Raw genomic sequence first — 225,565 nt, 5'->3', positions numbered from 1 at the left:
CCGACGGCCGAAACTGGCAGCTCGGTCACTGGCTGAGCGGCCGGCTCGGCACGACGACGGTGGCCGACGCAATCGCGGCGATCCTCGCCGATCATGGCTTTTCCGACTTCGACGTCTCGATGGTCGGCGGCGATCTGACGGGTTTCCGCGTTCGCGGGAGAGGTCCCGAGCGAGGCGCAGGATCCGGCGTTGCCGGCAACGCTTCGTCCGACGGCCAAGGCACGTCGGCCAAGGCCAGAATTCTTCCAACATCGGAGAACCCCATGAGCACTGACAGGCTGCCGGTCTGGCGGACGAAGAAATATGCGGACCTGACGCTCGCCGGCGTGACCGGCGACGGGGTGTTTTCGGGCTATGCGAGCCTGTTCGGTGAGGTCGATCTCGGCAAGGACGCGATCCAGCCGGGAGCGTTTGTGAAGTCGCTGGAGAAGCGTGGGGCGGCGGGCGTGCGCATGCTGTTCCAGCACGATCCGGCCGAGCCGCTCGGGCGCTGGCGGACGATCCGCGAGGACGGGCGCGGGCTTTATGTCGAGGGGGTGCTGTCGCCCGGTGTGGCGCGGGCCCGCGAGGTGCACCAGCTGATGAAGTCGGGCGCGCTCGATGGGCTGTCGATCGGCTTCCAGACGGTGCGCTCGCGGACCGACCGGACGACCGGCGTGCGCCGCATCCTCGAGGCCGACTTGTGGGAAATCTCGATCGTGACCTTCCCGATGCTGCCATCGGCGCGGGTCTCGAACGTGAAGAATGCGCGGTGGTTCTGGCTGCCGGCGCGCAGGCGATGACGGTGACGCACCGGATCTGGCTGCGCCATCGCTCCGACCTGCAGAGCGGCATGCGACTGCGCAAGGGCGCGCGCGTCTTCGATCTCAAGACCTTCCGCGATCCGGACGAGACGGGACGCTATCTGATCTGCGAGTGCGAGGAGATGGAAGGATGTGCGCTGCCTCGGCCCTGCAGAAGGCAATCCATGCGCGGCTGACCGGCGATGCGGAACTGACGGCGCTGATCGGCGCCGACGGCGTCTGCGACCGGCTGCTCGACCGCCAGCGGCTCCCGCTCGTTGTGATCGAGTCAATCGAGAGCCGCGACCGCTCGACCGCAACGGAGGATGGCGAGGAGCATTGGGTGACGCTGGTCGCCTGGTCGAAGGTGGGCGGGCATCGCGAGGCGCAGACGATCGCGGCAAGGCTGCGGGCGCTGCTGCACGGCGCCGACCTGCCGCTCGACGGTTTTCACCTGGTCAGCCTCCTGCATCGCTCCACCCGGCTGGCGCGCGAGGGGACGAAGGCGCTTCACAAGGCGGAGATGCGGTTAGGCGAGCCAGCGGTCGTCGCCGTCTGCCATGTTGGCTTCCCAGTGGTCGAGGATCGCCGAATGACCGTCGACAGCGGCCTGGTCCAGCCCCTGCTTGTATAGATGTGCCCGCACCCAGTCGAAGAAGAATTTCCTGTTGATCGTCATTCTTCCCTCCATAGCCGCAGTTTCGAGGATGTCGGCCGGGCCCTCCGACGCGGCCGCTCGGAAGCGTGCGCTTTTGACACCGGGCCCGCCGGAAACGCGCAACCAAGTCCGCGGGCGTGCCGCATTCAAGCACAGGCGCCATTTCAATGCACGCAAAAAATGCACGAAAATATTATTGCATCCTCAGATTGATCACGCACCCCGCACCCGCGGCTCGCCGCGTCGCTCCAGCACCAGCGCCGTCAGCGCCCAGACGAGCGCATCCAGCCGATCCGGTGAGCGCCCGGACGACAGCCCGTCCGGCCCGAAGTCGCACATCTGGTCTTCCAGCTCCGAAAAACTCCCGGCGTGCACCACCCGGCCCTGCTCGTAGAGCGCCGCCACCGGCTCGGCGCGCAAGAACTTGCCGCGCGTCGCCCGCACCATCGTCACCGGCAGGTCGGCATCGATGCTCCTCAGCACCGCCGCCACCATCTCGCCGCCCTGGTTGACCTCGGCGACGACCCGGTCGGCGTCGAAGCGCCGGAAGGCACACACCACCGCCGCCGCCCAGCCGGCCGGACTTGCGCCGGCCACCGACAGGTCGGCCAGCACCACCGCCCGCCCCGCCGCGTCGAGCCCCGCAACGACGATGCCGCAGAACGACTGCGCCGAGGCGGTCGCCGGCGGATCGACCGCAACGACGATGCGCCCCATCGGCCCCGGCAGGCGCTGGCGCACCGCCTCGAGCCGCTCGCGGTTCCACAGCGCGTCCTGGCGATCGGCGATCAGTTCGCCGTCGAACTCCTGGCGGCCGAGCCGCGTGCCGCCATAGCGTTCCTCCATCGCATCGAGGAAACCGGCAGCGAGATTGTCGGCATTGTCGCTCGTGCGGATGCGCCGCACTACGGTCGTCCGCCCTGCCACAAGCGTCCGCAACAGCGGGATCGGCCGCGGCGTCGTGGTCACCAGCACCTGCGGCCGCGCGCCGAGCCTGAGGCCGAACTGCAGCATATCCCAGTTCTCCTGCGCATGCTTCCATTTGCCGAGCTCGTCGCACCAGGCAACGTGGAACTGCGGCCCGCGCAGGCTCTCGGGATCCTCCGAGGAGAAGATCTGCGCGATCGAGCCGTTCGGCCAGACCAGCCTTCGGCGCGAGGCCTCGAATTCCGGGCGCCGGTCGCGGGCGATCCGGCAGATACCCGAGACGCCGTCGACCATCACCTCGCGTGCGTCGCCGAGCGTTTCCGCCACCAGCGCGATGCGCAGGTTCGCAACCTTCAGCGCCGTCTCGTGGATCCATTCGGCACCGGCCCGGGTCTTGCCCGAGCCGCGCCCGCCCATCAGCAGCCAGACGCGCCAGTCGCCGTCCGGCGGCTCCTGCGCCGGGCGGCGCTCCAGCGGCCAGCGCCGCAACGACTGCGCCAGGGGATCGCGGCCGATCTTCCGCCCGCAGCATTCCAGCGCCGGCGCGTCACGCACGTCGCGGGAACCGTTCCCGTCCGCGCCGACGGCAATGCCGGCCATATTGCCGACCTTGCCGTCCCCGCTGGCAATTTCTGCGGCTTGGCCTGGCCCTGCGGCACCCTCCGTCGCTTCGTCAGCCTCCGCGCAGGGCGGCGCTGCCGTACCAACCTCCGTGCAGCACACTGCTGCGCCGCCAGCCTCCCCGGTACATCCCATCCGGGAATCCCGAGCAAAGCGGCCGCCCCCGGACCAATCCTGATTCGGCGCAGCGGCATCACCCGTTCGGCTGGGTTGCGGATCTACGATGCCGGCAGGCGGATGAGGGGCATCGCCCTTGCCCCTCGGCTTCGCATCGACGAAGGGCTGCTCCACAACGGCACGGCGCGCTTCTGCAGTGTCGGCCATCGGGCAACCTTCGGCGGTGCCAGCCATGGCACTCTCCGCGGCCATCGCCTCCTCCCCGGCTGTCGCCACCTGCCCGGCGCCGGCGCCGTGCCGGCCGATCTGCCAGGCGAGCGTCGCCATCGGCTGAAGCATCTGCGCCACGGCGTCTGCGTGGCGTTCGCCGATCAGCGCCGCCTCCCTGGCCATGCGATCGCTCGCTTTCCGCAATCCTCGCCTGATCTTTTCCGCAAACCTTTGCTCATCCCGGGCCGTTCTCACCGCCGCCGACGTCGATGCCTTGGTCGGCCGCCGATGGCCCCGCTCGTGCCTCATGCTCCGCCTTCCATTGCTCGTGATAGGCTTGCGCCTTGGCCTCGACGCGGCGGTCGAACTCGGCGACCACCGCTTCGAAATCGGCGGTCTCGCCGGCAAGGTCCTGCGCCATGCGCCGTTCGCTGAGGATGGTGCGCTGCAGGCTGTCGATCTTCTCCAGGGTGCGCACGATCAGCGACACCGCCTCGATCGCCGCCTTGGCATCCGCCTGGGCGAGCTTGCGGCCGGCGTCGTCCTCCGCCGCTCCGGCGGCCTCCTCGGCCCGGCGGCGCTGGCTCTGGAACTGCTGGAAACGCTCGCGCAGTTCCTTCGTCATCTCGACGAGCATCGTCTGCATCTGATCGAGCGGATCGCCATTAGGCGCCGCCTTCAGGTCCAGCACCGGCACCGCCGTCTCGCTGCCGGCGCTGCCGCGTTGCCAGCCAGCAAGCCCGTCATAGGCCGGCACCGTCGCCGGCACGCCGAACAGCCCGACATCGACGTCCTCGAAGATATGCATCGCAGGGCTCCGCAAAAAACAAGGCGCCTCGTCCGGAGCGGACGGGCGCCTTGCAGCAACTCTGTGTCACAACACTGTACTGGATCTCAAACAGCCAGCCGGCGGGCGAATATCGTCATCCTCATTGGGCCGGTCGCTGTTCGCCGCGCGTGGCTCGCCGAAAACCTCCTGGCAACCACTGGGGCGAATGCTTTCGCCGCCCGCGTGTCTGCCCGGTCACGATCTCGTCTTTTCCGGGGCTTCGCTGCGGCTTCCGGTCCGTGTGGCGGTTCTCCGCCCGCACTTTTCCGACTGTAGCTGAACCCTATCAGACCACCGTCACGCTGTCAAGGATTTTTTTCCTATATGATATTCTGAACAGGCAGCGATAACCCCGGGCCGCCCCGGCGTGCCGGAGCTGCCTTCCGGACCGGCGGGAACCATGGTACTTTTTCGCATGACGTCCGAGGATCTCGCCCAGATGGCGCTGGCCCTGCCCGGCACCGAAGAGAACGCCCACTTCGGCAAGCGCGACTTCCGTGTGGGCGGACGGATTTACCTGACCCTTCCCGAGCCCGGCCGGGCCGTGTGCAAGCTGACGCGCGACCAGCAGGCGATGCTGGTCGAGACCGAGCCGGGCCTCTGTGCGGCGGTGCCCGGCGGTTGGGGCCACAAGGGCTGGACCTCGCTTTATTTCGACAGCGCCGATATCGCGACCGTCAGCCACGTGGTCGAGATCGCCTGGCGCAACGTCGCCCCTGCCGGCCTCGCCGCCACGCGCTCCGCCAGTCGGTCGCCCCCCGCCCCGCCGGCAAACGATCCCTTGCAGCTCCCCGCCTCCCAGCCGCCGCCCCCCGTCCATAACCGTCCACCCCATTAAAAAATGCCTTTCTTTCTTTGCCCGGATGAATAGAACTCGATGCAGACGGCCGCAAAGCCGGCAATGACCGAGACCTTCGAAAACCGCCAAACGACAGGTTTATCATGCGGATTGTGATGATCGGTGCCGGCTATGTCGGCCTTGTTTCCGGTGTGTGCTTCGCCGATTTCGGCCATGACGTCATCTGCGTCGACAACGTCGCCGAAAAAATCGAGGCGCTGCGCAGGGGCGACATCCCGATCTTCGAGCCCGGCCTGCACGAACTGGTCAAGTCGAACAGCGACGCCGGCCGCCTGAGCTTCACCACCGATCTGCAAAAGGCCGTCGGCTGGGCCGACGTGGTGTTCATCGCCGTCGGCACCCCCTCGCGGCGCGGCGACGGCCATGCCGACGTCTCCTATGTCTACGAGGCGGCACGCCAGATCGCCAGGGCGGCCAGCGGCTATACCGTCGTCGTCACCAAGTCGACCGTGCCGGTCGGCACCTGCGACGAGGTCGAGCGCATCATCCGCGAGACCAATCCCGACGCCGACATCTCCGTCGTCTCGAACCCGGAATTCCTGCGCGAGGGGGCGGCGATCGGCGATTTCAAGCGCCCCGACCGCATCGTCGTCGGCACCGAGGAGCCGCGCGCCATTGCCGTCATGACCGAGGTCTACCGGCCGCTCCACCTCAATCAGGGCCCGCTGTTCTTCTGCGAACGGCGCACCTCCGAACTCATCAAGTACGCCGCCAACGCCTTCCTCGCCATGAAGATCACCTTCATCAACGAGATCGCCGACCTGTGCGAGCGGCTCGGCGCCGACGTGCAGAAGGTCGCCAGGGGCATCGGCTACGACAAGCGCATCGGCGACAAGTTCCTGCATGCCGGCCCCGGCTACGGCGGTTCGTGCTTCCCCAAGGACACGCTCGCCCTCGTCAAGACCGCCTCGGACGCCGACAGCCCGATGCGCCTGATCGAAACGACCGTCGCCATCAACGACAACCGCAAGCGGGCGATGGCCCGCAAGGTGATCGCCGCCTGCGGCGGCTCGGTGCGCCACAAGAAGATCGCCGTCCTCGGCCTCACCTTCAAGCCGAACACCGACGACCTGCGCGACGCGCCGGCACTGACGATCATCCAGGCCCTGCAGGACCATGGCGCCGAGATCGCCGCCTATGACCCCGAGGGGATGGCGGGCGCCCGCGCCTTGCTGTCGGATGTCGAGTTCGGTGAGGATCCCTATGCGATCGCCGCCGGCGCCGAGGCGCTCGTGCTGGTGACCGAATGGGACGAGTTCCGCGCCCTGGACTTCCGCCGCCTGCACGCCACGATGAAGGTGCCGAACCTGGTCGACCTGCGCAACGTCTATCCGCCGCAGGAGGTCAGGCGCCACGGCTTCCACTATGTCGGCATCGGCAAGGGCGGCGACAGGGACGGCCACAGAGACTGACATGCGATACTTCATCACCGGCGCCGCCGGCTTCATCGGCTTCCACCTCGCCCGACGTCTGCTGGAGGAAGGACACACGGTCGTCGGTTTCGACGGCATGACCTCGTATTACGACGTCGCCCTGAAGGAGGCGCGTCTCGCCGCGCTCAACCAGTTCCCTTCCTTCCGTTTCCATCGCGCCATGCTCGAGGACCACGCTTCGTTGCGCAAGGCGATGGAGGAAGCAGAACCGGACGTGGTCGTCCATCTCGCCGCCCAGGCAGGCATCCGCTACAGCCTGGAGGAGCCGAGGTCCTACGTCGAATCGAACATTGTCGGCACGTGGAACCTGCTGGATGCGGCGCGGGCGGTCGCGCCCCGTCATCTCCTGCTTGCTTCCACCTCGTCGGTCTACGGCGCCAATGACGCGATCCCCTTCCGCGAAAGCGACCATACGGACGAGCCGCTGAACATCTATGCCGCCAGCAAGAAGGCCATGGAGGTCATGGCGCACAGCTATGCCCACCTGTACCGGCTGCCGACCACCGCCTTCCGCTTCTTCACGGTCTATGGGTCCTGGGGACGGCCGGACATGGCGTTGTTCAAGTTCACCAAGGCCATCCTTGAGGGCAGGGAAATCGAGATTTACGGCGAGGGCCGCATGAGCCGCGACTTCACCTTCGTCGGCGATCTCGTCGAAGGCATCCTGCGGCTGTCCTCGGTCGTGCCGTCGGAGGACAACCGCGTCGCCAGCCCGGCCGGCCTTGACACGCTGTCGCATCAGGCGCCGTACCGCGTCGTCAACATCGGCGGCGGCAGTCCGGCCGGCCTGCTCGAGTTCGTCGCCACGCTGGAAGAGGCGCTCGGCCAGCCGGCGAAACGCAAGCTCCTGCCGATCCAGCAGGGCGAGGCGCCGCGCACCTATGCAAGCCCTGATCTGCTGCTGGCGTTGACCGGCTACAAGCCCGCCACGCCACTTTCGGCCGGGGTCAAGGACTTCGTCGACTGGTACCGCGATCACTACGGGGTGACTGCTGCCCGCTGAGCAAACTCGGGGGGCAGCCGCCGGCCTTGCGGCACGGACCAACCTTCGTCCCTCGCCGCCTCCCCTGCTCTGGCCCGTGCAACCGATGCAGCGTGCACGACAACGATCACGGAAGGCAGATCGCGTGTCCCCACTTTAAGGCGATCCGCCTCCTTCCGGACCGCTTCCGCCGCTATCGTCCCGTTGCCGAAACGGGCGAAAGCAGGCAGACTCTTCTGTCGGCTTTCCGCCGACCGCAAAATGCAATCGTCAGGGACCCAGCGGGACCGACAATGAAAAGGGCCATAGTGGCGCTGCTTTCCCCCGAACGTTCCCTTCAGAAGCTGCGGCTGTCCTCCGGCCTCGTCATGCTGACCTTCGTGACGATGCACCTGATCAACCACGCGGTTCTGCTGGTTTCACTGGACAGCGCCGATCGGGTGCTGCGCGCCTTCGCCGCCCTGTGGCGCAGTCCCCCCGGCACCATCCTGCTCTACGGCTCGCTCGTCACCCACCTGGTCCTGGTGCTGCGCTCGATCTATCTGCGCCGCACGTGGCGGATGCCGGCCCGCGAGGCGGTACAGATCGGGCTCGGCCTGCTGATCCCCTTCCTCATCATCGAGCATGTCGTGCCCGCCCGGCTGTCGCAACCGCTCTACGGGATCATCGTCGACTACCGAAGCGTCGTGCACAGCCTCTGGGTCGTCAACCCGCTGTCCGGCGTCCGGCAGTCGATCGCGCTTCTGGTGATCTGGGCGCATGGCTGCGTCGGCGTTTATTTCTGGCTGCGCTATCGCAGCTGGTATCGCGGCGCCTTTCCCTACCTGCTGACCGCCGCCATCCTCGTGCCCGTCCTTGGCCTGCTGGGCTTCGCCGAGGCCGGCCGCACGCTCGCGGATCTGCCGGGGAGCGCTCCGCCGCTCCTTGACCCCGCCCTGCCGAGAGGCCTGCGCGAGGCGGCGCCGGCGGTCGAACCGGCCATCGTCGCCGCCGGCCTCAACCGGATCAAGCTTGCGCTGTACCTGGTCTTTGCCGGCGCGGTCGCCCTTGTTCTCGTCCTGCGCCGGCTGCGGATGCTCGCCGAGCGCCCCTCGCTGGTCACCGTCAGCTATTCCAGCGGCGCCCTCGTCCGCATGCCGCGCGGCCTCAGCCTGCTCGAGGGCAGCCGCTATGGCAACGTCCCGCACTACTCCGTCTGCGGAGGCAAGGGCCGCTGCTCGACCTGCCGCGTCCGCATCCTCGCGAGCGACGGCCCGCTGCCGCCGCCGGGGCCGATCGAGGCGGCCACACTTGCCCGCATCCATGCCGATCCGGACGTGCGGCTCGGCTGCCAGTTGCACCCCGCCGCAAACCTCAGCGTCGCGCTGCTGACGGCGCCGAACACCGATCCCGGCCTTCCGGTCGCGGCCGAACCGGTGCGGCCCGGCCGCGAGGAGGAGATCGTGGTACTGTTCTGCGATCTCAGGAACTTCACCGTCCTGTCGGAAGCGCGCCTCCCCTACGACGTGGTGTTCCTGCTCAACCGCTACTTCGCCGTCGTCGGCCAGGCCGTCGAGAAGGCCGGCGGGCGGCTCGACAAGTTCATCGGCGACGGCGCCATGGCGCTGTTCGGCCCAACGGGAAATCGCAACGACGCCTGCCGTCAGGCGCTGTCCGCCGCTGCCGCGATCGTGCGCGACATGGCCCAGTTGAACGAGGAACTTGCGCCGACCTTCGCCACCCGCCTGAAGATCGCGATCGGTATCCACACCGGCCCCAGTGTCGTCGGCGTGATGGGCTACGGCGCCACCAAGGGGCTGACGGCGATCGGCGACACCGTCAACGTCGCCAGCCGACTGGAAACAACCGCCAAGGAGCGCGACATCGCCATCGTCGTGTCGGAGCCGACGATCAGGCGCTCCGGCCTGCAGGTCGGGGAACTGGAGAGTTGCGAAGTCGCCATTCGCGGCCGCAGCGCGCCGGTCCGCGTCTACCTTGTGTCCGAGGCCGAAAGCCAGCGCTTCATCGCCGCGCCTCAGAAGGCCTGAAGCTGGTGGCGCGGCCGCCTCACCCCCTCTTCCGATAAAGAAAGTAGCGGCCGGCCGGCACCGCGGCGGGGCCGACAAGCACCTCCAGCCGGGGATCGTCCAGCGGCAGCCCGCTTGCCGCGATGCCACCGGCGGCGAGCATCCCCGCAATCATCTGCGGCAGCCAGGTCAACGTCACGGCGTCCTTCTCGGGATAGCCGGTGCCGATGTCGGCATGGACCAGCGCCGCGGTGCCGGTCTCGAAGCCCCGCCCGGTCTCGCGGATTTCGCCCAGCACCAGGTTTCCGTCCTCCGGCACCGAGGTGGCGTGCGCGCCGCACGCCCGATCGAAGGCGATGATGCGGCGGTCGGGGAAGCGTTCGCGCAGGTGGTCGAAGGTCCGGCCGTTGCCGAGCCCGATCTCCAGGACCGGCCCGTCCTTCGGCAGATCGAGGTCATCGCGGATGTGGTTGAGGATATCGCGCTGTGCGGTCACGCGGCCGATGAAACTGTCAAGGCGGCTCATTGATCCCTCCTTTATCCCCGCTGTGGGCGACCGCCGGTCCGCGGCCACGCAAGCCAGGCGACCGGTTCGCCTGCATCGCTCCCGTGCCTCTGCCAATGCGGCGGCCCGTCGGCGCAAGGGGAAGCAAGACAAAGGCGGCGCCCCCTCGATCGGAGCTGGACCTTCGCGGCTAAACCCCGCCGCGTCAAGCAGGCTCGGCGAGGCGATAGCCCCTCCTCCAGGTTTCGCCGGCGAGATTTCTTGCAGCCCGCTTCTGGTTTTGGCGTGCCTGCCCACATATATAGTTGCGCCGCGTCCTCCCCCTGCCACCTGATCGGGCGGGGTGAACAATCGAACCGGGTTGGCTTCACGTCGACGAGGGACAAGCGATGAATACGCATGGAGCCGACGTTTCGAACATCCTGCTGGATCGCGTCTCCGGCTGGCTGAAAACCGCCGCGCTCGGCGGCGAAACCCTGGAGCACATCGTTGCCGGTTTCTGCGAGCGGCTGGCCGCTGCCGGCGTGCCGCTGTTGCGCGTGCATCTCAGCTTCTCGATGCTGCACCCGCTCTACGATGCGCTGGGCTTCACCTGGATGCGCGGCAAGGGCGTCACCGTGGAGGGCTTCCGCGCCTCCGGCGAGGACAGCGAACCGTCGCGTTTTCTGCTCAGTCCCTATTACTACCTCCTCAGCAACAGCCTCGATCACCTGCGCCGCCGTATCGATCACAAGGCTCCGGCCGAGTTTCCGATCTTCAACGATCTGCGTGAGATCGGGGCCACCGACTACATGGCCTTCGTGCAGTCGTTCGGCGAGGCGCCCGGCCAGGGCATGGTCGGATCGTGGGCCACGGATGCGCCGGGCGGCTTCAGCGACAACGTCATCGACGCTCTCCTGAGGGTGCAGAACAGCCTGGCCGTCGCCGCCAAGATGGCGGTGCTCGGCAAGCTCGCCGACAACATGCTGATGACCTACCTCGGCGGCAATGCCGGCCGGCGCGTGCTCTCCGGGCAGATCCGCCGCGGCGACGGCGAGACGATCCGCGCCGCTCTGGTGATGGCCGACATGCGCCAGTCGACGATGCTCGCCGAGAAGGAGGGCCGGCAGGCCTATATCGACACGCTGAACCAGTTCTTCGATGCCATCGCCACGCCGTTCAACCGCAACGGCGGCGAGATCGTCAGCTTCATCGGCGACGGCTTCCTCGCCGTCTACCCGTGCGGGCGCCACCGCGAGCCCTCGCAGGTGGCCGCGCAGGCGGCGATGACCGCCGTCCGCCACGCCACGCTGCGGATGAACGAGCTCAACGCCAACCGCCGCAAGGACGGGCTTGTCGACATCCGCTACGGCATCGGCCTGCACGTCGGCAACGTCATGTTCGGCAATGTCGGGCTGAAGGACCGGCTGACCTTCTCCGCCTTCGGTTCGGCCGTGAACGAGGTACAGCGCCTGCAGGGGCTGACGAAGAAATATTCGCAGTCGATCGTCGCCAGCCAGACCTTCGCCACCTATTGCGGCGGCGAGTGGACGACGCTCGGCCAGGAGAAGCTGCGCGGCGTGCGCCAGAAACTGACGGTACTGCTGCCGGGCCAGACCAATCTCAAGGTCGACCGGGCGGAGGCACTGGACGGCAACGGCCGCGACGGCCGGTCCGAGGCCGAGCAGGTCATGCTGCTCTACCGCGATGCACGCTCTCTGCGCGACATGGACGGGCGCTCGAAAGTTCCGACGATCGCGCGCGGGCTGAACTGAGATGGCCGGCGGCTCGTCCGACAGGAACGAAGCCGCCCTCCCACGCTATGATGCGCTTCTCGTCGACGGCTTCGATGGTGACGATTTTTCACCGGACGGCGGCCTCTATTACCGCGACAACCTCGAGCAGAGCGCCGGCACCGTCGAGTTCCAGCGCGACATCACCCACGGCAGCCCCGGCGCACTGAAGCTCACCGTGCGACCGCTCTGGAACGGCAGGGGCAATGGCAGCGAACGGGCCGAGGTCTGGGAGAGAACCGCGCTGCGGGTGCCTTACGACGAGCCCGTCTGGTACGGCTTTTCCGTCCTGTTCGCCGATCCGATCCCGCAAGACGACGGCCGCCACCTGATCGCCCAGTGGAAGCGCGAGATCGGACCGGCGGCAAAGGGCGATTTCAGCCCATTCCTGGCCTTGCGGCTGGTCGCAGGTCGACTGTTCGCCACCGTCGAGACGACGTGGCGCGCCGAAGACGCGCTGCCCTCGTCCGTGGCGGCACAACCGGGCCTCACGCCGGTCTGGCTGCGGCCCGAGGTGCGTCAGATGCGGGCGCTCGTCGCCACCGACCCGCACTGGCAACCGCGGCACGGCCAGCTGTTCTGCGACCGCACCGATCGCATCACCGTCATCGGCCGGGGCCACCGGCTGCCGGCGCCGGACTCGGGCTGGATCGATTTTGCCGTGATGACCCGGCCCGGTCCGGACGGCAGCGGCCACATCGAGCTGTTCGCCAACGATCGCTGGGTGGCGACGGTGCGCGGAGATGTCGGCCACGACGATCCGGGGCTCGGCGCACGGCAGTACTTCAAGTTCGGCCCCTACCGCACGGCCGGGCTTGGCAAGTGGAGCCTCTACTTCGACAATTTTCGCCGTTCGATGCACGCCGAGGATGTGCTTCGGCCGGCGGCGCTGGCGGCCCTGCGTACCGCAAGCGCCGCTGATCCTCCGCCACGTGGCTGACGAAAAGCCATACCGATCAGGCCGCTACAACGTTGGCTCGTGTAATAACATGGACAGCCGCGGGTGCCTTCGCTACTCTTTCCCGCACTGGATACGACGCAAGTCTCGCGCTGTTACGACGCAAAAGTAACCAAGGGGATGTACCGCGCATGATCCGAGGGGCAGATCTGTTGCGGATCGAGGATCTCAGCATCTCCTTCGCAATGCTCGGGGGCCGGGTCGACGCGGTAAAAAAGGCCAGCTTGCGCGTGCTGCCCGGCAAGGTGACGGCGCTCGTCGGCGAATCCGGCTCGGGCAAGTCCGTCATCAGCCAGTCGGTCATGCGCATCCTGCCGCGCATCGCCACCGCCTCGGGCCGCATCCTCTTCAACGACCCGCTGACCGGCCGCCAGACCGACATCCTCGCCCTGTCGCAGGACGGTCCCGACATCCGCGCCATCCGCGGCCGCCGCATCGGCAAGATCTTCCAGGAGCCGATGACGTCGCTGTCGCCGCTTCACACGGTCGGCGACCAGGTCAGCGAGGTGCTCACCATCCATGAGGACATGAGCCGGGCCGAGCGCTACGAACGCACCATCGAGATGCTGCGGCTGGTCGGCTTCGCCAAGCCCGAGCGCGCCTTCAGGATGTATCCCTTCGAGCTGTCGGGCGGCATGCGCCAGCGCGCCATGATCGCGCTGGCGCTGATCTGCCGGCCGGCGCTGCTGATCGCCGACGAGCCGACGACCGCGCTCGACGTGACGATCCAGGCGCAGATCCTCCGGCTGCTGCGCGACCTGCAGCACGAGCTCAACATGGCGATGCTGCTGATCACCCACGACCTCGGCGTCGTCGCCAACGTCGCCGACGAGGTGGTGGTCATCTACCATGGCGAGATCATGGAGGCCGGCCCGGTCGAGGACATCTTCCGCCGCCCCGCCCATCCCTATCTCAGGGGCCTGATGGCCGCGGTGCCGCATTTCGACATGAAGCCGGGCGAGCGGCTGAAGGCGCTGCGCGAGGTTCCGGTCAACGCCTCGCACCTGCTCGGTACGGTCGGCTCGCGGGACCGGACAGGCCCGGAGATCGTGCTTTCGGTGCGCGACGTCACCAAGTCCTTCCAGATCCGCAAGGCCGGGTTCTTCCGGCGGCCCGACGAGGCGCCACTGCGCGCCGTCGACAGCGTCAGCTTCGACATCCGGCGCGGCGAGTGCCTCGGCCTGGTCGGCGAAAGCGGCTGCGGCAAGACCACCGTCAGCAAGATGCTGATGCGTGCCGTAACACCCGATTCCGGCTCGATCGTCTTCAACGATCGCAAAGGCCCGATCGACGTCCTCAAGGCTGAGGGCGGCGAGTTGCAGAAATTGCGCGCCAAGATCCAGATGGTGTTCCAGGACCCGGTTTCCTCGCTGTCGCCGCGCATGACGGTGCAGAACATCCTTGCCGAGCCGCTGGAGATCCATGGCCGCGGCACGCCGAAGTCCCGCCAAGAGACGGTCGTCGCGCTGATGGAGGCGATCGGGCTGAACAGCCGTTACCTGAACCGCTATCCGCATTCGTTTTCCGGCGGCCAGCGGCAGCGGATCGGCATCGCGCGGGCGCTGGCGCTCGGGCCGGAACTCCTGATCTGCGACGAGCCGGTCTCCTCGCTCGACGTATCGGTCCAGGCGCAGATTCTCAACCTCCTGAAGGACCTGCAGAAGGACTTGGGCCTCACTTACCTGTTCATCTCGCACAACCTCGCCGTCGTCGACTACATGGCCGACCGGATCGCGGTGATGTGCGCAGGGCGGATCGTCGAGCTCGCGCCGCGGGAGATCCTGATGCGCGCGCCCGTCCACCCCTATACCCGATCGCTGCTGGCGGCGGTCCCCTTCCCCGACCTCGACCGGCCGCTGGATTTCTCGGCGTCGCAGGCGGCGAACGCCAGCGACATGCGCAACTGGGCGCCCCAGTTCCGGCGCGACGAAGCCGGCGAAGGACTGACGCCGATCGATCTCGGCGCCGGACACCTGGTGCTCGCCCGCCGGAACGCCGATGTGAGGGAGTTGCGCCCGTGATCACGCGAAGGACGGTTCTCGGCCTGATGGCCGCCGCCTGCCTGCCCGCCCCGGTCGCCCGGGCGGCGCTGCGAGAACCGGAATTCCTGAAGACGAAACTTGCCGACGGTTCGCTGCCACCGATGGCCGAGCGCATCCCGAAGGTACCGCGCGTCGTCAACCTGGCCGCGACGGGTCGAAGCCCAGGCCAGTACGGCGGGTCGGTGCGCATGATCATCGGCGGCCAGAAGGACATCCGCCTGATGACGATCAACGGCTACGCCCGCCTGATCGGCATCGACGAGCACCTCGCGCTGCAACCGGATATCCTGGAGAGCTTCGAGCAGGTCGAAAACCGCGTCTATACGTTGCGGCTGCGCGAGGGGCATCGCTGGTCGGACGGCTATCCCTTCACCGTCGACGATTTCGTCTACTACTGGTACGACGTGCTCAACAACAAGGAGATGCGCCCGCGCGGCCTGCCGCTCGACCTGCTCTCCGATGGCAAGCCGCCGCGCTTCGAGGTGGTCGACCGGCTGACCGTCCGCTATTCCTGGGATGTTCCGAACCCCGACTTCCTGCAGCGCCTGGCATCGCCGCAGCCGCTGACGCTGGCGCTGCCGGCGCATTACATGAAGCAGTTCCACCCAAAATATGCCGATCCCGAGAAGCTGAAGAAGCTGGTCGAGAAGGAGGGCACCGACGACTGGACCGGGCTGCACATCAACCGCTCGCGCACCTACCGCCCGGAAAACCCCGACCTGCCGACGCTCGACCCGTGGCGCAACCTGACCGCGCCGCCGGCCGAGCAGTTCATCTTCGAGCGCAACCCCTATTTCCACCGCGTCGACGAGACCGGCCAGCAGCTGCCCTATATCGACCGGGTTCTGCTGAACGTCTCGTCATCCGGCATCATTCCCGCCAAGGCCGGCGCCGGAGAGGCGGACATCCAGTCCTACGGCCTCGACTTCGAGGACTACACCTTCCTGAAGGACGCGGAGCAACGCTATCCGGTCCAGGTCCGACTGTGGGAACGCATCCAGGCTTCGCGCATCGCGCTGCTTCCGAACCTCAACTGCGGCGATAAGGTTTGGCGCGATCTGTTCCACGACGTCCGCTTCCGACGGGCGCTGTCGGTGGCGATCAACCGCCAGGAGATCAACAAGGCGAGCTTTTTCGGCCTGGCGCGCGAAAGCGCCGATACGGTCCTGCCGGAGAGCCCGCTGTTCAAGGCCGAGTATCAGCACGCCTGGGCACAGTTCGACCCTGAGCTGGCCAACCGGCTGCTCGACGAAGCCGGCCTCACCTGGAACAAGCAGGAAGAGATGCGCATCCTGCCGGACGGGCGGGAAGCGGCCCTCATCGTCGAATCGGCCGGCGAAAGCACGCTGGAGACCGACGTGCTGGAACTGGTCACCGACCACTGGCAGCAGATCGGCTTGAAGCTGCACGTGCGCACCTCGCAACGGGACGTGTTCCGCAGCCGCGCGCTCGGCGGCGAGATCATGATCTCGGTGCAGCAGGGCATCGACAACGGCATTCCGACCGCGGACATGTCGCCCGCCGCGCTGGCGCCAACCGGGGACGACCAATTGCAGTGGCCGGTCTGGGGCCTGCACTATCTTTCCGCCGAACAGAAGGGCGAGGCTCCGGACCTTCCGGAGGCCAGGCGCTTGGTCGAGCTGATGAAGCAATGGAAGCAATCGACATCGACGCCCGAGCGCGAGGCGATCTGGACCGAAATGCTGTCGATCTACACCGACCAGGTCTTCTCGATCGGCATCGTCAACGGCACGCTGCAGCCGGTCGTCACGGCAAGGAACATGAAGAACGTGCCGGACAGGGGGCTGTACGGCTACGACCCCACCGCCTTCATGGGCGTCTACCTGCCCGACACGTTCTGGCTAGACGGGAGCGGCTGACCGATGTTGCGATACATTCTCTGGCGCATTGCCGTGATGGTGCCGACGCTCTTCCTGATTTCGGTCCTGGTGTTCACCATCATAGAGCTGCCGCCGGGCGACTACTTCGAGAGCTACGTGTCGGAGCTGCGGGCCATGGGCGAGGCCGCCGACATGGAGGAGATCGCGGCGCTGCGGGAGCGCTACGGTTTCGACAAGCCGGCGCCGATCCGCTACTTCCACTGGGTCGGCGGCATGCTGAGGGGCGATTTCGGCTATTCGTTCGAATACCAGCTTCCGGTCTCCTCGGTGGTCGGCGACCGGCTGTGGCTGACGGTGCTGGTCTCCTTCGTCACCATCGTGTTCACCTGGCTGATCGCCTTTCCGATCGGCATCTACTCGGCCACCCACCAGTACAGCTGGGGTGACTACGGCCTGACCTTCCTGGGCCTGATCGGCCTGGCCATCCCCAATTTCATGCTGGCGCTGATCCTGATGTACTTCGCCAACATCTGGTTCGGCACCTCGATCGGCCACCTGATGGACCAGAAGTTCCTCAACGAGCCGATGAGCTGGGAAAAGGCCAAGTCGATCCTCGAGCACCTGTGGATCCCGGTCATCATCATCGGGACGGCGGGAACCGCCGGCATGGTCCGCCGGCTGCGCGCCAACCTGCTCGACGAACTGCAGAAGCAGTATGTGGTGACGGCCCGCGCCAAGGGCATGAACCCGTTCCGGGCGCTGGTCAAATACCCGCTGCGCATGTCGCTCAACTTCTTCATCTCCGATATCGGCTCGATCCTGCCGCAGATCATCTCCGGCGCCGAGATCACCGCCATCGTGCTGTCGCTGGAAACGACCGGCCCGATGCTGATCAAGGCGCTGCAGAGCCAGGACATGTACCTGGCCGGCTCGTTCCTGATGTTCCTCGCCTTCCTCACCGTCATCGGCGTGCTGATCTCCGATATCGCGCTCGCCCTTCTCGATCCGCGCATCCGGCTTCAGGGGGGAAGCACCAAATGACCGTGTCCCTGCCCGAATCCGGCGCACCCCTGAAGCATTACGTCTCGACCGCGCCCTTCGACCCCTATTCGGTGGAGGCGATGACGGCGGGCCAGGCCAAGATCTTCCAGGCCTCGCAGACGCGGCTGATGTGGTGGAAGTTCAAGAAGCACAGGATCGCGCTGGTTTCCGGCATCTTCCTGCTGGCACTCTACCTGGCGATCGTCGTCGCCGAGTTCCTGGCGCCATACAACCTGCACACCCGCAACATGGATTTCATCCATTCGCCGCCGCAGCGCGTGCACCTCTTCCACGAGGGCCAGCTCGTCGGCCCGTTCGTCTATGGGCGCCAGATGACGCTCGACATGGACACGCTGCGCCGCATCTACACCGACAACCGCAACGACGTTCAGCGGCTGCGCTTCTTCTGCGCGGGCGATCCCTACCGCTTCTGGGGCATCTGGGAGAGCAACTTCCACCTCGTCTGCCCGGCGAGGGACGGGCAGATGTTCCTGCTCGGCACCGACCGGCTGGGTCGCGACGTGCTGTCACGCATCATCTACGGCGCCCGCATCTCGCTGACCATCGGCCTGATCGGCATTGCGGTGAGCTTCACGCTCGGCATCGTCATCGGCGGCATCGCCGGCTATCACGGCGGCTACATCGACCTCGCCGTGCAGCGCGTCATCGAGGTGCTGCAGTCGATCCCCAGCATCCCGCTGTGGCTGGCGCTCGCCGCGATCATGCCCGTCAGCTGGAGCCCGATCCTCGTCTATCTGGGCATCACCGTCATTCTCGGGCTGCTCGACTGGACCGGGCTGGCGCGCGCGGTGCGCTCGAAACTGCTGGCGCTGCGCGAGGAGGACTATGTGCTGGCGGCGCAGCTGATGGGGGCGAGCACCAGCCGGATCATCGGCCGCCACCTGGTGCCGGGCTTCATGTCGCACCTGATCGCCAGCGCAACGATCACCATTCCCGGCATGATCCTCGGTGAAACCGCCCTCAGCTTCCTGGGCCTCGGCCTGCGCCCGCCGATCACCAGCTGGGGCATCCTGCTCACCGAGGCGCGCAGCGTCAGCGTCATCGCCTTCTATCCCTGGCTGCTGTTTCCGATGATCCCGGTCATCCTGGTGATTCTGGCGTTCAACTTCCTGGGCGACGGGCTGCGCGATGCGGCCGATCCCTACAAGTAACGAAAATGTGTGCGGTGCACCAATAGCGAATCCTAGTACGGCCTCTCAGTTCTGTCGGTAGACCTGTGTGGAGTATCCAATGGCACGACGTTTGGAAGACGCCCGTATCCTGATGTACAGCCATGACACCTTCGGCCTTGGCCACCTGCGGCGCTGCCGTACCATCGCCCATTCGCTGGTTGAGGATTTCCGCGGCCTCAACATCCTGATCATCTCCGGCTCGCCGATCGCCGGTGCCTTCGACTACCGCGCCCGCGTCGATTTCGTGAAGATCCCGAGCGTCATCAAGCTGCGCAACGGCGAATACACCTCGATGGAACAGCATATCGACCTGCACGAGACGCTGAAGATGCGGCAGTCGATCATCCGGCACACGGCCGAGAGCTTCCAGCCGGACATCTTCATCGTCGACAAGGAGCCGATGGGCCTCCGCGGCGAGGTCGAGGACACGCTCGCCTATCTCAAGGCCCGCGGCACGACGCTGGTCCTCGGCTTGCGTGACGTCATGGACGCGCCCCACCTGCTCGACGCCGAATGGAAGCGCCATGACGTCATGGGCAAGGTCGCCAGATACTACGACAGGATCTGGGTCTACGGGCCGCCGGATTTCTACGATCCGCTGATCGGCCTCGACACGCCGCCGGCCGTGCGCACCCGCATGAATTTCGTCGGCTTCCTGCAGCGCAGCGTCTCGCATGAGCCTCATTCCGACCACCGCCCGCGCGAGGACTATATCCTGGTCACCCCGGGCGGCGGCGGCGATGGCGCCGCGCTCATTCACGACGTCCTCCACGCCTACAAGGAAGACCGCGAACTGACCCACAAGGCGCTGATCGTGCTCGGCCCCTACATGCCGGCCGAGCAGCGCCAGAAGCTGATCCGCAAGGCCGCGAAGATCCCCTATGTCGAGGTGATCGAATTCGACAACCGCATGGAGGAACTGATCGCCGGCGCCACCGGCGTCGTGGCGATGGGCGGCTACAACACCTATTGCGAGATCCTCTCCTTCGACAAGCCGGCGATCGTCGTGCCCCGCGTCAATCCGCGCGAGGAGCAGTTGATCCGTGCCCGGCGGGCCGAGGAACTCGGCCTGGTGCAGATGCTGTCGCCGGAGCAATCGCGCCGCCCGCTGGTGCTGGCAAAGGCGTTGAAGGCCCTGCCCTACCGCGCGCCGCCCTCGCAGACTTCGTCGGCGCTGCGGCTGGAGGGGCTGCCGCGCATTTCCCGGATCGTCGGCGACCTGCTGGACGTCCATGGCGACCGGCACCTTTCCCTCGTACGGGGCTGACTACGTGACACAGCAGAAGAAAATCGCCGTCATCCTCAAGGGTTATCCGCGCCTTTCCGAGACCTTCATCGCCCAGGAACTGCTCGGGCTGGAACGGGCCGGCTTCGAGCTGACGCTGATCTCCATGCGCCACCCGACCGATCGCAAGCGCCACCCGGTCCATGACGAGATCCGCGCCCCCGTGCACTACCTGCCGGAATATCTCTACCAGGAGCCGCTGCGCGTGGTCCGCGGGCTCGTCAGGAGTTCCCGCCTCCCCGGCTTTCGCGCCGCCTGGCGCGCCTTCCTGAAGGATTTGCGCCGCGACCTCACGCCGAACCGCATCCGCCGGTTCGGGCAGGCGGCGGTGCTCTGTGCCGAATGGCCGGAAGGGGCGGACTGGCTGCACGCCCACTTCATCCACACCCCCGCGTCCGTGGCCCGCTATGCGAGCCTGATGAACGGGACGCCCTGGACCTGCTCGGCCCATGCCAAGGACATCTGGACCTCGCCGGACTGGGAGCTGGAGGGCAAGCTCTCCGACACGCGCTGGACGGTCACCTGCAACCAGACCGGCTTCGACCGGCTACGGGGCCTCGCAAACGGCAAAAACCACGTTCACCTCAGCTACCACGGCCTCGACCTCGACCGGTTCGGGCCGTTTGCGGGCGCGCATTCGCTGCGCGACGGCTCCGATCCGGAAGACCCGGTGACGATTCTTAGCGTCGGCCGCGCCGTCGACAAGAAGGGCTACGACATACTGCTCCAGGCGCTGGCGCTGCTGCCCGCCGGGGTTTGCTGGCGCTTCGTCCATATCGGCGGCGGACCCAACCTCGAGGCACTCAAGGCGCTGGCCGACAGGCTCGCCCTCGCCGGCCGCATCACCTGGCACGGGGCGCTCGACCAGCATGACTGCCTCGAAGCCTACCGGCGCTCCGACCTATTCGCGCTCGCCTGCCGCATCACCGCCGACGGCGACCGCGACGGCCTGCCGAACGTGCTGGTCGAGGCGTCGAGCCAGAAGCTCGCCTGCGTCTCCACCGACATCTCCGGGATTCCGGAACTGCTGAAGGACGGCGAGAACGGCTTCGTCGTGCCGCCGGAGGACCCGAAGGCGCTCGCCGGCGCGATCGAGCGGCTGATCCGCGACCCGGCATTGCGCACACGCCTCGGAGAGGCGGCCGAGCGCCGCGTGCGCGCCGAATTCGATCACCATGTCGGCATCCGCCAACTGACGGCCCTGTTCGAGAACGAATGGCAGGTCGCCTGATGGCCGGAATCGCAAGTCCCTCCCCCCGCGTCTTCTTCTACGTCCAGCACCTGCTCGGCATCGGTCATCTCGCCCGCGCCAGCCGCATCGCGCAGGCGCTCGCCGACGACGCCTTCGACGTGACGATGGTCACCGGCGGCACGCCGGTTCCAGGCTTTCCCGGCCCTCGCATCCGGCACGTCGAACTGCCGCCGATGGCAGCCGGCGATGCCGGTTTCTCGGGGCTTGTCGACCTGACCGGCACGCCGGTCGACGACGCCTTCAAGGACCGTCGCCGCGACCTCTTGCTGGCCGTCTTCCGCGAGGCCCGACCGGATGTCGTCATCATCGAGGCCTTCCCGTTCGGCCGCCGCCAGGTTCGTTTCGAGCTGATGCCGCTGCTCGAGGCGATCGCCTCCCGGGCGGCGCCGCCGATCGTGCTGTCGTCGGTGCGCGACATCCTCCAGCAGCGCCGCAAGCCCGGCCGCGACGAGGAGAGCGTCGCGCTTGCGAGCGCCCACTTCGACGGCATCTTCGTCCATGGCGATCCGTCCTTCGCGCGGCTCGAGGACAGCTTCCCGCTCGCCGGGCAGATCGCCGATCGCCTCCTCTACACCGGCCTCGTCGCGGCTCGGCCACAGGCGCCCGCCGCCGAACGCTTCGACATCCTCGTCTCCGCCGGCGGCGGCGCGGTGGGAGCGGCGCTGAACGCGGCGGCGATCGCCGCCGCACGCGCACTGCCGCCGACGCTGCGCTGGTGCCTGGTGGCCGGGCCGAACCTGCCGCAGCCGGCCTTCGAGGCAGTTCTTCTGGCAGCCCCGGACAACGTCGTCGTCGAGCGGTTCCGTGCGGATTTCCCCGGTCTGCTTTCGGGGGCGCGGCTGTCGGTCTCGCAGTCGGGCTACAACACGGTCTGCGACGTCCTGCGCGCCGGCTGCCGCGCGGTCTACGTGCCGTTCACGGCCGGGGGCGAGACCGAGCAGGCCGCCCGTGCCGAGCGATTGCGCCAGATGGGGCTTGCCACCGTGGTCGGCGAGCGGTCGCTGACGCCGCAAACCCTGACGGAGGCGATCGCCACCACGCTCGACCGGCCACGCCCGCCACCGCCGCCGCTCGATCTCGACGGCGCCCGCACGACGGCAAGGCTGTTGCGCGCGCTCTTGGCCGGCACGCCGGTCGCCACGCTGGCCAGTGAAACGGCGGTGCGGCGATAGTGGCCGGGTTCGCCCACGACCAGCGCCGCGTCAGGCCCAGGCAGCTTGCAATAAGAGCCGAAACGCTCTTCACTGTCTTGGGGCCAGCCTTTTGCGGAGCGTTCGCGATGCCCATATCGCGGTTCGAGATCGTGACGGTGCCGCTTCACGCCACGTGGGCGCCGGCCCCGGGCACGCGCCATCGGACGCGGCTCGTTGCAAACTGCACGGTCTGAACGGTTGATGGAAAAAGGCCTGGCCCATTACATCTGGACGCACACGCGCAAGCAGCAGCTATGGATCCTGCTTGTCGTCGCGGCCTCGATGATCCCTTATTTCCTGTCCTTCGACCTGCCCAAGCAGATCGTCAACGGCCCGATCCAGGGCCACGGCTTCGAGGGCGAGGCGGCGACGCAGACCTTCATGCGGATCGCCTACGACCTGCCGTTCTTCGGCAATGTCGTGTTCTTCCCCGGCGTCGAGCTGAACCGCCTGCAGATGCTGGTCGGGCTCAGCCTGGTCTTCCTGGCGCTGGTCGTCGTGAACGGGGTGTTCAAGCTCTACATCAACACCTACAAGGGCCGCCTCGGCGAGCGCCTCCTGCGGCGGATCCGCTTCGAACTCGTTGACCGCGTGCTGCGCTTTCCGCCTGCTCAGTTCAAGCGCGTCAAGGGCGCGGAGATCGCCAGCATGGTGAAGGACGAGGTGGAGCCGCTCGGCGGCTTCACCGGCGACGCTTTCGTAGCCCCGGCCCTGCTCGGCGGCCAGGCGGCGACGGCGCTGTTCTTCATCCTCGTCCAGAACGTCTGGCTCGGCATGATCGCCGGCATCATCGTCGCCGTACAGGCGGTGGTAATTCCGCGCATGCGCCGCCGGCTGCTGATTCTCGGGCGCGAGCGGCAGCTGACCGCACGAGAACTGGCCGGCCGTGTCAGCGAGATCGTCGATGGCATCGGCACGATCCACGCCTTCGATACGTCCAACCTCGAGCGCGCCGACATCGCGAGCCGGCTCGGGCGGATCTTCAAGATCCGCTACGACCTCTACCAGTGGAAATTCCTGGTCAAGTTCATCAACAACTTCCTGGCCTCGGTGACGCCGTTCCTGTTCTACTTGATCGGCGGCTACCTGGCGCTGCAGGGGCGGCTCGACATCGGACAGCTCGTCGCCGTCATCGCCGCCTACAAGGACCTGCCGGGACCGCTGAAGGAACTGATCGACTGGGACCAGGCGCGCCAGGACGTCCAGGTCAAGTTCACCCAGGTGGTCGAGCAGTTCAAGGTCGACCACCTGATCGACCCCGCCATCCAGGCGGTGTCGTTCGAAGCGACGGCGCCGCTCGACGGACCGCTTTCGGCGATCAACCTGACGGTTGCCGACGACAGCGGCGCCCGCACGCTGGAGCACCTGTCGATCCAGTTCGCGCGGGGCGAGTTCACCGCGATCATCGGCGGGGCGGCGGCCGGCGGCGAGGCGCTGGCCGAAGCCCTCGGCCGGATCGTGTGGCCGGAATCGGGGCGCCTCACGGTGGGCAAGACCGATCTGCTCGAGCTGCCGGAATCGGTGGCCGGCCGCCGCATCACCTATGTCTCCTCGGACGGCTATTTCTTCTTCGGCTCGCTGTGCGACAACCTGCTCTACGGCCTCAAGCACGCGCCGTTGCGGGTCCCCGAGTACGACGACGACCACAAGGCCACCCGCAAGTGGGAGATCAGCGAGGCGCGGGCCGCTGGCAATCCGGATCTCGACATCCACGGCGACTGGATCGACTACGAGGCGGCGGGCGCGACCGGCCCGGACGACCTCTTCGCCTCGATCGCCGCCGTCCTCGACTGCGTCTGCCTGACCAGGGACATCCTCGAACTTGCGCTGCGCTCCACCATCACACCGCGCTCGCATGGAGCGCTGGCCGCGCACATCGTCGCCTTGTGCCATACCCTCCGCCACGAACTGGACAAGGCAGGCCTGAGCAACCTCGTCGTGCCGTTCGAACCCGACCGTTACAACATCGAGGCCACGGTTGGCGAGAACCTGCTGTTCGGCACCGCGATCGGCGAGGAGCTGACAGGCCCCGCCATCGGCCGCAACCCGTATTTCGTTGACGTGGTCAGCCGCAACGGCCTCGATCGGATTCTCTACCGGATGGGCTATGAGATCGCCGAGAACGCGGTCGAGCTCTTTGCCGGGCTGCCGCCGGACCACCCGTTCTTCCAGCAGCTCACCTTCATGACCCCGGACGACCTCCCGTATTATCAGAAACTGCTGCAGAGGCTGAAGGGCAAGGACTTTTCCGAGACCACCGAGGACGACAAGCACGACATCATCCGCCTCAGCTTCGCCTATATCGAGCCGCGGCACCGCTTCGGCCTCCTGACGGATCAGCTGATGGCCAAGATCGTCGACGCGCGCCGCCAGTTCCACGAGGGCATGCCGGACACGATGAAGGGCGCGATCGAGCGCTACGATCCGGATAGCTACACGGCGTCGGCAAGCATCCTGGACAACGTTCTGTTCGGTCGCGTCAGCCACCGCCAGGCCGACGGCCCGGAGCGGGTGCGTGCCATGGTGATCTCGCTGCTCAGCGAACCCGGCATCTACGACCAGGTCCTGTCGATCGGACTGGACTTCAACCTCGGCGCCGGCGGACGCCGCCTCACCCAGGTTCAGCGCCAGAAACTGAACCTGGCCCGGGCGCTCTTGCGGCGGTCGGACTTCTATGTCTTCAACCGGCCACTGCCGGGGCTCGACGCCCGACTGCAGGAGCAGGTCTGCCGCAACGCGCTCGAGCTTTTGCAAGAAAAGGGGCAGAGGCCCGGCGTCGTCTGGGTCCTGTCCAACACCACGCTGACCGATCTTTTCGATCGCGTATTGATCTTCGACAATGGCAAGCTCGTGGGAGACGGCAAACATGCCGACCTTGCGGACAATGCGACATTCAGGGAATTGGTGTCATAATCGAAATATATCGAACAAGCGCCACCAGACCGGGGGACGGACGAGATCATGCTTCTGAAGGACGAGGTACAGATGTTGCGGCGGGTGCCGCTGTTTGCCGGCGTGGACCCCACGAAGCTCAAGCTTCTGGCCTTCACCTCCGACCGGGTGACCTATGGGATCGGCGAGACCCTGTTCCGGCAGGGTGACACCGGCGATGCCGCCTACGTGATCCTGACCGGCAAGGCCGACGTCCTGGTGGAGACGCCGGGCGGCCAGATCAAGGTGGCCCAGATCGAGGACAATTCGATCGTCGGCGAGATCGCGATCCTCTGCGACGTGTCGCGAACCGCCACCGTGAAAGCAGCGACCAATCTCGAGGCCCTGCGGATCAGCAAGGAGCATTTCCTCAAGCTGCTGACCGACTTTCCCGAAATCACCATCGAGATCGTGCGGGTGCTCGCCGACCGCCTCAGCCGCACCACCATTGATCTGTCCGACGAGCGGGCCCGGGCGCGGAAGCCGGATTGATGAAGACCGACAAGGCCGAAACGGCCCGGGAGCGGCGACCGCATGGGCCGCCCGGTTGCGGGAACGTTTCGAACGCCCGAACGTTGAACATGGTGCATCCGAAGGGCGTGAATTTTCCGCGTCAACTTGGCACTCGCAAAAAGGTTACGCATTCGTTACGCTTGACGCACCATTTGTACCTGGGGCACCGCTTGGAACCATGGAAGGCTGGGCGCGATAGAAGCCCCGGTCGCCCCGGCGCACTCGACGAGGTCGGGCAGAGATGAACTTGCTGGAAATGCCACCGCAGGCCAGGCACCGGACAAAAGCCCCTCCTCGACCGAGTGGCGCCAACGGCACGCTGTCGGTGAAATTCTGGGGCACGCGCGGCAGCATCCCGGTCTCGGGTCCGCAGTTCAGCCGGTATGGCGGCAACACGGTAAGCGTCGAGATCCGTTGCGGCGACGACATCCTGCTGTTCGACGCCGGTTCCGGCATACCCCCGGCGGGCATGGCGCTGAAGGCCCAAGGGGTGCGGCAGGTCGACCTTTTCTTCAGTCACTGCCATTACGATCACATCATCGGAATCCCCTACTTCAAGCCGCTCTACGACCCCGGATGCGCCATCAAGATCTGGTCGGGGCACCTGGCGGGGACGATGACCACCGGCGAGATGCTGTGCGAGTTCATGCGGCCGCCATGGTTCCCGGTCGACCCCAGGATCTGCCGAGCCTCCCTCACCTTCGGCGACTTCCGCGCCGGTGACGTGCTCGAGCCGCGCCGCGGCATCACGGTGCGCACCGGCAACCTCAACCATCCCGGCGGCGCAATCGGCTACCGGCTCGAATGGCGCGGCCGCTCGGTGGCATTCATCACCGACACCGAGCATGTGCCGGGCACGCTGGACCCCGAGGTGCTGCGGCTGATCGAGAACGTCGACCTGTTCATCTACGACTGCTGCTACATCGACGAGGAGATGGAAGTCTTCCGTGGCTTCGGCCACTCGACCTGGCAGCAGGCGATCCGGCTGGCAAGGGCCGGCAATGCCAGGTCCATCGCCTTCATCCACCATGCCCCATGGCGCTCCGACGCCGAGCTCGAAGCGATCGACCGCCTCGCCGCCGCCGAGTTCCCCAACGCCTTCTCGGCCCGCGACGGCCAGATGCTGGAATATGCGACGGTCGCCGCCTAGGCCCGGATCCCGAACTCTCAGCGCCCACTTTCCTCCAGAAGCGTGGACCTTGCCACGGCCGGCTGCCGCGCGGTCTCAATCAGCCGGAGGTCGATCGGGGCCGCGCGTCGAAGCCTCAGTCGCCGAGAATTGCCGAAATCGGCGCCCAGCGGCAGGCCGGATGGTGCGCCGTCCGTTCAAACAGGCCCTCCAGAAAGGTCCATACCGCCGCATCGTGAACGAGGTGATGGGTGAGCAGACCAAGCGTGCCATGGCCGGCCTCGATCGCCCGCAGGCGCGCGACCATGCCCCCGACCAGCACTGCCGTCTCCCGGCCGCCGCGCGTGCCGCGCCAGTCCATCACGTCCACATGGGTGTTGATCGCGCGCAGGCCGGCATTCCTCTCGGGGCCGTAGACCGACAGCGCGCGGAAACCGATCCCGCCGAGCCGGGGCACCAGCGCCGGGGCGATCCGGTTCCAGGGCGGTACCAGCACCGGCGACAGGCGCGAACCATGAAGCTGGCGCAGACGGACGAGGCCCTTTTCGAGCGAGGCGAGTACGACGTCGGCGGGACGATGGTCACCGAGCTCCTGCTTCTTCTCGCCCTCGGCCGCGAAATTCTCGTGCGACCAGCCGTGCACCATCACCTCGGCATGCGGCGCCTCGGCGAGCCGGTCGGCCAGCGCCTCGCCCGTGAAGGCCGGAATGACAGCAAGCGCCGTGGGAACGGCGTGTCTGGCCGTCAGGTCCAGCAGCCGGTCGAGGGCGGCGGTGGGCTCGACGGCGTCGTCGTCGCGCAGCCAGAACGTCGCCTGCCGCCCCGCGGCCCGCCAGCGGTCGAGTTCGTCCAGAAGCGGTTGCCAGACTGCGTCTACACTCATCGGCTTCCCCCCACATGGCGTTTCAGCGCTTCGTCCAGTCGCAGCGAGGCCCGGTCGATCGAGCATTCCTCGGCCACGAAGCGGCGCGCGGCCAAGGCCATCTGACGTCGCTCGCCTTCGTTTGCCAGAAGCCGTTCGATGGCCACGGCAAAGGCATGTACGTCGCCGGCCGGCGTCAGCAGGCCCGTCACCCCGTCGCGCACCACCTCCGGCACGCCGGCCACCGCCTGTGCGACGACCGGAAGCCCGGCTGCCTGCGCCTCGAGATAGGCCAGGCCATAGGCCTCGCCGGTGCCGGGCCACACATAGAGCGCCGATTGCCTCAATATGGCGGCGATCTCCGACGCGCTGCTCTGGCCGTGCCAGGTGATCCGCTCCGGCGGCAGCGGCGAAAACAGCGCCCGCACCTCCTCGCGCAGCGTCCCGTCGCCGACTACCGACAGCGTCCATGGCCGATGCTGCAGTTGCAAGAGCGCCGCCGCCAGCATGCGGTAGCTCGCCATCTTGTCGCCGGCCCGCATCATCGCCACCGCGGCGAGACGGCCCGGTTGCGGCTGCGGCGCCCGGTCCAGAAGGGCCGAAGGGTCGATAAAGGGCTGCAGCAGCAGGTAGCGGCCCTCCGGCGCAGCCGCGGCCAGGCCGTCGCGGTCGCGCCGGGTAAAGCAGAGGTTGAGTGCTGCGCCGCGCACCGCCTCGATCAGCCGCGCCTGGTCGTTCGCCCAGATTCCCTGGTTGCGGCGCGCCGAATAGGAAGCCTCGGCGGTGACGTAGGCGAGACCGAAGCGCCTCGCCAGCGTCGGGCCGATCAGGTCCGGCGCCTTGTAGTAGGGGTGATAGCAGAACCAGACGTCCGGCACCCCGCCGGCCCGCCACAAACCGTCGAGCCGGTCGATCTCCGCCGCCGCTTCAGCCTCGATCAGCGCGCGGTCCCTCCCCTCCGGATCGGCCGTAAAGCTCCGCAGTTGCGAGGCGACCTCGACCGCGTGTCCGGCGCGCTTCAGCGCGTCGACCAGCAGCCTGGCCATCAGCCGGTCACCGGAAGGAACCGGGTGATCGGGCGATTTCAGCGGGGAATGGAAGGCGATCTTCATCATCAACCGCTCTACGGCATCGGGGCGGGAAACGGAACAATGGCAGAAGAATATGCGCAAGCGATAAGCTTGCCCATGGCCCTTCACGCGGAAGAAGTGCCGGACGTCTGCGAGGCGAACAGGCAGTTGCACGCACGGCCGCCCTTCGCTCGCCCTTCATCCCTCCACCGGGCCACCGCTGGCGAAAAGATGCAGCACCTGACCGGGGCGCGGGGAATTCAGCGCGTGCCGGCGCCGGCTGCTACCACGACTTCCACGCCACCAGCAGGCCACCGTCCTGCCGCTCCGCCGTTTCGCACAGAGCCTGTACGGCGGAAAACGGCGCCCGGCGCGGCAGTTCGCCCGCCACCAGATCCGCATCGGCAATCGTCACCGCACCGCCGCGGCAGATGACGCTGAACAGCAAGGGCCCGGTCGACCACCAGGCCGGCGCGCCCGGCAGGGCGGCGGCGGACGCCGGCAGTGCGTCGAGGATGCGCCGGAACACCGGATGGCCGGCCGGCGCCGCGATCAGCGAATTGGTCAGAAGCAGGCTGCCGGAGCCGAGGTCGCGCGGCGTCTTCTCCGCCAGCGCCGACAGCCCCACGAGCGGCAGGCGGTCGTGGAAGCCCAGATCTCGCCGGGCCGGATACCAGTCGCAGTCGAGATAGATGCCGCCGAACTGCTGCAGGACGAGGTAGCGGGCGACGTCGACGGCGCCGGGCATGTCGCCGATCGAGACCATCGCCTTGAAGACCGGATGTTCGTCCATGCCGGCAGCCGAAAGCTCAGCCTCGCGCCACAGCCGGTAGTCGTAGCCGTGGCGCGCCGCGTGATCGGCCCAGGCGGCCGTCGAGGCCGGGAGCTCGGCCGGGCCGATCCAGATCTGGTGCAGGATGCGCGGCACCGGCTGCCGCCCGGCCTCGGCCAGTTCTGTGCGCTCGGCGGCGGAGAAGCGGCCGTGGACTGCCAAAACCTCAGGCGGTGGAACGAGGGTGTGCTGCAAACCGATCCGGCGGACCGGGTCGCCCATTCGTTTGGCGATCTTCAGATAGGCGGAATGCAGTTGGCGCGGCAGGCCGAGCACCGTCAGCGGCCCGAAGACGCGGTTTTCGGGATCAGCGGCGATCGCCTCGAGCACGGCCAGCGCCGCATCGAACCGGCCTTGATCGCGAAGGCTTTCCGCCTCCTTCAGCCGTGCCTTGAAGCTGTCCTTGTCCGCCATGGCCACCCCATCGCCGGCCGCCGGTCCGGCACGTCTCCGCAATGGGCTAGCGCGGAAGACGGACCGGCGTCAACGGCAAGCTCGGCTGCGCGGGCCGACAGCGTTTGCTTTGCGCCCGCAGCCGGCCAAGCCTGTTACCGCGCCTTGCACCACCGCTGCAGAATCAAGGCAGGCATCCATGCGCATGCTCGCCATCGTTCAGCCACCCCGTCGCCATCGCATGGTTTAGATGCAACTTTGGACACGGTCTGGCTAAGCGCTCTTGCTGCCCCTGCCCCAGTCGCCCGTGGTGCCGCGGCTGTCGGTATTGGCGGCCGTGCGCGGCAGGTCCTGGCGGGTATAGGCGTCGGCGCGGCGCCAGCTTTCCACGCGCTCGCGGCAGGCAGCGGGCTCGAGTTCGGCAAGCAGCGCTTCGGCGCGGCTGCCGGTCGCATCGTCTGCGGCGAGATGCGGATAGAGACGTGCGAGCACGAACTTGCTGTCGCGATCGGGCACCTGCAGCGCCACCAGCGTGGTCGCCAGTTGCCGACCGGAAAGGTCGAGCAGGATGCGTTCGCTGAGCCATTGGCTGGCGCCGAGCGCATCGGCCAGCACGACCGGTATCATGCCGGTCTCGCCGGCGCGGGCGAAGCGGACGATCAGGGCGAGATGGACGTCACCGATGGCGGCGAGCGGCAAGGGGGCTTCCGCCTGTGATGCCTGCGCGCGCGCCAGCGCCCGGATCGCATCGCGCAGCTCTTCCTCGCGTGCCTGGCGGCTGCGTTCGGCCCGCGCGCGGTCGTCGTCACCGACGGCCCGGCTGCGGTGCGCCTGATGCAGCCCGACGAGGCTTTCGATCATCTTCGGCGTGAGATTGTCGCGCCGCTCGATGGCCCGCGCATGGGCGGGCGAAGCGGTGCGCAGGATCTCAAGCAGCGTCCGTTCGGAAATGGCGGGCGAGCGCGTCAGGAAGATCGCGGCGACCGCGATCGGCTGGCCGGCGATGAAGAGTGCGGTCGGCTCCGGCACGACGGGACACTGCGACAGCGCCGCGACCGCCTGGCGGCGGGCCTCGTCGCTGGAGGCCAGATAGGTGGCGACGAACAGGTCGTGGAACTGCTTCAGGTCGGTGCGGGACGGACGGGCGAGGCTTTCGAAGCCGGTGACGGTGGCCATCAGGACAATGTCCTTCTGCCGGCCGCCCTGCGGTCTTTCCAGCTCGCGAAACCTGTCCCCCACGACGCACCACTCTTATGCGACAGCAGCCATGCCCATGCCGAGCCTACGGCTTTCGGATGCGGCAGGTCTGCGGCGGTTCGCATCGAACCACCGCCGCTTGAAACCATTGATCGCCGACAATTAGACGAAAAGAATTAGCAACATGTTAACCGTATTGACGCTACCTATCGAGCGTGGGAGGGGCATGGGCAAACCGCAGCGCCGTGCTATGTTCCCCGCATGCGCGCGATGGCCTGCGACGGGTTCGTGGCCATCGAAAAGGCAAGGTGCGATGCACCGAATGCCTGGATGGAGGCGGCGCGAATTTCTTTCCCCGCCGGGGAAACCTTCAATGCCGTCACCCGTTCAATGTCCGACTGCGGCGATGAGAGTACTGCGTTACAGAGCCGCAAAACGAGGTCGGGATCCGTGGCACGGGCCAGGGAAACTGGGCTGGACCATCTCGATTCGTGATCAGGAGGCGAGAATGGCAGACGTGGTACGATTGCAGGAACGTTTGAGGCGCCGGCCGCGACGGGCAAGGGTATGGCACGAAGCCCCGGCCGCCGTTCTGTTTTTCACGGGCGTCCGCTACGAACGCCTGACGCCCGCAATGATCGCAGCCAAGGCCCGCGACGCCAGCCTTCGCGCCGGCGAGGCCGGGCAGGACGCGCGGCGCTAGTCTCTGGGCCACCGCCCCAAAAGGAGGGCGGTGGCAGCACGTGGTCTTTATACGGTCGCACATTCCGTCCGGACGCGGTATTTCCAGAACAATATGCCTCCATCGGGGTCGCGCTGCAGTAGTCGCGTGAGCGCTTCACTCCGTCGCGCCGGTGTCTATCGTCTCGCATCCTGCATCGGCCAGGAAGGCGCGGGCACCCTCCTCCATGGTCGCGGTCGGCGCGAAGGTGCGCAGCACCGCATAGCCGTCCTGGTCTGCCATCTCGACCAGGATCGATTGCGAAAGCTCCGCCGGCAGCGCCTTGCGGATCGCGTTCAACTGGACCGGCGTCGCCACCACCACGTCGAGCGCCCCGCCGACAGAAGTGCGGTCGTTCATGCTGAACACCTCGTTCGAGGCCCGGTCGAACAACCCGAGCGACCAGAACGGTACCGTGTCCGGCGCATACAGCCGGACCGGACGCTCGGCGATCGACAGCGCGCAGACTGCGATCCGAAGAGCCGGATCGTCGCTGAAGGGTGCGCCGCTGCGCGCCGGCGCCGCCGGCAGCGGATAGAAGCGCTGCACGTCCCCGAGACTGGCGATCCGGGTATAGGCGTCATTGCCGGTAAAGCCCGGAACGGCAAGGACGATCAGAATATGGAGGGCGGCGGCGCCGAGAAGGCCGACCACGGCGGCGAACAGGACGCTACGCATCGCTGCATTCCGTCTGGACGATGGCCGGCATGGTGAGGTCGATGACGCCGGAACTGCCGGCCGTCGGGGTGTCGAGCAGCGTCAGCACCAGCCGGAACGGCTGGTCCGGCGCGACGGCCAGCCAGTTGCCCGGCCGCGCCGACGCCGCCACATGGATCGTGGCGTTGTTGTCGGCACCGCGCAGGACCGTCCACGAATTGAGCCCGGCCGGCAGAACGGAGGCAAGCGGCAGCGGCCTTCCCTCCGGTGTGGTGGCGTGCAGTGTCCAGAAACGGGCGGGCGGCGTCAGCCCGACGATGTCGTAGGCACAGCGCCCCGAGAGCGTCCGGCCGTTGCTGTCATGCGAGGCCCGGAACATCAGCCCCTCGGCACTGCCGAACAACAGCGCCCCGTCGCGAGCCCGGTGGGCCTTTGCATAGGGGTCGGCGCGGTCGGTCTGCGCGTTCGGAAAGGCGACCCAAGGGCCGAGCGCGATCGATCCGAAGCCGATCGTCGCCTTCAGCGCCCAGACAGCCGAGAGCGTGCCGCAGCCGAAGGTGATGGCCAGGGCAAGGGCGACGAGAAGGGGAATTCGGAACAAGGCGGCCTTCCGGTTGGACTTGACTGCAGGCGCTGGCCGGAGAGACCCCCGTCCGGACGCGCCCGCCAGAACCTTGCATGATTCCGCGCCGAAATCGATTCCCATCTCGATTGCAGCGGCCGAAAGCTCTGGTGTGCCGGTGGGGGCCGCCGCCGGCGGCCGGCCGGTTGGCACCATCCGACAGCGCTCAGAGCGCCGCGACCCGTCCGCCCGACGAAAGCGGCGTGGCCTCGCGCAACTCCCGGCCAATCTCGCGCAACAGCTTCGTCGCGCCGACCGACAGCGTCCGGGGCCGCACGAGCGGCGGCAGCGCGTCCTCCGACTTTGCCGCGCTTGCGACGGCTTCCGTCGCCTTCGGCCTCGGCAGCGGGTTGTCGATGCCGGGGATCGGCCGCAGTTCGATGCCCTGGTGGGCGTAGTCCATCAGTCGCTTGAAGGTCATCGCCGGCAGCGAGCCGCCGGTCATCTTGTTGGTGGAGGTATAGTCGTCGTTTCCGAACCAGACCGCCGTCGTGTAGTTGCCGGTGAAGCCGACGAACCAGGCGTCGCGGTAGGCCTGGGTAGTGCCGGTCTTGCCGCCGGTGACGATGCCGCCGTCGAGTGCGGCCCGCCGCGCCGTGCCATTGACCGGGATGGTGACCAGCATCCGGTTCATGTCGGCGTTGGCGGTTTCCGACAACACCCGCTTCGGCGCCGGCTCGTCGCGATCAAAGTCGTAGAGAATGTCGCCGTTGTAATTGAGGATCTGGGTGATGCCGTGCCGGCGGGTCTGTACTCCGCCGGCGGGGAAGACTGCATAGGCGGTCGCCTGGTCGAGCACCGTCACCTCGGAGGTGCCGAGCGGCATGGTCTTGTCCGTTCGGATCGGTGTCTCCACGCCCATGGCCTTGGCCATGTCGGCGATGGCCTCGGTGCCGAGGAAATCCTTGGCGAGGCGCACCGGCACGGTATTGATCGATTTCGCCAGCGCCGTCATCAGCGTCACCCGGCCGGCATAGCTGCGGCCGTAGTTCTGCGGCGACCAGCCGCGCCAGGTAATCGGCGCGTCGATGATGGTCGACTCCGGCGTCTTGCCCTTCTCCATCGCCGCCGCATAGGTGTAGACCTTGAACGACGAACCCGGCTGGCGCAGTGCCTTGGTGGCGCGGTTGAACTGGCTTTCGCCATAGTCTCGCCCGCCGACCATGGCGCGCACGGCCCCGCCGTTTTCAATCATCACCAGCGCGCCCTGCTTGACGCGGTAACTGTCGCCATACTGCCGCAGGCTGGTCTCCATCGCCTCCTCGGCGGCCGCCTGCAGGCCGGTGTCGATGGTGGTGCGCACGATCAGCGAGTGCTGGCCGAAGGGTCTCGCGATGCGCTGCACCTCGTCGAAGGCCCAGTCGAGGAAGAAGTCGGGGGCGGTCTTCTCCTGGCGGTCGATGACGCTGGCCGGGTTGCGGCGGGCGGCGATCACCTGTCCCTCCGACATCATCCCGCCCTGTACGAGATTGGTCAGCACCTCGTTGGCGCGAGCCCGCGCCGCCGGCAGGTTGACGTGCGGGGCATAGCGGGCCGGCGCCTTGAACAGGCCGGCCAGCATCGCCGATTCCGCGAGGTCGACATCGGTGATGTCCTTGCCGAAATAGAACTGCGAGGCGGCCGCGACGCCGAATGTGCCGCCGCCCATGTAGGCGCGGTCGAGGTAGAGGCGTAGGATTTCCTTCTTGGAGAGGTTCGCCTCCAGCCACAGCGACAGGAACGCCTCCTTGATCTTGCGCTCGATCGTCCGCTCGTTGTTGAGGAACAGGTTCTTGGCGAGCTGCTGGCTCAGCGTCGAGCCGCCCTGAACGACGCCGCCGGCACGCGCATTCTCGGTCATGGCGCGGGCAAGGCCGAGGAAATCGATGCCGAAATGGTCGAAGAAGCGCCGGTCCTCGGTAGCCAGCACCGCCTTGATCAGGTGGTCCGGCAGCTCGTCGATCGGCACGGAATCCTCGTGGATGATGCCGCGATGGCCGATCTCGTTGCCGTAGCGGTCGAGGAAGGTGACGGCGAAATCCCCCTTGTTGCGCCAGTCGCCCTTGGTCTCCTCGAACGCCGGCAGCGCCAGCGCCAGCAGCAGCACGAAGCCGGCGGTGCCGAGGTTCATGCCTTCGCCGGCAAGTTCGAACAGGGCCCGCCTCCAGCCCTTCACATGGAAGCGGCGGAAGAAGATGGTGATCTCTTCCCAGAGCTCGGCGAGACGGAAGCCGGCGTTCCAGACGGTGGAATCGATCCAGGAATCGATGCGCAGCAGCCAGTGCCGTTTCCGGCGACGCGGCCTTTCCGCCGGCGAGCTCCCTGGCTGCTCCTCGGGCAACTGATCCTGGTCCTGCAAGACTTCTTCCCTCATTCGACCGCGGGCGAAATGCTGGTCGCGGTCGCGACGATATCAGGCAATCGCGAACGATAAAACAACATGGTTTCGTCCGCCCCCACCCCGCCAGCCGCAACCGCTCAACTAGCGTCCGGCGAGCACTTGCCGCTGCCGCGCGCGCATGGGCGGCGGCCGTCCGGCCCGTGCTGCCGCTTTTGCTTGACCTTTGGCCCTGCGGGGTCCACTTGACGGGCATGAGCGCGAAGAACGAAATGCGGAAGGTTCCGCCGGCCGAGGAAATGCAAGAGGATCTGCCGTTCTGGCGGACCAAGACGCTGGCCGAAATGTCCGACGGCGAATGGGAGAGCCTGTGCGACGGCTGCGGGCTTTGCTGTCTGAACAAGCTGGAGGACTGGGACACCGGCGAGGTGGTCTGGACCTCGATCCGCTGCCGCTTGCTCGACGACCACAGCTGCCGTTGCAAGGACTACGAAAATCGCCAGGCGACGGTGCCCGACTGCATCCGGCTGACGGTGCAATCGGTGGACGAGATCAGCTGGCTGCCGCCGACCTGCGCCTACCGGCTGGTCCGGGACGGTCAGGACCTCTACTGGTGGCACTATCTCGTCTCCGGCGATCGCGACACCGTCCATCAGGCCGGCATCTCCGTTCGCGGCCGCACCGTCAGCGAAGAAGGGATCGATATCGACGACTACGAGGATTATCTCGTGACCTGGCCGCTTGAGGTGGGCAAGGGCAGCGGCCGCTAGACTCTGTGTCGTGCAGCCATCTGCCTGCCGAACCCCAAGGCAGGCGGACGATAGATGGACGATCCGCTGCCCCACGGGGCGGCAGTGTGCGATCACGGAAAAGTCATCCTGCTTGAAGGGCGGCGGCGGCGCAGGCCTTATGCCGGACACGTCTGCAACCTATTGTCGTTTTTCCGAAGGGACGCCGAAGGGAGAAGACATGATAAGCGATGTTATCCAGAACCGTTCCAGAGCGTTGCGGACGACATTTGCGCTGGCATTGGCATTGGCGCTTCCGCTCGCCGCTGTGCCGCCCCTGGCGCATGCCCAGGACTCGGGCCCTCCCGAGCGCCCGAACGTTCAGGGCGGCGATCCGATGGGGCGTGACCAGAACCGCGACGGCATGGAACGCAGCCACATGAATGCGCCGGGCTGGCAAAGAGACCGCGCGGCGCGCTGGCATGGCCGCCTCAGGGGCGAATGGCTGGCGATACGCCTTGCCGGGGCCGAGCAGGCAGCCGGGATCAAAACCGGCCAGCTCGACGCCTGGCGCACATTTACCGCTGCCCTGATCGATTTCGTCACGCCAATGCCGCTGCGGCCCGGCGAGGCCGCCGCCGATGCAGCCGAGGAGGAGATGATGGAACAGGGCGCATCAGGCCCGGACCAGGCGGAGACGCCGCCCGGCGCGGCCGAGCAGGCACCGCCCGACATGACAGGGCAGCAAGCGCCGATGCAGGGCTCGGGCGGTGCGCCCCGGCCGGACGGCATGCGGTCCTCCGACATCCTGGACCGGATCATCGCCCGCGCCGAGGACCGCGCCGTCAAGGCGGAACGTCTGAAGGCCGCCAAGGCACAGCTCGAAGCCGTCCTCGAACCGGGGCAGCGAGAGACGCTGGAGCGCTTCATGATGCCGCCGCACCGGATGGGGCCGTAACGCAAATCCACCCTCCCCCCGCACGTTGCGGGGTCGTTCCCGGCGATGGGCCTGCGCACGCCCCTCGCCGGAGTTGGGCGTAGCGGCCGCCGGCTCGTGTCAGTGATGGGCACGGGCTCCGGCGGCGATCGGCAGCCGTCTATCGCAGGGACATGCCGCGCCTGAGTGCTCACCTGCGGAACAGCGAATCCAGCGGATCGTCGCGCTCGCGGTCCCCCTGCCCCAGCTCGATCAGGTCGCCGATCTCGTCGGTCTCCAGCGCCACGATCCAGAGATCGGGATCGAAACGGATCTCGCGGGCAAGGGCTTCGGACACGGTGTCGCGCGTCTGGCGCTCGAGCCGCAGCTCGAACAGCCGCTTGCCGGTGTCCTCATCGTCGAAAAAGCTCTGCGGCGCCGGCGCATAAAGCGTTTCGGTCCCGTCCCGGAACGACTGCCGGACGAAAACCGCGCCGCCTTCGGCGGCGCCCTTGCGCTCGATCGCTGCGAAATCGCCGCGGGCGAAGACGTTGCGGACCAGGGCCGAGGCGAAAATTTCGGACTTCAGGCGCATCAGGGTCAAGACACGTTCAGGTGCATGTTCTGCAGGCCGTATCTTGGGCCTGAGCAGATGGAAAGGTGCGAGAGATGCCGCCCATTTTCAAACCTTTTTGACGCACGCAGGAGCAAGGTTCCGAGAGTGCGCCTGTTTCGCAGCATGCGAAAGAGCAAAGACCCAAACCGGGGCAGATGAGAATGGCGGCGAACACTAAAGCGCGCCGATCTCCTTCAGCTTGTTCAGGACCAGTTCGTTCGGCTCGCCGGTGGGCGGAAGGCGATAGTGCTTCTCGAAGGCCCGGATCGCCTGGCGCGTCTGCTCGCCGGCGACCCCATCGACGACGATGTCGGCATAGGCGATGTTGCTCAATCCCTTCTGGATCTTCATGACGAGATCGCTCGGGGCGGCCGGGCGCCTTGCCGGCACCATGGCCGGGTCGGCCTCGGCGGCGCGAATGGCGGCTGCGATCGGATCGATGCCTTCGCTGTCGCTCGCCCGCCCCTCCTGCACCGGCCGTTCGGTCGGCAGCACCGCGATCTGGGCAGGCAGGTTGCCATGCAGGGCGGTGAGCAGCGCAGTGTCCGGCTCGCCGGTGACGGCAAGGCCGCGTTGCTCCTGGAAGCGGCGGATGGCGGCGACCGTCTCCCCGTTCAACCGCCCGTCCGGATCGCCGGCATACAAACCCTGCCGCGCCAGCTGCGTCTGGATATCGAGGACGAGTTCGGACGGCTGGTTAGCCTGCGAAGCGGTTCGTGTGCCCGCATCGCCCTCCCTCTCAATGACGAAGGTGGTGACGTCGGCGGGCGGCTTGCGCAGCGCCGAAAAGCCCAGCGAATTCTGCGCCGAGCGGGTTTTCAGGATCGGCGAGGGATGGCCGCCCGGCTGATACCACAGCGCATTGGCGGCGACGAAGGAAAAGACCACGGCGAAGGCGGCGCCGCCGCCGATCACCGAGGGATGGCGCGCGGCAAAGGCGCCAAGCGCCAGGACCGAGCGCTGGACGATGCCGGGTCCGCTCGCCTGCCGCTTGCGGGTGTTGCGGCCGCGGCCGCCCCGCTCAGGCTGTTTTCGCGCGCGTGCCGTCATAAATCCGGTCCTCGTCCCTACCCTCATCGCCGTCGGGGCCGCGCCCCTCCTTCAGCCGCATCGGTATCGCATCGTTCCGTGCGCGAGGAAACAGCCGCGGCGGGAATTCCTCAGCAAAGGTGGCGGTGGAGCGCGCGCCGGACTGCGCGACACCGGTGCCGTCGGCGGGAATGGTCACGGTGACCTGGGTGCCCTCGCCCGGATTGCTGCGGATGGCGATGCTGCCGCCGTGCAGCGCGACCAGGCCCTTGACCAGAGACAGGCCGAGGCCGGTGCCCTCGTACTTGCGGGTGTACTGGTTCTGCACCTGGACGAAGGGGCGGCCGATCAGGTCGAGCTGCTCGGCGGGGATGCCGATGCCGGTGTCGCTGACGCTGAGCACCAGATCGTCGCCGACGCGGGCGGCGTCGATCGTGACGATGCCGCCCCGGTCGGTGAACTTGACGGCGTTGCCGACGAGATTGATCAGGATCTGCTGCAGGGCGCGCTGGTCGGCGATCGCCTCGCCCACGTCATGCGGCACCCGGCTCGTCAGTTGCACGCCCTTCTGGCGGGCCTGGAGCGCCAGCATCTGCTCGCAGGTCCGCACGCTGTCGGCAACCGCGAAGGGCTCGAGCACCAGCTCGTAGCGGCCGGCCTCGATCTTGCTGACGTCCAGCATGGTATTGACGACGGAGAGCAGGTGCCCGCCCGACTGGTGGATCAGGGCGACATATTCGCGCTGGCGCTCGTTCTCCAGCCGGCCGTAATACTCGCCGGCGAGAATGTCGGAAAAGCCGAGAATGGCGTTCAGCGGCGTGCGCAGTTCATGGCTGACGGCGGCGAGGAAGCGGGTCTTGGCGTCATTGGCCGATTCCGCCTCGGCGGCCTTGCGGGCGCTGTCGCTGCGAAGCTCGGCCTCGGCGGAGATGTCGCGCGACTGGGCGACGATGGCGGCCAGCAGACCGGCCGCATCCCGGATCGCCGTCATGTCGGTGCGCACGTGCAGGAACTGTTCGCCCGCCTCGGCCAAGCGGCGCTGCTCCAGCCGTATGTCGACGCTGACATGGGCCTCGCCCTGGCGCAGGCGGTCGATCGCCTGCAGGAAGCCGAGCCGGTCGGAGACGTGGATCTGGTCGATGAAGGCCCGGCCGAGCGGGTCGCGCATCGAAGAAAGCATGGCGTGGCGGTCGCGGCCGTGCACGGCGGTCACATGGCCGCGCGGATCGTGCAGGGTGACGAGGCCGGCAAACAGATCATAGGGAACGGCGTCCGACAGCGGGTCGGCCACGGCGGCCTGATGCGCGGCACGCCGCTCGCGGCGCCGGCCGAGGGCGGCCGAGGCTGCCGTCGCCAGAAGCCCGCCGGCGGCCGCCAGCGACGCCCCGGCCGGAAGGGCCGCAGAGGCCGGCATGACGGCGGTCAGCGCGAGCGGCAGGACGGGGATGGCGACGAGCGCCGTCAGGAGGATCGCCCGCAGGCCCGCCGGCGCCGAGGCGCCGGACGTCCACGCGTCACCCGTCACAGAGGCCGCGGAGGCCGCCATCCGGTCAGCGATGTTATTGAGAAAACGCACGCAATACCCTGCCGTCATTCGTTCTTATGTCGGCCTCAGAATCGCATCGCCGGCTTAGAAAAGGATAAACGCTTCCCGTCGGAACGGGCTCGAATGGCCCGGAAAAGGCTGTTTCAAAGCGACGCGGGCGGCATTTGAATTTCGTGGTTAACGGCGGGTAAGCGCTTCAAAATGCGGCATTTTCCCGTTCGCATTAACCTTTTGGGCAAGTCCCTTCGAAGCAGAAAGCCGCAAACAGAGGGCCCTTGCCCACGCGGCGCCGCCATTATGCTTAACGGGGGTCACTAAAATTCGCGCAAAATGCCCAGCGACGGTGGAACGTTCAAATTTTATGCAAATTTGAGGAAAACCCGAGTGATTCCCGCAAAGCGCCATTTTCCTGTAACCGCTATTGTCGCATCAATGAACGAACGGCAGCGGCCGCAAAGAGCCGCGCCGCCTCCGACAGCTGATTGCAGCGATCGGGCAGCAGAGGATGGGCAAGGCGATGTGGTTTCTGATCAAGGGAGCGTTCTGGTTCTCGCTGGTGCTGGTGCTGCTGCCGCTGTTCGACACCGACGCGGCCAAGACGCTCGAGCACGGTCCGACCGTCGAGATCGGCGACACGTTCAGCGCCGCGAGTGAGGCGGTCGGCTACATCACCGCGATCTGCATGCACAAGCCCGACGTGTGCGAAAAGGGTGCCGAGACCTTCGTGGCGCTCGGCCACCGGGCCCGCGAAGGCGCCCGCGTCGCCTACAAGCTGCTCGACTCGCAGTTTGCAGACCCGGCCGAAGAGTCCGATGCGGCCAGGGCCGCGCTCGACCAGCCGCTGCCGGCGCTGGCTGCCGCGGCAGAGGATGAGGCTGCCGACACCGTCGTCACTGGCACCATCGCCGTTCCCTCGCGCCGCCCCGACCCGGCGCTGTAGTTTCTGCGGCCATCTGCCCGGGCTGTTTGTCCCGCAACTGCCACGAGGATGCCGCAGACGTGTCGCTGCCCGTCAGAACCGTTCCGGCGGGCGGCAAATCGATGCCGACGGTTCAAATCCGCGGCCGGCTGCATTATATCTCAGGCAGCAACAAATCGGACACGCCATGACGGACCTAGCGCAGATCATCGACGACTTCACCTTTCTCGACGAGTGGGAGGATCGCTACCGCTATGTCATCGAACTCGGCAAGGCGCTGCCCGACCTGAGCGACGACAAGCGTACCGCTGAGAACAAGGTGCAGGGCTGTGCAAGCCAGGTCTGGCTCGTCACCCATTCCGACGGCGGCGGCGATCCGGTCCTGACCTTCGAAGGCGATTCGGACGCGCACATCGTACGCGGCCTGGTGGCGATCGTGCTCGCCATCTATTCGGGCAAGCGCGCCTCGGAAATCGCCCGCACCGACGCGCTCGACGTGTTCAACCGGATCGGCCTCGTCGAGCATCTCTCCTCGCAGCGCGCCAACGGCCTGCGCTCGATGGTCAAGCGCATCCGCGAGGAAGCGACCGTCCGCGTAGCCGCCTGAGCAAGGCGAAGCGGCGGTTTCGTCACGCCGCCCCGCGCCTCGTGCCATTCAGCCGGAATCCCCATTGCCGAAGCGAGCTGCCATGTCGGGGCGGTATCCCTCGGCGCCCCACACGTGGCGGCGCCGCGCGGCCGGCCGCTCGGGCTCGTAATGGCGCCATAGCGCCATCAGTGCTGCGCGCAGCATCAGCTTTGCCGAGCGCACCGGCCACTGTCGTTCGCGCTCCACCGCCTCCAGCCCCTTCATGAAGCAGCAGACATCGAGGGCAACGCCGGCGAGCTCCGGGCCCATCGCCTCGATCGCCGCCTGCAGCCGCAGGCGGGCGGCAACCGCCGTGTCGGAGATTTCGCGCGCCTGTCCCATCTCGCCCTTGGCGCGGCTCGCCAGGCGCGGCTCCCAGGCCATCGTCAGACGCGGCTGCAGGCCGGCGCGGGTGAAATCGCGCCCCAGCCGCTCGCCGGCGGCGATCGCCTGCTCGGGCAGAAAGGCCGCGCCGGCCTTGTCCTTCAGTCGCGCCAGGGCCGCAAGCGGTGATTCCAGCCGGTTGATGCTTACCATCTGGCGGCCGGCGCCGGTGTCGAGGCTGCGGGCGGCCAGGTCGCGGTGCTGGTCCTGGAACGCGTCACCGCCGGCCAAGAGCCGCTTCAGGTGGTTGCGGGCCTGTGTCGCTGCACGCAACGTCTCGCCACGCTGCACGGCAAGGCCGAGCCGGATCGCCGCCGCGACAGTCGACCGGTCGACGGCGGCCGTCCGGCCCTGCCCGCAGCGCAGATGCACGGGGTCGTCCCCCGAGACCGCAACCTCGCCGCCGGCGGCGACGAGGAAGCGGAGCAACGCCGCAAGCGGGCGCCTGGCGGCGGGGATCGGCAGGCAATTGGGTTCATTCATGGTCGATCACCCCCGTCGTTCCGAACACCGCCAGGGTGATGCGCTCCACGGTCGCGACGAAGTCATCGAAGGCCCGGTCCTCGCGGCGGTCCTCGACGACGTTGCAGGCGTGGCCGACGGTGGTGCGGTCGCGCCCGAAAGCCGCCCCGATCTCGGCCAGCGGGATCTGCAATGCGACGTGGCAGACATACATGGCGATCTGGCGGACATGGGCGGCGGGACGGCGGCGCTCGCGCCGGCCGGGCGCCCGCTCGCTCGACAGCAGCAGCAGTTCGGCAACCAGCTGGCGGACGATGCGGCAGACCGAGCGCGGCGTCGGCTCGGATCGGTGGAACACGCCGGCGCCGCTGAACGCAAGCGCCAGCAACCGGCTGCGCCTGGCGCGCAACCGGCCGGTGCCATGGGGGCGGAACGGTCTCGGCGTCCGGCGCCGGGTCGGTGCAGCGGATGGGCGGCTGTCAGGCATGGCACTCACTCCGTTTATAGGAATTTATTCATATACCCTACGGAGGAGGCGGGGACGAGTAAAGCACATTCGGCAAGTCTCGCTTTGATATTGCACAGGATTTCTAGGCGAGCGTCCCCAAAATAGGCATTTTTTCCTTCGTCTGAACACAAAAAAACCGGGTCGCCACCGCGACCCGGTCACTGTCCGGAGCCTTCCCCCAGAACCTGGCGCCTACTTCTTGGCGGCCTTTCGGCGTTGACCGAGGCCCATTTCCTTGGCCAGGCGTGAACGCGCCTCGGCATAGGACGGAGCGACCATCGGATAGTCCGCCGGCAGGTCCCACTTCTCGCGATACTGTTCCGGCGTCATGCCGTAATGGGTCATCAGGTGCCGCTTCAGCGACTTGAACTTCTGCCCGTCCTCCAGGCAGATCAGGTAATCGTGCTGGATGGACTTGCGGATCGGCACCGGGGGCTTCGGCTTTTCGGTCTGCACCGGCGCCTCGACGACGTCTTGCGGCTGCGAGGTGTTGTTCAGGGCAGCGTGAACGTCAGAGATCAAGGCCGGCAGTTCGGATACCGGCACCACGTGGTTGCTGACATAGGCGGCAACGATATCGGCGGTCAGTTCGACCAGCAGATTTGAGCCGTTGCCGTCGGAAGTCTCGGTCATTTTCTTCTTCTCCTGTCGGACGAACCGCCCGTCACTCCGGTGACAGGCGGAACCAAACTGCGATGCTTGCTAAAGCTTACATTGCATCGATTGAGTGAACTGTCCGCATCCGTCAAAGGATGCGCCTCGCGGGACCGATATCATTAAGCGCTAATATTACTTCCGTTTCCGGAGCGCCCTATCGCATCCAAAGCTTGACCACCACTACCCCTTATAAGAAGCACTTCAGAATGGCCGCAACTTAGACTGGAGTTCACCACGTAGGCAAATTCAATGCAAATGCTTTACTTGAATTGGCATAACATTGTTCGCCTTAAAGTCCAATAATATTTTGGCGATCAGAAAGTGACGTGTCGTACATGCCGCAATTGGGGTGAAACGTTCGAACTCGGGCCGACGTCGTTACGACGACATCGGCTTCACTTCTTGGGCGGAAGGCGCATTTCATCGCAGACGGTCCGGCGCGACAGCCGATAGCCGGCCTGGTGCGCCGCCTTTGCCACCAGATGCGCCGCCACCGGCGCCGTCAGGATGAAGAAGACGAAGCCGGCGAAGGCGCGCGCCAGCGTGGCGAATTCGCCGGCGTAGAGGCCGGCTGCGATCAGCATCAGGCCGGATCCGACCGTGCCGGCCTTCGAGGCCGCATGCATGCGCGTATAGACGTCTGGAAGGCGCACCACCCCGACGGCCGCAAGGAAGGTGAAGATGCCGCCGGATACCAGCATGGCGGCGACAACAAGGGCGAGAAGGATCTCCATCAGCGTGCCCTCCCCCGCGTCTTCCGTCTGGCGGTGCGCTGGGCCACGGAGCGTTCGCCTGCGCGTCTCGATCCTGCGCGCGGCGAGGCGGCCATCGGGTCCTTCTCGTCCTCCGGCATTCCTTGCGTCAGCACGAAGCGCGCGAAGGCGACGGTGGCGAGAAAACCGACGAGGCCGAGCGCGATCGCGATGTCGACATAGAGGTTGAAGCCGGTCTTGATCGCCACGACGGCAAGGAAGCCGATCGCGATCGCCACCAGCATATCCAGTGCGACGATGCGGTCCGGCAGCGTCGGCCCGGTGATCACCCGGTAGGCGGTGAGGAAGAACGCCAGGCACATCAGAAACAGCGCGAAGGTGGCGGCGGGTTGGACGATGGCGTGCGCGGTCATCAGCGAAGGGCCTCCAGGATCTTGCGCTCGAAGCCGGCCGCGATGTCACGCTTGGTGCCGACCGGGTCGGAACAGTCGAGCGCATGCACATAGAGGAAGCGGCGGTCCTCGGAGACGTCGACGGACAGGGTGCCGGGCGTCAGCGTGATGAGGTTGGCGAGCAGAGTGATCTCGATGTCGCGGTCCACCGTCAGCGGGAAGGCCAGAATGCCGGGCTTCAGGTCCATCCTGGGCCTTGCGACGAGCACGGCGACGCGCCAGGCCGACAGCGCCAGTTCCTTGACGAACAGCACGGCCAGCGACAGGAGCCGGAGCGGCCGGAAGGCGGTGCGGCTGCCCCGGAAATCGCGCCGGATGAACCACAGCGAAAGCAGGCCGAGCAGGAAACCCAGGACGAGGTTGAGCGGCGAGAGGCTGCCGGTGATCGCCGCCCAGACGATCGAAAACACAACCGCGGTGAACATCAGAACCGTCATCGCCCAGCCTCCGGGAACACCGAATTCACATAGGCCGAGGGCTCCGACAGCAGGGCCGCCGCCGCCTGGATCTGCGTCAGCAGCAGGTCCGGGAAGAGCCCGACCAGCACGGAGACGGCCGCAAGCAGCGACAGCGGCACGAGCGCGCTGGCGCCGGGCGCCGCGTCGATGACGGTGGAACGGGCGGACGGCCGCCAGTAGGCGAGTGTCCAGACCCGCCCGACGGCGATCGTCGTCAGGAAGCCCGAGCCGAGGACGGCAGCCGCCAGCCACCAGGCGCCGATGTCGATCGCAGCCTTCGCCACCATCACCTTTGGCCAGAAACCGGAGAACGGCGGCATGCCGGCGACGGCGAGGAACAGCACCAGCGACAGTGCCGAGAAATAGGCGGCCTTGCCGTAGAGGCCGCCGGCGGCGTTCAGGTCGAACGTGCCGGCCAGCCGGCCGGCGACGCCGGCGGCCATGTAGAGCGCCGTCATCACCACCATGGAATGCAGCGCGTAGAACAGCGCGCCGCCGACCCCGCCCGGGCCGCCGACGGCGACCCCGGCCAGCATCACGCCGATACCGGAGATCACCAGGTAGCCGAGCAGCCGGCGAATGTCGCTCTGGCCGATCGCAGCGAGGGCGCCGTAGATCATCGTCGCGGTCGCCACCGCGGCGACGACGAAGCTCAGCGCCTCGCCCTCGACGGGGAACAGCATCACCATCACCCGGACCAGCGAATAGACGCCGACCTTTGTCAAAAGCCCGGCAAACAGCGCGGCGACGACGATGCGCGGGGTGTGGTAGGAGGCGGGCAGCCAGAAATTGACCGGAAAGGCCGCCGCCTTCATGCCGAAAGCGAGCACGAACAGGGTCGCCAGCACCATCAGCGGCAGCTCGGCGCGCCGTTCCGCCGCCTTCACCGCGATATCGGCCATGTTGAGGGTGCCGAACAGGCCGTAGAGATAGCCGACGGCGATCAGAAACAGCGTCGTGGCGACCAGATTGAGGAAAGCGTATTTGACCGCGCCGTCGATCTGCCGCGGCTCCGAGCCGAGCACGAGCAGGCCGAAGGAGGCGATCAGCAGCACCTCGAACCAGACATAGAGGTTGAAGATGTCGCCGGTCAGGAAGGTGCCGGAGACGCCGGCCATCAGCAGCAGCAGGAACGGGTAGAAGCCGTAGCGGCGGCCGGAGGCGCCGATGTCGCCGGCCGCATAGAGCCCCCCCGCCAGCGCGATCAGCGACGAAGTCAGGGCGAACAGCGCGCCGGTGAGGTCGACGGTGAAGGCGATGCCGAACGGCGGCAGCCAGCGGCCCATGACCATCGTGACGGGTCCGCCCGTGGCGACGGTCCACAACAGCAGCGCATCGAGGACGACGAGCACGAGCAGCGCGGCAACGGCGAGGAAGGGCTGGGCGGCGACCTTCTTGCGCAGCATCAGGAGAACGGCGCCGGCAAGCAGGCACCAGGCGACCGGCAGCACGACCAGCCAGGAGTCCAGCGGCGCCGGCGCCAGCACCAGCGCCTTTGAGAGATCGATCGCGGAAGCTGCGGGGGTGGCCATCTAATGTCCTAGTAACCGGTCGGGGGCGCAGCCTCGGCTGCGGGCTCGGCAACGCGCATTTCGTTGACGTTGTCGGTCTTGAGGTCCTGGAAGGCACGGTAGGACAGCACCAGCAGGAAGGCGAAGAACGAGAACGAGATGACGATCGCCGTCAGGATCAGCGCCTGCGGCAGCGGATTGGCGGTAACCGCCAACTGCCGGTCGAGGCCGGCGGCGATGATCGGCGGCACCTCGGGCACCAGCCGTCCGGCGGTAAACAGCAAAAGGTTGACCGCATTGCCGAAGATGGCGACGCCGAGCAGGATGCGCACCAGGAACTTCGACAGCATCAAGTAGACGGCCGCGGCGAAGAAGACGCCGATCAGGATCGAGAACAGCGCCTCCATCAAAAATCCTCCCGTTCAAGGGCAAGTGCGATCGAGGTGATCGCACCGACGACGACGAGATAGACGCCGAAATCGAACAGCATCACCGTCGACAGCGGGATCTCGACGCCGAACAGGCTCGGATAGATCCACAGCCCGGTCATGAAGGGCACGGCGGCAACCATCGAGACGAGGCCGGCGAGGCAGGCAAGGAACAGGCCGGTGGCGGCGATCGTCATCGGATGGAACCACAGCGCATGGCGCACCGGCCGGATGCCACGGGCGATGCCGTAGATCGCCAGCGCCGAGGCGGCGATCAGTCCGCCGATGAAGCCGCCGCCCGGCTCGTTGTGGCCGCGCAGCAGCACAAATAGCGAAAACAGCAGCATCAGCGCGGTCAGGAAGGGGGCGAGCGTGCGGAAGATGACGGTGTTCATCGCTGCTTCTCCTTGCCGACGTTCACGGCGGGCCGCATGGCGGGCTTGCCTTCGGCTGCCGAGCCGGCGGGTGCCGTGGTGGATTTCCGGATGCGGATCAGCGACAGGATCGCCAGTCCGGTAATCATGACGACGGCGATCTCGCCGAGCGTGTCGGTGCCGCGGAAGTCGACGATGATGACGTTGACGACGTTGGCGCCGTGGGCGATCGCCTTGGAATAGAGGTTGAAGAAGTCGGTCAGCACCGGATCGAAGCGGCTCTGCGTGACGCGCAGCAGATAGAGCGAGAAGCCGAGCCCGCAGGCAATGGCGATGGCGGCATCCGGCAGTTTCTGGGCGAGCGGCCGGGCGTCGCGCGGCTGCAGGCGCAGCCGCGTCATGACCAGGGTAAGGATCACCACCGAGAGCGTCTCGACCATGAACTGGGTGAAGGCAAGATCCGGCGCGCCGAACAGCAAAAACAGCAACGCCACGGAGAACCCCTGGATGCCGAGGGCGAGGATCGAGTTCAGCCGGTTGCTCGCCGTCAGCACGCCGCCGACCCCGATGAGGGCCAGCGCCATGACCGCCAGTTCATGGAACTGGGCGTCCGCCGGCCACAGCGGCGGGCGCGGCCACTCGTCATACCAGGCGAGCGGCACGAGCAGCGCCAGCGCCACGACGACGAAGGTGACGGTGAGATAGACCTCCATGAGGCCCGGCTGCAGCCACCGTGCCAGCCGGTGGCCGAGCCGTACGAGGCCGCTGATGACCTGGTCGAAGCCGCGATCCGGTCCCCAGCCGATGTCGGCAACGAGGCGGTCGGCGGCGGCCCGGGCGCGATCGAGCGCGACAAAAACGGCGACGCCGAGCGCGATGGTGACGGCTGAAAGCAGAAGCGCCAGGCTTGCGTGCGGGACCGGTCCGATGTCCACCGTCGTGGGGGCGCCCGCCATCGCGCTCGCCAGCGGCGAGGACAGGAGCGGATGGACGGCGGCACTGAACAGGCCGGCCGCAAGGCCGCAGGCGGCAAGGACGAGCGGGCCGAGCCACAAGAGCAGCGGTCCTTCGTGCGGCGCCTTAGGCGTCTCGACCCTTGCACCAAGGAAGGGTTTCAGCGCCACGGCGAAGGCGACGGCGAACATCAGCGCGTTGCCGGCCACGGCGGCGAGGGTGAAGGCGACCGACCGTAGGCTGTCGCCTTCGAGCGCCGCGTATACCTCCTCCTTGGCGAGGAAGCCGAAGAAGGGCGGCAGGCCGCCCATCGAAAGCGCGGCGAGCACGGCGGCGGCGAAGGTGATCGGCATGGCCCGGCCGAGCCCGCCGAGCCCGGTGATGTGGCGGGTTCCGGTCTCGTGGTCGACAATGCCGGCAACCATGAACAGCGCGCCCTTGAAGAGCGAATGGGCGACCAGGTAGAGCGCGGCCGCTGCGACGGCGTGCTCCGAGCCAAGGCCGGTCAGCATGACGAGCAGCCCGAGCGAGGCGACCGTCGTGTAGGCGAGCATCAGCTTCAGGTCGGTCTGCCGGATCGCAAGCACCGCGCCGACCAGCAGGGTCAGGCCGCCGAAGGCCGGCAGGATCGTCTCCCACGGCGTCGTGCCGCCGAGCACCGGATTGAGCCGCATCAGCAGGTAGACGCCGGCCTTCACCATGGTCGCGGAGTGCAGGTAGGCGGAGACCGGCGTTGGCGCCTCCATCGCGTTCGGCAGCCAGAAATGGAAGGGGAACTGGGCCGACTTGGTGAACGCGCCGCCGAGCATCAGCAAAAGGATGGCAAGATAGAAGGGGCTGGCGCGCACCTCGGCGCCGAAGGCCAACAGCAGCGACAGCTGCGTGACGCCGGTGACGTTCCACAAGACGAGCAGGCCGGCCAAAAGCAACAGGCCGCCGCCACCGGTGACGATCAGCGCCTGCAGCGCGGCGCGGCGCGCGGCCTCGCGCGCATGGTCGAAGCCGATCAGCAGGAAGGAGGTGATCGAGGTCAGTTCCCAAAAGACGAACAGCATCAGGAAACTGTCGGAGGCGACCAGCCCGAGCATGGCGCCCATGAACATCAGGATGAAGGCGAAGAACCGCCCCTGGTGCGGGTGGTCCTTCAGGTAGCCGCCGGAATAGAGGACGATCAGCGTGCCGATGCCGGAAATCAAAAGCAGGAAGGCGAGCGACAGCCCGTCGATCAGCCAGGAGAAGCTGACATTGTAGGACGGTACCCAGGCAAAGCCGCCGGTGACCACCTCGCCGCGTCCGACCTCGGGCAGGAAGCCGGCAAAGTGCAGGAAGATCGCGGCCGGAAACAGCGCCAGGGGCCAGGCGGCACGGTGGCCGAGGAGACGGGTGAGCGCGGGAGCGGCGGCCGCCCCCAGGAAGGGCAGACAGAAGGCGGCGAACGTCATGACCATTGTGCCCGGCTGCATGTCCCCTCTCCTTCGTGGCGCTCCTGCGTCCGCGGCTGATGGGAAACCCAAGCAACGCAACAGCCATCTCAAACCGACGCCCGCCCGAAGATCGTTGCCAATCCTTCCGCCCCTGCACAGGGCAGATTTCCGATTCGTCAATATGCTGGCGTTACGTCCCTATGGCCGAAATCACAGCCCTTGAAAAGCATTGGCGTCGCTTTTTCGCTCATTGGAGAAGCAATCAACACAGATCGCAACCGCGGATACCGGGAGAGATCATCCGCGGCACCATCGCCGATCCTCAGCGGCATCGCCGGTCGGGCCAAGATCAACGCCTTGCGATCGGTTGCATTCGGCCGATCACGCCCCTACATCTGACGGAAAGGAGATCTGCCATGACCGACACCGCTGGGCTAAAGGTCGTGAAGACCGACGAGGAGTGGCGCAGGCTGCTGACCCCGGAGCAATACCGGATAACCCGACAGCACGGCACGGAGCGCGCCTTCTCCAGTCCCGACTTCGACAGTTCGAAGGTGGGCACCTATCATTGTGTCTGCTGCGACCGACCGCTCTACAGCTCCTCGGCCAAGTTCAATTCGGGCACCGGTTGGCCGAGCTTCACCCAGCCGATCGACACGGGAGCGGTGACGCGCCATCGCGACCTCTCCTACGGAATGGACCGAACCGAGATCCGTTGCGCCGACTGCGACGCGCATCTGGGCCATGTCTTTCCGGACGGCCCGCCGCCGACAGGGCTGCGCTACTGCATGAACGGCGTGGCGCTGAGCTTCAAGGAACAGTGACGCAGCCGACCTGCTGTCATTCTCGCCAGCGCTCCGGCGCTGCCGCTCAGCTTTTGCCGTTCAGGCAGAGCTCCATGCAGGTGAGGTCCAGCCAGCGACCGAATTTGATGCCGACCTCCCTGAATCGGCCGACCACCCGGAAGCCGAGGCTCTCGTGCAGGCGGATCGAGGCCTCGTTTTCGGCCTCGATCCCGGCGATGATGACATGGATGCCGGCGGCCCTCGCCCTGTCGATCAGGCTTTTCAGCATGGCGCGCCCGATGCCCTGCCCCCGCATGTCAGCATGCACGTAGATCGAATGCTCGGCGGTGTGGCGATAACCGTCGAAGGCGCGCCAGTCGCCATAGGTCGCATAGCCCACGACCCGGCCGTCCCGCTCGGCGACGAGCACCGGGAAGCCGCGCTCGCGCCGCGTCCGGAACCACTCGAGGCGGTTGTTTAGATCGACAAGCGTATCGTTCCAGATCGCCGTCGTGTTGGCGACGGCGTCGTTGTAGATGTCCATGACGGCCGCCATGTCCTCTTCACGTGCGTCGCGGATCAGCGTCGCCTGTTCCATCCTGTTCACCATTGTTGCGATATGCCGAGCTTAACAGATGATCTCGGCTACAGATAAACCCTCTCGGCTGAAAAGAGCAGCGCGAAGTGTCTTCGCCTCACAAGGCTTAACGCGGATCCAGACTGGCGGGAGCCGGATGCCGGGCGCGGGCCCGTCGGCCACGGTCATGCGCTGACGCAGGTGACGACCGCGGTGTAGTGGACGGCAGCTGCCACGACGACGAAACCGTGCCAGATCGCATTCTGGAAGCGCAGGCTCTGCCAGACGTAGAACACGACGCCGAGCGAGTAGAGCAGGCCGCCGACGAGGATCAGCAGGATCGTCGTGCCGGGCAGCGTTGCGCGCAGCGATTCGGCTGCCAGCACGCCGCTCCAGCCCATGCCGAGGTAGAGCAGCACCGCCAGGCGATCATAGCGGCCGGGCCGCAGGAATTTCAGGGCGATGCCGGCTGCCGCGACCAGCCAGACGGCGACCAGCAGCCCGGCCAGTGTCGGGTTCTGCCAACCGCGCTGCAGGAATGGCGTATAGGTCGCCGCGATCAGCACGTAGATGGCGGAGTGGTCGAGGCGACGCAGATGCCACTTCAGGTTGGTGATGGGCCAGAGATTGTAGGCGAAGGAAATGCCGAGCGACAGCAGAAGGCCGATGCCATAGATCGAGGCGGCAAAGAGCTGGCCGCGGCTGGTCCAGACGGTGGCGTAAAAAATCAGCGCCGTGACGCCGACAAGCGCCAGAACGACGCCGATGCCATGCACGATGCCGTCGGCAATCAGTTCATGACGATCATACTGCCAGCGCAATCCTTCGAGTTCCATGCGAACCGCTCCGCGCGGGGGACAGCCGCCCGTCCCAGGCTTCAGGGCGTCGGAAAGCCAGGATCGGTGCGTTGCCGCGCCCCATTCCCCGGCCGGGAGCGCCCCTCAAGGACCTGCGGGCACGGTCATGGTGCCAATTCACCACGCCACCATCAAGGCCGGCGTCGTGGCCAAGCGCCAGAAGCGGCTTCACTTTTGGTAATTGGCCGTAACGGTTCAGGCGCCGTGGCGGCTCCGGGCAGGTACCTGCGGCACCTGCCGCACCTGCCGCACCTGCCACTCGATGCACTCGCCGGGCATGTAGAACGCCGAGAGCTCCTACCCCCTGATGCACTCCTCGCACAGTGCGGCGTGCGGCACCGCCTCGAGCCGCTTGGGCGAGATCGGGTCGCCGCATTTTGCGCAAGTTCCGAAGGTGCCGGCCTCAATGCGGTTCAGCGCGGCCTCGATCGCCGCCAGTTCGCCGAGCCCCGAGTTGCCGAGCCCCTCCAGCACCTCGTCATTCTCCCGCTCGGTCGCCCGCTCCTCGGCATCGGGATTGGGGGTTTCCAGAAGGTCGCCCTCGATCTTGTGCAGGCGCCGGTACAGTTCGGCCTTACGGCCGATGAGCCTGGTCTTGAAACTATGGGTATCGAGCATGGGCTGTCCTTTCGAATAAGCGGCGTCGTGGCGGCGCGAGCCGGCCCGGCAGTGACGGGATTTTCAAGGCTGGCGGAGCTCGCGGTCGACGAGAACGGAGATCGGAGAATGGCGCACGACCCGATCCGCAGTTGCACCGAGAAGATAGTTTGCTACCCCGGGGCGGTGGGAGGCAATAATGATGAGGTCGGCGGCATGTTCCTCGGCCGCGGCGATGATCTGGCGGGCGCTGCCGCCGTAACGGATGTCGACCAGCGCGGAAATGCCGAGTTCGCCCTTCATGCGGTTCAGGCGCTCCTCGGCCTGGCTGATCTCCATGTCGAGCATGGCGGCCGGAAACTCGATCGACAGGTAGCCGGTGGCGATTTCGACCACGTGAACGAGCACGATCTCGCCGCCTTCGGCGAGCAGATCGCGGGCGCGTTGCAAAATCTGTTGCCCGCGCCCCACCTGGTCCATGGCGACGGGTACGACGATCTTGCTGTACATGCCTGGCTCCTTCCTGGCACCATCCTGTTCAGCGACGCTGCTCTTGGAGACTGCGCGCCGCATTGATAAGGATCAAGACAAATCTGTGGCGTCGAAGTCACGAATTTAAACGGTGGGTTGCAGACCGCCTCCGGGATCGCTCAGGCTGCGGCGGGCTATCGATTGTCAATGCACTGTTGACAACTTTTCTCTAAACCGCCGTCTTTGCCGAACGATCCCGGACAGCCATATTGATGGACAATCGTCGGCTTATCGTGAGCCGACCCGCGCAGTCCGCCCCGAAGGCGCGGGCGGCGCTTGCCGTAATCCGTTTGGAGACCCCCGATGACCGATGGCACGCCTCTCTCCTCGCCCGACCACGCCGTCAACATGCCGGCCCATGTCGACCATTCGCACCTCGTCGTGACAGACCTGCCGCTGACGGCGCAGTGGTACCAGAATGTGATGGGCCTGTCCGTCCTGGACACCAGCGCCTCGGGCCAGACGCTCGGCGTCGGCGGCCGTCCACTGCTGACGCTGACGACCGAAGGCAACGTCGCGCGCGCCTCCCGGCGCACGCCCGGCCTGTTTCACAATGCCTTCCTGTTGCCGAGCCGCAAGGAGCTTTCGCGCTGGCTGGCCCACGCCGCTCATAGCGGCGCAAGGCTGACAGGTGCGTCGGACCACCTGGTCAGCGAGGCGATCTACCTGGACGACCCGGAAGGCAACGGCATCGAGGTCTATCGCGATCGTGGACGCGACGAGTGGCATTACCTGGACGACGGCATGGTCGAGATGGCGACGCTGCCGCTGGACCTGCAGAAGCTCTATGACGAAGCACCGAAGGACGCCTGGGCGGGGCTTTCCGAAGAATCCACCATGGGCCACATCCACCTGCAGGTGTCCGACATCCCGCAGGCCGACGCCTTCTTCCGCGACGTGCTCGGCCTCGACCTCATGGCGCGCTATCCGGGCGCCAGCTTCTTCGCCTCGGGCAAGTACCACCACCATATCGGCGCCAACGTCTGGAACTCGCGCGGCGCAGCCAAGCGCGAGCCCCACATGACCGGGCTTTCCGACTACACGATCCGCTTCAGCGACGCCGCGAGGCTGCAGAAGGCCGTGGAGAAGCTCGACGAGCTGGGAATTCCGACCACCAAGGAAGGCGGCGTCGTTTCGCTCACCGATCCCTGGGGGATCGGCCTGAAGCTGTCGGCCTGAGGGTCCACCGGCGGCACGGCCGCTGAAAACGGCTTCCGCAGCGCCGCAGGAACCGGATCCCCCCTCGTGCGTTACTTGCGCACCGAGGGGGATTGCGCCCATGCACAACCTGTTGAACGAGGATACGTCGAGGCTTCCGGTCGCAGCCCCGGACGATGACGACGACGCATTCCTGCCCGACGGGCTGACGCTGGCGTCGCGCTGGGCGATTATCGGCATCTTCGTCATCATGGCGCTTGGCGCAATCTACATGATGGCGCCGATCCTGATCCCGCTGACGCTCGCCGTCGTCACCGGGCTGACCCTCGCCGTCGCGGCGGAAAAGCTCAACGACCTCGGCATCCCGCCGTTGCCAACGGCACTGCTGCTTGCGGCCGCGCTTGCGACGGGGGGCTTCTTCGCAGTCGTCACCCTATCCGGTCCGCTGCTGCGCCTGGTCGGCGAAGCGCCGAACATCGTCAATGCGACGGTCGAGCGCATCACCCCGATGCTTAGCCGCTTCGAATGGCTGCACGTGCGCACACAGAGCCTTACCGGCGGCGTGACGATCGACAGCCTTCTCGAAAAGACAGGCAGCGTGCTCACCATCGTCACGGCCGGCGTCACGCCGGCGCTGATCCAGCTGCTGATCTTCTTCGCCGCCCTCATCCTGTTCCTCTCCGGCCGGCTGAAGCTGCGCCGCATGCTGATCCTGGCATTCCCGCACCGGCTTCAGCGCCTGACCGCCATTCGCGTCCTGAACGCCATCGACCGCTCGCTCGGCTATTACTTCGCAACCGCCGCCCTGACCTATGGCTCGCTCGGCGTCATCACCACGCTGATCGCCTTCGTCGGCAATCTCGGCCTGCCGTGGATGTGGGGGCTGTTCGCCTTCGTCACCTCCTTCGTGCCGTTCCTCGGGGTGACGGTGATGCTGCTGGCGCTCGCGACCGGCGGACTTTTGGCGCACGAGACGACCCTTGCGGGGCTTGCGCCGGCCTTCACCTTCTTCTGCGTGCACCTCGTCATGGAGAACTTCGTGGTGCCCTCGATCATGGGCCGCCGACTGGAGGTCAACGCCTTCATCATCTTCACCGCGATCATCTTCTGGAGCTGGATGTGGGGGGCCGCCGGCGCAATGCTGGCGCTGCCGCTGTCGATCATCGGCATGACTATCGCGGAGGAGTTGCGCCCGTCCAACAAAATACAGCCGGATCTGCCGGGCTGAGCCTTTCAGACCCCCTGGATCGGGCTCAATCCGAGAGCACCGGCGCCGGAGGCGGGGCGGCGCCATCGGCCAGCCGCACGAAGCGGACGCCCCTCTTCTTCAATGCCAGGATACCCCTGACGACGCCGGCGCCGGCCGCATGGCCCGGCTGGTTGATGTGCGCGATCACCACGTCTCCGTCGCGGGCCGAAGCAACCCGCCGTTCGGCCGCCCCCGCCCCAAGCAGCGACCCGTCGTCGCCGTTGATGGAATAGCCGGCGATCCGGTAACCGAGCCTGGATATCTCGGTGATCGAAGCGGCCGTATACTTGGCGGTGGCGCCGCGGAACCAGCGAGGCTGCGGCGCGCCGGCCGCCACGATGGCGGCACCACCGCCCTCGACCTCCCGCGCCACCGCTTGCGGCGAGCCCGCCGCAGTGATGCCGTAGATCGAGGTGGGATAGTCGACCGCCGGCACGTGCATGGCGCCGTGGTTCTCGATTTCGAACAGGTCCGGATGGGCGAGCAGGATAGCGGTCGCCTGAGGGTTATACTGCAGCCAGCGCGCCGTAACGAAGATGGTCGCCGGAATTCTTTCGCGCAGCAGCACGTCGAGGATACGCATGTCGACCCGGCCCATGCAGGCATCGAAGGTCAGCGCGACGTGCGCGGGCCCACCGCGGTCCTTGCCGGTGTGCAGTACAGGCTCGACCAGCCTGGGCCCAGAAGCCGCGGAAGTAGAGATCGACAGCGCGACGGCGAAGGAAATGAAAAGGCTTTTCATGGAGCGAAGCCCTCGGGGCGTGAAGCAGGAACAAGTGCGTACGCTGTTACGGGTGCTCGGAAAGGCTGGCAAGCATTGTTGGCGATCGAGCGCAGGCGATCAATTCCTCTTTCAGGCAGGAAAGCGCCGGGACCATGGCCTTTCGGATGACAGGCGCATGGGAATTGTGGGGCGTGCTGCGCTCCGGCGGAATAATCCGCAGCCCCGCGGTGTCTGTAGATGCGATTGGAGGCCGGTATCATGCGGCGTGATCGGGTGAATGGATACGGGTTCTGGGCGATCGGCCTGCACTGGCTCATCGCGGTTCTGATCCTCGGTCTCGTCGGCCTCGGCTTCGTCATGCGCCGGACGGCGGTCGATCCCGCCCTGCAGTTCTCGCTCTACCAGTGGCACAAATCGGTCGGGTTTGTGGTCCTGGGCCTGGCAGTGCTGCGCGGACTGATCTGGTTGGTCGGCCGGCATCCCGAAGCGGTAGCGAGCCTGGGCCCGGTCGAGCGGCGGGCGGCGCTTTCGACGCATCTCACGCTCGCCCTGCTCTGCCTGGTCGTGCCGCTGGCCGGCTGGGCGGTCGCCTCCACCACGCCGCTGAACATTCCGACCTTCTTCTTCGACCTGGTCGTGATCCCGCCGCTGCCGCTCGGGCGCAGCGAGGCGGGCGAGGGCTTCTGGTCGCTTGTCCATGCCGGCGCCGCCTACCTGCTGCTGGCGCTCGCCGCCCTCCACGCCGCAGCCGCCCTCTACCATCACTTCGTCCGCCGTGACGAGGTGCTGTCACGGATGCTGGGGCGGCCCGGCCCGCATGGTCCGCATGCGGCACCGGCCTCCCCTGCCCCTAATCCGCTGCAACGAGAAGGAAGCAAGCAATGAAACCAGTTGCGTTGACACTCCTTGTTCTCCCCGCCCTGCTTTGCGTTTCGTCTGTGCAGGCAGCTGCGCCTGAACTGGCGCAGGCGGCCGGCACCTACGTCATCAGCGGCTCGTCGCAGATCCGCTTCACGGTCGACCAGGTCGGCGGCGGCGGGATCAACGGCAAGTTCACGAAGTTCGCCGGGCGCATGCGCATCGATGGCAACAGCATCGGCGCCTCCACCGTGTCCTTCACACTCTACCCGCAGAGCGTGGCCACGCCCGAACAACGCATTTCGGACTTTCTTCGCTCCAGCGCCGTCTTCGATGCCGAGACCTACCCGACCGTGACCTTTCGCTCGACCGCCGTGCGCCAGACCGGCGAGAACACGGCCATCGTCGACGGCATGCTGACCGCCCGCGGCATCACCCATCGCGAACAGTTCGCCGTGCGCCTGCAGGGACTGAAGGGCGGCACGATCGCCTTCAACGTGACCGGCGACGTCTACCGGTCTCGCTACAAGATGGATGTCGGCACGCCGATCTACCTGAACGTCGTCAAGTTCGACATGGACATCCGCGGCGACAAGCGGTGACAGGGCAAATCGTCGGACCGCAGCACCTATCCCCCGCCATGCCGGCCTTGAGCCGGCATCCAGCCGCGCCGCGTCCGCGGCGCGAAAGGTGCTGTTCCCGCGCGCAACGACTTGCGCGCACTGGATGCCGGATCAGGTCTGATCAGGTCCGGCATGACGGCTATGGGAAGCGCCCCTCCTCCGTTGCTTCGATGGAAGGTGTCTTGATGCGGCCGGCCCTGGCCTCTATCTCTTTGCTTCATCATTGCCCGATTTGCCGGAGTACCGCCTTGGCCGCCTTCAACAATCTGCCCGCAGCCCCGATCGCCACCAAGAAACCGGTCGAGGACACGCGCCACGGCATCACCCGGACCGACGACTATGCCTGGTTCCGCGCCGACAACTGGCAGGCGATGTTCAAGGACACCTCGATCCTCGACCCGGAGATCCGCGCGCACCTCGAGGCCGAGAACGCCTACATGGAAGCAGCCATGGCCGACACCGAGGCCCTGCAGAAGACGCTGTTTGCCGAGATGCGCGGCCGGATCAAGGAGGATGACTCTTCCGTGCCGGTCAAGGACGGCGCCTACGCCTACGGCACTTCCTTCGTGACCGGCGGCGAGCAGCCGCGCTATTTCCGCCAGCCTCGCGACGGCGGCGAACAGACGCTCCTGCTCGACGGCGACAAGGAGGCCGAGGGCAAGGGCTATTTCCGCCTCTCCGGCCTGGACCAATGCACCGACCATTCGCTCGGCATCTGGGGTTATGACGACAAGGGCTCGGAATATTTCACGCTGAAGGTCCGCGATCTTGCGACGCTCGAGGATCGCCACGACACCATCGAGAACACCGCCGGCGGCGGCGCCTGGGCGCCGGACGGCAAGAGCTTCTTCTATACGCTGCAGGACGAGAACCACCGGCCCTCGAAGATCTACCACCACATACTCGGCGAACCGCAGTCGCAGGACCGGCTGGTCTACGAGGAGAAGGACCCGGGCTTCTTCATGTCAGTCGGCGGCTCGCTGCTCGACGACTTCATCTACATCGACATCCACGACCACGAGACCAGCGAATACCGGCTGCTCTCGACCAAGGACCTTCTAGCGGAACCGGCGATCGTCTCGCCGCGGCAGACGGGCCTGGAATATTCGATGACCGAGGGCGGCGACGTCTTCTACATCCTGACCAATGCCGACGGCGCCAAGGACTTCAAGATCATGGCGGCGCCGGTCAACACGCCGGGCCGCGAGAACTGGACCGAGGTCGTGCCGCACCGGCCCGGCACGCTGATCCTCAATCATCTCGCCTTCGCCCGCCATCTGGTCTGGCTCGAGCGCCACGAGGGACTGCCGCGCATCATCGTGCGCGACCGCAAGACCGGAGAACAGCACGAGATCGCCTTTGCCGAGGAGGCCTATTCGCTCGGGCTTTCCGGGGCGGCCGAATACGACACCGACGTCATCCGCTTCTCCTATTCGTCGATGACGACGCCGTCGCAGCTCTACGACTACAACATGGTGACGCGCGAGCGGACGCTCCTGAAAACGCAGGAGGTGCCCTCCGGCCACAATATCGACGACTACGTTACCCGCCGCGTCTTCGCGCCGGCCCAGGACGGCGAGCGCGTGCCGGTCACCCTCCTCTACCGCAAGGATACGCCGCTCGACGGCAGCGCGCCGTGCCTGCTCTACGGCTACGGCGCCTACGGCATCTCGATCCCGGCCGGCTTCAACACCAATTGCCTGTCGCTCGTCGACCGCGGCTTCGTCTATGCCATCGCCCATATCCGCGGCGGCAAGGAGAAGGGCTTCTCCTGGTACGAAGACGGCAAGATGGAGAAGAAGCCCAATACCTTCAAGGACTTCATCGCGGCGGCGGACTATCTGAATCAGGAGAAATTCACCTCCTACCCGAAGATCATCGCCGAGGGCGGATCGGCCGGCGGCATGCTGATGGGGGCGGTCGCCAACATGGCGCCGGAGAAGTTCGGCGGTATTATCGCCGCCGTGCCCTTCGTCGACGTGCTCAACACCATGCTCGACGACACGCTGCCGCTGACGCCGCCGGAATGGGCCGAGTGGGGCAACCCGATCGAGAGCGAGGCGTTCTACAAGCTGATGGCCTCCTACTCGCCCTATGACAACGTCAAGGCGCAGGCCTATCCGCCGATCCTGGCGCTCTCCGGCCTGACCGACCCGCGCGTCACCTACTGGGAGCCGACCAAGTGGGTGGCGAAGCTGCGCGAAAAAGCGACCGGCGACGCACCGATCCTGCTGCGCACCAACATGGGCGCCGGCCACGGCGGCGCCTCAGGCCGCTTCCAGCGGCTGGAAGAGATCGCCTTCGAATATGCGTTTGCGATCAAGGTGGCGGGGAAGATGTAACTCCGGTGGAATCGTCGGATTTGATATCACTTTTCCAGCGTGATATCATTCCGACGACTTCAATTGGAGAGAAAAATGGCCGCGGTCACGATCCGCAATTTGCCGGAAGAGACGCATCGCGCCCTGAAGCTGCGCGCGGCCCGTAACGGCCGCAGCACCGAGGCGGAGATCCGTGACATTCTCGAAACCGCGGTGAATCCCGACACGCGCCAGAAGATCGGCACGGCGCTGAAGGCCTTCGGCGAGAAATATGGCGGCCTCGACCTTGAGGAAATTGGGACGCGGCAGGCGATCGAACCGGCCGAGTTCGAATGATCATTCTCGACACGAACGTCATTTCGGAGCCGATGAAGCCTTCCGGCAATGCTGCGGTCCTTGCCTGGCTGGACCGTCAGCAAGCGGAAACCCTATACCTGACCGCGACCAGCCTTGCGGAGTTGCTGGTTGGTATCGAATTGCTCCCGGACGGTCGCCGCAAGCAGGGATTGGACCGCGCACTCGGCGACCTGATGTCCGTGCTGTTCGGCTCCCGCATTCTGCCTTTCGACGAAAGAGCCGCAAAACTCTACGCACCGCTTCTGGGACGGGCCCGTGCCTCGGGCAGGGTCATCGGTTTCGCCGACGGCCAGATCGCCGCGATCGCTACGCTACACGGATTTTCTGTCGCTACTCGGGATGTTGCCCCGTTCGAGGCGGCAGGTGTACCGGTCGTAAACCCCTTCGCACCGGACTAGTGCCTCATCGGCAAGCCGCGCCGGCGCCGCATCTCGCGGCCACTTTCCGAGGCGCACTCAGATGTCGAACTGCGAAGCGCTGGCGTCGACCCGCCGCGATCGCCCGCCGCGGAACAGCAGCTTGACGAAGGTGCGCAGCAGCAGCAGTTGCGCCGGCAGGCTCTTCGGCTCCTTCAACGCCTTCGACATGACGATGCCGCCTTCGAGGACCGTCGAGATCATGTCGGCGAGCTCGTCGAGGTCGACCGGCTCGCGCGGCTCGTAGAGTTCCACGATCTCCTCGAAATAGCCGCGAAAGCGCCGCCGCCACATCAGCGCGGCCTCGCGGTTGATCTGCTGGATGTCGCGGTTGAAGGAGCGCTCGTAGACGCACATGCTGGCGACCAGGCAGCCGGGATGGCCGTTGGGCAGGTCGGCGAGCAGTTCCGACAGCAGTTTCAGGCCGAGCAGCAGGGCCTGCAGCGGATCGTCCGTGAGCTCGCGGGCGCGGCCGAAGATCTCGTCATAGATCCGCGTGTCGTTTTCCAGGTAGCGCTCGAGCAGCGCCTTGGCCAGCTCGTTCTTGTCGCGGAAATGGTAGAAGAACCCGCTCTTAGTGATACCGGTCTCGGCGATCAGTTCCTCGATCGAGGTCGCGCCGAACCCCTTGGCCAGCACCGCGGCTTCGGCCACATCCAGGATTTTCGCGCGCGTCTCCTCCCCCTTGCGCATCGCCGCCTCGTGTACCGATGGTACGGTTTTGTCGCGTCACGGCGCTCCAGCCGCAGAAAATCTTGGCTTGAAACCAGGGCGCAAGCAATTGGATTTGCGCAATTTCAGCATTTTCTTATGGGCACTTGACCGCAAGTCGCCTTGTTTCACGGGCGAAAAACAGGCAAAAATCCACGTGCGTTTTGGAAACTGTGGCTTTTCGCGTTTCCGAGCGAAACCACCGAGAGCGGGACAGCACTGAAAGGCGAGCATCATTCGTCCGTGGCATCGATTCATGCCGGCGGGCCGCTCCACGGATGTTTCCAGAACCGACATTGCAACGGGTGGAGACAATTATGGCGAAATACCGACATGGCCTGCCGCCCACCAGGGGCGAGCGCCTCCTCACCGACGGCGGCATGGAAACGACGCTGATCTTTCTCGAAGGAATCGAACTGCCGCATTTTGCTTCGTTCGTTCTGCTTTCGACGCCCGAGGGGCGGCAGAAGCTGAAGGACTACTACGTTCCCTATCTGGAAATTGCCGGCAAGGCCGGCAGCGGCTTCATGCTCGACTCAGCCACCTGGCGGGCCAATCCCGACTGGGGCGAAAAGCTCGGATACGACGCGGCCGCACTGAAGGCCGTCCATGAGGAAGCGATCGGCCTGCTCGCCGAGTTGCGCACCGAGTACGAGAGGCCCGGCCGGCCGATCGTTCTCAGCGGCGCCATCGGTCCGCGCGGCGACGGCTACAAGGCCGGCAACATGAACGCCGCGGAGGCCGAAGACTATCACGCCGCGCAAGTGGCGAATTTCGCGGCCACCGACGCCGACCTGGTCTCCGCCGTCACGCTGACGAACGTGGACGAAGCGATCGGCGTGGCGCGGGCGGCACGGCGCCACGACATCCCCTGCGTCATCGCCTTCACCGTGGAGACGGACGGCAGGCTTGTGACCGGCAAGACCATGCAGGAGGCCATCGAGGCGGTCGACGCGGCAACGAACGGCTATCCGCTGTACTACATGATCAACTGCGCCCACCCGAGCCATTTCTCGGACGCGCTTGATCCTGGCAGCGCCTGGATCAAGCGCATCGGCGGCATCCGCGCCAATGCCTCGACGATGAGCCACCAGGAACTCGACGAAAGCGAGACGCTCGACGCGGGCGATCCGGCCGATCTCGGCCGCCGCTACCAGGACCTCGTCGGCCGCATGCCGCAGTTGCGCGTGCTCGGCGGCTGCTGCGGGACCGACCATCGCCACATCAGCGCCATCTGCGCGGCCTGCATGCCGCAGTCGGCGATGAGCGCCTGAGGAGAAGATTTGAGGAGAACCCGAAATGTCGACAACCGATCGCCGCCCGCGCGGCTTATGGGAGCGCCTGTTCGGCCGATGGCTCGAGCGCGCCAACTACGATTGGGGTTGCGGCCCGGTCGATCTGCCGGAGGGTGACATGCTTCAGGAAAAGCTCGTCTGCGAAGGCGATCTGCCGCGACTGCCGCGCAGGCCCGGGCACTACCGCGCCTTCGTGCGCTGATCCGCGTATGCCATCCGCGGGCGGGGCGTTGCGAACGGCCCGCCCGGGGGTGCCTCGCGACGAAAACCTGCCTTGAACAGTCATGACCGGCACTGCCGGCACTTTCGCTCGCCTCCGGCGTTCCTATCTAATAGGGTGACCACACCCCCGATCGACGGAAGCGAGCGCGCCATGAACGAAGCGGCAACACGACTATCTCCGGATGCCGCGCAGGCTCCCCTCGCCTTCGACAACAGCTATGCCAGGCTGCCGGCGAAATTCTTCGCCCGCGTTGAGCCGACCCCGGTCGCAGCACCGATTCTGGTCAAGTTCAACCGGCCGCTGGCGCTGGAGATGGGTCTCGATGCGGATGTGCTGGAGCGCGACGGTGCTGCGATCTTTTCCGGCAATCGCCTGCTGCCCGGCTCCGAGCCGATCGCAATTGCCTATGCCGGCCACCAGTTCGGCCAGTTCGTGCCGCAGCTCGGCGACGGGCGGGCGATCCTGCTCGGCGAGGTGGTCCGCCCGGACGGCGCCCGCCGCGACATCCAGCTCAAGGGCTCCGGCCAGACCCCGTGGTCGCGGCGCGGCGACGGCCGCGCTGCGCTCGGGCCGGTGCTGCGCGAGTACATCGTCAGCGAGGCGATGCACGCGCTCGGCATTCCGACCACCCGGGCGCTCGCCGCGGTAACCACCGGCCAGCCGGTCTATCGCGAGACGATCCTGCCCGGCGCGATCTTCACCCGAGTCGCGGCCAGCCACATCCGCGTCGGCACCTTCCAGTATTTTGCCGCCCGCGGCGATACCGAGAGCATCCGCATTCTCGCCGATTACGTCATCGGCCGGCACTATCCGGAGCTTGCTGAGGCGGAGGGCCGCTACCTGAAGCTCGTCGACGCGGTGGCCGCCCGGCAGGCGGCGCTGATCGCCCGCTGGCTTGGCGTCGGCTTCATCCACGGCGTGATGAACACCGACAACATGGCGGTCTCCGGCGAGACGATCGACTTCGGCCCCTGCGCCTTCATGGATACCTACGACCCGCGCACGGTGTTCTCCTCGATCGACCAGACCGGACGCTATGCCTACGGCAACCAGCCGATGATCGGACAGTGGAACATCGCCCGCCTCGCCGAGACGCTGCTGCCGCTGATCCACGAGACGCCCGGCGAGGCGGTGGACCTGGCGAACGATGCGGTGACACGCTTCATGGAGCGCTTCCAGGAACAATGGAAGGCGGTGATCCGCGCCAAGCTCGGGCTTGGCGAAAACGAGGAGGACGAGGACACCGACCTGATCCGCGCCTTCCTGGCCCTGATGCACGCGCAGAAGGCGGATTTCACGCTTTCCTTCCGCAGGCTTTCGGATGCCGCCGCCGATGACGGCGCCGCTCCAGCCTTCGCCGCCCTGCTCGCCGACCCGCAGGCCGCCGCACCCTGGCTTTCCCGCTGGCGGCAGCGGGTGTCGCGCGACGACCGTCCGGCCGACGCCCGTGCCGAAGCGATGCGCGCCGTCAACCCGGCCTTCATCCCCCGCAACCACAAGGTCGAGGAAGCCCTGACGGCCGCGACCACGGACGGCGACCTGTCACTGTTCGAGGCCCTGAACGACGTGCTGGCAAGTCCCTATGAGGACCAGCCGGCGTTCGCCGCCTATGCCGAGCCGCCAAAGCCCGGCGAGGAAGTCCTGCAAACCTTCTGCGGCACGTGAGAGGCCGCCGGCGACACGCCAGACCGCCTTGTGCCGCCAAAAGCGGCCGCCAATCGGAGTTGTCATGCGTGAGGCCGCTCCAAAGGGAGCGGCCTCACAAGCCTCTCGCCGTATTCCCACTCAAGGGCTGGGCTATTGCGGCCCGGGCTGCATGTGGTGGATCGGATTGCCGTCGACTGCGACGGCTTCAGAATTCTGGAGGTTCTTGACGTCCTCCTGTGAAAGCGTCGGCCGGTCCACCTTCAGCGTCAGCTTGATGAGCTTGGCGGTCAGAGCAAACGGAGGCTGATAGTCCGCGTCATTGACGCCCGTCAGCGTATCGGAACCGATGTCGAAGCTCTCGTCCCACTGCAGGATCATCGGCAGCGTGCGCTGCATCTCTTGCGTCGCAACGGTGTTTCCGTCCACTTTCAGGGTGCCGGTCCCCGGCCTCCCAAGCCCGCTCATGTTGTTGAACGCCAGTGTTCCGACGCCCAGCCCGTCATACTTGAAGTCGAATTCGATGGTGTGCCGGCCGGGCGCGAGCGCGTCGGCCCCCTCCCATTTCACCCGTTTCAGATCGACGAGGTTCCAGAGAAACACCGGCTTGCCCTTCAGCAGATAGAAGCCGTAGCCGCCAAAGCGCCCGCCCGAGGTGAGGATCATCCCCTCCCCGCCGCCTTCGGGAACATCGATGTCAGCGGTGATCGTGTACGAGCTGTTGAGGATGGAGGGGGAATCTCCCTGCGGCAGGCCGACCATCGGCATCGTGTAGGTGAACTCGGTTCGGCCGGCCGTTATGTTCGGGCGCGGTGCCACGATGCGCGCGGCCACCGACGCATCCATCGGGAAGACCTGGTATTTCCTGGCTTCAGCGATGAACGCCTCCTTCAACTGCGCGACCTTGTCAGGGTGCTTGTCGGCGACGTTCTGCGACTGGCTGAAATCGGTGTTGAGGTCGTAGAGCTCCAGCACCTGGTTGTTCAGCGGGTCGGGGTTGGCCGCACCGAAGGCCTCCCACGGCGCGCGGTTCACCTTCGTGCTGAGCAGCCATCCGTCGTCGTACAGGGCCCACTGGCCCATCATCTCGAAATACTGGACCTTGTGCTGCGACGGTGCCTTGGCGTTCTCCTTGTCGAACGTGTAGGCGAAGCTTGTGCCCTCGATCGGTGCCTGCTTGATCCCGTCGACCATGTCCGGTGCCGGAATCCGTGTCACTTCGAGGATGGTCGGCACGACGTCGATGAAGTGCATGAACTGCTGGCGCAGCCCGCCCTTGTCGGTGATGCGGGCCGGCCAGGACACTGCCATGTTCTGGCCGATGCCGCCGAGCCGCGAAGCGTTCTGCTTGAACCAGGTGAACGGCGTGTCAAAGGCCCAGGACCAGCCGGCAGACATGTGGTTGTAGGTCTGCTCCGTGCCCCAGACGTCATACCACTTCATCTGCACGTCGGTCGGCATCTTGTTGATGCCGTTGAAGAACGCCACTTCGTTGGGCGTGCCAAGCGGGCCGCCCTCGGCACTCGTGCCGTTATCGCCGTTGATATAGATGATCAGGGTGTTATCGAGCTTGCCCATGTCCTCGATCGCCTGCACGACACGGCCGATCTCATGGTCGTTATAGGCGGCATAGGCAGCGACGACGTCGGCCTGCCGTATGAAGAGCTTCCTGTCCTGCGGGGGCACTTCGTCCCAGTTCGGCAGGATTTCGGTGGGCCAGGGCTCCAGCTGGGTGTTTTCGGGAATGACCCCGAGCCTCTTCTGGTTCTCGAAGATTTTTTCGCGCAGCTTGTTCCAGCCGTCGTCGAACAGGTGCATCGCGCTGATCTTGTCGACCCATTCCTTGGTCGGATGGTGCGGCGCGTGGGTCGCTCCCGGCGCGTATTTCACGAAGAACGGCTTGTCTGGCAACGTCTGGTTCAGGCGGTTCAGATAGTCGATGGCGTCATCGGCCATGCCGGTGACCAGGTTCCAGCCTGGCTTTCCCTCGAACGGATAGATCTGCGTGGTGTTGCGGAACAGGTTGGGCTGCCACTGGTTGGCGTCACCGCCGACGAACCCGTAGAAGTATTCGAAGCCCATGCCGATCGGCCACTGGTCAAACGGCCCGACCGAGCTTGCTGCAAAGGCCGGCGTGTTGTGATCCTTGCCAAACCACGCGGTCGCATAGCCATTGTCGCGCAGGATCCGGCCGATCGTCGCCTTGTCCTTCGAGATGATGCTGTTGTAGCCGGGGAATCCGGTCGATTGCTCGGAAATCACCCCGAAGCCGACCGAGTGATGATTCCGCCCGGTGATGAGAGCTGCCCGCGATGGCGAACACAGGGCCGTGGAATGGATGTTGTTGTAACGAAGCCCGTCATTGGCGATGCGATCCATCGTTGGCGTCGGAATGACGCCGCCAAAGGTGCTGGGCACGCCGAACCCGGCATCGTCAGTGATAATAAGAAGAATATTCGGAGCGCCCTTCGGCGGCACGATCCGCGGTGCCCACCATGGCTTTGAGTTCAGGGCGTCATCCTTGATCTCGCCGCCGAATTGGGGATCGGGGGCCGGCAGTTGCCTGCCGTCGATCGTCGTCGTCGCGTCCGGTGCGCCTGGCGTGCCGGTTGTCCGGATTTCGGCCGCCCTTGCGGGGGAAGCCAAAGAAACCAGGCTGGCCAGTCCAAATGCACATGCGACGTGTCCGAGCAGTCTGTAGCGCATGGTTGATCTCCCCCCGCGGAAGACGTCTCGACGACGCCTCGACAGCAATGATGTGGTGCCGACGTATTTCATAGCATGCTAATATTTAGGGATCGGGTTGTGAACCCTCACTCATGGGCACCTGATCGCGGGAAATCGACCACGGCGGAGCCGGACCTGCGCCGCGGCGCGAATCCGCACCTCGAGGTAAAACGCACCGGCATCCCCGAAGCCTCGCGCAACAATTGCAGCGACGGCATTGATTCCGGCCGAGGCTGGGCTAGCTTTTCCTGGATACGAGCTTCAACCCACGCATGCTGGCGCTCGCCGCCGCATCCAACGGTTCCTTCCGGGAGATCGCATCCATGCTGCTTGTCCTCACCGCCATCGTCTTCGACCTGATCGGCCTTGCCCTGATCGCCGGCGGCGGATGGCTGATCGCACTCGGCGGCAGTCCCTACTATCTGATCGCCGGCCTTGCGTTTCTGGCGACCGGCATCCTGTTGTATCTCAAACGGCCCGCCGCGATCTGGATCTATGCGATCCTCATCCTCGCCACCCTCGCCTGGGCGATCTGGGAGGTCGGCTTCGACTGGTGGCAGCTCGGGCCGCGCGGCGGCATCATCGTCCTGCTCGGCCTGTGGCTGATGCTGCCGGCGATCCGCCGCCCGCTCGGTTTCACCAGCCCGACCGGCGAAGTCTACGCGGCAACGCTGCTGCCGCTGGCCGTGGCGGTGCTGATCTCCGTCGGCGTAGCCGCCTATGCGATGACCCGGGACCTGCACAATGAGAGTGGCGACCTGACGGCGGCGGCGGTCATCTCCTCGCCGCCGCTTGGCGGCGACGTGCCGCCCGGCGACTGGCACCAGTACGGTCGCACCGCCTTCGGCCAGCGCTACTCGCCGCTCGAGCAGATCACCACCGACAATGTCGGCACGCTCAAGGTCGCCTGGCAGTACCAGACCGGCGACGTGAAACGGCCGGACGACGTCGGCGAGACGACCTACCAGGTGACGCCGCTGAAGGTCGGCGACACCCTCTATCTCTGCACGCCCCACAACTGGGCGATCGCGCTGGACGCGGCCACCGGCAAGGAAAAGTGGAAGTACGACAGCAATTCCGGCATGAACCCCGACCGCCAGCACCAGACCTGCCGCGGCGTCACCTACTGGAAGGAGCCTGCCGCCGCGGCCGGAACGCCTTGCGCCGAGCGCGTCTACCTGCCGACCTCGGATGCGCGCCTGATCGCCCTCGATGCCACCAACGGCGAGGTCTGCACCTCGTTTGCCGACCACGGCACCCTGCGTCTCGAGCAGGGCATGAAATACAATCCGGCCGGCTACTACTACTCGACCTCGCCGCCGGTTGCTGTCGCCGGAAAGATCATCATCGGCGGCGCCGTCAACGACAACTATTCGATCCACGAGCAGTCGGGCGTCATCCGCGCCTTCGACATCAATTCCGGGGCGCTGATCTGGAACTGGGACAGCGGCAATCCGGACGTCACGACGCCGCTGCCGCCGGACCAGACCTACACGACGAACTCGCCGAACAGCTGGTCGGTGTCGAGCTACGACGAAGGCCTGGGGCTGATCTACGTGCCGCTCGGCAACCAGGTGCCGGACCAGCTCGGCATGGGCCGCAGCGAGCATGTCGAGAAATATTCGTCGTCGATCGTCGCCCTCGACATTGCGACCGGGCAGGTGCGCTGGGTGCGCCAGACGGTGCACCACGACCTGTGGGACATGGACGTTCCCGCCCAGCCGGCCCTGCTCGACATCACCAGGGAGGACGGTACGGTGGTTCCCGCGCTGGTCGGGGCGACCAAGCAGGGCGACATCTACGTGCTCGACCGGCGCACCGGCGAGCCGCTGATCCCGATCAAGGAGGTGCCGGCGCCGACCGGCGCGATCCCGGAAGACTTCACCGCGCCGACGCAGCCGGTCTCCAAATTGACCTTCATGCCCGAGCCGCTGACGGAAAAGGACATGTGGGGCGTGTCGATGTTCGACCAGCTCGCCTGCCGCATCGACTTCCACCGGCTGAAATACGAGGGGCGCTACACGCCGCCGTCGCTGCAGGGCACGCTCGTCTATCCCGGCAATTTCGGCGTCTTCAATTGGGGTTCGATCGCCGTCGATCCGGAGCGGCAGGTGATGTTCGGCATGCCGACCTATCTTGCCTTCACTTCGAAGCTCGTGCCGCGCGACCAGATCCCGCCGAAAGGCCAGAGCGAGAAGGGCTCCGAACAGGGGCTGAACCGCAACGAGGGCGCGCCCTACGGCGTCTACATGGGGCCCTTCCTCGGGCCGTTGAAGATCCCCTGCCAGGCGCCGCCCTGGGGCTATGTCGCCGGCGCCGACCTGCGCACCGGCGAGATCGCCTACCGCCACAAGAACGGCACCGTCCGGGACCTCTCACCGATCCCGCTGCCCCTCAAGGTGGGCGTGCCGGGCATCGGCGGGCCGATCATCACCAAGGGCGGCGTCGCCTTCCTCGCGGCAGCGGTCGACGACTACTTCCGCGCCTACGACCTGACCACCGGCCGCCAGCTCTGGGAGGCACGGCTGCCGGCCGGCGGCCAGTCGACGCCGATGACCTACACGGCGGGCGACAAGCAGTATGTGCTGATCGTCGCCGGCGGCCACGGTTCGATCGGCACCAAGCCGGGCGACTATGTGATCGCCTATACGCTGCCGTGACGGTGGTGCCCAATAGCAAGGGCGGCCGGCGGAAACGGAAGGCCGGCGCTGCGGCCTCGCTCGGCAACCGCCGGTTACCCGGCGGCGGACGCGGCGATCCGCCTTTGCCGCCGCTTCTGGGGACCGGTGGAATTCAGCGCGCCGCACCGCATTTTCGCGTTGACATCGGCGAGGATTCGGAGAATATCGCCGCCATGATCACGCACGCACCCATCGCCGCGACGTACTTTTGGCTGTTCCGATAGGAGCGGCTGTTCGATCATCATGACCAACAAGCCGCCACCGGGCGGCTTTGTTGTTTTCAGGCTCCTGGTGGCGCAAGACCGAAGGAGCCCCGCAATGAACACCATCATCAATCTCGAAACAGCGCCGGTCGAACGGCCGCCGGTCCTCAACATCCGCGCCGCGCGCGCCGGCGACCTGCAGCAACTGCTCGACATGATCGCGCTGCACGCCGAATGCCACGGCGACTCGGCAAGGCTGACCGCAAGCGATCTGGACCGCGACCTGTTCGGCCCCTCGCCGTGGATCAGCGCGCTGGTTGCGGAAGCCGACGGACGGCTGATCGGCTACGCGATCCTCGTCCCGATGTACCGTGCCATGGAGGGCCGTCGCGGCATGGAACTGCACCAGATCTTCGTCCGAGCGGACCATCGCGGCACCGGCATCGGCCGGCACCTGATCGCCCGCGCCCGTGAACTGGCGCGCGTCGCCGGATGCAGCTATCTTTCGGTGAGCGCCGCCACCGGCAATTTCCAGGCGCATCGCTTCTACGAGCAGATGGACTTCAAGGCCGGCCCGGTCACCGGCATGCGCTACGTCCAGGCGCTGGGATAGCCGCCGACTGCCTGCGCCCCCGGCTCCGGCGCGCCGGCCGACGCAGGAATCGCGTTTCGCGGCCGACCAAGCAGGCTCACGGCTGCCGATCTGCCGCACTGGCCGGCGGAGCTCTACAGAGGAGAAGAGCACCATGACGAAGCGGATCGCGATCGGGCTCACCGAAGGGTTTGCGGACTGGGAATGCGCGCTGCTGATGGCGTCGGCGCGCGGCTACTTCCGCTTCGACGTCGTGACCGCCACACCCGGCGCAGGCGCCGTCACCTCGATGGGCGGCTTGGCGGTCACCCCGGGAATGGCGCTGGAGGAGGTCACGCCCGGCGATTTCGACGCGCTGGTGCTTTGCGGCGGCGCCATCTGGGAAACGGCGGCGGCGCCGGACCTCACCGCACAGATCCGCGCCTTCCAGGCGGCCGGGCGGCCGCTCGGCGCCATCTGCGGCGCGACGCTGGCGCTGGCGCGGGCCGGCGTGCTCGACCACAGCGGCCATACCAGCAACGGCGCCGAATTCCTGGCCTCGACGCCGGGATACTACGGCCACGACCTCTACCAGGAACAGCCGCGTGCCGTCCGCGACGGCAACCTCGTCACCGCCCCCGGCACCGCGCCCGTCACCTTCACCGCCGAGATCTACCGGGCGCTGGGTTTCCACAATCCCGATCTCGAGCATTATGTGAAGCTCTACGGCCGCGAGCACGGCTGAGCGGCCGGGCCACCTGTCGACGCATGTCCTCAGCAAGACAGGGGTACTTTTACGAGATGCATATGCCATCCTGATCGGCCGCGTTCCTGGTACACACGCCGTGCCTGTGTAACCCCGGCAACCCGGCTCAATGGGCGGGGATCGCCTTCAGATAGGCGGCGATCGCCTCGCGATCCGTGGCGGGCAGCCGTGCCATGTTCTTCTGCACCGCCGCCATCGAGCCGCCGACCGAATCGAAATCCGGGGTGAAGCCGGATTCGAGGTAATAGGCGATGTCGTTCTCGCTCCAATCACCGAAGCCCTTCCCGCCGGGCGTGATGTTGGGCACGCGCCCCTTGCCGCCTTCCGGATCCGGCGCGCCGGCCAGCCACTGGTCGGTCTCGAGCCCGCCGAGCGCGTTGCGCGGCGTGTGGCATTCACCACAGTGGCCCGGCCCCTCCACCAGGTACTGCCCGCGCTCGACCTTGGCGTCCGGCTTGCTCAGCCGCACGCGCGGCTTGTCGTTCAGGTACAGGAACTTCCAGCCGCCAATCAGCAGGCGCTGGTTGAACGGGAACGGCAGGTCGTGCGTCGGGGCGACATTAGCGCTGGCCGGCAGGGTCTTCAGATAGCCGTAGAGATCGTTGATGTCGCGCGGCGTCATCCGCGCATAGGAGGCGTAGGGAAAGGAGGGGTAAAGGTGCTGGCCCTCGCGGCCGACGCCGCGCAGCATGGCATCGCCGAACTCCGCGAGCGTCCAACCGCCGATGCCGGCGGTGGGATCGGGCGAGATGTTGGGCGGGTAGAAGGTGCCGAAGGGACTCTTCAGCGGCGCGCCGCCGGCAAGGACCAGCCGGTTTTCGTCGGTCGCCCCCGGCGCTGCGTGGCAACTGGAGCACCCCCCGGCCAGAAACACCCGCTCGCCGTTCTCGAGATCGGGCTCGCCCGCCGCGTTCCATGTTTGATCAGGCATCCGCGCCGCAGCGGTGATCGACAGATAAGACGCCACGCCAATCGCCGCGACGGCCAGCACGGCAACCGCCAGTCCACGAAATCTCATTGCGCTGCCCCCGGCATGAAGCTCCCTCGATCGCCCGGCAGGTCCCCCGTGGCAGACCTCCGAGGTACATCCCGAAGCCGAAACGATCCCGGGACGGTCGTTGCGCGGTCATGCCTGCCATTCATGCGCAATCGCGCGACCGGCAGACCTTGCGCATGCATCGTGGCATGGCCGCGGCAAAAGGCAAACTCTCCCGGGCATCGATCCCCCGGAGAGTTTGCCGATCCGCAGGGGTGACCGCTACTTTTTCACGCGGTAGCTCTCGTGACAGGAAGCGCAGCTCTTGCCGATCGGGCCGATGGCCGAGGCGACCGCGGCCTGATCGGCCGGAAGCTGGGCGAGTACCGTCTCGGCTTGCTTGCCGAGCGCGGCTGCCTTGGCCTTGAAGTCGTCCATGTTCTGCCAGATCTTCGGGCTTGCCTCGGTCTCCGCGCCGGTCTCGGTCCCGGCCGGGAACTGCTCGGGGAAGGTCTTGGTGACCTCCGTCATGGTGGCCAGCGAGGCCTTGACGACCTCCGCGTCATAGGGCTTCTCGCCCTTGGCGATGCCGGCCAGCGCCCCCATCGCGCCGCCAATCTTCTTCATCATCTGCTGGCGCACGACCTGCGGCTCGTCGGCCGCGACGACGGTGCTGGCGCCCAGAACGGCAAGGGCGGCCGCCGCCGCGATTGTCTTCAAATTCATTGGTAACTCCCTCGATATATGCCGGTCGGGTGTCCCGCCCGGCGGCTCAAAGCGGCGGCATGATTGCACGGGCAAGTGACAGGAAAAGTAAATTCTTCTTGAGAAGGGCTCTTACCCGACAGAATGCCGCCTCGATCAGCCCATGCCCCATCCCTGCCAGAGCGTGGCGGCGGCGATCCCGATCAGCAGCAGCCCTGAAGCCCTGCCAACGAGGCGGGTTGCCTGCGGGCTCCCGACGAGCATGTCGCGTCCCCTGCCCGCGGCGACCGCGAGACCGCCGTAGATGGCAAGCTGCGCTGCCCAGATCATCAGGACCATCACGCCCGCCTGGCGCCAGACCGGACCGAATTCCGGCCGCAGGAACTGCGGAAAGACCGCCAGCATGAAGAGATAGGCCTTCGGGTTCATCAGGCTCGTCAGCGCCCCCTGGTGAAAGCGGGTGCACAGCCCGCGGCGGTCGAGCGCGTCGACGCTGTCGATGGCAATCGAACTGCGCGCGAGCGTCCAGCCAATCCAGGCAATGTAGGCAGCACCGACCACAAGCAACACGTCGAACAGCGCCGGCACATAGTGCAGCAGCAAGCCGACGCCGACGGCGGCGTAGAACGTGTGGAACAGTCCGCCCGCCATGATGCCGAACGTGGCCGACAGTCCGGCGCGGCGGCCGCCGGACAGCGAGCTTGCCAGCACATAGATCATGTCCATGCCCGGCACGACGATGATGCCCGCGACCAGCAGAAAGAAAAGCCAGAGGTGTTCTGTGTAGGTCATGTCAGTTGTCCAATCCGATGTGGCCAGCCTCGTGGCTGCAAGCCCCGCTATTTCAATTGCTTGAAGCGTGGTATAGCGAAGCCCAACTGACAGGGATGTGTCAGTTGTGAGGAGCCCTCCATGCGAAAAGCGGCGCGCCTGTTCGAGATCATCCAGATCCTGCGGCTGGCCCAGCGCCCGGTCACCGCGGCCCGGATTGCCGAGCAGCTGGAGGTGACGGTGCGCTCGATCTATCGCGACATCGCCGCGCTGCAGGCGATGCGGGTGCCGGTCGAGGGCGAGCGCGGCATCGGCTATATCCTGCGGCCCGGCTTCGACCTGCCGCCACTGATGTTCTCGATCGAGGAGACGGAGGCAATCGTGCTGGCGCTGGCGCTGCTGGAGCGAACCGGCGACCGCGAACTCCAGGCGGCGGCGAAAAGCGTCGGCGCCAAGATCGAGGGCGCCGTCCCCCCACCGCTGCGCCATACGCTCAATGCGCGGGCCCTGCACGCCTGGGGCACGGCGCCAACCGCACCCGGGGCGATCGATCTGGCAATGGTGCGCCGGGCCATCCGCGAGGAGGAGAAACTGCTGATCGACTACCGCGACGACCTGGGGCGGGCAACCGAGCGCATCATCAGACCACTGGCGCTGATCTACTACTCCGAGCACGCCAATATTGTCGCATGGTGCGAGCTGCGGCAGGCGATCCGCAACTTCCGCGCCGACCGGGTGGAGAATTGCGATATTACGGGGAGCCACTTCCGCGGCGAAGGCGACCGCCTGCGGCAGCTGTGGATCGCGGGCTGGGGCAGCGATCTGCCAGCCGATGTCCGGCAAGAGCAGCCAGTTCGGCCGCTTCAGGCTGACGCTTCAGCAATGGCCCGATCCAGCGCCGCCTCGACGTGCAATTGCACGACATCGAAAGCAGTCACGGGATAGGCTTCCATTGCCGCAACCAGCGGAAGCTCGGTGCAGGCGACGGCGATTGCCTCGGCGCCCCGCGCGGCGAGGCCGGCTGCCATCGACAGCAAGGTGTGCCGCGCCTCTTCCGTTATCCGGCCGAGCGTCAATTCCTCGACAATGATCCGGTGCAGCGCATGGCGCTGCTCCTGCGGGGGGATCAGGACCCCGAGCTGATGGCGCTCGCGCAGACGGGTGGAGAAGAAATCCATTTCCATGGTGTAGCGCGTGCCGAGCAGGCCGACCCTGGTGCGGCCGCTCGCCCGCACGGCCTTCGCAAACGGGTCGGCAATGTGGAGGAGCGGCACGCGCAGGGCCGCCTCCACCTGGTCGGCCACGGCGTGGCCGCTGACGGCCGTGATCATCACGAACGCCGCGCCCGCGTCCTCCAGCCTGTGTCCGGCATCCGTGATCAGACCGGCAACCTCGTCCCAGCGCCCTTCGGCGGCCAGGCGGTTGATCGCGTCGAAGTCGAGCGTGAAGAGTACTGAGCGGGCATTGTGGTGTCCGCCGAGGCGGCTGTGGGCGGCCGCGTTCAGGAGCCGATAGTACAGCGCGCTGGACTCCCAGCTCATCCCGCCAATCAGGCCGATCAGCGTCATCGGATCGTCCGCCATGCCCCTCCTCCGCTGTTTCCGCTCTGGTCCTGATGCAACTTCCATATCGGTCCAGATTTTCCAATCGCAGTCAATCTTGCGTCAGATGAACGTATTTTTTGCTGACGGTGGCGCCAGGGCGAAGCGACCCTGGTCACGTCACTTGGACTATGGTCCTCGGAACGACAAAGCCCCGGCCTTGCGACCGGGGCTTCATCGAATACGGAAAAGCCGACGGACCTTACGCGGTCGCCGCCTCGTACATCTCCAGCACGTAATCCCAGTTGATCAGGCTGTCGACGAAGGCTTCCAGGTACTTCGGGCGGGCGTTGCGGTAGTCGATGTAGTAGGAGTGTTCCCAGACGTCGACGCCGAGGATCGGCGACGCGCCATGGACGAGCGGGTTCTCGCCGTTCGGGGTCTTGGAGATGGCGAGCTTGCCGTCCTTGACCGACAGCCATGCCCAGCCGGAGCCGAACTGGGTGGTGCCGGCGGCGATGAAGTCGGTGCGGAACTTGTCGTAGCCGCCGAGATCGCTGTCGAACGCCTTCTGCAGCGCGCCCGGCAGGCTCTTGCCGCCGCCGCCCTTCTTCATCCACTTCCAGAAATGGACGTGGTTGTAGTGCTGGCCGGCATTGTTGAAGAGGCCCTGATTGGTGCCGTAGGACTTCTTGACGATCTCTTCCAGCGTCAGGTTGGACAGGCCGGCTTCCTCGGCCGGCTTGTTGCCGTTGTCGACATAGGCCTTGTGGTGCTTGTCGTGATGGTACTCCAGCGTCTCGCGCGACATGAACGGCGCAAGCGCGTCGTAGTCGTAGGGCAGCGGCGGAAGTTCGAAGGCCATGGCGTATCTCCTCTAGAATACGGAATTTTTCAATGAAATCCGTTGAGTGGAACATAGGGGCCGGACCCGCAGGAGACAACCGGTTGCATGCCAAATTTTGTTGTTTGGCCGCAATTCCCTTCTGCGCGACGCTGATGCCTCGATGGCGCACCCCCGCGCCGCACCAAATACATCCAAGGCTTGCCGGCGATGCGTATTGCAACCATTGATTAGTTAAGCGACACTCCTCCTGCAATCTCGAGGAGGGCGAAACATGTCTGATTTCACAAGACAACTGGTTGACGCTTGCAAGCACGAATACGCGCGCTGGGACAACGGACAGGGCCGGGAGACCTGGGGATCGCCGCAGCACAGCAAGGACTACTATCTTTTCGTCAGGGACTATTGGAGAAGCATCGGCATAAACCACCTCGACGGCAGGACCGTACAGGCCGGGATCCGGCCGGCCTGGTCCAGCGCCTTCGTATCCTTCATCAACAAGACCGCCGGTGCCGGAACCCGTTTCCACTACACGCAGGCGCATTGCTACTACATAGACCGGGCCATGAAAGCGGCGAACGGCGCCGCCTCGGATTTCGCCTACATCGCCCGCAAACCGGAAAACTACAAGCCGAAGGCCGGCGACATCGTCTGCGCGGGCCGGGCATATGCGAAAGGTTACGGCTACGATCAGGCGGCGATCACCTACGAAGCGGACAGCTTCTATCCGTCCCATGGTGACATCGTCGTCGACGTGACCGACACGCACGCCCATGTGATGGGCGGCAACGTCAACGACAATGTGGACATGAAGCGGCTGAGACTGACCGGCACCGGCTATCTGAGGAACCGGATCAACACCTCGGGCACCGAGCTTCCGTGGATCGCGATCCTGGAGTGCCGCATCTAACGGGGGCCAGTCCAAACAAGCCGGCGGCCGCTCACCGTCTCAGGCGAGCGGACGTTCCGGGCATCGGTGGCGGCCCTGCCTTCACCGATTGCTGCTGCGTGCCCAGTCGAAATAGAGCTCGCGTGCCTTGGCCGTCACCGGACCGGTCTGCAGCTGACGGTCGTCGAGGCGGTGGACGGGCAGGACCTTGGAATAGTTGCCGGAGGTGAAGATCTCGTCGGCGGTGGCAAAATCGGCCACCGTCAGCGTCGTTTCGCGGACGTCGAAGCCGGCCTGGCGCAAGAGGCCGATGACGCGCGAGCGCGTGATGCCGGAAAGGAAAGTGCCGTTGGCGGCGGGCGTGAAGACGACGCCGTCCTTGACCATGAAGACGTTGGATGTGCCGGTCTCGGCGACGTTGCCGAGCATGTCGCGCACCAGCGCATTGCCGAAGCCGCGCGACTTCGCCTCGACGAGGATGCGGGCGTTGTTCGGATAGAGGCAGCCGGCCTTGGCGTCCGTCGGCATGCATTCCTTGGTCGGGCGGCGGAAGGGTGACACGGTCAGCGCCTCGCCGGTCTTGCCATCCCCAAGCGGCGCCTCGAACAGGCAGAGCGCAAAGCGGGTCGACTCGGGATCGGCCGCGACGACGCTGAACGAGCCGTGCTCGGCCCAGTACATCGGCTTGATGTAGATCGCGGTCTTGCCGTCGAACTTCTTCACCCCTTCCAGGGCAAGCGCCTGGATTTCCTCGGCGCTCATCGTCGCCTTCATGCCCAGGTTGACAGCCGAGCGGTTGACGCGCTGGCAATGCAGGTCGAGATCGGGGGCGAGGCCGTCGAACCAGCGGGCGCCGTCGAACACGGTGGAGGCCAGCCACATCGCGTGCGAGGTCGGCCCGATCAGCGGCGGGTTGCCGGGAAGCCACTCGCCTTCGACATAGGTCCAGGTGGGGGTGCGCGGGGAGGTGTCGACTGCCATGTTCAGGTCTCCTTCTGGCCGATAAAGGCCGGCCCGGCGATCCGGGTCAAGCTGGCAAAGGCCTGAACCAATCGGCGGGCGCTGTCCACTCACGATCTTTAATGGATGCATCAGCCATTGTCATGGATGCACCGGTGGAACGAGGCAAGGCCGCGTGGCATACATTGCGAATGCGAATGAGAGGGGCAATCAATCCATGAGAGCGATGTACTACGAAGCCTTCGGTGCTGCGCCGGAAGTCCGCACCCTGCCCGACCCGACCCCGACCGCCGGCGGCGTCGTGGTCAAGGTGGAGGCGACCGGGCTTTGCCGCAGCGACTGGCACGGCTGGATGGGCCACGACCCCGACATCCGCCTGCCGCACGTGCCCGGCCACGAACTCGCCGGCACGGTGCTTGCCGCCGGAAAAGCGGTGACGCGCTTCAAGGTCGGCGACCGGGTGACGGTGCCCTTCGTCTCCGGTTGCGGCCATTGCCACGAATGCCGCTCGGGCAACCAGCAGGTTTGCGAGGAGCAGTTCCAGCCGGGCTTCACCCACTGGGGCTCGTTCGCCGAATATGTCGCCCTCGACCATGCCGACCAGAACCTCGTGCACCTGCCGGACAGCGTCAGCTTCGTGACCGCCGCGAGCCTCGGCTGCCGGTTCGCCACCTCGTTCCGCGCCGTCTGCGACCAGGCCAAGGTCAAGGGCGGCGAATGGGTGGCGGTGCATGGATGCGGTGGCGTCGGTCTGTCCGCGATCATGATCGCGGCGGCGCTCAGCGCCAACCCGATCGCTATCGACATTTCCGACGAGAAGCTCGCCTTCGCGCGGAAGATGGGGGCGGTGGCGGCGATCAATGCCCGCGAGGTGGCGGACGTGGCGGAAGCGGTTCGCGAGATCACCGGCGGCGGGGCGCATGCCTCGATCGACGCGCTCGGCTCGCCTGCCACCTGCTTCAACTCGATTAAGAACCTGCGCCGGCGCGGCCGCCACGTGCAGGTCGGGCTGATGCTCGGCGAGCACGCGACGCCGCAGATCCCGATGGCACAGGTGATCGGCCACGAACTGGAGATCTACGGCAGCCACGGCATGCAGGCCTGGCGCTACGACGCGATGCTGTCGATGATGGCGGCCGGAAAGCTGCAGCCGGACAGGCTGATCGGCCGCGAGATCGGCCTGGAGGAGGCCGTGCCGGCGCTGATGACAATGGACACCGCCACCGACCTCGGCATCAGCGTCATCACGCGGTTCTGAGCGGGACGGCGGGCGCGGACCGCTCGCCCTCCACCCATCGGGAGAAAAGCGCTTCCGCGACGCCGCCACGGTTGTCGCAAGGCCGGAGTGGTGAAAGGCCGCAGTGGCGCGACCCTCGGGTCCGTCATACTCTCTCGATATTGTGCAGCGCACCGAAAATTGACACGATCGGGCGCTAATATTCTGATGCGAAAGCGCTTTTTTGGGAGTTGAAGCCGCCGTGTCCCATGCCGCCTATGTCTTCGATGCCTATGGCACCCTGTTCGACGTGCATGCGGCGGTGCGCCGCCATGCCGGCGACGTCGGGCCGGAATACCAGCGCTTTTCCGAGCTGTGGCGGGCCAAGCAGCTCGAATATTCGTGGACCCGGGCACTGATGGGCGCCTACCGGGACTTCTGGCAACTGACCGAGGAGGCGCTCGACTTCACCTTCCAGCGCATTCCCGGCGTCGATCCGGCGCTCAGGCCGAAGCTGCTCGAGGCCTACTGGAAGCTCGACTGCTACCCGGAGGTGCCGGCCGTGCTGCGCGGCCTGAAGGCCCGGGGCGCGCGCATCGCGATCCTCTCCAACGGCTCGCCGGCGATGCTGAAGTCGGCCGTCGACAATGCGGCGCTCGACACCGTCATCGACGACATCTTCTCCGTCGACGCACTGAAGACCTACAAGACGGCGCCGGCCGTCTACGACACGGTGACGACCAGCTATCGCCTCTATCCGAGCGCGGTGTCGTTCCAGTCCTCCAACCGCTGGGACGTCGCCGGCGCGACGAAGTTCGGCTTCCGGACCGTCTGGATCAACCGCACCAACATGCCCGACGAATATGCCGATCTCGGCCCGTCGCTAATCCTGCCGACGCTGGAAGCGCTGGAGTAAAGGCGGAGCGCGGAGCGGATGGGCTGGTCGGCGGCGCAGTACCTGAAATTCGAGGACGAGCGCACGCGGGCGGCGCGCGACCTGCTGGCGCAGGTGCCGCCCCTGCCCGACGGCGTCGCCTACGACCTCGGCTGCGGCCCCGGCAACTCGACCGAACTCGTCATCGCGCGCTTCCCGGACCACCGGATCGTCGGCATCGACAGCGATCCGGACATGCTCTCGGCGGCGCGCCGGCGGCTTCCGGACCGGCCGTTCGCGCAGGGCGACCTGGCGAGCTGGACACCGCCGGAACCCGCGGCCCTCCTCTTCGCCAATGCGGTCTTCCAGTGGGTGCCGGATCATCTGACTGTGGTTTCACGGCTGATGGACCGGCTCTTGCCGGGTGGCGTGCTTGCCGTGCAGATGCCCGACAATCTCGGCGAACCGAGCCATACCGGGATGGCGGCGACCGCCGGCGACCCGCGCTGGGCGCCGTATTTCGTCGAAAAGCCGCCCCGCGCGCCGCTGCCGCCGGTTAACGCCTACTACGATGCGCTGGCGCCGAAGGCCGCCCGCCTCGACATCTGGCACACGATCTACAACCATCCGATGGCGGATGCGGCGGCAATCGTCGAATGGGTCAAGGGCACGGGCCTGCGACCCTATCTGGCGAGGCTGCCGGCCGAGGCGCAGGACGGCTTCCTCGAGGCCTACCGGCAAGGGCTGGAGCAGGCCTACCGGCAGACCGCCGACGGCCACGTGCTGCTCCGCTTTCCGCGTCTGTTCGTGGTCGCGGTCAAGGCCTGAGCAAGCGATCTGGACCCTGCTCAGGCGACCTCCGCCCGCACGGGTCAATCGATACCCGCCACTGCTACGCGCTCGGCACCTCGCTGACGCAAGTGTTGCATTTCTGCGCAACGTCTCGTCACCGCCTTCCGCCGCGCTCTGCTCCGTGCGTGAAGGCACCTTAATCGTGCCGTTTCGACACAGATTCGGCTGGCACGGTTCCTGCTTCGTGCCCTGCAAGGAGCAGGCATGGTTAGCAGGCGGTTATTACTTTCTTATCTGGGGCTCGCGACGGCCGGCTCCGCCGTGCCGGCGCTCGGGGCCGGTGCGCCGGTCCTGAACGTCGATCTGCGCGGCGCCATCGACGCCTCCGCCCATGGCGTGCGGCCGGGCGGCGACTACCGCAAGAGCAAGGCCTTCGCCAAGCTGCTGCGCGAGGCGGCGGCGAAGAACACGCCGGTCTTCCTGCCGCCCGGCGACTATGCCGTCTCCAATGTCGAACTGCCGCAGAACACTCGCCTCACCGGCGTTCCCGGCGCCACCCGCATCCTCTATGGCGGCGGCGGCCACCTCTTCGCCGGGCAGGATGTCGGTCGCGTCCACCTCGAAAATCTCGTGATCGACGGCGGCAACCGCGGGCTCGACGACACCGTGCAGGGACTGGTCCATCTCGCCGGCGCAGGCGAAGTGCTGATCGAGAATTGCGAGATCAAGGGGTCCGCCAGATCGGCGCTCTACCTCGAACGCTGCGGCGGGCGCATCGACCGCAACCGCATCTCTGGCGCGGCGGATTTCGCCGTGTACGCGGTCGAGAGCGGCGGGCTGTCGATCACCGGCAACACCGTTGTCGAATGCGCCAACGGCGGCATCCTCGTGCATCGCTGGACCAAGGGGGCGGACGGCACCATCGTGTCCGGCAACCGCGTCGCGCAGATCGGTGCCACGAAGGGCGGCACCGGCCAATACGGCAACGGCATCAACGTCTTTCGCGCCGACGCCGTGATGGTGACGAACAACCACCTTTCCGGCTGCGCCTTCTCGGCGATCCGCTCCAACGCAGGCTCGAACGTGCAGATCGCCGGCAACACCTGCCTGAACTCCGGCGAGACGGCGATCTATTCCGAGTTCGGCTTCGAGGGGGCGATCGTCAACGGCAACCTCATCGACGGTGCAGCCAACGGCATCCTGATCGTCAACTTCGACGAGGGCGGGCGGCTTGCGACGGTGACCGGCAACATCGTGCGCAACCTGCGGCTCGAGGGGCCCTATAAGCATGACGGGGCGGGCTTCGGCCTCGGCATCGCCGTGGAGGCGGACACGGTGGTCAGCGGCAACACGATCGAAAACGCCCCGAAATACGGGCTGATGCTCGGCTGGGGACCCTACATGCGCGGACTGGTGGTCAACGACAACCTCGTTCGCGGCGCACCGGTCGGCTGCGCGGTGACGGTCGTCGAGGGGGCCGGTTCGGCGCTGATCTCCGGCAACCTCTTTTCCGACACGCCGCAGGGCGCCATCGCCGGCTTTCGCTGGAACGAGCGGGCGACCGGCGAACTGGCGGAGGGTGAAGTGCAATTCGCCCATCTTGCAATTGAGCGCAACCGGAAGCAATAAGCCGGACAGGCGCTCCCGCGGTGCGCGTCTTGGGCGCGCCCGCGGTCATTTTTGAATACGGGCCGTGGCGCCGGCAGGCGCTACGGCCGCGAGTCTCGCCCCCAAGGCACCCGCACGCCGGTGGGGCGATGGGGCGGATGGGGAAGGCTGCAGCTGCATGCCTTTCCCATCTTCGCGCTCTCAGTCGTGGGCGTTCATGTCGTGAGCGGCTTCGCCCGGCTTTGCCGCCTCGACCTTGAACTCGACGGCGACGGCGCCAGCCTTCTCGAAGTTCAAGGTGGCCGGAACCATCTCGCCCTCCTCGAACGGCTGCTTGATCGCCATGAACATCACATGAAGTCCGCCGGGCTTGAGCTCGACCGTGCCGTTGGCGGGGATCTCGATGCCGCCTTTCACCTGGCGCATCGTCATGACATCGTTCTCCACCTTCATATCATGCAGCTGTACGTCGTCGGAAACCGGCGAGGTGATGGAGACAAGCCGGTCGGGCTGGCTGCCATGGTTGATGATGGTGAAGAAGCCGCCGCCGACCGGCTGGCCCGGCAGCGTCGCCTTCGACATGGGATGATGAATCTCGAGGTCGCCGGCCCTGTATTCATGGGCGAACGCGCCGAACGCCGGGGCGGCAAGCAGGACGGCGGCGGCGAGCATCTTCGGAAGCAGTTTCATTGTGTGTTCCTCTCAAGGATCTGGAAATTGGAAGCAGGCCTCCCCGCGGCAAGGTCGGGAAGGCAGAGATCTGTGCGGCGGCGTTCGCCGGCGCGTCGTTCGGAAAAATTCCGTCTTCAGGTCAGTGCAGGCCGGACGCGGATCAAACGTTCGGCGGGTACGCGATCAGACCAACGGATAAGGTGGCGCGGTGGGAGGTGCCCCGGGCGGGAAGCGGCGGCCGTGGACGGCCGCTTCGACCAGCGGGCGGTCGGCGACGACACGAAAGGCGACAACGCGCCCGTCGAGATCGGCCGGCGCCGGCAGCAGGACGGCGGCAGCGATGCGGCAGGCCTCGCAGCCCGGGCCCGAGCCCGGCTTGGCCTTGCCGTGCTCGACGCTGTTCTTGATGCAGAGATCGGGGATGGTGCCGTCCGGCAGGGTGATGGCGGCCAGTTCGGCCGGCGACAGCGGCACGGCGGCTGCAGGCTTGTGGGCGAACGAAAGAAAAACCAGCGCGAGCATGCAAAGCATGCGCACAAGCACCGCCTTTCCGCCCGCAGGGTTCATCATTTTTTCCTCGTTCCGCCAACAGTTGCGGACCGTTCGTCCGTACCCCGCTGCCTCATGACGGTCAATGCGGCATTGTCGCATGCAAACGTTCGCCTGACATCACGACAATTCATCCGACGATCACGCCCGCAGTCTACCCCGCGCCGCGACAGGCGCCTATGGTTCCGCCACCGATCATGGGAGAATCGCATATGCTTACGATCTACGGCGTCTATCGCTCGCGTGCCTCGCGCAACTACTGGATGGCGGGCGAGCTCGGCATTCCATTCGTCTCGGTCCCGGTGATCCAGGGATACCGGCTCGACGACCCGGCTGCCGCCGATGCGCCGCTGAACACGCTTTCGCCGGAGTTCTTGAAGGTCAACCCGGCCGGGCTCATCCCCTGCATCGACGACGGCGGCTTCGTCATGAACGAGTCGCTGGCGATCAACCTCTATCTCGCCCGCAAGCATGGCGGCCCGCTCTCCGGCCAGACGATCACCGAGGAGGCGGAGATGCTGCAATGGACCATGTGGGCGGCGACCGAGGTCGAGCCGCACGCGGTCAAGATCGTCCTGACCATGGACCGCAACGGCGCCGAGAGCGAGGAAGGCCGGATGACCATCCGCGCCGCCACCAAGGCGCTGAAGAAGGCGTTCGCGCTGCTCGACAACCGCCTTGCGGCGACGGGCCACGTCGTCGGCGACCGCTTCACCGTCGCCGACCTCAACCTCGCCGAGGTGTTCCGCTACGCGATGAGCCAGACCGAGCTTTTCGACGCGGCACCGAATGTCAAGGCCTGGCTTGCCGCCTGCCAGGCGCGCCCGGCCTTCAAGACGATGTTCGAGACGCGGACGAAGGAAGCGCAGTAGCCGGGGCCGTCGCCGTACCGCCGACGCTCTCGGCGATCGCCCGCCGCATCCAGTCCTTGAACAGCATGACCTTGCGCGGCTCCCGGCGATCGGGGGCCGTGACGAAGTAATAGCCCATGCCGGTCTTCACCCTGATGTCGAAGGGGGCCACCAGCCTGCCCTCGTCCAGCGCCCAGGAAGCGAGGATCGGCCAGGCGAGCAGAACCCCCTGCCCGGCCAGCGCCGCATCGAGGCAGAGCGAGGCATCGCTGAAGACGTGACGGGTTTTCGGCGCCGGCTGGTCGAGGCCGGCCGCCCTCAGCCACACGTCCCAGGTGAACGGGTCGTTGGCGTCGATCACCGCCGGCATGTCGACGAGGTCGGCAGGGCTGCGCAGTCGCCCGGCAAGCTCCGGCGTACAGACCGGAAACATCTCCTGCGGCAGCACGAATTCGGCCTTGACCCCCGGCCAGTTGCCCGGCCCGATGCGGATGGCGAGGTCGACGTCGGAGGCGGTCAGATCGACCAGCGCCGTCGTCGATTCGATCCGCAGGCTGATCTCGGGATGGGCGGCGCTGAAGTGATGGATGCGGTGGATCAGCCAGCGCGAGGCGAAGATCGGCGCGACGGAGATGACCAGAATGGCATCGTCGCGGCGCAGGACGCTGCCGACCGCCTGTGCCAGCTCGCGGAAGCCGGCATTCAGTTTCTGCAGGAAGGGCTCGCCGAACGACGTCGGTCGCATGCCGCGCGCGGTGCGCTCGAAAACCGCCCGCCCGAGTTGGCCCTCGGCCTTGATCACCTGCTGGCTGACGGCGCCGACGGTGACGCCGAGTTCGTCGGCCGCGGCCTGCAGCGAGCCGAGCCGCCCCACTGCCTCGATGGCGCGCAGGCCGTTCAGATGTATGGCGTTCAGCTCCTTCATGCAGTTTTTCTATACCGAAGCCCTGAACTGCTCAATTGAATTCGCGAAGGGGTCGGCGCAATCTCTGCTTTCGAGACACCGGCGGGGATCTATCCTCTCAAGCAGATTGCCCGCCAAGCGTTCAGGAGAACTGCGGCCGCAGGAGAAAGCAATGATCAAGTTTTTCTTCAGCAGAAGCGGGCGCGGCGCCCCCAGCCGCCGATGCGATCCCGCCACCGCGGACTGGCTGCGCGACCCGCTGGCCCATCCGGACATCGAGGCGATGGACGAGCGCCAGCGTGCCGACCTGCCGTTCCGGACCTTTCCGAGAGGCAGGGACGACTGCAGCGACATTGTCCCGTCGTGCGGCGCCGGCTGACGCCACCGGACCGGAGCGCCGCGCTCCGCCCCCAACGCATTAGCAAGGCCCGAATAACAAGCACCATGCCCGCGACCTCGCGGGCACGTCCGGCGTCCGAAGTCAGGCGCCGGCGCGCGCCAGCGCCCGCTGCACCGCCGGGCGCTCCTGCATGCGGGCGCGATGCTCCAAGACCTTCGGGAAGCGGGCCGGGTCGACGCCGTCGCCCTCCAGCCAGCCCGCCATCGTGAACAGATAGGGATCGGCGACCGAATAGGTGCTGCCCATCACCCAGGGGCCGACAAGCATGGTCTCCTCGATGAGGCGGAAGCACTCGGCCATGTTCTCCGGCACCTTCGCCTTCATCGTCTCGACCGCGGCCGGATCGTCGGACCAGCGGGCGCCGCGGAACTTGTGCGCATGCGCGACGTGGACGGTCGCGCAGAGATAGGCGTTGAAGGCCTGCATGCGGGCGAACTCGAAGGCATCGTGCAGCGGCGCCAGGCGCCCGGCCGGGGTGACCTGGGCGATATAGGCGAGGATCGCCGGGGTCTCCGTCAGCACGCCCCGGTCGGTGACGAGCGCCGGCACCCGGCCCTTCGGATTGATCGCCAGATAGCCGGGGGAGCGCTGCTCTGAACCGGCGAGATCCACCATCTTTACCTCATGCGCGAGCCCGCTTTCCTCCAGGGCGATCAACGAGGCGAGCGCACAGGTGCGCGGTGCGAAGTGAAGGGTGAGCATCGCGTTCCTCCCGAAGCTGGTTCCTGAAACAGGAAATCCCATTTGCGGACGGTTGACAAGCGAAGCGGGGCGCCCGGCGCAGGGCGCCCCTTCGACGGCCGAACAATCAGCCCTGTGCCATATGCATCATCTCCCAGACATGGCCGTTGATGTCCTGGAAGCTGCAGCCGTACATCGGTCCGAACTCGATGTTCGGCTTCCATTCACGGGCCCCGGCGGCGAGCGCCTTCGCCTTGAATTCGTCCACTTCCTCCCGGCTTTCGGCGGACAGGCAGGTCAGCACCTGCGTCTCGTTTTCGGGATCACCGACCTTGCCGTTGACGAAGTCCTGGAAGCGGGCTTCCACCAGCAGCATGACGAAGATGTTGTCGGAAACGACCATGCAGGCCGCATTGTCGTCGCTGAACTGTTCGTTGAAGGTGAAGCCGAGCGCGCCGAAGAAGCGGCGCGTGGCCGGCAGGTCCTTGACGGGCAGGTTGACGAAAATCATGCGCATGCGGTCTCTCCTCTGCTGGGTGGATGGGCGCGCCATCACGACGCGACCGGCCAGATGCCTCAAGGACGGCCGGCAGGCAGGCCTGCCGACACGCGCACGATATTTTTCCTGGCGCTCAGGCGGTCAGCGCCGCCGTCACCCGCACGTCGCCGACATGGATGCCGTTCCAGTTGCGCATGGCGTGGTTGGCCTGCTCCATCAGGGTGGCGTGGACATCCTCGTCGCGATCGAAGAAGCGAGCGAGCACGGCGGCGACCATGGCTTCGGCGGCGCGCGAGGCGCCGTCCTCGCATTTCAGAGCGATCGCGATGCCCTTTTCCGGCACCGCCGCGCAGAACACCCCTTCCGCGCCGATCTTGACGAAGATCCGCCCCGGCGCGACCTGCATCAGGCGCGTGCAGGAGCGGTGGTTGCCGGCGACGTAGAAGGGCTCGGCCATGCAGGCTTCCATCAGCCGCTTCGCTGCGCGCGCCCGCACCGGCGCAAGGCCGGCACCGGTCGCCATCTTCGCAAAGCCGTGCGCCAGCCGCTTCAGCGGCACGGCATAGGTCGGGATCGAGCAGCCGTCGGTGCCGCAATTGTCGTGGGCGAGCGCCGTCCCCGTCAGGCTTTCCATGACGCCGCGGATCTCGGCCTGGATCGGATGGTCGTAGCCGACATAGCCGCGCGGCTCGACGCCGGTGTGGCAGGCGGTGCAGACAAAGCCGGCGTGCTTGCCCGAGCAGTTGTTGTGCAGCGCGGTCGGGCGTTCGAACGAGCGGGCCTGGCCGATCAGCACGGGCTGCTCGGAAGACCAATGGGCGCCGCATTCCAGCGCCGAGACGTCCCGGCCGGCAGCCGCCAGCATGGCGGCGGCAAGGGCGGCGTGCTCCGGCTCGCCGTTATGTGAGGCGCAGGCCAGCGCCAGTTCCTTTGCGCCGAACCCATAAGCATCGGCCGCGCCGCTTTCGACCAGCGGCAGCGCCTGCATGGCCTTGCAGGCGGAGCGCGGAAAGACCGGCGCGTCGATGTCGCCGGCAGAAAAGACCACCTCGCCATCGCCGTCGACCGCCACCACCATGCCGCGATGGCGGCTTTCGACGCGGTTGCCCCGCGTGACCTCGACCAGAACCGGATTTTCCATGCTTCTCGCCTCATTGCATCTGGGTACGGTTGTTGTCATAGACGAAATCGCCGGCCGTGACATCCGGCGCCGGCGGCGCGGACATGGAAATTCGCGACGGGTGCAGACCCGTGCTGCATGCCGGCGCCGCTCGCATGTCTGTCGTGAAGTTTGGCCCTTCCGACGGCTGACGAAACATGATCCGTTCAGCCGAATCTTGAACCGACCCCTGGTGCCGCATGACCGATACGACGCAAACCGCCCCGCCGCTCTCGGCGCTGTTCTCGGGCGCCAACCTGTTTCCGACGCTGATGCTCGGCGGCGCGATTTGCCTGCATGCGGTCGAGACCTACATCACCGCCACCCTGATGCCGTCGATCGTCCGCGATATCGGCGGGCTGTCGCTGTTTGCCTGGGCGACCACGCTCTACGTGGCGGCTTCGGTAATCGGTTCGATCTTCGTCGCGGTGCGCCCGGCGGCCGTCTCGCTGAACCGCTGCTATGTCGGCGGCGCGACACTGTTCGGCCTCGGCAGCCTGGTCTGCGCGATCGCGCCGGTCATCGAGGTCGTGCTCGCGGGACGTGCCATCCAGGGGCTGGGCGCCGGGCTGCTGGTGACGCTCGGCTATTCCTTTATCCGCTTCGTCTATCCCGAAGCGCTCTGGAGAAAGGCGTCGACGCTCTATGCCGCGATCTGGGGCGTCGCCACCTTTCTCGGCCCCACGATCGGCGGCGTCTTCGCCAGCGGCAGCGCCTGGCGCGAGGCGTTCCTCATCCTCGTCCCGATCGCACTGGTGATGGCGTGGCTGGCGCCGCGGCGGCTGCCGCGTGGCGAGGACCGGAATGCCGCACCTCCGGCGCCGTTCGCGCAGATCGTGCTGCTGCTCGCCTCGGTGCTGCTCGTCTCCTTCGCCGGGTCCGTCGAGGTGGTGGCGTTGCGGTCCGGCCTTGCCGGCCTCGCCGTCCTCGGCGTCGCCGGAATGGTGGCGACCGAACGGCGCGCCGGCGCGCGGCTGCTGCCGGCCGGGGCGGTGCGGCTGTCCTCGGCGCTGGCGCGGATCTACCTGATCATGCTGCTGCTGCTGGTCGTGCTCGCCTCGGACATCTACATCCCGTATTTCCTGCAGACCCTGCACGGCGTGACCCCGCTCGTCTCCGGCTACCTGGTGGCGATGCTGGCGCTCGGCTGGACGAGCTCGGCCTTCCTGACCGCCGGGCTTTCCGGGCGGCGGGCGGTGCTGTCCATCGCCGCCGGCACGCTCGTCGAGGCGGTGTCGACCGGCATGCTGGTCCTGCTTCTGGCACGCGACAACGCCGATGGCAGCCTTGCCGTGCTGGCCTGCGCAACGATCGCGATCTTCGGCATGGGTTTTGGCGTCGGGATGGGCTGGGCACATCTGGTGACCCTGGTGCTGAAGCTCGCCCCCGACGACGAGAAGGACAAGGCCTCGGCGGCGATCACCACGATGCAGTCGCTCGGCAGCGCCTTCGGCGCGGCGCTGGCCGGGGTGGTGGCAAACAGCACCGGCCTGCTCGATCCTGGTGGGATCGCAGGCGACATCGCCGCGGCAGGCTGGCTCTACGGCCTGTTCGCGCTGCCTGGCCTCTGCGCCTTCGTGCTCGCGCTGTCGCTGCTGCGGCAGCCGCGTTGACCGGTTACCGCAATTGCTTTGTTCTCGAGCAGCTTCGCAGCCAGAACCGCAGCGCACGGTTTGCCCGAATTGTTGCGGTCAGTCGAAGGTGATCACGACCTTGCCGATGTGATCGCCCTTTTCCAGCATGGCATGCGCCGCTGCGACCTCGGTGAAGGGCAGAACCGCCTGGATCACCGGCGCGACGCGGCCGGAATCGAGGTGCGGCCAGACCTTGTACAGGAGCTCGTCGCGGATCGCCTGTTTCTCCGCCGCCGTTCGCGGCCGCATGGCAGAGCCCATGATACGCAGCCGCCGCGACAGGATCGGGCCGAGGCTCGCCTTCTCGACAACCGCACCACCGAGGAAGGCGATGATCGACAGCCGCCCGTCGAGCGCCAGGGACTTCAGGTTCCTAGCGAAATAGGCGGCGCCGATCATGTCGAGGATGACGTCCACGCCCTTGCGGCCGGTCTCCTCGGCGATGACGGCGCTGAAATCCTCGGTGCGGTAGTTGATCGCCCGGTGGGCACCGAGGCCAACGCAGGCCTCGCATTTCTCGGTCGAGCCGGCGGTGGCGTAGACCTTTGCGCCGAAGGCTGTGGCAAGCTGAATCGCCGTCGTGCCGATGCCGCTGGTGCCCCCGTGGATCAGCACGGTTTCGCCGGATTTCAAATCGGCCATCATGAAGAGGTTGGCCCAGACGGTGAAGAAGGTCTCCGGCAATGCCGCGGCCTTGACGGCATCGTAGCCCTTCGGGAACCGCAGCGCCTGGGTGGCGGGCACGGCGCAATACTGCGCATAGCCGCCGCCGTTCGCGAGCGCGCAGACCTTGTCGCCGGCCGCAAACCCCGTCACGCCGCCGCCGAGCGCCACCACCTCGCCGGCGATCTCGAGCCCGAGGATGGGGCTCGCGTCGGGCGGCGGCGGATAGTCGCCCTTGCGCTGCATGATGTCCGGCCGGTTGATGCCGGCGGCGGCGACGCGAACGAGGATTTCGCCCGGCCGAAGGTCAGGAAGCGCGGCCTCGACGATGGTGAGATCTTCGGCGCCGCCGGGTTCGCGAACAGCGACATGGCGCATGGTTGCGGGCAGTTGCATGGTGTTTCCTCCGGGCAATCGGTGCAGGGCGTATCTCTGTCGGATGCGGGCAAAGATAGCGGATTTCGGCTGCCAAAGTCAGCCTCCGGACGCACGAAACATTAAATTTCGGACATCTTCCAAGCCGCCACAATTTGCCACAAACCATTGAAAACGTGTAGTTTCATCAACTTGCCGAATTACCAATCATTAATTTGAAGTTGTGCCCCCAGCGGCCTAACCTCAATGCGAAGCCGGGAAGCGCCGGCGGCCCTGCGGTCGCGACGCGACGCCTTCCGGACGGCTTCGGAAAGTGCCCCCTCCGGGGCTCAGAGGATAAGCATCATGCGTGTTCTTCTTTCCAAACTCGCCATCGTCGCCTTCCTTGCCGCTCCGGCAGTTGCGCTTGCGGCGCCGCAGACGACGACCGGGACGGTGAAATCGTTCAGCCCCAAGCAGATGACGCTGACACTGGACAACGGCACCGTCTACATGCTGCCCAAGGGCTACAAGAATCCCGGCCTGAAGGCCGGCGAAAAGGTCTCGATCACCTGGAACATGGCCGGGAAGAAACATGAAGCCACGGCAGTGAAGATCCTGCAATAACGCCACAGGCTGAGCGACCCGCCCGGACATTCACAGGCCGCTCAGGACGGGTCGGGCAATGCGCTGACGCACAGACGCTCGGCCCTTCGAGGGCGGATTCCGCTACGAGTCCGCCCTTCCCTTCGTCGCCGGCTCGTCCGAGCCGTAGACGCCTGAACACAGTCGGCGGTAGCCGATCAGGCCGCGTCGCGCTGTCCGCTGCAGAAGACAATCCCCCGCTCGCTTGATTTCGCCTGCCCCTTGAGGGCGGCGATGCGGGCGCTGATCTGCTGCGGGTCGAGCACCAGTTCCCCCTCCGCCACGCACACCACGACGGCCGAACAGCGCATCAGCGGAAAGTCGCGCCGGTTGCCGTCGCGGTCGTGCCCCTGGATCCTGCCGGCCTGCAGGTCCTCGACCGCGTAGAGGTCGCGCGCCTCGCGGGCGAAATCGGCAAGCAGGCTCTCCAGCAGCGCCGTAACGGTCGTCTCGTCACCGCCCGAAACCCCGGCGAAGAAGTCGTCGCCGCCGAGGTGGCCGATGAACATGTCGCCGCCGACGAAGTGGCGCCGGAGCAGCGAGGCAAACAGCAGGATGGCGCGGTCGCCCATCTGGAAGCCGTAATGGTCGTTGAACGGCTTGAAATTGTCGAAGTCGAAGTAGCAGAAATGCCGCGCCTGGTCGCCGTCGAGCGCCCGGTCCTGCAGATAGTCGTGGATCGAGCGGTTTCCCGGCAGCCCGGTGAGCGGGTTCTGGTCCTCGGCGGCTTTGAGCTGTTTTTCGCTGATGATCTTGAGGAGGGACGAAGCGCTCAGGATGCCGGCATAGCGCATGTTCTCGGTGAGGATCACGCACTCGCTGCCGCCCATGTCGGCGAAGATGGCCAGAAGCCGCTCGGCGGGGGTGTCGAGATCGGCCACCGGCGCCATCGTGGCGAAATGCGACAGGCTCTTCTGGTAGAGCTTGTTCTTCAGGAGGTCGCGGCCGAACGGATGATAGCTCAGTTCCTTGACGTGATACTCGTGGAGGATGCCGCGCGGCTCGTCATTGGCGTTCAGTACCGGAAAGAAGGTGCGCGTCGGGTCCTTGCGAAACTGTTCGAACACCGATTCGAGGCTGGCGTTCTCCCGCACGGCCGGCAGATGCTCGATCTGGCGGCGGATCAGGATGCTGTCGAACGAACCGGAACCGCGGCGCGCAGCGCGGGCACGCGCGACGGGCGCGTATACCGCCTGCAGCGCCGACAGGTCGGTCTGCGGCCGGGCAATGTACCAGCCCTGCATCAGGTCGCAGCCGGCATCGCGGCAGGCGACGAACTCGGCCTCGGTCTCGACGCCTTCGGCCACCACGCGGATGCCCAGCACGTGCGCGGCGTCGACCATGTTCCGCACCAGGTGGCGCTTGCGCGCATCCGCGTCGATGCCGGCAACGAAATACCGGTCGATCTTCAGGTAGTCGACGGCATGGTCGCACAGCACCTTCATGCCGCTGTGACCGACGCCGAAATCGTCGATGGCGAGCTTGAAGCCCTCCTGCCGCAGCCGGCCGAGCAGCGTGCCGAATTCCGGCATGCCGGCATGGTCGAAGCGCTCGGAGATTTCGAAGCAGATCGAGGAGGCCGGGATGCCGGCGCGCTTGAGGTGGCTCGACAGGCGGTCCACCACGTCGGATGCTTCGGCCACCAGCCGGGAATCCAGGTTGATGAACAGGGTGCGGCGCGCAAAATCGGGAAGCGTCGCAAACGCTGCCAGGGAGCGGCTGTTGACCATGTGCTCCAGTGCCAGAAGCTGCCCCGCCTGATGGGCCCGGTCCAGAAGCTCCACCGGCGATTCGAAACCGAGCCGGTCATGGCCCCGGATCAGGGACTCATAGCCGAAGACCGCTCCCGAGGCCGCCTCGACGATCGGTTGAAAGGCCGTTTCAACCACCAGCTTGGCAAACGTGAGGAGCTCATCGTCGCCAAAGCGGCGAACGGCAAGCAATTCGGCGGCGGCGGGCATCGGTGGGCTCCGGGTCATGAACTCGCCCGGACTCTTCTCCACCGAACCTGAACAATTCGTTTCGCCAGCATGACAGTTTTGTGAAACTTCAATGCCGGCAGGGGCTTACATCAGAACGCCGTCAAATCCGCAGCGTCAGCATCACGGCGCCGACCGCAATCAGGCACACGGCGATCCAGTGCATGGCCGACAGGCGCTCCCCGAGGAAGATTGCGGCAAACGCCGCGACCAGCACCACGCTCAGCTTGTCGACGGGCGCGACCTGCGAGGCCTCTCCGAGCTTGAGGGCGCGGAAATAGCAGAGCCATGAAGCCCCCGTCGCCAGTCCCGAGAGGATGAGGAAAAGCCAGCTTCGCGGCGGCACCGTGGCGGGCGCCTGCCAGGTCCCGGTCACCGACAGCATGACGGTGAGCGCGGCGAGGATGACCACCGTGCGGACGAAGGTGGCGAAGTCGGATCCGATGCCCTCCAGGCCCACCTTGGCGAAGACTGCGGTCAGCGCCGCGAACACGGCCGAGCCGATCGCCCAGAATTGCCAGGACAGCAGCAGCGCCCTCACGGCAGGCTCACCCAGGCGATACGCGCGAGATACAGTCCGACGACGAGGGCGCCGAGCGACAGAACGACGCTTGCAAGAACATAGGTCAAGGCGAGACCTAGGTTGCCCCGTTCCCACAGGAGCGTGGCGTCGAGCGCGAACGCGGAAAAAGTGGTGAAACCGCCGAGCACGCCGGTCGTCAGAAGCAGCCGCCACTCCTGCGGCAGGTGCCCGCGGAAGGCGAAGAAGCCGGCCAGCAGGCCCATCACCATGCAGCCGACCACGTTGACGGTCAGCGTGCCGAGCGGGAAGCCGTTGCTGAAGAGGCGTGCCGACAGCACGTTGACGCCATGCCGGCCAGCGCCGCCGATCCCTGCTCCGATGAAGACGATGAGATAGTTCATACCGTTCCCTTCCACGATGTGGTGGCAACGGAAGACGCCCGTGAGCGGCTGGCCATGCACCTGCCCCGCGCGACCTTCCGGTCCGCCGTTGGCAGGAGCTATCAGCCGATATGGCGGTTGTCGGGGAGCTCCATCCCCATCCCACGCCCGTTACCTATCGCGGATGTGGTTGTGCTGTCAAACGGGCGGCGCCGCCTCGTTTCAGGCGTTGCGAAGCGCGAAGCCGAAGCCGATCAGCGCCCAGCCCTGCATCGCCAGGTCGAAGGCGAGGAAGAGCCCCAGCAGCCACAGGCTGTTGACCGGCCAGCCGATCAGGAACACGAGGCCGGCAAGCGCGGTGACGATGCCGCCGGCGAGCAGCCAGCCCCAGCCGCTTTCGTGACGGGAATCAAACGCCACCCAGATGCGGAACAGGCCGGAGACCAGCAACGCACAGGCCATCAACAGCGTCAGGACCGCGGAGGTCAGGATCGGGTTGACGAAGGCGAGAACGCCGGCGGCGAGATAGAGCAGCGCGCTCAGCACCCAGTAGATCGTGTCCTTCCACGCCTTCACCTGGAAGGCATGGGCCAGATAGACGCAGCCGCCGATGATCATCAGCATGCCGACGTAATAGACCGTGGCCACGGTCGCCCACACGAGGTGGGCGGCGGCGAGCAGGCCGAAGGCAAACAGGGCAACGCCAAGTGCAACGAACCAGCCCCATTTGCCGCGAACTTCAGAGAGATGAGGTATTCCCGAACTAACAGTCATGACAACCCCCAGACAGTCGAACGAGAAGCGGTGATGGTACCACGAAATCGCCCGCTGTCATCGCCCGGTTCGGCCGACGGACACGGCGGAAGTTTTTCATTGATTGATCGATCAATTAAAAATAATCTCTCGCCTCGGGAGGACGGAGATGCCGAAAGTCGGAATGGAGCCGGTGCGCCGCAAGGCGCTTGTGGATGCGACGCTACGCGCGGTCGGCGACCACGGATCAGTGGCCGTGACCATGTCGGAGATCGCCCGGCATGCCGGCGTGTCGGCGGCGCTGGCGCACCACTATTTCGGCTCGAAGGAGCAACTGCTCATCGCCACATTCCGGAGTCTTCTCCAGCAGTTGCGCGACGATATGGTCATGGCGATGCAAGCGGTTCACACGCCGCGTGAGAAGCTGTCGGCGATCATCCGCGTCAGCTTCCACGCGGACCAGTTCAGGCCGGAGACGATCGCCGCCTGGCTCGCCTTCTACGCCGATGCGCAGCGTTCGGAAGAGACACGGCGGCTGCTGGTTCTCTATGCCCGGCGGCTGCGCTCCAACCTCGTGGCCAACCTGAAGCGGCTTTGCCCGGCCGATGACGCAGTTCGCATCGCCGAAGGCGCCGCCGCGATGATCGACGGCCTCTATATCCGACAAAGTCTGAGGTCCGCGCCGATCAGCATCGATTCCTCGATCGCGCTGACGGAGGATTATCTGACCGCACATTTGCGCCCCTTCATGGCGCCTGGAGCAAGAGCGTGACCGCCAGTAAACCGAATATCCTGATCATCATGGTCGACCAGCTGAACGGAAAGCTGTTTCCGGACGGCCCGGCGGACTGGCTGCATGCGCCGCACATGAAGGCGCTGGCGAAGCGGTCCGCCCGCTTTGCCAACAACTACACCTCCTCGCCGCTCTGCGCCCCGGCCCGTGCCTCGTTCATGGCCGGGCAGCTGCCGAGCCGCACGCGGGTCTACGACAACGCCGCCGAATACGTCTCCTCGATCCCGACCTTCGCCCATCACCTGCGCCGCGCCGGCTATTACACGGCGCTGTCGGGGAAAATGCACTTCGTCGGGCCTGACCAGTTGCACGGTTTCGAGGAGCGGCTGACGACCGACATCTACCCGGCCGACTTCGGCTGGACGCCGGACTATCGCAAGCCGGGCGAGCGCATCGACTGGTGGTACCACAACATGGGTTCGGTGACGGGTGCCGGCGTCGCCGAGATCACCAACCAGATGGAGTATGACGACGAGGTCGCCTTCCTCGCCAACCAGAAGCTCTATCAGCTGTCGCGCGAGAACGACGACAAGGAGCGCCGCCCCTGGTGCGTCACCGTCTCCTTCACGCATCCGCACGATCCCTACGTGGCGCGCAAGAAATTCTGGGACCTTTACGAGGACTGCGAACACCTGATGCCGGAAGTCGGCATGCTGGAGCAGCAGGATCCGCATTCCGCACGCATCCTGCACTCCTGCGACTATGCCAGCTTCAACATCACCGACGAGAACGTGCGCCGCTCGCGCCGCGCCTATTTCGCCAACATCTCCTATCTCGACGAGAAGGTCGGCGAACTGGTCGACACGCTCACCCGGACCCGAATGCTGGACGACACGCTGATCCTGTTCTGCTCCGACCACGGCGACATGCTCGGCGAGCGTGGCCTGTGGTTCAAGATGAACTTCTTCGAGGGCTCGGCGCGCGTGCCGCTGATGGTCGCCGGCCCCGGCGTGAGCGCCGGGCTGCACACGGTGCCGGTTTCCAACCTGGACGTGACGCCGACGCTCTGCGATCTCGCCGGCATTTCGATGGAAGACGTGATGCCGTGGACGGACGGCGAAAGCCTGGTCCCGGTCATCAACGGCGCCGAACGCACCACGCCGGTGCTGATGGAGTATGCCGCCGAAGCCTCCTACGCGCCGCTCGTCGGCATCCGGGAGGGCAAGTGGAAATACGTTCACTGCGAACTCGACCCCGAGCAACTCTACGACCTCGAGGCCGATCCGCTGGAACTCAACAACCTGGCGGCCTCTTCCGACCCGGTCGTCAAGGCGACGCTTGGAGCCTTCCGCGCCATGCGCGAGGCGCGCTGGGACATGGAAGCCTTCGATGCTGCCGTGCGCGAGAGCCAGGCGCGGCGCTGGGTGGTCTACGAGGCGCTCCGCAACGGCGCCTACTATCCGTGGGACCACCAGCCGCTGCAGAAGGCCTCCGAGCGCTACATGCGCAACCACATGAACCTCGATAACCTCGAGGAATCCAAACGCTACCCGCGAGGAGAATGAGATGAGAGCCCAACCGAAAGCCTCGCACTTCATCGACGGCGAATATGTCGAGGACACTGCCGGCACGCCGTTCGAGAGCGTCTATCCGGCCACGGGCGAGGTGATCGCGCGCCTGCACGCGGCAACGCCGGCGATCATCGAGAAGGCGATCGCCGCCGCCAAGCGTGCCCAGCCGGAATGGGCGGCGATGAGCCCCACCGCACGTGGCCGTATCCTGAAACGTGCCGCCGAGATCATGCGCGAGCGCAACCGCGAGCTCTCGGAGCTTGAGACGCTCGACACCGGCAAGCCGATCCAGGAGACGATCGTCGCCGATCCCACCTCGGGCGCCGACAGTTTCGAGTTCTTCGGCGGCATCGCCGCCGCCGGGCTGAATGGCGATTACATTCCGCTCGGCCAGGACTTCGCCTTCACCAAGCGCGTGCCGCTCGGCGTTTGCGTCGGCATTGGCGCCTGGAACTATCCCCAGCAGATCGCCTGCTGGAAGGGCGCGCCGGCGCTGGTCTCCGGCAATGCGATGGTGTTCAAGCCGTCGGAGAACACCCCGCTCGGCGCGCTGAAGATCGCCGAGATCCTGATCGAGGCCGGCCTGCCGAAGGGGCTCTACAATGTCATCCAGGGCGACCGGACGACCGGGCCGCTGCTCGTCAACCATCCGGATGTCGCCAAGGTTTCGCTGACCGGCTCGGTGCCGACCGGCAGGAAGGTGGCGGGCGCAGCCGCATCCGAACTGAAGCACGTGACGATGGAGCTCGGCGGCAAGTCGCCGCTGATCGTCTTCGACGATGCCGATCTGGAAAGCGCCATCGGCGGGGCGATGCTCGGCAACTTCTACTCGACCGGCCAGGTCTGCTCGAACGGAACCCGCGTGTTCGTGCAGAAGGGCATCAAGGAGAAATTCCTGTCGCGGCTGAAGGAGCGCACGGAAAGGATCGTCATCGGCGAGCCGCTGGACGAGGCGACGCAGCTCGGCCCGATGGTGTCCAAGGCCCAGCGCGACAAGGTGCTCGACTATATCGGCAAGGGCAAGGCGGAGGGCGCGACGCTTCTCACCGGCGGCGGCGTCCCGAACCACGTTCCCGGCGAAGGCTACTATATCCAGCCGACCGTGTTTGCGGACGTTACCGATAACATGACGATCGCCCGCGAGGAGATCTTCGGGCCGGTGATGTGCGTGCTCGACTTCGAGCATGAGGACGAGGTGATCGCCCGCGGCAACGCCACGGAATTCGGCCTCTCCGGCGGCGTTTTCACCCGCGACATTACCCGCGCCCACCGCATCGTCGATCGCCTCGAGGCCGGCACGCTGTGGATCAACACCTACAACCTCTGCCCCGTGGAAATTCCCTTTGGCGGCTCCAAGCAATCCGGCTTCGGCCGCGAGAACTCGCTTGCCGCACTGGAGCACTATTCGGAGCTGAAGACGGTGTACGTGTCGATGGGGCCGGTCGAGGCGCCGTATTGAGTAAGCCCCCTTCCCCTTGTGGGGAGGGGTTGGGGAGGGAATGCCGCGCGCAAAACCCCTCCCGCCGCTTCGGGCCACCCTCCCCACGAGGGGGGAGGGACAGACCCGGCGCTCTCCTCGCCTCAGAGGCATGGCGGCGTGTTTATGGGCACATTGCCTCTGGCCCGGCGTCTCCCCGAAAGCCCGGGCCGCAGGGGCATAGAGAATGGGGCAGCGGCGCGGCATACACCTTCTCCCGGGGGCGGAGAAGGCGGCGGCAGCCGATGAGGGGCAAGTCAGGTAGGAAGTGACGCACATGCAGAACGCAGATTACATCATCGTCGGTTCCGGCTCGGCAGGCTCGGCGCTGGCCTATCGGCTTTCGGAGGACGGCAGGAACACCGTGATGGTGCTGGAATATGGCGGCTCGGACATCGGGCCGTTCATCCAGATGCCGGCCGCACTCGCGTGGCCGATGAGCATGAAGCGCTACAACTGGGGCTATCTGTCGGAGCCGGAGCCGAACCTGAACAACCGGCGGATCACCGCCCCGCGCGGAAAGGTGATCGGCGGTTCGTCGTCGATCAACGGCCTCGTCTATGTGCGCGGCCATGCCGAGGACTTCAACCGCTGGGAGGAACTCGGCGCGCGCGGCTGGGCCTATGCGGACGTGCTGCCCTACTTCAAGCGGATGGAGCACAGCCATGGCGGCGAGGAGGGCTGGCGCGGCACGGACGGGCCGCTGCACGTCAAGCGCGGACCACTGAAGAACCCGCTGTTCCACGCTTTCATCGAGGCCGGCAAGCAGGCCGGCTTCGAGCTGACCGAGGACTATAACGGCTCCAAGCAGGAAGGTTTCGGCCTGATGGAGCAGACCGTCTGGCAGGGCCGGCGCTGGTCGGCGGCAAATGCCTACCTTAAGCCGGCACTGAGGCGGCCGAATGTCGAGCTGGTGCGCTGCTTTGCCCGCAGGATCGTGATCGAGAACGGCCGCGCCGTCGGCGTCGAGGTCGAGCGCAACGGCAAGATCGAGGTGATGCGCGCCAAGCGCGAGGTGATCGTCTCGGCCTCTACGTTCAATTCGCCGAAACTGCTGATGCTCTCCGGCATCGGCCCGGCGCAGCACCTCAAGGACATGGGCATCGAGGTGAAGGCCGACCGGCCGGGCGTCGGCGCCAATCTGCAGGACCACATGGAGTTCTATTTCCAGCAGGTCTCGACCAAGCCGGTGTCGCTCTATTCCTGGCTGCCGTGGTTCTGGCAGGCCGTGGCGGGCGCCCAGTGGCTGTTCTTCAAGCAGGGGCTCGGCATCTCAAACCAGTTCGAGGCCTGCGCCTTCCTGCGCTCGGCCCCCGGCGTTAAGCAGCCGGACATCCAGTATCATTTCCTGCCGGTGGCGATCTCCTATGACGGCAAGGCGGCGGCAAACACCCATGGCTTCCAGGCGCATGTCGGCTACAATCTCTCGAAGTCGCGCGGCAGCGTGACGCTGCGCTCGGCTGATGCGATGGCCGACCCCGTCATCCGCTTCAACTACATGAGCCATCCGGAGGACTGGGAAAAATTCCGCCATTGTGTGCGGCTGACCCGCGAGATCTTCGGCCAGAAGGCCTTTGATGCCTATCGCGGCCCGGAAATCCAGCCGGGCGAAAAGGTGCAGACGGACGAGGAGATCGACGCCTTCCTGCGCGAGCACTTGGAAAGCGCCTATCACCCCTGCGGCACCTGCAAGATGGGTTCGCCCAGCGATCCGATGGCGGTCGTCGATCCGGAGACCCGCGTCATTGGCGTCGACGGTCTGCGGGTGGCGGATTCGTCGATCTTCCCGCACATCACCTACGGCAACCTGAACGGTCCCTCGATCATGACCGGCGAGAAGGCCGCCGACCATATCCTCGGCCGGCAGCCGTTGCCCCGCTCCAACCAGGAGCCTTGGATCAATCCGCGCTGGGAGACGAGCGACCGCTGACGGGTGTCTTCGCCCTGGCCCCTTGCATCAAGCCGTCCCTGACCTGACGTCCGGCGAGATCAACGGGCTGAATGCGAGTCCGAAGCCGGTCCCGGACCTGCCGACCTGTCGGATCAGTAGAACAGCTTCCAACGCGTCGGGCGGAAGGCCAGCGTGGTGCCGTTGGAGACGGACGCATCTAGCGGCACCTCGATCTCGACGTGGCACGGGCTCTTCGCCGAGCCCAGTTCCACCTCGGCGATCCGGGTGCCGGCCAGGCGTCGGCTCGAGGTGACGGGACCGGACAGGCCTGGCCCCTCCTCCACCAGCGACACGTCCTGCGGGCGGAAGAACAGATGCGCCTCGCCGTCGCGCTGGGCGGCGAGCCCGGTCGACTGTCCGTGAAAATGCACGGTGCCATCGATGACGCTCACCGGCAGGTTGGCGCTCTCACCGATGAAAGAAAAGACGAAGGGCGAGTTGGGGCGGTCGTAGACGTCGTCCGAGGAGCCGACCTGCTCGATCTTGCCCTGGCTCATCACCACCACCCGGTCGGCGAGCTCCAGCGCCTCCTCCTGGTCGTGGGTGACGAAGACTGTGGTGTGGCCGGTGCGGTCGTGGAACTCGCGCAGCCAGCGGCGCAGCTCCTTGCGCACCTTGGCATCGAGCGCCCCGAACGGCTCGTCGAGCAAGAGCACCCTGGGCTCGATCGCCATGGCGCGGGCGAGCGCCACCCGCTGGCGCTGGCCGCCGGAGAGCTGGTTCGGAAAACGCTTCTCCAGCCCGGTCAGCTGCATCATGTCCAGAAGCTCGAGCGCCCGGCGGCGGATCTCGGCCTTGGGCGGGCGCTGGTGGCGGGGCCGCACGGTCAGGCCGAAGGCGACGTTCTGCGCCACATTCATATGCCGGAACAGCGCATAGTGCTGGAAGACGAAGCCGACATTGCGCTCCTGCACGGTCTTGTACGAGGCGTCCTCCTCGCCGAAGAAGATGCGCCCGAGCGTCGGCTGTTCGAGGCCGGCGATCAGGCGCAGCAGCGTCGTCTTGCCGGAGCCGGAGGGACCGAGCAGGGCGATGAGTTCGCCGGATTCGATCTTCAGCGAGACATCGTGCAGCGCCGGGTAGAGATCGAACTCCTTGCGGATCTTTTCAACGCGGATTTCCATGTGCGGATCTGCTCTTTTTAGTGTTTCTGCGTGGCCGAAAGCTCGGAGCCGTATTGGGTTTCAAGGATCGTCCGAAGCACGAGCGTCAGGAGCGCCAGCAACGCCAGCAATGAGGCGACGGCGAAGGCACCGACGATGTTGTAGTCGTTGTAGAGGATCTCGACATGCAGCGGCATCGTGTTGGTCAGGCCGCGGATATGGCCGGAGACGACCGAGACGGCGCCGAACTCGCCCATGGCGCGGGCGTTGCAGAGCAGCACGCCATAGAGCAGGCCCCACTTGATGTTCGGCAGCGTCACGTACCAGAAGGCCTGCCACCCGTTGGCGCCGAGCGAGATCGCCGCCTCCTCGTCGCCGGTGCCCTGCTCCTGCATCAACGGGATCAGTTCGCGGGCGACGAAGGGAAAGGTGACGAAGATCGTGGCGAGCACGATGCCGGGAACGGCAAACACCACCTGCAGGCCGTGGGATTTCAGGAACGGACCGAGCACCGAGTTCGCGCCGAACAGCAGCACGTAGACCAAGCCCGAAATGACCGGGGAGACCGAGAACGGCAGGTCGATCAGGGTGATCAGGAAGGCCTTGCCCTTGAAGTCGAACTTGGCGATCGCCCAGGAGGCTGCAAGACCGAAGATCAGGTTGGCGGGTACGGCGATCGCCGCCACCAGCAAGGTCAGCCTGATGGCGGAGACCGCGTCGGGCTCGCCCAGGGCGCTGAAGTAGGCGCTCCACCCCTCCCTGAATGCCTGCGTGAATACGACCAGCAGCGGCAGCAGGACAAACAAGGCAAGGAAGGCGAGGACGGCCAGGATCAACGCCCAGCGAACAGGCGCAGTCTCGCTGATCGGGTTCCGGAAATGTTCATTGCGCATGGCCGAACCTCCGCCTGCTCCACGCCTGGATGAAATTGATGAGGAACAGCATCAGGAACGAAATCACCAGCATGACGGTGGCAATCGCGGTCGCCGCGCCGTAGTCGAACTCCTCGAGCCGGATGACGATCAGGAGCGGCGCGATCTCGGAGACGAACGGAATATTGCCGGCGATGAAGATGACCGAGCCGTATTCACCGATGCCGCGCGCCAGCGCCAGCGCAAAGCCGGTGAGGATCGCCGGCGTCAGGCCCGGGAGGATCACCCGAAAGATCGTCTGAAGGCGGCTTGCGCCCAGCGAGGCGGCCGCCTCCTCGACCTCCCGGCTGATCTCCTGCATGACCGGCTGCACGGTCCGGACCACGAAGGGCAACCCGATCGCGATCAGCGCGACGATGATGCCGAGCGGCGTATAGGCAACCTTGATGCCGAGCGGTGCCAGATGGCTGCCAAGAAGGCCGTTTGGCGCATAGATCGCCGTCAGCGCGATGCCGGCGACGGCGGTGGGGATGGCAAAGGGCAGGTCGACGATGGCATCGACGATCCGGCGGCCGGGAAAATTGTAGCGCACCAGCACCCAGGCGGTGACGACCCCGAAGATGACGTTGACGACGGCAGCGATCAGCGCGGTCGAGAAGGAGACCTTCAGCGCGCCCAGCGTGCGCGGATCGAGGACAAGGCGGACGAAGTCGGACCAGCCGAGGGAGGCGGAACGCCATGCCAGTCCCGCAAGCGGGATAAGGATGATGAGCGTCAGGTAGGCCAAGGTAAACCCGAGCGTCAGTCCGAAGCCCGGAATGACGCTCGGGGTTTTCCAGTGCCACCGCGCAGCGCTGCGGGCGGATGCCATATGATGTCAGTTCCCCGGCTTGTAGACCTGGTCGAAGATGCCGCCGTCGCCGAAGAACTCCGGCTGCGCCTTCTTCCATCCACCAAAGGCCTCGATCGTCACGAGCTCAAGCTTCGGAAACTTCTCCAGGAGCTTCGCATCGACGCCGGACGGATCCGAGGGCCGATAGAAGTTCTTGGCCGCAAGATTCTGGCCCTCCTTGCTATAAAGATACTCGAGGTAGGCATTTGCAAGCTTTTCCGTGCCCTTGGCCTGCGCGTTGCCCTTGACGAGCGCAACGGGCGGCTCGGCGTAGATCGACAGCGACGGCGCGACGACGTCGAACTGGTCGGGCCCGAGTTCCTCCAGCGCCAGCCAGGCCTCGTTCTCCCAGGCGAGCAGCACGTCGCCGATGCCGCGCTCGACGAAGGTGGTGGTGGCGCCCCGGGCGCCGGTGTCGAGCACCGGCACGTGCTTGAAGAGCGTCGTGACGTATTCGGTCACCTTCGTCCTGTCGCCGCCGAATTCTTTCTCGGCCCAGGCCCAGGCGGCCAGGAAGTTCCAGCGGGCCCCGCCCGAGGTCTTCGGGTTGGGCGTGATCACCTGGACGTCGTCCTTGATCAGGTCGGCCCAGTCCTTGATGCCCTTCGGGTTGCCCTTGCGCACCAGGAAGACGATCGTCGAGGAATAGGGCGTCGACTTGTTCGGCAGCAGCTCGCGCCAGTTTGCCGGAATCTTCTTCGTCCGCTCGGCGATGGCGTCGATGTCGGCCTCCAGCGCCAGCGTCACGACGTCGGCCTCGAGCCCGTCGATCACCGCGCGCGCCTGCTTGCCGGAGCCGCCGTGAGACTGCTGGATTGCCACGTCCTCGCCCGTCTCGGCCTTCCAATGCGCCGCGAAGGCGGCGTTGTATTGCTTGTAGAACTCCCGGGTCGGATCATAGGAGACGTTCAGCAGGGTGTTCTGCGCCCACGCGGCGGACAGGCTGCCGACCGCGAGGCCAACACCAAGAAAGGCGACTGCTAATCCCTTGTTTATAATTGCCATTTCCAACTCCCTCTTTGATTGATGCGAAAACTCTACAGAAATGGTAGAGTTCGTCAACAATGAAGGCGGACTTCGCAAAAGTGGTTCCCTCAGCCGGTTGAGAGGGCAAAACAGTTCCCTGCGAAGGGGTCTGCGTGACATGCTTCTGCCGAGAAATGGTCACGGCAGGAAACGCGCCCCGGCCCGAAGACGACAGGTTTCAACGTCGCCTGCCGCCCAAACACGCGGCTGACACACCCACCCGAACCAGGCAGATGGCGGGGCATCGGGTTTCCACTGTACGGCAATAGCCGCCATCGGCAAAGCTCCGTCACCACACGTCCGGCAGCACTCGCAGCCACGGCCCTGCTCCGCTGCCGCTCCGGCATGCTCGCGGCGGCGGCAGGATTTCTGTCATCAACGGCAGATAGAGAGATATTTGCTCTGGGCCGAAAGGAATGGAAATCCGTTTTTCTGTCCGGGTCCCGGCGCGCCTGCAATAATCCGACAAACTCGGACAGGATCCCAACAACATGACTGCAGTGACGGAACATGCCGCCGCCCAGACTCTCAGCGAACAACTGGGCGCTCTCGACCTCGCCGCGCGGCTGGCACTGGTCGCAAGCCTCGGCGGACGGTCCGTCTTCACCACCAGCCTCGGCATCGAGGACCAGGTGATCACGGCGGCAATCGGCCTGAACCGGCTGCCGATCGAGGTCGCGACGCTCGACACCGGCCGCCTCTTCAAGGAGACCGCCGTGCTGATCGGCGAGACGGAAGAGCGGTTCGGCATCGAGATCGTTTGCTTTCATCCGGAGCAGGACGAGGTCGACGAGTATGCCAGCCGGTACGGCCTGAACGGCTTCTATGGCAGCGTCGAGGCCCGGCATGCCTGCTGCGGTGTACGCAAGCTGAAGCCGCTGGCGCGCGCGCTCGAGGGGGCGTCCTTCTGGATCACCGGCCTGCGCCGGGGCCAGTCGGGCAACCGCGCCGAGACGCCGTTTGCCGAGTACGACGCCGAGCGCAACCTCATCAAGATCAATCCGCTGGCCGACTGGGACATCGCAACGCTTCAGGCCTATGTCGCCGACAACGCCGTGCCGGTGAACCCGCTGCATGCGCGCGGTTATCCCTCGATCGGCTGCGAACCGTGCACCCGGGCGATCAAGCCCGGCGAGCCGGAGCGGGCCGGCCGCTGGTGGTGGGAGAACGACGAGAAGCGCGAATGCGGCCTTCACGTTCCCGAAGCCGCCCTCCCCTCGCTGAATTCGAGTTCCCTCTGAGGCCATCCGGCCGACAAGATTTCTGGAGACGACAGGAAAATGTCCGATATCCGCAGCATGGCGGAGGCCAAGGGCGCACAGGCCGCCAAGCCGCCGCTCGATCCGCATCTCAAGGCGCTCGAGAACGAGGCCATCCACATCTTCCGCGAGGTTGCCGCCGAGTTCGAACGGCCGGTGATGCTCTATTCGATCGGCAAGGATTCATCGGTCCTGCTGCACCTCGCGCGCAAGGCGTTTTATCCCGGCCGCGTCCCCTTCCCGCTGCTGCACGTCAACACCGGCTGGAAGTTTGCCGAGATGATCGCCTTCCGCGACGAGATCGTGAAGCGCTACGACCTCGACCTGATCGAGCACGTCAATCCGCGCGGAGCGGAAGAAAACGTCACGCCGTTCACGCACGGCTCGGCCCGCTACACCGATATCATGAAGACCGAGGCGCTGCGCCAGGCGCTCGACGCCGGCCAGTACGACGCGGCCTTCGGCGGCGCGCGCCGCGACGAGGAGGCTAGCCGCGCCAAGGAACGCATCTACTCGTTCCGCACCCCCGACCACCGCTGGGACCCGCGCAACCAGCGCCCGGAGCTGTGGAACGTCTACAACGGCATGATCAACCGCGGCGAGAGCGTGCGCGCCTTCCCGCTGTCGAACTGGACCGAGGTCGACATCTGGCGCTACATCCAGGCCGAGGACATTCCGATCGTGCCGCTCTACTTCGCCAAGAAGCGCCAATACGTCGAGCGCGACGGCATGATGATCCTCGCCGAGGACCCGCGGCTGGAGCTGTTGCCGGGCGAGACCAAGCACGAAGGCGTCATCCGCTTCCGCACGCTCGGCTGCTTCCCGCTGACCGGCGCGATCCGTTCCACCGCAACGACGCTGGACGACATCATTGCCGAGCTGGAAACCGCAACCGTCTCCGAACGGCAGGGCCGCGCCATCGACCGCGACCAGTCCGGCTCGATGGAAAAGAAGAAGCGCGAAGGGTATTTCTGAGATGACCGCATCGGCAACCGCAACCATCGCCGCCTTTCCGGCCGTCGAAACCGAACGCGTCGCCCGCGACTCGCGCCCGCTGCGGCTGATCACCTGCGGCAGCGTCGACGACGGCAAGTCGACGCTGATCGGCCGCCTGCTCTGGGACACCAAGGCGGTCAAGGAAGACCAGGCCGCCACGCTCACGCGCGATTCCTCCGGCAGGCAAAACGACCTCGGGCTGCCCGATTTCGCGCTCTTGCTCGACGGCCTGCAGGCCGAGCGCGAACAGGGCATCACCATCGACGTCGCCTACCGCTATTTCTCGACCGACCGGCGCTCCTTCATCGTCGCCGACACGCCGGGCCACGAGCAGTATACCCGTAACATGGCGACCGGCGCCTCGACCGCCGACCTCGCCGTGCTTCTGGTCGACGCCCGCGTCGGCCTGCTGGAGCAGACCCGCCGGCACGCCACGATCGCGACGCTGATGGGCATCCGCCAGTTCGTGCTGGCGGTCAACAAGATCGACCTGACAGGCTACGACCGCGCCCGCTTCGAGGCGATCAGCCACGAGTTCCGGGAACTGGCACTGTCGCTCGGCGTCAAGCAGGTCACCGCGATCCCGGTCTCGGCGCTGAAGGGCGAGAACGTCGTTTATGACGGCCGCGCCTCGATGCCCTGGTACGACGGCCCGACGCTGGTCGAGACGCTGGAGAAGGCGACCGTCCGCTCCAACCAGACGGTCGGGTTCCGCCTGCCGGTGCAGCGTGTCTCACGGCCGGGCGAAAGCTTCCGCGGCTACCAGGGGACGGTCGCCGGCGGTGCAGTGAAGCCGGGCGACAGCGTCGTCGTGCTGCCGTCGGGCATGATCGCCAACGTCAAGCAGATCGTCACCTTCGACCTGGTGCGTAACGCCGCCGTCGCCGGCGACGCGATCACCCTCGTTCTCGACCGCCAGGTCGACGTCGCCCGCGGCGACATGATCGTCTCGCTTGATAGCCAGCCGATGACCGGCCGCAAGTTCGACGCCCAGCTGGTCGCGCTGCAGCCCGAAGGCATCGAGCCCGGAAAACGCTACTGGCTGAAGAGCGGCAGCCGTCGGCAGCGCGTCACCGTCGCGCCCGCGAGCCAGCTCGACCTGAAGAGCGGCAAGTGGAGCGCCGTCGAGGCGCTGCCGATGAACGCGATCGGCAAGGTGGCGCTGTCCTTCGACGAGCAGGCGATCTTCGATACCTACGAGCAGAACCGCACGACCGGCGCCTTCATCCTGATCGATCCGGACACGCACAACACGGTCGCGGGCGGCATGATCACCGGGCGGCACACCGAACTCGGCGGCATCCACAAAGGCGACGAGCGGGTGATCCTGTCGCTGCCGGCCGACCTCGCCGAGGCGCTGATGGCGACGGAGACCTTCGCCAGCCGCCGCCACGACGCCGAGCTGCGCCACACCAGCGCCGGCCGGGCGACCGAACTGCTGGCTGAGCTCGATACGTAGATCCCGCCCTTCCGGCAGGTAGAAAAGGGGCCGCCCGGGCGGCCCCTTTTGTGTCCTTGCCGTGATGGCCAGGCTATCTCTGCAACGACCTTTCCGAAGTCGTGGACGTCCTTCGCTCAGCTTCGCTCGTCGGCCGGACGTTCTGGTTCAGCCGGAAGATGTTGTCCGGATCGTACCTGGCCTTGAGCATGGCCAGCCTCTCGTAATTGCCGCCATAGGCCTGCGCTACGCGATCGGTCTCGTCTTCCGGCATGAAATTGACGTAGACACCGCCGGTGGCGTGTGGCGCGGCCGCAGCAAAGAGCGCCCGTGCCCATTCGATCGAGGCACGCTCGTCGGCGCGGTCGCGCCACCGCGTATGCACATTCATCGCAAACTTTGCATCGCGATGCGGGAACGCAGTCTCATCGGAAGCGACACGGCCGCTGGCGCCGCCGAGCTGGCCGATGAAGATTTCACATTCCGCAGTCGGCAGCGCGCCGACGTGTTCGACCAGGACGTCGAGCAGCCCGTCGCTCAGGGACGTAAAATTATGCGATTTCCAGTAGTTGAATGCGCCCGGTGTGAGCAGCGGATCGAATGCCGCCTGCCATGAGACAAAGGGTTGCAGGCCGATCACATCGGCAATCGGGTCACCGATCGCCCGAAGCGGGGCCAGCGCCTCGTCGGCTCTGCCCGGCTCGCCGACATAGCAGACCGCAAGGACCAGGATCGCCTTGCCGTGCACTTCCTCCGGCAAGAACGGCAGGGGCGGAGCTGGCCGCAACACCACCCATATCGTGAGATCGTCGGAAGCGGCGGCGGCCACCTCGCGATAGCGGGCAAGGATTTCGCGGGCGTTGGCGAATGGATGAACGATCAGCCCCGCAACCACGTCAGGACCGACCGGGTGCAGCTTGAACTCGAACGACGTGACGACGCCGAAATTGCCGCCGCCACCGCGGATCGCCCAGAACAGGTCCGGGTTTTCCGTGGCGCTCGCCTGAACGAGCCGGCCATCCGCCGTGACCACGTCGGCCGAGAGCAGATTGTCGATGGTGAAGCCGAATTTGCGGCTGAGCCATCCGAAGCCGCCGCCGAGCGTCAGGCCGGCCACGCCGGTGGTCGAGTTGATCCCAAGCGGCGTCGCGAGGCCGAACGCTTGCGCCTCCTTGTCGAAGTCGCCGAGCGTCGCACCGGGCTCCACCCGTGCGGTGCGCGTTTGCGGATCGACATGGACCGAACGCATCGGTGACAGGTCGATCAGCAGGCCGCCTTCGCAGACCGCGTTGCCAGCAATGTTGTGACCGCCTCCACGCACCGACAAGAGCAGACCGTTGTCACGGGCAAAGCTCACGGCCCGCATGACATCGCTTGCGCCATGGCAACGCACGACCGCGCCCGGCCTCCGGTCGATCATGGCGTTCCAGATCGTCCGCGCCTCGTCGTAACCGGCGTCATCCGGCAGGCACAGACGTCCGCGAAGCTGGGTCTGCAACGCATTCAGGGCGTCGTTGGAGAGCGCGATCGAACCGCCCTCCCGTTTCGTGAACTGGACATCGCTCATAACGTCACCTCCGTCGTGATCGGATGGGTGCGGCGGCTGCCCCGAGATCGGTTCAGACCGGTGCTGGCGACACGGAAACACTGCGGCACACCACGTTGAAACGGGTCGACGCGAACCGAATTTTCATAGAAGCAGCAGTGTCCGCCGCGGCTGCACGCGCTCGGGTTCTCCGGGCATGCCTGGTGCCGTCGCTTGCCATCGGACGTTTTTCACGGCCGAACTATGCGACCCAACTGCTGCGGTGTCCAGTATGGAAAATGTACTGGGCGCGTCCGCCGGTCTCGCCAACGCGAGGGGTCCGGAACGCGTGCGTCCGACACCCGTATACGTTCATGAAAAGGGGGCCCTGGTGGCCCCCTTTTGCGTGAACATCCGCCCACAATCCAGCGGGCGGATGTCCGGATTTTCCGTGTCCGACGACATCTGGCGCCGAGCGGAGCGTGGCTATCGCTCGCGGAACGCCTTGGCGAAATAGTCGGCCAGCGGCTTGGTCAGGTAGCCCAACGGCGAGCGCTCAGCGGTCTGGATGAAGGTCTCGACCGGCATGCCGGGGATGACCTGCTTGTCGTCGCCGAGCTTGGCCATTTCGCCCTCGTCCGGCTTGATCTCCGCCGGGTAGTAGGACATGCCGGTGCGCGGATCCTGCAGCACGTCGGCTGCGACCTTGGTCACGTGGCCGAAGATCTCCGGCGTCGTGCGGTGGTCAAAGGCACCGAAGCGGATATGGGCGACCTGGCCCACGTGCACCTGGTCGATCTGCGTCGGCGAGATCTGCGTCTTGACGATGAGGTCGTTCTCCTGCGGGATGATGAAGAGCAGTTGATCGGCCGGCTTGATGACCGAGTTGATCGCGTGCACCGTCATGCCGAGCACGACGCCGGAAACCGGTGCGGTGATGTCCATGCGGCTCAGCGTCTCGAGCTTGGACGTGCGCTTTTCCTGCAGCTCGGCGATCTTAGCCTCGATGTCGCGCAGCGACGACGTCGCCTCCTCGCGCATGTCGGAATCGACGTTGAGGATCGCCAGCTCGATCTCGGCCACCTTGCCGGCATTCTCGGCGATGCTGGACTTCGCCTGGCTGATCGTGCCGGCAATCTCCGCCTGCTCGCGCTGCAACTGGAGGACGCGGCTGGCGTTGGTCAGCGACTGCTTGAGCAGCTTGTTCTGCGCATCGAGTTCCTCCTCGATGAGTTCCAGCTGGGTCTGCAGCGCCTTGATCCGGCTTTCGAGACCCTCGTTCTGCTTGGCGATCTGCAGCTTCTTCTCCTTGAGCTGGCCGATCTGCTTGTCGCGGGTTTCGCTACGGGCCTGCATCAGCCGGGTCTGGCCGTCGATGATCTCCTGAACCTGCGGATCCGACTTGGCGCGTTCGATCAGCTCCGGGTCGAAGCGCATTTCCGTTGAATCGTCCTGTTCAGCCGACAGGCGCGCCGCCGTGCCCATCAGGCTGAAGAGCTGCCCTTCGATGACGGCCAGTTCCGAGCGGTCGAAGGTATCGTCGAGGCGCATCAGCACGTCGCCGGCGTCAACCTTGTCGCCGTCGCGCACCAGTATCTTGCCGACGACGCCGCCGGTGAGGTGCTGCACGACCTGCCGGTTGCTGGCGACTTCGATGATGCCGCCGGCGACAACCGCGCCGTTGATCCGGGTCAGGGCTCCCCAGGCCGCCATGCCGCCAAGCAGCAGGAAGACCGTGGAGTAGCCGACGAGCGCGTAGCGCCGACCGTTCCATTTCTTGTTCATGGTATCCAGTTCCTAAGTTGTCTGTCGCCTCGAGCCTACTTGCTGCCGGTGCCGGTGCCCGGGACGACCTGCGCGTGGTTGCGCAGGTGGGCCCGAAGCACATCGTCACGCGGACCGAAGGCGAGCCGCTGTCCGTTCTCGAGAATAAGAATGAGATCGCATTCCTCGATCGCCGCCGGCCGATGCGCCATGATCACCACGGACTTGCCCTCGGCTTTGAGGTTGCGGATCGCGAGGTTCAGCGCCATCGAGCCCTCGGCGTCGAGGTTGGAATTCGGCTCGTCGAGCACCACCAGGACCGGATCGCCGAACAGGGCGCGCGCCAGGCCGATGCGCTGCTTCTGGCCGCCGGAGAGCTTGGCGCCTGTTGCCGGCAGCCGCGTGTCGTAGCCGTCAGGCAGGCGCAGGATCATGTCGTGCGCGCCGGCCTTCTTGGCGGCGGCGACGACCTTCTCGGCATCCGGGTGGGACTGCATGCGGGCGATGTTCTCGGCGATCGTCCCCTCGAACAGCACGACGTCCTGCGGCAGGTAGCCGACATGGTCGGCCAGACCATCGAAGCCGTACTGGTCGAGCGAGGCGCCGTCCAGGCGGACGTGGCCGCCGGCCGGGTGCCAGATGCCGGTCAGGATGCGCGCCAGCGTCGATTTGCCCGAGGCGCTCTGGCCGATGACGCCGAGCGCCTGGCCGGGGTTGAGATTGAAGGACAGCATGCGCAGCGTCGCGACCTGCTCGCCCGGCGGGATCGCCGTGACCTGCTGAACCTCGAGGATGGCGCGCGGCTTGGGCAGCGCCGTGCGGCTCTCCTCTTCCGGAACCTTTCCGAGCAGCTCGGAAAGCTGCCGCCAGCCCTGCAACGCGCGCTGCACCAGCGACCACGAGCCGATCGCGCCATCGATCGGCGCCAGCGCGCGGCCGATGAGGATGGAACTGGCGATCATCGCGCCGGCGGACATCGAGTTCTGCAGCACGAGCCAGGCGCCGAGCGCCAGGATCGCCGACTGCAGGAAGACGCGGAAGGTCTTGGAGGTGATGGTATAGAAGCCATTACTGTCGCTGTAGCCGACGTTGGCGTCGAGTGCCCGGTCGCGCAGCACCTGCCAGCGGGCGGAGACCGATCGGCGCATGCCGAGCGCCCGCACGGTATCGCTTTCCTTCTGCAGCGACTGGGTCATCTCGTCGCTCATCCGGCTGGCCAGCACGGCCCGTTCCTGGTCGGCCTTGGTGCCGCGCTGGTTCAGCCAGGTGAACGAAACGAGGACCAGGCCGCCAGCCACGCCGAGCAAGCCCATCGCCGGATGGAACATGAAGATGATGAACAGGAAGAACGGCGTCCAGGGAATGTCGAAGAGCGTGAACAACGCAGGCGACGACAGTGCCCCCTGGATCGCATCGAGGTCGCGCATGCCGGTCAGCGTCGAGATGCCCCGCGCGTTCAGGCTGGTCCGGTCGAGCACTGCGTTGAAGACGCGCTTGTCGAACTTCGCCTGGAAATTCGCACCGATGCGGGCTGCCAGCCGGCCGCGGATATGGTCGAGCACGCCCATGATCGCAAACAGGCCGATCATCAGGCCGGTCAGCGCCACCAGCGTCGCCTCGGACCGGGAGGCGAGCACCCGGTCGTAGACCTGAAGCATGAAGAGCGGTCCGGTGAGGACCAGGAGATTCACGAAAAAGCTGAAAAGCCCGATCGCCAGGAACGCATTCGCGCTTTCCTTCAGTGCGGCGCGCAACTCGTCCGCGCCGGCTTTAACTGCAGAAATTGCCACTTTTTGCCCTCTTTCCGAATAACGGTATGAATGCACAAAAGCCTGCCTCGTCAGCTATCGCGGGAACCGCGGAACGGACGATGCAGGGTTCGTCACTGGGATGACGACGATATGAGGCGCGTCTTAGTCGCTAATCACCGGCACAACGTGGCGGCAATTGGACAATTTAGCGACATCTAATGCAAACTTCTACCATGGGGTTCATTCCGGCGCGGCTAAACCCGGTCGCGGACATCCGGCGCGGCAGAATCGGTGTCCGCAGGCGGCTGGTCCCGGTTCGGCTCAGACCGGCTGCGGCTGTTCCCGGCGCCAGCCGTTTCCAGCCGTCCAAGCAGGTTCAGCACGATCAGGCAGGCAAACGCTGCGAGCATCGCAATCCGCCAGTACCCCAGTCCGACCGAGAGGCCGACGCCGCCGGCGAGCCACATGCCCGCCCCCGTCGTCAGGTTCCGCACCCTGCCCTTCGAGAAGATGATCATGCCGGCCGCGAGGAAGGCGACCCCGGAGGTTACCGCTTCGACGACGCGGAGCGGATCGATCCGCACCTGGGCGTCGCCGAAATGGTGCATGTGCACGATCTCGACCGAGATGATCGCAAAGACCGCGGCCGCCAGGCTGACGAGGATATGGGTCCGCAGACCGGCGGGGCGATTGCGGTACTCGCGCTCGAAGCCGATCATCGCCCCCAGCATGATCGCCCCCAGCAGCCTTGCGGCAATCACCTCGAAGGCAAGCTCGGTCTGCTGGGTCATGTCGTTGACGATCTGCTGCATGGCGGAGGAAACGCACAATGACGAGGCCGGTTCCACCCCGCCAGGCGCCATCCCGCGCCTGCGGTTGTGGACTGTCGGCATGCTGTGATTTTTTTTGAGTTTTGCGCTTGTCGAAACGGAAGGCCTGTTCTATACGGACGCCGCTGGTCACGGAGTGTAGCGCAGCCTGGTAGCGCACCTCGTTCGGGACGAGGGGGTCGCAAGTTCGAATCTTGCCACTCCGACCAGCTAAAGCGCTTTTCCCGAAGGCCGTTCTCCTCCCAAAAGCCCACAGATCAACAGCACGCCGTCGGTCGCGGTTCCAACGAGGCCGGCTCGTTCTCCATGGCGATGCAAGCAGCGATCACGACCGTCACGACCGGCCAGCGTCCCTACTCGCCGAAATCCGGCACGTAGAGACATTGAGTGCGCCCCGTCGGGCCGAAATCGCCGAGCCCGGCGCAGCGGTGGAAGCGGCCGTCCGGCGAATGCTTCACCGGCCAGCTGTTGTACTTGATGATCTCGCCGGTCGTCGTCACCAGCCAGCCGTCCTTGGTCGGCTTGATCTCGTCGTCCGGAACCGGCTTGCAGTCGCGACCGGCGCAGCATTCGAGGTCGTAGAAGCTGTGTGCCGAAGCAGGTCCGGCCAGCGTGGCCGCTGCCACCAGAAGCAGCAGCATCGAGCATGCAATCCGCATCCGTCGTATCCTCCACCGACACGCTTCAATGAAGGAATACTAATATAATGGCGAAATCACAGCGCTCATGCCGTGCCGGCCTGTGAGACCGGCCGTGACGGCGCCCGTCAGGTGACCGCGCCGCGCACGGCGTAGCGCACGTCGCGCCAGACGCTGGTGCGCAGGATCTCCTCCAGCACGTTCACCGCCTCGAAGACGTCGCGGTAGCCGACATAGAGAGGCGTGAAGCCGAAGCGCATCGTCGCGGGGGCCCGGAAATCGCCGATCACGCCGCGCTCGATCAGCGCCTGCATCACCTGATAGCTGCCCTCATGGGCGAACGAGACTTGGCTGCCGCGCCGCGCACCCTCGCGCGGGCTTTCAAGCACGACGCCGTACTGCCCGCATCTCTCCTCGACGAGACGAATGAAGAGATCGGTCAAGGCAATGCTCTTTTCGCGCAGCGCCGCCATGTCGACCGTGTCCCACAGGTCGAGCGCCCCCTTCAGCGCCCGCAGCGACAGCACCGGCTGGGTGCCGCAAAGAAAGCGCACCATGCCCTCGCCCGCCGCAAAGCTCTGCTCGAAGGCGAAGGGACGGGCGTGACCCCACCAGCCGCTGAGCGGCTGGACGATGTTTTCGTGATGGCGGCGGGCGGCGTAGATGAACGCCGGCGAGCCGGGGCCGCCGTTCAGGTACTTGTAGGTGCAGCCGACGGCGAAATCGACATTCGCGCCGTCGAGATCGACCGGCAGCGCGCCGGCCGAGTGGCAGAGGTCCCAGACGACGAGCGCGCCGACCTCATGCGCCCGCTTGGTCAGCGCCGCCATGTCGCGCAATTCGCCGCTCTTGTAGTTGACGTGGTTGACGAGGACGACGGCGACGTCGTCATCGAACAGGTCAGCGATGTTCGGCGCGTCGATGCCCTCCAGCCGGATCCGCGTGCCGGGCAGGGTCGAGGCGACGCCCTCGGCGACATAGAGGTCGGTCGGGAAGCTGCCGCCCTCGGATACGATGACCTTGCGGCCAGGCCGCAGCGCCACCGCGGCGTGCAGCGCCTTGTAGATGTTGAGCGAGGTGGTGTCGCAGACGACCGTCTGCCCGGCCGAGGCCCCGACCAGCCGGCCGATGCGATCGCCGAGCGTAAGCGGCAGCTGGAACCAGCCGGCGGTGTTCCAGCTCTTGATCAGGTCCCTGCCCCACTCCTCCTTCGCTGCGGTCTCCAGCTCGGCGAAGGCGGCGGCCGAGGCGGCACCCAGGGAATTGCCGTCGAGATAGATCAGCCCGTCGGCAAGCGCGAATTGCTTGCGGTAGTCGCGCAAGGGGTCGGCGGCGTCCATGGCGTCGAAGGCGGCGGCATCAAGAGGTGCGGTCATGATCGAGCGATCCTTTCTCGTCTGGCCGCTGTGCCCGACCCATGGGCGGGCACGATGCGGCCCCTATTCGAGGCGCACGCCCGACCGATCATCGTCGGGAGCGCGCTTTTTTCTATTCGCGAATGGTCTCGCGGGCCGGCGCCGATCCGCGCGTGCGCTTCAGGCTGGGCAGGGCCAGCATGGCGAGCACGAAGAGGCCGGTGGCGAGCTTGAGATCCGGCGGCGGCATGCCGGCGGCAAGGCAGAGCGAGACGAGCTGGTAGTAGACCACCGCGCCGACGAAAGGGGCGGCGAGTTGGCGCAGCACCGTCTTCTTGCCGATGATCGCCTCGCCGATCATCAAGGCCGCCAGCCCGTTGATGAGGATGCCGATGCCCATGTTGACGTCGGCAAAGCCCTGCGACTGCACCATCAGCGCGCCGCCGGTCGCCGAAAACGCGCTGGCGAGGCCGACGCCGCCGATCGTCGCCGCCCAGACATTGATGCCCTGCGCCTCGGCCATGTCCGGATTGGCGCCGACGGCGCGCACCGCCGTGCCCTTCTCGGTCTTGAAGAAGCGGTCGAGCAGCAGGAAGACGACGAAGCCGAACAGGCCGGCGACGACGATCTTTGCCGCCGGAAAGCCAGCCTGCGCGAACGGCACGTTGTCGAACAGCGTCGGCGAGCCGAATACCGAGAGGTTGGACTTGCCCATGATGCGCAGGTTGATGCTGTAGAGCATCGTCATCATCAGAATGCCGGCCAAGAGCGTGTGGATGCGGAAGCGCAGGTGGATGAAGGCGGTGCAGCAGCCCGCCAGGAAGCCGACGCCCATCGCCGCCAGCACCGCCGGAAACGGCGCCACGCCCGCCGCCAGCATCACGCCGCAGACGCAGCCGCCGAGCGGGAACGCGCCTTCGCTGGTCAGGTCCGGGAAGTTCAGCATGCGGAACGGGATCATGATGCCGAGCACCACGAAGGCGAGGATGAGGCTCTGGGCGAGCGTCACCGGAATGAGCCCGATGAAGCTTACAATCGTGGTCTGAAGGAAATCCATGGTGGTCAGCTCGCCAGAATCATGCGGTCGGTCTTAACGGTAAAGTGGCTGACCAGGTCGGCGACCGTGGCCTTCTTCTTCGCCTCGCCGGTGATCTCGAGGCGCACCGTGCCGGCGTCGAGCATGATGACGCTGTCGCCGAAGTCGACGGCGTGCTGCATGTTGTGGGTCACCATCAGCGTCGTCAGCTGCAGTGCATCGACGGCGCGCACGGTCGCCTGCATGACGATGTCGGCGGTGCGCGGATCGAGGGCGGCGGTGTGCTCGTCGAGCAGCAGCACGTCCGGCTCGCCGCCGACGGCCATGATCAGCGACAGCGACTGGCGCTGGCCGCCGGAGAGCAGGTCGACGCGGGTGTCGAGGCGGTTCTCGAGGCCGAGGCCGAGCACCGACAGGCGCTCCTTGTAAGCCGCGAGTCGGGCGGCGTTCAGCCCCTTGCGGAGCCTGCGACTGGAGGAGCGGAGATCGGCCAGCAGCATGTTCTCGGCCACCGTCATGCTGGCGGCGGTGCCCTTCATCGGGTCCTGGAAGACCCGGGCTACGCGCGCGGCGCGCTTGTGGACCGGCATCTCGGTGACGTCGTCGCCGTTGATGAGGATCTTGCCGGAATCGAGCACCAGCGCACCCGACACGGCGTTCAGCATGCTGCTCTTGCCGGCCCCGTTGGAGCCGATGACGACGCCGAACTCGCCGGCGGAAAGCTTGAGGTCGAGGCTGTCGAGCGCGACCTTTTCGTCCGGCTGCCCCCTGTAGAAGGTCTTTTTCGCCGCGCGGATTTCCAGCATCCGTTCCCCCCTGTGTGACGACGGCGCCCGAGGGGCGCCGCCGATCGTGTTCGCAATCCGCGGGTCAGTTCGTGAAGCACTCGCACCCGTCGAGCTCGGCCGGGACCTCGGCGCCGAAGGCCTTCAGTACGTCCTTGTTGACCAGCGGGGCGTGGTCGGCATAGGCCGGGCGCCAGGCGGGAATCGTCTTCGGGTCCTTGCCCTTCAGGATCTCGGCGGCGATCTTGCCGGCGGCAAGCCCGACCTGGTCGTAATTGACGGCGAAGCTCGCCGGTACGACGCCGGTGCGCACGGCGCCGTCGTCGGAGTTGACGATCGGGATGCCGGCCTGGCGGGCGGCCGCGGCAACGGCGGCGATCGCCGGCTGCAGCAGGTTCGACGCCGGGGTGTAGATCACGTCCGCCTTGCCGGCGAGCGAGGCGATGCGCTGCTGGATGTCGTTGACGTTGTCGACGCCGACCTCGACGACTTCGAGACCGACCGCCGGGCCGGCTTCCTTCATCTTCTCCAGAATGGCGACGTCATTGGCTTCACCCGGATTGTAGGGAACGCCGATGCGCTTGGCGGTCGGCACCAGCTTCTTGGCGAACTCCATCACCGCGGCGACGTCCTGCAGGTCGGTGGCACCGGTCATGCCCTCGTCGCCTGCCTCCCAGGACGGCACCAGCTTGGCGGCGACCGGGTCGGTGACGGCGGCGAAGACGACCGGAATGCCGGAGCCGGCAAGCGCCTTTTTGGCGATCTGCGAGACCGGCGTGGTGATCGTGTAGATCAGCTTCGGCTGCTCGGCCTGCAGCTTCTGGATCATCTGCGGGACGAGCGACGCATCGAAATTGGTGTGGCTCTCGGTGTAGACGACGTCGGTTCCCTCGACCAGGCCGTTGTCGGCCATCGCCTTCTTGAAGCTGGCGATCGATGCGTTCAGCTGCGGATGCTCGCCGAAATTGGCGATGCCGACGCGGACCGGATCTGCCGCGGCGGTTCCCGCGACCAGCAAAGCGCCGGCGACGACCATCCCCGACAGCCAGGCGAATTTCGACTTCGACATATCTTCCTCCCAAAAGATAAATGCCGCGGCGATCCCGCGGTCTGCGACGATCATAGCGGTGGACCCGACCGAGTCAAATGCGGATATATAATCTTCATCACGCCTGCTGATGATATATATTCCGCCGCAGGCGATTAAATATATATAATGCGACCTAGTCGGCGAATGCGGAGAGACCATGCGGAACGAGGCCAGCGGCACAAAGACGGAGGAAGCCTACCGGCTGTTGCGGCGCGACATCCTCTCCACCCGGCTGCCGCCGGGCGCTTCGCTCCGGCTCGGCGCGTTGAGGGAAACCTACGGTCTCGGCTGGACGCCGTTGCGGGAGGCGCTGTCGCGGCTCGAGGCGGAGCGGCTGGTGACGGCCGTCAGCAATCGCGGCTTCGCGGTGGCACCGGTCTCCCGGCGCGAACTGGAGGATCTGGTTCGCGCCCGCCGGGTCGTCGAGGTGCCGCTGCTGCTGGAATCGATTGAGCGCGGTGGCAGCGACTGGGAAGAGGCGGTGGTGACCGCCCACTACCGCCTTTCCCGCTGCAAGACCGCTGCGGACGACCCGTCCGAAGCGGCGGTCGACGAATGGGACGAGAAGCACGAGGCCTTCCACGCGGCACTCGTTTCGGCTGCGACCTCGAACTGGCTGCTGCGCTTTCGCGGCACGATCTCCGACCAGTTGCGCCGGCATCACCGCTTCCTCGGGCTCATGCCGACGCTGCGCGCCGCCGCCGGCCGGACGGACGGCCACGAGGCGGCCATGGCGGCGCTGCGCGAGGCGATGGGGCTTTCCCACCACACCGCCCTGATGGAGGCGGCCCTCGACCGGAACGTGGAGCGCGCCCGCACCCTGATGGAAGAGCACATCGGCTACACGATGGACGTCTATGCCCATTCCGAAGAGGCGGCAGACGAAGCGATCGAACACCTGGCCTGAGCGCAGGACCGATGCAGACAATGGATTCGATTCAACGGCCTAGCCGGGAAGCCTGAAGCTTTGAGTCCGGTACTTCACGCCGCACTCAAAGCACGGTGCGCACCTTCCACAGCTCCGGAAACAGCACGACCTCCAGCATCTTCTTCAAATAGGAGGCGCCGCCCGTGCCGCCGGTGCCGCGCTTCATGCCGATGACTCGCTCTACCGTGGTGACGTGGTTGAAGCGCCAGCGGCGGAAATAGTCCTCGAAATCGACGAGCTTCTCGGCCAGGTCGTAGAGCATCCAGTGGCGCTGCGGATCGCGATAGACCGCCTGCCAGGCGGCCAGCACCGCCTCGTTCTCGGCGCGCGTCCCGCGCCAGTCGGTGCGCGCTGCGTCCGCGCCGATGTCGAAGCCGCTGCGGCCGAGCAGCAGGATGGCCTCGTCGTAGAGCGACGGCTCGGCCAGGATCCCCTCGAGCTTCTCCATCAGGTCGGGGCGGTGCTGGTGCGGGCCGAGCATGGCGAGGTTGCGGTTGCCGGCCAGGAACTCGATGGCCCGGTACTGCCAGGACTGGAAGCCCGAGGACTGGCCGAGCGCGTCGCGGAACTGGGTGTATTCGCTCGGCGTCATCGTCCGCAGCACGTCCCAGGCGCTGTTCAACTGCTCGAAGATGCGGGCGACGCGCGCAAGCATCTTGAAGGAAAGGTCCAGCCGGTCGGCGCGGATCGCACCGATCGCCGCGCGCATCTCATGCAGCGCCAGCTTCATCCACAGCTCCGAGGTCTGGTGCTGGATGATGAACAGCATCTCGTCATGGGCGGAGGACAGCGGCGATTGCGCGTTCAGCACCTTTTCGAGCTCGAGATAGTCGCTGTAGGACATGCGGCCCTTGAACGACATCTGCGCGCCTTCGCCGGCGGGATCGTATGGCTCGGTCATAGTTGCTCCTCCTGACGGCGCGTGCGGAAGCTCCCCCCACCCTGCCCCACTCCCTGCGAGCAGGAGGTGGAGGACGTTTGCCGCCTCCATCCTTCTCCCGTGGGGAAGGTATCGGCAGGATGGGGCAGGTCAGAACGCGCCCTGCTCGTCTCCGCATTGATCACAAATTTGTGCCGACCTGAACCCTGCCCGGGAAAATTTCGGTCGTCCAGCTACCCTGATCCCGATCGCCGCCGTATAGAAAGGTGAGGGAGTTGGGGGGAAATCATGTTTGGATACCGGATCGAGGACTGGAGCGACGCCTATACCAACGGCGCGCACATCGCCGGCGGCGATCGCTGGCCGGCGGCCTGGCTGGAGCCGGCGCAGGCGTTCCGGCTTGCGCTGTCGGCAACGGGGCGAGCGCGGCTCGATCTTGCCTATGGCGAGGGCGGGCGGCACCGCTTCGACCTGTTCTTGCCCGAGGGCAGGCCGAAGGGGCTCGTCGTCTTCGTCCATGGCGGCTACTGGATGGCCTTCGACAAGAGCACCTGGTCGCAGTTCGCGGCCGGCCCGGTCAGCCGCGGTTATGCGGTTGCGGTCCCGAGCTACACGCTCTGCCCCGAGAACCGGATCGCCGGCATCACCGCCGAGATCGGCGCGGCGATCACCACGGCTGCGGCCGAGATCGACGGCCCGATCCTGCTGACCGGCCATTCGGCCGGCGGCCACCTCGTCAGCCGCATGGCCTGTGAGACCTCGCCGCTGTCCCCGGCCGTCTGCGCCCGCATTCGCCACGTCGTCTCGATCTCCGGCGTGCATGACCTGCGGCCGCTGATGCGCACGGCCATGAACGCGACGCTGTCGATCGACGAGGCGGAAGCGCAGGCGGAAAGCCCGGCCCTCTTGCGGCCGATGCCGGACGCGCGCATCACCTGCTGGGTCGGCGGAGCGGAGCGCGCCGAGTTCCGCCGCCAGAATGCGCTGCTCGCCAATATCTGGACCGGCCTCGGCGCCACGACGGCAGCCGTGGAGGAGCCGGACCGGCACCATTTCGACATCATCGACGGGCTGACCGATCCGGCCCATCCGCTGACGCGGACGCTGCTCGGCGAGTGACGGCCCGGAAAGCCAACCTTCCGTTCGGCCGGCGGGCGGCGACGGTAGGCAGCCGAGGTTCGAGCCGAGCGCCGCGCTCAGGACGGCACGGAGGATTGCGCCTGGTCTTTCAGCGTCGCCTTTAACCGCGCCGCCGCGATCGCATAGCCGCCGGCGGCGCCGTCGACGAAATGCACATGGTCGCGGCTGAGCGGCGTCGGCACCACGCAGGTCATCAGCGCCGAATCCTGCCTATACAGCCCGTAGCGGCAGATACCCGCCACCCTCGCCTCCTCCAGCCGCGCCTCGATCTCGGCCAGTCGGTCGGGGCCGATATCGAGCGTCATCTTCAGCCCGTCGTCGAACTTGCGGAAATCGGAGTTGGCGACGATGTCGCGGCGATAGCGTTCCGGGTCGAAGCGGCCGAGCGTGAGCCGGAACCGCGAAAGCACCTGCATCAGAACGTACTGCAGGGTGATATAGACCTTGCGACCGAGCCGCCGTCCCTTTGGCACCGCTGCCTTGGCCTCGGCGTCCAGCGAGACCCGGTTGAGTCCCAATTGCATCGTCTTGACGTCAAGCGGATGGCCGGCCTGCTCCTCGCGGCCGGCAATGGCGACGATCTCAGCGATCAGTGCACGGAAGGCCGTTTCGCTGGCGCCCGGCGCCGGCACGGCGATGATGGAAACGATCTCGCCATGGCGGGCCGGAACCGGGTCCCACCGGCAGGACAGGCCTGCCAGATATGGCCGCGTGCCCGGTGGCGCGATCCGGTTGCTCTCCAGGCCCGCTTTCATGCGCTGCTCGGCCCAGGCGGCGCCGCCGCCGGCAAACATCGCATAGGCGACGAACTCGCTTGCCTGGTAGCGTGCGACAAGAACGTCCTGCCCAGCGGCACGGATGGCGGATACGGGAACGACGGCGCCGCGCATGTCGAGCCCAAGCTCCTCCATCGACCAGCGCTGCACGGCCGAAAGGGCGACGCGCGCCGGGCCGACCTGCGAGGGCGGAACGGCGACGAGGGCGCCGTCACCGCCGAAGACGAAGGGAAGGTCGTGCCGGCCGATGGCGTTCAGCACGGCGGAAATGACGCTGGCGCCTGCCATGTTGACGGCCTTGTAGCGACCGGCCTCGATGGCGCCGGTGGAATCGACGATGTCGGCGAGCACCAACGCCCAGCCGTCGGGCAGCGGGTGGTAGTTGTCGGCTTCGGCGACGCCCTCGAAATGGCTGAAACCCGCCAGGCGGCCGAAGAAGTCGTCGTCAGCGCTAGCGTCCATCGTGGCAGCCTACCACAACCGGGCGCAGGTGTCGGCTTCGAACGCAGTACGAAACGGTGCGCGAAAAGGCCTTCGCAGCCGAAGCCTACTGGCAGACGTCGACCCAGACGCCGCCGACGAGTTCCACCATCCGCTCCGTCGGGATGCGCACGGCGGCGTTGGTGGCGCCGGCTGCCGGAACAATCTCGTCAAAGGGTTTCAGCGAGACGTCGCAATAGACGGGGATCTCGGAAGGCAGGCCGAAGGGGCAGACGCCGCCGACCGGATGGCTGGTCACCGCCACCACCTGCTCGGCGTCCAGCATGCGCGCCTTGCCGCCGAACCGGTCCTTGAACTTGCGATTGTCGAGGCGGGCGGTGCCGCTCGCGACCACCAGCATGGGTTCGTCGCCGACGCGCAGGCAGATCGTCTTGGCGATCTGCTCGGGCGCCACGCCATGGGCGGCAGCGGCCAGCGCGACCGTGGCCGAGCTTTCCTCGGTCTCGAGAATGGCGATATCTGGCGCGTGGGCCTCGAAGAACTTGCGGACGGATTCGATGCTCATGGTGGGCCATGCTTAGCGGCGATTGTGCTGGCGGGCAAGCTCGAGGCCGCGCCGGCCGGCGGCAATCCGGCCGGGTGCGCCATGAAAGTGTTGCAATTCGGCCAAAGTCCGCGACGCGCTTGCCTGGACGACCACCCCTTCCGCGCGATCCCACTTTTCTTTTCCCGCACCTGCGATAGAGCAAAAATCGCGCTCTCGAGAGCCCGACAACGTCCAAGGATCTGGTACCTATGTTCCTCCGCTTCGCCCTTCTGGCGAGCCTCGCGCTCGCCGTCACCGGATGCATCACAGCCACGCCGACCGCGCCGGCCACCGCGCTGGAGCAGCGCTGGATCGGCCAATCCGCCGGCCGCTTCTTCGCAGCCTACGGCCCGCCGCTGCGCGACATGGAGGCGGCGGACGGAACGACCCTCTATTCCTGGCGCGGCGGCTACATCAACCGCAAGGTCTGCCAGGTCGAGATCGGCGTGAACAGCAACTACGAGATCCGCAAGATCCGCACCGTCGTCGACCGCAAGGATCCGAAGGGCGGCCCCTCGCACTGCGAGAAATTCCTCGACGCGGCGAAGTAGGCCCGTCCGGGCGGGTGGGCGCACGCATTCGCGGGCTGCGAAGGGGATAGCCTGAGCAGCAATCGCGCCCTCTCCTTCCATCCAAGCCTGTCGAGTACCCGTCACCGACGCCAGCAGGAGGATTTGCCGCATGCCAGCCTTCGACCGCCTCTTCGACGATGCCGAGCTTGCCGACTTCTACGACCTCGAGAACGGCTGGGGCGTGGACCTCGACTTTTGCGCCGGCCTTGCGGCGGAAGCAACCTCGGTGCTCGACCTCGGCTGCGGGACGGGTGAACTGGCGATCGCGCTTGGCGAGGGGCGCCGCGTTGTCGGCGTCGATCCGGCCACGGCCATGCTCGACATCGCCCGCGCCAAGCGGGGCGCCGACCGGGTGCGCTTCGTCGAGGCGGACGCGCGCACGCTGCGGCTCGGCGAGCGCTTCGATCTCGTCGTGATGACCGGCCACGCCTTCCAGGTCTTCCTGACCGAACCGGACCAGAGCGCCGTGCTCGGGACGATTGCCGCCCATCTGGCGCCGGGTGGACGCTTCGTCTTCGACACGCGCAACCCGCAGGCCCGCGAGTGGCTGGAATGGGTACCGGAGCTGTCGGAACGTCAGCTCGACCATCCCCGCCACGGGCACGTGAAGGCGTGGAACGATATGGAGCACGACGCGGATACCGGGGTCGTCACTTACACCACGCACTATCTGATCGAGGCGACGCGACAGGAGCTTTCCGCCACGTCGAAGATCCTGTTCACGCCGCAGGAGAGGATTGCCTCGCTGATCGCGAGCGCCGGCCTTTGCGCCGAGCGTTGGGCGGGGGACTGGCAGGGCGGGCCTTGGCACGAGCTGTCTGCGGAGATCATCCCGATCGGGCGGCGCCCGGCACCCTGACATCGCAGGCCATGACGCCGGTTCGCGACATGACAAAGCGGCAGCCGCTTAACCATTCATTAAAACTTTAGCCTTCCCTTAGATTCGTCGGTAAGCGTCTTCCTTAAGTGCGCGGCAACACACTGCGGGCGAACATGTCGGCATGGTGGAGGGAGTATGATGCGCCCGAAATTCGCCGAGCAGAGGCAGGAGCCGCGCCGGGGCCTGCCGCTTGTGTCAGCCATTTCCGGCCTGGTCTGTGTCGGGGTGGTCTTCGTCCTTGCCGACAGCCTCAGCGGCACCGGCCTCGTCGCCGCTTTCCGCGCCGCGCTTTCAAATTGCCAGATCAAAGGCAATATCGACCTAGCCGACGGCGCCCGAACCTATTACCTGCCGGGCCAGAAGCGCTATCCGGCCATCCGCATCCAGCCGGCCGGCGGCGAACGATGGTTCTGCAGCGAAGAGCAGGCGCGCGCCGCCGGCTGGCAGCCGGCACGCGACTGAACCGCGATGGCGGTCGACCGGCTGCCTCCGCAGCTTTCCAGCCTCTGCCGCATGCAATAAAAACGTGTGCAGCGGCGCCGGTTCACCCCGGTTCATCTCCCATTCAGAAACGGGCTGATCTAACGCGTTTGGCTCCAGAAATTGGGGGCGAATGAGGGATTATGAACATCATGAAATTCAGATTTGCGATCGTCACTGCCGCCGTGCTTTTTGCCGGCTCCGCCCATGCGGAAGATCTCGTCTTCACGCTGAAGAACGGCACGAATTCCGTCCTCAACAATTTCTACGCTTCGCCGGTCGGCGTCGGAAACTGGGAGGACGACATTTTCGGCCGCCAGGCGCTCGGCCCGGGTGAATCGATGGAAATCACCATCGCCGACGGCCGCACCGTCTGCGAATACGACATGCGCTTCGAATTCCAGGGCGACGACCTCGACACCACCACCGATACGCAGAACCTCTGCGAACTCGGCGAGTACACGATCGAGGAATAATGCGCCCCGGCGCCTGATTGAAGACGTTTCCCGGCAAACGCCGGGGAACGTCGGTTTCGGCATGGATCGCGGAATGCTGCGGCGTGGAAACGCTCTCAAGCGTTACGCCCCGGCAGATGTTTTCCAGCCGAGGCGGCGATGCACGGCCGGAATCGCTAGCCTTCCCACGTTGCAAGATTGCCGAAAATGGCCGCCTGACCGCTTGTCCGGACCATGCTATGCAAACGGGCGCGACGCACAACCAACGCGGGGGAGACAACAGGTGAGTTCAGCAAACAAGACCGGATTCTGGTGGGATGAGAAATGCTTCTGGCACACGGGCGGCAGCTATGCCTTCATGGCGCCGGTCGGCGGCCTCGTCCAGCCGCTCGCATCCGGCGGACTTCCGGAGAATCCAGAAACAAAGCGCAGGCTCAAGAACCTCTTGAGCGTCACCGGCCTGATCGACGAGCTTTCCGTGTCCTCCGCGCCGATGGCCAGCGAAGAGGAATTGCGGCGCGTGCACCCTGCCTCTTATCTTGAAGCCTTCAAGGGGCTGTCGGACGACAAGGGCGGCGAGCTCGGAGAGCGCACGCCGTTCGGACCGGGCGGCTATGAGATCGCCGCGCTTTCGGCGGGGCTTGCCACCGAAGCGCTGCGCAGCGTCCTGTCCGGCCGCCAGCGCAACGCCTATGCCCTGTCGCGTCCGCCGGGCCACCACTGCCTGCCCGACAAGCCGATGGGCTTTTGCCTGCTCGCCAACATCGCCGTCGCCGTCGAGGCGGCCTTCGCCGAGAAGCGCGCCGAGCGGATCGCCGTGATCGATTGGGACGTCCATCACGGCAACGGCACCGAGGCGATATTCTACGACCGCGCCGACGTGCTGACGATCTCGCTGCACCAGGAGAACTGCTATCCGCGCGACTCCGGCCGGGTGGCCGACCGCGGCCAGGGCAAGGGCGTAGGCTGCAACATCAACATCCCGATGCTGCCGGGAACCGGCCACCTCGGCTATCTGCACGCTTTCCGGCGGATCGTGCTGCCGGCGCTCGAGCGCTACCGGCCGGATGCGATCGTCGTCGCCTGCGGCTTCGACGCCTCGGGCGTCGATCCGCTGTCGCGGATGATGGCATCTTCAAAGACCTTTGCGGAAATGACCCGATTGACGATGGAGGCCGCCGACGCGCTCTGCGGCGGCAGGCTGCTGCTCGTCCACGAGGGCGGCTATTCGGAAGCCCATGTTCCCTTCTGCGGCCACGCCGTGATCGCCACGCTTTCCGGCTCCGGCATTGTTGCGCCCGACCCGTTTGAAGTCCGCATCGACTTCCAGCAGCCCAACCAGGAGTTCACCAGCTACCAGATCGCCACGATCGATCGGATGGCGGAGGCTTTCGACCTCCACAGTTGAGCGAAGGCGGCAACCGGGACAACCAGCGGCGCTCAGACGCCGCCGGTGCCCGGCTTAAGCACAAGGGCGCTCGACGTTACGTCAGCATCGAAAACGTCAGCAGCACCGTCAACAGCAGGCAAGCCAGGACAGAAAGCTCGACGAACCCATCGCCTTGCATAGCGGCAACCCTCCGATACCAGTTGCCGCAAGAACTCCCATCGCGTGCTTCGGTTCCGATACCGGAAGATAACGCCATCGGCACGCCGGCACGCGCAAGCGGCACGCCCGGCGGGGCCCCAATATATTAGAGTCTCATCCGCGCCACTTGCGCGACGCAGACCGGATCGCCTCCAGCAGGGCCGAGTTTGCGGAGGATCAATGCTGCTTTCCATAATCCGGCTATAATTCCGGAAAAGCGGGAGGCCGAAATGCGGATCGTTGTCATCGACGGGCATCCGGACAGAAGTGAGCGGCACCTCTGCGGCGCCCTCGCCGATGCCTACATCGAAGGCGCGATCCGCGGTGGACACCAGGTCCGGCGGATCGACCTCGCCGCATTCACCTTTCCGATGCTGCAATCGCAAAAACAGTTCGAGAGCGGCCAATACCCGGAAGAGCTTGGCATTGCCATCAACGACATCCGCTGGTCGGAACACCTGGTGTTCATCTTTCCGCTTTGGCTGGGAACCATGCCGGCCCTGCTCAAGGCCTTTCTCGAGCAGGTGATGCGGCCGGGCGTGGCATTCGAGTATGCGGCCGGCGGCACCGCTATGAAGACGCTCCTGCACGGTCGGTCCGCCCGCATCATCGTGACGATGGGGATGCCGGCGATCCTGTACCGCCTCTGGTTCCTCAACCACGGGGTCGCAACGCTTCGACGCGGCATACTCAACATTGTTGGAATCCGGCCCGTGCGCCAATCGCTCTTCGGCGGGGTGGAGACGGTGAGCGATGCAAAACGGAAGCAATGGATCGCCAGGGTGAGGCGATATGGTGAAATGGCGAAGTAGGTACGGCTGAAACGCGCGGCGATCCCGCCACAGAAGCGCTGATCAGTTCGACGTCAGGCGATGTGCCGAACGCCGTGACGAGCGGCTCCACGGCGGCCTTCCATGCCGCGAGAAGAACCAGTGCTTCGCCTGTTCCGCCAGCACCAGGTAAAGGCCCGTCACCGCCGCCAGCGTAAGCAGGATGTCGAGCGGAAGGGGAACGAAGCCGAACCAGGCGGCCAGCGGTGAATACGGCAGGAACACAGCCAGTGCGACGATCCCGAGCGAGCAAGCGGCCAGCAACGGATGCGGCCGGCTACGCCACGGCCGCGCCCTCGTCCGGATCACGAAGATCACCAGCACCTGCGTCATCATCGACTCCACGAACCAGCTCGTCTGGAACAATGCTTCGCCCGCCTTGAAGACCCACAGCAGCAGACCGAAGGTGAAGAAATCGAACAGCGAACTGACCGGCCCGAGCAGCAGCATGAAATTCCGGACGAAATCCATGTCCCAGTGCCGCGGCCGGGCGATCATCGCGTCATCGACACGGTCGAGCGGGATCGCGATCTCCGAGGTGTCGTAGAGCAGGTTGTTGAGCAGGATCTGCACCGGCGACATCGGCAGGAACGGCAGGATCACGACCGCACCTGCCATAGAGAACATGTTGCCGAAATTCGAGCTCGTGCCCATCATCACGTACTTCATGATGTTGGCGAATGTCCGCCGTCCCTCGCGTACCCCCTCCACCAGCACGTTGAGATCATGCTTCAAGAGGATGAGCGCGGCGGCGTCCTTGGCAACGTCGACCGCCCCATCGACGGACAACCCGACGTCGGCCGCCTGCAGCGACGGCGCGTCATTGATGCCGTCGCCGAGATAGCCGACGACATGCCCCCGGCGGCGCAGGGCACGGATGATCCGCGCCTTCTGAGGCGGGGTGACACGGCAGAACAGGGTTGTGACGGGAAGACGGGCAAAGAGCGCCTCGTCGCTCAGGTTTGCGAGTTCCGGGCCGTTGAGGATGCCTTCGATCGCAATGCCCAAGGCCGAGCACACATGCCGCGTCACCCGTTCGTTGTCGCCGGTGATGATCTTCACCGATACGCCGAGCGCGGCCAATGCCTTGATCGCCGCGCTTGCGCTGTCCTTCGGCGGATCGAGGAAGGCCGCGAAGCCGGCAAAGGTCAGGTCGCGCTCGTCCATAGCGCCAGCATGGTCCCGCTGCGGCTCGACCTCCCGCCAGGCAACCCCCAGCAGGCGAAATCCTTCGTCGCCAAGGCGATCGAGGGTGGCCAGCGCCTTGGCACGGGCGCCGTCGTCAAGGGGGCGGACGACCTCGCTTCCCGCCAGCCGGTAGCTCGACGCATGGGCGAGCACGTCTTCGGGGGCGCCCTTGACGATCAGGAACCGGCGACCATCGCGCTCGGCCAGGATCGAGACGCGCCGCCGCTCGAAGTCGAACGGCACCTCGTCGATCTTCCGCCACGTGGTGATGTCGATCGGCGCCGCCTCGATGATCGCCTCGTCGAGAGGGCTCTTCAGCCCGGTCTCGAACGCCGCGTTCACATAGGCCCATTGGAACACGTCGTTGCTGTCGGCGCCTTCGATGTCGACCTCGCGCGCAAGCTTGATGCGGGCTTCGGTGAGCGTTCCGGTCTTGTCGCTGCACAGGATGTCCATGCTGCCGAGATCATGGATGGCGGAAAGGCGCTTCACGATCACCTGCTTGCGCGACATGCGGACGGCACCGCGCGCAAGGGTCACCGAAACGACCATCGGCAGGAGTTCTGGGGTCAGGCCGACCGCAAGCGCCAGGGCAAACAGGAAGGAGTCGAGCAGCGGCCGGTCGAAAAGCAAATTTACCAGCAGGACGAACAGCACGAGGAGCACCGTTAGCCGGACGATCAGCATGCCGAAACTGCGGATGCCGTAGGTGAATGCCGTCGGCGGCGGCTCCTTGCGCAGCGCCCCGGCGATGTCGCCGATCCGCGTGGCGCGCCCGGTCGCCACCACCAAGGCCTGCGCCGTGCCGCTGACGACGGAGCAGCCCATGAAGACGCCGTTGTCCGGCGTGGAGGCTTGCTCATCCGCTGCCGGCGCGTTCCTGGCGTCCTTCTCGACCGGGTATGGTTCGCCCGTCAGCAACGCCTCGTTGACGAAGAGATCCTCGGCCTTGATAAGCCGGCAGTCGGCCGGGACGAGGTTGCCGGCGGAGAGCAGCACGACATCACCGGGTACCAGTGCGGCCGCCGGCAGGTTCTGGTGATGCCCGTCGCGGAGCACCTCGACGCTGAGTGCCACACGCTGGCGCAGCGCCTCGGCCGCCGTTTCCGCGCGATGCTCCTGAACATAGTCGATGAGCACCGACAGGACGACGATCGTCCCGATGATCAGGGCGCTCGCGTGCTCGTGCGTGACTGCGGCAACCGATGCTGCGAACAGCAGGACGAGCACAAGGGGGTTGGTGAAGCGCTTCAGCAGGCCAAGGAGAAGGTGCTGGTGGCCCGGTTCCTCAAGCAGGTTCGGGCCCTGCGCCGCAAGCCGAGCCGCGGCGTCGGCCATGCTGAGGCCATCGGCCGAGGCACGAAGGTCGGCATAGACCTCGTCCCATGGCCGGCCCCACATCAAGGAGGCGACATCTGGCCCATCCTTGCGGTCTACGGCATCCATGCACCGGCCTCCATGAACCGGCCTCTAGGAACCGGCCTCCGGTATTTGTGCCCATGCGATTTCTGATGGCATGAAGCTTATCATCAATCGCGCCGGCTGCCATTGATCTGTGCCGATCGCTGCCCGCACCCGGGTGGCGGGGGTCGAGCCGGTTTCCGCACCGGCCGCGGTCATCCGAGATGGACAGGCGGTAGATGATCGGTTTCAATGGGTCAGAAGCGGGAACTGGGCACGAGACTCTAACGCAAACCGCGAGGAGAAGCGGCATTGCCTGGGCCGGTGAAGCCATGAGCGATGCGGGTTCGCGACCGGGCCGCCAGGAGACGGCTTTTTCCGCCGCTGCGACGGAAGGGCCTGACGCGGAATCGTTGCCCGAGCTTTCGGAGGTCAAGGCGGGCGAGATCGTCGTCGTCACCGGCTGGCTCTCCGGGCTGCTCGTGCTCGGCGTGTTCATCAGCTTCATGCTTCATTTCGGCGATGTCGCCGTCTTCTTGACGACGCTGAAGTCGGCCGACCCGTTGTGGCTTGCAGCAGCGGCAGCATGCCAGTGCGGAACCTATGCCTGCGCGGCAGGCGTATGGATCAGGGTGCTTTCACGGGCGAAAGCCGGGCTGCCCTTCGCCGGCCTGTTCAGGCTCGCGGTTGTCCAGCTCTTCGCCAACCAGGCTGTCCCATCTGGCGGGTTGAGCGGCTCTGCAATGGTGGCGCGCGGGCTTGTGCGGCGCGGGGTGGCCGTGCCCCTGGTCACCACGGCGCTTCTTGTCGACTGGTTCTCGTATTATGCAAGCTACGTGGTGGTGACGCTTCTGGCGTTTCTCAAGCTGGTGAGCAGCGGGGATGGCGGCGCTATGTGGCTTCCGCTCGCCGCTGCCTTCATGATCATTCTCATCGTCCTGGCCTCCGGCGCTTTCGTGCTGATGCGCCGTCGGGGACGGATCATCCCGAAGCCCGCCCTGCGCTGGCGGCCGGCGGCGCGGCTCGCCGCGCTCCTCAGCGGAGCTCGGGCCGACATGCTGCGTGACGGCAGCCTCCTTCTCGAAGCGACAGTCCTGCAAGCCTGCATCTTCCTTCTGGACACGTTGACACTGTGGATCGCCGCTCGCTCGACGGGCCTCGACATCGATCCGGCCAGCGCCTTCGTCAGCTTCGTACTGGCATCGGTTGTGGCCACGCTCTCGCCCGTTCCCCTGGGGCTCGGCACGTTTGAGGCGACCTGTACCGGTCTGCTTCACGTCATGGGCGGCAGCATCGAAGCCAGCCTCGCCGCCACGCTCATCCTGCGCGGCTTCACGCTGTGGCTGCCGATGCTGCCCGGGTTATGGCTGATCAAGAATGAAATCAAGCAGCCGGCACCCGGCCTGCCAAACGAGCGGCGATCCGATAGCACCGCGAGCTAGTACCACGCGGCGGCATCATGCTGAACCGTTGAGTGCCGTTAGGGACCTTGAGTAACTGGCTGGGGCGCCTGGATTCGAACCAGGGGATGGCGGTACCAAAAACCGCTGCCTTACCGCTTGGCTACGCCCCAACGCGCCGGCGCAATGGCCCGGCAAGCGGGAGCCTGATAGCAAAGCTCGTCCCGGCGGACAATCCTTAAGTGCCCGTTGGATACAGTTTCTTTTTGCATCGGATGCCGCGGCCGGCGTATGGATCGGCGACCGGTGCTTTCGCCAGCCGGCGCGACCACCGATCGCCGCCCTCTGCCGTGGTTCGGGCAGCAAGCCGATGCAGTTCCAAGAGACGACCGACGTGAAGAAACCCGCTCCCCTTTCCTTCGATCTCGCCTTCCAGCCGGCGCACGGCGTCGCCGTGCCGGTGGCGGCGGGGGTCCAGCGGCTCACCGTCAACAATCGCGGTCCCTTCACCTTCCACGGCACCAACAGCTACATCGTCGGCGACCGATCCGTCGCGGTGATCGATCCCGGCCCGGACGACGAGGCGCATTTCCAGGCGCTGATGACGGCGCTCAAGGGACGGGAGGTGACGCACATCGCCGTCAGCCACACCCATCGCGACCACTCGCCGCTGGCCCGCCGGCTGAAGGCGGCGACTGGGGCGCTGATCGTCGCCGAGGGACCGCACCGGGCCGCCCGGCCGCTCCATGAAGGCGAGGTCAATCCGTTCGCCGAAAGCTCCGATGTCGATTTCGCTCCCGACATCGCACTTTCCCATGGCGATCGGGTCGAGGGCGACGGCTGGTCACTGACGGCGCTTCTGACCCCCGGCCACACCGCCAATCATGCTGCCTTCGCGCTCGACGGGACGGGCATCCTGTTTTCCGCCGACCATGTGATGGCCTGGGCGACGACGATCGTGGCGCCGCCCGACGGCGCCATGGCCGACTACATGGCCTCGCTCGAGATGCTGCTTGGGCGCGACGACCGGCTCTACCTGCCCGGCCACGGCGGCCCGGTGGGCGAGCCCGCCTCGTTCCTGCGCGGCCTGCGCACCCACCGCAAGATGCGCGAGCGGGCCGTCAAGGAGCGGATCCGCAAGGGCGACCGGCTGGTCGCCGACATGGTGCGGGCGATCTACAAGGACACGGACCCGCGGCTGCACGGAGCGGCGGCGCTATCGGTGCTGGCGCACCTGGAAGACCTCGTCGAGCGCGGCGAAGTCGTCACCGACGGCCCGCCGTCGCTGATGGGCCGCTACCTGCCCGCTTGAGACGGCTGCCGCCGGGCGCATCGCACGTCAGGGAGCGGCGCGCGATCCTTCGTTTCGCGCCCACCGCACTCTTCCGATCTATAGGTCCCATCCGCGCGTCGGTATCCTGAGACCGGTCTCCCCGCTCGGGCCATGCGGCGTGATTGCCACCTTCCGGCTGCGATGCGTGTCCTTGCCCCGAAACGCTGCAACAGTTTCGGGGCGGTGCATCAGCGCCTGATCGCGCGCGCAATCGCGATCAGGATGCAGGCGCCGATGAAGCCGGCGATCAGGTAGCCGACCCATCCGCCGAGATGCACGCCGATCAGGCTCAAAATCAGATTGGCGATGAAGGCGCCCACGATGCCCAGGACGATGTTCATCAACAGGCCCATCTGGGACTTCATGAACATTTCGGCCAACCAACCAGCAATGCCACCGATGATGATGGCGGCGATCCAGCCCACGCCTGCGTTTTCCATGTGCACGGCCCTCGGTTGAAGATCAACTCAAGATAGCGCGCATTAGAAAACCGTCAAGGAAGGGATTGCGTTCGTTTCCGGGATTGTCGTCCAGGTGGTGGCTCGCCCGAACCGGAGATCGCAGGTGCGATGGGGCCTACAGGGCCGGCCGGTCTGTCTCCGCCGGACACCCGCCGCCCCTCTCGCAAGCGTTCAGTCGCCTGCGATGCCGAGGAGCTCGGCGTCGAGCGCCTTCAGATAGCGCTCGGCGAAGGCGGCGCCGAGGCCGAGGTCGTGCGGGCCGTAGCGCGAGGCGACGCGCATGTCGACCAGCGTCGTCTCTTCCTCTTCGCGCAGCCGGATCGACAGGTCGAAGCGGAAACCGAACAGCAGCGACCGCCATTCGCCCTGGAGCAGGACATCGTCCGGGCCGCCGACCTGCGGCAGCAGCCCCTGCTCGATCGGCCGCTCGGAGGGAACCGGGATAATGGCGGGCTCGCCCTCGCCGCCCCCGTTCGTCTCCGGCTTGACAACTAGGTCCTCCAGGTCGGTGACGACGTTCTCCATTCCGCTTTCCCGGGTGAATACGACGCCTTGCGCCTGCGCAACCTTGCGGACCCCCTGCAGCACCCGATCGAGCGCCCCCTCGTAGCGGCGCCCGGTCAGGCCCGGATAGGCGGCCTCCTGCAATTCCCTGTCCGCGAGCGTCACCGGCGGGCGCGGCAGGAAATCCTGGCCGGCCAGCGGCACCTTCAGCCAGGGGGGCGAGGCATAGGGATCGGTGGTGACGTCGTAGATGCGCGGCCGGTCGAACCAGGCATGCACCGCGACCCCGGCCACGGCAAGCGGCGGGGCGGCAAGCAGAAGCGCGGTGAAGGCGGCCTTGCCGCCGCGCGCCCCCACCCGCCACAGGCGGGCGAGGCCGACCATGGCGAGCAGGACCGAAATCAGCGAAACGGCGGCGGCGCTACCGGCCAGCGCGAGAAAATGCGGGGTCGTCAGCGGGCCAAAGCGGTGCGACAGTGCCGCGGCCAGAAACAGCAGAAGGGCGAAGGCCGCCAGTCGCCGCGCCCAATGCGCCGCATGCGAATACGGTCGCTCGTATCGAATGACCATCGCCATCGGCCGATCCTCGTCTCCTGCATTTCAAGCGAAGCGGCAAATGCTGTCGCTCCGGCATACAGACAACAGCCTTGGGCCTGCAACGTCAATCCGGCTCATAAATCAGTGGAGCATTGTGAGCGGCGGCGAATTCCCTTGTGCGCCGCAAATTTGACACGCTCGTTAACGAGTTTCCGCGGCGGGACCGGGGCACAAGGAGCTTTGATTCATGCCGACATCGATGACCATTCAGCATGCGCGGCCGCTGGCCCTGCCTCCGCCGGCGCCTGAACCCGCCCTTCCCCTGGACCTGATCGAGCTGGAGCTTTCGCTGGATGGTTTCGCCGTCGAGCAGGATGGTTTCTCCGATGCGATCCAGCGCGCCGTGGCCGCGCTCGGCGGCGAATTCCTCTTCGACCTTCCAGCTTCCGGCCTTGCAGAGGATTGCCAGCGCATTGCCGCGATGCGCATCCCCGAGGCGAACGGCAACGGGCTGAAGATCGTCTTCGCCTTCCTCGACGACAGCGGGAGCGGCATTCGCGTCGAGGATCCGGGCAAGAAAACCGAGGGCCTGAAGAACTTCGCTGATTCGTTCGTCGGCGTGCTCGAGCGCATGCAGTAGCCTTCCCTGGCGGCACCACTGCCTTCGCCACCTGCCTGCAGCGCATCGATCTCGATCGCAGGGCCAATGCTCGCGCCAGGCAGATCGAGACCGCCGTCGAATTCGGCTGGTATCGTCCGTGGTACGGGCCTGGTCCGTGGCGGTGAGCGGTGTTGTCAGCCGCCCGATCCGCCTGCCGCCTTTCGAGCGAGGAAAGCCGCCTGGGCGGCCGCCAGCCGCGCGATCGGCACCCGGAAGGGCGAGCAGGACACGTAGTCCAGGCCGGCCTTTTCGCAGAAATGGATCGAGGCAGGATCGCCGCCGTGCTCGCCGCATATGCCGAGCTTGAGGTCGTTGCGGGTGCGCCGGCCGCGCTCCGCGGCAATCTGGATCAGTTCCCCCACCCCTTCGAAATCGAGCTGGACGAACGGATCACGCTCGATGATCCCCTTCTGCATGTAGGTCGACAGGAACGAGGAGGCATCGTCGCGGGAAATCCCGAACGTCGTCTGCGTCAGGTCGTTGGTGCCGAAGGAGAAGAACTCGGCCGATTCGGCGATGACGTCGGCGCGAAGGGCGGCGCGCGGCAGTTCGATCATCGTGCCGATGAGATAGTCGATCTTCATGCCGGCCTCGGCGATCACGTCCTTCGCGACCGCCTCGATGCGCTCCTTCACATAGTCGAGCTCCGCCTTGAGGCCGACGAGCGGCACCATGATCTCCGGCACGACCGCGGCCCCGGTCTCCCTCGCCGCCTGGCAGGCCGCCTCGAAGATGGCGCGCGCCTGCATCTCGGCAATTTCGGGATAGGAGATCGCCAGCCGGCAGCCGCGATGGCCGAGCATCGGGTTGAATTCGTGCAGAGCATCGACCCGCTGGCGCAGCTCCGTCGCGTCGAAGGCCAGCACGGCGGCGACCTCGGCGATCTCCTCGTCGGTCTTCGGCAGGAATTCGTGCAGCGGCGGGTCGAGCAGGCGGATCGTCACCGGCAGCCCGTGCATGATCTCGAACAGCTCGACGAAATCGGAGCGCTGCATCGGCAGGAGCCTGGCGAGCGCGGCGCGGCGACCGGCCTCGTTTTCGGCGAGGATCATCTCGCGCATCACGTTGATGCGGTCGTCCTCGAAGAACATGTGCTCGGTGCGGCATAGCCCGATGCCTTCGGCCCCGAAGGAGCGGGCGGCGCGCGCATCGGCGGGTGTTTCGGCATTGGTGCGCACCTTCATGCGGCGGGTGGTGTCCGCCCATTCCATGATGCGGCCGAAATCGCCGGAAAGCTCCGGCTGCAGCATCGGGATCGCGCCCTTCAGCACCTGGCCGGAAGAGCCATCGATGGTGATGACGTCGCCCTTCTTCAGCGTCACGCCCTGGGCCACCAGAAGCTCGTTGCGCATGTCGACGCGCAGCGTGCCGGCGCCGGACACGCAAGGGGTGCCCATGCCGCGGGCGACCACCGCGGCGTGGCTCGTCATGCCGCCGCGCGTCGTCAGGATGCCCTGCGCGGCATGCATGCCGTGGATGTCCTCGGGGCTCGTCTCGACGCGGACGAGGATCACCTTGCGCCCCTCGTCCTGAGCGTGGACGGCCTCCTCGGAGGTGAAGACGATCTCGCCGGTGGCCGCACCGGGCGAGGCCGGCAGGCCCGAGCCGATCACGTCGCGGCGGGCGCGCGGGTCGATGGTCGGGTGCAGCAACTGGTCGAGCGAGGCCGGATCGATGCGGGCGACGGCCTCCTCCTTGCTGATCAGCCCCGACTCGGCCATGTCGACGGCGATCTTCAGCGCCGCCTTGGCAGTCCGCTTTCCCGACCGCGTCTGCAGCATCCACAGCTTGCCGCGCTCGATCGTGAATTCGAGATCCTGCATGTCGCGGTAGTGGCCTTCGAGCCGGGCGCAGATGTCCCGGAACTCGGCGAAGGCCTCGGGCATCAGCTTCTCCAGCGAGGGCTTGTCCGAGCCGGAGGCGATGCGCGCCTGCTCGGTGATGTTCTGCGGGGTGCGGATGCCGGCGACGACGTCCTCGCCCTGCGCGTTGACGAGGAACTCGCCATAGAGCGCATTCTCGCCCGTCGAGGGATTGCGGGTGAAGGCGACGCCGGTCGCCGAGGAGTTGCCGAGATTGCCGAACACCATCGCCTGGACGTTGACGGCGGTGCCCCAGTCGGCCGGGATGTTGTGGAGGTTGCGGTAGGTGATCGCCCGCGCGTTCATCCAGCTCGAGAACACCGCGCCGATCGCCCCCCAGAGCTGCACCTCCGGGTCCTGCGGGAAGGTTTCGCCGAGCTCCTCCTCGATCGTTTCCTTGTAGCGGCCGATGACGTGCTGCCATTCGACGGCGGAGAGTTCGGTGTCCTGCTCGTGGCCGAGCCGTGCCTTTTCGTCCTCGAGAATCTCCTCGAAGACCTCGTGGTCGAGGCCCATGACGACGTCGCCATACATCTGGATGAAGCGGCGGTAGCTGTCCCAGGCAAAGCGCGCGTCGCCGGCATCGTGGCCGAGCGCCTGCACGGTCTGGTCGTTGAGGCCGAGGTTCAGGACGGTGTCCATCATGCCCGGCATCGATGCGCGCGCCCCCGAGCGGACGGAAAGCAGAAGCGGCCGCTCATTGTGCCCGAAGGTGCGGCCGGTGATTTCCTCCATGCGGCGCAGCCCGGCGCGGACTTCTTCCTTGAGGCTTTCAGGTATGGTGCGGCCGTTTTCGTAATAATGGGTACAGGCGGTGGTGACGATCGTCAGGCCGGGCGGAACAGGCAGGCCGAGATTGCACATCTCGGCAAGGTTGGCCCCCTTGCCTCCCAGCAGGTTGCGATCACCGGCGCTACCCTCGGCGCTTCCCCCACCGAAGGTGTAAACCCACTTGTGCATTGCCGCTCTCCACCCCCGCACAGTCCTTTATGACAGATTTACAGCATCTGGAGTGGGTTGAAAACGCACGGCGTGCAACAAATTGCTGCGATGCACCAATTTGCCGCGGCGCCGCAATGTCGAACTATCTCGACCTGGCTCACTTCTCCTTAATCGACAGCCCGTCCTTCCCGACCCTGATCTCGACGCCATCCGGTTGTTTCTCTTGCTGGTAGGCATAGTACGAGAAACCAGCCACGACGACGATGAGTGCGCCGATGATCATGTAAAGTGCGTTCCTGCTCATGGTTGTCCCCCTGCGTGCTGTCGGCAAATGAACGCGAACGGGTTGCATTTGTTCCGTTCACACTCCGTCAGGGCGCGGAGATGCATTGGCGTCGGATGGGATCAGGCCGCCTCACAAAGTGCGCGCGCTAAACCGCCTCGCGCAGCTGCTCCGCCGTCTGCAGGTCGACGGAGACAAGCTGGGAGACGCCCTGCTCGGCCATGGTGACGCCGAACAGGCGGTTCATGCGGGCCATGGTGATCGGGTTGTGGGTGATGATGACGAAGCGGGTCTCGGTCGAGGCCGCCATCTCGTCCATCAGGTTGCAGTAGCGCTCGACGTTGTGGTCGTCGAGGGGCGCGTCGACCTCGTCGAGCACGCAGATCGGCGCCGGGTTGGTGAGGAAGACGGCGAAGATCAGCGCCATCGCCGTCAGCGCCTGCTCGCCGCCGGAAAGCAGCGTCATCGTCTGCGGCTTCTTGCCGGGCGGGCGGGCGAGGATCTCCAGGCCGGCATCGAGCGGGTCCTCGCTCTCGATCAGTTGCAGTTCCGCCGTGCCGCCGCCGAACAGATGGGTGAAGAGGCGCTGGAACTGCGCGTTGACCACGTCGAAGGCGGCAAGCAGCCGCTCGCGCCCCTCGCGGTTCAGGCTCTGGATCGCCGAACGCAGTTTTCGGATCGCCTCGACGATATCCTCGCGCTCGGTGACGATCGCCTGCAGCTTCTCCGAGAGCTCCTTCTGCTCCTCTTCGGCGCGCAGGTTGACGGCGCCGAGGCGCTCGCGCTCGATCTTCAGCCGTTCCAGCTCCAGCTCGGTCTCGCGCGGATCGGGCAGCGGCCTGTCGACCGGGTGTTCGGTCAGCTTCAGCACCTCGTGCGGGGCGCAATGCAGCGTTTCGCGGATGCGTGCCTCGCCGTCGAGACGGCGCTCGCGGGCGGAGACCAGCCGTTCCTCGGTGCGGCCGCGCTGCTCGCGGGCTTCGGCAAGCTGCGACAGGGCGGTGGCGGCGAGGCGATCGGCCTCGCGCTGGCGGTTCTCGGCCTCCTGCAATTCGTCGGCCGCGGTCCGGCGCGCCTCCTCGGCGCGGGCAAGCTCGCTCATCAGCGACCGGCGCCTGTCCTCGATCTCCTCGGGCGCCTCGGCAATCTGCTCGGCTTCCTCCTGAGCCTCGGCCTCGCGTTCCCGCAGCGAGGCGATGTGGCGCTCGGCATTGGCGGCGCGATGGCGCCAGGTCTCGCGCTCGGCGGCGATGGCGCTCAGCCGGCGCTGGCGGTCGGCCATCTCGCGGGCCAGTCCGTCGTGCAGCGCCCGCGCCTCGGCCAGCCCCGCGCGGTCGGTCGCTACCGCAGCGGAAAGCATCGACAGCCTGACGTCGAGGGCCGCAACATCGGGGGCATCCTCGAGCGTGGCGCGGGCTTCCTCCAGCGCGTCAGCCGCCTCCTCGACCTGTCCTTCGAGCTGCGTGCGCGTCTCGGCCAGCACGGCCCGACGACGGATCAGTTCGCCGGAGGCCCGCTCGGCCGCGTCGAGCGCCTCGCGCGCTTCGGCGAGTGCGCGCGTCGCCACCCGCTGGGCGTCGCGCCCCATCTGCTGGCGCTGGGTTGCCGTGCGCACGGCGGCCCCGGCCGCCTCGAGCCGGGCTTCGGTTTCCACAAGGGCGGCCTGCGCCGTCTCCAGCTCCGTTTCGAGTTCGCGCAGCCTGTTCTTCTGGGCAAGCCGCAGGGCGGCGGCACTCGGCGCGTCGGCACCGGTGACGTGACCATCCCAGCGGAAGACCGCCCCCTCGGGCGTCACCAAGCGCTGGCCCGGCTGGAGGTTCTCAAGCAGCGACAGCGCCGCCGGCTCGTCGGCAACAACGCCGATCTGGCGCAGGCGCCGCGTCAGGACCGTGGGCGCCCGGACGTGGGAAAGGAGTGGCACGGCTCCCTCGGGCAGGGCCGCATCCAAAACCCCGTCGCCGGCAAGGCGCCAGTGGGCGGGCGCGGCCGGGTCTGCCGGCGATTCCAGGTCATCGCCGAGTGCCGCGCCCAGCGCCGTCTCGAAGCCCTTGTCGACCTGTACGTCCTCGACCACCGGGGCAAACGAGCCGCCGGCGGCGCCGGCCTCCAGCATGCGCCGGATCGTGCGCATCTCGGTCTCGACGGCATTGACCTGCCCGCGCGCCGCCTCGACCGGACCGCGTGCCTCGATCTCGGCGAGCCGCGCTTCCTCCAGCGCCTCCTCGGCCTCGGCCAGTTGCTCGCCCGCCTCGTCCAATGCGGCTTCGGCGGCCTGCACGTCCTGCCGCTTCTGTTCCGGATCCGGCAGCGCGGCGATGCGCTCGTCCATCGCGGCGATCTCGGCCTCGATGTTCATGAACTGCTGGGCGAGCCGCGCCTGGCGGTCGGAAAGATCCCGGATCGATTTTTCCAGCTGATTGCGGACGGCCTGCGCCTCGGCCCGCTCGGCGGTTACGGCCCCGAGCGCGCGCTCGCTCCCCGCCAGCTTTTCGGCGGCCGCGTCCATGCCCTCGCGGGCAGCAGCGGCACGGTCGTCGGCCTCGCCTAAAATTTCGCCGATCTCCTCCTCCTCGGCCGCCAGCCGTTCGAGGATTTCCGCGTTGTCGGCGACCATCGCCTCCTCGCGCGCGATGTCCTCTGCGAGCTGCGTCAGCCGGCGGGCGAGTTCGTCGCGGCGGCGCAGCAGGCGGCCGGCGTCTTCCTCCAGTTGCGAGCGGGCAATCTGAAGGCGCTGCAAGGCGGCCGCCAGCTTCGCCTCGTTCTCGCGCAGCTCCGGCAGCTTCAGGCTGGCGATTGCCTGCGCCGTCGCCGCCGCCATCTGCGCCTGGGCACGCTCGGCGACCAGCGAGGTGGCCTGGTTGAGCTGGCTTTCCGCCTCCGCCTCGGCCTCCTTCGCCTGTGCCCAGCGGATGTGCAGCAGCATTGCCTCGCGGCGGCGGATGTCGGCCGAGAGCATCTTGAAGCGGTTCGCCTGGCGCGACTGGCGCTTGAGGCTGTCGATCTGGCTCTCCAGCTGCGAAGTGACGTCGTCGAGGCGCTCCAGATTGGTTTCGGCGGCGCGCAGGCGCAGTTCCGCCTCGTGGCGGCGGGAGTGCAGGCCGGAAATGCCGGCGGCCTCTTCGAGCAGCTGGCGGCGCGCCTGGGGCTTGGCCTGGATCAGCTCGCCGATGCGCCCCTGCCCCACCATCGAAGGCGAGCGGGCGCCGGTGGAGGCGTCGGCGAACAGCAGCTGCACGTCCTTGGCGCGGGCTTCCTTGCCGTTGATGCGATAGACCGAGCCCTGCTCGCGCTCGATGCGGCGCGTTACCTGGATCTCGTCTGCGTCGTTGAAGGCGGCCGGTGCGGTGCGGTCGCAATTGTCGAGGTAGAGGCCGACCTCGGCGGTGTTGCGCGCCGGCCGGTTGCCCGAGCCGGAGAAGATCACGTCGTCCATGCCGGACGCGCGCATGTTCTTGTAGGAGTTTTCTCCCATCACCCAGCGCAGCGCCTCGACCAGGTTCGACTTGCCGCAGCCGTTCGGGCCGACGACGCCGGTCAGGCCGCGTTCGATGACGAACTCGGTCGGCTCGACGAAGGACTTGAAGCCGAGGAGGCGAAGGCGGGTGAATTTCATTCGGCGCACGCCGGGATGGGGGGCGATGCCGACACCAGCGGCAGACAAGCAAAAGCGGGCGCACGGCTGCCGCCGTCGCCCGCTTCAAATTCGGTCGAACGATCAGAGCTTGCTGTCGATAAGGGCTGACATGGTGTCAACCGACATGCCTCCGGAATAGCGATCGCCGTTGATCAGGAAGGTCGGCGTCGCATTGATCCCGAATTCCTTGGCGCCGCGCTCGCGTACGGCGTTCACATCATCGAGAAGCTTCTGGTTCGTCAAGCACTTCTCGAAGCTCTCCTGTGTAAAACCGGCCAGCTTCGACATCTGCAGCAGCGCCTCGCGACCGTTTTCTGCCGCGGCCCACTGTTCCTGCTGCTTGAACAGCATGGAGATCATCGGGAAATACTGCTCGGTGGGCGCGCAGCGGGCCAGCATGAAGGCGGCGGCAGCGCGCGGATCGAACGGGAACTCGCGCACGATGAAGCGAACCTTGCCGGTGTCGACGTACTTCTGCCTGATCGGCTCGAAGGTGTCGTTGTGGAAGTGGGCGCAATGCGGGCAGGTCATCGACATGTATTCGACGATCGTCACCGGCGCGTTGGGATCGCCGATCGCCATTTCCGGCAGCGGGCCGGGCTCGAGCACCTTGGCCATGTCGACCTTGCCGTCGGAGGCGGGAACCTCGACCTTGGCGGCGGTCGCCGGCGCCGGGTCGGCGGCCGGAGCCTGTGCCGCCTCGGCAGGCGCTGCGGTCGACGCGCTGTTGCCGGCCGTCTCGGATGTCGCGGCCGGCTTGGCGGCGTCGCTCGACGCAGCCTGCTCGGCCTGCGGAGCCGCGGCGGTGTCGCTCTTCTCGTCGCTGCAGGCGGCAAGCGTTACAGCCAGCGCCGCAACGGCGACGCCGCCCAGCAGACGCCTCGGAAGGCTCAGTTCGGAAAGGGACATGGTCTCTCCTGTAGGGACAAGTAAAAAATCTTCCGCCAGACCGGATATACCGGCTTTCAGATACGAACAAGCGCCCCCAACACCATGATCTTCAAAGAATTGTGAGCGCCTGACGGTGATCAGCGCCGCGTCGGCTTCTGCCTGCCAAGCACGGCGGTGCCGAGTCGCCTGAGCGCGGCCTTCAAGGCATCGTCCTCGATTCCCGCCACCAGTTCGTCGAGATGGCGCGCCGCCTCCCCCGTCAGCGGCCGCGGCGGACGCCGACGTTTTGCGGGCGGGGTGACCGGCTTCTGCACAATCTTCACCTGCTTGATGGCCGGGAAGCCGAAAAAGCCGTTGATGCGCTGGATGAGCTCCCCCTGCTGGTGGGAGAGGAAAAGGGCGCGCGACCCTTCGCAGGCAATCGTCAGCACGCCCGGCTGGTAGCCGCCGTCCTCGCCAGCCATCTCGGAGGCGCGGCGCGGCCAGGTGATCCTCTCGGGCCTGGTGCAATCGGCGAAGGCGGTGCCGGCGATCTCGTCCCAGGAGCCGAGCAGCATCGTGTTGATGCCGGCGCGCTTGGCCAGAACGGGGTCGATCAGGTCGTTGGCCACTTCGCTGATCTGCAGGACGCCCCTGCGGGGCGGACGGGAACTCACGGGACGGATAACTCCTGCGCACGATATTGCGGTCTTCCGGCAACACACGCCTTGAAGTAAATGCTTCGGCTGGTCAGTTATACGCTTCCTCGTCCGGTCCAGGCAAACATGACATTCTCCGACGGAAATCCAGACCCGACCCGGCAGGTCCTTGCCTGGTACGACCGGCACCATCGCGACCTGCCCTGGCGTGTCTCGCCGGCGATGGCCGCGCGCGGCATCCGGCCGGACCCCTACCGGGTATGGCTCTCCGAAGTGATGCTGCAGCAGACGACGGTGCAGGCTGTGAAGGACTATTTCGCCCGCTTCACGGCGAAGTGGCCGACCGTGACGGATCTTGCCCGGGCCGAGACCGAAGAGGTGATGAAGGCCTGGGCGGGGCTTGGCTACTATGCGCGGGCCAGAAACCTGAAGAAATGCGCCGAGACGGTCGCCTTTGAACATGGCGGGCGCTTCCCCGAGACGGAGGAAGGGCTGAAGGCACTTCCCGGCATCGGCGACTATACGGCGGCAGCGATCGCCGCGATCGCCTTTCAGCGGCAAGCGGCCGTGCTCGACGGCAATGTCGAGCGCGTGATCTCGCGCCTGCACGCCGTCGACGCTCCCCTGCCCGGTTCGAAACCGCTGATGCGGCAGCTTGTCGCCGCCATGACCCCGGCCGACCGGCCCGGCGACTTCGCACAGGCGATGATGGACCTCGGGGCGACGATCTGCACGCCGAAGCGCCCGGCCTGCGCGCTCTGCCCGGTCAATGCGTCCTGCAAGGCGCTGGCCGAACACGATCCGGAGCGCTTTCCAGTCAAGGCGGCCAAGAAGGACAGGCCGGTGCGGCTCGGCGCCGCCTTCGTGGCGGTGGACGAGCAGGACGCGGTGTTCCTGCGCAAGCGGCCAGGTCATGGCCTTTTGGGCGGCATGACCGAGGTGCCGGGCACAGACTGGACGGCACGGCGGGACGGAGCGACCGGTCCGGAAGCCGCACCGTTCGCTGCCTCGTGGGAAAGCTGCGGAACGGTCGGCCATGTGTTCACGCATTTCGAACTGCGGCTCACGGTATACCGCTCAAGGGTCGGCCGCGCCGCAACGGACGGCACCGGATGGTGGGAGCCACGCGATACGCTGCACGACCAGGCGCTGCCGACGGTGATGCGCAAGGCCATCGGCCTCGCCCTGCCCGATGTGTTTGCACCCGTAGCCCCGGCTGCGGCACGGGCGGCGAGCCGGTAACAACCCGGCCTCCCCCCGACTTTGACTTCTGCAGCATTGTCGTGAAACTGCTGCACATTTCCGGCAGACAGATGCACTGCTGCAGCCGAACGCCTTTGCAAGGATGATCAAATGACAAACGAAATCCGACACATCGTCTTCGACATCGGGCGGGTGCTGATCCACTACGATCCGCAGATCCCGTTCAGCCGGCTGATCCCCGACGAGGCGGAGCGCGCCTGGCTCTTCGCCAATGTCTGCACCCATGACTGGAACCTGGAGCAGGATCGCGGCCGCGCGTGGGAGGAGGCAGAGGGGCTTTTGATCCGTGACTTTCCCCGACATGAGGATAACATCCGCGCCTTCCGGAAATACTGGCACGAGATGGTTTCGCACGCCTACGAGGACACTGTCGCCATCATGGCGGCGCTGGTGGCCGAGGGGCGCGACGTAACCATGCTGACGAACTTCGCCGCCGATACCTTCAAGCAGGCCCGCCAGCTCTTTCCCTTCCTCGAATTGCCGCGCGGCGTCACCGTGTCGGGCGAGATCGGGCTGATCAAGCCGGACATCGCCATCTACCACAAGCACGCCCGCGACTTTTCCCTCGACCCTGCGCACACGCTCTTCATCGATGACAGCGAAAGGAACGTCGAAGGCGCACGGGCGGCCGGCTGGAATGCGGTCCTCTTCACCGGTGCGGAAAAGCTGAAGAGCGATCTCTTAGCGCATGGAATAGGGTAGACGAACTGCTTCCAAGGGTCGGATGCGGATCGCTGAATTGGCAACGCCCGGAGCCTGCGAGGGCTCCGGGCGTTCGTGCCTACCGGGACTGAAGGTACTAAAACCGGCGGGCCGATGACTGCTGCGGCGGCGCTGCCGTGGCCGTCGCATCTGTTGTCGTTACCTTAGAAGGGGGTGGTTAACAGCGGCTGAACAGCGCCCACCCGAGGTTCCTTTTTGTCTAACTGTTTCGTCCATATTGCAGGCCCGAAGCGCTGGAGCGGCAGCCCTGCATTCGTGAGGCGAGGAAACGGGAAAAACGGCCCCGAACGGGACCGGCGAGAGATCAACTGCGCGCCCGGTTGTTGGGCCGCACGATGTTCATCTGCAATTCGTGCGCGGATGCATAGCGACCGAGAACCTTGATCAGGCGCTTCTCCTCCGCCTGATGGATACCGGCCTTGCGGCAATATTCCGCCACCTCCCAGACATGCTTGACCTGCGTCTGATCCAGATGTCTGCCATCGATATGCCTCATGATCGCCTCCGAACTGACGAGCTATAAACGCAACGCATCGCCCCAGGTTCCACGGCCGCGAAGATCGCGACCGCCATGCTCGCATGTGCGGGGGTATTGGAAACATAGCCATGGCGCTTTGTCCACGCGTGCGGCCCGGCAATGTGTCGCGCGAGTTCACGCAATCTGACCATCGCTCAGATTTGGTGATTGCGCCCGCGCGGCCCGCCTCCGGCTACAAACTGCCGCAACCTCCGGCACAGGACGCGCCGAAGGCCGCAACAGGAGGTGTTCGTTTCATACCTGCCGAGGAGCGGAAGCAGGGTGGGCGTGGGACATCGCGGCGCGTGAACCCGGGCGGCGCGCGCGAAGACCTAGTCGAGCTTGGCCATGTCGCTGCGGACGACGGCGCGCAAAGCGTCGATCGGCTTCAGTTCCTTGCCGTCGGCATAGTGCCAGAAGGTCCAGCCGTTGCAGGCGTCAAGGCCCTGAACCTTGGCGCCGAGGCGGTGGATCGAGCCGGCGTCGCTTCCCGAGGCGAGCGTGCCGTCGGCGCGCACGATGGCGCTGTAGCGGCGCCTGGCATCGGTCAGGACGGTGCCCGGCGCGATCAGGCCGCTTTCGATCAGCGTGTTGAAGGCGACGCGCGGCTCGGCCTTCTTGCCGCTCAGCACCGTCAGCGTCTGCTTGCCGAGCGGCTCCACCGCGTCGATCCGGGCGAGGGCTGCGTCGATATAGTCCTGCTCGCGCTCGATGCCGACGAAATGGCGGCCGAGACGCTTGGCGACCGCGCCGGTCGTGCCGGAGCCGAAGAACGGATCGAGCACGATGTCGCCGGGCTTTGTCGAGGCCATGATGACGCGGGCCAGCAGCGCCTCCGGCTTCTGTGTCGGGTGGATCTTCTTGCCGTCGGCGTCCTTCAGGCGCTCGCCGCCCGAGCAGATCGGAAACAGCCAGTCGGAGCGCATCTGCACGTCGTCGTTGGCGGCCTTCATCGCATCGTAGTTGAAGGTGTAGCCCTTCGCTTTCGGATCGCGGCTCGCCCAGATCATCGTCTCATGCGCGTTCTGGAAGCGTCGGCCCTTGAAGTTCGGCATCGGGTTGGTCTTGCGCCAGACGACGTCGTTGAGGATCCAGAAATTGAGGTCCTGCAGCGTGGCGCCGACGCGGAAGATGTTATGGTAGGAGCCGATCACCCAGATGGTGCCGTTCGGCTTGAGCACGCGGCGGCAGGCGAGCAGCCAGGCCCGGGTGAAGGCGTCGTAGGCCTCGAACGAGGCGAACTGGTCCCACTCGTCGTCGACGGCGTCCACCAGCGACTGGTCGGGCCGGTGCAGCGTGCCGCCGAGCTGCAGGTTGTAGGGCGGATCGGCGAAGATGACGTCGACCGACTGGTCCGGCAGGGCGTCAAGGGCCGCCACGCAGTCACCCTTGATGATCGTGTCGAGCCAGCCATTGGGGCGGACCGAACGGGCTTCGGCAAGCGAAAGAAATCTGGACATGGGCAACTCGCTGATACGCTTACTCGGGACATTTGTTATAGCGCTTATGGTTACCGAAGATGGTTACCGAAGGGTGAAGGGAAAGGCAGGCCGGCCAATTTAATCGCGGAATGGAAAAGCGCGGGACGATGGGCTAAAAGAGACACATGAGGAAGAGCGAAGCGATCGAACGTCTGCAGAGGAATGCCGATGCGATCCGCGCGCTCGGCGCAACGTCGCTTTATCTCTTCGGCTCCGTGGCCCGCGATGAAGCGGGGCAAGCGAGCGATCTCGACCTTTTCATCGACTACGATCCTGAGAAAAAATTCTCCCTTCTAGATCTCGTGGGCATCAAGCTCTTCCTTGAAGATGCGCTGGCACTCGAGGTCGATGTAACGACGCGTGACAGCCTTCATCCGCGGCTGAAAAACAAGATCGAAAGCTCCGCGGTGCGGATTTTCTGATGAGGCGTGAGGTTGGGCCAGTTCTCGACGAGATGCTTCTGACGATCGGGGTGATCGAAGCGGCCCTCGTTGACAGGACACGCGAGGACTTTGGCAATGATGCTATCCTACGCCTCGCGGTACAGCGCGCGATCGAGATCATATCCGAAGCCAGTCGGCACATTCCCGATGAATTGCTGCAACGGGCCCCACACATTCCGTGGCGTTCTATCCGCGGAATGGGGAACATCCTGCGCCACGAGTATCATCGCATCGCCGACGACATAATTTGGCATGTGGCGATCGATGACCTGCCGCGCCTCAAGGCGGTGCTTTCATTGCATTCGATGACGGCACAGCGCTAACCCCCGCTTTCGGCGTCGTCCTCATGCACTTTCCGACTGTCGAGAGGCGCTTCCGCGCGCTCGACCATGCCGTAGTCGCGCAGCACCGAGGCGACCCGCAGGCGGTAATCGGCAAACACCCCATGGCGACCGGCTTCCTGTGCCGCGCGGTGTTCGGCGCTGTTCCGCCACGCGCCGACCGCTTCCTCGTCACGCCAGAACGACAGCGAAAGGATCTTGCCCGGCACCGACAGGCTTTCGAAACGCTCGATCGAGATGAAGCCGTCGATCTCCTGGAGCCGTGGCTTCAGCTCGGCAGCAAGCTGAAGATAGACATCGCCACAACCTTCGGCGGGGGTGACCTCGAAGATGACGGCGATCATGGCGTCACCCGCTCGGCGTGCGGCAGGGAGAGGTTTCGCAGGAAAATACGGTCTTCGCGAAGGATGAAGCGTTCACGCCTGGCGAACTGGTAGTTTTCCGCCCCGAGCGGGTCGGCCGCGAGACGCGCCCGATAGGCCTCGTAGTCCGCCAGCGACTCGATGTTGTAGACGCCATAGGCGGTGGTCGCCGAACCTTCATGCGGCCCGAAATAGCCGATCAACTCGGCGCCGTTGCGGGGGATCGCCTGTCCCCAGTTGCGGGCATATATGGCGAATTCCTCCTTCTTGAACGGGTCGATCTCGTAGCGGATGAAGCAGGTGATCATCGTCAGGCTCCTTGATGTCTCGATGCCCCCTGATGCCACATTGATCGGCGTCGATGCTTCGACTATCATCGAAGTATGAAGGAAGGACCGGACATCGCCCAGATCGGCGCCCTCATAGGCGACCCCGCCCGCGCCAACATGCTGGCGGCGCTCATGGGCGGCCGGGCGCTGACCGCGACCGAACTGGCGGGGGCTGCCGGTATCACCCTGCAGACGGCGAGCTCGCATCTGGCCAAGCTGGAAGCCGGCGGGCTGGTCAGCCAGCGAAAGCAGGGACGGCATCGCTATTTCGCGCTGTCCGACGACGAGGTCGGGCTGCTGCTGGAGAGCCTGATGGGCTTTGCCGCCAACCGCGGCTTCCTGCGGACGCGACCGGGGCCGAAGGATCCGGCGCTGCGCAAGGCGCGGGTCTGCTACGACCATCTCGCCGGCGATTTCGGCGTACGGATGCTGGACCGGCTGATCGCCGAGGGTCACGTGGTCGTCGGCGGCGATGAGGCGACGCTGACTGCGGCAGGCGAAACACGCATGGCCGGGCTCGGCATCGATGTCGACGGCCTGCGCCGCCAGCGGCGGCCGCTATGCCGCACCTGCCTGGACTGGAGCGAGCGCCGCTCCCACCTCGCCGGCTCGCTCGGCGAGGCGCTCCTGGCCCGCGTCATCGACCAGGGCTGGGCAAGACGATCCGAAGACAGCCGCGCCATCCTCTTCACGCCCGCCGGCGAGCGGGCGTTTTTGGAGCTGTTCCCGCTGTCGTAGTGCGGCCAATGCTCCTCTGCCGCAAATGTGCCGCGGTATCTGGAAAAGATTTGCGCCGAAACCGGTGGAGCGGGGACATGAAGCAGATCACGCTCAGAGATCTGCTTCAATCACGATGCCGCCCCCAAGATCGGACCGGCTGCGACGCGGACGCCGGGGTACCCCTGCCTGGCCACCCGCGTGCACAGGCTCGACCATTCGCAGCCGCGACAGGCCGAGCGCAGTTCACCGGCGCGGAAGCCGGAGCGAAGGCGGTCGAGGAGGGTCGCGTCCGGCCGGAAAACGACACCCGGGTGGACTGCGACGCCCACCAGTTCGGACACGGCTTCCGCAGCCAACCGATCGCGGACCAGGACGCCGTCGCCGTGGCAGTGCGGGCCCTCATCGTCGAGCAGCGGCGCGCAGATATCGTCCGGCCCCTCGACGATCTCGATGTCTTCGCCCGCCGACAGGCGGCGGGCGATCTCGATGTAGTTGTCGACGAAACCGGGCGTATAGCCCTCGCCGACGAAGGTCAGGATGCACAACAGATGATGGGCGCGCAGCCTGACGGTCACGGCCGTGCGGGCGCCTGCATGTGCGGGGCCACGGCCTTCAGCAGGGCGGCGGCCAGGGCCGATTTCAGCACGGCGCCGAGCACGAACGGCACGACACCCAGCATCAGGGCCTTTTCCATTCCCATCAGCGTCGCCAGCCAGGCGCCGCCAAGCACCAGGCAAAAGATATTGGCGGCAAAGTGGGCGACGAAGCTGAGGACGACGCGACGGCCGGTCCAGCCCCGTTCCGCCAGCCACCCGACCATCGCGGCCATCAGCGGGAAGGAGACGAGATAGCCGGCCGTCGGCCCGACGAAAGAAGCGAGCCCGCCGGCGCCGCCGGCAAGCACCGGAAGTCCGACCATGGCCTCGCCAAGCCAGGCGAGCACGGTGAGCGTACCCAGCCGCCAGCCGTAGAGCACGCCGATCATCGTGACGGCGAAGGTCTGCATGGTGATCGGCACCGGCACCATCGGCACGCTGATGCGCGAGGCGAGCGCCAGCGCCAGCGTGCCCGCCAGCACGAAGACGACGCGAAGCGGCAGGGAACGGGCGTTAAGGCGCAGCGGGTCGAAGCCGGACGGGCCGGCAGCGGCGAATTCGAGCATGGAAAGTCCTCTCAAGGTGACATCAATAGATAACTGTCGAAATTATCTATAATCCGACCCGTACGTAAAATTCAGCCGACCAGTCAAGCCCACGCACTAGCGGGAACCGAGCATCCAATGCCAAAACCCGGAGGAGTCAGCATGCCAAACTATTGAAAATATTCCAATTTTCTCGGCTCAAAAATTATAGATAATTTCTGCCGAGGATGACGGACTGGCTGCCCGTCAGCCCACGATCGAAAACACTTCGCGCGTCTCGCCGGTGGCGTTGCGCACCGGCGTGCGGCCGATCCACTGCACGTGGCGGCCGAGAATCGCCATGGCGGCATCGCCGTCACCCTCGCGCAGCGCCGCCAGGATGGCGCGATGGTCGTGGTCGGTGCGCGCCTCCCAGCTCGACCGCCAGGCGGAGAAGAGGAAGCGGGCGCTTGCGGCATGCAGGTCGTCGATCGCGGCCAGCAGCCGCGGCATGGCGCAGGGCTCGAGGATCAGACGGTGGAATGCACGGTTGGCCGCCTCCCACGAGCGCACGTCACGCGAACTGTCGGCCGCCGCCGTCGCCGCCGCCGCCCGGTCGAGGATGGCGGGCGTCAGATGGGGAACGGCATGGCGAAGCGCCAGCACCTCAAGCGCCGCGCGCATCTCCGCCACCTCGCGCACCTCGCGCAGATCGAAGGAGGCGACGCGCACGCCGCGGCGGGGCTCGCTCACCGCCAGCCCTTGCGCCTCCAGCCGCCTGAACGCCTCGCGAACCGGAACATGGCTCGCCCCGAATTCCTCGGCGACGTGGTCCTGCCGGAGCCGCTGGCCCGGCGCCAGTTCGCCGGAAATGATCCGGTCGGCCAGCGCCCGGCTGATGCGGCTTGCGATCGTGTCGTCTGGATGGTTCGTCATCCCGCTACTGATAGAAGGCTCGCCCGGCGCTGTCGAGCGCGGCAGGCGCCGCAGCCCGCCGCAGTCCGCCGCAAGGTTGAGGTTTGCGCCTCCATCCTGTAAATGGCTTTGCGAAGCCCCTCGCGGCGCTCAAGCCAACTGGCGCTCCGGCGCAGCGCCCCTCCCTCAAAGGACATCTGCAATGGACGGTTTCGACCTCATCATCTTTGATTGCGACGGCGTTCTGGTCGATTCCGAGATCATTGCGGCCCAGGTCGAATCGCGGCTCCTGACCGAGGCCGGCTATCCGATCGGCGTCGAGGAGATGGGCGAGCGCTTCGCCGGCCTGACCTGGCAGGACATTCTCTTCACCATCGAGCGCGAGGCGTCCATTCCGCTCTCTGCCTCGCTTCTGGACAAGTCGGAGGCGCTGCTCGATGCCAGGCTTGCCAACGAGGTGAAGGTCATCGACGGCGTGAAGCTTGCGCTGTCGCGCCTGAAGCGCCCCTACTGCATCTGCTCGAACTCGACATCGCACCGGCTGGACCTGATGCTGACCCGCGTCGGCCTGAAGCAGGTCTTCGCGCCGCACATCTTCTCGGCGAAGGATCTCGGCCCGGACCGGGTTAAGCCGAAGCCGGATATTTTCCTGCATGCCGCCAAGCAGTTCGACGCCGATCCGGCCAATACGCTGGTGATCGAGGACTCCGTGCACGGCATCCACGGCGCCCGGGCCGCCGGCATGCGCGTCGTCGGCTTCACCGGCGCCTCGCACACCTATCCCTCCCACGCCGACCGGCTGACGGAGGCTGGCGCCGAGACGGTGATTTCGCGCATGAGCGAGCTGCCCGGCGTCGTCGCGGCCCTCGCCGAATGGCAGGAAGCGGTGTGAGCGACAACAGATCAGCTGCGCTCGCGGGTGGGCAGTAGTCACAGGTTCGCGGCGAAGGATCGCCGTTGAATTTTGGCGACCGCCGACGTGCCAACGAGCGCCGGACGCCAATAGCCGCCGCGACTGGCGCCCCGGCCCTTATCGGCTGCCGCCTGACCTCACTTCGTGTTGTACGGGCCCTCGTCGAAACCGACATAGATCTTGGCGTAGGAGCCGGCCCCACCCGGAATGACGACGTTGGCGTCGGTGAAGACGTACTGAGCCGTGCCTTCAGGAGGGATGGTGACGCTGAACTTGGCAAGGTTCGAATAGAGCGTGTTCTCGCCGTCGCTCGCGGCGACCCGGATCGGCAGGGTGACGGTGCCGGCGGAGCCGGCCGGACCGGCGGCGATGCGACCCTGGGCCATCACGGTGACCTTGAGGCTGTTCTCCGTCTGCACACACTGGCGCGTGGTCGCAGCGAGCGTCGCCTGATAGAGCACCTTGCTGGGATCGTCCTTTGCGCCCTTGGCGTAGGCGCGGTGTATGGCGGTGCCCTCGCGCAGATAGACCTGCGGGCAAGCGCCCTGGATCACGGCCGACTGCTGTGTCGCCGCCTGCTGCTGGCCCTGGCCGGAGGACGCACCGAGGTCGGCGCTCTTGTCCGTCTGGCTGCAGCCTGCGATGAGGGTGAAAAGAAGGATGCCCGTAATGCGACGGCTGGTCTTAACAATCACGTGTCTCTACCCTGCGTTCGGACTGGCGTGCCCGCTTTGCCTCATAAAAAACGGGCCTTTCTAGACCCTCGCGGATGCTCTATAGCAGCGGTGCGGTGAAAAATCGATTGTCCCGAACAGGCCTTCCACTTTTTGCTGCATCCGTTCGCATGCCGGGGATTCCCACTCTCATGCGTTTTGAACCGAAGCACGCGTGCCGGCGCCATGAGAACACCGTGCCCCGGTGCGCCTATGTCTCTCACGGCGCGGCGATCGTCGCGACCGAACGGAAGGAATGCTCGTGACCGCAGCCCCCGCTCCCGTCCGTCTCCCCACGCGTTCCTTCATCCAGCCTGCCGCTCAATTTCAGGGATGATGACGTGAAGTATGTTTCGACCCGGGGCGAGGCCCCTTCCCTCGGTTTCTGCGACGCCCTGCTAGCCGGGCTTGCCAGCGACGGCGGCCTCTACGTGCCGCAGGAGTGGCCGACTTTCACGAAGCGGCAGATCCGCTCGATGCGTGGAATGAGCTACCAGGAGGTCGCCTTCACCGTGCTGTCGCCGTTTATCGACGGCGAGATCGAGCCCGCGACGCTGCGTTCGATGATCGACGAGGCTTATGGCACCTTCCGGCACCCGGCAATCGCCCCGCTCGTCCAGACCGGAGCGAACCAGTTCGTGCTTGAACTCTTCCACGGCACGACCCTCGCCTTCAAGGATGTGGCGATGCAGCTGCTTGCCCGGCTGATGGATCATGTGCTCGCCGAGCGCGGGCAGCGCGCGACCATCGTCGGCGCCACCTCCGGCGACACCGGCGGGGCGGCAATCGATGCCTTTGCCGGCCGCGAGCGCACCGACATCTTCATCCTGTTTCCGCACGGCAAGGTCTCGCCGGTGCAGCAGCGGCAGATGACGACCTCGACGGAGAGCAATGTCCACGCCATCGCCGTCAGGGGCAACTTCGACGACTGCCAGAACCTCGTCAAGGCGATGTTCAACGACAAGACGTTCCGCCAGAACATGCAGCTTTCCGGCGTCAACTCGATCAACTGGGCGCGCATCATGGCCCAGATCGTCTATTACTTCACGAGCGCGGTGGCGCTCGGAGCGCCCGACCGGAAAGTTTCGTTCACCGTGCCGACCGGCAATTTCGGCGACATTTTCGCCGGCTACGTCGCCAAGCGTATGGGCCTGCCGATCGACCGGCTGGTGATCGCCACCAACGACAACGACATCCTCGCCCGTGCCCTCAAGACCGGCCGATACGAGATGCGCGAGGTCGTCGCCACCACCTCGCCGTCGATGGATATCCAGATCTCATCCAACTTCGAGCGGCTGCTGTTCGAGGCCTCCGACCGCGATCCGGCGGAGATCCGCGCGCTGATGGCAGGCCTGAAGCAGTCGGGCGCGTTCCAGATCGGCGAGAAGGCCCTGAAGGCGATCCGCAAGGAGTTCCGCGCCGGCCGGGCAACCCAGAAGCAGGTCGCCAAGACCATCGCGGAAACACTTGAAAAGACAGGTTATCTTCTCGATCCGCACACCGCGACCGGTGTCTTCGTGGCGGCGAAGAACTCGCGCGCTGCAAGCCCGATGGTGACGCTCGCGACGGCGCATCCGGCCAAGTTCCCCGACGCCGTAAAATCGGCGAGCGGTATTGACCCGACGCTTCCGTCATGGCTTGCTGGCATGATGCAAAGAAAGGAGCGGTACGAAGTCCTGGATCCGGAGCTTGCCGCCGTCGAAGCCTTTATCGGCAGCCACTCCCGCATTCGGGGTTAGCGATCGCAGAAAGTCGAAAATGAAAGTTGAGTGCACCAGGCTGCCGTCCGGCCTGACGGTCGTCACCGAGAACATGCCGCACCTGGAGAGCGTTGCTCTCGGCGTGTGGATCAAGTCCGGCTCGCGCAACGAGACGGCCGACGAACACGGCATTGCCCATCTGCTCGAGCACATGGCCTTCAAGGGCACGGCGCGCCGCTCCGCCCGGCAGATCGCCGAGGAGATCGAGAACGTCGGCGGCGAGGTCAATGCCGCCACCTCGACAGAGACGACGTCCTATTATGCCCGCGTGCTGAAGGATCACGTGCCGCTGGCAACCGACATACTCGCCGACATCCTCACCGAATCGGTGTTCGACGAGGAGGAGCTCGCCCGCGAGCAGCAGGTGATCCTGCAGGAGATCGGCGCTGCGAACGATACGCCGGACGACGTGGTGTTCGACAAGTTCTCCGAGGCCGCCTATCGCGACCAGACGATCGGCCGCGCCATCCTCGGAACGCCGGAGACGGTGCTTTCCTTCGACCCGGCCGAGATCCGCGCCTATCTCGGCCGCAACTATACGACCGACCGCATGTTCGTCGTCGCCGCCGGGGCGGTGGACCATGATGCGTTCGTCCGCGATGCGGAGAAGCGCTTCGCGGCGCTGCCGCAAAGCCCGTCCGTAGCCCCTGTGCTCGAGGCCGCCCGCTATACCGGCGGCGATGTTCGCGAGAGCCGCGACCTGATGGATGCGCAGGTGCTGCTCGGCTTCGAGGGCAAGGCCTACCATGCCCGCGACTTCTACTGCTCGCAGATCCTCGCCAACATCCTTGGCGGCGGCATGTCCTCGCGGCTGTTCCAGGAGGTGCGCGAGGAGCGCGGCCTCTGCTATTCGGTCTACGCGTTCCACTGGGGCTTTTCCGACACCGGCATCTTCGGCATTCATGCCGCGACCGGCGGCGAGAACCTGCCGGAACTTGTGCCGGTGATCGTCGAAGAGCTGCGCAAGTCGACCGAGCGGATCGACGAGCAGGAGATCGACCGCGCCCGCGCCCAGATCCGCGCCCAGCTGCTTATGGGGCAGGAAAGCCCGGCCGCACGGGCGGGGCAGATCGCCCGCCAGATGATGCTCTACGGCCGGCCGATCCCCAACGAGGAGTTGATGGAGCGCCTGGCCGGCATCACCGCGGAACGGCTGACCGACCTCGCCGGGCGCCTGTTTTTCGACACGACTCCGACCCTTTCGGCCATCGGCCCCGTCGAACAGCTCGCCGCCACCGCCGATATCGTCAATGCGCTCTCCCGCAGCGATGCGCCGCAACGGGCGGCGAGTTGATGCACCTGTCCCGGAATCGTGCCCTGGTTTCGGGACAAGGGCGTGCGGCGAACGAAAACCCGACGCAGATCGCGTGGACCGTTTCCGCGGCGTTCCCTCTGCTCGAAGAAACCGGCGTGGTTTGACGGAATCGCCGCCGCTGGCGTACAGTTCAGCGGGACCCGGCCGGACCACCGGCAAGCACATTCCCGAGCCGCGGGGCTGCTGCGGCGGAGAGACATAGATGGCGCGATCGGTCTTCCGGTTCCTGTCGAGGCAGTCCGACGCCCTGGTGCTCGAGGACGAGACGCACCTGCTTCGCCTGCCGCGCTTCTCCGACTACCGGCAATGGTACCAGCTCCGCTCCGAAAGCCGGCGGTTTCTCGAGCCGTGGGAGCCGAGCTGGCGCAGCGACGAACTGACCGAGAGTTCGTTCCGGGCGCGGGTGGTGCGCAACGAGCAGGAATTCGCAAGCAGCCAGGCGTTGCCGCTGTTTCTTTTCCTCAAATCCGAGCAGTGCCTGCTCGGCGGCCTGACCATCGGCTATATCCGCCGCGGGGCGGCGCAATGCTGCATGATCGGCTACTGGATGGGTGAACGCCATGCCGGCCAGGGACACATGCTGGCCGCTTTGAAGCTGTCGGTCCCCTACATCTTTACGGGCCTTCAGTTGCACCGCATCGAGGCAGCCTGTATTCCGGAGAACACAAGGAGCATCCGCCTCCTTGAAAAGGCCGGCTTTCAACGCGAGGGCTATCTGCGACAATACTTGAAGATAAACGGGGAGTGGCGCGACCACGTGATGTATTCGCTGCTGGCAGGGGACAGAAGCCAGTCGCGGGTGCCGGCCGCGTCGGGGCAAGGGGCACGAGACCCCCAGACGACAGGAAATTAACGTTTCGATGACCTTCCGATCCGTGCCGACACTGCTGCTCGTCAGCCGGGCGCTGGCCCTCACCCTACTGACGGTGCTTTCGCTCGTCGGGCTCATCTCGTCGGCCGAGGCGGTCGAGCCTGTACAAATCTCCCGCGACGACACCGCGCTCGACCTGACGGCGACGACGGAGATCTACACGGGCCGCGGCGAGGCCTTCCAGGTTTCCACCGCACCCGGCACCGACGGTATCGTCCGGCGCATCGAGGTGCGGGCGACCAACCCAGGCCACGAGGGCGACTGGGCGGTCTTTGCGCTCGCCAACGTCTCGGAAGAGCAGATCGACCGGGTGATCGTCGCACCGCATTTCCGTCTGGTGCGCTCCAAGCTGTTCTGGCCCGACCTCGGCTCGCAGCGCATTCTGTCGATCACGCCGAGCGAGGGCTTTGCGCTCGATCGCCAGCCGAGCGACGAGGCGGACGTGTTCCGGATCACGCTGAACCCCGGTTCCGTCGTCACCTTCGTGGCCGAACTTGCAACGCCGGAACTGCCGCAGATGTATCTGTGGGAGCCGAACGCCTACAAGGACACCATCAACGCCTTCACCCTCTATCGCGGCATCGTGCTCGGCATCGCCGGCCTGCTCGCCGTGTTCCTGACCATTCTGTTTGTGGTGAAGGGCACCTCGATGCTGCCGGCGACGGCGGCGCTCGCCTGGGCGGTGCTCGGCTATATCTGCGTCGATTTCGGCTTCCTGTCGAAACTCATCAGCATAACCGCCGGCGACGAACGGATGTGGCGGGCCGGAACGGAGGTGTCGCTGGCCGTCGGCCTCGTCATGTTCCTGTTCGCCTACCTGAACCTCAACCGCTGGCATGCCCATCTCTCCTACGCGACGCTCGCCTGGATTCTCGGGCTTGGACTCTTGTTCGGCGTCGCGATCTATGATCCGCCGATCGCCGCAGGCATTGCGCGGATCTCGTTCGCGCTCACCGCCTCCGTCGGTATCGTGCTGATCGCCTATCTCGGCTTCAACCGTTACGACCGGGCGATCCTGTTGGTGCCGGCCTGGTCACTGATCCTGGTGTGGCTGTTCGGCGCGTGGATGACGGTGACGGGCAAGCTGGACAACGACATCATCCAGCCGGCGCTCGGCGGCGGCCTGGTGCTGATCGTGCTCCTGATCGGGTTCACCGTGATGCAGCACGCCTTTGCCGGCGGCGCCTACCAGCAGGGGCTGTTCTCCGACCTCGAACGGCAGTCGTTGGCGCTGACCGGCTCCGGCGACACAGTCTGGGACTGGGATGTCGCGCGCGATCGCGTCGTCACCATTCCCGACATTTCCATGCAGCTCGGCCTTTCGCCAGGCATGATGCACGGGCCGGCCCGGAACTGGCTGCCGCGCCTGCATCCCGACGACCGCGACCGCTTCCGTGCCACGCTCGACGTGCTCCTCGAGCATCGCCGCGGCCGGCTCAACCACCAGTTCCGCGTGCGCGCCGAGGACGGGCATTACCACTGGCTGGCGATCCGCGCCCGGCCGGTGCTGGGCGCCAATGGCGAGATCATCCGCTGCGTCGGCACGATCGTCGACATCACCGAACAGCGCAATTCCATCGACCGGCTTCTCCAGGACGCGCTGCACGACAACCTGACCGGGCTGCCCAATCGCCAGGTCTTCCTCGACCGGCTGCAATCCGTTCTCTCGATCGCCGGAACCAGCGACGCGGTGCGCCCCACCGTTCTCGCCATCGACATCGACCGCTACAAGCAGGTCAACGACGCGCTCGGGATTGCGGCCGGGGACAACATCCTGGTGGCGCTGTCGCGCCGGCTGCGGCGGCTGCTGAAGCCGCAGGATACCCTGTCACGCCTGTCCGGCGACCAGTTCGGCCTGATCCTGCTCTCCGAGCGCGACCCCGCCAAGGTCGCGGACTTCGCCGATGCCGTCAGCAAGGCGATCACCGTGCCGATCAGTTTCGGCAACCGCGAGATCATCCTGACCGCCTCGATCGGCCTCGTCTCGTGCCTTGATCCGCAGCAGGACGCGACGAGCCTGCTCAACGACGCGGAGCTTGCCATGTACCGCGCGAAGAAGGCGGGCGGCAACCGTGTGGAGCCATACCGCCCCGCCTTCCGCACCATGGGCACCGACCGTCTGCAGGTCGAGACCGACCTCCGCCGCGCGATCGAGCGGAAAGAACTGTCGATGGTCTACCAGCCGATCGTGCGGCTGTCGGATGCGGAGATCGCCGGCTTCGAGGCGCTGATGCGCTGGGAACATCCCAAACGCGGCAGCATCTCGCCGGAAGAGTTCATCCCGGTCGCCGAGCAGTCGGACCTGATCAGTCAGCTCGGCGCATTCGCCTTCGACAAGGCGGCAAGCGACCTGATGGACTGGCAGCTGCAGACCGGCGACCTGCCGATATTCGTCTCGGTCAACCTGTCGAGCGCCCAGCTACTCAACAACGAGCTCTGCAACGACGTGCGCGCCGTTCTTTCCAAGACACGCTGCGAACCGCACAAGCTGAAGTTCGAACTGACCGAGTCGGTGGTGATGGAGAACGCCGAACAGGCGCGGCTGGTGCTGAACAAGCTGCGCGACGCCGGCCTCGGCCTGGCGCTGGACGACTTCGGCACCGGCTATTCCTCGCTGGCCTACCTGACCCGATTCCCCTTCGACACCATCAAGATCGACAAGGCGCTGGTACGCGACGGCTCGGACAAGCGCACCGTGCTGCTACGGTCGGTCGTGTCGATGGCGCATGAGATGGAGATGACGGTCGTCGCCGAGGGCATCGAGACGGAAGAGGACGCGATCGAACTGGGGCGGATGGGCTGCGAATTCGGCCAGAGCTACCTCTTCGGCCCGCCGATCGGCTACGATTCGGTGCTGCGCCTGTTGAAGGAGCGGTTCCCGTTGATGAAACGGGCCTGATCACGGATTTGTTGGTCAGGCGTGCCCGACTTCCATGGAGAGCATCGCCGGGGTGACGCCCATCAGGGCGAGCGCCCGATCGTACTTCTCCTCGACCGGCGTGTCGAAGATCAGATCGTCCGATGCCGGGCAGGTCAGCCAGCCATTGGCGGCGATCTCGGTTTCGAGCTGCCCCGCCCCCCATCCTGCATAGCCGAGCATCAGCATGCCGCGCCTGGGTCCCTGGCCGCGCGAAATGGCCCGCACGATGTCGAGGGTCGCCGTCAGGCTGATCTCGTCGCTGACGGGTATGCTGGATTCGGAGGCGTAGTCGTCCGAATGGAGCACGAAGCCCCGGCCACTCTCGACCGGGCCGCCGGCGCGGATCGGGAAATCGATCGTGTGCTCCGGCAGGCGGATTACGTCGTCCTCCTCGACGAGCTGCAGGTGGAGCAGCACGTCGGTGAAGCTCATCGGCTGGGGACGGTTGATGATGAAGCCCATGGCTCCATCTTCGGAATGGGCGCAGATATAGACGACGGTGCGTTCGAAATTCTTGTCGAGCATGCCGGGCATGGCGATCAGGAAGTGACCGTCAAGGAAGCCCCGTTCTCGTCTCTCTTTCAGGACCGACATCGCCATGGTGAATACAGCCTATCAATTCGCGGCCAAATGAAAAGCGCCTTCTCGTCACGGGCCGCGCCACAACTGGCACCTTAGCGCCAACCTCCTGAAAGAACTGGTGCAGCCTGCGCCGTGATCAAGAGAATATGATCGAAAAACTCGGAAGAACGGTGGAAAGACGGCTAGGGCGAGGTTACACCACGACGCATGAGAGGTTTTCGCGTCGTTTTCATGTGCCTTGCCGCCCTTTCTGCGCCCGTGCCGGCAATCGCCGCAAGCTCCGCCTGGCATGAGACCGAGGGTGGTCGCGTTCGTCTGGTCGTGTTCCCCGAGCGGACGGACGGAAGCATTCCGGCCCTGCTCGACATACGCCTCGAGCCGGGCTGGCGGACTTACTGGCGTGACCCCGGCGAGAGCGGCGTCCCGCCGACCGTCAGCCTTCCGGAGTCTTCCGGGCTGAAGCTTGAATCGCTCCGCTTTCCGGTTCCGAAGCATTTCGACGACGGCTTTTCACGCTACACCGGCTACGACCGATCGGTCGGCCTGCCCCTGACACTGAAGCAGAAGGTCCCCGGTCCAGAGACCACGCAGGTCTCAGCCTCTGTGTTTCTCGGCATCTGCCAGGACATTTGCATCCCGGTGCAGGCCGAGCTCTCGGTCGAGCTGCAGGCCGGCGCGGCTGTCGATCCCGCGGAGGCGGCGGACCTTAAAGCCGCCGAGGCGGCGCTTCCCGCGCCGCCCTCCCCCGACTTCGCGGTAATCGACGCCCGCTGGAACGACGACGGAAAATCGCTTGCCGTGGCCTTCACGGCGCCCGGCACCACGCCGCAGGTGTTCGTTTCCGGACCGGACGGTTTTCAGTTCGGCACCGCGATGCCGACGCGCTCCGGAGACTCCTATCACGTCGAGGTCCCCCTGCTCCGCAAGCCGAAGAATGCCAGCCTTTCCGGCGCCGCCATCCTCTTCACGGCCACGAGCGGGGGACGCGCGATGGAAACGACGCTTGCGATCGCCCCGCACGCAGCGCCTTAGGTCTTTGGATCGCAGCGTTCCTTTGTCCCGAAACCGGTTCCCACTTCACAGAGACCACTCTATAGTCCGGGCCGACCGGCCAGGCGTTCCGCCTGGCGCCACCAGCCAAGGAGAACGATCGTGACGATTGCCGTAGGAGACAGACTGCCCGCCCTGAAGCTGAAGGAGCGTACGCCGGACGGACCGGTCGACGTTTCGACCGACGATCTCTTCAAGGGCCGGCGCGTCGTGCTCTTCGCCGTTCCCGGCGCCTTCACGCCGACCTGCTCGCTGAACCACCTGCCGGGCTATCTGGAGAATCGCGACGCCATCCTCGCCAAGGGCGTCGACGACATCGTCGTCGTAGCGGTCAACGATCACCATGTGATGGGCGCCTGGGCGAACGCCACCGGCGCGTCCGGCAAGCTGCGCTTCATCGCCGACTGGGACGCCGCCTTCACCAAGGCGCTCGGCCTCGATGCCGATCTCTCGGGCGGCGGCCTCGGCGTGCGCTCCAAGCGCTACTCGATGCTGGTCGAGGACGGCGTGGTCAAGACGCTGAACGTCGAGGAAAATCCCGGCCAGGCCACCGTCTCGGCCGCCGCCGCGATGATCGGCCAGCTCTGAGACGCCGCTCCCGCGCATCAGCAGAACCGGATGCCCGTGCTCGCCACGGGCATTTCGTTTTTTGAGAGCGCGCAAATGTTTTACGTCCGGCGCCTGCGCAGCGGCCAAGGCTGAGGTTGAATTCCGGCATCAGACGAACTGACTGAGCCCCGGCACCGCACCGACCACCTCGTCGACCACTTCGTTGCCGGCATATTCGCGGGCGATCGAAATCGTTTCCCTGGCGAGGGCCGTGATCTCGCCCATTCCGAGACCCTCGCTCATGAGCTGTTGGCCGAGCGCCATCACTCCGCCGCCGCCTATCGCATTCATCAGTCCGCCGAGCAGTCCGCCGCCGGTACCATCGTCATTGTACTGGGCCACGAGCTCGGAGGCGCCGGGAATGGCCTCGATCATCCGCGCGACGGGACCATCCGGGGCCTCGCGCTGCAGGAAGCCAAGCATCATGCCGAGGGCTTTTTCGGCGGTGGCCGGATCGATGCCGACATTCTCGGCGACGCGGTTGACGAGATCGCTCATGAACATTTCTCCAGTTCGTGTTTTGACGTTAACATCAACCTTAAAGGAATTGACCATCGAACTCACGCATCAAGCGACATCGCGGTCCGAAGCGATTTCAGCGGGTGTTAAGTTCACCATTCAACTTATAAAGTCGATCGGGCGATTCAAGCATGATCGGGCCAAAACGGAACGCGGGCGCTTCCCGCCGGCACGGACAGGAGAGACTGCAGTGGGCGACAGCGTTATCCAGGACGGCAAGATCTACATCGGCACCAGCCGCAAGCCGGACAACTCCATCAACAAGCCGGAATACCTCGAGCTGAAGTTCGGCAACCGGCACGGGCTCGTGACCGGGGCGACCGGCACCGGCAAGACCGTGACGCTGCAGGTCCTCGCCGAGGGCTTCTCCAATGCCGGCGTTCCGGTGTTCTGCGCCGACATCAAGGGCGACCTTTCCGGCATCGGCGCGATCGGCGAGGCGAAGGATTTTCTCGTCAAGCGCGCCCAGGAAATCGGTCTCGAACCCTACGACTTCCAGCAATTTCCGGTGATTTTCTGGGACCTCTATGGCGAGAAGGGCCACCGCGTCCGCGCCACCATGACCGAGATGGGGCCGCTGCTCCTGGCACGGCTGATGGACGCCACGGAGCCACAGGAGGGCGTGCTCAACATCGCCTTCAAGATCGCCGACAAGGGCGGCCTGCCGCTGCTCGACCTGAAGGACCTGCAGGCGCTGCTGAACTACATGGGTGAGAATGCCACCGAGCTATCCAACCAGTTCGGCCTGATCTCCAAAGCCTCGGTCGGTTCGATCCAGCGCGCGCTCCTGATCCTCGAACAGCAGGGCGCGCAGCATTTCTTCGGCGAGCCTGCGCTGAAGATTTCCGACATCATGCGCACCACCCATGACGGCCGCGGCGCGATCTCGGTGCTCGCCGCCGACAAGCTGATGATGAACCCGCGCCTCTATGCCACCTTCCTGCTGTGGCTGCTGTCCGAACTTTTCGAGGAGTTGCCGGAGGTGGGCGATCCGGAGAAGCCGCGGCTCGTCTTCTTCTTCGACGAGGCACACCTGCTCTTCAACGATGCGCCGAAGGTGCTGATCGAACGGGTCGAGCAGGTGGTGCGGCTGATCCGCTCGAAGGGCGTCGGCGTCTACTTCGTCACCCAGAACCCGCTCGACGTGCCCGAGACGGTGCTCGCCCAGCTCGGCAACCGCGTGCAACACGCCCTGCGCGCCTATTCGCCGCGAGAGCAGAAGGCGGTGAAGACCGCCGCCGACACCTTCCGCCCCAATCCGGATTTCGATTGCGCCACCGTCATCACCCAGCTCGGAACCGGCGAGGCGCTGGTCTCGACGCTGGAGGGCAAGGGCGCGCCGTCGATGGTCGAGCGCACGCTGATCCGCCCGCCGGCCTCGCGCGTCGGCCCGCTGTCGGATGCGGAGCGCGCGCAGGTGATGAAGATCAGCCCCGTCGCCGGTATCTATGACGAGGACTTCGACCGTCAATCGGCCTACGAGATGCTGGCCGAGCGCGCCAAGAAGCTCGAAACCCAGCAGCAGCAGGAGAACCAGCAGGCGCCGGAACCGGAACAGCAGAACGGCGGCAGCCGCTGGACGTTGCCCGGCTTCGGCAACGACGACACAGCCCCGACGAACGGTGCGGCAAAAACGAAAGGCCGATCCGGGTACCAGCGCGAGACGGTGGTGGAAGCGGCGATGAAATCGGCCGCGCGCAGCGTCGCCAATTCGCTTGGCCGTGCCATCGTGCGTGGCATTCTCGGAAGCCTGCGGCGTTAGCCACCTTCTGCGGCGATGGTCTCGTTCTGCGGCATCGTTCGGGCATCGAACGGTTCGGCGGCGCGGCGGTCCGCCCATCAGCACGAACGGATTGACTCCCGGCCCGATCAGGCGGCTTGATGGTCGCGTTGAACCGCAAGGAGGCCGTAAAATGCCCACCTTCATCATCGAGCGAGACATCCCCGGAGCGGATAATCTCAGCGCAGAGGAACTCAGCGCCATTTCCGCCAGATCGAACCAGGCCATGGCGGAGCTCGGCGAGCCCTACAAGTGGATCACGAGCTATGTCGCGGGCGACAAGTTCTACTGCGTGCATGAGGCCGACAGCGAGGACGTGGTTCGGGCACACGCCAGCCGCGGCAATTTCCCGGCCAACAAGGTAACGGAGATAACCGCCATCATCGGCCCGACGACCGCAACCGGCGGAAAGATGCGCTGAAAGCGACGCAGACACCCTCGAAAGGCTACAGTCGTAAACGGCGGGCTTAATCATGCGCCACCGCCTGTCGCTTTTTGGCGATTGCGGGCGAGGAGCCGAACAACTTGAAGCGGGTCGGGTCCATCCTTATCCGCGCGACCTGCCTTGAGCGAAGCCGCTTGCATCGCGGCGGATCGGTCTGGCAGGCGGCCGCCTTGCAACCACCTGCCGCCTCTGCTTAGGTCGTCACAAAGCAATTTCGGACCGATTCCCGCATGACCGTCGCGCGGCGCCGGCGCCTGATCAAGCGCCAACGGAGTTCTGTCGGGCTCGCGCTCGTCGCGGCCATCTCGTTCCTCGCCGGCATGACCGACGCGATCGGGCTGATGTCGGTCGGCGAGTTCGTCTCCTTCATGAGCGGCAACACCACCCGCGCCTCCGTCGCGATCGCCGACGGCGACCTGTCTCGTGCGGTCCTGCTCTTGACCGGCCTCGTGGCCTTCGTGCTCGGCAATGCCGGCGGCGTGATCGTGGCAAGCCGCGTCCGGCCCCATGCGGTGCTGCTCCTGGTGACGGGACTTCTGGCCGCTTCTGCGCTGGTTCTCGAATACCGGGAGGCACGCTTTGTAATGCTCATCTTCGCAATGGGTGCGATCAACGCCGCCGTCGAGCAAATCGAGGGCCTGCCGATCGGGCTGACCTACGTCACTGGCGCGCTTTCCCGCTTCGGCCGTGGTCTCGGGCGATGGATCATGGGCGTGCGCAACAGGCAATGGCTCGTCCAGCTCGTGCCCTGGTCCGGGATGCTGTCCGGCGCGATCGCCGGGGCGATGCTGCAGCGTCACGCGCAATATGCGGCTGCCTGGGCGCCCTTCTTCGTCGCGGCTCTGGTGACGGCCGCGTCCATCCTCATTCCGCGGCGCTGGTGGGCAAGATACGCTCCGCCGTAGTCCAGCAAAAGCGCGGCACGGTCCTTTGCGTCGCGTGCCGCGCTCGTGGCTATTGCTTGGACTTACCCCGAAGAGCCTTCATGTCGCAGGACGCCCCGAGCGAAGGCTCAGACCACCGTCGTCTTGACGTCCAGGTTGCCGCGGGTGGCGTGGCTGTAGGGGCAGACGACGTGGGCCTTTTTCGCCAGATCCTCGACGACGGCCTTGTCGACGCCCGGCACCGAGACCTCGAGCGCCGCCTCGATGCCGAAGCCGCCGCCGTCTTCGCGCGGACCGATGCCGACCGTCGCCGTCACCCTCGCGTCATCCGGGATCTTCACCTTCTCCTTGCCGGCGACGAATTTCAGCGCGCCGAGATAGCAGGCGGAATAGCCGGTGGCGAACAGCTGTTCGGGATTGGTGCCGCGGGCACCGTCGCCGCCAAGTTCCTTCGGCACGGTGAGCGTCACGTCGAGAACGCCGTCTTCCGAGGCGCCATGGCCCGCCCGGCCGCCGGTCGCAGATGCCTTGGTGGTGTAGAGAATGGGCATGTCGGATCTCCCTGATTGTCGCTGGGCACAATGTAGCGCTGGCACCGGACCGCTCGCAGATGGGCGTCGCCGCCGTTCAGCGGAGCAGCGTTCCGAGCCAGGTGCGCAAGCCGGTCGTTCCGATCCGGCACGCCTCAGATAACCACAATCGGCGACTTGTTGGGAACCCTGCTGTAGAGATCGATCACGTCCTGGTTGAGCAGGCGCACGCAGCCCGAGGAGACGGCACGGCCGATCGACTTCCACTCCGGCGTACCGTGCAGGCGGTAGAGGGTGTCCTGGCCGTTCTGGAAGATGTAGAGCGCACGGGCGCCAAGGGGATTGGACAGCCCCGGCGCCATGCCGCCGTTGCGGGCGGAGTATTTGACCAGCTCGGGCTGGCGGGAGACCATCGAATCGGGCGGCGTCCAGCGCGGCCAGGCCTGTTTCCACTGGATGACGCCGCGGCCGGACCAGTCAAAGCCGTCGCGACCGATGCCGACGCCATAGCGCATGGCTCGGCCGCCGGGCTGCGTCAGATAGAGGAACCGGTTCGCGGTATCGACGATGATCGTCCCCGGCGCTTCACCGAACGGATCCTCGACCTCGCGCCGCAGGAAGCGTGGATCGATCTGCTGGTAGGGCACTGCAGGGATGGTAAAGCCGCCATCGATGCGCGCGGCGTAGATGCCGGCATAGCGAGGATCGAGATCGGGAATGCCGGTCGGCAGCATCGTCTCTTCATAGGGCCCCTGGTCGGGATCGCGACCTTCGAGCCATGGGCCCGGCACCCCTTCGAGGGCCGGATTGCGATAGACCGGATCGGTCTCCCAGCGGAAGCGATCCGTATTCATCGACGACGTGCAGCCGGCAAGTGCGGAGACGGTTGCGAGCCCGGACAACCGGAGCAGACGGCGACGGGAGAAGGAGAGTTCTGAGGCCATGATCAGCGACGCAATTCCATGAGTACCGAGAAGCGCGGGTGGGAGAAGATAACGCGCCTTCCTTGCCGGCGAGATAACGTCGTCACCGTGCTGCAATTGTGGCAGAGCCGGCTGGCGCGTGGCTTACGGCGGGAGCAGATATTGCTGCTCACAGGAAATCAGTCGATCGATCGCCCGCGGGCCGCTGCATGGGGTCGCCGACGGGCATTCAGCTTGTCGGCGAATGGGCTTGACGCCAAGGGTCGCGAGCGCACCAACTTCACCGGCCGGCGCCCGGCTGTGTGGCGCCTGCCGCGCCGTACCTAGCCCGCCTCCTTCGCCTCCACCATGGCCATCAGCGTTTCCAGCCGGTCGGCGTCGCGGGGCAGCTTGTCGTCGCGCAGCCGGGCGATACGCGGAAAGCGCATCGCAACGCCTGACTTGTGGCGGCTCGAACGGTTGATGCCCTCGAAGGCGACCTCGACGACGAAGCCGAAATCGGGTTCGGCGCGGACCGCGCGCACCGGCCCGAAGCGCTCGACGGTGTTGTTGCGCACGAAGCGGTCCAGCACCTCGAGCTCGGCATCGGTGAAACCGAAATAGGCCTTGCCGACCGGCACCAGCATGTCGCCGCCCTCGGGCCCGCTCGCCCAGACGCCGAAGGTGAAGTCGGAGTAATAGCTCGACCGCTTGCCGTGGCCGCGCTGCGCATACATCAGCACCGCATCGACATTGTAGGGGTCGCGCTTCCACTTGAACCATGGCCCCTTCAGCCGACCGGCCTGGTAGCTGCTGTCGAGGCGCTTGATCATCACGCCCTCGATCACCGGGTCGGGCGGGTCCGTGCGCAGCCGATCGAGTTCGTCCCAGCCCGAGAACGGCACGATCGGCGACAGGTCGAAGCGGTCGTGCGGCGCCTTGTCGATCAGATCCTCCAGCCGCGCCCGCCGCGTGGCAAAATTCTCCGGCCGGACATCACTCTCGCCAGCGAAGAGGATGTCATAGGCCCGCACGAAGGCTGGATAGTCCTCCAGCATCCGCGCATTGACGGTCTTGCGGTTCAGGCGCTGCTGCAGGTCGGAAAAGCTCCGGGTCGGGGCATTGGAGCGCGCCGTCCCGCCGACCAGCAGTTCGCCGTCGATGACGCCGGCGAAGGTGATCGCCTCAACGACATCGGGAAAGGCGGCGGAAATGTCGTCGCCGGAGCGCGAATAGAGCCTGCGGGTCGTCCCCGAGGCGGACAGCTGGACGCGGATGCCGTCCCATTTCCACTCGGCGGCGAAATCAGCCGGATCGAGGTCGTCGAGGTCGCCCTCGCCGACCGGATTGGCCAGCATCACGGAATGGAAGATCGCCGGCGTCGCCAGCACCGGCCGTTCGGCGCGCCCCTCCAGCCAGGCGAAAAGTGTCTCGTAGGGCGGCTGCAGGCCGTGCCAGAGCGTCTCGATCTCGGTGACGTCCCTGCCCGAGAAATCCGCGAGCGCCTGCTTGGCGAGCCGCGCCGAGACGCCGATGCGCAGGCCACCGGTGGCAAGCTTGATGAAGGCGAAGCGGGCGGAGGGATCGAGCCGGTCGAGCAGGTCGCGCACCGCCGAGCGAACCTCGGTGCGGCCGAGCGCGTTCATGCGCGTCACCACCGCGCCGAGCCGCGGCTGGTGGCTGTCGTCGATCCGCTCCTTGCGCTCCTGATCCCAGACCAGCGCGATTGTTTCGGCAAGATCGCCGACATAATCGTAGGAGTAACGGAACAGCACCTCGTCCATCCGCTCCAGCACGAGGTCGCGCAGCATGGCGGGCTTGACGCTCTTCAAGTCCAGCGTCCCGGCGATCGCCGCCAGCCCGTAGCCGCGATCGGGATCGGGGGTGTCGCGAAAGTAGTCGGCGAGCAGCTTCAGCTTGCCGTTGCGCGATGGCGTCAGCACGAGGCGGTCGAGGAGGTCGGCGAAGGCTTTCATGAGGCTGCCGCCGACATGCAGAAGGAAGCGCAGGGGCCGTTCTTCGATCGACAGAATGGTCGGAGCCTCATCCTCAATCCCCCTCGTCCTCGTAGCCGACGAGATGCAGCGGCCGGGCCGGGAAGCCATTCAGCTCGCACCAGCGCACCAGCGCCTCCTCGCGGCCGTGCGTCACCCAGACCTCGGCGGGTGAAAGCTCGCGGATCGACTCCGTCAGCTCGGGCCAGTCGCAATGGTCGGAGATGACGAGCGGCAGCTCGACGCCGCCCTGCTTGGCGCGCTGGCGAACCATCATCCAGCCGGAGGCGAAGGCGACCAGCGGCTCGTTGAAGCGGCGCGCCCAGCGCTCGGCGAAGGCGGACGGCGGGCCGACGACGACGGCTCCGGAAAGGTCGGTCGCATCGCCCTTCTCCAGCGTCGCCGGACGCAGCTCGCCGAGATCGATGCCGCGGCTGACGTAATAGCCGCAGAGCCTTGCCAGCGAGCCGTGGATATAGATCGGCTTGTCGTAGCCGCAGTCGCGCAGCAGCCGGATCACCCGCTGCGCCTTGCCGAGCGAATAGGCGCCGAGGAGGTGGCTGCGCTCGGGAAACTGTCTCAGCGAGGTGAGCAGCTTGCCGATCTCGCCCTTCGGCTCCGGGTGATGGAAGACCGGCAGGCCGAAGGTGGCCTCGGTGATGAACACGTCGCAGGCGACCGGCTCATAGGGTGCGCAGGTGGGGTCTGTGCCGCGCTTGTAGTCGCCGGAAACGCAGAAGCGGGTGCCGTTCACGGCGATCGCGATCTGCGCCGAGCCGAGCACGTGGCCGGCGGGGTGGAAGGACACGCGCGCTCCGCCGAGATCGATCGGCTCGCCATAATCGGCGGCCTGCGACGCGCCGCAAAAATCCGGCCCGTAGCGGATCGCCATGATGTCGATCGTCTCGCGCGTCGCCAGCACCGTGCCATGGCCGGCGCGGGCATGATCGGAGTGGCCATGGGTGATCAGGGCGCGCGGCACCGGCCGCAATGGATCTACGTAGAAATCGCCGGCGGGGCAGTAGAGGCCGGCGGGCGCTGGATAGAGCAACTGATCCGGTTTCATACCCACAAGATAGGGAAAAACCCGACATTCGCCAGAGCCGCCGCTGGTTGCCGACCATCAGCCGTCAGCAGATCGCCGTCATGCCTGCTCGCAATGGGCCGACATCGATGCTGGTCAGCATGCTGTCACACCCTCGCATGGGCGCATTCCGAAGCGGCACGGCTCGGTCGCATCCTTCATCGTTGATGACAATCGATCCTTCTCGGGCCCCAGTGATCGACGCCGCCCCCACTTGAAATGATGCAATACCGCCTAGTTCGTAAGAGGCCGGCCAACCGCATCGTGCGGCCGTCGCGCTCAAACAGGAGGAGAGGAAGAAGATGCAGGCAGAGATCACGACCGAACACCGCTGGCTGGAACGGCTTTTAGGGGACTGGGATGTCTCGGCCGACGCGATCACCGGACCGCCGGCGCAAAGCACCTGGACGGAGCATGTCCGCTCGCTCGGAGGACTGTGGGTGGTGTGCGAGGGCCGTGGCCTGATGCCGGACGGCGACAAGGCCGAGACGTTGATGACGCTCGGCTACGATCCGGGCCGCGACCGTTATGTCGGCACCTGGGTGGGCTCGATGATGAACTATCTCTGGCACTATGACGGGATACTTGAGCCGACAGGAAACGTTCTGACGCTGCACTGCGAGGGACCCGACTTCGAGCACGAAGGCAAGCGCCTGCCCTATCAGGACGTGATCACCTTCATCGACGACCGGCATCGCACCCTGACGGCCCTCGTCCGCAAGGGCGACGAGTGGACCAAGCTGATGGAGATGCACTACTGGCGACGGGGATGAGCCGACCGGCGGGCAACGGCATGCCGCCTCCGCAGGATTTCGCCGTGTGCGCATTGCGGGGCCGGACCGGCCCCGCCCTCACCGCTTCTTGAACGGCTCCATGCCCATGCGGGCGAGTTCGTCGGCGCGCTCGTTCTCCGGGTGGCCGGCATGGCCCTTGACCCAGTGCAGCGTCACCTTGTGGCGGCGCCGGGCTTCGTCGAGCGCCTGCCACAGCTCGCCATTCTTCACCGGCTTCTTGTCGGCCGTCTTCCAGCCGTTTTTCTTCCAGCCGTGAATCCACTTCTCGATGCCGTCCATGACGTATTTCGAGTCGGTGTAGAGATCGACCTCGCAAGGCGCCTTGAGCGCATCCAGCGCGGTGATCGCGGCAAGCAGCTCCATGCGGTTGTTGGTCGTCAGCGGTTCGCCGCCGGAGAGCTCCTTCTCGACCTCGCCGTAGCGCAACACCGCGCCCCAGCCGCCCGGTCCCGGATTGCCCGAACAGGCGCCGTCGGTAAAAATATCCACATGCTTCATCGGTGCACCAGGCCGTATTCTTCTGCCGATTTGACCTGGCGATGGAAGCGCAGCTTGCGCAGGTATTCGAGCGGGTCCTTCTTGACCACAAGCGCACCCGGCGGCGTCGTCAGCCAGTCGTAGAGCCGCGTCAGGAAGAAGCGCAGCGCAGCGCCCCGCGCAAGCAGCGGCAGCGACCGCAGCTCCGCCCCATTCAGCGGCCGGACCTGCTCGTAGCCGTCGAGCAGCGCCATGCCCTTGGTCATGTTGAAGGAGCCGTCCTTCTCGAAGCACCAGGCGTTCAGGCAGATGGCCACGTCGTAGGCAAAGGCGTCGTTGCAGGCGAAATAGAAATCGATCAGGCCGGACAGCTGGTCGCCGATGAAGAAGACGTTGTCCGGAAAGAGGTCGGCATGGATGACCCCGTGCGGCAGCGTCTTCGGCCAGTGGCTCTCAAGATAGTCGAGTTCCTCGGCGATCTCGTCCTGCAGCCCGGGCTCCACCTCGTCGGCGCGACCGGCCGACTTGTCCCAGAGCGGCCGCCAGCCATCGACCGACAGCGCGTTCTTGCGGGTGAGCGCAAAACCGTGGCCGGCGAGATGCATGTCGGCGAGCGCCCTGCCGACCTCCCGGCAGTGCTTGGCCGCAGGCTTGCGCAGCCACATTCCCTCGAGGAAGCTGATCATCGCGGCCGGCCGGCCGGACAGTTCGCCGAGCAGCTCGCCGTCCCTGCGCGACAGCGGCAACGGGCAGTTCAGCCCATGATCGGCGAGATGATGCATGAGCCCGAGGAAGAACGGCAGGTCGTTCGGATCGACGCGCTTTTCGTAGAGCGTCAGGATGAAGGCGCCCTTCGTGGTGTGCAGGAGGAAGTTGGAGTTCTCCACCCCTTCGGCAATGCCCTTGTAGGAAAGCAGCGTGCCTGCCTCGTAATCGGCCAGAAAGCGGGTGAGGTCGTCTTCGGAAATATCGGTGTAGACTGCCAAATCTCTAGCTCACGGTCCAAGGCGCGCAAGCGGCCCCCATTCTATTGCCCATTGACGAAAGCCATGTCGGCCGGCGTCAACTCGATGTTCCGAAGCTCGCGGTTCACGAGGAAATTCTCCGTCTCCTCCACCGTGTCGGCAAGCTCCACTGTCGTATCGTAGCGGGCACGGAATGCCTCGATGATCTCGTCGACGATGACCTCCGGCGCCGAAGCACCCGCCGACAGCCCGACCGTACGGATTTCGCCGAGTCCATTCCAGTCGATTTCGGCTGCACGCTGGACAAGCAACGACTTTTTTGCGCCGGCCCGCAGCGCGACTTCGACCAGCCGCTTGGAATTGGAGGAATTCGGCGCGCCGACCACCAGGAAGAGATCGCAGCCCGGCGCCGCCTGCTTGACGGCCTCCTGACGGTTCGTGGTGGCGTAGCAGATCGAATCGGCCGCCGGCGCCGTCAGGTTGGGGAATCGTTCCTTCAGCCTGGCGATCACGCCGGCGGTGTCGTCGACGGACAGCGTCGTCTGGGTGACGAAGCCGAGATTGTCCGGATCGGCCGGGACGTAGGCGTCGGCGTCCTCAACCGTCTCGACCAGCGAAACCGAGCCCTCCGGCAGTTGTCCCATCGTGCCGATCACCTCGGGGTGGCCGGCATGGCCGATCAAAACGACATGGCGGCCGAGGCGCTGGTGGCGCATCGCCTGCTTGTGCACCTTCGAGACGAGCGGACAGGTCGCGTCGAGATAGAAGAGATTGCGGGCGACCGCGTCGGCCGGCACCGACTTCGGCACGCCATGCGCGGAGAAGACGACCGGCTGGGCGCGGTGCTCCTCGGGTATCTCGTCCAGTTCCTCGACGAAGATCGCGCCCTTCGCCTCCAGCCCCTCCACGACATAGCGGTTGTGGACGATCTCGTGGCGCACATAGACCGGCGCGCCATAGGCCTTGAGCGCCAGCACGACGATCTGGATCGCCCGGTCGACGCCGGCGCAGAAGCCGCGCGGGCCGCAGAGGCGGATCGTGATGGGAGAGAGAGCGGTGGTTGAGGTCATGTCAGAAAGTCACCGAGTGTGAGTGGCGGCCCTTGCGCTCCACGCCGGAGGCAAAGGCATCGACAGGCAAGCGCTCTAACCAGGTTGCGCGGCTATGCCGGATTTAACACAAATCGCGGCCGATGAAAGTCTCGATGCGTTCAGGCCGCTTCGCGCCGCCAACGCCAGACATAGACGCCGCTCACTAGAAGAAGCGCCAGCGCCAGCCCGTACCAGGTCAGCGCGTATTGCAGGTGGTTGTTCGGCTGGTCGAACTGCGTCACCCCGCCGACCGGGAGCCCGCCGGGATTGGGAGCCGCATCCGCGTCGATGAAGAACGGCACGAGGTATGCCGGGGCAATGCCGACGCTCGCCGCCATGGCATCGAGATCCTTCCAGTAGAACACGTTCTTGGAAAGATCGTTGTCAGGTATGAGCGACGACGGTTTGCCATCCAGCTTGCTGCGCGCCAGGCCGATCACCGTGTGCTGCCCGGCGATCTGACCATCGGCGCGCGTCGCCGGTTCCTTCTTGTCGAACGGCACGAAGCCGCGGTTGACGAAGACATAGCGTCCGTCATCAAGATGAAGCGGCGTGTAGACGTGATAGCCGGACTGGCCGTTGAAGGTGGCGAGGAAATGGCGCTCCCTGCCGTGTTCGAAGGTGCCGGTAACGGTCAGCGGCCGGTAGTCGACGTCGCCGCCGGCTCTTGCCAACTCCTCGATGGTCGCGAGGGCGGCCGGCGCCTGCGTCCGCCGTTCGGCGATGTCGGCGAGCAGCTTTTCCTTCCAGGCCAACCGCTGCATCTGCCATGTCCCGAGCGAGAGCAGGATGGCGAGCGCTGCAAGCCAAGCCACCCCTGCCAGGACCACCCGAGCGGCCCGGCGTGTGCGCGGCAGCGTCTCAGCCACGGTCGATCTCACCGGGACGCGCCTTGTTGCGATACTGGAGCGCGATCAGGATGCCCTTCAGAATCCGCGTCAGCGCCAGCCCCAACACCGTTGCGAGGGGTACCCACAGCAGGAAGTGAAGCCACAGCGGCGGCCCCAGGCTGACCTCGGCCCACAAGGCGATGGCCAGCACAATGAAACCAACGATCAGCAGGACCAGGACGACCGGTCCGTCGCCAGAATCCTCGAAGCCGTAGTCCAGCCCGCAGGCGGCGCAGCGCGGCGCCACCTTGAGAAAGCCGCTGAAGAGCTTTCCCTGCCCGCAACGCGGGCAGTGGCCGCGCAACCCGGTCGAGAACGGTTCGACCGGCGGATAATGTGCCTCGTCCTTGTCCATGTCATGCTCCGATGCTGACGCACAGCGCCCAGGCAAGAGCGCGGCGACCTGAAGCAGATGCCGGAAAAACCATCCGGCGAACCGCTTCCATTTCTGTTCCCATGCACGCCGGCGCCCCAAACAGCTGCACGTCGCTGACGGTCAAAGGCGCCAGGCCGGTCCGCGGCATGCACGCAATACTGCTAAGCCTGTCTACTCCGCCCGTCTACCGGCGCCGATGCGACATAGCGACCTTACGAAAAAGGAAACGGCCGCATCGCTGCGGCCGTCCATATAACACATCCTCTTGGGATCACATGTGGGCGATGGTGCCGCCCCAGCTTCCCCAGATGTAGATGGAGAAGAACAGGAAGAGCCAGACGACGTCGACGAAATGCCAGTACCAGGCTGCCGCCTCGAGGCCGAAGTGCTGCTTCGGCGTAAAGGCGCCACGTGCTGCGCGGATGAGGCAGACCAGCAGGAAGACCGTGCCGACGAATACGTGGAAGCCGTGGAAGCCGGTGGCCATGAAGAACGTCGCACCGTAGATCGAGTCCTTGAAGGCGAACGGCGCGTGCGCATACTCGTAGGCCTGCACGAACGAGAACAGCACGCCGAGCAGCACCGTCAGGATCAGGCCGTTGACCAGGCCCTTGCGGTCGTTGTGCAGGATGGCGTGATGCGCCCAGGTCACGCAGGTGCCCGACAGCAGCAGGATGACGGTGTTGTAGAGCGGCAGGTGCCAGGGATCGAGGACCTCGATGCCCTTCGGCGGCCAGATGCCACCGGTATGCTCGACGCGGGTCGCCTGGATGGCTTCGCCCGGAAACAGGCTGGCGTCGAAGAAGGCCCAGAACCAGGCGACGAAGAACATCACTTCGGAAGCGATGAACATGATCATGCCGTAGCGCAGATGCAGCGAAACGACGCGGGTATGATGCCCCTCATCGCCTTCCTTGATCGTGTCCGACCACCAGCCGTACATCGAATAGAGCGTGATCGCGATGCCGATCACGAAGATCCACGGATTGGCCAATTCCAGGCCGAAGATCTTCAGAGAGCTGCCGGAGAGATAGCGCATGTAGATGATGCCGCCGATCGCAAGCACGAATGCGCCGATCGATGACACCAGCGGCCACGGGCTCGGATCGATAATATGGTAGTCGTGATTTTTCTCATGCGCTTGCGCCATGTCAGTCATCCCCGAAATGTATCGCGTTCTCGTCCCCGGCTTTGCCCGGAAACGCGTATCTCTCACAGTTTGTTGGTTTCGCCGCCGACCTTGTCCGCCGCCGAAGCCACCGGCTTCGTCTTTTCGTGCGGGAAGAAGGTGTAGGACAGCGTGATGGTGTGGACGTCCTTGGTCTCGACCGGATTGACGATTTCCGGATCGACGAAGAAGACGACCGGCATCTCGAGCTCCTCGCCGGGCTTCAGCGTCGTCTCGGTGAAGCAGAAGCACTCGACCTTGTTGAAGTAGGCGCCGGCCGCCTGCGGCGTCACGTTGAAGGTGGCCTGGCCAGTCGCCTCCATGTTCGAGACGTTACGGGCCTTGTACAGCACCTGCACCGTCTCGCCGATCTTCAGTTCGACCTCGCGCTGCACCGGCTGGAACGTCCAGGGCAGGCCGGGTCCGACGTTGGCGTCGAAGCGGACCTTGATCTTCTTGTCGAGGATGACCGAGGAGGCCTGCTCGACGCGCTGGGTCGTGCCGCCGTAACCGGTGACCTTGCAGAACAGGTCGTAGAGCGGGACGGCCGCATAGGCCATGCCGGCCATGGTGACGACGAACGTCAGGCAGACGGCGACGACCGTGCCGTTGCCCTTCCGCCCGCTATCCACGTTGCGCTCCTGCATCGCTCAGCCTGCCAGGCCGCCGCTGATCTTCACCAGCGAGACGATGTAGAAGAGCACGACCAGACCGCCCAGCGTCAGCGCCAGCGCCACATTGCGGCTGCGCCGCGCCTTCTTCTGCTTGTCGTTGAGGGTTACCGTTTGCATCAGAACCTCCATCCTGCCGCCCAACCGGCGGCGGTGACGGCATGATCGATCATCAGGCCGGAGAAAATCGCGAAGAGGTAGAAGATCGAATAGCCGAACAACTTCTTCGCAGGCACCATCACCCGATCCGCTTCCGGCATCCGCATGACGCCGATCGAGTACCAGACGAAGGCAAGCCCCATGGCGGCGGCAAAGATCCCGTAGCCGAGGCTTGCGAAGCCGAGATAGCTGGGCACCACCGCAATGACGGCGGTCAGCACCGCGTAGATCAGGATCTGCTGCTTCGTCGCCTTCTCGCCGGCCACGTTCGGCAGCATCGGCACGCCGACGGCGCCGTAGTCGCGCATCTTGAACAGCGCGAGCGCCCAGAAATGCGGCGGCGTCCAGAGGAAGGTGATCAGGAAGAGCACGATGCTCTCGATCGACACGCCGCCGGTGACGCAAGCCCAGCCGATAACCGGAGGAAAGGCGCCGGCGGCGCCGCCGATGACGATGTTCTGCGGCGTCGAGCGCTTCAGCCACATCGTGTAGATCACCGCATAGAAGAAAATCGTGAAGGCGAGCAGCCCGGCCGAGAGCCAGTTGACGGCAAGGCCGAGGATCGCCACCGAGAAGGCCGAAAGCGTCAGCCCGAAGGCGAGCGCTTCGCGCGGCTGCACGCGCCCGGCAGGAATGGGACGCTTTGCGGTGCGCGACATGACGGCGTCAATGTCGGCGTCGTACCACATGTTCAGCGCGCCGGACGCGCCCGCGCCGACGGCGATGCAGAGAATGGCAACCAGCCCGATGACCGGGTTGATCTGGCCCGGCGCCAGCACGAGGCCGGCCAGGGCGGTAAAGACGACGAGCGACATTACGCGCGGCTTGAGAAGCTCGAAGTAATCGCGCGCAGTCGCCTCAGAGAGGATCATGTCCCCGCCCCCCGCAGCTGCTTCGTGATGATCGATGATTGCCATATGCCTGTCGCTTGTTGCGGCCGGTTGCTCCGGCCAGGTGCTGGAGAGGCCGCCATGGTCAGGCGGCCTCGGTGTTCGTCAAGATCCTACTTGATCTTCGGGAGCTGTTCCCACTGGTGGAACGGCGGGGGCGACGACAGCTGCCACTCGAGGGTGTTTGCGCCCTCGCCCCAGGGATTGTCACCGGCGACCCGCTTCTTCGCGAAGGCCTCGATGACGCCGAACAGGAAGATCAGCACGGCGAAGCCCGCGATGTAGGAGCCGTAGGAGGAGACGGCATTCCAGCCGGCATAGGCATCCGGGTAGTCGATGTAGCGGCGCGGCATGCCGGCCAGACCCAGGAAGTGCTGCGGGAAGAAGATCAGGTTCACGCCGATGAACATGACCCAGAAGTGCAGCTTGCCGATGGTCTCGGAGTACATGTAGCCGGTCATCTTCGGGAACCAGTAGTACCAGGCCGCGAAGATCGCGAAGACGGCGCCAAGCGACAGCACGTAGTGGAAGTGAGCAACCACGTAGTAGGTGTCGTGCAGGGCACGGTCGAGGCCGGCGTTGGCGAGCTGGACGCCCGTGACGCCGCCGATGGTGAACAGGAAGATGAAGCCGATCGCCCAGATCATCGGGGTCGTGAAGCGGATCGAGCCGCCCCACATCGTCGCGATCCACGAGAAGATCTTGATGCCCGTCGGGATGGCGATGACCATCGTCGCAAAGACGAAGTAGCGCTGCGTGTCGAGCGACAGGCCGACCGTGTACATGTGGTGCGCCCAGACGATGAAGCCGACGGCGCCGATCGCGACCATGGCATAGGCCATGCCGAGGTAGCCGAAGATCGGCTTGCGCGAGAAGGTCGAGACGATGTGGCTGACGATGCCGAAGCCCGGCAGGATCAGGATGTAGACTTCCGGATGCCCGAAGAACCAGAACAGGTGCTGGTAGAGGATCGGGTCGCCGCCGCCTTCAGGCGCAAAGAAGGCCGTGCCGAAGTTGCGGTCGGTGAGCAGCATGGTGATGCCGCCTGCCAGGACCGGCAGCGAGATCAGCAGCAGGAAGGCGGTGATCAGCACCGACCAGGCAAACAGCGGCATCTTGTGCATCGTCATGCCGGGCGCGCGCATGTTCAGGATGGTGGTGATGAAGTTGATCGCACCGAGGATCGACGAGGCACCGGCGATGTGCAGGCCGAGGATGGTGAAGTCCATCGCAGGGCCTGGCATGCCGGCGGTCGAGAACGGCGGATAAAGCGTCCAGCCGCCTCCGGCGCCGTAGGCACCGGCCGGGCCTTCGACGAACATCGACATCAGCACCAGCAGGAAGGCCGGCGGCAGCAGCCAGAACGAGATGTTGTTCATGCGCGGGAAGGCCATGTCCGGTGCGCCGATCATGATCGGCACCATCCAGTTGGCGAAGCCGCCGATCAGCGCCGGCATCACCATGAAGAAGATCATGATGAGGGCGTGCGCCGTGGTGAACACGTTGAACATGTGCTTGCCGCCGTCGATGGCAGCATCGCCTTCGTAGCCATAGACCATCGAGGCCAGGCCGTGGAAGATCTGGATGCCCGGCTCCTGCAGCTCGGCGCGCATGGCGATCGAGAGCCCACCGCCGATGATGCCGGCGATGATCGCGAAGATCAGGTAGAGCGTTCCGATGTCCTTGTGGTTCGTCGAGAGGAACCAGCGGACGAAGAACGTGGGCTTGTGTTCGTGATGACCGTGGTCATCGTGGGCAGCGGTTGTTCCGGCCATGGATTGCACTCCCTTGAATTACTGCGCGGCGGTCTGCGCGACGTCGACGGCCTTCTCGGCGCCATCGATCGAAGCCACCAGGGCCTTGTTGGCCTCGCCGAGATTGGACGCAGCGGCGGCAAGCCAGGTGTCGAACTTTTCCTTCGAGACGACGCGGACGGCGATCGGCATGAAGGCATGATCCTTGCCGCACAGCTCCGAGCACTGACCGTAGAACAGGCCTTCGCGATCGGCCTTGAACCAGGTCTCGCTCATGCGGCCCGGAATGGCGTCGATCTTGATGCCGAAGGACGGCATGGCGAAGGCGTGAATGACGTCCGCGCCGGTGACCAGAAGGCGGACATGCTTGCCGACCGGGACGACCAACTCGTTGTCAACGGCGAGCAGACGCGGATAGGCAGCCTTGTCTTCCTTGCCGGCGGCAGCGCGGTCGGCCTCCTGCAGCATCAGGGAGTCGAAGGAGAGCGGGTTTTCACCGACCTGGTACTCATAACCCCAGTACCACTGATAGCCGGTGGCCTTGACGGTGAGCTCAGGCTCTTCGGTCGGCGCCAGCTGCCGGGTCAGAAGCTGGAAGGACGGCACGGCCAGAAACAGCAGCGCGATGACCGGACCGATCGTCCAGATCACTTCGATCAGGGTGTTGTGGCTGGTCCGGGACGGCACCGGGTTCGCGCCCTGGCGGAACTTCACCACCACGACGACCAGAAGGACGAGCACGAGCAGCGTGACCGCACCGATGAACCAGAGGGTGTACTGCTCGAACCAGCGGATCTCTTCCATGATCGAGGTGGCAGCGGGCTGAAGCCCCTTCTGCCAATCGACCGGCTGGTCGGCAAAAGCGCCCGAAGCAAACAGCAGACAGCCGATGGCGGCCATTGCTGCAAAAGCTTTTCTTATCACAACATATCTCCCCAAAGCGTTTGATTGGGATCAAACAACGCGCAGAATCCTGCAATGCTGAGTGCTTAAAATCACAGTTTCCGCCCCGCCGCAACCGCCTCGGGCGAATGCCCATGCGGCATTTTTGCGCAAAGACAAGTCCATGCCGCCTGTGGTCAAATTTTCACCAGTTTCTTTATAATGAGGCGTTGTCGGGTCGCCGCGAACCAAAGGCCGGCCCTACCCGCGCCGGCTCGTCGGGCGACGAACCCTGCTTACGGAATCACCCACACCCGGTTTTGCGGGAACCGTCCAACTTCCGCCGCATAGTCTGGAAAAGACCAGTTTGAGCTTTTCATTTGCGCGATCGCTATTCAAGAATGCGACACGTGATTCGAGATTTCGAGGTTTCCATGGGTTCCCGCTCCCCTTCGCGTCTGGCCAGGACGTTTGGCGCACTCGCCGCGCTTGCCATCGCCGCGACAAGCACGCCCGCTCTTTCGCAGGGTTCGCCGCAACCGGGCACGGTGAAATCGAACCATGGCGCCTGGTCGATCGTCTGCGACCAGCCGGCCGGTGCGGCTGCCGAACAGTGCGCGCTGATGCAGAACGTGATTGCCGAGGATCGCCCGGAAGTCGGGCTGTCGGTCGTCATCCTGAAGACTGCCGACCGGAAGGCGAAGATCCTCCGCGTGCTCGCCCCGCTCGGCGTGCTGCTGCCGAACGGCTTGGGCCTCAACGTCGACGGCAAGGATATCGGGCGCGCCTATTTCGTCCGCTGCTTCTCCGACGGCTGCTATGCGGAGGTGGTGCTTGAGGACGAACTGCTGAAAACCTTCCGTTCCGGCGCGACCGCCACCTTCATCGTGTTCCAGACGCCGGAGGAAGGCATCGGCATCCCGGTCGACCTGAAGGGTTTCGGCGAGGGCTACGACGCGCTGCCGTGACGTAGCCGTTTCCCCCGCCTGCATGTAAACTTGTCGATCGCCGCTCGCGCCTCTACATGGGTAGGCGAAACAGAGCCTCTGCGCGGAGCCGATCATGAACACCGACCTTCTCTCTCTTTTCGATGCCGACGAGACGGCGATCCGCACGGTGCTGGCTGAGACGCTCGCCAATGCCGACGACGGCGAGCTCTATCTCGAGCACGCCGAAGCCGAGTCGCTCACCTTCGACAACGGCCGCCTGAAGGGCGGCAGCTTCAATACCGACCAAGGCTTCGGGCTGCGGGCCGTCGCCGGCGAAGCGGTGGGCTACGCCCATTCGGGTGAGATGTCCCTGGCGGCGCTCAGGCGGGCCGCGGATGCGGCCGCCGCCGTCGGCCGCGGCCACTCCGGCACCTATGCAGCGGCGCCGCAGGGAACGAACCGGCGGCTCTACGGCCCGGAAAACCCGATCGGCAGCCCGAGCTTCGAGGAAAAGGTGAAGCTCCTGCAGGATATCGACGCCTACCTGCGCGGCAAGGACGCGAAGGTGCGGCAGGTCACCGCGTCCATTTCGGCGAGCTGGCAGGTGGTCAACATCCTGCGCGCCGACGGGCACAAGGTGACGGACGTGCGGCCGATGACCCGCGTCAACATCTCCGTCGTCGTTGGTGAAGGCGACCGCCAGGAGACCGGCTCCTACGGCATGGGCGGACGCCGCGGCTTCGGCGAGTTCCTGACCGAAGACAGCTGGCGCCAGGGCGCGGACGAGGCTTTGCGGCAGGCGCTGGTGAATCTCGAGGCGATCGACGCGCCGGCGGGCACGATGGACGTCGTCCTCTCGTCGGGCTGGCCCGGCGTGATGCTGCACGAGGCGGTTGGGCACGGGCTCGAGGGCGACTTCAACCGCAAGAAGACTTCGGCCTTCTCCGGCCTGCTCGGCCAGCAGGTGGCGGCAAAGGGCGTTACCGTCGTCGATGACGGCACGATCGAAGCCCGCCGCGGCTCGCTGACCGTCGACGACGAAGGCACCCCGTCCGGCTACAACGTGCTGATCGAGGACGGCAAGCTGGTGGGCTACATGCAGGACCGCCAGAACGCCCGGCTGATGGGCATGCAGGCGACCGGCAACGGCCGGCGCCAGTCCTACGCCCACAGCCCGATGCCGCGCATGACCAACACCTACATGCTGTCCGGTGACAAAACGCCCGACGAGATCATCGCCTCGGTGAGGAAGGGCATCTATGCCGTCTCCTTCGGCGGCGGGCAGGTGGACATCACCTCCGGCAAGTTCGTGTTCGGCTGCACCGAGGCCTACCTGATCGAGGACGGCAAGATCGGGGCGCCGGTCAAGGGCGCCATGATCATCGGCAACGGACCGGACGCGATGCGCCGGGTGTCGATGATCGGCAACGATTCCAAGCTCGACACCGGCATCGGCATGTGCGGCAAGGGCGGACAGAGCGTGCCGGTCGGCGTCGGCCAGCCGCACCTGCGCATGGACCAGATCACTGTCGGCGGCACCCGGGCCTGATCCGACACTGATCATCCTGCGCCGAAGCAATTCGGCGCCCGCCCGAGCGAAGCCTAGTGGGCCGTCGCCGCCTGCCGGCGGCGCTGTACTCTGCGACCTATACCATGAGGGCCAGGCTGCCGCTCCAGCCCTTCGGCGACCACTTTGCTTCCGCCAATGCACCGGCGGAAGTCGGTCGGTCAGGCCGCGCTCGATACAGGGGCCCGGGCTGCCAGCACCTGCCGCAGCGAAATCAGCGCCAGGATTGCCACGCCGATCAGCGTCGAGACCAGTTCGGGAGCGATCATCAGCAGCGCCGCGATTGCCAGCAGCAGACGCTCGATCCACAGCAGCGGGCCGATCAGCCAGTTGGTGATTGCTGCCGACAGCGCGATGATCCCGAGTACCGCCCCGCTGAAGGTCAGCACGAAGGCGCTCCAGGTGAAGTCCTGCGTGACCAGCAGCAGCGAGGGCGAGAACACGAACATGAACGGTACCAGCGCCTTGCCCATCGACAGCCGGAACGCGGTGTTGCCCGCCTTGAACGCGTTCGCCCCGGCGATCCCCGAGGCCGCATAGGCGGCCATCGCCACCGGCGGCGTCACATCCGCCAGAACGCCGTAGTAGAACACGAAGAAATGCGCCACCAGCGGCTCGACATTCATCATGCCGAGCACCGGCGCGGCGACCGCTACCATGATGATGTAGTTCGCCGTCGTCGGGATGCCGCAGCCCATCAGGATGCAGACCACGGCGGTCATGATCAGCGTGAACAGCAGCGCCAGCGTCTGCAGGCTGAACAGTTCGAAAGGCAGGAAGGTCAGCAGACCATGCACCGAGCCCGCCCAGTCCTGCGCGATGCTGGTGACCATGAAGGCGATCTTGAAGCCAATCCCGGTCAGCGTCACCACGCCGATAACCACCCCGACCAGCGCCGCGGCGGCGGTAACCGAAAGCGAGCTCTTGGCGCCCGAGACGAAACCCTCAAAGATGCCGGCCACCCATTCCTTCGCGCCGCCAGCCAGTCCCGAAGCCCTCACCGTCTGGATCGCATAGACCACCATGCAGGCGGTGATGGCCCAAAAGGCCGACAGGAAGGGCGTGCGGCCCGACATCAGCATCCAGACCAGCAGCAGCAGCGGGAACACCGACAGCCAGCCCTCGCGCAGCACCTTCCAGGCCTTGGGCAGCTCTTCCTGCCGCAGGCCGCGGATGCCGAGGCGCTTGGCCTCCAGATGCACCTGCACCAGCACGCCGAAGAAATGCATGAAGGCCGGCACGATGGCGGCGATCAGAATGGTGCGCAGCGGAATGCCCAGATACTCGACCATCAGGAAGGCCACGGCGCCCATCACCGGGGGCGTGATCTGGCCGCCGGTGGACGAGGCGGCCTCGACGGCGGCGGCAAAATGGCGCTTGAAGCCGATCTTGATCATCGCCGGAATGGTCAGCGCGCCGGTCGTCACCGTGTTGGCGATCGACGAACCGGAGATCGTCCCCAACAGCGCCGAGGAAACCACCGAGACCTTGGCCGGACCGCCGGCGAAGCGGCCGGTCACCGCCGTGGCCAGGTCTATGAACAACTGCCCCAGCCCGATCTTCTGCGCCATCACGCCGAACAGAACGAAATGGAACACGTAAGTTGCGATCACGCCCAGAGCGGTGCCGTAGATGCCCTGCGAGGACAGGTAGAGGTGGTTGATGATCCCCGACCAGTCAGCGCCGGGATGGACGAAGATCCCCGGCATCGAGCGGCCGAACCAGGCATAACAGATGAACAGGACCGCGATGACGGGCAGCGGCCACCCCATCGAGCGGCGCACCGCCTCCAGCAGCGTCACCAGCAGGATCGTGCCCATGGCGATATCCAGCTGGCTCGGATTGCCGATGCGGAACTGCAGCTGATCGTAGATCCAGGGCACATAGAGGGCGCTGACCGCCCCGCCAATGGCAAAGACCCAGTCGATGACCGGCAGGCCGAGGATCACGAAACCTGTGGTCCTGGTCCGCCCCGAATTGAAGGCCGCGAAGCTGAGGTAGACCAGAAGCAGCGTGACGCCCATGTGCAGGCCACGATGGACGGTGGCGCGCGGGATGCCGAAGCCGGCTGTATAGAAGTGGTAGCACGACAGCAGGAACATGATGAGCCCGGCCAGGATGGCCACGGGCCGAAGCACGGTGCGAAACCGGGATTCGGGATCAAACTCTTCCTCGAGCAGCCTCAGTTCGTGCTCGGACAGTTGGCGGGTCTGGTCAGTCATGCAAATCCCCTCACGCCTGTTCCTGCGGTCGGGACGCGGGCGCGCCGCGTCCCAAGGAGCCCTTAGCCCCTTATTGCAGCTTGCCGGCCTCGCGGTAGAACTTCTCCGCGCCCGGGTGGAACGGGATGCCCGCGCCCTGCACGGCATTGTCCAGCGTGATGTGCTTGCCCTTGGCATGGCCGGCGGCGAACAGCTTCTGCGTCGTCTCGTGGAACAGTGCCTGGGTGATGCCGTGGACCAGTTCCTCCGACAGTTCAGCCGAGGTCACCAGCTGCGCACCGACCGAGATGGTCGGAACGTCGGCATCCTGCCCCTTGTAGGTGCCGGCGGGCAGGTTGTCGGTCGCAAAGAATGTGTAGGTCTCGCGCAGCTTGTCCACCTCGGGGCCGGTGATCGGCACCAGAACGACGTCATGCTGGCTCGACAGTTCGGCGATGGCGCCGGCCGGATAGCCGCCGACGAAGAAGAAGGCGTCCATCGCGCCGTCGCGCATGCGGTCGGCGGCCTGGTCAGGCTTCAGATATTCGGCCGAGATGTCGGATTCCGACAGGCCGAAGGCTTCGAGGATGATCTTGGCGTCGACCAGCGTGCCGGAGCCCGGTTCGTCGAGCGAGACCTTCTTGCCCTTCAGGTCGGCGACCGAGGCAATGCCGGCATCCTTGCGCGCCACCAGGTGGATGCTCTCGGGATAGAGGTTGGCGATCAGGCGGAGGTTTTCGACCGCCGGCTGGCCTTCCCACAGGCCGGTGCCGGTCTGCGCCCAATAGGCGACGTCGGACTGGCTGAAACCGGCCTCCAGGGTGCCGCCCTTGATCGAGTTGACGTTGCCGACCGAGCCGTTCGAGGCCACGGCGGTGGCGATGAGGCCCGGCACGCCGCACGAGCCGCCCGCGTCACAGGCACGCGAGCCGGGCGGGTTCGAGATGGCATTCGCGATCAGGCCTCCGATCGGGTAATAGGTGCCGGCGGTGCCGCCGGTGCCGATGCGGAAAAACTGCATGTCCTGGGCGGCTGCGCCCTGGACCATCAGGCCGACGGCAAGCGCCGCGCCAGCTATCGCCTTGAATGAAAAGACTTTCATGATTGCCTCCCAACAGAAATTTTGGTCTTCGACGCCACCCTGGCGGTGGCCATTGGGAGACACTAAGCGCAAAGGTTGAGGCGGGTCCACCCCGGCAAGGCCAGTTTCCACGGCATTGAGCCGATCCGATCACTCGCCTGGGACTTCTGCGGGACGTGCTTTCACAGCAACTCCGCGGTCGCCCTCTGGGGTGTGCGATCCGCCCCGCAGGCGGAAGATAGGCTGCCCCTCAAAACCGAGCATGCCCTGCCATCGCCAGACGGGCGTGACGGCCTGGGCCGATGGCGACACAGGCTGATGTTAACCCTCCGGATACCATGCCGCCCCCATAAAGGCGGCAGAAACCGCCTGATGGAACGCAGATGCCGACATTGAAGCACGTCATGCGCCGCAGCCTGAAGCGCGCGGCCATAGCCGGCGGGCTGGAACTTTCCAGCCTGGCGGGGCGCGCCGGCCTGATGACCTCGGCGCGGGGGCGCGGCGCCATCTTCACGCTGCACCACGTCCGCCCGAAGATCGACAACGACTTCGACCCGAACGCCCACCTGGAGATCACGCCGGATTTCCTCGACGCCGCGATCCGGCTGCTGGCCGCCGAGGGCTATCAGTTCGTCGCCCTGCATCACCTGGCCGCGCGCATGGCGATCGCACGCCCGGACGAGCGCTTCGCCGCCTTCACGCTCGACGACGGCTATCGCAACAATGCGGTCCACGCCCAGCCGGTATTCACCGAGCATCGGGTGCCGTTCACCGTCTTCGTCACCAGCGGCTTTGCCTGCCGGACGCACAGCATCTGGTGGGAGACGCTCACAGACCTTTTGCGCGCCCTGCCGCACCTTGAATTCGACCTAGGATCGGGGCCGGTGACGCTGCCGCTGGCCACCACGGCGCACAAGAACGCCGCCTTCGCGCGCATCTCCGCCTTCATCCAGTCGGGAGACGAGAGGGCGATCGTCGCGGAGCTCGACGCAGCCGCCCGCGCCCATGGCATCGATCCGCTGCTGATCACAGAACGGCTGATCATGCGCGAGCCGGAACTCAAGAGCCTGGCGCTCAATCCGCTTGCGACGCTCGGCGCCCACACCATCAGCCATCGGGCGCTCTCCCGACTTGACGCGAACGAGGCGCGGGAAGAGATGCAGGCCTCGGCGGAGCGGCTAGAAGCCATCACCGGCCACCGGCCGGTCGCCTTGGCCTACCCCTACGGCTTTGGCCAGACGGTGACGCCGCGCGAGCATCGCCTGGCGGCCGAACTCGGCTTCGAAGTGGCGGTCACCACCGTTCCCGGCACGCTCGACACGACCAGCTTCGCTTCGCCGACCGCCCTCCCCCGCATCTCGCTGAACGGGCTCTACCAGAAGCGCAAATATGTCTCGGCGCTCGCTTCGGGCATCCCGTTCAGGCTGATGGGACGCTGAACCCGGCTAGAGGCGTCGCGTGAACGCGGCTTCACAAGGACGCTTCCGAACACATATCCACACCATTGAAGACATGCCTCACGTGAGCCCGAGCGCAGCCGAGATCTGGGCAACGGTCGCCTTTTCCGCATCGCTCACCGGCGTACCGCCAAAGCCGAGAAAGCCGCCTTCCTTCGCCGCCTCGGCGACGTCGGTGCTCATCTGCAACAGCCAGGCCTTGAAGGCCGGCGCATCGGCCGGCGCTTTCGCGTCCACCAGTTCCGCCGCCCGGCGCACCGCCTCGACGCAGCGCGAGCTGATCTCGGCAGGCTTTGCCCCCTCGAGCGTCGCCTGGAGCCTTGCTCGCGCCGCATTGCGCCCGTCGGCGCTTTCGAAGCTCCCGGCGATCGCCGCCATCAGCGGCGTGGCAGCGGCGTTCGACCTGGCGTCGAGAAGCGTCTGGCTGCCCGCTATACCCTCCTTCAGCATGCCCCAAAGTCCGCTCGGATCCGCGGCGCTGACGGCAATTCCAGCCGCCATGACCGCCTCCAGGAGCAGGTTCCATTCATCGGGCGAAAACGTCGATCTGTCAGCCATGGACGCGACCTCCTGTCTGGCTTTTACATACCAAAGGGCAAGCGTTTACCGCGGCCTGCCTGACCGTTCAGACGACCGTCAGGGCGCGAGCGCCGTCAGCTTCGTTCTCAGGCCGTCGATCGCCGGCTTCAGGACGTCCGATACTCCGGGCATAGCGAGAATCCGGTCGAACAGCGCATTGAGCGAGGCCATGCGGGGCCGAACCAGATCCGCAAGTGCGGTCTTCTGCCCGGGCGAGAGCTGACCGAGCATGCCGCTCACCTTGTCGAGCTGGTCCGATGCGGTCTGCACCTTCGGCACCGCCGCCTGGGCGCTCGCCGCATCCTTCACGCCATTGAGCGTCGTCTCGATATTCGTCATCGCATCGCTCACCTGCTTGCCCATGTCGACGCCGGCCACCGTCAGCGACGGCGCAGGCGGCGTAGCAGGCGCGGCCTGCGTCGGGGTCTCGGGCGGCGGCGCCGGAGTAACGGGCGCGGTCTGCGTGGGCGTCTCCGACGGTGCGGCCGGTGGCGTTCCTGACGGCGCCTGGCTCTGGGGTGTGGCGGGCGCTTTGGGCTCGGCCGGAGCAGGCGTCTCGGTGGTCGGCGGAGCGGGCGGCGCGGCGCGATGGGTCGGGCGGCCGAACCAATAATAGAGGGCCCCCAACACAACCAGTGCAGCGATCAGCCAGTAGAGCCAGCTGCTGCCGCGCCCACTACTCGCCGTCGAGGTGGTGTCGCGAACGCCCGAGGCGGGGGCCGCCGTCCGTGCGACCGTGTCGCTGCCGGCCGTAGCCGTACGCGCCGCTCCGGCGACGCCCTCGAACAGGCCGGAGCCGCGGAGCATGTCCCGCATGCCCGACGGCAGCGCGGCAACAATGTTTTCCCGCTCGGCCCCGAGCAGGTTTGCGACGCCGTTGGCACTGACATCGCCGCCCAACCTGCGGGCGAGACCGCCCATGACGAGGGGTGCAAGCATGCCGAGCAGCGATCCGGCGGCGTTCTGGCCCAATCCGGAATAGCTGCCGATCGCATTCGCCAGGGAGCCGCTGGTGTTGCCGCCGAGAAGCGAGGCCAGCATCTGCGAGCCCGTCTGCGCAAGGGAGGACTGGTTGCCGGCGGAAAGCATGGCGCCGGGATCCGCGACGGCGCCCTGTTGTCTCGCGGCGTCCGCGACCTTTTCTGCCCCGCCGGGCTGCGCAACGATGTTGGCAAGTCCGGCCAGCAGCGCCGGGACGGCAGCGGCGACGCCGCGTTGCACCTTGTCGGTGTCAAGCCCGAGCGCCGCCGCCAGCCGCGCGATCACGTCGGGCGTAAGAGACTGCATGAGGTAGGACACAAGATTGCTGGCCATTGAATTCTCCTCCGCGTCGATGCCTTGGATTCAAGCCTTGCCTGCTGCGCACGCGCGGTCGAAAGACCTTGGCTGCACAAGCTTCTTGTTGTCGAAAAATATAGCACACCAATGGGAGTTGTATACTGCAAGCCGCGGCCGCGACCGAAGCGGCAATGACGGGTCACCCCGTCGCTGCAGCCGGCCCGCGGTTTTCGGTGCAGATCGTATGCCGGCCCGCAAACGGCGGATCAGGGATACATGCGCACCTTCTGCCACCCCTCGCCCGCCGCCGCGCGACGAAACTCCACCCGGTCGTGGAGACGGAATGGGCGGTCGTGCCAGAACTCGATCGACACGGGCCGGATGCGAAAGCCCGACCAGTAAGGAGGGCGTGGGATATCGCCGATCGCGTAGCGGGCCGTGTATTCCGCCACAGCCTTCTCGAGCGCGAAGCGGCTTTCGAGCGGGCGCGACTGTTTCGACGCCCAGGCTCCGATCCGGCTCCCCCGCGCCCGGGACCGGTAGTAGGCGTCGGCCTCGGCATCGGAGACGACCTCGACCGGTCCGCGCAGCCGGACCTGCCGGCGCAGCGATTTCCAGTGGAAACACATGGCCGCCTTGCCGGTCGCCAGGATTTCTTCTCCTTTGCGGCTTTCGAAATTGGTGTAGAAGACGAAGCCCTGTTCGTCGAATCCCTTCAGGAGTACCATGCGCACATTGGGGAGGCCGCTGGCGTCGACCGTTGCGAGCGCCACCGCGTTCGGATCGTTCGGCTCGCTCCGCTCCGCCTCGGCAAGCCATGTCGCGAACAGGCCGAAGGGTTCGTTTTCCTCCGTGAAGTCACCGCTTGTTAACTCTGTATCGCTCATATTTGAATCCAATGCCGATGATCTGTCCGTTCGGGTGTGCAGGAGTTGAAGTCATAGCAAAGTCGCGACGGGAGACAACGATATTGTGGATGCTGCGGTCGCGGATGGCCCTGGTTGCCATCTGCCTCATCCCGCTTTCGGGCTGCATGAGCAGCGGGTTCGATTTTGCCGACACGACCGTCGACAAGGGCGTGAGGACGGCTTCCGTGCCCGGTGGGCGCGCTGACGGCACGTCGGACGCGGCGACGGTGCGTAATGCCGTGTCCTCCACCGATCTCACCCGCAATGCCGGCACGCCGATCCCGTGGGCGAACACCGTCTCGGGCAGCGCCGGCGTCGTCAGCAGCGTGTCCGAACTCAGCGACGAGGCCGGGCGCAAATGCCGGGACTTTACGACGACGCTCCATTCGTACACCGGCGTCGCCAACTACGACGGCCGCACCTGTGTCGGCCGGGACGGCACGTGGATGCTGACCCGCTTCGACCGGCAGTAATATTCTCTCCCGCGCGACGGGGCGCGGACGCAACGAATGCGTTTCTCCCTCGCCGGCGTGTAACCTTCGATTAGGAGGTTATTGGCATCATCCCGGCCTGCGGGCCTCATGGCGAGGCCCCGGCAGCGGCAGGGGGTGTATCACCACCCAGGCAGACAGGCGGGCGGTTAGATGTTGATGCGTGATCCGTATGCGGTGCTTGGCGTCCATCGCGATGCCGGCCAGGAGGAGATAAAGGCGGCCTGGCGGGTGCTCGCAAAGGCGGTCCATCCCGACCAGAATCAGGACGACCCCTTCGCCAGCATCCGCTTTACCGAGGCGGGCCGCGCCTACGAACTGTTGCGCGATCCGGAACGGCGCAGCCGGTACGACCGCGCCCACCGCAATGCCGAGGTGCGGCGGGAGATGGAGCTGCGCCGCATGGAGCAGATGCGCCGGCAGCAGAGCGCCCGCAAGGCTCAAGCCGAAGGGGCGCCGCAGAGTGGTCCGGAGAGCGCCGAGGACATGGTTTCGCGCATCTTCGGCGCCGGTGCGAACAAGCAGCAGACGACAGCCCAGGCCGCCCCCGCTTCCGCAGCCGCAAGCGGCGAGCGCCAGACCGCAGCGAAAGCCCCGCCCTCCCCGGCAGAGCCCGCCGACACGCCGGCGGCGCGCCGCGCGACGGCGGCAGCCGACATCATATCGGGTATCATACGCCGCATTCGCGGCTCCCGGCCGGTCATAGACAAGGCGCCGGACCTCGCCTGCGATCTGGTCGTGACGGTCGAGGACATGCTGAAGCAGGCGAAGATGACGCTCGAGGTCAATGGCGAGAGCCTGAGGGTGCCGCTCGTGGCCGGCACGACCGACGGCACGGTCATCCGGCTCAAGGAACAGGGGCACCGGATCCAAGACCTCAAGCGCGGCGACGCGGTGGTGACGGTGCGGGTGGCGCCGGGCCCATTCCGGGTCGACGGCAACGACCTGCGCACATGTCTTCCGGTGACGATCGAGAACGCCGTCCTCGGGTGCGAAACGACGGTCCTCGGACCGGACGGCGAGGACCTGCCGGTGACGGTTCCGGCCTGGTCCAGTTCGGATCAGGTCATCTGCCTGGAGGGCCACGGGCTCACCGATGCCGATGGGCAGCGCGGCAACCTGCTGGTCGAGATCCGGCTGCTTTTGTGGGAGAGGCCCGACGACAAGATGATCGACCTGATGCGGAGCCTGCGCGAAGGCCTTTATCTGTGACGGTTCGATGAAAAGCGCACCCATTGTTACGGGCGCTAATAGTTCCTGAACCTGTCGCGCTTGAACCGCACAGCCGCGTATGCCATAGGCAAAATTCGAATTAAATCAGTAAGGGACATTCCATGGTTCAGGCATCCGGTCTGATGAGCGGCAAACGCGGCGTCATCATGGGCGTAGCGAACAACCGCTCTATCGCGTGGGGTATCGCCAAGGCCATTCGCGCACAAGGCGGCGAGATTGCCTTGACCTATCAGGGCGAGGCGCTGAAGAAGCGCGTCGAGCCGCTCGCAGCCGAGCTCGGCGGTGTTCTCGCCGGCCACTGCGACGTCGCCGACGAGGCCTCGATCGACGCGGTGTTCGAGAATGTCGAAAAGATGTGGGGCAAGATCGACTTCCTCGTGCACGCGATCGGCTTTTCCGACAAGGACGAGCTGACGGGACGCTACATCGACACGTCTCCGGAAAACTTCGCCAAGACGATGCAGATCTCCGTCTACTCGTTCACCTCGGTCGCCCGTCGCGCCGAGAAGCTGATGACGGACGGCGGCTCGATGCTGACCTTGACCTATTACGGCGCCGAAAAGGTCATGCCGAACTATAACGTCATGGGTGTTGCCAAGGCGGCGCTGGAGGCGAGCGTCAAGTATCTCGCCGTCGATCTCGGCCCGAAGCACATCCGCGTCAACGCCATTTCGGCCGGTCCGATCAAGACGCTGGCGGCTTCCGGCATCGGTGACTTCCGCTACATCCTCAAGTGGAACGAGTACAACGCGCCGCTGCGCAAGACCGTCACGATCGAGGAGATCGGCGACGTCGGGCTCTACATGCTTTCCGACCTGTCGCGTTCTGTCACCGGCGAGGTTCATCACGCCGACAGCGGCTATCACGTCGTCGGCATGAAGGCGGTCGATGCGCCGGATATTTCGGTCGTCAAGGACTGAGGCACACTGCGGAGCACGGCCGTGCTTGTCTACATGATCCGCCACGGGCAAACCGACTGGAATGCCGAGGGACGACTGCAAGGCCAAAAAGACATCCCGCTCAACGACACCGGACGCCGCCAGGCGTCCGAGAACGGCCGGGCGCTCAGGAACATCCTGGGCGGCACGGCCGGTACCTTCGATTATGTCGCAAGCCCGCTCGGGCGCACCCGTGACACGATGGAGCGCCTGCGCGCCGCCATGGGGCTCGATCCCCTCGCCTACCGCACCGACGACCGCCTGATCGAAGTCTGCTTCGGCGACTGGGAGGGCTACACCATCTCGGAACTGAAGAAGACCGCGCGCGACAAGGTGAAGGAACGCTCACGGTCGAAATGGGATTTCATCCCGCCCGGCGAGGACGCGGAAAGCTACGAGATTCTCTCGTGGCGCGTCGGGTCCTGGTTCAACAATGTCGACCGGCCTACCGTCTGCGTCAGCCACGGCGGCATTTTCCGCGCCATTTTCAAGTTCAGCGGCATGCCTGTCGACCAGGCGGCACATGCCCCGATCCACCAGGACCGCATCCTGCGGATCGACGACCAAGGCGCAGCCTGGCTCTAGCAAACGCCCCCGGGCCAACAGCTACTGGCGGATTTCCAGGTCGTCGATGATGCGCTTGCCGTCGACCTCGGTATAGAAGACCAGCACCTTCACGCCGGGCTCGAGCCCATCGAAGTTGAATTCCTCGGGCGCCTGATACTTCTTTCCGTCGTCGAGGGTCAGCACCAGCCCCGTCGTGTCGACGCTCGTGATGACGGCTTCAACATCGGCGCTTTCGGCATTCGCGGCCATCGGGGCAAGGATAGCGGCCGCAGCAATCAGCGCGGCAATGATGGAACGCATCTTGCGAAACCCTCTGCTTGGATCGGTGTTGTCGGTCACGCTTGATGCCTTTCGATTATGGCGAAATTCGCCCTCGCATCGCTTTCGGCCGTAATGGATGCCGCGAAAGCGGCGGCCGATCAAGCCCCGCCGGACGCAATCCGTTGGATTTCCGCCCAAGGCCGGCCCACCTCTAACATCAATGCAATTTTAATGAACGATACCTAACGTGCTGACGTGGGGGAAGCGCTGTGCGTGCTGGGGATGTGAGACGCAAGGCAAAGGCCGTGGCCGATTGGGTCAGGCCGCCACTTGTGCCGGCCGCGATCGCGGCGGGGGTCATCCTCGTTGCGGGCCAGGCCTATGAGAGACAGAACGAACGGCTCCATCAAAGCGAAATTCAGGCCAGTGCCGCAACCGATCTCGGCCTGATCGGCGCCAGGCTTGAAGGGGCGATCAATCGCAATGCCGCAGCATTGCGGGGGCTTGCGAACCTGTATGCCGCGAACCCGCAACACGCCGCCGGCAAGTTCGATCTCGTCGCCGGAAGGCTTCTCGACCAGAACCCGCAGTTCCGCCGCTTCGCCGCTGCTCCCGGCGGCCTGGTCGCCCAGACCTTTCCACGCGCAGGCAGCGAGACGTCCACAGATTCGATGCACGACTCCGCCTTCCGCATTGCATCGGGGCGAAACCGGACTGTCGACGGGCCGGTCATGCTCGGTCCCGCGCCCTTGCCCGACGGCAGCCGCGGCTTCAACCTGGTCATCCCCGTCGTCGACACCGACGGCGGCGCTTCCGCCTTCTGGGGCTATGTCGCGGGCGTCATAGACGAAAGCAGGCTCTATGCCGCTGCCGGGCTCACCCATAGTGCCGACGGACGGCTCGAGGGCGGCAAGAAGCTTTCCGTTTCGATCCGGGACGTCAGCCGTCCTGGCGCGCGGCAGGAGCCGTTCCTGGGCGATCCCGACATCTTTGCGACCGAGCCGGTCCGGCTTGTCGTCGAATTTCCCGGCGGGCGCTGGGAACTGGCGGCCATCCCGATCGAGGGCTGGCAGAGCCCCTCCGACGATGTGTCGCAGATCCGCCTGGCAACCGCGGCTGCGGCCTTCATCATCCTCCTGCCCATTTTTCTCGCCGGCGGGCTTGTCGGCGAAAGGCAGCGCCACATCGCCGGCATGAAGGCGCGCGAGACGCTGATCCGCTCGCTGTCGCAACGGCTCGACCTAGCGCTGGAGGCCTCCAAGACGGGGATCTGGGAAGTTGCGCTTATCGACCGCCGACGCGAGTGGGACCGGCAGATGTACCTGCTGCACGGGCTTGGCGAAGACGAGCCGCCCAGCCACGCGATGTGGCGGGCCGCCGTGCATCCGGACGACCTGGCCGAGGCCGAAGAGGCAGTCGAGGCAGCCATTGCGGCCAGGTCGAGCTACTGGTCGCAGTATCGCGTCGTCCTTGCCGACGGCAGCACGCGGCACATCCGCAGCGTCGGCTCCTGCCTGACGATCGATGACGAGGTCAAACTGACCGGCATCAGTTGGGACGTGACCGAGGACGTGCTGCTCAACGAACGGCTGAAGGCCGCCAAGGAGCAGTCGGACCGACAGAAGGACGCCCTGATCAAGATCACCCAGCGCCTCGACATGGCGCTGGATGCCTACAAGTGCGGACTGTGGGAAGCGGACCTCGACGAAGGGCTGACGCTCTGGGACGATCGCACGCACCAGCTATACGGCGTGCCGAACACCGGCGAGCGCGTCACCCACCAGACCTGGCTCAACGCCATCCACCCCGAGGACCGCGCCGAGGCGAAGGCAAAGGCAAACCAGTGCATCGAAAGCGGTGAGGCCTACCTGCGCAAGTCGCGGGTTCTCCTTCCCGACGGCACGATCCGGCATGTCCAGTCGGTCGGCAAGCTCCACGTCGCGCCGGACGGAAAGCGCAAGTTCGTCGGCCTTGCGTTCGACATCACAGACGACGTGCTGATGACCGAGCAACTGATGCAGAAGAATGTCGAACTCGAACAGGCGAAGAACCGGATCGAGCATAATTCGCTGCATGATCCGCTGACCGGCCTCGGAAACCGGCGAAAGCTCGACCAGCACCTCGAGGCGCTGGCGGCCACCGGCGCAGCCGGCGGCACCACTGTCGGCCTCCTCCACATCGATCTGGACCGGTTCAAGCAGATCAACGACACGCTCGGCCATGCCGCCGGCGACGCCCTGCTCGTCCACGCCGCGAACATCCTGCGCGACTGCGTGAAGCCGGGGGATCTCGTGGCCCGCATCGGCGGCGACGAATTCGTGGTGGTGACCGGCAGCAACGACCCCGCCGAACTGACCGCCCTGTCGCAGCGCATCATCGGCCTGATGCGCCAGCCGGTCGACTACGAAGGGCATACGTGCCGCTTCGGCGTCAGCATCGGGATCGCCGTCGGCGATGGACCGGCAATCGACACGCGCAAGCTGCTCGTCAAGGCCGACATCGCGCTCTACCGGGCAAAGGCACAGGGCCGCAGCCGGCACGAGTTCTACAACGCCGTGCTCGAAGCCGAGGTCATCCGCAACAAGCGCATCGCCGACGACATCCTGGCCGGCATCGAGAACAACGAGTTCGTTCCCTATTACCAGCCGCAGATTTCTGCCCGGACGCTGGAACTTGCTGGGGCGGAAGTGCTGGTGCGCTGGCAGCACCCGCGAGACGGGCTGCTCACGCCCGACAGTTTCATCAACGTGGCCGAGGACCTCAACGTCACCGCGACCCTCGACCGGACGATGCTGGAGCGCGCCCTGATCGATTGCAGCCTGTGGGCGACGAAGGGCATCATCATGCCGAAGATCTCGGTCAACGTCTCCGCGCGCCGCCTGCGCGACGAGACCCTGGTCGAGAGCCTCACCGGGCTTTGCATCCTTCCGGGTCAGATCACCTTCGAACTCGTCGAATCCATCTTCCTCGACGAGACGGACGATGTCGTGCTGCGCAACATCGAGCGCATCAAGGAACTCGGCATCGATATCGAGATCGACGACTTTGGCACCGGCCACACCTCGATCGTCAGCCTCCTGAAGCTGCGGCCGAAACGGCTCAAGATCGACCGCCAACTGGTAGAGCCTATGCTGACCTCGCAGCACGAGCGGGCACTGGTGCGTTCGATCATCGAAATCGGCCGCTCCCTCGGCATCGAAGTGGTAGCCGAGGGCGTGGAGACCATGGCGCACGCCGAGATGCTGAGCGCGCTCGGTTGTGACCTGCTGCAGGGCTTCGCCTTCGCCCCGCCGCTGTCGCGCGATGAGTTCAGGTCCTTCGTACTCGAGCATCGCTGGAAGGCGGCCAGCTAGGCCGCCGCGCCCCTTCGGAATCGCCCGTTGCGGCTCCGGTCCTTACTTCTCCCTCAGAAACCGGCTCCTGCTATTTTGGCTGCCTTGCGTTCGGGCCCGGACGCATCACGCCCGAAACTTTCGCGCCGAAAAGACTTCAACTTTGGGATAATCGGCACTATGAGTGCCGCAACAGGAACGACCGACGCGCGCGCCTTGCGCTGCGACCCGGAACGCTGCGGGCAGGAATTCATGTCGCACAATACCTTCGGCCATCTTTTCCGCGTCACCACCTGGGGCGAGAGCCATGGCCCGGCACTCGGCTGCGTCGTGGACGGCTGCCCGCCCGGCATCCGCTTCACGCTCGCCGAAATCCAGGCCTGGCTCGACAAGCGCAAGCCCGGCCAGTCGCGCTTCGTCACCCAACGCCGCGAGGACGATCTGGTCAAGGTGCTCTCCGGGGTGATGCTGGACGATGACGGCGAGACGATGATCGCCACCGGCACGCCGATCTCGATGCTGATCGAGAACACCGACCAGCGCTCGAAGGATTATTCCGAGATCGCCAAGCGCTACCGCCCCGGCCACGCCGACTACACCTATGACGTCAAGTACGGCATTCGTGACTATCGCGGCGGCGGCCGCTCCTCGGCACGCGAGACGGCAGCGCGCGTCGCTGCCGGCGGCATTGCCCGCAAGGTGGTGCCCGGGCTTACGGTTCGTGCCGTGCTCGTGCAGATCGGCAAGCACAGGATCAACCGCGACAACTGGGACTGGAGCGTCGTCGACACGAACCCGTTCTTCGCCCCCGACCCCGAGATCGTGCCGGTCTGGGAGGAATACCTCGACGGCATCCGCAAGGCCGGCTCCTCGATCGGCGCCGTCGTCGAGGTGGTGGCCGAGGGCGTTCCGGCGGGGATCGGCGCGCCGATCTACGCCAAGCTCGACCAGGACATCGCCGCCAACCTCATGTCGATCAATGCCGTCAAGGGCGTGGAGATCGGCAACGGCTTCGGCGCCGCCGAAATCACCGGCGAGGAGAACGCCGATGAAATGCGCATCGGCGCCGACGGCAAGCCAGTGTTTCTGTCCAACCACGCCGGCGGCATCCTTGGCGGCATCGCCACCGGCCAGCCGGTGGTGGCGCGCTTCGCGATCAAGCCGACCTCGTCGATCCTGACGGAGCGCCGCTCGATCGACAGCGACGGCAACGAGGTGGACGTGCGCACCAAGGGCCGGCACGACCCGTGCGTCGGCATCCGCGCGGTGCCGATCGGCGAGGCGATGGTCGCCTGCGCGATCGCCGACCACTACCTGCGGGACCGCGGCCAGACCGGCCGCCAGGCCTGACCGCGACACTCCGGGAGTTACGAAATGTCCTTTGACCAGAAGCGCGTTGTCGATGCCATCCGGGCCTTCGAGGCCGGCGAGATCGTCGTGGTAACCGACGATGACGGCCGCGAGAACGAGGGCGACCTGATCGTCGCGGCGGTGCACTGCACGCCCGAGAAGATGGCCTTCATCGTCCGCCACACCTCCGGCATCGTCTGCACGCCGATGCCGCGCGAGGAAGCCAAGCGGCTGAACCTGAGCGCCATGGTGGCCGACAACGATTCGGCGCACACGACCGCGTTCACGGTCTCAGTGGACTTCAAGCACGGCACGACCACCGGCATCTCCGCCGAGGACCGGACGCTGACGGTGCGCAACCTCGCCAATCCCAACATCGGCCCCGCCGATTTCGTCCGTCCCGGCCACATCTTCCCGCTGGTCGCCCGCGAGGGCGGCGTCCTGATGCGCTCCGGCCATACGGAGGCGGCGGTCGATCTGTGCCGGCTTGCAAGCCTGCCGCCGGTCGGCGTCATCTGTGAACTCGTCAACGACGATGGAACGGTGATGCGCGGCCCGCAGGTCGCTGCGTTCGCTGAGACGAACGGGCTGAAGCAGGTCTCGGTGGCCGACCTGATCGCCTACCGCCAGCGCAAGGAGACGCTGATCGAGCAGGGCTCCACCTTCGAGCTCGGCACACCGGTCGGCAAGGCGAAGGCGACGACCTACTCGCTGCCCTGGGACCCGATGCAGCACATGGCGGTGGTCTTCGGCGACATCCGGGACGGCATCGACATCCCGGTACGGCTCCAGCTGGAGAACGTCGGCGAGGACGTGTTCGGCAACGGCCGCCAGATCGAGGCCATCATGAAGCGCATCGCCGAGCACGGGCGCGGCGTCATCGTCTATCTGCGCGAGGGTTCCGTCGGCGTCGGCGTGTCGAGCACGGCCCGCAAGGGCAGCCAAGACCGCGAGGGGCACAGCGAGGCGCAGGCCCGCGAAAGCGAATGGCTGGAGATCGGTCTCGGCGCGCAGATCCTAAAGGACCTCGGCATCACCTCGATCCGGCTGATGGCCTCCCGGGAGCGCCACTATGTCGGGCTGGAAGGCTTCGGCATTCGCATCGCCGCAACCGACATCTGCTGAGGAAGGCGCTATCCGGCCACCGGGCCGCGAATGGACATGCGGGGCGAAACGTAGAACTGGTATGAACCAGAACAAGCCTCTGCGTCTCGTGATGCATGTCGGTCCCCACAAGACCGCAACCACCTACCTGCAGGCGAACTTCCATCACAACGCCGAGCCGCTGCTGCAGCGCGGCTGGCTTTATCCGGCCATTGGCGAGCGCGTCGGCATCGCCCATCACGATCTGTCCGACCGCCCGGATCAGTTCCTGCGGCGCGACGGATCGGCCTATCGCGACTTCCTGATGGTGATGCAGCGGGCCGACAGGGAGGGGCTCAACGTCCTGCTCTCGTCGGAAGGGTTCCGGCGCTGGCGGAAACCGCACTTCCAGGCAATATCGGCGCTCATCGGCGATCGCTCCCTGCACGTGGTCTACACGCTGCGCGACCCGCTCGACACGTTCTATTCCTTCTGGGCGCAAAAGGCGGGCATGGGCTCGGCGCCCAGCCTGCCCAAGTGGATGGAGCGGCCGCTGCGCAACCCCTCGCGCACCGCCTACCTCAATCCGTTGCGGGAGATCTCACCGGTGCTGTCGTTGCCGGGGGTGGACTACAAGGTGTTGCTCTACGACGAAATCCGCAAACGCCAGCTGGACATCTACAGCTACTTCCTCCAGATCGCCCTCGACATCCACGATCTTCAGCCGACACAGCAGCCGACAAACCAGCGGCTGCCGATCGAGCTGACCGAGTTCATCCGGCTGCTGTCGAAGGAGAGCGGGTTTCCGACCGGCAAATCCAACAGCCGCAAGGCACTCCATATCGGCCAGGCCATGCATTACCTGTTTTCGCCGGAGGAGAAGGCGCGGATTGTCGCGACAATGGCGAGCAGCGGCGCGCCGGCGCGCCGGTCATTGACGGTGCCGCGTCAATCCGACGAGTTCCGAACCATCGAAAAGCGTCTGCTGGCGGTGCTCCGCGAGCGCATGCACCCGCGCCCAGACAGCGACAGCATCTTTGCGCCCGGAACGGCGACGTTCGCCTACTATGACGACGAGGAATTGCGGAAGGTCCCCGCGGTGCAGGAACTTCTGCAATCGGCACTGCGGAGGACGCGCACGACCTACCCTCCCCTCGCCGCCCTGAACATGGGCAAGCGGCTGCTGGTGACGTGGCGCAGCCTCAGGAAACGGGTCAGGTTCTAGCCCCGGTCGCAAAGACCGGCTTCACGCCGTTCGTCGATCCCTGCACCATTTCGCTTCTGGTCCGGTTGCGGCCGGCAAGCTTGGCACTGTAGAGCAACTTATCGGCTCGCTCATATAGCTCTTCGAACGGCTCATCCGCATGCGGTGAGGAATTCGTCAGGCCCATGCTGGCAGTAACGGGGCGCCCAAGGCCCGGAACCGCATTGGCGACGACGGCGGGGATCGCCTGGCGCCGACGCTCCGCCCGGGCCTGGGCATCTTTGCCGCGCAGAAGCAGCACGAACTCCTCGCCGCCGAGACGGAACGCATGAACCTGCGGGTCCGCCTGCAGCGCTTTCGCTGACGCTTTCAGGACGGCGTCGCCGACCACGTGACCGTGAACATCGTTGACTGTCTTGAAGTGGTCCAGGTCGAGCACGGCGATGGTGTGATAGCCCTCGGCGCGGAACCTGTCGAAATTCTGCTGGATTGCCCGGCGGTTGAGCAATCCTGTCAGCGGGTCACGTTCGGAAAGGCGCTCAAGCACGTCAGCTTCGACGCGCGCCTGATCCCGCTGGCGCTTGATCGTCATGAAGCGGTCTGCCACGCCGAGTGTGGTGAACAACACCTCGCACACGCAGCCCACATAGAACAGCAGCATGGCATCGTTGCTCGGCAACCACGGGACCACGCCCGTCAGCAAGCGCACCAATCCGGCGAGAATGATGGGGATATAGCCGACCGCCTGGAACTTGGCGGCCCGACTTCCGCGCCGCAATGCGTCGACGACCGACAACAGAAAAATGACGATCACCGGAGCGAAAGCCGCCGTATACAGGGTCGACTGAACCGGGCGCCCTACGAAGGGAACTGCCGCATGGGCTGTGCTGAGAAACATCGCCCATGCGGCGCAAACGAGCAGCGCTCGCCGCAGGTGCGGATGCATGCGGCCGGGTTCGATGAAGCTGCGGGTAAACATCGCCCCGGCAGCGACCGACAGACCGAAGATCACCGTCGTCATCCAGCTCAACGTCATGGCCGGCGGATCGAAGAGAACGACTGCGAGACCGGAGGAAACCAGGATGGTCAGCAGCAAGGAGATCGTGAGCATCGAATGCCAGAGCACGAACGGCTCGCGCAGGATCCGGTAGAAGGCCGCGTTGAAGATGAGCGGCATGGACAGCATCCCGACCAAGGCAGCCAGGATGAGGAGATACCGCACAAGGTCCGGGCCCAGCGCCAGATCAGATGGCGCCAGATAGGCTCGCTCCAGCGTCATGCGGTGGCTCGGCAAATCGAACGCGACCACGACCTGTCGCGTGTCGCGCGTAACACCCGGCAGGGCCGCCTTGAAGTACCCGCCAGACAGCGCGCTTGGCAGCTCGCTCGCAGACAGGGAAGTCTGGCGCATTGCGCCATCCCCGTCGATGGCCAGCAGATGCACGGCCGCAAGCGCACTTCGCCTGGAAAAGAGATACCGGGGCAGGACATCGTTCGGACCGATTTCGAAACGCAGCAGCGCCCGCTCGCCTTCGAGGGAATAGATTGGATCGCCGCAGCTCCAGCGGCCGGGCGAGCCGACGACAGTGGCCAGGTCGTCGGACAGACTGCTCGACGTCCAGCAAGAGCTGCGGATGTCCGCAGCTTCAGCCGCGCCGAAGGGTGCCGCGCCCAGCGATGCAAGCATCATGAAGCTCAGCAGCATCGCCACAAGCGCTTTTCGAGTGTCATTCCAGTACATTGAATGACACTACGTCGCGAAGCGTTGAGATGCGGTTATCGCCCCCAAGCCCGGCGGCAGCCATTAACCCAGGAAAAGCTGTCATCAGGGTATCGCAAGCGGCCCAACAGCTAGGGGGCAGCTGCCAATCGGAACCTTGATTGGTTGGAGCGGTGCGCCGCGTTGTTCTCAGCCGTCCAGCCAACCGTCGAGGAAACATACCTTCTCGACCCCGGTGAAGCGGGACAATCGGGCCAGCTCCGCCTCCAGGCGTTCCAGCCGGCCTGTCGAGCGCCTGACGCCCGGCTCGAGCCAGAGCTTCCTGACCGCCAACTGCCCGGCCTTGCGGTCCGCCTTCATGTCGATGCGTCCGATCAGGCGATCCCCTTCCAGAAGCGGGAACACGTAATAGCCGTACTGGCGTTTCGGCTCGGGAACGAAGACCTCGATGCGATAGAAGAAGCCGAACAGTCGCTCCGTCCGGTTTCGGTCTCGGATGAGCGGGTCGAAGGGCGAGAGTACCCGCAGCCGGCCGGGCGGCTCCGGGATGTCGCCCAGTTTATCCAGGAAATCGGCAAATGCATGCGACGCGCGCGGCCTGCCGTCAGCGGCCGTTTCGACGAGGAGCGGCCGCAGCTCCGCGGCATGCGCCTCGACCCACGCCTTCGCCTCATCCGGCGAAACCAGATCCCAGAAGGCTGCGATCTCGCCATGGGTGGCAAAGCCGAGCCGCGTCAGCGCGCTGCGGCAGGCCCAGTCGACGAAGGCGTCGTGATCGACTTCCGGTTCGTGGTGATGCTTCGGCAGCACGCGCTCCGACAGGTCGTAGACCTTCTGGAAGTTTTCGCGCCTGGCAATCGCGACCTTGCCGGTGCGCCAGAGATATTCGAGCGCCGTCTTGCTCGGATGCCAGTTCCACCAGCCGCCGGATTCGTGGTCGGCGTGCTTCAATTCGCGCGACAGCACCGCTCCGCCCGCGGCGATCCGGTCATAGGTTTCCGCGAAACTTGCCTCGAACCCCTCCCCCTGCCAGCGCCGCCAGCGCTCGAGGATGGCGGCGTGCTCGCGCGCGAACTTGTGCTTCCAGTAGCGGTAGAAGGCACTGGGGATGATCGAAGCGTCGTGCGTCCAGTTCTCGAAGAGCTCGCCGTCCTTCTCGAGCAGATCAGCCAGGTGCTCGCGCCGATAGGTCTGGTTGCGGGAAAACAAAATCTGGTGATGGGCCCGCTCGACCGTGGCGATGCTGTCGACCTGGACGAAGCCGAGATCATGGATGAGCCGCAGCAATCCGTCCTTGCCGAGCGCGCGGCCGGGCGGGTCGGAAAGGCCCTGTCTTGCGAGAAAGATGCGGCGGGCGTCAGCGTTCTTCAGCAGAGTCGTCATGGCTGCATGATAGGCATATATTCCCACTCCTTCCAACCCGGTTTCCTTCCCAGCGTGAACTGGCTATAGTAGGCGCGCACAATGACCGGCTCGGGAGTGCCCCCTTGGACATCGTATTCAGCGACGCTTCGGTCAGCTTCGCCGGCCGGCAGGCGATCCATCCGGTCTCGGTGGCCCTCACCGAACGCCGCATCGGCATCATCGGCCTCAACGGCTCCGGCAAGACGACCTTTGCGCGGATGATCAACGCCCTGGTGCGCCCGACCGCCGGCCGGGTGACGATCGGCGGTCTCGACACGGTGACGGACGAGGAGGCGGCGCGCGGCCGTGCCGGATTCATCTTCCAGAACCCGCAGCACCAGATGATCCTGCCCGTCCTTGCCGAGGACATCGCCTTCGGCTTGAAAAATCGCGGGCTGTCGAAGGAGGAGGTCGCGCAGCGGACCGAGGCGGTGCTGGAGCGCTTCGCAATCGCGCACCTTGCGAAACGGCGGATCCACGAGCTTTCCGGCGGCGAGACGCAACTCGCGGCAATCGCAAGTGTGCTGGTGACCCGGCCCGACATCCTGATCCTCGACGAGCCGACCAACCAGCTCGACCTGAAGAACCGCAGCCTGATCGAACAGACGATCGCAGCACTGCCGGAACAGGCGATCGTGATCACGCACGACCTGCCGCTGCTCGACGGCTTCGATCGGGTGCTGCTCTTCCATGAAGGCCGGATCGCAGCCGACGGGACACCCGCCGACGCCATCCGCATCTACCGGGAGATCGCGGCATGCTGACCGGCCTCGACATCGAGGGCGACACGCCGCTGCACCGGGCGCCGGCGCGGGCCAAGCTCGTGGGGCTGTTCGTCGCGGCGGTGGGACTGTTCCTCGTCTCCAGCCCCTTTCTGCTGGGCGCCGCCGCGATCGTCGCCGCCGGCCTTTACGCCTCGACCGGCATCGCGCCGCGCGAGGCGATCCGCCGCGTCCGCTTCGTGCTCATCACCGTGCTGCTCGTCGCCGCGGCAAACTATCTCTTCCACTCGGCGGCCGACGCTTTGGCCGTGCTGTTCCGGCTGAGCGCGCTGGTGCTTTTGGCCGCCGCCGTGACGGCGACCACGACGATATCGGCCTTCATGGACGAGATCACCCTGATGCTGCGCCCGCTGGAACGCTTCGGCCTCGTGCGCGCCGCCGACGTCAGCCTTGCCGTCGGGCTGGTGCTGCGCTTCGCTCCGGAGATCCTCGCCCGTTATGCCGACATCCGCGAGGCCCATCGCGCCCGCGGCCTGCCGGTGCGCCCGCTGGGCGTGCTGGTGCCGCTCGTCATCCTGACGCTGAGGGACGCCGACACGATCGCCCTAGCGATTGACGCCCGCGGCTTCCGGCGGTAATAACCGCCCGTCAGCACGCGGCGTGTCCGCAAATACGCGCAATGCGCTCCAGCCAAGCCGGAAAGTTTCATGTCCACCAGAGATCTCGTCCTCGTCGCCCTGTTTGCCGCCATCATCGTCGTACTCGGCATGCTGCCGCCGATCACGCTCGGCTTCATCCCGGTGCCGATCACCGCCCAGTCGCTCGGCGTCATGCTGGCCGGCTGCACTCTCGGCGCCAGGCGCGGTGCTTCGGCATGCCTGCTGGTCGTGCTGCTGGTGGCGATCGGGCTGCCGGTGCTTTCCGGCGGCCGCGGCGGTCTGGCCGTCTTCGCCGGCCCGACGGCGGGTTATCTCGTCGGCTGGGTCGCCGGCGCCTTGGTCACCGGACTGATCGCCGAACGCCTCGTTCGGGAAGGGCAGCCGCAACTGCAGCAATATTTGGGCTTCTTCCTCGCTGCCGCCGTCGGCGGCATCGGCGTCGTCTATCTCCTCGGCATCGCTTGGCTCTCCTACATGAGCGGCAAGGCCTTCGTGGAGACGACGCTCGCCTCGCTGGTGTTCATTCCCGGCGACCTCATCAAGGCCGTCGCCGCGGCGCTGGCGGGCCGGGCCGTGCTCGCCGGCTACCCGCTGCTGCCGGCGCGCACGTAGAGCGCCGCAAGCCGGGATCGAACGTCGCCTTTGCGGCCAGCCGGTTTGTTGAAAAGCATCGGGCGCCTGCCCATTTTCCGTGGACCATGTCCCGGACAGACGATAGCCTCGCGCCATGACGACGATCCTGTTCGAAAGCCCGGTCTTCCTCGACCACCAGCCTCCGGAAGGCCATCCCGAGCGAGCCGACCGGTTGCGGGCGCTGAACCTCGCCCTCGAGCACGAGCGGTTCTACCCGTTGGTACGCCGCAAGGCGGAGCGCGCGGCTGAGGATTTCGTCCTGCTCGTGCATCGTGACGACCATCTGCGCGGTGTGATCGATGGCATTCCCGAGGAAGGTGTCAGCCGCTTCGAGGCGGATACCTATGCCAGCCCCGCCAGCCTTGACGCCGCACTCACCGGCGTCGGCGGCGCTGTCGCGGCGGTCGACGCCGTGTTCTCCGGCGAGGCGGACAACGTCTTCGTCGCGGCACGGCCGCCCGGCCATCATGCCGAGCAGGCGCGGGCGATGGGCTTCTGCTTCTTCAACAATGCAGCGATCGCCGCCCGCCACGCGCAGCGGGCGCATGGGGCCGAACGCGTCGCGATCGTCGACTGGGACGTCCACCACGGCAACGGCACCCAGGACATCTTCTGGGACGATCCGTCGGTGCTGTTCTGCTCGACCCACCAGATGCCGCTCTATCCCGGCACCGGCGCCAAGGAAGAGACCGGCGCCGGAAACGTCGTCAACGCGCCGCTGTCCCCCGAGACCGGCAGCGACCATTTCCGGGAGGCGTTCAAGAGCCGCGTGCTGCCTCGCGTCGCCGACTTCCGGCCGGACCTGATCATCATATCGGCTGGCTTCGACGCCCATCACCGCGACCCGCTGGCGCAGTTGCACCTAGTCGCCGACGACTTCGACTGGGCGACGGCCAAGCTGATGGAGATCGCCGACCGCTGCGCGTCCAACCGGGTGGTCAGCGTGCTCGAAGGCGGCTACGACCTGCAGGGGCTGGCCGAATCGGCCGCCACCCATATCCACCGGCTGATGAGAGGCTGACCATGACCACGACGACACCAACCGCCGATGTCTCCGCTCTGTCCTTCGAGCAGGCCGTCGAGGAGCTCGAGAAGATCGTCGCCGCGCTGGAACGGGGCGATGTGGCGCTCGACAAGTCGATCGAGATCTACGAGCGCGGCGAAGCGCTCAAGAAGCACTGCGAACGCCTGCTGAACGCCGCTGAGAACCGCATCGAGAAGATCCGCCTCGACCGCGCCGGCAACCCGCAAGGCGTCGAACCGCTCGACAACGGCTGAGACCACCTGCGTCGACACTAGCCTGTTGCGCCGGGGCGAACCTGAACTGTGCGACGCTTCGGGCTTTCCGACCTGAGTGGAAGACGCTTTGGCGCTCAGGCGTGTCGGCAAACACCGGCATCCGCAGGCGACGCAGTGCCGGACCCTATGGGGCTTGCGCGGCGTGCGGTGAAAACTCACGCCCCTCAGTCATATGATCGTGACATAGTATCAGTATCGAGTTGGTCGATGGTTCCAGGCGCCCGCAGTTGACCCAAGAGCTAGGGATTGCGGCTGCAGGGCAATTTTTTGGGATTGTCTTTCCGTACCCGGCGGAGCATGTAGACACATATGGAGCCACCTCATTAAATGGGTGCGCTTTATGTGGATGCAGCTGGCCGGTCGGCCGCACGCATCAATAGCAAATCGGCAAACGCACAGTGGCAGAGAGAAATGTCGAACAATGGCAAGCAGCATTCAGGTTTCCTCCCGACCTGAAACTCTCTCGACCGCTCCCGCCGAATTGCCCAGACGTATCCGAAGGCATTGCATGTTGAACTATCATCATTCCCCCGAACGCCGCCGTGTCATCGATGGCGCGGACCGCGAATTCCTGGTCCGGCTCGGCGACAAGTGGTCACTCTCGGTGATCGAGACGCTGACCGAAGGCCCGTTGCGCTTCAACGAACTGAAGAAGCGGGTGGAGGGCATCTCGCAGCGCATGCTGACGCTGACGCTGCGCCATCTGGAGCGCGACGGGCTGGTCACGCGCACCATGTTCGCGACAATCCCGCCGCGCGTCGATTATGAGCTGACGCCACTCGGCTTCCGGCTGCTGAAGCCGGTGACGGAACTCGTCGAATGGGTGCGGGAAAACAGCGAGGAAATCGAGGCTGCCCAGAAGACGTTCGACCAGCAGGCGGCAGCACCGCAGCGTTGAACGGAGTGTTCCCCGACCCCGGGCCTTGCCAGGCGATCCCGCCTCCTGTTCACTGCCTAGCTGACAGAGACAAAGGAGCAAGCCCATGAGCTTTTTCCCCGGGCCGGACCCGGTTGCAGGCGATTCGGCCGCCTGCGATGCGCTGGAACACCTGATCATTCCGCGCACCAGCGATCTCGGTGGCTTCGAGGTTCGCCGGGCGCTGCCGACGGCGAAGCGGCGTCTGGTCGGACCCTTCATCTTCTTCGACCGGATGGGGCCGGCTCTCTTCCGGGCGGGCCAGGCGATCGACGTGCGGCCGCATCCGCATATCGGCCTTTCCACCGTCACCTACCTCTTCGACGGCGAGATCAAGCACCGCGACAGCCTGGGAACGGAAATGGTCATCCGTCCGGGTGATCTCAACCTGATGACCGCCGGCCGCGGCATCGTGCATTCGGAGCGCTCGCCGGAGAACGCGCGCGGCCATCCGCACAGCCTTTCCGGGCTTCAGACCTGGCTGGCGCTTCCGGACGGCCAGGAAGAGATCGATCCCGCCTTCGTCCACACGACCCGTGAGGAACTGCCGGCTTTTGCCGCCGACGGCATCAAGGGGCGGGTCATTCTCGGCCACTACGAAGGCCATCGCTCGCCGGTGAAGGTGCCGACCGACACGCTCTACACCGACCTGATGCTTGCGCCGGGCGCAAGCGCGCCGCTCGCGGCAGACTGGGAGGAGCGCGCGGTCTACGTGCTATCGGGCGAACTGGACGTTGCCGGCGATCGCTTCGAGGCCGACCGGCTGCTGGTGTTCCGCCCCGGCGACGCCATCACGCTGAAGGCGGGCGCGGAGGGCTGTCACCTCTCGCTGTTCGGCGGCGCGGCGCTCGGCTCACAGCGCCATATCTGGTGGAACTTCGTCTCCTCCTCGAAGGAGCGGATCGAGCAGGCCAAGGAAGAGTGGCGCAGCGGCCGCTTCGACATCGTGCCGGGCGACGAGGAAGAATTCATTCCGCTACCGGACAGATAACAACGGGCCTGCCCCGACAATGCCGTCTTGTCGCGGCAGGAAGCGGCAATGCGTCGCGCGATGCGGTTTCCTTGTCCGGAAATAGCATCTAATCTGGCGCCAAGGTTGCAAACGCCGCCGCGTTCGGCGAAGACAAGAAGAACAGGACCGTCGGCAAGGCCCCCAAAGAGACGCGGCCGGCCGGCGATCCGCAACAGGGCTTCAAGAGTGAAACAATTGCCAGCCACCCCCCTGCTCAACCGGGTAAACATCCCGGCAGATCTGAAGCACGTGGAAGATCGCGACCTGCCGCAACTCGCCGCCGAATTGCGCAGCGAGATGATCGACGCCGTATCGGTGACCGGCGGCCACCTCGGCGCCGGCCTCGGCGTCGTCGAACTCACCATCGCCATCCACAAGGTGTTTGACACGCCGCACGACCGGCTGATCTTCGATGTCGGGCACCAGTGTTATCCGCACAAGATCCTGACCGGGCGTCGCGACCGGATCCGCACGCTGCGACAGGAGAACGGCCTGTCCGGTTTCACCCGACGGGCGGAAAGCGAATACGACCCGTTCGGCGCGGCGCATTCCTCGACCTCGATCTCGGCGGGTCTCGGCATGGCGGTCGCCTCCGGGCTGTCCGGCACCGATCGCAACGTCATCGCCGTGATCGGCGACGGCGCCATGTCGGCCGGCATGGCCTACGAGGCGATGAACAATGCCGGCGCGCTCGACGCCCGCCTGATCGTCATCCTCAACGACAACGACATGTCGATCGCGCCGCCGACCGGCGCCATGAGCGCCTACCTGGCCCGGCTCGCCTCGGGGCGGACCTACATGGGCATGCGCGAGCTCGGCAAGAAGCTGACCGCCTATCTCGGCAAATCGGTCGACCGGGCGATCACCCGCGCCGTCGAGCACGCGCGCGGCTACGTCACCGGCGGTACCCTGTTCGAGGAGATGGGCTTCTACCATATCGGCCCGATCGACGGCCATTCGTTCGATCACCTGCTGCCGGTGCTGCGCAACGTGCGCGACCATGCCCTCGGTCCGGTGCTGATCCACGTCGTGACCCAGAAGGGCAAGGGCTATGCGCCGGCCGAAGCCGCCGCCGACAAGTACCACGGCGTCAACCGCTTCGACGTCATCACCGGCGCGCAGGCGAAGGTGAAGCCGAACGCCCCCTCCTACACCTCGGTGTTCGCCGAGGCGCTGATCCAGGAAGCGGCGGAGGACGACAAGATCGTAGGCATCACTGCCGCCATGCCGAACGGCACCGGCCTCGACAAGTTCGGCGACATCTATCCGGCCCGCCTCTTCGACGTCGGCATCGCCGAGCAGCATGCCGTCACCTTTGCCGCCGGCCTCGCCGCCGAGGGCTACAAGCCGTTTGCGGCCCTCTATTCGACCTTCCTGCAGCGCGCCTATGACCAGGTCGTGCACGATGTCGCGATCCAGGGCCTGCCGGTGCGCTTCCCGATCGACCGCGCCGGCTTCGTCGGCGCTGACGGGCCCACCCATGCCGGGTCGTTCGACACCACCTATCTCGCCACCCTGCCCGGCTTCGTGGTCATGGCGGCCGCGGACGAGGCGGAGCTGAAGCATATGGTGCGCACCGCCGCCGCCTACGACGACGGCCCGATCTCGTTTCGCTATCCGCGCGGCGAGGGTGTCGGCGTCGACATGCCGGTCCGCGGCGAAATTCTCCAGATCGGCAAGGGCCGCGTCGTCAAGCAGGGCTCCAAGGTGGCGCTGCTGTCGTTCGGTACACGCCTTGCCGACTGCCTGCTCGCCGCCGAGGATCTCGACGCCGCCGGGCTTCCCACGACCGTCGCCGATGCGCGGTTCGCCAAGCCGCTCGACCACGACCTGATCCGCCAGCTCGCCCGCCATCACGAGGTGCTGGTGACCATCGAGGAAGGGGCGATCGGCGGCTTCGGCAGCCATGTCCTGCAGTTCCTCGCCCTTGAGGGCCTGCTTGAGACCGGCCTGAAGGTGCGGCCGCTGGTGCTGCCCGACATCTGGATGGAGCAGGCCAAGCCCGAGGCGATGTATGCCAAGGCGGGCCTCGACCGCGCTGGCATTGTCGCGACCGTGTTCAAGGCGCTCGGCCAGAAGCAAATCGGCGTCGGCGCCGCGGGCTAGGTTTCACGCGCTGCCGACCGGCGACACCGGGGCCACGGGAATCGCCCTTCGGTTGGTGACGAGGTCATCGATTGCCACCCTCTTCTCCCCAGGGGGAGAAGGTGGCCCGGAGGGCCGGATGAGGGGGGCCGGAAGCGCCAAAGGCCTGCCCCAAGCCCCCTCATCGCCTCGCATCCGATCGGCACTTCTCCCCGCTGGGGAGAAGATAGCACTCGCCACCGCCGCGGCGGTCCATATGCGTTCGCCGTGGCGACAGGGCTTGCCTCGGGGACCGCGACGCGCCAAGAGAGGCGATGACCGACAAACCCGCCCTTTCGCAGCGCCTCGACCAGTTGCTCGTCGCCCGCGGCCTGTTCGACAGCCGCTCGCGCGCCCGTGACGCAATCGGCCGTGGCACCGTGAGTGTCAACGGCAGGGTCGTGACCAAGGCCGGGGCCACCTTTGGCGCGGATGCGGCGATCGAGCTTGACGATCCGGCGCGCGGCTATGTCTCGCGCGCCGCCCTCAAGCTGGTGGCGGCCCTCGACCATTTCCGGCTCGATCCGGAAGGGCTCGACTGCCTCGACATCGGCGCCTCCACCGGCGGCTTTACCGAGGTGTTGCTCGAACGCGGCGCAGCTCATGTCGTGGCCGTCGACGTCGGCCACGACCAGATGCATGCGAAGATCGCCCAGGACGCGCGCGTTACCAATCTGGAGGGATTGAATGCCCGCGTTCTCTCGGCAGCTGATCTCGGTGGGCGCACAATCGGCTGTGTCGTCTCCGACGTGTCGTTCATCTCGCTGAAGCTGGCGCTGCCGCCGGCGCTGTCATTGGCCGCACCCGGCGCCTTCTGCGTGCTGCTGGTCAAGCCGCAGTTCGAGGCCGGCCGCGAGGCGATCGGCAAGGGCGGGCTGCTGAAGGATCCTGCGCAGGGCCCGGTGATCGCAGCCGCGCTGGAGCGCTGGCTGACGGACGAAATCGGCTGGACCAGTCTCGGCATCATCCCCTCGCCGCTCACCGGCGGCGATGGCAACCAGGAATATCTTCTCGCAGGACGGAAAGCATGAGCGCGGAAACTGTCACCATCGAACGGCTCGGTAGCGGCGGGGACGGCATTGCCGTCGGACCGGGCGGTCCGCTCTACGTGCCCTTCACCCTGCCCGGCGAGACCGTCGCCATCGCCCGGGTGAAGAACCACGGCACGGTGATGTCGACCGCCATCGCCTCGCCCGAGCGGGTCGTGCCGCCGTGCCGGCATTTCGGGCCGGATGGCAAGAACGGAACCTGCGGCGGCTGTTCGTTGCAGCATGCCAGCGACACACTGTACCACGCCTACAAGCGAGAGCTCGTGGTCGAGGCGCTGAAGATGAAGGGGCTGACGCCTACGGTGGCACCACTCGTCATCGCCCGTCCCGGCGAGCGGCAGCGGCTTGTCTTCACCGCGCGCCGCACCGAAAAGGCGCTGCTGCTCGGCTTCAACCAGCCGTCGAGCCATCACATCGTCGACATCGAGGAATGCCCGATCGGCAGCCCGGGGATTGTCTCGCGGCTCGAGGCGATCCGCGCGATTGCCGCAGCACTCGCCACCGACAGCCAGAGCTTTCGCGTCACCGTCCTTGAAACCCTTTCCGGCCTCGATCTCGCCTTTGAGGGCGTCCAAAAAATCGGCGACAGGCAGCGGCGGGCGGTGACCGAATGCGTGCTGTCGCTGCGCGGCATCGCCCGCGTCTCACATGACGGCGAGATCCTGATCGAGCCGCAGAAGCCGCAGATCGCATTTGGCGGCGTCCTCGTTTCGCCGCCGCCGGGCGGCTTCACCCAGGCGACGAAGGAGGCCGAAGAGGCGATGGCGGCGCTGGTTCTCGACCACATCGGCAAGGCCAAGCGCGTCGCCGACCTCTTCTCCGGCTCCGGCACCTTTGCGCTGCGGATCGCGAGCATCGCCCGCACCCATGCGGTCGAGGGGGACGAGAAGGCGCTGAAGGCGCTCGATCACGCCGCCCGTCATGCGCAGGGCCTGAAGCAGGTGAGCGTGGAAAAGCGCGACCTGTTCCGCCGGCCGCTGATGGCCACCGAACTGAAGGTGTTTGACGCCGTGGTCTTCGACCCGCCGCGCGCCGGCGCGGAGGAGCAGTGCCGCGAACTCGCCCGCTCCGGGGTGAAGAAGATCGCCGCGGTCTCCTGCAATCCGGTGACGCTCGCCCGCGACCTTTCGATCCTGGTCGCCGGCGGCTATCGCATCACCGCGGTGACGCCGATCGACCAGTTCCTCTGGTCGTCGCACGTGGAGGCGGTCGCGACGCTGGAGAAGTAGGCCCGGAACGGCCGCCGGCGATTATGGCGCTCTGGCGAAATTGCCGTCTAAGCGATGGCGGTGATTTCCAGTTCCTGTGCGCCGAAGCCGACGACATCGCCAACCGCCCTGCCCATCAGAGCCCGCGCCACCGGAGACACGTAGGATATCGAACCGGCCTTCGGGTCGGCTTCGTCCTCGCCCACGATCCGGTAGGTCTGCACGCGGCCATCATCGCGCTCGAACGTTACTGTGTTCCCGAACGCAACCGTCTCGGTCGAAGTCGGGTCGGCGACGAGTTGGGCCGTCCGCACCCTTTCGGCAAAATAGCGCAGGTCGCGCAAGGGACCCGCCGCCTGTCGCCGCCGTTCGTTGACGTCTTCGATCGCGCTTGCCGCCTGGTAGGCTTCGCGGGCCTGTTGCAGCTGCTGCTCCAAGGCCCTCAGTCCCGCCTCCGTGACGAGGTTGGGGTGCGGCGAAACCGGACGGTCGGGCAGCAAGGTTTCCGCAGCCGTTTCGGCGCTCTCTTCCTTGACGAAGGCAACACTCAATTCTCGAACTCCAATTGGACGCGATGCTTTGGGATGCAGGTGGGGCCGCAGGCTCGGTTTGTCAAACCGCAGACGGATGACGGGCTGTTAAGCGCATGCATCCATCCCCTGCTCGGTCTGCCCGAGTCCGCCTGGCGAATGCAGGTCGTCGACGACCCTCCCCTATCGGAGGAGTTGCCGGCGGCTACGTCTTGGCCATGAAGGCCTCGATGGCGGCACGCGCTTCGGCGCTCCTCAGCCGCACGGCGAAATGGTGCGTCTCCTCGTCGATGCGGCCGGCGATCTCCTCGCGATTGCCGCGCATGAGCTCGCGCGCGGTGCGCAGCGCCTCCGGTGGCTTGGCGGCGAGGCGCCGCGCCAGTTCCATCGCCTCCGCCTCCACCGCCTCGACGACCTTCCAGATCAGGCCGGCCTCACGCGCCTCGGCGGCCGAGAAGGCCTCGCCGGCGACGAGCAGCGCGAAGGCGCGCTGGTGGCCCATCAGCCGCGGCGCGATCAGGCTGGAGGCGGCCTCCGGCACGAGCGCCAGATCGACGAAGGGCGCCTTGAAGGACGAGCGCGGCGAGGCGACGGTCAGGTCGCAGTGAAGATGGATGGTGGTGCCGATGCCGATCGCCATGCCGTCGACGCCGGACACCAGCGGCTTGGTGTGGGCGGCGAGCGCATGCAGGAAATCGACCACCTCCCTTCCCATAATGCCGCCCATCGCGAAGGCCAGGAAATCGGCCATGTCGTTGCCGGCGGAGAAGCAGCCCTCCGACCCGAGCAGCAGGGTCGTCCGGACCGCCGGGTCCACGTCGGCGGATCGCAGCGCCTCCGTCATCGCCGCGTACATGGCGCGGGTGATGGCGTTCTTCTTCTCCGGCCGGTTCAGGCGGATCACCTGCACACCCGGCAAGTCGTCGGGACGGTCGATGAGAACGTGGTCGGTCATCTGGTTCCTCTCCTGGCAGGCGCAATCGACGCACACTTTCCTTCGGGCGAGCGACACCCTCATTTGGCTGCCGCCCCTTCTCCTCGCAAGCGGGAGAAGGAAACTTGCCGCATCGGTCCGGCCTTCCGCCCTTAAGGGAGGTCGGCGCCTGGGACGAGCGCCGGCTGCATGCCTGCCGCTTAAAGGCGCCTATCCCAGCACCGCGCGCGCCGCCGCAAGGCTGGCGGCGCCGTTTATCACCCGGTCCTTCAATGCTGCTGTCTCGGCCATGAGGTTTTCCGCAGCGAAGCGGCACAGCGCGGTGCGCTCCGCCTTGCGGCCGTCGCCGGCGTCCGCCAATGCAGCCTTGGCCAGATAGGCGCCGGTCAGGGCCAGGCCGAACAGCCGCTGATAGGGCGTGGCGCCCGCCAGCGCGTCGGCGTGCCGGCCCTCCGCCATCGCCCTGCCGAGCCAGTCGGTGGCTGCTTCGAGATCGGCAAGGCTGGAACCGAGCCTTGCCGCGGTCTCGCCAAAGCCCGAATCTTCCGCGGCGCGCACCGCACCGGCAATCCCTTTCAACTCGGCGATGAGCCACTTGACCTGCCGTCCGTCCGACAAAGGAAGCTTGCGGGTGACGAGGTCGATCGCCTGGATGCCGTTGGTGCCCTCGTAGATCGGCGCGATGCGGGCGTCGCGATAGAGGCGCGCGGCGCCGGTTTCCTCGATGTAGCCCATGCCGCCGTGCACCTGCACGCCAAGCGAGGCGACGTCGACGCCGGCGTCGGTGGCAAAGCTCTTGGCGATCGGCGTCAGCAGGCTCGCCCGCTCGCCCCAGTGCCGGGCCTCATCGCCTTTAGTCACCTGCGACATGTCGACCGCGTGCGCGCAGGCATAGGTGATGGCGCGCGCGCCTTGCGTCAGCGCCTTCATGGTCAACAGCATGCGGGCGACGTCCGGGTGCTCGATGATCGGGCTCATGCCGGGGCCTTCCCAGCCCGGCGCCCTGCCCTGTGTGCGCTCCCTGGCATAGGCGATCGCCTTCTGCGTCGCCGCCTCGGCGATTGCTACCCCCTGCATGCCGACGGCCAGGCGCGCGTTGTTCATCATCGTGAACATGCAGGCGAGCCCCTTATTCTCCTCCCCGACCAGCCAGCCGACGGCGCCGGGCTCGTCGCCGAAACGGCCGTCGCCATAGATCATCGTGCAGGTGGGCGAGGCATGGATGCCGAGCTTGCGCTCGATCGAATGGCAGTGGACGTCGTTGCGCCCGCCGAGCGAGCCGTCGGCGTTGACGAGAAACTTCGGCACCAGGAACAGGGAAATGCCGCGCGTTCCGGGCGGTGCGTCCGGCAGGCGGGCCAGCACGAGGTGGACGATGTTCTCGGTGAGATCGTGCTCGCCGTAGGTGATGAAGATCTTCTGGCCGAAGAGGCGGTAGGTGCCGTCGTCGCGCCGCTCGGCGCGGGTCTTCAGCGCGCCGAGGTCGGAGCCGGCGTGCGGCTCGGTGAGGTTCATCGAACCCATCCATTCGCCGGAGACCATGTTCGGCAGGTAGGTCCGCTTCAAGGCGTCCGAACCATGCGCCGAAAGGGCTTCCACCGCGCCGATCGTCAGCGTCGGGCCGATCGCAAAGGCCATCGAGCCGCCGTTCCACATCTCCATCGTCGCGACCTGCAGCATGTGCGGCAGCCCCTGCCCGCCGAACTCCGGCGCAGCCGCCAGGGCGTTCCAGCCGCCTTGCATCCAGGCCCGGTAGAGCGCCGGCCAGCCCTCCGGCATCGTCACCTGCGCATCCTTCAGAGTGACGCCCTGCCGATCGCCGACATCGGCCAGTGGCGCGATCGCCTCGCCCGCAAAGCGACCGGCTTCGGCGAGAACCGCATCCACCACGTCGTCGGAGAGATCGCCGAAACGGCCCTCCGACAGCGCCGCGCTTAACCCGGCCACGTGGCGCAGCGTGAAAGCGATCTCCTCCACCGGAGCCTTGTACATGGCGGTCCTCCCCGAAGCTGCGGATGCAGACGCCCGCGAGCATGACCGTCGAACGCTTCCGGCGCAATGCGGGGGACGTTATTTGTCCTTACGTAAACGCCGAACAATCCCTGCGGACCGGACGGCACGCCTTTCCAGGCTCGGTTTGCGCTTCCAAACGCCGCCGGGACGTGTACATTAGTCATTTCTTACATGCATAGAATGTGGCGCGAGAGCCCGAAGCCTCCATTTGCGCGGGACGGTCGGCGAAAGTGCGTCTCAAAAGCACCAGAGGCTCTACAGCCTCGGGTCGATACGGATTTGATTAATCGGCGCGCCGACCGGCCAGCGCCTCTGCATGACAGCATGTTCCAGCCAGTCGATACGCCGCACATGCGTGTCGAAGAGCAGTTGTTAACGTCTTGCTTACCATACCGAAAGCACCATCCGGGGCGGAGGGGCGCACGCAGGGGGAAAAGCATGGCGAGGATGAAGAGAATGTCCGCGCTGGCGGCAGGCGCCCTTCTCCTGGTTGCACCCGGCAAGGTGGCCGCGACGGACCTGGAGCCTTGGAAGGACCGCGACAACGCCATCATCGTCGATGCCTACGAGTTGAACGAGATCGACTGGCCGCTGATGCTGACCGACGAGCGGATCGCCGGCTTCATCTCCAAGGCGTCGGACGGCCTGCCGGAGAGCTTCGACTGCAAGGGTGAACACGACGGCGATACGGTCGCGCACTGCAAGACCATGTGGCGCAAATATGCGGTCAGCCGCGAGCTCTACGAGACGCGGCGGCTGCTCGCCCGGGCGCATGGCCTGCTTTGGGGCGCCTACCACCTGGCCCGGCCGGGCAATCCGATCGACCAGGCGAACCATTTCCTCGACTACGCCAAGCCGCAGCCCGACGAGCTGATGGTGCTCGACATAGAGGGGCTCGACCCGAAACAGTTCATGTCGCTTGAGGACGCCCAGGTGTTCGCCGGCCACATCAAGACGCGCACCGGACGCTATCCGGTGCTCTACACCAACCACTCGACAGCCCGCCACATCGCCGCCAACCGCAGCAAGTATCGTATCCTCGCACGGCTGCCGCTCTGGTATGCCCGCTACAAGCCCGCCATCCGCAACGTCTTCCCGCTCGGCAACTGGGACGGCTACGCGCTCTGGCAATTCTCCGCCGCCGCCAACTGCAACAAGCGGCGCTGCCCGTATCGCATCAAGGGAGCTCTCGTCGACATCGACGTCAATGTCGCGGCGATGGACCGTGCCGCGCTGGCGAAGATCTGGGCTTTCGGCGCACTTTTGCCGGAGAAGCCATTTGACGGCGATGACGAAATTGCGGTCGACGAGATCTTCACGGCCTCGGTCAGCCGTGGAGCCGCCGACGAAGAACCCAGATCGATGCCCGCCAAGATCGCGGCAGAAGCGATTGCAGGTGTCGCCGCCGCCGCAAGCGCCAGGGTGCAAAGCAGAGATCGTGGTGCGATCTCCGCCATGACGGCATCATCGGCGGACGGCGGGGCGTCGCCGATGATCGAAGCAGTGACGCCGGCCGCGCAAGCCCCCGCGCGCATCCGGTGATGCGTCTCGCGAGCCGGGCTCCAGAGACTTTGTCGAAGGGCCGCGCCGCCGCCGCATATCTGCTTCCGATCCACAATCCGGCTTCGCAAAGAAACCACCAGAGACCGTCGCGTAAGCGTGGCGTTAACCATAAGCGCGGATGATCCGCTTCGAATGCGCCAACTTCCGGAGTGCTCCGTGCAGCCCACGCCAAAATACCGATACTACGACGCTACCGCCTACAAGCGGGCGCAAAGTGCGCGGTCAGTCGCCTATACCGACTTCCTTCGGACCGGGCGGCTGGAGAAACGCGGCGACTGGAGCCGCACCGACAAGCGATACATGAGCTATCGGGAGGTTGCCGAGCAGACCGGCAAGAAACTCGAGACGGCGGGCAACCTCACGCATGCGCGCATCAACGGCTTCCACAAGACGATCCGCTTCCCCAAAGTCGTCTTCCACCGCACCCTGGCCGCCATGCCGCACCTCGGCTATTGCCACGTCACGCTTTCGAGGACGCGGCTTGCCCGGCAGGAGGATATCCAGTGGTCGTTCTACATGGCCAACTTCTACGCGGAGATCGGGGAAGGCGAGCGCTTCTTCGAGGCGATCAGCCCTAAATTCTCGCGCATGTACTTCGCCGTTGCGACATCGCCCGCGAAGGGCGGCGACCGACTGGAGATCAACCGGTCAGTCGGGGACTACGGCATCCTCTTCCACACCCATGACCCGAAGGAAGCGATGAAGAACGTACTGTTGCTCGGCGCCCGCAACGAGCAGCTGCGCCAGATCATCCGGGCAATCTGACCAACCTGTAGAAGATCGGCCACGGTTTCACCCGATCCGCTTCAGGGTGCTCTAATGATCCTGAACCCGACCATCGGCGGGCGGCAGCCCTTCTTGAGGCAGCGATCGCCGCTTCGATGTGGCGCCGTCAGGATTGCGGCTGCGGCACGATCCGGATGTAGGGCTTCGGAGCGCGCCAGCCGTCGGGATACTGCTTGCGTGCCTCCTCGTCGGAGACCGAACCCGCAATGATCACGTCCTCGCCGTTATTCCAGTTGGCCGGGGTAGCGACCTTGTGGCGGGCGGTCAGCTGCAGCGAATCGATCACCCGCAGCACCTCGTCGAAGTTTCGACCGGTGGTCATCGGGTACACCAGGATCAGCTTGATCTTCTTGTCCGGGCCGATGACGAAGACATTGCGAACCGTCTGGTTGTCGGCGGGCGTCCGCATTGTCGGATCGCCGGAGGCTGCGGCCGGCAACATGCCGTACGCCTTCGAAACGGCGAGATCCACGTCGGCGATCATCGGGAAATTGGGGGCATAACCCTGCGTCTCCGCGATGTCGGCTGCCCAGCCTTCGTGGCGATCGAGCGGATCGACCGACAGGCCGATGATCTTGACGCCGCGCCGGTCGAACTCCGGCTTGATCTTCGCCATGTAACCGAGTTCGGTGGTGCAGACCGGCGTGAAATCCTTCGGGTGCGAGAACAGCACGGCCCAGGAATCGCCAATCCACTCATGGAACTGGATCGGCCCTTCCGTCGTCTGCGCCTTGAAATCCGGTGCTATGTCATTGATTGCAAGTGTCACGACACACCTCCGTCCCGAGGCGATCACGGCGCGCCCCGGAGCGTCAGTTTGCACCAATCACCACATTAGGCAACGCTAAATCTCCCTGCAGCGTCCCTGCCTGCTCCCGGCCATCGGCACCGCTCAAGCGTTCTTGTAGATCATCCAGTCCTTGCCCTCCGGTCCGCTTTCGCCACGATAGACGACGAGGCGGTTTCCGCCCGCCGCCTGCGCCTGCTGCAGGGTGCGCTCGGCGAAATTGACGAGGTCGAAGGCATTGGCCGCATTGTCCACCATGCAGACGCCGGCCGAGAAGGTGAGGCTGCCAAGATTGCGCATGGTTTCGGGATGCTTCAGGGGGGCGGCCGCAAAGGCGGCACGAAGGAGCGCCATCAGACGCAAGACCTCGTTCTCGTCGGATGTGTAAAACAGAAGGCCGAAGCGCAGTGCGTCGAAGCGGCTGGCAACGTCGTCCGCCGGTATCGTCCGTTTGACGAGGGCGCCGTAGTGGCGGACCAGGTAGTCGTTGAGCGCCTCGATCTGCACCGGCGAGAAGCGCTTGCCGGCGTCCACCTCGACGAGGGCGAGACCACAACCGACGGGGATTCCGGCGTTGGCGTAGATCCGGGCGACGGCCTTGTTGAAGGAGCGGCGGTTGCCCAGCCCGGTGGCGGCATCCGTGAACCTGACGGCGTCGAACGCCGCCAGTTCCTGCTGGATGGCGTCGAGGTTCTGCGATTGCGCCGCGACGCTCTTCTCCATCTCGGCATTGCGCGTGACCTGCTGTTCAGTGGCCTGGCGCAGTCGCTCGATCGAATTTCCAATGACAGAGGCGACCTCCTGGCCGTCGGCGAAGATCGCCTGCGAAGCCTCGCCAATCAGCCTGCCATAGTCGTTGAGCGAGACCTTCTCCTGCTCCAGCAACGCCATGAAATTGGTCATCTCGTCACGGACCGCCCCGGCGGAACGCTGCAGTACACCCTCTTCGTGGTGGTGCGGCAGGTATTTGCGGCCGAGTTCGTCGAGGGCCGCCTGTGTCTTGAACTTTCCAAGCGCGATGAAGTCGCGGACAAGTTCCGGATTGGCACCGGCATAGGCCTCGTAGACCAGTTCGTAGTTGCGCGGCAGGCCGTCGATGCCCATCTGGTGCATGGCGGAGGCGACACGCAGCGCAATGTCGTTCGTGGAGGATTTCCTCTGATTCATCTTGGCGCCCACTCCCGTATCTGCCGTCTCTTAGCAACGATCGGTTACGAAGCATCTAACGCGAACGCGACAAGCGTGATCTTGCACGCCTGACGTGCACTGCCCTTTCGGCCTTGGCAGCGACGCGGCAAAGGCTGTAAAGCAAACCCCGGTCAACGGCGAAGAACGGACGTGATGGCACAGGTCATCGATACAAGGGCTGAACCTCAGGCGGCGCTTTCACGCGCAATGGACGTGCTCGGGCGCGGTCTGCCGGTCGCGATTCCGACGGAGACCGTCTACGGCCTGGCGGCGGACGCGACCAATCCGGCGGCGATCGCCCGCATCTATGAGACCAAGGGACGGCCGCGCTTCAATCCGCTGATCGCCCATGTGGCCGACCTCGCCATGGCCGAGCGCCACGCCCGCTTCGACCCGCTGTCGCGCAGGCTTGCCGAGGCCTTCTGGCCCGGGCCGCTGACGCTGGTACTGCCGGGCCGCCCCGACTCGCCCATCCATTCGCTGGCACGCGCCGGGCTCGATACGATCGGGCTGCGCGTGCCGACCGGCTTCGCCCACCGGCTGATTGCGGCCTTCGACCGCCCGCTGGCGGCTCCGAGCGCCAACACCTCGGGCCGCATCAGTCCGACCACCGCCGCCCATGTGACAGCCGATCTCGGCGACAGGATCGAACTGATCCTCGACGGCGGCCCGGCCGGCGTCGGGCTCGAATCGACGATCCTGAAGGTGGTGGACGGCACCGTCCACCTCTTGCGGCCGGGCGGACTGAACATTTCCGAGATCGAGGCGCTGACCGGATCACCGGTGATCCGCCCGAAGGGCGCCGGGGCGACCATAGAGGCGCCCGGCATGCTCGCCTCGCACTATGCACCCGAAGCCGGCGTCCGCCTGAATGCCACCGAGGTCCGGCCGGGAGAAGCGCTCATCCGCTTCGGCGGCAGGGCGCTGCCGGGAGAAGCCAAAGCGTCGATCGTGCTCGACCTCAGCCCCTCCGGCGACCTGCGCGAGGCGGCGGCCAATCTGTTCGGCTTCATGCAGCAAGCGGACGCGACGGGGGCCGGCTCGATTGCCTTTTCATCGATCCCCGCAACCGGGCTCGGCGAGGCCATCAACGACCGGCTCGAACGCGCGGCTGCACCCAGGAACTGATGCAATGTCCGCAACCACCCTTGCCCCCGCGCTGATCGCCCGCTTCGCCGAGATCACCGGCGAGACATATGCACTCACCGAAACTGCGGCGGTTGCACCCTATCTCGTTGAATCGCGCGGGCTCTATCGCGGCACGACACCGCTGGTGCTGCGGCCGGGCAGCGTTGCGGAGATCGCGGCGATCCTCAAGCTTGCCAGCGAGATGGGCACGGCGATCGTGCCGCAGGGAGGCAATACCGGCCACGTCGCCGGGCAGATCCCGCGCGAGGGCGCGGCCGATGTCGTGCTTTCACTTTCCCGGCTGAACCGCATCCGCGACGTCGATCCCATCGGCAACGTCATCGTCGCCGACGCCGGCTGCGTGCTGGCCGATATCCAGAAGGCCGCGGAAGCGGTCGACCGGCTGTTTCCACTGTCGCTCGGCTCGGAGGGCAGCTGCCAAATCGGCGGCAATCTCTCCAGCAACGCCGGCGGCACGGCGGTGCTCGCCTATGGCAACGCCCGGCAGCTCTGCCTCGGCCTGGAGGTCGTGTTGCCGACCGGCGAGGTCTGGGACGGGCTGCGGCGGCTGAAGAAGGATAACACCGGCTACGACCTGCGCGATCTCTTTATCGGCGCCGAAGGGACGCTCGGGGTCATCACCGGGGCGGTATTGAAGCTCGTTCCCCGCCCGGTGGGCCACGAGGTCGCCTT

The 225,565-nt window shown here is 66.0% G+C and carries 216 protein-coding genes, 2 tRNA genes, 2 pseudogenes and 1 riboswitch (2 of these 221 running past the window's edge); of the genes and pseudogenes, 109 read left to right on the top strand and 111 right to left on the bottom strand.

The genetic code is table 11. From position 1 onward, the window contains the following. The 4 genes and pseudogenes from C7449_RS22000 to C7449_RS01605 all read left to right on the top strand — a co-directional run. Positions 1-146 (top strand): annotated as a pseudogene (locus tag C7449_RS22000) (baseplate megatron protein TIM-barrel domain-containing protein); its annotated part reaches 871 nt to the left of the window's first position; the annotation flags it as partial. Next, complete coding sequence (locus C7449_RS21995) at positions 120-782, top strand: HK97 family phage prohead protease (protein WP_342588228.1); 663 nt, start codon at positions 120-122, stop codon at positions 780-782. The pseudogene C7449_RS22000 and the gene C7449_RS21995, both read left to right, overlap by 27 nt. Beyond that, entirely contained in the window at positions 752-979 is a 228-nt protein-coding gene (locus tag C7449_RS01610; RefSeq protein ID WP_245414259.1) for a phage head closure protein, read from the top strand. Before C7449_RS21995 ends, C7449_RS01610 begins: the two co-directional genes overlap by 31 nt. Continuing rightward, a complete protein-coding gene (locus tag C7449_RS01605; RefSeq protein WP_108001019.1) occupies positions 934-1,416 on the top strand; it encodes a DUF3168 domain-containing protein in 483 nt (160 codons plus the stop codon). The genes C7449_RS01610 and C7449_RS01605 overlap by 46 nt, the downstream gene beginning before the upstream one ends. Positions 1,417-1,653: 237 nt before the next feature. On the opposite strand, the gene C7449_RS01600 is transcribed toward C7449_RS01605, so the two are convergent. After that, entirely contained in the window at positions 1,654-2,967 is a 1,314-nt protein-coding gene (locus tag C7449_RS01600) for a DNA-packaging protein (protein ID WP_108001404.1), read from the bottom strand. 583 nt (positions 2,968-3,550) lie between these two features. After that, positions 3,551-4,123 carry a hypothetical protein gene (locus tag C7449_RS21690; protein ID WP_170115758.1) on the bottom strand — a complete coding sequence of 191 codons (573 nt, stop codon included), beginning with the start codon at positions 4,121-4,123 and terminating at the stop codon, positions 3,551-3,553. Between the two features lie 436 nt (positions 4,124-4,559). Here C7449_RS21690 and C7449_RS01590 point away from each other — a divergent pair. The 4 genes and pseudogenes from C7449_RS01590 to C7449_RS01575 all read left to right on the top strand — a co-directional run. Further along, positions 4,560-4,892: pseudogene (locus C7449_RS01590) on the top strand (MmcQ/YjbR family DNA-binding protein); the annotation flags it as partial. Between the two features lie 194 nt (positions 4,893-5,086). Then, the gene (locus C7449_RS01585; protein ID WP_108001018.1) at positions 5,087-6,415 is read left to right on the top strand and encodes a UDP-glucose dehydrogenase family protein; all 1,329 of its coding nucleotides are present in this window, start codon (positions 5,087-5,089) and stop codon (positions 6,413-6,415) included. Between the two features lies 1 nt (position 6,416). After that, positions 6,417-7,439 (top strand): NAD-dependent epimerase/dehydratase family protein, encoded by a 1,023-nt coding sequence (locus C7449_RS01580; protein ID WP_108001017.1) that lies wholly within the window; start codon positions 6,417-6,419, stop codon positions 7,437-7,439. Positions 7,440-7,711: 272 nt separating this feature from the next. Beyond that, on the top strand, positions 7,712-9,445 hold the full coding sequence (locus tag C7449_RS01575) for an adenylate/guanylate cyclase domain-containing protein (protein ID WP_245414258.1): 1,734 nt from the start codon (positions 7,712-7,714) through the stop codon (positions 9,443-9,445). Between the two features lie 19 nt (positions 9,446-9,464). Here the strand turns inward: C7449_RS01575 and C7449_RS01570 are convergent, their stop codons facing one another. After that, on the bottom strand, positions 9,465-9,950 hold the full coding sequence (locus C7449_RS01570; RefSeq protein ID WP_108001016.1) for a class I SAM-dependent methyltransferase: 486 nt from the start codon (positions 9,948-9,950) through the stop codon (positions 9,465-9,467). Between the two features lie 368 nt (positions 9,951-10,318). On the opposite strand from C7449_RS01570, the gene C7449_RS01565 reads away from it, so the two are divergent. From C7449_RS01565 to C7449_RS01505, 12 genes are all read left to right on the top strand, one after another. After that, positions 10,319-11,683 (top strand): adenylate/guanylate cyclase domain-containing protein, encoded by a 1,365-nt coding sequence (locus C7449_RS01565; protein ID WP_108001015.1) that lies wholly within the window; start codon positions 10,319-10,321, stop codon positions 11,681-11,683. A gap of 1 nt (position 11,684) precedes the next feature. Then, positions 11,685-12,641, top strand: coding sequence for a polysaccharide lyase (locus C7449_RS01560; RefSeq protein ID WP_108001014.1), 957 nt, complete (start codon positions 11,685-11,687; stop codon positions 12,639-12,641). 149 nt (positions 12,642-12,790) lie between these two features. Further along, positions 12,791-14,680 carry an ABC transporter ATP-binding protein gene (locus C7449_RS01555; protein WP_108001013.1) on the top strand — a complete coding sequence of 630 codons (1,890 nt, stop codon included), beginning with the start codon at positions 12,791-12,793 and terminating at the stop codon, positions 14,678-14,680. Then, entirely contained in the window at positions 14,677-16,581 is a 1,905-nt protein-coding gene (locus tag C7449_RS01550) for an ABC transporter substrate-binding protein (protein ID WP_108001012.1), read from the top strand. The genes C7449_RS01555 and C7449_RS01550 overlap by 4 nt, the downstream gene beginning before the upstream one ends. A 3-nt stretch (positions 16,582-16,584) precedes the next feature. Beyond that, the gene (locus tag C7449_RS01545; protein WP_108001011.1) at positions 16,585-17,583 is read left to right on the top strand and encodes an ABC transporter permease; all 999 of its coding nucleotides are present in this window, start codon (positions 16,585-16,587) and stop codon (positions 17,581-17,583) included. Beyond that, on the top strand, positions 17,580-18,755 hold the full coding sequence (locus C7449_RS01540; protein ID WP_108001010.1) for an ABC transporter permease: 1,176 nt from the start codon (positions 17,580-17,582) through the stop codon (positions 18,753-18,755). Before C7449_RS01545 ends, C7449_RS01540 begins: the two co-directional genes overlap by 4 nt. A gap of 79 nt (positions 18,756-18,834) precedes the next feature. Then, complete coding sequence (locus C7449_RS01535) at positions 18,835-20,043, top strand: glycosyltransferase family protein (RefSeq protein ID WP_108001009.1); 1,209 nt, start codon at positions 18,835-18,837, stop codon at positions 20,041-20,043. 4 nt (positions 20,044-20,047) lie between these two features. Next, complete coding sequence (locus tag C7449_RS01530) at positions 20,048-21,292, top strand: glycosyltransferase (protein ID WP_108001401.1); 1,245 nt, start codon at positions 20,048-20,050, stop codon at positions 21,290-21,292. Then, on the top strand, positions 21,277-22,485 hold the full coding sequence (locus C7449_RS01525; RefSeq protein WP_245414257.1) for a glycosyltransferase family protein: 1,209 nt from the start codon (positions 21,277-21,279) through the stop codon (positions 22,483-22,485). The genes C7449_RS01530 and C7449_RS01525 overlap by 16 nt, the downstream gene beginning before the upstream one ends. A 222-nt stretch (positions 22,486-22,707) precedes the next feature. Continuing rightward, positions 22,708-25,419 (top strand): ABC transporter transmembrane domain-containing protein, encoded by a 2,712-nt coding sequence (locus C7449_RS01515; RefSeq protein WP_108001007.1) that lies wholly within the window; start codon positions 22,708-22,710, stop codon positions 25,417-25,419. Positions 25,420-25,467: 48 nt separating this feature from the next. After that, complete coding sequence (locus tag C7449_RS01510) at positions 25,468-25,929, top strand: cyclic nucleotide-binding domain-containing protein (protein WP_108001006.1); 462 nt, start codon at positions 25,468-25,470, stop codon at positions 25,927-25,929. 262 nt (positions 25,930-26,191) lie between these two features. Continuing rightward, positions 26,192-27,100, top strand: coding sequence for an MBL fold metallo-hydrolase (locus C7449_RS01505; protein WP_245414256.1), 909 nt, complete (start codon positions 26,192-26,194; stop codon positions 27,098-27,100). Between the two features lie 115 nt (positions 27,101-27,215). Here C7449_RS01505 and C7449_RS01500 read toward each other — a convergent pair whose 3' ends face one another. The 4 genes from C7449_RS01500 to C7449_RS01485 all read right to left on the bottom strand — a co-directional run bounded on the left by C7449_RS01500 (position 27,216) and on the right by C7449_RS01485 (position 31,475). Beyond that, positions 27,216-27,962 (bottom strand): polysaccharide deacetylase family protein, encoded by a 747-nt coding sequence (locus C7449_RS01500; protein ID WP_108001005.1) that lies wholly within the window; start codon positions 27,960-27,962, stop codon positions 27,216-27,218. Further along, on the bottom strand, positions 27,959-29,053 hold the full coding sequence (locus C7449_RS01495; RefSeq protein ID WP_108001398.1) for a glycosyltransferase family 4 protein: 1,095 nt from the start codon (positions 29,051-29,053) through the stop codon (positions 27,959-27,961). The genes C7449_RS01500 and C7449_RS01495 overlap by 4 nt, the downstream gene beginning before the upstream one ends. 241 nt (positions 29,054-29,294) lie before the next feature. Beyond that, the gene (locus tag C7449_RS01490; protein ID WP_108001004.1) at positions 29,295-30,257 is read right to left on the bottom strand and encodes a glycosyltransferase family 32 protein; all 963 of its coding nucleotides are present in this window, start codon (positions 30,255-30,257) and stop codon (positions 29,295-29,297) included. A gap of 252 nt (positions 30,258-30,509) precedes the next feature. Beyond that, positions 30,510-31,475 carry a hypothetical protein gene (locus C7449_RS01485; protein WP_245414255.1) on the bottom strand — a complete coding sequence of 322 codons (966 nt, stop codon included), beginning with the start codon at positions 31,473-31,475 and terminating at the stop codon, positions 30,510-30,512. A gap of 466 nt (positions 31,476-31,941) precedes the next feature. On the opposite strand from C7449_RS01485, the gene C7449_RS01475 reads away from it, so the two are divergent. Continuing rightward, positions 31,942-32,136: a hypothetical protein gene (locus tag C7449_RS01475; protein WP_108001001.1), complete on the top strand. Its 195-nt coding sequence runs from the start codon at positions 31,942-31,944 to the stop codon at positions 32,134-32,136. Positions 32,137-32,271: 135 nt separating this feature from the next. Here the strand turns inward: C7449_RS01475 and C7449_RS01470 are convergent, their stop codons facing one another. The 3 genes from C7449_RS01470 to C7449_RS01460 all read right to left on the bottom strand — a co-directional run bounded on the left by C7449_RS01470 (position 32,272) and on the right by C7449_RS01460 (position 35,753). Continuing rightward, positions 32,272-32,832, bottom strand: a complete 561-nt coding sequence (locus C7449_RS01470) for a DUF1254 domain-containing protein (protein ID WP_108001000.1) — start codon at positions 32,830-32,832, stop codon at positions 32,272-32,274. After that, positions 32,825-33,412 (bottom strand): DUF1214 domain-containing protein, encoded by a 588-nt coding sequence (locus tag C7449_RS01465; RefSeq protein ID WP_108001397.1) that lies wholly within the window; start codon positions 33,410-33,412, stop codon positions 32,825-32,827. The genes C7449_RS01470 and C7449_RS01465 overlap by 8 nt, the downstream gene beginning before the upstream one ends. Positions 33,413-33,599: 187 nt before the next feature. Then, positions 33,600-35,753, bottom strand: coding sequence for a transglycosylase domain-containing protein (locus tag C7449_RS01460; RefSeq protein WP_245414277.1), 2,154 nt, complete (start codon positions 35,751-35,753; stop codon positions 33,600-33,602). A 269-nt stretch (positions 35,754-36,022) separates the two neighbouring features. Between C7449_RS01460 and C7449_RS01455 the strand changes: the two genes are divergently transcribed. Beyond that, positions 36,023-36,520 (top strand): YcgN family cysteine cluster protein, encoded by a 498-nt coding sequence (locus C7449_RS01455; protein ID WP_245414254.1) that lies wholly within the window; start codon positions 36,023-36,025, stop codon positions 36,518-36,520. Between the two features lie 112 nt (positions 36,521-36,632). Continuing rightward, complete coding sequence (locus tag C7449_RS01450; RefSeq protein ID WP_146165030.1) at positions 36,633-37,436, top strand: hypothetical protein; 804 nt, start codon at positions 36,633-36,635, stop codon at positions 37,434-37,436. Between the two features lie 169 nt (positions 37,437-37,605). On the opposite strand, the gene C7449_RS01445 is transcribed toward C7449_RS01450, so the two are convergent. The 3 genes from C7449_RS01445 to C7449_RS01435 all read right to left on the bottom strand — a co-directional run bounded on the left by C7449_RS01445 (position 37,606) and on the right by C7449_RS01435 (position 40,633). Next, positions 37,606-37,989, bottom strand: coding sequence for a DUF1491 family protein (locus C7449_RS01445; protein WP_108001395.1), 384 nt, complete (start codon positions 37,987-37,989; stop codon positions 37,606-37,608). Between the two features lie 195 nt (positions 37,990-38,184). After that, positions 38,185-39,060 (bottom strand): peptidoglycan-binding domain-containing protein, encoded by an 876-nt coding sequence (locus C7449_RS01440; protein ID WP_108000997.1) that lies wholly within the window; start codon positions 39,058-39,060, stop codon positions 38,185-38,187. Then, positions 39,032-40,633 (bottom strand): sensor histidine kinase, encoded by a 1,602-nt coding sequence (locus C7449_RS01435; protein WP_108000996.1) that lies wholly within the window; start codon positions 40,631-40,633, stop codon positions 39,032-39,034. The genes C7449_RS01440 and C7449_RS01435 overlap by 29 nt, the downstream gene beginning before the upstream one ends. Before the next feature lie 469 nt (positions 40,634-41,102). On the opposite strand from C7449_RS01435, the gene C7449_RS01430 reads away from it, so the two are divergent. Next, positions 41,103-41,525: a DUF5330 domain-containing protein gene (locus tag C7449_RS01430; protein ID WP_108001394.1), complete on the top strand. Its 423-nt coding sequence runs from the start codon at positions 41,103-41,105 to the stop codon at positions 41,523-41,525. Positions 41,526-41,691: 166 nt separating this feature from the next. Then, the gene (locus C7449_RS01425; RefSeq protein ID WP_108000995.1) at positions 41,692-42,111 is read left to right on the top strand and encodes a SufE family protein; all 420 of its coding nucleotides are present in this window, start codon (positions 41,692-41,694) and stop codon (positions 42,109-42,111) included. A gap of 48 nt (positions 42,112-42,159) precedes the next feature. Here C7449_RS01425 and C7449_RS01420 read toward each other — a convergent pair whose 3' ends face one another. From C7449_RS01420 to C7449_RS01375, 10 genes are all read right to left on the bottom strand, one after another. Beyond that, positions 42,160-42,999: a DUF6456 domain-containing protein gene (locus C7449_RS01420; protein WP_108000994.1), complete on the bottom strand. Its 840-nt coding sequence runs from the start codon at positions 42,997-42,999 to the stop codon at positions 42,160-42,162. Then, entirely contained in the window at positions 42,992-43,465 is a 474-nt protein-coding gene (locus C7449_RS01415) for a helix-turn-helix domain-containing protein (protein WP_342588224.1), read from the bottom strand. Before C7449_RS01415 ends, C7449_RS01420 begins: the two co-directional genes overlap by 8 nt. 213 nt (positions 43,466-43,678) lie before the next feature. After that, entirely contained in the window at positions 43,679-44,119 is a 441-nt protein-coding gene (locus C7449_RS01410; protein WP_108000993.1) for a MucR family transcriptional regulator, read from the bottom strand. 419 nt (positions 44,120-44,538) lie between these two features. After that, positions 44,539-44,877: a monovalent cation/H(+) antiporter subunit G gene (gene mnhG, locus C7449_RS01405; RefSeq protein WP_374828281.1), complete on the bottom strand. Its 339-nt coding sequence runs from the start codon at positions 44,875-44,877 to the stop codon at positions 44,539-44,541. Beyond that, a complete protein-coding gene (locus C7449_RS01400; protein ID WP_108000992.1) occupies positions 44,877-45,269 on the bottom strand; it encodes a cation:proton antiporter in 393 nt (130 codons plus the stop codon). Before C7449_RS01400 ends, mnhG begins: the two co-directional genes overlap by 1 nt. Beyond that, a complete protein-coding gene (locus C7449_RS01395) occupies positions 45,269-45,745 on the bottom strand; it encodes a Na+/H+ antiporter subunit E (RefSeq protein WP_108000991.1) in 477 nt (158 codons plus the stop codon). The genes C7449_RS01400 and C7449_RS01395 overlap by 1 nt, the downstream gene beginning before the upstream one ends. After that, positions 45,742-47,298: a Na+/H+ antiporter subunit D gene (locus C7449_RS01390; RefSeq protein WP_108000990.1), complete on the bottom strand. Its 1,557-nt coding sequence runs from the start codon at positions 47,296-47,298 to the stop codon at positions 45,742-45,744. Before C7449_RS01390 ends, C7449_RS01395 begins: the two co-directional genes overlap by 4 nt. Positions 47,299-47,306: 8 nt before the next feature. After that, entirely contained in the window at positions 47,307-47,684 is a 378-nt protein-coding gene (locus C7449_RS01385; RefSeq protein WP_108000989.1) for a Na+/H+ antiporter subunit C, read from the bottom strand. Next, complete coding sequence (locus C7449_RS01380; protein ID WP_108000988.1) at positions 47,684-48,100, bottom strand: Na(+)/H(+) antiporter subunit B; 417 nt, start codon at positions 48,098-48,100, stop codon at positions 47,684-47,686. The genes C7449_RS01385 and C7449_RS01380 overlap by 1 nt, the downstream gene beginning before the upstream one ends. After that, the gene (locus tag C7449_RS01375; protein ID WP_245414253.1) at positions 48,097-50,496 is read right to left on the bottom strand and encodes a putative monovalent cation/H+ antiporter subunit A; all 2,400 of its coding nucleotides are present in this window, start codon (positions 50,494-50,496) and stop codon (positions 48,097-48,099) included. The genes C7449_RS01380 and C7449_RS01375 overlap by 4 nt, the downstream gene beginning before the upstream one ends. Before the next feature lie 377 nt (positions 50,497-50,873). Here C7449_RS01375 and msrB point away from each other — a divergent pair, with 377 nt between their 5' ends. After that, positions 50,874-51,281 carry a peptide-methionine (R)-S-oxide reductase MsrB gene (msrB, locus tag C7449_RS01370; RefSeq protein ID WP_108000987.1) on the top strand — a complete coding sequence of 136 codons (408 nt, stop codon included), beginning with the start codon at positions 50,874-50,876 and terminating at the stop codon, positions 51,279-51,281. Positions 51,282-51,327: 46 nt separating this feature from the next. Here msrB and C7449_RS01365 read toward each other — a convergent pair whose 3' ends face one another. The 4 genes from C7449_RS01365 to C7449_RS01350 form a co-directional block, all read right to left on the bottom strand. After that, entirely contained in the window at positions 51,328-51,840 is a 513-nt protein-coding gene (locus C7449_RS01365; RefSeq protein ID WP_108001390.1) for a GNAT family N-acetyltransferase, read from the bottom strand. Between the two features lie 164 nt (positions 51,841-52,004). Further along, the gene (trhA, locus tag C7449_RS01360; RefSeq protein ID WP_108000986.1) at positions 52,005-52,655 is read right to left on the bottom strand and encodes a PAQR family membrane homeostasis protein TrhA; all 651 of its coding nucleotides are present in this window, start codon (positions 52,653-52,655) and stop codon (positions 52,005-52,007) included. Positions 52,656-52,973: 318 nt separating this feature from the next. Beyond that, a complete protein-coding gene (locus C7449_RS01355; protein WP_108000985.1) occupies positions 52,974-53,294 on the bottom strand; it encodes a TraR/DksA family transcriptional regulator in 321 nt (106 codons plus the stop codon). Between the two features lie 63 nt (positions 53,295-53,357). Continuing rightward, entirely contained in the window at positions 53,358-53,783 is a 426-nt protein-coding gene (locus tag C7449_RS01350) for a universal stress protein (RefSeq protein WP_108000984.1), read from the bottom strand. Positions 53,784-54,107: 324 nt separating this feature from the next. On the opposite strand from C7449_RS01350, the gene C7449_RS01345 reads away from it, so the two are divergent. Continuing rightward, complete coding sequence (locus tag C7449_RS01345; RefSeq protein ID WP_108000983.1) at positions 54,108-54,983, top strand: VOC family protein; 876 nt, start codon at positions 54,108-54,110, stop codon at positions 54,981-54,983. 100 nt (positions 54,984-55,083) lie between these two features. After that, positions 55,084-56,190, top strand: coding sequence for an AI-2E family transporter (locus C7449_RS01340; RefSeq protein ID WP_108000982.1), 1,107 nt, complete (start codon positions 55,084-55,086; stop codon positions 56,188-56,190). Between the two features lie 25 nt (positions 56,191-56,215). Here C7449_RS01340 and C7449_RS01335 read toward each other — a convergent pair whose 3' ends face one another. Continuing rightward, on the bottom strand, positions 56,216-56,953 hold the full coding sequence (locus C7449_RS01335) for a polysaccharide deacetylase family protein (RefSeq protein ID WP_108000981.1): 738 nt from the start codon (positions 56,951-56,953) through the stop codon (positions 56,216-56,218). A gap of 240 nt (positions 56,954-57,193) precedes the next feature. Here C7449_RS01335 and C7449_RS01330 point away from each other — a divergent pair, with 240 nt between their 5' ends. The 5 genes from C7449_RS01330 (at position 57,194) to C7449_RS01310 (ending at position 61,492) form a co-directional block, all read left to right on the top strand. Continuing rightward, the gene (locus C7449_RS01330) at positions 57,194-57,820 is read left to right on the top strand and encodes a cytochrome b (RefSeq protein ID WP_108001389.1); all 627 of its coding nucleotides are present in this window, start codon (positions 57,194-57,196) and stop codon (positions 57,818-57,820) included. Continuing rightward, a complete protein-coding gene (locus C7449_RS01325; RefSeq protein ID WP_108000980.1) occupies positions 57,817-58,395 on the top strand; it encodes a YceI family protein in 579 nt (192 codons plus the stop codon). The genes C7449_RS01330 and C7449_RS01325 overlap by 4 nt, the downstream gene beginning before the upstream one ends. Before the next feature lie 269 nt (positions 58,396-58,664). After that, positions 58,665-60,758 (top strand): S9 family peptidase, encoded by a 2,094-nt coding sequence (locus tag C7449_RS01320; protein WP_170115756.1) that lies wholly within the window; start codon positions 58,665-58,667, stop codon positions 60,756-60,758. A 75-nt stretch (positions 60,759-60,833) separates the two neighbouring features. Continuing rightward, entirely contained in the window at positions 60,834-61,073 is a 240-nt protein-coding gene (locus C7449_RS01315) for a FitA-like ribbon-helix-helix domain-containing protein (protein ID WP_108000979.1), read from the top strand. Further along, on the top strand, positions 61,070-61,492 hold the full coding sequence (locus C7449_RS01310; RefSeq protein WP_108000978.1) for a type II toxin-antitoxin system VapC family toxin: 423 nt from the start codon (positions 61,070-61,072) through the stop codon (positions 61,490-61,492). The genes C7449_RS01315 and C7449_RS01310 overlap by 4 nt, the downstream gene beginning before the upstream one ends. A 57-nt stretch (positions 61,493-61,549) precedes the next feature. Here the strand turns inward: C7449_RS01310 and C7449_RS01305 are convergent, their stop codons facing one another. Next, entirely contained in the window at positions 61,550-62,203 is a 654-nt protein-coding gene (locus C7449_RS01305; RefSeq protein ID WP_108000977.1) for a TetR/AcrR family transcriptional regulator, read from the bottom strand. 335 nt (positions 62,204-62,538) lie between these two features. Here C7449_RS01305 and C7449_RS01300 point away from each other — a divergent pair, with 335 nt between their 5' ends. From C7449_RS01300 to C7449_RS01290, 3 genes are all read left to right on the top strand, one after another. Further along, positions 62,539-63,495 (top strand): homocysteine S-methyltransferase family protein, encoded by a 957-nt coding sequence (locus C7449_RS01300; protein ID WP_170115755.1) that lies wholly within the window; start codon positions 62,539-62,541, stop codon positions 63,493-63,495. Positions 63,496-63,520: 25 nt separating this feature from the next. Then, entirely contained in the window at positions 63,521-63,718 is a 198-nt protein-coding gene (locus C7449_RS01295; RefSeq protein WP_108000975.1) for a hypothetical protein, read from the top strand. Positions 63,719-63,889: 171 nt separating this feature from the next. After that, on the top strand, positions 63,890-65,404 hold the full coding sequence (locus tag C7449_RS01290; protein WP_108000974.1) for a protein adenylyltransferase SelO: 1,515 nt from the start codon (positions 63,890-63,892) through the stop codon (positions 65,402-65,404). Positions 65,405-65,536: 132 nt separating this feature from the next. Here the strand turns inward: C7449_RS01290 and C7449_RS01285 are convergent, their stop codons facing one another. After that, positions 65,537-68,089, bottom strand: coding sequence for an arylsulfatase (locus tag C7449_RS01285; RefSeq protein ID WP_108000973.1), 2,553 nt, complete (start codon positions 68,087-68,089; stop codon positions 65,537-65,539). A gap of 344 nt (positions 68,090-68,433) precedes the next feature. Here C7449_RS01285 and C7449_RS01280 point away from each other — a divergent pair, with 344 nt between their 5' ends. Further along, positions 68,434-70,770, top strand: a complete 2,337-nt coding sequence (locus C7449_RS01280) for a glucose/quinate/shikimate family membrane-bound PQQ-dependent dehydrogenase (protein WP_108001387.1) — start codon at positions 68,434-68,436, stop codon at positions 70,768-70,770. 74 nt (positions 70,771-70,844) lie between these two features. On the opposite strand, the gene C7449_RS21510 is transcribed toward C7449_RS01280, so the two are convergent. After that, entirely contained in the window at positions 70,845-71,120 is a 276-nt protein-coding gene (locus tag C7449_RS21510) for a hypothetical protein (protein ID WP_146165029.1), read from the bottom strand. On the opposite strand from C7449_RS21510, the gene C7449_RS01270 reads away from it, so the two are divergent. Together C7449_RS01270 and C7449_RS01265 are read left to right on the top strand one after the other, a co-directional pair. After that, a complete protein-coding gene (locus C7449_RS01270; protein WP_108000971.1) occupies positions 71,110-71,607 on the top strand; it encodes a GNAT family N-acetyltransferase in 498 nt (165 codons plus the stop codon). The two genes, C7449_RS21510 and C7449_RS01270, sit on opposite strands and share 11 nt — an antisense overlap. 196 nt (positions 71,608-71,803) lie before the next feature. Further along, on the top strand, positions 71,804-72,310 hold the full coding sequence (locus tag C7449_RS01265; protein WP_374828285.1) for a DJ-1/PfpI family protein: 507 nt from the start codon (positions 71,804-71,806) through the stop codon (positions 72,308-72,310). Positions 72,311-72,437: 127 nt separating this feature from the next. On the opposite strand, the gene C7449_RS01260 is transcribed toward C7449_RS01265, so the two are convergent. From C7449_RS01260 to C7449_RS01250, 3 genes are all read right to left on the bottom strand, one after another. After that, positions 72,438-73,349 (bottom strand): c-type cytochrome, encoded by a 912-nt coding sequence (locus C7449_RS01260; protein ID WP_108000969.1) that lies wholly within the window; start codon positions 73,347-73,349, stop codon positions 72,438-72,440. A gap of 240 nt (positions 73,350-73,589) precedes the next feature. Then, a complete protein-coding gene (locus C7449_RS01255; RefSeq protein WP_108000968.1) occupies positions 73,590-74,033 on the bottom strand; it encodes a c-type cytochrome in 444 nt (147 codons plus the stop codon). Positions 74,034-74,168: 135 nt separating this feature from the next. Further along, positions 74,169-74,804 carry a LysE family translocator gene (locus tag C7449_RS01250; protein ID WP_108000967.1) on the bottom strand — a complete coding sequence of 212 codons (636 nt, stop codon included), beginning with the start codon at positions 74,802-74,804 and terminating at the stop codon, positions 74,169-74,171. Positions 74,805-74,924: 120 nt separating this feature from the next. On the opposite strand from C7449_RS01250, the gene C7449_RS01245 reads away from it, so the two are divergent. Beyond that, positions 74,925-75,728: a helix-turn-helix transcriptional regulator gene (locus tag C7449_RS01245; protein WP_108000966.1), complete on the top strand. Its 804-nt coding sequence runs from the start codon at positions 74,925-74,927 to the stop codon at positions 75,726-75,728. Here the strand turns inward: C7449_RS01245 and C7449_RS01240 are convergent. Both C7449_RS01240 and C7449_RS01235 read right to left on the bottom strand, forming a co-directional pair. Then, a complete protein-coding gene (locus C7449_RS01240) occupies positions 75,647-76,366 on the bottom strand; it encodes an aspartate/glutamate racemase family protein (RefSeq protein ID WP_108000965.1) in 720 nt (239 codons plus the stop codon). The genes C7449_RS01245 and C7449_RS01240 overlap by 82 nt on opposite strands. A gap of 220 nt (positions 76,367-76,586) precedes the next feature. Next, positions 76,587-77,189, bottom strand: a complete 603-nt coding sequence (locus C7449_RS01235) for a superoxide dismutase (protein WP_108000964.1) — start codon at positions 77,187-77,189, stop codon at positions 76,587-76,589. A 253-nt stretch (positions 77,190-77,442) separates the two neighbouring features. On the opposite strand from C7449_RS01235, the gene C7449_RS01230 reads away from it, so the two are divergent. Continuing rightward, the gene (locus C7449_RS01230) at positions 77,443-78,078 is read left to right on the top strand and encodes a DUF2272 domain-containing protein (protein ID WP_108000963.1); all 636 of its coding nucleotides are present in this window, start codon (positions 77,443-77,445) and stop codon (positions 78,076-78,078) included. An 81-nt stretch (positions 78,079-78,159) separates the two neighbouring features. Here C7449_RS01230 and C7449_RS01225 read toward each other — a convergent pair whose 3' ends face one another. Continuing rightward, positions 78,160-79,038, bottom strand: a complete 879-nt coding sequence (locus C7449_RS01225) for a branched-chain amino acid aminotransferase (protein WP_108000962.1) — start codon at positions 79,036-79,038, stop codon at positions 78,160-78,162. Positions 79,039-79,234: 196 nt separating this feature from the next. On the opposite strand from C7449_RS01225, the gene C7449_RS01220 reads away from it, so the two are divergent. From C7449_RS01220 to C7449_RS01205, 4 genes are all read left to right on the top strand, one after another. Next, positions 79,235-80,275 (top strand): zinc-dependent alcohol dehydrogenase family protein, encoded by a 1,041-nt coding sequence (locus C7449_RS01220; RefSeq protein ID WP_108000961.1) that lies wholly within the window; start codon positions 79,235-79,237, stop codon positions 80,273-80,275. Positions 80,276-80,495: 220 nt separating this feature from the next. Then, entirely contained in the window at positions 80,496-81,149 is a 654-nt protein-coding gene (locus C7449_RS01215; RefSeq protein ID WP_108001386.1) for a haloacid dehalogenase type II, read from the top strand. 18 nt (positions 81,150-81,167) lie between these two features. Then, entirely contained in the window at positions 81,168-81,935 is a 768-nt protein-coding gene (gene tam, locus C7449_RS01210; RefSeq protein ID WP_108000960.1) for a trans-aconitate 2-methyltransferase, read from the top strand. Between the two features lie 228 nt (positions 81,936-82,163). After that, a complete protein-coding gene (locus tag C7449_RS01205) occupies positions 82,164-83,528 on the top strand; it encodes a TIGR03808 family TAT-translocated repetitive protein (protein ID WP_108000959.1) in 1,365 nt (454 codons plus the stop codon). Positions 83,529-83,708: 180 nt separating this feature from the next. Here C7449_RS01205 and C7449_RS01200 read toward each other — a convergent pair whose 3' ends face one another. Beyond that, the gene (locus tag C7449_RS01200) at positions 83,709-84,197 is read right to left on the bottom strand and encodes a copper chaperone PCu(A)C (RefSeq protein ID WP_108000958.1); all 489 of its coding nucleotides are present in this window, start codon (positions 84,195-84,197) and stop codon (positions 83,709-83,711) included. A 165-nt stretch (positions 84,198-84,362) separates the two neighbouring features. Beyond that, positions 84,363-84,749 carry a hypothetical protein gene (locus tag C7449_RS01195; protein ID WP_108000957.1) on the bottom strand — a complete coding sequence of 129 codons (387 nt, stop codon included), beginning with the start codon at positions 84,747-84,749 and terminating at the stop codon, positions 84,363-84,365. A 191-nt stretch (positions 84,750-84,940) separates the two neighbouring features. On the opposite strand from C7449_RS01195, the gene C7449_RS01190 reads away from it, so the two are divergent. Continuing rightward, positions 84,941-85,600 (top strand): glutathione S-transferase family protein, encoded by a 660-nt coding sequence (locus C7449_RS01190; protein WP_108000956.1) that lies wholly within the window; start codon positions 84,941-84,943, stop codon positions 85,598-85,600. Here C7449_RS01190 and C7449_RS01185 read toward each other — a convergent pair. Further along, on the bottom strand, positions 85,560-86,504 hold the full coding sequence (locus C7449_RS01185) for a LysR substrate-binding domain-containing protein (RefSeq protein ID WP_108000955.1): 945 nt from the start codon (positions 86,502-86,504) through the stop codon (positions 85,560-85,562). The two genes, C7449_RS01190 and C7449_RS01185, sit on opposite strands and share 41 nt — an antisense overlap. A gap of 151 nt (positions 86,505-86,655) precedes the next feature. On the opposite strand from C7449_RS01185, the gene C7449_RS01180 reads away from it, so the two are divergent. Beyond that, positions 86,656-86,862 (top strand): hypothetical protein, encoded by a 207-nt coding sequence (locus tag C7449_RS01180; RefSeq protein WP_108000954.1) that lies wholly within the window; start codon positions 86,656-86,658, stop codon positions 86,860-86,862. A gap of 102 nt (positions 86,863-86,964) precedes the next feature. On the opposite strand, the gene C7449_RS01175 is transcribed toward C7449_RS01180, so the two are convergent. The 3 genes from C7449_RS01175 to C7449_RS01165 form a co-directional block, all read right to left on the bottom strand. Beyond that, positions 86,965-87,585 (bottom strand): glutathione S-transferase family protein, encoded by a 621-nt coding sequence (locus C7449_RS01175; RefSeq protein ID WP_108000953.1) that lies wholly within the window; start codon positions 87,583-87,585, stop codon positions 86,965-86,967. Between the two features lie 106 nt (positions 87,586-87,691). Further along, positions 87,692-88,081 carry a VOC family protein gene (locus C7449_RS01170; RefSeq protein ID WP_108000952.1) on the bottom strand — a complete coding sequence of 130 codons (390 nt, stop codon included), beginning with the start codon at positions 88,079-88,081 and terminating at the stop codon, positions 87,692-87,694. A 115-nt stretch (positions 88,082-88,196) separates the two neighbouring features. Then, positions 88,197-89,204, bottom strand: a complete 1,008-nt coding sequence (locus C7449_RS01165; protein ID WP_108000951.1) for an asparaginase — start codon at positions 89,202-89,204, stop codon at positions 88,197-88,199. A 218-nt stretch (positions 89,205-89,422) separates the two neighbouring features. On the opposite strand from C7449_RS01165, the gene C7449_RS01160 reads away from it, so the two are divergent. Beyond that, entirely contained in the window at positions 89,423-90,835 is a 1,413-nt protein-coding gene (locus C7449_RS01160; RefSeq protein ID WP_108000950.1) for an MFS transporter, read from the top strand. Between the two features lie 78 nt (positions 90,836-90,913). Here the strand turns inward: C7449_RS01160 and C7449_RS01155 are convergent, their stop codons facing one another. Next, on the bottom strand, positions 90,914-91,915 hold the full coding sequence (locus C7449_RS01155; protein WP_108000949.1) for an NAD(P)H-quinone oxidoreductase: 1,002 nt from the start codon (positions 91,913-91,915) through the stop codon (positions 90,914-90,916). A gap of 324 nt (positions 91,916-92,239) precedes the next feature. Here C7449_RS01155 and C7449_RS01150 point away from each other — a divergent pair, with 324 nt between their 5' ends. After that, entirely contained in the window at positions 92,240-92,500 is a 261-nt protein-coding gene (locus tag C7449_RS01150; RefSeq protein ID WP_108000948.1) for a DUF1344 domain-containing protein, read from the top strand. 176 nt (positions 92,501-92,676) lie between these two features. Here C7449_RS01150 and C7449_RS01145 read toward each other — a convergent pair whose 3' ends face one another. The 4 genes from C7449_RS01145 to C7449_RS01130 all read right to left on the bottom strand — a co-directional run bounded on the left by C7449_RS01145 (position 92,677) and on the right by C7449_RS01130 (position 96,174). Further along, positions 92,677-94,497 carry a bifunctional diguanylate cyclase/phosphodiesterase gene (locus tag C7449_RS01145; protein WP_374828282.1) on the bottom strand — a complete coding sequence of 607 codons (1,821 nt, stop codon included), beginning with the start codon at positions 94,495-94,497 and terminating at the stop codon, positions 92,677-92,679. A gap of 103 nt (positions 94,498-94,600) precedes the next feature. Further along, positions 94,601-95,029: an EamA family transporter gene (locus tag C7449_RS01140; protein WP_210204691.1), complete on the bottom strand. Its 429-nt coding sequence runs from the start codon at positions 95,027-95,029 to the stop codon at positions 94,601-94,603. Positions 95,030-95,034: 5 nt separating this feature from the next. After that, a complete protein-coding gene (crcB, locus tag C7449_RS01135; RefSeq protein ID WP_108000945.1) occupies positions 95,035-95,421 on the bottom strand; it encodes a fluoride efflux transporter CrcB in 387 nt (128 codons plus the stop codon). An 85-nt stretch (positions 95,422-95,506) separates the two neighbouring features. Next, a riboswitch (Fluoride riboswitch) is annotated at positions 95,507-95,568 on the bottom strand. A gap of 54 nt (positions 95,569-95,622) precedes the next feature. Next, positions 95,623-96,174 carry an HdeD family acid-resistance protein gene (locus tag C7449_RS01130; RefSeq protein ID WP_108000944.1) on the bottom strand — a complete coding sequence of 184 codons (552 nt, stop codon included), beginning with the start codon at positions 96,172-96,174 and terminating at the stop codon, positions 95,623-95,625. Between the two features lie 148 nt (positions 96,175-96,322). On the opposite strand from C7449_RS01130, the gene betI reads away from it, so the two are divergent. The 4 genes from betI to betA all read left to right on the top strand — a co-directional run bounded on the left by betI (position 96,323) and on the right by betA (position 101,864). After that, positions 96,323-96,925, top strand: a complete 603-nt coding sequence (gene betI / locus C7449_RS01125) for a transcriptional regulator BetI (protein WP_108000943.1) — start codon at positions 96,323-96,325, stop codon at positions 96,923-96,925. Further along, positions 96,922-98,451, top strand: a complete 1,530-nt coding sequence (gene betC, locus C7449_RS01120) for a choline-sulfatase (RefSeq protein ID WP_108000942.1) — start codon at positions 96,922-96,924, stop codon at positions 98,449-98,451. The genes betI and betC overlap by 4 nt, the downstream gene beginning before the upstream one ends. Before the next feature lies 1 nt (position 98,452). Continuing rightward, on the top strand, positions 98,453-99,916 hold the full coding sequence (betB, locus tag C7449_RS01115; protein WP_108000941.1) for a betaine-aldehyde dehydrogenase: 1,464 nt from the start codon (positions 98,453-98,455) through the stop codon (positions 99,914-99,916). A 295-nt stretch (positions 99,917-100,211) separates the two neighbouring features. Beyond that, on the top strand, positions 100,212-101,864 hold the full coding sequence (gene betA / locus C7449_RS01110) for a choline dehydrogenase (RefSeq protein ID WP_108000940.1): 1,653 nt from the start codon (positions 100,212-100,214) through the stop codon (positions 101,862-101,864). A gap of 113 nt (positions 101,865-101,977) precedes the next feature. On the opposite strand, the gene C7449_RS01105 is transcribed toward betA, so the two are convergent. The 4 genes from C7449_RS01105 to C7449_RS01090 are packed head-to-tail and all read right to left on the bottom strand — an operon-like array spanning position 101,978 to position 105,757. Then, complete coding sequence (locus C7449_RS01105; protein ID WP_108000939.1) at positions 101,978-103,009, bottom strand: sulfate/molybdate ABC transporter ATP-binding protein; 1,032 nt, start codon at positions 103,007-103,009, stop codon at positions 101,978-101,980. 17 nt (positions 103,010-103,026) lie between these two features. Beyond that, complete coding sequence (gene cysW / locus C7449_RS01100; RefSeq protein ID WP_108000938.1) at positions 103,027-103,881, bottom strand: sulfate ABC transporter permease subunit CysW; 855 nt, start codon at positions 103,879-103,881, stop codon at positions 103,027-103,029. Beyond that, on the bottom strand, positions 103,871-104,731 hold the full coding sequence (gene cysT, locus C7449_RS01095) for a sulfate ABC transporter permease subunit CysT (RefSeq protein WP_108000937.1): 861 nt from the start codon (positions 104,729-104,731) through the stop codon (positions 103,871-103,873). Before cysT ends, cysW begins: the two co-directional genes overlap by 11 nt. 6 nt (positions 104,732-104,737) lie before the next feature. Then, entirely contained in the window at positions 104,738-105,757 is a 1,020-nt protein-coding gene (locus tag C7449_RS01090; RefSeq protein WP_108000936.1) for a sulfate ABC transporter substrate-binding protein, read from the bottom strand. A 512-nt stretch (positions 105,758-106,269) separates the two neighbouring features. Here C7449_RS01090 and C7449_RS01085 point away from each other — a divergent pair. From C7449_RS01085 to cysN, 3 genes are read left to right on the top strand one after another with little or no spacing between them, the layout of a single operon-like run. Beyond that, on the top strand, positions 106,270-107,019 hold the full coding sequence (locus C7449_RS01085) for a phosphoadenylyl-sulfate reductase (protein ID WP_108000935.1): 750 nt from the start codon (positions 106,270-106,272) through the stop codon (positions 107,017-107,019). A gap of 39 nt (positions 107,020-107,058) precedes the next feature. After that, positions 107,059-108,012 carry a sulfate adenylyltransferase subunit CysD gene (gene cysD, locus C7449_RS01080; protein WP_108000934.1) on the top strand — a complete coding sequence of 318 codons (954 nt, stop codon included), beginning with the start codon at positions 107,059-107,061 and terminating at the stop codon, positions 108,010-108,012. A gap of 1 nt (position 108,013) precedes the next feature. Next, positions 108,014-109,492 carry a sulfate adenylyltransferase subunit CysN gene (gene cysN / locus C7449_RS01075; RefSeq protein WP_108000933.1) on the top strand — a complete coding sequence of 493 codons (1,479 nt, stop codon included), beginning with the start codon at positions 108,014-108,016 and terminating at the stop codon, positions 109,490-109,492. A gap of 73 nt (positions 109,493-109,565) precedes the next feature. Here cysN and C7449_RS01070 read toward each other — a convergent pair whose 3' ends face one another. The 4 genes from C7449_RS01070 to C7449_RS01055 form a co-directional block, all read right to left on the bottom strand. Further along, entirely contained in the window at positions 109,566-111,038 is a 1,473-nt protein-coding gene (locus C7449_RS01070; RefSeq protein ID WP_108000932.1) for an FAD-binding oxidoreductase, read from the bottom strand. 444 nt (positions 111,039-111,482) lie between these two features. After that, positions 111,483-112,781, bottom strand: coding sequence for an HlyD family type I secretion periplasmic adaptor subunit (locus tag C7449_RS01065; protein WP_108000931.1), 1,299 nt, complete (start codon positions 112,779-112,781; stop codon positions 111,483-111,485). A 35-nt stretch (positions 112,782-112,816) separates the two neighbouring features. Beyond that, a complete protein-coding gene (locus C7449_RS01060; protein ID WP_108000930.1) occupies positions 112,817-114,550 on the bottom strand; it encodes a type I secretion system permease/ATPase in 1,734 nt (577 codons plus the stop codon). A gap of 215 nt (positions 114,551-114,765) precedes the next feature. Continuing rightward, the gene (locus C7449_RS01055) at positions 114,766-115,323 is read right to left on the bottom strand and encodes an MgtC/SapB family protein (protein ID WP_108000929.1); all 558 of its coding nucleotides are present in this window, start codon (positions 115,321-115,323) and stop codon (positions 114,766-114,768) included. Positions 115,324-115,473: 150 nt separating this feature from the next. On the opposite strand from C7449_RS01055, the gene C7449_RS01050 reads away from it, so the two are divergent. Then, positions 115,474-115,550: transfer RNA gene (locus C7449_RS01050), tRNA-Pro, on the top strand. A gap of 144 nt (positions 115,551-115,694) precedes the next feature. Here the strand turns inward: C7449_RS01050 and C7449_RS01045 are convergent. The 5 genes from C7449_RS01045 to C7449_RS01025 form a co-directional block, all read right to left on the bottom strand. Next, positions 115,695-116,000 carry a hypothetical protein gene (locus tag C7449_RS01045; RefSeq protein WP_108000928.1) on the bottom strand — a complete coding sequence of 102 codons (306 nt, stop codon included), beginning with the start codon at positions 115,998-116,000 and terminating at the stop codon, positions 115,695-115,697. Between the two features lie 107 nt (positions 116,001-116,107). Next, positions 116,108-117,355: a kynureninase gene (gene kynU, locus C7449_RS01040; protein ID WP_108000927.1), complete on the bottom strand. Its 1,248-nt coding sequence runs from the start codon at positions 117,353-117,355 to the stop codon at positions 116,108-116,110. 112 nt (positions 117,356-117,467) lie between these two features. After that, positions 117,468-118,391, bottom strand: a complete 924-nt coding sequence (locus tag C7449_RS01035; protein ID WP_108000926.1) for an ABC transporter permease — start codon at positions 118,389-118,391, stop codon at positions 117,468-117,470. Positions 118,392-118,396: 5 nt separating this feature from the next. Next, the gene (locus C7449_RS01030) at positions 118,397-119,176 is read right to left on the bottom strand and encodes an ABC transporter ATP-binding protein (RefSeq protein ID WP_108000925.1); all 780 of its coding nucleotides are present in this window, start codon (positions 119,174-119,176) and stop codon (positions 118,397-118,399) included. Between the two features lie 64 nt (positions 119,177-119,240). Beyond that, complete coding sequence (locus C7449_RS01025) at positions 119,241-120,224, bottom strand: ABC transporter substrate-binding protein (protein ID WP_108000924.1); 984 nt, start codon at positions 120,222-120,224, stop codon at positions 119,241-119,243. Positions 120,225-120,402: 178 nt separating this feature from the next. Between C7449_RS01025 and C7449_RS01020 the strand changes: the two genes are divergently transcribed. Further along, positions 120,403-121,152, top strand: a complete 750-nt coding sequence (locus tag C7449_RS01020; protein ID WP_108000923.1) for a GntR family transcriptional regulator — start codon at positions 120,403-120,405, stop codon at positions 121,150-121,152. An 85-nt stretch (positions 121,153-121,237) separates the two neighbouring features. Here C7449_RS01020 and kynA read toward each other — a convergent pair whose 3' ends face one another. After that, positions 121,238-122,074, bottom strand: a complete 837-nt coding sequence (gene kynA / locus C7449_RS01015; RefSeq protein WP_108000922.1) for a tryptophan 2,3-dioxygenase — start codon at positions 122,072-122,074, stop codon at positions 121,238-121,240. A 267-nt stretch (positions 122,075-122,341) separates the two neighbouring features. On the opposite strand from kynA, the gene C7449_RS01010 reads away from it, so the two are divergent. After that, positions 122,342-123,172 carry an alpha/beta hydrolase gene (locus C7449_RS01010; protein ID WP_108000921.1) on the top strand — a complete coding sequence of 277 codons (831 nt, stop codon included), beginning with the start codon at positions 122,342-122,344 and terminating at the stop codon, positions 123,170-123,172. 77 nt (positions 123,173-123,249) lie between these two features. Here the strand turns inward: C7449_RS01010 and C7449_RS01005 are convergent, their stop codons facing one another. After that, positions 123,250-124,431, bottom strand: a complete 1,182-nt coding sequence (locus C7449_RS01005; protein WP_108000920.1) for a DUF3095 domain-containing protein — start codon at positions 124,429-124,431, stop codon at positions 123,250-123,252. An 85-nt stretch (positions 124,432-124,516) separates the two neighbouring features. Beyond that, a complete protein-coding gene (locus C7449_RS01000) occupies positions 124,517-124,975 on the bottom strand; it encodes a YbaK/EbsC family protein (RefSeq protein ID WP_108000919.1) in 459 nt (152 codons plus the stop codon). Between the two features lie 230 nt (positions 124,976-125,205). Here C7449_RS01000 and C7449_RS00995 point away from each other — a divergent pair, with 230 nt between their 5' ends. From C7449_RS00995 to C7449_RS00970, 6 genes are all read left to right on the top strand, one after another. Further along, positions 125,206-125,547, top strand: a complete 342-nt coding sequence (locus tag C7449_RS00995; RefSeq protein ID WP_108000918.1) for a hypothetical protein — start codon at positions 125,206-125,208, stop codon at positions 125,545-125,547. A gap of 130 nt (positions 125,548-125,677) precedes the next feature. After that, on the top strand, positions 125,678-126,427 hold the full coding sequence (locus tag C7449_RS00990; protein ID WP_108000917.1) for a class I SAM-dependent methyltransferase: 750 nt from the start codon (positions 125,678-125,680) through the stop codon (positions 126,425-126,427). A 159-nt stretch (positions 126,428-126,586) separates the two neighbouring features. Then, the gene (locus C7449_RS00985; RefSeq protein ID WP_210204684.1) at positions 126,587-126,910 is read left to right on the top strand and encodes a sunset domain-containing protein; all 324 of its coding nucleotides are present in this window, start codon (positions 126,587-126,589) and stop codon (positions 126,908-126,910) included. A 170-nt stretch (positions 126,911-127,080) separates the two neighbouring features. After that, positions 127,081-127,404, top strand: coding sequence for a hypothetical protein (locus tag C7449_RS00980; protein ID WP_170115754.1), 324 nt, complete (start codon positions 127,081-127,083; stop codon positions 127,402-127,404). A gap of 262 nt (positions 127,405-127,666) precedes the next feature. Beyond that, positions 127,667-128,791 (top strand): class II histone deacetylase, encoded by a 1,125-nt coding sequence (locus C7449_RS00975; protein WP_210204683.1) that lies wholly within the window; start codon positions 127,667-127,669, stop codon positions 128,789-128,791. A 410-nt stretch (positions 128,792-129,201) separates the two neighbouring features. Continuing rightward, complete coding sequence (locus tag C7449_RS00970) at positions 129,202-129,783, top strand: NAD(P)H-dependent oxidoreductase (protein ID WP_108000914.1); 582 nt, start codon at positions 129,202-129,204, stop codon at positions 129,781-129,783. Positions 129,784-129,825: 42 nt separating this feature from the next. Here the strand turns inward: C7449_RS00970 and mgtA are convergent, their stop codons facing one another. Beyond that, positions 129,826-132,435, bottom strand: coding sequence for a magnesium-translocating P-type ATPase (gene mgtA / locus C7449_RS00965; RefSeq protein WP_210204682.1), 2,610 nt, complete (start codon positions 132,433-132,435; stop codon positions 129,826-129,828). A gap of 287 nt (positions 132,436-132,722) precedes the next feature. Between mgtA and C7449_RS00960 the strand changes: the two genes are divergently transcribed. Beyond that, on the top strand, positions 132,723-133,832 hold the full coding sequence (locus tag C7449_RS00960) for a lysylphosphatidylglycerol synthase transmembrane domain-containing protein (RefSeq protein WP_108000913.1): 1,110 nt from the start codon (positions 132,723-132,725) through the stop codon (positions 133,830-133,832). Positions 133,833-133,888: 56 nt separating this feature from the next. Here the strand turns inward: C7449_RS00960 and C7449_RS00955 are convergent. Next, positions 133,889-133,963, bottom strand: a tRNA-Gln gene (locus tag C7449_RS00955). 197 nt (positions 133,964-134,160) lie between these two features. Here C7449_RS00955 and C7449_RS00950 point away from each other — a divergent pair. Next, positions 134,161-135,102, top strand: coding sequence for an MBL fold metallo-hydrolase (locus C7449_RS00950; RefSeq protein WP_108000912.1), 942 nt, complete (start codon positions 134,161-134,163; stop codon positions 135,100-135,102). 209 nt (positions 135,103-135,311) lie between these two features. On the opposite strand, the gene C7449_RS00945 is transcribed toward C7449_RS00950, so the two are convergent. Both C7449_RS00945 and C7449_RS00940 read right to left on the bottom strand, forming a co-directional pair. Next, a complete protein-coding gene (locus tag C7449_RS00945; protein WP_108000911.1) occupies positions 135,312-135,563 on the bottom strand; it encodes a GlsB/YeaQ/YmgE family stress response membrane protein in 252 nt (83 codons plus the stop codon). A gap of 192 nt (positions 135,564-135,755) precedes the next feature. Further along, entirely contained in the window at positions 135,756-136,658 is a 903-nt protein-coding gene (locus C7449_RS00940; RefSeq protein WP_108001383.1) for a DUF1499 domain-containing protein, read from the bottom strand. 214 nt (positions 136,659-136,872) lie between these two features. Between C7449_RS00940 and C7449_RS00935 the strand changes: the two genes are divergently transcribed. Next, positions 136,873-137,265 (top strand): hypothetical protein, encoded by a 393-nt coding sequence (locus C7449_RS00935; protein ID WP_108000910.1) that lies wholly within the window; start codon positions 136,873-136,875, stop codon positions 137,263-137,265. Between the two features lie 155 nt (positions 137,266-137,420). On the opposite strand, the gene ppdK is transcribed toward C7449_RS00935, so the two are convergent. The 5 genes from ppdK to C7449_RS00915 all read right to left on the bottom strand — a co-directional run bounded on the left by ppdK (position 137,421) and on the right by C7449_RS00915 (position 145,554). Next, entirely contained in the window at positions 137,421-140,108 is a 2,688-nt protein-coding gene (gene ppdK, locus C7449_RS00930; protein WP_108000909.1) for a pyruvate, phosphate dikinase, read from the bottom strand. Positions 140,109-140,247: 139 nt separating this feature from the next. Further along, positions 140,248-140,394 (bottom strand): hypothetical protein, encoded by a 147-nt coding sequence (locus tag C7449_RS21685; RefSeq protein WP_170115753.1) that lies wholly within the window; start codon positions 140,392-140,394, stop codon positions 140,248-140,250. Between the two features lie 127 nt (positions 140,395-140,521). Further along, positions 140,522-143,986 carry a chromosome segregation SMC family protein gene (locus C7449_RS00925; protein WP_108000908.1) on the bottom strand — a complete coding sequence of 1,155 codons (3,465 nt, stop codon included), beginning with the start codon at positions 143,984-143,986 and terminating at the stop codon, positions 140,522-140,524. Positions 143,987-144,088: 102 nt separating this feature from the next. Beyond that, complete coding sequence (locus tag C7449_RS00920) at positions 144,089-144,916, bottom strand: DsbA family protein (RefSeq protein ID WP_108000907.1); 828 nt, start codon at positions 144,914-144,916, stop codon at positions 144,089-144,091. Between the two features lie 119 nt (positions 144,917-145,035). Continuing rightward, complete coding sequence (locus tag C7449_RS00915; RefSeq protein WP_108000906.1) at positions 145,036-145,554, bottom strand: DUF721 domain-containing protein; 519 nt, start codon at positions 145,552-145,554, stop codon at positions 145,036-145,038. 108 nt (positions 145,555-145,662) lie between these two features. On the opposite strand from C7449_RS00915, the gene mutY reads away from it, so the two are divergent. Further along, positions 145,663-146,778, top strand: a complete 1,116-nt coding sequence (gene mutY / locus C7449_RS00910; RefSeq protein WP_108001382.1) for an A/G-specific adenine glycosylase — start codon at positions 145,663-145,665, stop codon at positions 146,776-146,778. 111 nt (positions 146,779-146,889) lie between these two features. Next, positions 146,890-147,501 (top strand): HAD family hydrolase, encoded by a 612-nt coding sequence (locus C7449_RS00905; RefSeq protein WP_108000905.1) that lies wholly within the window; start codon positions 146,890-146,892, stop codon positions 147,499-147,501. Positions 147,502-147,826: 325 nt separating this feature from the next. Here the strand turns inward: C7449_RS00905 and C7449_RS00900 are convergent, their stop codons facing one another. Both C7449_RS00900 and C7449_RS00895 read right to left on the bottom strand, forming a co-directional pair. Further along, positions 147,827-148,018: a hypothetical protein gene (locus C7449_RS00900; RefSeq protein ID WP_108000904.1), complete on the bottom strand. Its 192-nt coding sequence runs from the start codon at positions 148,016-148,018 to the stop codon at positions 147,827-147,829. Positions 148,019-148,371: 353 nt separating this feature from the next. Continuing rightward, a complete protein-coding gene (locus C7449_RS00895; protein WP_108000903.1) occupies positions 148,372-149,499 on the bottom strand; it encodes a site-specific DNA-methyltransferase in 1,128 nt (375 codons plus the stop codon). A 146-nt stretch (positions 149,500-149,645) separates the two neighbouring features. On the opposite strand from C7449_RS00895, the gene C7449_RS00890 reads away from it, so the two are divergent. Next, positions 149,646-149,942 carry a nucleotidyltransferase family protein gene (locus C7449_RS00890; RefSeq protein WP_108000902.1) on the top strand — a complete coding sequence of 99 codons (297 nt, stop codon included), beginning with the start codon at positions 149,646-149,648 and terminating at the stop codon, positions 149,940-149,942. Then, positions 149,942-150,286, top strand: coding sequence for a HepT-like ribonuclease domain-containing protein (locus C7449_RS00885; RefSeq protein WP_108000901.1), 345 nt, complete (start codon positions 149,942-149,944; stop codon positions 150,284-150,286). The genes C7449_RS00890 and C7449_RS00885 overlap by 1 nt, the downstream gene beginning before the upstream one ends. Here the strand turns inward: C7449_RS00885 and C7449_RS00880 are convergent. Further along, entirely contained in the window at positions 150,283-150,648 is a 366-nt protein-coding gene (locus C7449_RS00880; protein ID WP_108000900.1) for an antibiotic biosynthesis monooxygenase family protein, read from the bottom strand. The genes C7449_RS00885 and C7449_RS00880 overlap by 4 nt on opposite strands. Continuing rightward, a complete protein-coding gene (locus C7449_RS00875; protein ID WP_108000899.1) occupies positions 150,645-150,974 on the bottom strand; it encodes an NIPSNAP family protein in 330 nt (109 codons plus the stop codon). The genes C7449_RS00880 and C7449_RS00875 overlap by 4 nt, the downstream gene beginning before the upstream one ends. A 75-nt stretch (positions 150,975-151,049) precedes the next feature. Between C7449_RS00875 and C7449_RS00870 the strand changes: the two genes are divergently transcribed. Then, positions 151,050-151,733 carry an ArsR/SmtB family transcription factor gene (locus C7449_RS00870; protein WP_108000898.1) on the top strand — a complete coding sequence of 228 codons (684 nt, stop codon included), beginning with the start codon at positions 151,050-151,052 and terminating at the stop codon, positions 151,731-151,733. Between the two features lie 110 nt (positions 151,734-151,843). Here C7449_RS00870 and C7449_RS00865 read toward each other — a convergent pair whose 3' ends face one another. The 3 genes from C7449_RS00865 to C7449_RS00855 form a co-directional block, all read right to left on the bottom strand. Next, on the bottom strand, positions 151,844-152,290 hold the full coding sequence (locus C7449_RS00865) for a DUF1284 domain-containing protein (RefSeq protein WP_108000897.1): 447 nt from the start codon (positions 152,288-152,290) through the stop codon (positions 151,844-151,846). Continuing rightward, positions 152,287-152,877: a biotin transporter BioY gene (locus C7449_RS00860; RefSeq protein WP_108000896.1), complete on the bottom strand. Its 591-nt coding sequence runs from the start codon at positions 152,875-152,877 to the stop codon at positions 152,287-152,289. Before C7449_RS00860 ends, C7449_RS00865 begins: the two co-directional genes overlap by 4 nt. A gap of 225 nt (positions 152,878-153,102) precedes the next feature. Then, positions 153,103-153,771, bottom strand: coding sequence for a GntR family transcriptional regulator (locus tag C7449_RS00855; protein ID WP_108000895.1), 669 nt, complete (start codon positions 153,769-153,771; stop codon positions 153,103-153,105). 181 nt (positions 153,772-153,952) lie between these two features. Here C7449_RS00855 and C7449_RS00850 point away from each other — a divergent pair, with 181 nt between their 5' ends. After that, complete coding sequence (locus tag C7449_RS00850) at positions 153,953-154,642, top strand: HAD family hydrolase (RefSeq protein WP_108000894.1); 690 nt, start codon at positions 153,953-153,955, stop codon at positions 154,640-154,642. Between the two features lie 158 nt (positions 154,643-154,800). On the opposite strand, the gene C7449_RS00845 is transcribed toward C7449_RS00850, so the two are convergent. After that, positions 154,801-155,358: a hypothetical protein gene (locus tag C7449_RS00845; protein ID WP_108000893.1), complete on the bottom strand. Its 558-nt coding sequence runs from the start codon at positions 155,356-155,358 to the stop codon at positions 154,801-154,803. 359 nt (positions 155,359-155,717) lie between these two features. Here C7449_RS00845 and thrC point away from each other — a divergent pair, with 359 nt between their 5' ends. From thrC to C7449_RS00825, 4 genes are all read left to right on the top strand, one after another. Then, the gene (gene thrC / locus C7449_RS00840) at positions 155,718-157,115 is read left to right on the top strand and encodes a threonine synthase (RefSeq protein ID WP_108000892.1); all 1,398 of its coding nucleotides are present in this window, start codon (positions 155,718-155,720) and stop codon (positions 157,113-157,115) included. Positions 157,116-157,134: 19 nt separating this feature from the next. Beyond that, the gene (locus C7449_RS00835; RefSeq protein ID WP_108000891.1) at positions 157,135-158,430 is read left to right on the top strand and encodes a M16 family metallopeptidase; all 1,296 of its coding nucleotides are present in this window, start codon (positions 157,135-157,137) and stop codon (positions 158,428-158,430) included. A 223-nt stretch (positions 158,431-158,653) separates the two neighbouring features. Then, positions 158,654-159,304 (top strand): GNAT family N-acetyltransferase, encoded by a 651-nt coding sequence (locus tag C7449_RS00830; RefSeq protein WP_108000890.1) that lies wholly within the window; start codon positions 158,654-158,656, stop codon positions 159,302-159,304. A 7-nt stretch (positions 159,305-159,311) separates the two neighbouring features. Next, positions 159,312-162,221: an EAL domain-containing protein gene (locus tag C7449_RS00825; RefSeq protein ID WP_108000889.1), complete on the top strand. Its 2,910-nt coding sequence runs from the start codon at positions 159,312-159,314 to the stop codon at positions 162,219-162,221. A gap of 15 nt (positions 162,222-162,236) precedes the next feature. On the opposite strand, the gene C7449_RS00820 is transcribed toward C7449_RS00825, so the two are convergent. Beyond that, a complete protein-coding gene (locus C7449_RS00820) occupies positions 162,237-162,842 on the bottom strand; it encodes a YqgE/AlgH family protein (protein ID WP_108000888.1) in 606 nt (201 codons plus the stop codon). A gap of 189 nt (positions 162,843-163,031) precedes the next feature. Between C7449_RS00820 and C7449_RS00815 the strand changes: the two genes are divergently transcribed. Both C7449_RS00815 and C7449_RS00810 read left to right on the top strand, forming a co-directional pair. Next, the gene (locus C7449_RS00815; RefSeq protein WP_108000887.1) at positions 163,032-163,856 is read left to right on the top strand and encodes a protein-disulfide reductase DsbD domain-containing protein; all 825 of its coding nucleotides are present in this window, start codon (positions 163,032-163,034) and stop codon (positions 163,854-163,856) included. A gap of 120 nt (positions 163,857-163,976) precedes the next feature. Then, positions 163,977-164,462: a peroxiredoxin gene (locus C7449_RS00810; RefSeq protein ID WP_108000886.1), complete on the top strand. Its 486-nt coding sequence runs from the start codon at positions 163,977-163,979 to the stop codon at positions 164,460-164,462. A 129-nt stretch (positions 164,463-164,591) separates the two neighbouring features. On the opposite strand, the gene C7449_RS00805 is transcribed toward C7449_RS00810, so the two are convergent. After that, a complete protein-coding gene (locus C7449_RS00805) occupies positions 164,592-164,981 on the bottom strand; it encodes a DUF937 domain-containing protein (RefSeq protein ID WP_108001381.1) in 390 nt (129 codons plus the stop codon). A gap of 211 nt (positions 164,982-165,192) precedes the next feature. Here C7449_RS00805 and C7449_RS00800 point away from each other — a divergent pair, with 211 nt between their 5' ends. The 3 genes from C7449_RS00800 to C7449_RS00790 all read left to right on the top strand — a co-directional run bounded on the left by C7449_RS00800 (position 165,193) and on the right by C7449_RS00790 (position 168,132). Next, a complete protein-coding gene (locus C7449_RS00800) occupies positions 165,193-166,764 on the top strand; it encodes a helicase HerA-like C-terminal domain-containing protein (protein WP_108000885.1) in 1,572 nt (523 codons plus the stop codon). A gap of 151 nt (positions 166,765-166,915) precedes the next feature. Continuing rightward, a complete protein-coding gene (locus C7449_RS00795) occupies positions 166,916-167,203 on the top strand; it encodes a DUF4242 domain-containing protein (protein ID WP_108000884.1) in 288 nt (95 codons plus the stop codon). Between the two features lie 254 nt (positions 167,204-167,457). Then, on the top strand, positions 167,458-168,132 hold the full coding sequence (locus C7449_RS00790) for a YoaK family protein (RefSeq protein ID WP_108000883.1): 675 nt from the start codon (positions 167,458-167,460) through the stop codon (positions 168,130-168,132). Positions 168,133-168,239: 107 nt separating this feature from the next. Here C7449_RS00790 and C7449_RS00785 read toward each other — a convergent pair whose 3' ends face one another. The 4 genes from C7449_RS00785 to C7449_RS00770 form a co-directional block, all read right to left on the bottom strand. After that, positions 168,240-168,662 (bottom strand): organic hydroperoxide resistance protein, encoded by a 423-nt coding sequence (locus C7449_RS00785; protein WP_108000882.1) that lies wholly within the window; start codon positions 168,660-168,662, stop codon positions 168,240-168,242. A 134-nt stretch (positions 168,663-168,796) separates the two neighbouring features. After that, positions 168,797-169,585: a L,D-transpeptidase gene (locus tag C7449_RS00780; protein ID WP_170115752.1), complete on the bottom strand. Its 789-nt coding sequence runs from the start codon at positions 169,583-169,585 to the stop codon at positions 168,797-168,799. A gap of 302 nt (positions 169,586-169,887) precedes the next feature. Beyond that, complete coding sequence (locus tag C7449_RS00775) at positions 169,888-171,519, bottom strand: cisplatin damage response ATP-dependent DNA ligase (RefSeq protein ID WP_108001379.1); 1,632 nt, start codon at positions 171,517-171,519, stop codon at positions 169,888-169,890. Between the two features lie 73 nt (positions 171,520-171,592). Continuing rightward, positions 171,593-172,603: a ligase-associated DNA damage response exonuclease gene (locus tag C7449_RS00770; protein ID WP_108000881.1), complete on the bottom strand. Its 1,011-nt coding sequence runs from the start codon at positions 172,601-172,603 to the stop codon at positions 171,593-171,595. A gap of 320 nt (positions 172,604-172,923) precedes the next feature. On the opposite strand from C7449_RS00770, the gene C7449_RS00765 reads away from it, so the two are divergent. Beyond that, complete coding sequence (locus C7449_RS00765) at positions 172,924-173,394, top strand: DUF1579 domain-containing protein (RefSeq protein ID WP_108000880.1); 471 nt, start codon at positions 172,924-172,926, stop codon at positions 173,392-173,394. A 78-nt stretch (positions 173,395-173,472) separates the two neighbouring features. Here the strand turns inward: C7449_RS00765 and rnhA are convergent, their stop codons facing one another. The 11 genes from rnhA to coxB form a co-directional block, all read right to left on the bottom strand. Continuing rightward, the gene (rnhA, locus tag C7449_RS00760; protein WP_108000879.1) at positions 173,473-173,913 is read right to left on the bottom strand and encodes a ribonuclease HI; all 441 of its coding nucleotides are present in this window, start codon (positions 173,911-173,913) and stop codon (positions 173,473-173,475) included. Then, a complete protein-coding gene (locus tag C7449_RS00755; RefSeq protein WP_108000878.1) occupies positions 173,910-174,878 on the bottom strand; it encodes a homoserine kinase in 969 nt (322 codons plus the stop codon). The genes rnhA and C7449_RS00755 overlap by 4 nt, the downstream gene beginning before the upstream one ends. A gap of 41 nt (positions 174,879-174,919) precedes the next feature. Next, positions 174,920-175,927, bottom strand: coding sequence for a 4-hydroxy-3-methylbut-2-enyl diphosphate reductase (gene ispH / locus C7449_RS00750; protein WP_108000877.1), 1,008 nt, complete (start codon positions 175,925-175,927; stop codon positions 174,920-174,922). A gap of 140 nt (positions 175,928-176,067) precedes the next feature. Further along, entirely contained in the window at positions 176,068-176,817 is a 750-nt protein-coding gene (locus C7449_RS00745) for an SURF1 family protein (RefSeq protein WP_245414252.1), read from the bottom strand. Beyond that, entirely contained in the window at positions 176,810-177,193 is a 384-nt protein-coding gene (locus C7449_RS00740; protein ID WP_108000875.1) for a DUF983 domain-containing protein, read from the bottom strand. The genes C7449_RS00745 and C7449_RS00740 overlap by 8 nt, the downstream gene beginning before the upstream one ends. A 292-nt stretch (positions 177,194-177,485) precedes the next feature. Continuing rightward, on the bottom strand, positions 177,486-178,364 hold the full coding sequence (locus tag C7449_RS00735; RefSeq protein ID WP_108000874.1) for a cytochrome c oxidase subunit 3: 879 nt from the start codon (positions 178,362-178,364) through the stop codon (positions 177,486-177,488). 62 nt (positions 178,365-178,426) lie between these two features. After that, positions 178,427-179,029 (bottom strand): cytochrome c oxidase assembly protein, encoded by a 603-nt coding sequence (locus C7449_RS00730; protein ID WP_108000873.1) that lies wholly within the window; start codon positions 179,027-179,029, stop codon positions 178,427-178,429. A 3-nt stretch (positions 179,030-179,032) separates the two neighbouring features. Continuing rightward, entirely contained in the window at positions 179,033-179,173 is a 141-nt protein-coding gene (locus tag C7449_RS21680) for a hypothetical protein (RefSeq protein ID WP_170115751.1), read from the bottom strand. Further along, positions 179,173-180,129 (bottom strand): heme o synthase, encoded by a 957-nt coding sequence (locus tag C7449_RS00725; protein WP_108000872.1) that lies wholly within the window; start codon positions 180,127-180,129, stop codon positions 179,173-179,175. Before C7449_RS00725 ends, C7449_RS21680 begins: the two co-directional genes overlap by 1 nt. An 86-nt stretch (positions 180,130-180,215) precedes the next feature. After that, positions 180,216-181,877, bottom strand: a complete 1,662-nt coding sequence (gene ctaD / locus C7449_RS00720) for a cytochrome c oxidase subunit I (RefSeq protein ID WP_108000871.1) — start codon at positions 181,875-181,877, stop codon at positions 180,216-180,218. An 18-nt stretch (positions 181,878-181,895) separates the two neighbouring features. Next, complete coding sequence (gene coxB, locus C7449_RS00715) at positions 181,896-182,780, bottom strand: cytochrome c oxidase subunit II (protein WP_108000870.1); 885 nt, start codon at positions 182,778-182,780, stop codon at positions 181,896-181,898. A gap of 392 nt (positions 182,781-183,172) precedes the next feature. On the opposite strand from coxB, the gene C7449_RS00710 reads away from it, so the two are divergent. Both C7449_RS00710 and tldD read left to right on the top strand, forming a co-directional pair. Then, entirely contained in the window at positions 183,173-183,706 is a 534-nt protein-coding gene (locus C7449_RS00710) for an invasion associated locus B family protein (protein WP_108000869.1), read from the top strand. Positions 183,707-183,800: 94 nt separating this feature from the next. Further along, positions 183,801-185,216: a metalloprotease TldD gene (gene tldD, locus C7449_RS00705; protein WP_108000868.1), complete on the top strand. Its 1,416-nt coding sequence runs from the start codon at positions 183,801-183,803 to the stop codon at positions 185,214-185,216. A gap of 179 nt (positions 185,217-185,395) precedes the next feature. Here tldD and C7449_RS00700 read toward each other — a convergent pair whose 3' ends face one another. After that, on the bottom strand, positions 185,396-187,456 hold the full coding sequence (locus tag C7449_RS00700; protein ID WP_108000867.1) for a TRAP transporter permease: 2,061 nt from the start codon (positions 187,454-187,456) through the stop codon (positions 185,396-185,398). Positions 187,457-187,526: 70 nt separating this feature from the next. Next, positions 187,527-188,537 carry a TAXI family TRAP transporter solute-binding subunit gene (locus C7449_RS00695; protein ID WP_108000866.1) on the bottom strand — a complete coding sequence of 337 codons (1,011 nt, stop codon included), beginning with the start codon at positions 188,535-188,537 and terminating at the stop codon, positions 187,527-187,529. 362 nt (positions 188,538-188,899) lie between these two features. Between C7449_RS00695 and C7449_RS00690 the strand changes: the two genes are divergently transcribed. Next, entirely contained in the window at positions 188,900-189,955 is a 1,056-nt protein-coding gene (locus tag C7449_RS00690; protein WP_108000865.1) for a polysaccharide deacetylase family protein, read from the top strand. Positions 189,956-190,033: 78 nt separating this feature from the next. Here C7449_RS00690 and C7449_RS00685 read toward each other — a convergent pair whose 3' ends face one another. The 3 genes from C7449_RS00685 to pdxH all read right to left on the bottom strand — a co-directional run bounded on the left by C7449_RS00685 (position 190,034) and on the right by pdxH (position 192,717). Then, positions 190,034-190,531 carry a hypothetical protein gene (locus C7449_RS00685; protein WP_108000864.1) on the bottom strand — a complete coding sequence of 166 codons (498 nt, stop codon included), beginning with the start codon at positions 190,529-190,531 and terminating at the stop codon, positions 190,034-190,036. A gap of 78 nt (positions 190,532-190,609) precedes the next feature. After that, the gene (locus C7449_RS00680) at positions 190,610-191,866 is read right to left on the bottom strand and encodes a DUF937 domain-containing protein (RefSeq protein WP_108000863.1); all 1,257 of its coding nucleotides are present in this window, start codon (positions 191,864-191,866) and stop codon (positions 190,610-190,612) included. A gap of 230 nt (positions 191,867-192,096) precedes the next feature. Next, on the bottom strand, positions 192,097-192,717 hold the full coding sequence (gene pdxH / locus C7449_RS00675; protein ID WP_108000862.1) for a pyridoxamine 5'-phosphate oxidase: 621 nt from the start codon (positions 192,715-192,717) through the stop codon (positions 192,097-192,099). 104 nt (positions 192,718-192,821) lie between these two features. Between pdxH and C7449_RS00670 the strand changes: the two genes are divergently transcribed. From C7449_RS00670 to C7449_RS00655, 4 genes are all read left to right on the top strand, one after another. Further along, positions 192,822-193,211 carry an RT0821/Lpp0805 family surface protein gene (locus C7449_RS00670; RefSeq protein ID WP_245414251.1) on the top strand — a complete coding sequence of 130 codons (390 nt, stop codon included), beginning with the start codon at positions 192,822-192,824 and terminating at the stop codon, positions 193,209-193,211. A 177-nt stretch (positions 193,212-193,388) separates the two neighbouring features. Further along, positions 193,389-194,441: a DnaJ C-terminal domain-containing protein gene (locus C7449_RS00665; RefSeq protein WP_374828286.1), complete on the top strand. Its 1,053-nt coding sequence runs from the start codon at positions 193,389-193,391 to the stop codon at positions 194,439-194,441. A gap of 122 nt (positions 194,442-194,563) precedes the next feature. Further along, positions 194,564-195,382 (top strand): enoyl-ACP reductase FabI, encoded by an 819-nt coding sequence (fabI, locus tag C7449_RS00660; protein WP_108000859.1) that lies wholly within the window; start codon positions 194,564-194,566, stop codon positions 195,380-195,382. A 21-nt stretch (positions 195,383-195,403) separates the two neighbouring features. Then, positions 195,404-195,985: a histidine phosphatase family protein gene (locus C7449_RS00655; protein WP_108000858.1), complete on the top strand. Its 582-nt coding sequence runs from the start codon at positions 195,404-195,406 to the stop codon at positions 195,983-195,985. Between the two features lie 21 nt (positions 195,986-196,006). On the opposite strand, the gene C7449_RS00650 is transcribed toward C7449_RS00655, so the two are convergent. Continuing rightward, positions 196,007-196,267 (bottom strand): DUF1344 domain-containing protein, encoded by a 261-nt coding sequence (locus C7449_RS00650; protein ID WP_108001378.1) that lies wholly within the window; start codon positions 196,265-196,267, stop codon positions 196,007-196,009. 266 nt (positions 196,268-196,533) lie between these two features. Between C7449_RS00650 and C7449_RS00645 the strand changes: the two genes are divergently transcribed. The 4 genes from C7449_RS00645 to C7449_RS00630 all read left to right on the top strand — a co-directional run bounded on the left by C7449_RS00645 (position 196,534) and on the right by C7449_RS00630 (position 203,218). Continuing rightward, positions 196,534-199,581, top strand: coding sequence for a bifunctional diguanylate cyclase/phosphodiesterase (locus C7449_RS00645; RefSeq protein WP_108000857.1), 3,048 nt, complete (start codon positions 196,534-196,536; stop codon positions 199,579-199,581). A 231-nt stretch (positions 199,582-199,812) separates the two neighbouring features. Beyond that, positions 199,813-200,910 (top strand): chorismate synthase, encoded by a 1,098-nt coding sequence (gene aroC / locus C7449_RS00640; protein WP_108001377.1) that lies wholly within the window; start codon positions 199,813-199,815, stop codon positions 200,908-200,910. A gap of 24 nt (positions 200,911-200,934) precedes the next feature. Continuing rightward, positions 200,935-202,035 (top strand): 3,4-dihydroxy-2-butanone-4-phosphate synthase, encoded by a 1,101-nt coding sequence (ribB, locus tag C7449_RS00635; protein WP_108000856.1) that lies wholly within the window; start codon positions 200,935-200,937, stop codon positions 202,033-202,035. Positions 202,036-202,096: 61 nt separating this feature from the next. Next, on the top strand, positions 202,097-203,218 hold the full coding sequence (locus C7449_RS00630; protein ID WP_170115750.1) for a sulfotransferase family protein: 1,122 nt from the start codon (positions 202,097-202,099) through the stop codon (positions 203,216-203,218). Here the strand turns inward: C7449_RS00630 and C7449_RS00625 are convergent. Both C7449_RS00625 and C7449_RS00620 read right to left on the bottom strand, forming a co-directional pair. Further along, positions 203,208-204,938 (bottom strand): sensor domain-containing diguanylate cyclase, encoded by a 1,731-nt coding sequence (locus tag C7449_RS00625; RefSeq protein WP_108000854.1) that lies wholly within the window; start codon positions 204,936-204,938, stop codon positions 203,208-203,210. The two genes, C7449_RS00630 and C7449_RS00625, sit on opposite strands and share 11 nt — an antisense overlap. Before the next feature lie 168 nt (positions 204,939-205,106). Further along, on the bottom strand, positions 205,107-206,300 hold the full coding sequence (locus C7449_RS00620; protein ID WP_108000853.1) for a winged helix-turn-helix domain-containing protein: 1,194 nt from the start codon (positions 206,298-206,300) through the stop codon (positions 205,107-205,109). A gap of 104 nt (positions 206,301-206,404) precedes the next feature. On the opposite strand from C7449_RS00620, the gene C7449_RS00615 reads away from it, so the two are divergent. The 10 genes from C7449_RS00615 (at position 206,405) to C7449_RS00570 (ending at position 215,964) form a co-directional block, all read left to right on the top strand. Then, positions 206,405-207,085 carry an energy-coupling factor ABC transporter ATP-binding protein gene (locus tag C7449_RS00615; RefSeq protein WP_108000852.1) on the top strand — a complete coding sequence of 227 codons (681 nt, stop codon included), beginning with the start codon at positions 206,405-206,407 and terminating at the stop codon, positions 207,083-207,085. After that, positions 207,079-207,681 carry an energy-coupling factor transporter transmembrane component T family protein gene (locus C7449_RS00610; RefSeq protein WP_108000851.1) on the top strand — a complete coding sequence of 201 codons (603 nt, stop codon included), beginning with the start codon at positions 207,079-207,081 and terminating at the stop codon, positions 207,679-207,681. The genes C7449_RS00615 and C7449_RS00610 overlap by 7 nt, the downstream gene beginning before the upstream one ends. Positions 207,682-207,750: 69 nt before the next feature. Next, positions 207,751-208,314: a biotin transporter BioY gene (locus C7449_RS00605; protein ID WP_108000850.1), complete on the top strand. Its 564-nt coding sequence runs from the start codon at positions 207,751-207,753 to the stop codon at positions 208,312-208,314. Positions 208,315-208,429: 115 nt separating this feature from the next. Continuing rightward, positions 208,430-209,356: a histone deacetylase family protein gene (locus C7449_RS00600; protein ID WP_108000849.1), complete on the top strand. Its 927-nt coding sequence runs from the start codon at positions 208,430-208,432 to the stop codon at positions 209,354-209,356. Between the two features lie 2 nt (positions 209,357-209,358). Next, entirely contained in the window at positions 209,359-209,613 is a 255-nt protein-coding gene (locus tag C7449_RS00595; protein ID WP_108000848.1) for an exodeoxyribonuclease VII small subunit, read from the top strand. Positions 209,614-210,142: 529 nt separating this feature from the next. After that, entirely contained in the window at positions 210,143-210,532 is a 390-nt protein-coding gene (locus C7449_RS00590; protein ID WP_108000847.1) for a winged helix-turn-helix transcriptional regulator, read from the top strand. An 85-nt stretch (positions 210,533-210,617) separates the two neighbouring features. Beyond that, positions 210,618-211,541 (top strand): pirin family protein, encoded by a 924-nt coding sequence (locus C7449_RS00585; RefSeq protein ID WP_108000846.1) that lies wholly within the window; start codon positions 210,618-210,620, stop codon positions 211,539-211,541. A gap of 207 nt (positions 211,542-211,748) precedes the next feature. Continuing rightward, positions 211,749-213,668: a 1-deoxy-D-xylulose-5-phosphate synthase gene (gene dxs, locus C7449_RS00580; RefSeq protein WP_170115749.1), complete on the top strand. Its 1,920-nt coding sequence runs from the start codon at positions 211,749-211,751 to the stop codon at positions 213,666-213,668. Positions 213,669-213,961: 293 nt separating this feature from the next. Beyond that, positions 213,962-214,717, top strand: a complete 756-nt coding sequence (locus C7449_RS00575; RefSeq protein ID WP_108000844.1) for a TlyA family RNA methyltransferase — start codon at positions 213,962-213,964, stop codon at positions 214,715-214,717. Continuing rightward, positions 214,714-215,964: a class I SAM-dependent RNA methyltransferase gene (locus C7449_RS00570; protein ID WP_108000843.1), complete on the top strand. Its 1,251-nt coding sequence runs from the start codon at positions 214,714-214,716 to the stop codon at positions 215,962-215,964. Before C7449_RS00575 ends, C7449_RS00570 begins: the two co-directional genes overlap by 4 nt. 47 nt (positions 215,965-216,011) lie before the next feature. On the opposite strand, the gene greA is transcribed toward C7449_RS00570, so the two are convergent. The 3 genes from greA to C7449_RS00555 form a co-directional block, all read right to left on the bottom strand. Further along, positions 216,012-216,494 carry a transcription elongation factor GreA gene (gene greA, locus C7449_RS00565; RefSeq protein ID WP_108000842.1) on the bottom strand — a complete coding sequence of 161 codons (483 nt, stop codon included), beginning with the start codon at positions 216,492-216,494 and terminating at the stop codon, positions 216,012-216,014. Between the two features lie 184 nt (positions 216,495-216,678). Then, entirely contained in the window at positions 216,679-217,428 is a 750-nt protein-coding gene (locus tag C7449_RS00560) for a crotonase/enoyl-CoA hydratase family protein (protein ID WP_108000841.1), read from the bottom strand. A 189-nt stretch (positions 217,429-217,617) separates the two neighbouring features. Further along, the gene (locus C7449_RS00555) at positions 217,618-219,399 is read right to left on the bottom strand and encodes an acyl-CoA dehydrogenase (protein WP_108000840.1); all 1,782 of its coding nucleotides are present in this window, start codon (positions 219,397-219,399) and stop codon (positions 217,618-217,620) included. A 477-nt stretch (positions 219,400-219,876) separates the two neighbouring features. Between C7449_RS00555 and C7449_RS00550 the strand changes: the two genes are divergently transcribed. After that, positions 219,877-220,962 carry a glycoside hydrolase family 25 protein gene (locus tag C7449_RS00550; RefSeq protein ID WP_108000839.1) on the top strand — a complete coding sequence of 362 codons (1,086 nt, stop codon included), beginning with the start codon at positions 219,877-219,879 and terminating at the stop codon, positions 220,960-220,962. 177 nt (positions 220,963-221,139) lie between these two features. Beyond that, the gene (locus C7449_RS00545) at positions 221,140-221,748 is read left to right on the top strand and encodes a DUF6656 family protein (protein ID WP_245414250.1); all 609 of its coding nucleotides are present in this window, start codon (positions 221,140-221,142) and stop codon (positions 221,746-221,748) included. Between the two features lie 127 nt (positions 221,749-221,875). Here the strand turns inward: C7449_RS00545 and C7449_RS00540 are convergent, their stop codons facing one another. Both C7449_RS00540 and C7449_RS00535 read right to left on the bottom strand, forming a co-directional pair. Further along, positions 221,876-222,538 carry a peroxiredoxin gene (locus C7449_RS00540; protein WP_108000837.1) on the bottom strand — a complete coding sequence of 221 codons (663 nt, stop codon included), beginning with the start codon at positions 222,536-222,538 and terminating at the stop codon, positions 221,876-221,878. 123 nt (positions 222,539-222,661) lie between these two features. Further along, the gene (locus C7449_RS00535; RefSeq protein WP_146165028.1) at positions 222,662-223,723 is read right to left on the bottom strand and encodes a diguanylate cyclase domain-containing protein; all 1,062 of its coding nucleotides are present in this window, start codon (positions 223,721-223,723) and stop codon (positions 222,662-222,664) included. A gap of 174 nt (positions 223,724-223,897) precedes the next feature. Here C7449_RS00535 and C7449_RS00530 point away from each other — a divergent pair, with 174 nt between their 5' ends. Beyond that, entirely contained in the window at positions 223,898-224,872 is a 975-nt protein-coding gene (locus C7449_RS00530) for an L-threonylcarbamoyladenylate synthase (protein WP_108000835.1), read from the top strand. Between the two features lie 4 nt (positions 224,873-224,876). Continuing rightward, positions 224,877-225,565, top strand: partial view of an FAD-binding oxidoreductase gene (locus C7449_RS00525; RefSeq protein WP_108000834.1) — the beginning only. The gene runs 748 nt beyond the window's last position; 689 of the gene's 1,437 nt are visible here — the first part of the coding sequence; the start codon lies at positions 224,877-224,879; its stop codon lies beyond the right edge, outside the window.

It is taken from the genome of Mycoplana dimorpha (assembly GCF_003046475.1).
Lineage (GTDB): Bacteria > Pseudomonadota > Alphaproteobacteria > Rhizobiales > Rhizobiaceae > Mycoplana > Mycoplana dimorpha.
The sequence above is the reverse complement of the archived record's forward strand: the minus strand, read 5'-3'. Positions and strand labels throughout refer to the sequence as shown.

Bases quoted from the DNA above. Each gene is read 5' to 3' on its own strand.
- C7449_RS00670 (WP_245414251.1), top strand. From the start codon at position 192,822: ATGGCCCTGGTTGCCATCTGCCTCATCCCGCTTTCGGGCTGCATGAGC.
- ispH (WP_108000877.1), bottom strand. From the start codon at position 175,927: ATGACCTCAACCACCGCTCTCTCTCCCATCACGATCCGCCTCTGCGGC.
- C7449_RS00820 (WP_108000888.1), bottom strand. From the start codon at position 162,842: ATGGCGATGTCGGTCCTGAAAGAGAGACGAGAACGGGGCTTCCTTGAC.
- C7449_RS01415 (WP_342588224.1), bottom strand. From the start codon at position 43,465: ATGCCTGACAGCCGCCCATCCGCTGCACCGACCCGGCGCCGGACGCCG.
- C7449_RS01440 (WP_108000997.1), bottom strand. From the start codon at position 39,060: ATGACGGCACGCGCGCGAAAACAGCCTGAGCGGGGCGGCCGCGGCCGC.
- C7449_RS00685 (WP_108000864.1), bottom strand. From the start codon at position 190,531: ATGGCTGACAGATCGACGTTTTCGCCCGATGAATGGAACCTGCTCCTG.
- C7449_RS01175 (WP_108000953.1), bottom strand. From the start codon at position 87,585: ATGCTCACCCTTCACTTCGCACCGCGCACCTGTGCGCTCGCCTCGTTG.
- tam (WP_108000960.1), top strand. From the start codon at position 81,168: ATGGGCTGGTCGGCGGCGCAGTACCTGAAATTCGAGGACGAGCGCACG.
- C7449_RS00870 (WP_108000898.1), top strand. From the start codon at position 151,050: ATGAAGGAAGGACCGGACATCGCCCAGATCGGCGCCCTCATAGGCGAC.
- C7449_RS00905 (WP_108000905.1), top strand. From the start codon at position 146,890: ATGACAAACGAAATCCGACACATCGTCTTCGACATCGGGCGGGTGCTG.
- C7449_RS01555 (WP_108001013.1), top strand. From the start codon at position 12,791: ATGATCCGAGGGGCAGATCTGTTGCGGATCGAGGATCTCAGCATCTCC.
- rnhA (WP_108000879.1), bottom strand. From the start codon at position 173,913: ATGAAGCATGTGGATATTTTTACCGACGGCGCCTGTTCGGGCAATCCG.
- C7449_RS01600 (WP_108001404.1), bottom strand. From the start codon at position 2,967: ATGGCCGGCATTGCCGTCGGCGCGGACGGGAACGGTTCCCGCGACGTG.
- C7449_RS01390 (WP_108000990.1), bottom strand. From the start codon at position 47,298: ATGGCCACCCCCGCAGCTTCCGCGATCGATCTCTCAAAGGCGCTGGTG.
- C7449_RS01280 (WP_108001387.1), top strand. From the start codon at position 68,434: ATGCTGCTTGTCCTCACCGCCATCGTCTTCGACCTGATCGGCCTTGCC.
- C7449_RS00595 (WP_108000848.1), top strand. From the start codon at position 209,359: ATGACCACGACGACACCAACCGCCGATGTCTCCGCTCTGTCCTTCGAG.
- C7449_RS01300 (WP_170115755.1), top strand. From the start codon at position 62,539: ATGGCGAAATACCGACATGGCCTGCCGCCCACCAGGGGCGAGCGCCTC.
- C7449_RS01150 (WP_108000948.1), top strand. From the start codon at position 92,240: ATGCGTGTTCTTCTTTCCAAACTCGCCATCGTCGCCTTCCTTGCCGCT.
- C7449_RS00550 (WP_108000839.1), top strand. From the start codon at position 219,877: ATGTCCGCGCTGGCGGCAGGCGCCCTTCTCCTGGTTGCACCCGGCAAG.
- C7449_RS00940 (WP_108001383.1), bottom strand. From the start codon at position 136,658: ATGGTCATTCGATACGAGCGACCGTATTCGCATGCGGCGCATTGGGCG.
- C7449_RS01055 (WP_108000929.1), bottom strand. From the start codon at position 115,323: ATGCAGCAGATCGTCAACGACATGACCCAGCAGACCGAGCTTGCCTTC.
- C7449_RS01145 (WP_374828282.1), bottom strand. From the start codon at position 94,497: ATGACCCGGAGCCCACCGATGCCCGCCGCCGCCGAATTGCTTGCCGTT.
- C7449_RS00970 (WP_108000914.1), top strand. From the start codon at position 129,202: ATGCGGATCGTTGTCATCGACGGGCATCCGGACAGAAGTGAGCGGCAC.
- C7449_RS00785 (WP_108000882.1), bottom strand. From the start codon at position 168,662: ATGCCCATTCTCTACACCACCAAGGCATCTGCGACCGGCGGCCGGGCG.
- C7449_RS21680 (WP_170115751.1), bottom strand. From the start codon at position 179,173: ATGCAAACGGTAACCCTCAACGACAAGCAGAAGAAGGCGCGGCGCAGC.
- C7449_RS00835 (WP_108000891.1), top strand. From the start codon at position 157,135: ATGAAAGTTGAGTGCACCAGGCTGCCGTCCGGCCTGACGGTCGTCACC.
- crcB (WP_108000945.1), bottom strand. From the start codon at position 95,421: ATGAACTATCTCATCGTCTTCATCGGAGCAGGGATCGGCGGCGCTGGC.
- C7449_RS01330 (WP_108001389.1), top strand. From the start codon at position 57,194: ATGCGGCGTGATCGGGTGAATGGATACGGGTTCTGGGCGATCGGCCTG.
- C7449_RS01225 (WP_108000962.1), bottom strand. From the start codon at position 79,038: ATGGCAGTCGACACCTCCCCGCGCACCCCCACCTGGACCTATGTCGAA.
- C7449_RS01365 (WP_108001390.1), bottom strand. From the start codon at position 51,840: ATGGAACAGGCGACGCTGATCCGCGACGCACGTGAAGAGGACATGGCG.
- C7449_RS00830 (WP_108000890.1), top strand. From the start codon at position 158,654: ATGGCGCGATCGGTCTTCCGGTTCCTGTCGAGGCAGTCCGACGCCCTG.
- C7449_RS01200 (WP_108000958.1), bottom strand. From the start codon at position 84,197: ATGAAACTGCTTCCGAAGATGCTCGCCGCCGCCGTCCTGCTTGCCGCC.
- C7449_RS01160 (WP_108000950.1), top strand. From the start codon at position 89,423: ATGACCGATACGACGCAAACCGCCCCGCCGCTCTCGGCGCTGTTCTCG.
- cysW (WP_108000938.1), bottom strand. From the start codon at position 103,881: ATGCGCAATGAACATTTCCGGAACCCGATCAGCGAGACTGCGCCTGTT.
- C7449_RS01310 (WP_108000978.1), top strand. From the start codon at position 61,070: ATGATCATTCTCGACACGAACGTCATTTCGGAGCCGATGAAGCCTTCC.
- cysT (WP_108000937.1), bottom strand. From the start codon at position 104,731: ATGGCATCCGCCCGCAGCGCTGCGCGGTGGCACTGGAAAACCCCGAGC.
- C7449_RS00680 (WP_108000863.1), bottom strand. From the start codon at position 191,866: ATGGCCAGCAATCTTGTGTCCTACCTCATGCAGTCTCTTACGCCCGAC.
- C7449_RS00900 (WP_108000904.1), bottom strand. From the start codon at position 148,018: ATGAGGCATATCGATGGCAGACATCTGGATCAGACGCAGGTCAAGCAT.
- C7449_RS01420 (WP_108000994.1), bottom strand. From the start codon at position 42,999: ATGAATGAACCCAATTGCCTGCCGATCCCCGCCGCCAGGCGCCCGCTT.
- cysD (WP_108000934.1), top strand. From the start codon at position 107,059: ATGTCCGATATCCGCAGCATGGCGGAGGCCAAGGGCGCACAGGCCGCC.
- C7449_RS01090 (WP_108000936.1), bottom strand. From the start codon at position 105,757: ATGGCAATTATAAACAAGGGATTAGCAGTCGCCTTTCTTGGTGTTGGC.
- C7449_RS00590 (WP_108000847.1), top strand. From the start codon at position 210,143: ATGTTGAACTATCATCATTCCCCCGAACGCCGCCGTGTCATCGATGGC.
- C7449_RS00625 (WP_108000854.1), bottom strand. From the start codon at position 204,938: ATGTACTGGAATGACACTCGAAAAGCGCTTGTGGCGATGCTGCTGAGC.
- C7449_RS00995 (WP_108000918.1), top strand. From the start codon at position 125,206: ATGTTCCTCCGCTTCGCCCTTCTGGCGAGCCTCGCGCTCGCCGTCACC.
- C7449_RS01155 (WP_108000949.1), bottom strand. From the start codon at position 91,915: ATGCAACTGCCCGCAACCATGCGCCATGTCGCTGTTCGCGAACCCGGC.
- C7449_RS01195 (WP_108000957.1), bottom strand. From the start codon at position 84,749: ATGATGAACCCTGCGGGCGGAAAGGCGGTGCTTGTGCGCATGCTTTGC.
- C7449_RS01170 (WP_108000952.1), bottom strand. From the start codon at position 88,081: ATGCGCATGATTTTCGTCAACCTGCCCGTCAAGGACCTGCCGGCCACG.
- C7449_RS01560 (WP_108001014.1), top strand. From the start codon at position 11,685: ATGGCCGGCGGCTCGTCCGACAGGAACGAAGCCGCCCTCCCACGCTAT.
- C7449_RS01070 (WP_108000932.1), bottom strand. From the start codon at position 111,038: ATGAGCGATGTCCAGTTCACGAAACGGGAGGGCGGTTCGATCGCGCTC.
- C7449_RS01180 (WP_108000954.1), top strand. From the start codon at position 86,656: ATGATCAAGTTTTTCTTCAGCAGAAGCGGGCGCGGCGCCCCCAGCCGC.
- C7449_RS00695 (WP_108000866.1), bottom strand. From the start codon at position 188,537: ATGAAAGTCTTTTCATTCAAGGCGATAGCTGGCGCGGCGCTTGCCGTC.
- C7449_RS00555 (WP_108000840.1), bottom strand. From the start codon at position 219,399: ATGTACAAGGCTCCGGTGGAGGAGATCGCTTTCACGCTGCGCCACGTG.
- C7449_RS00825 (WP_108000889.1), top strand. From the start codon at position 159,312: ATGACCTTCCGATCCGTGCCGACACTGCTGCTCGTCAGCCGGGCGCTG.
- C7449_RS21685 (WP_170115753.1), bottom strand. From the start codon at position 140,394: ATGAGCAGGAACGCACTTTACATGATCATCGGCGCACTCATCGTCGTC.
- C7449_RS01030 (WP_108000925.1), bottom strand. From the start codon at position 119,176: ATGCTGGAAATCCGCGCGGCGAAAAAGACCTTCTACAGGGGGCAGCCG.
- C7449_RS00795 (WP_108000884.1), top strand. From the start codon at position 166,916: ATGCCCACCTTCATCATCGAGCGAGACATCCCCGGAGCGGATAATCTC.
- ppdK (WP_108000909.1), bottom strand. From the start codon at position 140,108: ATGCACAAGTGGGTTTACACCTTCGGTGGGGGAAGCGCCGAGGGTAGC.
- C7449_RS01000 (WP_108000919.1), bottom strand. From the start codon at position 124,975: ATGAGCATCGAATCCGTCCGCAAGTTCTTCGAGGCCCACGCGCCAGAT.
- C7449_RS00610 (WP_108000851.1), top strand. From the start codon at position 207,079: ATGCTGACCGGCCTCGACATCGAGGGCGACACGCCGCTGCACCGGGCG.
- C7449_RS01490 (WP_108001004.1), bottom strand. From the start codon at position 30,257: ATGGCGGACAAGGACAGCTTCAAGGCACGGCTGAAGGAGGCGGAAAGC.
- C7449_RS01345 (WP_108000983.1), top strand. From the start codon at position 54,108: ATGACCGATGGCACGCCTCTCTCCTCGCCCGACCACGCCGTCAACATG.
- aroC (WP_108001377.1), top strand. From the start codon at position 199,813: ATGTCGCACAATACCTTCGGCCATCTTTTCCGCGTCACCACCTGGGGC.
- C7449_RS01445 (WP_108001395.1), bottom strand. From the start codon at position 37,989: ATGCGCCTGAAGTCCGAAATTTTCGCCTCGGCCCTGGTCCGCAACGTC.
- C7449_RS01505 (WP_245414256.1), top strand. From the start codon at position 26,192: ATGAACTTGCTGGAAATGCCACCGCAGGCCAGGCACCGGACAAAAGCC.
- C7449_RS01260 (WP_108000969.1), bottom strand. From the start codon at position 73,349: ATGAGATTTCGTGGACTGGCGGTTGCCGTGCTGGCCGTCGCGGCGATT.
- C7449_RS00735 (WP_108000874.1), bottom strand. From the start codon at position 178,364: ATGGCGCAAGCGCATGAGAAAAATCACGACTACCATATTATCGATCCG.
- C7449_RS00620 (WP_108000853.1), bottom strand. From the start codon at position 206,300: ATGACGACTCTGCTGAAGAACGCTGACGCCCGCCGCATCTTTCTCGCA.
- C7449_RS21690 (WP_170115758.1), bottom strand. From the start codon at position 4,123: ATGCATATCTTCGAGGACGTCGATGTCGGGCTGTTCGGCGTGCCGGCG.
- C7449_RS01580 (WP_108001017.1), top strand. From the start codon at position 6,417: ATGCGATACTTCATCACCGGCGCCGCCGGCTTCATCGGCTTCCACCTC.
- C7449_RS00605 (WP_108000850.1), top strand. From the start codon at position 207,751: ATGTCCACCAGAGATCTCGTCCTCGTCGCCCTGTTTGCCGCCATCATC.
- C7449_RS01190 (WP_108000956.1), top strand. From the start codon at position 84,941: ATGCTTACGATCTACGGCGTCTATCGCTCGCGTGCCTCGCGCAACTAC.
- C7449_RS00575 (WP_108000844.1), top strand. From the start codon at position 213,962: ATGACCGACAAACCCGCCCTTTCGCAGCGCCTCGACCAGTTGCTCGTC.
- C7449_RS01500 (WP_108001005.1), bottom strand. From the start codon at position 27,962: ATGAGTGTAGACGCAGTCTGGCAACCGCTTCTGGACGAACTCGACCGC.
- C7449_RS00985 (WP_210204684.1), top strand. From the start codon at position 126,587: ATGCGCCCGAAATTCGCCGAGCAGAGGCAGGAGCCGCGCCGGGGCCTG.
- ctaD (WP_108000871.1), bottom strand. From the start codon at position 181,877: ATGGCCGGAACAACCGCTGCCCACGATGACCACGGTCATCACGAACAC.
- C7449_RS00630 (WP_170115750.1), top strand. From the start codon at position 202,097: ATGAACCAGAACAAGCCTCTGCGTCTCGTGATGCATGTCGGTCCCCAC.
- C7449_RS00925 (WP_108000908.1), bottom strand. From the start codon at position 143,986: ATGAAATTCACCCGCCTTCGCCTCCTCGGCTTCAAGTCCTTCGTCGAG.
- C7449_RS00650 (WP_108001378.1), bottom strand. From the start codon at position 196,267: ATGCGTTCCATCATTGCCGCGCTGATTGCTGCGGCCGCTATCCTTGCC.
- betI (WP_108000943.1), top strand. From the start codon at position 96,323: ATGCCGAAAGTCGGAATGGAGCCGGTGCGCCGCAAGGCGCTTGTGGAT.
- C7449_RS00530 (WP_108000835.1), top strand. From the start codon at position 223,898: ATGGCACAGGTCATCGATACAAGGGCTGAACCTCAGGCGGCGCTTTCA.
- C7449_RS00585 (WP_108000846.1), top strand. From the start codon at position 210,618: ATGAGCTTTTTCCCCGGGCCGGACCCGGTTGCAGGCGATTCGGCCGCC.
- C7449_RS01005 (WP_108000920.1), bottom strand. From the start codon at position 124,431: ATGGACGCTAGCGCTGACGACGACTTCTTCGGCCGCCTGGCGGGTTTC.
- C7449_RS01295 (WP_108000975.1), top strand. From the start codon at position 63,521: ATGTCGACAACCGATCGCCGCCCGCGCGGCTTATGGGAGCGCCTGTTC.
- C7449_RS00950 (WP_108000912.1), top strand. From the start codon at position 134,161: ATGCAGTTCCAAGAGACGACCGACGTGAAGAAACCCGCTCCCCTTTCC.
- C7449_RS00805 (WP_108001381.1), bottom strand. From the start codon at position 164,981: ATGAGCGATCTCGTCAACCGCGTCGCCGAGAATGTCGGCATCGATCCG.
- C7449_RS01065 (WP_108000931.1), bottom strand. From the start codon at position 112,781: ATGAACAAGAAATGGAACGGTCGGCGCTACGCGCTCGTCGGCTACTCC.
- C7449_RS01325 (WP_108000980.1), top strand. From the start codon at position 57,817: ATGAAACCAGTTGCGTTGACACTCCTTGTTCTCCCCGCCCTGCTTTGC.
- C7449_RS00560 (WP_108000841.1), bottom strand. From the start codon at position 217,428: ATGACCGACCACGTTCTCATCGACCGTCCCGACGACTTGCCGGGTGTG.
- C7449_RS00890 (WP_108000902.1), top strand. From the start codon at position 149,646: ATGAGGAAGAGCGAAGCGATCGAACGTCTGCAGAGGAATGCCGATGCG.
- C7449_RS00945 (WP_108000911.1), bottom strand. From the start codon at position 135,563: ATGGAAAACGCAGGCGTGGGCTGGATCGCCGCCATCATCATCGGTGGC.
- C7449_RS00770 (WP_108000881.1), bottom strand. From the start codon at position 172,603: ATGAAACCGGATCAGTTGCTCTATCCAGCGCCCGCCGGCCTCTACTGC.
- C7449_RS01270 (WP_108000971.1), top strand. From the start codon at position 71,110: ATGAACACCATCATCAATCTCGAAACAGCGCCGGTCGAACGGCCGCCG.
- C7449_RS00725 (WP_108000872.1), bottom strand. From the start codon at position 180,129: ATGGCAATCATCGATCATCACGAAGCAGCTGCGGGGGGCGGGGACATG.
- C7449_RS01435 (WP_108000996.1), bottom strand. From the start codon at position 40,633: ATGACGGCAGGGTATTGCGTGCGTTTTCTCAATAACATCGCTGACCGG.
- C7449_RS01570 (WP_108001016.1), bottom strand. From the start codon at position 9,950: ATGAGCCGCCTTGACAGTTTCATCGGCCGCGTGACCGCACAGCGCGAT.
- C7449_RS01510 (WP_108001006.1), top strand. From the start codon at position 25,468: ATGCTTCTGAAGGACGAGGTACAGATGTTGCGGCGGGTGCCGCTGTTT.
- C7449_RS00700 (WP_108000867.1), bottom strand. From the start codon at position 187,456: ATGACTGACCAGACCCGCCAACTGTCCGAGCACGAACTGAGGCTGCTC.
- C7449_RS00570 (WP_108000843.1), top strand. From the start codon at position 214,714: ATGAGCGCGGAAACTGTCACCATCGAACGGCTCGGTAGCGGCGGGGAC.
- kynA (WP_108000922.1), bottom strand. From the start codon at position 122,074: ATGACCGAGCCATACGATCCCGCCGGCGAAGGCGCGCAGATGTCGTTC.
- C7449_RS01335 (WP_108000981.1), bottom strand. From the start codon at position 56,953: ATGAAAAGCCTTTTCATTTCCTTCGCCGTCGCGCTGTCGATCTCTACT.
- tldD (WP_108000868.1), top strand. From the start codon at position 183,801: ATGAACACCGACCTTCTCTCTCTTTTCGATGCCGACGAGACGGCGATC.
- C7449_RS00880 (WP_108000900.1), bottom strand. From the start codon at position 150,648: ATGATCGCCGTCATCTTCGAGGTCACCCCCGCCGAAGGTTGTGGCGAT.
- C7449_RS01230 (WP_108000963.1), top strand. From the start codon at position 77,443: ATGTCTGATTTCACAAGACAACTGGTTGACGCTTGCAAGCACGAATAC.
- C7449_RS01020 (WP_108000923.1), top strand. From the start codon at position 120,403: ATGCGGAACGAGGCCAGCGGCACAAAGACGGAGGAAGCCTACCGGCTG.
- cysN (WP_108000933.1), top strand. From the start codon at position 108,014: ATGACCGCATCGGCAACCGCAACCATCGCCGCCTTTCCGGCCGTCGAA.
- C7449_RS01605 (WP_108001019.1), top strand. From the start codon at position 934: ATGTGCGCTGCCTCGGCCCTGCAGAAGGCAATCCATGCGCGGCTGACC.
- C7449_RS01515 (WP_108001007.1), top strand. From the start codon at position 22,708: ATGGAAAAAGGCCTGGCCCATTACATCTGGACGCACACGCGCAAGCAG.
- C7449_RS00690 (WP_108000865.1), top strand. From the start codon at position 188,900: ATGCCGACATTGAAGCACGTCATGCGCCGCAGCCTGAAGCGCGCGGCC.
- C7449_RS00765 (WP_108000880.1), top strand. From the start codon at position 172,924: ATGCAGGCAGAGATCACGACCGAACACCGCTGGCTGGAACGGCTTTTA.
- C7449_RS01025 (WP_108000924.1), bottom strand. From the start codon at position 120,224: ATGTCGAAGTCGAAATTCGCCTGGCTGTCGGGGATGGTCGTCGCCGGC.
- trhA (WP_108000986.1), bottom strand. From the start codon at position 52,655: ATGGAACTCGAAGGATTGCGCTGGCAGTATGATCGTCATGAACTGATT.
- C7449_RS01535 (WP_108001009.1), top strand. From the start codon at position 18,835: ATGGCACGACGTTTGGAAGACGCCCGTATCCTGATGTACAGCCATGAC.
- C7449_RS01185 (WP_108000955.1), bottom strand. From the start codon at position 86,504: ATGAAGGAGCTGAACGCCATACATCTGAACGGCCTGCGCGCCATCGAG.
- C7449_RS01285 (WP_108000973.1), bottom strand. From the start codon at position 68,089: ATGCGCTACAGACTGCTCGGACACGTCGCATGTGCATTTGGACTGGCC.
- C7449_RS01315 (WP_108000979.1), top strand. From the start codon at position 60,834: ATGGCCGCGGTCACGATCCGCAATTTGCCGGAAGAGACGCATCGCGCC.
- C7449_RS01470 (WP_108001000.1), bottom strand. From the start codon at position 32,832: ATGCGTAGCGTCCTGTTCGCCGCCGTGGTCGGCCTTCTCGGCGCCGCC.
- C7449_RS01205 (WP_108000959.1), top strand. From the start codon at position 82,164: ATGGTTAGCAGGCGGTTATTACTTTCTTATCTGGGGCTCGCGACGGCC.
- C7449_RS00920 (WP_108000907.1), bottom strand. From the start codon at position 144,916: ATGTCCCTTTCCGAACTGAGCCTTCCGAGGCGTCTGCTGGGCGGCGTC.
- ribB (WP_108000856.1), top strand. From the start codon at position 200,935: ATGTCCTTTGACCAGAAGCGCGTTGTCGATGCCATCCGGGCCTTCGAG.
- C7449_RS00790 (WP_108000883.1), top strand. From the start codon at position 167,458: ATGACCGTCGCGCGGCGCCGGCGCCTGATCAAGCGCCAACGGAGTTCT.
- C7449_RS00885 (WP_108000901.1), top strand. From the start codon at position 149,942: ATGAGGCGTGAGGTTGGGCCAGTTCTCGACGAGATGCTTCTGACGATC.
- C7449_RS00935 (WP_108000910.1), top strand. From the start codon at position 136,873: ATGCCGACATCGATGACCATTCAGCATGCGCGGCCGCTGGCCCTGCCT.
- C7449_RS01290 (WP_108000974.1), top strand. From the start codon at position 63,890: ATGAACGAAGCGGCAACACGACTATCTCCGGATGCCGCGCAGGCTCCC.
- C7449_RS00600 (WP_108000849.1), top strand. From the start codon at position 208,430: ATGACGACGATCCTGTTCGAAAGCCCGGTCTTCCTCGACCACCAGCCT.
- C7449_RS01220 (WP_108000961.1), top strand. From the start codon at position 79,235: ATGAGAGCGATGTACTACGAAGCCTTCGGTGCTGCGCCGGAAGTCCGC.
- C7449_RS00740 (WP_108000875.1), bottom strand. From the start codon at position 177,193: ATGGACAAGGACGAGGCACATTATCCGCCGGTCGAACCGTTCTCGACC.
- C7449_RS01035 (WP_108000926.1), bottom strand. From the start codon at position 118,391: ATGGATTTCCTTCAGACCACGATTGTAAGCTTCATCGGGCTCATTCCG.
- C7449_RS01495 (WP_108001398.1), bottom strand. From the start codon at position 29,053: ATGAAGATCGCCTTCCATTCCCCGCTGAAATCGCCCGATCACCCGGTT.
- betB (WP_108000941.1), top strand. From the start codon at position 98,453: ATGAGAGCCCAACCGAAAGCCTCGCACTTCATCGACGGCGAATATGTC.
- C7449_RS01085 (WP_108000935.1), top strand. From the start codon at position 106,270: ATGACTGCAGTGACGGAACATGCCGCCGCCCAGACTCTCAGCGAACAA.
- C7449_RS01540 (WP_108001010.1), top strand. From the start codon at position 17,580: ATGACCGTGTCCCTGCCCGAATCCGGCGCACCCCTGAAGCATTACGTC.
- C7449_RS01375 (WP_245414253.1), bottom strand. From the start codon at position 50,496: ATGCAGCCGGGCACAATGGTCATGACGTTCGCCGCCTTCTGTCTGCCC.
- C7449_RS01240 (WP_108000965.1), bottom strand. From the start codon at position 76,366: ATGGCGGACGATCCGATGACGCTGATCGGCCTGATTGGCGGGATGAGC.
- C7449_RS00980 (WP_170115754.1), top strand. From the start codon at position 127,081: ATGAAATTCAGATTTGCGATCGTCACTGCCGCCGTGCTTTTTGCCGGC.
- C7449_RS01475 (WP_108001001.1), top strand. From the start codon at position 31,942: ATGGCAGACGTGGTACGATTGCAGGAACGTTTGAGGCGCCGGCCGCGA.
- mgtA (WP_210204682.1), bottom strand. From the start codon at position 132,435: ATGGATGCCGTAGACCGCAAGGATGGGCCAGATGTCGCCTCCTTGATG.
- C7449_RS01575 (WP_245414258.1), top strand. From the start codon at position 7,712: ATGAAAAGGGCCATAGTGGCGCTGCTTTCCCCCGAACGTTCCCTTCAG.
- C7449_RS21995 (WP_342588228.1), top strand. From the start codon at position 120: ATGGTCGGCGGCGATCTGACGGGTTTCCGCGTTCGCGGGAGAGGTCCC.
- C7449_RS01430 (WP_108001394.1), top strand. From the start codon at position 41,103: ATGTGGTTTCTGATCAAGGGAGCGTTCTGGTTCTCGCTGGTGCTGGTG.
- mnhG (WP_374828281.1), bottom strand. From the start codon at position 44,877: ATGGAGATCCTTCTCGCCCTTGTTGTCGCCGCCATGCTGGTATCCGGC.
- C7449_RS01010 (WP_108000921.1), top strand. From the start codon at position 122,342: ATGTTTGGATACCGGATCGAGGACTGGAGCGACGCCTATACCAACGGC.
- C7449_RS01545 (WP_108001011.1), top strand. From the start codon at position 16,585: ATGTTGCGATACATTCTCTGGCGCATTGCCGTGATGGTGCCGACGCTC.
- C7449_RS00730 (WP_108000873.1), bottom strand. From the start codon at position 179,029: ATGCAGGAGCGCAACGTGGATAGCGGGCGGAAGGGCAACGGCACGGTC.
- C7449_RS01255 (WP_108000968.1), bottom strand. From the start codon at position 74,033: ATGAATTTGAAGACAATCGCGGCGGCGGCCGCCCTTGCCGTTCTGGGC.
- pdxH (WP_108000862.1), bottom strand. From the start codon at position 192,717: ATGAGCGATACAGAGTTAACAAGCGGTGACTTCACGGAGGAAAACGAA.
- C7449_RS01305 (WP_108000977.1), bottom strand. From the start codon at position 62,203: ATGCGCAAGGGGGAGGAGACGCGCGCGAAAATCCTGGATGTGGCCGAA.
- C7449_RS00855 (WP_108000895.1), bottom strand. From the start codon at position 153,771: ATGACGAACCATCCAGACGACACGATCGCAAGCCGCATCAGCCGGGCG.
- C7449_RS01455 (WP_245414254.1), top strand. From the start codon at position 36,023: ATGCGGAAGGTTCCGCCGGCCGAGGAAATGCAAGAGGATCTGCCGTTC.
- C7449_RS01385 (WP_108000989.1), bottom strand. From the start codon at position 47,684: ATGGAGGCGCTGTTCTCGATCCTGATCGGCGTCTTCTTCGCCGCGGCC.
- C7449_RS00895 (WP_108000903.1), bottom strand. From the start codon at position 149,499: ATGTCCAGATTTCTTTCGCTTGCCGAAGCCCGTTCGGTCCGCCCCAAT.
- C7449_RS01265 (WP_374828285.1), top strand. From the start codon at position 71,804: ATGGCGTCGGCGCGCGGCTACTTCCGCTTCGACGTCGTGACCGCCACA.
- C7449_RS01105 (WP_108000939.1), bottom strand. From the start codon at position 103,009: ATGGAAATCCGCGTTGAAAAGATCCGCAAGGAGTTCGATCTCTACCCG.
- C7449_RS01245 (WP_108000966.1), top strand. From the start codon at position 74,925: ATGCGAAAAGCGGCGCGCCTGTTCGAGATCATCCAGATCCTGCGGCTG.
- C7449_RS01585 (WP_108001018.1), top strand. From the start codon at position 5,087: ATGCGGATTGTGATGATCGGTGCCGGCTATGTCGGCCTTGTTTCCGGT.
- C7449_RS00775 (WP_108001379.1), bottom strand. From the start codon at position 171,519: ATGAAAGCCTTCGCCGACCTCCTCGACCGCCTCGTGCTGACGCCATCG.
- C7449_RS01425 (WP_108000995.1), top strand. From the start codon at position 41,692: ATGACGGACCTAGCGCAGATCATCGACGACTTCACCTTTCTCGACGAG.
- C7449_RS00990 (WP_108000917.1), top strand. From the start codon at position 125,678: ATGCCAGCCTTCGACCGCCTCTTCGACGATGCCGAGCTTGCCGACTTC.
- C7449_RS00860 (WP_108000896.1), bottom strand. From the start codon at position 152,877: ATGCTCGAATTCGCCGCTGCCGGCCCGTCCGGCTTCGACCCGCTGCGC.
- C7449_RS00780 (WP_170115752.1), bottom strand. From the start codon at position 169,585: ATGGCCTCAGAACTCTCCTTCTCCCGTCGCCGTCTGCTCCGGTTGTCC.
- C7449_RS01350 (WP_108000984.1), bottom strand. From the start codon at position 53,783: ATGTACAGCAAGATCGTCGTACCCGTCGCCATGGACCAGGTGGGGCGC.
- C7449_RS00535 (WP_146165028.1), bottom strand. From the start codon at position 223,723: ATGAATCAGAGGAAATCCTCCACGAACGACATTGCGCTGCGTGTCGCC.
- C7449_RS00665 (WP_374828286.1), top strand. From the start codon at position 193,389: ATGCGTGATCCGTATGCGGTGCTTGGCGTCCATCGCGATGCCGGCCAG.
- kynU (WP_108000927.1), bottom strand. From the start codon at position 117,355: ATGACCGCACCTCTTGATGCCGCCGCCTTCGACGCCATGGACGCCGCC.
- C7449_RS01250 (WP_108000967.1), bottom strand. From the start codon at position 74,804: ATGACCTACACAGAACACCTCTGGCTTTTCTTTCTGCTGGTCGCGGGC.
- C7449_RS01395 (WP_108000991.1), bottom strand. From the start codon at position 45,745: ATGACGGTTCTGATGTTCACCGCGGTTGTGTTTTCGATCGTCTGGGCG.
- C7449_RS00850 (WP_108000894.1), top strand. From the start codon at position 153,953: ATGGACGGTTTCGACCTCATCATCTTTGATTGCGACGGCGTTCTGGTC.
- C7449_RS01380 (WP_108000988.1), bottom strand. From the start codon at position 48,100: ATGAACACCGTCATCTTCCGCACGCTCGCCCCCTTCCTGACCGCGCTG.
- C7449_RS01340 (WP_108000982.1), top strand. From the start codon at position 55,084: ATGCACAACCTGTTGAACGAGGATACGTCGAGGCTTCCGGTCGCAGCC.
- C7449_RS00815 (WP_108000887.1), top strand. From the start codon at position 163,032: ATGAGAGGTTTTCGCGTCGTTTTCATGTGCCTTGCCGCCCTTTCTGCG.
- C7449_RS01355 (WP_108000985.1), bottom strand. From the start codon at position 53,294: ATGCTCGATACCCATAGTTTCAAGACCAGGCTCATCGGCCGTAAGGCC.
- C7449_RS01045 (WP_108000928.1), bottom strand. From the start codon at position 116,000: ATGCGGATTGCATGCTCGATGCTGCTGCTTCTGGTGGCAGCGGCCACG.
- C7449_RS01165 (WP_108000951.1), bottom strand. From the start codon at position 89,204: ATGGAAAATCCGGTTCTGGTCGAGGTCACGCGGGGCAACCGCGTCGAA.
- mutY (WP_108001382.1), top strand. From the start codon at position 145,663: ATGACATTCTCCGACGGAAATCCAGACCCGACCCGGCAGGTCCTTGCC.
- C7449_RS01525 (WP_245414257.1), top strand. From the start codon at position 21,277: ATGGCAGGTCGCCTGATGGCCGGAATCGCAAGTCCCTCCCCCCGCGTC.
- C7449_RS01400 (WP_108000992.1), bottom strand. From the start codon at position 45,269: ATGACCGCGCACGCCATCGTCCAACCCGCCGCCACCTTCGCGCTGTTT.
- betA (WP_108000940.1), top strand. From the start codon at position 100,212: ATGCAGAACGCAGATTACATCATCGTCGGTTCCGGCTCGGCAGGCTCG.
- C7449_RS01130 (WP_108000944.1), bottom strand. From the start codon at position 96,174: ATGACTGTTAGTTCGGGAATACCTCATCTCTCTGAAGTTCGCGGCAAA.
- C7449_RS00875 (WP_108000899.1), bottom strand. From the start codon at position 150,974: ATGATCACCTGCTTCATCCGCTACGAGATCGACCCGTTCAAGAAGGAG.
- C7449_RS01410 (WP_108000993.1), bottom strand. From the start codon at position 44,119: ATGACCGAGACTTCCGACGGCAACGGCTCAAATCTGCTGGTCGAACTG.
- C7449_RS00960 (WP_108000913.1), top strand. From the start codon at position 132,723: ATGAGCGATGCGGGTTCGCGACCGGGCCGCCAGGAGACGGCTTTTTCC.
- C7449_RS00710 (WP_108000869.1), top strand. From the start codon at position 183,173: ATGGGTTCCCGCTCCCCTTCGCGTCTGGCCAGGACGTTTGGCGCACTC.
- C7449_RS01565 (WP_108001015.1), top strand. From the start codon at position 10,319: ATGAATACGCATGGAGCCGACGTTTCGAACATCCTGCTGGATCGCGTC.
- C7449_RS01235 (WP_108000964.1), bottom strand. From the start codon at position 77,189: ATGGCCTTCGAACTTCCGCCGCTGCCCTACGACTACGACGCGCTTGCG.
- msrB (WP_108000987.1), top strand. From the start codon at position 50,874: ATGACCGACACCGCTGGGCTAAAGGTCGTGAAGACCGACGAGGAGTGG.
- C7449_RS21510 (WP_146165029.1), bottom strand. From the start codon at position 71,120: ATGGTGTTCATTGCGGGGCTCCTTCGGTCTTGCGCCACCAGGAGCCTG.
- fabI (WP_108000859.1), top strand. From the start codon at position 194,564: ATGGTTCAGGCATCCGGTCTGATGAGCGGCAAACGCGGCGTCATCATG.